Annotated in this window: 205 protein-coding genes, 2 tRNA genes, 3 pseudogenes and 1 riboswitch (2 of these 211 running past the window's edge); of the genes and pseudogenes, 129 read left to right on the top strand and 81 right to left on the bottom strand. The window is 72.1% G+C overall.

Going from position 1 to position 228072, the window contains the following annotated elements; genetic code table 11:
* The 12 genes from typA to RNL97_RS21960 form a co-directional block, all read left to right on the top strand.
* Nucleotides 1-1183, top strand: the 3' portion of a protein-coding gene (gene typA, locus RNL97_RS21905; RefSeq protein ID WP_030576564.1) for a translational GTPase TypA. It extends 692 nt beyond the left edge of the window; only the last 1183 of its 1875 coding nucleotides appear in the window; its start codon lies off the left edge, out of view; its stop codon occupies nucleotides 1181-1183.
* Between the two features lie 525 nt (nucleotides 1184-1708).
* Entirely contained in the window at nucleotides 1709-3328 is a 1620-nt protein-coding gene (locus tag RNL97_RS21910) for a peptide ABC transporter substrate-binding protein (RefSeq protein WP_030576567.1), read from the top strand.
* Between the two features lie 128 nt (nucleotides 3329-3456).
* Entirely contained in the window at nucleotides 3457-4386 is a 930-nt protein-coding gene (locus tag RNL97_RS21915) for an ABC transporter permease (RefSeq protein WP_030576571.1), read from the top strand.
* The gene (locus tag RNL97_RS21920) at nucleotides 4379-5335 is read left to right on the top strand and encodes an ABC transporter permease (RefSeq protein WP_030576573.1); all 957 of its coding nucleotides are present in this window, start codon (nucleotides 4379-4381) and stop codon (nucleotides 5333-5335) included. The genes RNL97_RS21915 and RNL97_RS21920 overlap by 8 nt, the downstream gene beginning before the upstream one ends.
* 11 nt (nucleotides 5336-5346) lie before the next feature.
* Nucleotides 5347-6405: an ABC transporter ATP-binding protein gene (locus tag RNL97_RS21925; protein WP_030576576.1), complete on the top strand. Its 1059-nt coding sequence runs from the start codon at nucleotides 5347-5349 to the stop codon at nucleotides 6403-6405.
* Nucleotides 6398-7546, top strand: coding sequence for an ABC transporter ATP-binding protein (locus tag RNL97_RS21930; protein WP_030576580.1), 1149 nt, complete (start codon nucleotides 6398-6400; stop codon nucleotides 7544-7546). The genes RNL97_RS21925 and RNL97_RS21930 overlap by 8 nt, the downstream gene beginning before the upstream one ends.
* 164 nt (nucleotides 7547-7710) lie before the next feature.
* Nucleotides 7711-9348, top strand: a complete 1638-nt coding sequence (locus RNL97_RS21935; RefSeq protein WP_030576583.1) for a peptide ABC transporter substrate-binding protein — start codon at nucleotides 7711-7713, stop codon at nucleotides 9346-9348.
* A 122-nt stretch (nucleotides 9349-9470) separates the two neighbouring features.
* Entirely contained in the window at nucleotides 9471-10394 is a 924-nt protein-coding gene (locus tag RNL97_RS21940) for an ABC transporter permease (RefSeq protein ID WP_030576586.1), read from the top strand.
* Complete coding sequence (locus tag RNL97_RS21945) at nucleotides 10387-11364, top strand: ABC transporter permease (RefSeq protein WP_313751094.1); 978 nt, start codon at nucleotides 10387-10389, stop codon at nucleotides 11362-11364. The genes RNL97_RS21940 and RNL97_RS21945 overlap by 8 nt, the downstream gene beginning before the upstream one ends.
* 13 nt (nucleotides 11365-11377) lie before the next feature.
* The gene (locus RNL97_RS21950; RefSeq protein WP_030576592.1) at nucleotides 11378-12355 is read left to right on the top strand and encodes an ABC transporter ATP-binding protein; all 978 of its coding nucleotides are present in this window, start codon (nucleotides 11378-11380) and stop codon (nucleotides 12353-12355) included.
* The gene (locus tag RNL97_RS21955; RefSeq protein WP_030576595.1) at nucleotides 12345-13550 is read left to right on the top strand and encodes an ABC transporter ATP-binding protein; all 1206 of its coding nucleotides are present in this window, start codon (nucleotides 12345-12347) and stop codon (nucleotides 13548-13550) included. Before RNL97_RS21950 ends, RNL97_RS21955 begins: the two co-directional genes overlap by 11 nt.
* 204 nt (nucleotides 13551-13754) lie before the next feature.
* A complete protein-coding gene (locus RNL97_RS21960; protein WP_313751095.1) occupies nucleotides 13755-14822 on the top strand; it encodes a hypothetical protein in 1068 nt (355 codons plus the stop codon).
* 30 nt (nucleotides 14823-14852) lie between these two features.
* Here the strand turns inward: RNL97_RS21960 and RNL97_RS21965 are convergent, their stop codons facing one another.
* A complete protein-coding gene (locus RNL97_RS21965) occupies nucleotides 14853-16979 on the bottom strand; it encodes a S9 family peptidase (protein WP_313751096.1) in 2127 nt (708 codons plus the stop codon).
* A 182-nt stretch (nucleotides 16980-17161) separates the two neighbouring features.
* Between RNL97_RS21965 and RNL97_RS21970 the strand changes: the two genes are divergently transcribed.
* The 5 genes from RNL97_RS21970 (at nucleotide 17162) to RNL97_RS21990 (ending at nucleotide 21851) form a co-directional block, all read left to right on the top strand.
* Nucleotides 17162-17356, top strand: a complete 195-nt coding sequence (locus RNL97_RS21970; protein WP_010063247.1) for a hypothetical protein — start codon at nucleotides 17162-17164, stop codon at nucleotides 17354-17356.
* An 84-nt stretch (nucleotides 17357-17440) separates the two neighbouring features.
* Entirely contained in the window at nucleotides 17441-18343 is a 903-nt protein-coding gene (gene mshB / locus RNL97_RS21975; RefSeq protein WP_030576604.1) for an N-acetyl-1-D-myo-inositol-2-amino-2-deoxy-alpha-D-glucopyranoside deacetylase, read from the top strand.
* Nucleotides 18340-18813: a DUF6113 family protein gene (locus tag RNL97_RS21980; RefSeq protein WP_030576606.1), complete on the top strand. Its 474-nt coding sequence runs from the start codon at nucleotides 18340-18342 to the stop codon at nucleotides 18811-18813. Before mshB ends, RNL97_RS21980 begins: the two co-directional genes overlap by 4 nt.
* Before the next feature lie 175 nt (nucleotides 18814-18988).
* Nucleotides 18989-21124, top strand: a complete 2136-nt coding sequence (locus RNL97_RS21985) for a hypothetical protein (RefSeq protein WP_313751097.1) — start codon at nucleotides 18989-18991, stop codon at nucleotides 21122-21124.
* A gap of 220 nt (nucleotides 21125-21344) precedes the next feature.
* Entirely contained in the window at nucleotides 21345-21851 is a 507-nt protein-coding gene (locus RNL97_RS21990) for a DUF4265 domain-containing protein (RefSeq protein WP_030576610.1), read from the top strand.
* Between the two features lie 45 nt (nucleotides 21852-21896).
* Here the strand turns inward: RNL97_RS21990 and RNL97_RS21995 are convergent, their stop codons facing one another.
* Both RNL97_RS21995 and RNL97_RS22000 read right to left on the bottom strand, forming a co-directional pair.
* A complete protein-coding gene (locus tag RNL97_RS21995) occupies nucleotides 21897-22481 on the bottom strand; it encodes a sugar O-acetyltransferase (RefSeq protein WP_030576614.1) in 585 nt (194 codons plus the stop codon).
* A complete protein-coding gene (locus RNL97_RS22000; RefSeq protein ID WP_313751098.1) occupies nucleotides 22478-23725 on the bottom strand; it encodes an MFS transporter in 1248 nt (415 codons plus the stop codon). Before RNL97_RS22000 ends, RNL97_RS21995 begins: the two co-directional genes overlap by 4 nt.
* Before the next feature lie 145 nt (nucleotides 23726-23870).
* Between RNL97_RS22000 and RNL97_RS22005 the strand changes: the two genes are divergently transcribed.
* From RNL97_RS22005 to RNL97_RS22025, 5 genes are all read left to right on the top strand, one after another.
* Complete coding sequence (locus tag RNL97_RS22005) at nucleotides 23871-24848, top strand: ArsR/SmtB family transcription factor (protein ID WP_313751099.1); 978 nt, start codon at nucleotides 23871-23873, stop codon at nucleotides 24846-24848.
* Between the two features lie 219 nt (nucleotides 24849-25067).
* Nucleotides 25068-27773: a class III lanthionine synthetase LanKC gene (lanKC, locus tag RNL97_RS22010; protein WP_313751100.1), complete on the top strand. Its 2706-nt coding sequence runs from the start codon at nucleotides 25068-25070 to the stop codon at nucleotides 27771-27773.
* A 45-nt stretch (nucleotides 27774-27818) separates the two neighbouring features.
* A complete protein-coding gene (locus RNL97_RS22015) occupies nucleotides 27819-27950 on the top strand; it encodes a SapB/AmfS family lanthipeptide (protein ID WP_030576627.1) in 132 nt (43 codons plus the stop codon).
* 92 nt (nucleotides 27951-28042) lie between these two features.
* The gene (locus tag RNL97_RS22020) at nucleotides 28043-29899 is read left to right on the top strand and encodes an ABC transporter ATP-binding protein (protein WP_313751101.1); all 1857 of its coding nucleotides are present in this window, start codon (nucleotides 28043-28045) and stop codon (nucleotides 29897-29899) included.
* Nucleotides 29896-31704 carry an ATP-binding cassette domain-containing protein gene (locus RNL97_RS22025; RefSeq protein ID WP_313751102.1) on the top strand — a complete coding sequence of 603 codons (1809 nt, stop codon included), beginning with the start codon at nucleotides 29896-29898 and terminating at the stop codon, nucleotides 31702-31704. Before RNL97_RS22020 ends, RNL97_RS22025 begins: the two co-directional genes overlap by 4 nt.
* Here the strand turns inward: RNL97_RS22025 and RNL97_RS22030 are convergent.
* From RNL97_RS22030 to RNL97_RS22040, 3 genes are all read right to left on the bottom strand, one after another.
* Entirely contained in the window at nucleotides 31673-32278 is a 606-nt protein-coding gene (locus tag RNL97_RS22030; protein ID WP_030576635.1) for a response regulator transcription factor, read from the bottom strand. The two genes, RNL97_RS22025 and RNL97_RS22030, sit on opposite strands and share 32 nt — an antisense overlap.
* Nucleotides 32279-32581: 303 nt before the next feature.
* Nucleotides 32582-33463 (bottom strand): transglutaminase-like and tetratricopeptide repeat-containing protein, encoded by an 882-nt coding sequence (locus RNL97_RS22035; RefSeq protein WP_030576637.1) that lies wholly within the window; start codon nucleotides 33461-33463, stop codon nucleotides 32582-32584.
* 70 nt (nucleotides 33464-33533) lie between these two features.
* Entirely contained in the window at nucleotides 33534-34529 is a 996-nt protein-coding gene (locus RNL97_RS22040) for a GNAT family N-acetyltransferase (RefSeq protein ID WP_243315035.1), read from the bottom strand.
* Nucleotides 34530-34646: 117 nt separating this feature from the next.
* Here RNL97_RS22040 and fdxA point away from each other — a divergent pair, with 117 nt between their 5' ends.
* Both fdxA and dapC read left to right on the top strand, forming a co-directional pair.
* Nucleotides 34647-34967, top strand: a complete 321-nt coding sequence (fdxA, locus tag RNL97_RS22045) for a ferredoxin (RefSeq protein ID WP_007446848.1) — start codon at nucleotides 34647-34649, stop codon at nucleotides 34965-34967.
* Between the two features lie 146 nt (nucleotides 34968-35113).
* Nucleotides 35114-36208: a succinyldiaminopimelate transaminase gene (gene dapC, locus RNL97_RS22050; protein WP_030576645.1), complete on the top strand. Its 1095-nt coding sequence runs from the start codon at nucleotides 35114-35116 to the stop codon at nucleotides 36206-36208.
* Between the two features lie 67 nt (nucleotides 36209-36275).
* Here the strand turns inward: dapC and RNL97_RS22055 are convergent, their stop codons facing one another.
* Both RNL97_RS22055 and RNL97_RS22060 read right to left on the bottom strand, forming a co-directional pair.
* Complete coding sequence (locus RNL97_RS22055; protein ID WP_313751103.1) at nucleotides 36276-36728, bottom strand: ATP-binding protein; 453 nt, start codon at nucleotides 36726-36728, stop codon at nucleotides 36276-36278.
* A gap of 290 nt (nucleotides 36729-37018) precedes the next feature.
* A complete protein-coding gene (locus RNL97_RS22060; RefSeq protein WP_234313329.1) occupies nucleotides 37019-37945 on the bottom strand; it encodes a hypothetical protein in 927 nt (308 codons plus the stop codon).
* Between the two features lie 61 nt (nucleotides 37946-38006).
* Here RNL97_RS22060 and dapE point away from each other — a divergent pair, with 61 nt between their 5' ends.
* The gene (gene dapE / locus RNL97_RS22065; protein WP_313751104.1) at nucleotides 38007-39098 is read left to right on the top strand and encodes a succinyl-diaminopimelate desuccinylase; all 1092 of its coding nucleotides are present in this window, start codon (nucleotides 38007-38009) and stop codon (nucleotides 39096-39098) included.
* Between the two features lie 119 nt (nucleotides 39099-39217).
* Entirely contained in the window at nucleotides 39218-40003 is a 786-nt protein-coding gene (locus RNL97_RS22070; RefSeq protein WP_030576654.1) for an LOG family protein, read from the top strand.
* Nucleotides 40004-40146: 143 nt separating this feature from the next.
* Here the strand turns inward: RNL97_RS22070 and folP are convergent, their stop codons facing one another.
* A complete protein-coding gene (folP, locus tag RNL97_RS22075; RefSeq protein WP_313751105.1) occupies nucleotides 40147-41019 on the bottom strand; it encodes a dihydropteroate synthase in 873 nt (290 codons plus the stop codon).
* Between the two features lie 128 nt (nucleotides 41020-41147).
* Here folP and RNL97_RS22080 point away from each other — a divergent pair, with 128 nt between their 5' ends.
* The gene (locus RNL97_RS22080; protein ID WP_319143616.1) at nucleotides 41148-41558 is read left to right on the top strand and encodes a DivIVA domain-containing protein; all 411 of its coding nucleotides are present in this window, start codon (nucleotides 41148-41150) and stop codon (nucleotides 41556-41558) included.
* Nucleotides 41555-42148, top strand: a complete 594-nt coding sequence (locus RNL97_RS22085) for a DNA-3-methyladenine glycosylase I (RefSeq protein WP_030576659.1) — start codon at nucleotides 41555-41557, stop codon at nucleotides 42146-42148. Before RNL97_RS22080 ends, RNL97_RS22085 begins: the two co-directional genes overlap by 4 nt.
* 17 nt (nucleotides 42149-42165) lie before the next feature.
* On the opposite strand, the gene chcB is transcribed toward RNL97_RS22085, so the two are convergent.
* Complete coding sequence (gene chcB, locus RNL97_RS22090) at nucleotides 42166-42978, bottom strand: 2-cyclohexenylcarbonyl CoA isomerase (RefSeq protein ID WP_313751657.1); 813 nt, start codon at nucleotides 42976-42978, stop codon at nucleotides 42166-42168.
* Between the two features lie 316 nt (nucleotides 42979-43294).
* Between chcB and RNL97_RS22095 the strand changes: the two genes are divergently transcribed.
* Nucleotides 43295-43462, top strand: a complete 168-nt coding sequence (locus RNL97_RS22095) for a DUF3117 domain-containing protein (protein ID WP_313751106.1) — start codon at nucleotides 43295-43297, stop codon at nucleotides 43460-43462.
* A gap of 93 nt (nucleotides 43463-43555) precedes the next feature.
* Here the strand turns inward: RNL97_RS22095 and RNL97_RS22100 are convergent, their stop codons facing one another.
* Nucleotides 43556-44221: an O-methyltransferase gene (locus RNL97_RS22100; protein ID WP_030576665.1), complete on the bottom strand. Its 666-nt coding sequence runs from the start codon at nucleotides 44219-44221 to the stop codon at nucleotides 43556-43558.
* A gap of 177 nt (nucleotides 44222-44398) precedes the next feature.
* Between RNL97_RS22100 and sigE the strand changes: the two genes are divergently transcribed.
* The 5 genes from sigE to RNL97_RS22125 all read left to right on the top strand — a co-directional run bounded on the left by sigE (nucleotide 44399) and on the right by RNL97_RS22125 (nucleotide 49645).
* Complete coding sequence (sigE, locus tag RNL97_RS22105; protein WP_234313330.1) at nucleotides 44399-45160, top strand: RNA polymerase sigma factor SigE; 762 nt, start codon at nucleotides 44399-44401, stop codon at nucleotides 45158-45160.
* Nucleotides 45157-46227 (top strand): anti-sigma factor family protein, encoded by a 1071-nt coding sequence (locus RNL97_RS22110; RefSeq protein WP_313751107.1) that lies wholly within the window; start codon nucleotides 45157-45159, stop codon nucleotides 46225-46227. The genes sigE and RNL97_RS22110 overlap by 4 nt, the downstream gene beginning before the upstream one ends.
* Before the next feature lie 92 nt (nucleotides 46228-46319).
* Nucleotides 46320-48215 carry a trypsin-like peptidase domain-containing protein gene (locus tag RNL97_RS22115; protein WP_313751108.1) on the top strand — a complete coding sequence of 632 codons (1896 nt, stop codon included), beginning with the start codon at nucleotides 46320-46322 and terminating at the stop codon, nucleotides 48213-48215.
* Nucleotides 48216-48346: 131 nt separating this feature from the next.
* On the top strand, nucleotides 48347-48847 hold the full coding sequence (locus RNL97_RS22120; RefSeq protein WP_030576674.1) for a sec-independent translocase: 501 nt from the start codon (nucleotides 48347-48349) through the stop codon (nucleotides 48845-48847).
* A gap of 126 nt (nucleotides 48848-48973) precedes the next feature.
* On the top strand, nucleotides 48974-49645 hold the full coding sequence (locus RNL97_RS22125; RefSeq protein WP_030576678.1) for a hypothetical protein: 672 nt from the start codon (nucleotides 48974-48976) through the stop codon (nucleotides 49643-49645).
* 93 nt (nucleotides 49646-49738) lie between these two features.
* Here the strand turns inward: RNL97_RS22125 and RNL97_RS22130 are convergent, their stop codons facing one another.
* The 3 genes from RNL97_RS22130 to RNL97_RS22140 are packed head-to-tail and all read right to left on the bottom strand — an operon-like array spanning nucleotide 49739 to nucleotide 52749.
* The gene (locus RNL97_RS22130) at nucleotides 49739-50872 is read right to left on the bottom strand and encodes an Mrp/NBP35 family ATP-binding protein (protein WP_030576681.1); all 1134 of its coding nucleotides are present in this window, start codon (nucleotides 50870-50872) and stop codon (nucleotides 49739-49741) included.
* A gap of 43 nt (nucleotides 50873-50915) precedes the next feature.
* Nucleotides 50916-51476: a DUF1003 domain-containing protein gene (locus RNL97_RS22135; RefSeq protein WP_030576684.1), complete on the bottom strand. Its 561-nt coding sequence runs from the start codon at nucleotides 51474-51476 to the stop codon at nucleotides 50916-50918.
* A complete protein-coding gene (locus RNL97_RS22140) occupies nucleotides 51463-52749 on the bottom strand; it encodes a magnesium transporter MgtE N-terminal domain-containing protein (RefSeq protein ID WP_030576687.1) in 1287 nt (428 codons plus the stop codon). The genes RNL97_RS22135 and RNL97_RS22140 overlap by 14 nt, the downstream gene beginning before the upstream one ends.
* 266 nt (nucleotides 52750-53015) lie before the next feature.
* Here RNL97_RS22140 and RNL97_RS22145 point away from each other — a divergent pair, with 266 nt between their 5' ends.
* On the top strand, nucleotides 53016-53783 hold the full coding sequence (locus RNL97_RS22145) for a hypothetical protein (protein WP_313751109.1): 768 nt from the start codon (nucleotides 53016-53018) through the stop codon (nucleotides 53781-53783).
* Between the two features lie 25 nt (nucleotides 53784-53808).
* Here RNL97_RS22145 and RNL97_RS22150 read toward each other — a convergent pair whose 3' ends face one another.
* Both RNL97_RS22150 and RNL97_RS22155 read right to left on the bottom strand, forming a co-directional pair.
* Entirely contained in the window at nucleotides 53809-54342 is a 534-nt protein-coding gene (locus RNL97_RS22150; protein WP_243315045.1) for a hypothetical protein, read from the bottom strand.
* Between the two features lie 49 nt (nucleotides 54343-54391).
* Nucleotides 54392-55519 carry a magnesium and cobalt transport protein CorA gene (locus RNL97_RS22155; RefSeq protein ID WP_030576695.1) on the bottom strand — a complete coding sequence of 376 codons (1128 nt, stop codon included), beginning with the start codon at nucleotides 55517-55519 and terminating at the stop codon, nucleotides 54392-54394.
* 467 nt (nucleotides 55520-55986) lie between these two features.
* Here RNL97_RS22155 and RNL97_RS22160 point away from each other — a divergent pair, with 467 nt between their 5' ends.
* The gene (locus RNL97_RS22160; RefSeq protein ID WP_030576697.1) at nucleotides 55987-56571 is read left to right on the top strand and encodes a suppressor of fused domain protein; all 585 of its coding nucleotides are present in this window, start codon (nucleotides 55987-55989) and stop codon (nucleotides 56569-56571) included.
* Nucleotides 56572-56591: 20 nt separating this feature from the next.
* Here RNL97_RS22160 and RNL97_RS22165 read toward each other — a convergent pair whose 3' ends face one another.
* Nucleotides 56592-57830, bottom strand: coding sequence for an MFS transporter (locus RNL97_RS22165; RefSeq protein WP_030576699.1), 1239 nt, complete (start codon nucleotides 57828-57830; stop codon nucleotides 56592-56594).
* 167 nt (nucleotides 57831-57997) lie between these two features.
* On the opposite strand from RNL97_RS22165, the gene RNL97_RS22170 reads away from it, so the two are divergent.
* The 3 genes from RNL97_RS22170 to RNL97_RS22180 all read left to right on the top strand — a co-directional run bounded on the left by RNL97_RS22170 (nucleotide 57998) and on the right by RNL97_RS22180 (nucleotide 60389).
* Entirely contained in the window at nucleotides 57998-58675 is a 678-nt protein-coding gene (locus RNL97_RS22170) for a DUF6758 family protein (RefSeq protein WP_030576702.1), read from the top strand.
* A gap of 99 nt (nucleotides 58676-58774) precedes the next feature.
* On the top strand, nucleotides 58775-59641 hold the full coding sequence (locus RNL97_RS22175) for a PHP domain-containing protein (protein ID WP_030576704.1): 867 nt from the start codon (nucleotides 58775-58777) through the stop codon (nucleotides 59639-59641).
* A gap of 142 nt (nucleotides 59642-59783) precedes the next feature.
* Nucleotides 59784-60389, top strand: a complete 606-nt coding sequence (locus RNL97_RS22180) for a MarC family protein (protein ID WP_030576707.1) — start codon at nucleotides 59784-59786, stop codon at nucleotides 60387-60389.
* 81 nt (nucleotides 60390-60470) lie between these two features.
* Here the strand turns inward: RNL97_RS22180 and RNL97_RS22185 are convergent, their stop codons facing one another.
* The gene (locus tag RNL97_RS22185) at nucleotides 60471-60623 is read right to left on the bottom strand and encodes a hypothetical protein (RefSeq protein WP_006127395.1); all 153 of its coding nucleotides are present in this window, start codon (nucleotides 60621-60623) and stop codon (nucleotides 60471-60473) included.
* Nucleotides 60624-60830: 207 nt separating this feature from the next.
* Here RNL97_RS22185 and RNL97_RS22190 point away from each other — a divergent pair, with 207 nt between their 5' ends.
* On the top strand, nucleotides 60831-61751 hold the full coding sequence (locus RNL97_RS22190; RefSeq protein ID WP_030576709.1) for an NYN domain-containing protein: 921 nt from the start codon (nucleotides 60831-60833) through the stop codon (nucleotides 61749-61751).
* 39 nt (nucleotides 61752-61790) lie between these two features.
* Here RNL97_RS22190 and RNL97_RS22195 read toward each other — a convergent pair whose 3' ends face one another.
* Entirely contained in the window at nucleotides 61791-62648 is an 858-nt protein-coding gene (locus RNL97_RS22195; RefSeq protein WP_030576712.1) for an alpha/beta fold hydrolase, read from the bottom strand.
* Between the two features lie 157 nt (nucleotides 62649-62805).
* The gene (locus RNL97_RS22200) at nucleotides 62806-65067 is read right to left on the bottom strand and encodes a DEAD/DEAH box helicase (RefSeq protein WP_243316405.1); all 2262 of its coding nucleotides are present in this window, start codon (nucleotides 65065-65067) and stop codon (nucleotides 62806-62808) included.
* Nucleotides 65068-65542: 475 nt separating this feature from the next.
* Between RNL97_RS22200 and RNL97_RS22205 the strand changes: the two genes are divergently transcribed.
* Nucleotides 65543-66289, top strand: coding sequence for a ferritin-like fold-containing protein (locus RNL97_RS22205; RefSeq protein ID WP_030576718.1), 747 nt, complete (start codon nucleotides 65543-65545; stop codon nucleotides 66287-66289).
* Nucleotides 66290-66303: 14 nt separating this feature from the next.
* On the opposite strand, the gene RNL97_RS22210 is transcribed toward RNL97_RS22205, so the two are convergent.
* From RNL97_RS22210 to RNL97_RS22225, 4 genes are all read right to left on the bottom strand, one after another.
* Nucleotides 66304-66576, bottom strand: coding sequence for a hypothetical protein (locus RNL97_RS22210; protein ID WP_010061603.1), 273 nt, complete (start codon nucleotides 66574-66576; stop codon nucleotides 66304-66306).
* Nucleotides 66577-66774: 198 nt separating this feature from the next.
* Entirely contained in the window at nucleotides 66775-67002 is a 228-nt protein-coding gene (locus RNL97_RS22215; protein ID WP_010061602.1) for a DUF3107 domain-containing protein, read from the bottom strand.
* A 140-nt stretch (nucleotides 67003-67142) separates the two neighbouring features.
* The gene (locus RNL97_RS22220; protein ID WP_006127402.1) at nucleotides 67143-67784 is read right to left on the bottom strand and encodes a TetR/AcrR family transcriptional regulator; all 642 of its coding nucleotides are present in this window, start codon (nucleotides 67782-67784) and stop codon (nucleotides 67143-67145) included.
* Nucleotides 67785-67951: 167 nt separating this feature from the next.
* Nucleotides 67952-68167, bottom strand: coding sequence for a hypothetical protein (locus RNL97_RS22225; protein WP_030576722.1), 216 nt, complete (start codon nucleotides 68165-68167; stop codon nucleotides 67952-67954).
* Nucleotides 68168-68285: 118 nt separating this feature from the next.
* Here RNL97_RS22225 and RNL97_RS22230 point away from each other — a divergent pair, with 118 nt between their 5' ends.
* The 7 genes from RNL97_RS22230 to moeZ all read left to right on the top strand — a co-directional run bounded on the left by RNL97_RS22230 (nucleotide 68286) and on the right by moeZ (nucleotide 77379).
* A complete protein-coding gene (locus tag RNL97_RS22230) occupies nucleotides 68286-69251 on the top strand; it encodes an alpha/beta fold hydrolase (RefSeq protein ID WP_030576725.1) in 966 nt (321 codons plus the stop codon).
* Between the two features lie 8 nt (nucleotides 69252-69259).
* On the top strand, nucleotides 69260-70756 hold the full coding sequence (locus RNL97_RS22235; RefSeq protein WP_243315051.1) for a DUF3152 domain-containing protein: 1497 nt from the start codon (nucleotides 69260-69262) through the stop codon (nucleotides 70754-70756).
* A gap of 245 nt (nucleotides 70757-71001) precedes the next feature.
* Entirely contained in the window at nucleotides 71002-72888 is a 1887-nt protein-coding gene (locus tag RNL97_RS22240; protein ID WP_243315054.1) for a DUF3492 domain-containing protein, read from the top strand.
* 79 nt (nucleotides 72889-72967) lie between these two features.
* Nucleotides 72968-74140, top strand: a complete 1173-nt coding sequence (locus RNL97_RS22245) for a hypothetical protein (RefSeq protein ID WP_243315056.1) — start codon at nucleotides 72968-72970, stop codon at nucleotides 74138-74140.
* A 183-nt stretch (nucleotides 74141-74323) separates the two neighbouring features.
* Nucleotides 74324-75289, top strand: coding sequence for an NAD-dependent epimerase/dehydratase family protein (locus tag RNL97_RS22250; protein WP_010061594.1), 966 nt, complete (start codon nucleotides 74324-74326; stop codon nucleotides 75287-75289).
* On the top strand, nucleotides 75277-76101 hold the full coding sequence (locus RNL97_RS22255; protein ID WP_030576737.1) for a spherulation-specific family 4 protein: 825 nt from the start codon (nucleotides 75277-75279) through the stop codon (nucleotides 76099-76101). The genes RNL97_RS22250 and RNL97_RS22255 overlap by 13 nt, the downstream gene beginning before the upstream one ends.
* Nucleotides 76102-76200: 99 nt before the next feature.
* Complete coding sequence (moeZ, locus tag RNL97_RS22260) at nucleotides 76201-77379, top strand: adenylyltransferase/sulfurtransferase MoeZ (RefSeq protein ID WP_243315059.1); 1179 nt, start codon at nucleotides 76201-76203, stop codon at nucleotides 77377-77379.
* Between the two features lie 141 nt (nucleotides 77380-77520).
* Here the strand turns inward: moeZ and RNL97_RS22265 are convergent, their stop codons facing one another.
* On the bottom strand, nucleotides 77521-79113 hold the full coding sequence (locus RNL97_RS22265) for an alpha/beta hydrolase (protein WP_030576741.1): 1593 nt from the start codon (nucleotides 79111-79113) through the stop codon (nucleotides 77521-77523).
* A gap of 200 nt (nucleotides 79114-79313) precedes the next feature.
* Nucleotides 79314-82112 (bottom strand): lysylphosphatidylglycerol synthase transmembrane domain-containing protein, encoded by a 2799-nt coding sequence (locus RNL97_RS22270; protein WP_243315061.1) that lies wholly within the window; start codon nucleotides 82110-82112, stop codon nucleotides 79314-79316.
* 221 nt (nucleotides 82113-82333) lie between these two features.
* Between RNL97_RS22270 and RNL97_RS22275 the strand changes: the two genes are divergently transcribed.
* The 5 genes from RNL97_RS22275 (at nucleotide 82334) to nudC (ending at nucleotide 92383) form a co-directional block, all read left to right on the top strand.
* On the top strand, nucleotides 82334-82828 hold the full coding sequence (locus RNL97_RS22275; RefSeq protein WP_313751110.1) for an MGMT family protein: 495 nt from the start codon (nucleotides 82334-82336) through the stop codon (nucleotides 82826-82828).
* A 203-nt stretch (nucleotides 82829-83031) separates the two neighbouring features.
* Nucleotides 83032-86421 carry an ATP-dependent helicase gene (locus tag RNL97_RS22280; protein ID WP_313751111.1) on the top strand — a complete coding sequence of 1130 codons (3390 nt, stop codon included), beginning with the start codon at nucleotides 83032-83034 and terminating at the stop codon, nucleotides 86419-86421.
* A gap of 55 nt (nucleotides 86422-86476) precedes the next feature.
* Nucleotides 86477-89965, top strand: a complete 3489-nt coding sequence (locus RNL97_RS22285; protein WP_313751112.1) for a UvrD-helicase domain-containing protein — start codon at nucleotides 86477-86479, stop codon at nucleotides 89963-89965.
* 10 nt (nucleotides 89966-89975) lie between these two features.
* Nucleotides 89976-91373: a dipeptidase gene (locus RNL97_RS22290; RefSeq protein WP_243315066.1), complete on the top strand. Its 1398-nt coding sequence runs from the start codon at nucleotides 89976-89978 to the stop codon at nucleotides 91371-91373.
* A gap of 53 nt (nucleotides 91374-91426) precedes the next feature.
* Nucleotides 91427-92383, top strand: a complete 957-nt coding sequence (gene nudC / locus RNL97_RS22295; protein ID WP_030576759.1) for an NAD(+) diphosphatase — start codon at nucleotides 91427-91429, stop codon at nucleotides 92381-92383.
* 74 nt (nucleotides 92384-92457) lie between these two features.
* Here the strand turns inward: nudC and RNL97_RS22300 are convergent, their stop codons facing one another.
* Nucleotides 92458-92712: a glutaredoxin domain-containing protein gene (locus RNL97_RS22300; protein ID WP_006127421.1), complete on the bottom strand. Its 255-nt coding sequence runs from the start codon at nucleotides 92710-92712 to the stop codon at nucleotides 92458-92460.
* 320 nt (nucleotides 92713-93032) lie between these two features.
* Between RNL97_RS22300 and RNL97_RS22305 the strand changes: the two genes are divergently transcribed.
* From RNL97_RS22305 to RNL97_RS22325, 5 genes are all read left to right on the top strand, one after another.
* Nucleotides 93033-95252: an ATP-dependent DNA helicase UvrD2 gene (locus tag RNL97_RS22305; RefSeq protein WP_030576762.1), complete on the top strand. Its 2220-nt coding sequence runs from the start codon at nucleotides 93033-93035 to the stop codon at nucleotides 95250-95252.
* A 176-nt stretch (nucleotides 95253-95428) separates the two neighbouring features.
* On the top strand, nucleotides 95429-95761 hold the full coding sequence (locus RNL97_RS22310) for a hypothetical protein (RefSeq protein ID WP_030576765.1): 333 nt from the start codon (nucleotides 95429-95431) through the stop codon (nucleotides 95759-95761).
* A gap of 176 nt (nucleotides 95762-95937) precedes the next feature.
* Nucleotides 95938-96306, top strand: coding sequence for a WhiB family transcriptional regulator (locus RNL97_RS22315; RefSeq protein ID WP_006127424.1), 369 nt, complete (start codon nucleotides 95938-95940; stop codon nucleotides 96304-96306).
* Nucleotides 96303-96662, top strand: coding sequence for a hypothetical protein (locus RNL97_RS22320; RefSeq protein ID WP_179887298.1), 360 nt, complete (start codon nucleotides 96303-96305; stop codon nucleotides 96660-96662). The genes RNL97_RS22315 and RNL97_RS22320 overlap by 4 nt, the downstream gene beginning before the upstream one ends.
* A gap of 101 nt (nucleotides 96663-96763) precedes the next feature.
* Nucleotides 96764-96967: a hypothetical protein gene (locus RNL97_RS22325; RefSeq protein ID WP_030576771.1), complete on the top strand. Its 204-nt coding sequence runs from the start codon at nucleotides 96764-96766 to the stop codon at nucleotides 96965-96967.
* Nucleotides 96968-96988: 21 nt separating this feature from the next.
* Here RNL97_RS22325 and RNL97_RS22330 read toward each other — a convergent pair whose 3' ends face one another.
* Complete coding sequence (locus tag RNL97_RS22330; RefSeq protein WP_243315067.1) at nucleotides 96989-98398, bottom strand: ABC1 kinase family protein; 1410 nt, start codon at nucleotides 98396-98398, stop codon at nucleotides 96989-96991.
* A gap of 64 nt (nucleotides 98399-98462) precedes the next feature.
* Nucleotides 98463-99587: a ThiF family adenylyltransferase gene (locus RNL97_RS22335; protein WP_030576776.1), complete on the bottom strand. Its 1125-nt coding sequence runs from the start codon at nucleotides 99585-99587 to the stop codon at nucleotides 98463-98465.
* A 231-nt stretch (nucleotides 99588-99818) separates the two neighbouring features.
* Here RNL97_RS22335 and RNL97_RS22340 point away from each other — a divergent pair, with 231 nt between their 5' ends.
* From RNL97_RS22340 to RNL97_RS22355, 4 genes are all read left to right on the top strand, one after another.
* Nucleotides 99819-100430, top strand: coding sequence for a M48 metallopeptidase family protein (locus RNL97_RS22340; protein ID WP_030576779.1), 612 nt, complete (start codon nucleotides 99819-99821; stop codon nucleotides 100428-100430).
* Nucleotides 100431-100551: 121 nt separating this feature from the next.
* Nucleotides 100552-102177: a TerD family protein gene (locus RNL97_RS22345; RefSeq protein WP_243315069.1), complete on the top strand. Its 1626-nt coding sequence runs from the start codon at nucleotides 100552-100554 to the stop codon at nucleotides 102175-102177.
* Nucleotides 102178-102188: 11 nt separating this feature from the next.
* Complete coding sequence (locus RNL97_RS22350; RefSeq protein WP_030576784.1) at nucleotides 102189-102869, top strand: AIM24 family protein; 681 nt, start codon at nucleotides 102189-102191, stop codon at nucleotides 102867-102869.
* Nucleotides 102870-102888: 19 nt separating this feature from the next.
* A complete protein-coding gene (locus RNL97_RS22355) occupies nucleotides 102889-103644 on the top strand; it encodes an AIM24 family protein (protein ID WP_030576787.1) in 756 nt (251 codons plus the stop codon).
* An 88-nt stretch (nucleotides 103645-103732) separates the two neighbouring features.
* Here RNL97_RS22355 and RNL97_RS22360 read toward each other — a convergent pair whose 3' ends face one another.
* On the bottom strand, nucleotides 103733-104281 hold the full coding sequence (locus tag RNL97_RS22360) for an NUDIX hydrolase (RefSeq protein WP_030576789.1): 549 nt from the start codon (nucleotides 104279-104281) through the stop codon (nucleotides 103733-103735).
* Nucleotides 104278-105726 carry a zinc-dependent metalloprotease gene (locus RNL97_RS22365; RefSeq protein WP_243315071.1) on the bottom strand — a complete coding sequence of 483 codons (1449 nt, stop codon included), beginning with the start codon at nucleotides 105724-105726 and terminating at the stop codon, nucleotides 104278-104280. The genes RNL97_RS22360 and RNL97_RS22365 overlap by 4 nt, the downstream gene beginning before the upstream one ends.
* Before the next feature lie 190 nt (nucleotides 105727-105916).
* Here RNL97_RS22365 and RNL97_RS22370 point away from each other — a divergent pair, with 190 nt between their 5' ends.
* The 4 genes from RNL97_RS22370 to RNL97_RS22385 all read left to right on the top strand — a co-directional run bounded on the left by RNL97_RS22370 (nucleotide 105917) and on the right by RNL97_RS22385 (nucleotide 109154).
* Nucleotides 105917-107068: an SDR family oxidoreductase gene (locus tag RNL97_RS22370; RefSeq protein ID WP_030576793.1), complete on the top strand. Its 1152-nt coding sequence runs from the start codon at nucleotides 105917-105919 to the stop codon at nucleotides 107066-107068.
* 109 nt (nucleotides 107069-107177) lie between these two features.
* A complete protein-coding gene (locus RNL97_RS22375; RefSeq protein WP_030576796.1) occupies nucleotides 107178-107639 on the top strand; it encodes a molybdenum cofactor biosynthesis protein MoaE in 462 nt (153 codons plus the stop codon).
* Between the two features lie 126 nt (nucleotides 107640-107765).
* Nucleotides 107766-107936, top strand: a complete 171-nt coding sequence (locus RNL97_RS22380; protein WP_006127438.1) for a hypothetical protein — start codon at nucleotides 107766-107768, stop codon at nucleotides 107934-107936.
* Between the two features lie 102 nt (nucleotides 107937-108038).
* The gene (locus tag RNL97_RS22385; RefSeq protein WP_243315073.1) at nucleotides 108039-109154 is read left to right on the top strand and encodes a YlbL family protein; all 1116 of its coding nucleotides are present in this window, start codon (nucleotides 108039-108041) and stop codon (nucleotides 109152-109154) included.
* A gap of 84 nt (nucleotides 109155-109238) precedes the next feature.
* Here RNL97_RS22385 and RNL97_RS22390 read toward each other — a convergent pair whose 3' ends face one another.
* The gene (locus tag RNL97_RS22390; RefSeq protein ID WP_234313331.1) at nucleotides 109239-109799 is read right to left on the bottom strand and encodes a PPA1309 family protein; all 561 of its coding nucleotides are present in this window, start codon (nucleotides 109797-109799) and stop codon (nucleotides 109239-109241) included.
* A 135-nt stretch (nucleotides 109800-109934) separates the two neighbouring features.
* Here RNL97_RS22390 and RNL97_RS22395 point away from each other — a divergent pair, with 135 nt between their 5' ends.
* The 4 genes from RNL97_RS22395 (at nucleotide 109935) to RNL97_RS22410 (ending at nucleotide 115514) form a co-directional block, all read left to right on the top strand.
* Nucleotides 109935-112928, top strand: a complete 2994-nt coding sequence (locus RNL97_RS22395) for a UPF0182 family membrane protein (protein ID WP_243316406.1) — start codon at nucleotides 109935-109937, stop codon at nucleotides 112926-112928.
* 42 nt (nucleotides 112929-112970) lie between these two features.
* Nucleotides 112971-113044: transfer RNA gene (locus tag RNL97_RS22400), tRNA-Met, on the top strand.
* 225 nt (nucleotides 113045-113269) lie between these two features.
* Nucleotides 113270-115345: a tetratricopeptide repeat protein gene (locus RNL97_RS22405; protein ID WP_243315074.1), complete on the top strand. Its 2076-nt coding sequence runs from the start codon at nucleotides 113270-113272 to the stop codon at nucleotides 115343-115345.
* Nucleotides 115346-115440: 95 nt separating this feature from the next.
* A tRNA-Met gene (locus tag RNL97_RS22410) sits at nucleotides 115441-115514 on the top strand.
* Between the two features lie 159 nt (nucleotides 115515-115673).
* Here the strand turns inward: RNL97_RS22410 and RNL97_RS22415 are convergent.
* Complete coding sequence (locus RNL97_RS22415; RefSeq protein ID WP_030576811.1) at nucleotides 115674-116093, bottom strand: Fur family transcriptional regulator; 420 nt, start codon at nucleotides 116091-116093, stop codon at nucleotides 115674-115676.
* 163 nt (nucleotides 116094-116256) lie between these two features.
* On the opposite strand from RNL97_RS22415, the gene RNL97_RS22420 reads away from it, so the two are divergent.
* Nucleotides 116257-117708, top strand: coding sequence for a catalase (locus tag RNL97_RS22420; RefSeq protein WP_243315076.1), 1452 nt, complete (start codon nucleotides 116257-116259; stop codon nucleotides 117706-117708).
* Between the two features lie 79 nt (nucleotides 117709-117787).
* Here the strand turns inward: RNL97_RS22420 and RNL97_RS22425 are convergent, their stop codons facing one another.
* Both RNL97_RS22425 and hisN read right to left on the bottom strand, forming a co-directional pair.
* The gene (locus RNL97_RS22425; protein WP_243315078.1) at nucleotides 117788-118192 is read right to left on the bottom strand and encodes a CBS domain-containing protein; all 405 of its coding nucleotides are present in this window, start codon (nucleotides 118190-118192) and stop codon (nucleotides 117788-117790) included.
* A gap of 137 nt (nucleotides 118193-118329) precedes the next feature.
* On the bottom strand, nucleotides 118330-119130 hold the full coding sequence (gene hisN, locus RNL97_RS22430) for a histidinol-phosphatase (RefSeq protein ID WP_243315080.1): 801 nt from the start codon (nucleotides 119128-119130) through the stop codon (nucleotides 118330-118332).
* A 122-nt stretch (nucleotides 119131-119252) separates the two neighbouring features.
* On the opposite strand from hisN, the gene RNL97_RS22435 reads away from it, so the two are divergent.
* The gene (locus RNL97_RS22435; RefSeq protein ID WP_030576825.1) at nucleotides 119253-119894 is read left to right on the top strand and encodes a TetR family transcriptional regulator; all 642 of its coding nucleotides are present in this window, start codon (nucleotides 119253-119255) and stop codon (nucleotides 119892-119894) included.
* On the opposite strand, the gene RNL97_RS22440 is transcribed toward RNL97_RS22435, so the two are convergent.
* From RNL97_RS22440 to RNL97_RS22455, 4 genes are all read right to left on the bottom strand, one after another.
* Nucleotides 119851-120174 (bottom strand): DMT family transporter, encoded by a 324-nt coding sequence (locus RNL97_RS22440; protein ID WP_030576828.1) that lies wholly within the window; start codon nucleotides 120172-120174, stop codon nucleotides 119851-119853. The two genes, RNL97_RS22435 and RNL97_RS22440, sit on opposite strands and share 44 nt — an antisense overlap.
* A 141-nt stretch (nucleotides 120175-120315) precedes the next feature.
* Entirely contained in the window at nucleotides 120316-121332 is a 1017-nt protein-coding gene (gene rsgA / locus RNL97_RS22445) for a ribosome small subunit-dependent GTPase A (protein WP_243315082.1), read from the bottom strand.
* A 3-nt stretch (nucleotides 121333-121335) separates the two neighbouring features.
* A complete protein-coding gene (gene aroA / locus RNL97_RS22450; protein ID WP_030576834.1) occupies nucleotides 121336-122688 on the bottom strand; it encodes a 3-phosphoshikimate 1-carboxyvinyltransferase in 1353 nt (450 codons plus the stop codon).
* A 103-nt stretch (nucleotides 122689-122791) separates the two neighbouring features.
* Nucleotides 122792-123505, bottom strand: coding sequence for a M50 family metallopeptidase (locus RNL97_RS22455; protein WP_030576837.1), 714 nt, complete (start codon nucleotides 123503-123505; stop codon nucleotides 122792-122794).
* Nucleotides 123506-123558: 53 nt separating this feature from the next.
* Here RNL97_RS22455 and RNL97_RS22460 point away from each other — a divergent pair, with 53 nt between their 5' ends.
* The 8 genes and pseudogenes from RNL97_RS22460 (at nucleotide 123559) to def (ending at nucleotide 130176) form a co-directional block, all read left to right on the top strand.
* A complete protein-coding gene (locus RNL97_RS22460; protein ID WP_313751113.1) occupies nucleotides 123559-124374 on the top strand; it encodes an SOS response-associated peptidase in 816 nt (271 codons plus the stop codon).
* 54 nt (nucleotides 124375-124428) lie between these two features.
* Entirely contained in the window at nucleotides 124429-125070 is a 642-nt protein-coding gene (locus RNL97_RS22465) for an alpha/beta hydrolase family protein (RefSeq protein ID WP_243315084.1), read from the top strand.
* Nucleotides 125071-125382: 312 nt separating this feature from the next.
* Nucleotides 125383-126039, top strand: a complete 657-nt coding sequence (locus RNL97_RS22470) for a sigma-70 family RNA polymerase sigma factor (RefSeq protein WP_010061546.1) — start codon at nucleotides 125383-125385, stop codon at nucleotides 126037-126039.
* Nucleotides 126036-126356, top strand: coding sequence for a mycothiol system anti-sigma-R factor (gene rsrA / locus RNL97_RS22475; protein WP_006127465.1), 321 nt, complete (start codon nucleotides 126036-126038; stop codon nucleotides 126354-126356). Before RNL97_RS22470 ends, rsrA begins: the two co-directional genes overlap by 4 nt.
* 138 nt (nucleotides 126357-126494) lie before the next feature.
* Nucleotides 126495-127546 (top strand): annotated as a pseudogene (locus tag RNL97_RS22480) (HD-GYP domain-containing protein); the annotation flags it as partial.
* Nucleotides 127503-128374, top strand: a pseudogene (locus RNL97_RS22485) (HD-GYP domain-containing protein); the annotation flags it as partial. The pseudogenes RNL97_RS22480 and RNL97_RS22485, both read left to right, overlap by 44 nt.
* Before the next feature lie 92 nt (nucleotides 128375-128466).
* Nucleotides 128467-129462, top strand: coding sequence for a tetratricopeptide repeat protein (locus RNL97_RS22490; protein WP_006127468.1), 996 nt, complete (start codon nucleotides 128467-128469; stop codon nucleotides 129460-129462).
* Nucleotides 129463-129537: 75 nt separating this feature from the next.
* Nucleotides 129538-130176 (top strand): peptide deformylase, encoded by a 639-nt coding sequence (def, locus tag RNL97_RS22495; RefSeq protein WP_030576849.1) that lies wholly within the window; start codon nucleotides 129538-129540, stop codon nucleotides 130174-130176.
* 7 nt (nucleotides 130177-130183) lie between these two features.
* Here the strand turns inward: def and RNL97_RS22500 are convergent, their stop codons facing one another.
* Nucleotides 130184-131158 carry a GlxA family transcriptional regulator gene (locus RNL97_RS22500; protein WP_030576851.1) on the bottom strand — a complete coding sequence of 325 codons (975 nt, stop codon included), beginning with the start codon at nucleotides 131156-131158 and terminating at the stop codon, nucleotides 130184-130186.
* 81 nt (nucleotides 131159-131239) lie between these two features.
* Here RNL97_RS22500 and RNL97_RS22505 point away from each other — a divergent pair, with 81 nt between their 5' ends.
* A complete protein-coding gene (locus tag RNL97_RS22505) occupies nucleotides 131240-131449 on the top strand; it encodes a hypothetical protein (RefSeq protein ID WP_313751114.1) in 210 nt (69 codons plus the stop codon).
* Nucleotides 131450-131462: 13 nt separating this feature from the next.
* Here RNL97_RS22505 and RNL97_RS22510 read toward each other — a convergent pair whose 3' ends face one another.
* From RNL97_RS22510 to RNL97_RS22540, 7 genes are all read right to left on the bottom strand, one after another.
* Nucleotides 131463-132479 (bottom strand): ribonucleotide-diphosphate reductase subunit beta, encoded by a 1017-nt coding sequence (locus RNL97_RS22510; RefSeq protein ID WP_030576858.1) that lies wholly within the window; start codon nucleotides 132477-132479, stop codon nucleotides 131463-131465.
* Nucleotides 132479-134899 carry a ribonucleoside-diphosphate reductase subunit alpha gene (locus tag RNL97_RS22515; protein ID WP_313751115.1) on the bottom strand — a complete coding sequence of 807 codons (2421 nt, stop codon included), beginning with the start codon at nucleotides 134897-134899 and terminating at the stop codon, nucleotides 132479-132481. The genes RNL97_RS22510 and RNL97_RS22515 overlap by 1 nt, the downstream gene beginning before the upstream one ends.
* A gap of 136 nt (nucleotides 134900-135035) precedes the next feature.
* Nucleotides 135036-135159, bottom strand: a riboswitch (cobalamin riboswitch).
* Between the two features lie 64 nt (nucleotides 135160-135223).
* Nucleotides 135224-135733 carry a GNAT family N-acetyltransferase gene (locus RNL97_RS22520; protein WP_030576864.1) on the bottom strand — a complete coding sequence of 170 codons (510 nt, stop codon included), beginning with the start codon at nucleotides 135731-135733 and terminating at the stop codon, nucleotides 135224-135226.
* A gap of 30 nt (nucleotides 135734-135763) precedes the next feature.
* Nucleotides 135764-136444, bottom strand: a complete 681-nt coding sequence (locus RNL97_RS22525) for a hypothetical protein (RefSeq protein ID WP_030576867.1) — start codon at nucleotides 136442-136444, stop codon at nucleotides 135764-135766.
* Nucleotides 136445-136567: 123 nt separating this feature from the next.
* Complete coding sequence (locus tag RNL97_RS22530; RefSeq protein WP_030576869.1) at nucleotides 136568-136771, bottom strand: YbdD/YjiX family protein; 204 nt, start codon at nucleotides 136769-136771, stop codon at nucleotides 136568-136570.
* A complete protein-coding gene (locus RNL97_RS22535) occupies nucleotides 136768-138993 on the bottom strand; it encodes a carbon starvation CstA family protein (protein WP_030576871.1) in 2226 nt (741 codons plus the stop codon). The genes RNL97_RS22530 and RNL97_RS22535 overlap by 4 nt, the downstream gene beginning before the upstream one ends.
* 162 nt (nucleotides 138994-139155) lie before the next feature.
* Entirely contained in the window at nucleotides 139156-140145 is a 990-nt protein-coding gene (locus RNL97_RS22540) for a helix-turn-helix transcriptional regulator (RefSeq protein WP_030576873.1), read from the bottom strand.
* A gap of 535 nt (nucleotides 140146-140680) precedes the next feature.
* On the opposite strand from RNL97_RS22540, the gene RNL97_RS22545 reads away from it, so the two are divergent.
* The 11 genes from RNL97_RS22545 (at nucleotide 140681) to RNL97_RS22595 (ending at nucleotide 152357) form a co-directional block, all read left to right on the top strand.
* Complete coding sequence (locus tag RNL97_RS22545) at nucleotides 140681-141061, top strand: hypothetical protein (protein WP_030576875.1); 381 nt, start codon at nucleotides 140681-140683, stop codon at nucleotides 141059-141061.
* Nucleotides 141058-142068 (top strand): glycosyltransferase family 2 protein, encoded by a 1011-nt coding sequence (locus tag RNL97_RS22550; RefSeq protein WP_313751658.1) that lies wholly within the window; start codon nucleotides 141058-141060, stop codon nucleotides 142066-142068. Before RNL97_RS22545 ends, RNL97_RS22550 begins: the two co-directional genes overlap by 4 nt.
* The gene (locus RNL97_RS22555; protein WP_313751116.1) at nucleotides 142065-143228 is read left to right on the top strand and encodes a lysylphosphatidylglycerol synthase transmembrane domain-containing protein; all 1164 of its coding nucleotides are present in this window, start codon (nucleotides 142065-142067) and stop codon (nucleotides 143226-143228) included. Before RNL97_RS22550 ends, RNL97_RS22555 begins: the two co-directional genes overlap by 4 nt.
* The gene (locus RNL97_RS22560; RefSeq protein ID WP_030576881.1) at nucleotides 143225-144673 is read left to right on the top strand and encodes an aspartate aminotransferase family protein; all 1449 of its coding nucleotides are present in this window, start codon (nucleotides 143225-143227) and stop codon (nucleotides 144671-144673) included. Before RNL97_RS22555 ends, RNL97_RS22560 begins: the two co-directional genes overlap by 4 nt.
* Nucleotides 144661-145707: an NAD-dependent epimerase/dehydratase family protein gene (locus RNL97_RS22565; RefSeq protein WP_030576883.1), complete on the top strand. Its 1047-nt coding sequence runs from the start codon at nucleotides 144661-144663 to the stop codon at nucleotides 145705-145707. Before RNL97_RS22560 ends, RNL97_RS22565 begins: the two co-directional genes overlap by 13 nt.
* Before the next feature lie 17 nt (nucleotides 145708-145724).
* Complete coding sequence (locus RNL97_RS22570) at nucleotides 145725-146816, top strand: UbiA prenyltransferase family protein (RefSeq protein WP_243315100.1); 1092 nt, start codon at nucleotides 145725-145727, stop codon at nucleotides 146814-146816.
* A gap of 83 nt (nucleotides 146817-146899) precedes the next feature.
* Nucleotides 146900-147931 carry a glycosyltransferase family 2 protein gene (locus RNL97_RS22575; protein ID WP_030576887.1) on the top strand — a complete coding sequence of 344 codons (1032 nt, stop codon included), beginning with the start codon at nucleotides 146900-146902 and terminating at the stop codon, nucleotides 147929-147931.
* The gene (locus RNL97_RS22580; protein ID WP_313751117.1) at nucleotides 147928-149091 is read left to right on the top strand and encodes an endonuclease/exonuclease/phosphatase family protein; all 1164 of its coding nucleotides are present in this window, start codon (nucleotides 147928-147930) and stop codon (nucleotides 149089-149091) included. Before RNL97_RS22575 ends, RNL97_RS22580 begins: the two co-directional genes overlap by 4 nt.
* Nucleotides 149088-150254 (top strand): glycosyltransferase family 4 protein, encoded by a 1167-nt coding sequence (locus tag RNL97_RS22585; RefSeq protein WP_030576891.1) that lies wholly within the window; start codon nucleotides 149088-149090, stop codon nucleotides 150252-150254. The genes RNL97_RS22580 and RNL97_RS22585 overlap by 4 nt, the downstream gene beginning before the upstream one ends.
* Nucleotides 150251-151390: an endonuclease/exonuclease/phosphatase family protein gene (locus RNL97_RS22590; RefSeq protein ID WP_030576894.1), complete on the top strand. Its 1140-nt coding sequence runs from the start codon at nucleotides 150251-150253 to the stop codon at nucleotides 151388-151390. Before RNL97_RS22585 ends, RNL97_RS22590 begins: the two co-directional genes overlap by 4 nt.
* A complete protein-coding gene (locus tag RNL97_RS22595) occupies nucleotides 151347-152357 on the top strand; it encodes an aldo/keto reductase (protein ID WP_030576897.1) in 1011 nt (336 codons plus the stop codon). The genes RNL97_RS22590 and RNL97_RS22595 overlap by 44 nt, the downstream gene beginning before the upstream one ends.
* Before the next feature lie 90 nt (nucleotides 152358-152447).
* Here the strand turns inward: RNL97_RS22595 and RNL97_RS22600 are convergent, their stop codons facing one another.
* On the bottom strand, nucleotides 152448-153212 hold the full coding sequence (locus RNL97_RS22600; protein WP_006127478.1) for a GntR family transcriptional regulator: 765 nt from the start codon (nucleotides 153210-153212) through the stop codon (nucleotides 152448-152450).
* 279 nt (nucleotides 153213-153491) lie between these two features.
* Here RNL97_RS22600 and RNL97_RS22605 point away from each other — a divergent pair, with 279 nt between their 5' ends.
* The 4 genes from RNL97_RS22605 (at nucleotide 153492) to RNL97_RS22620 (ending at nucleotide 158312) form a co-directional block, all read left to right on the top strand.
* A complete protein-coding gene (locus RNL97_RS22605) occupies nucleotides 153492-154790 on the top strand; it encodes a sugar ABC transporter substrate-binding protein (protein ID WP_030576900.1) in 1299 nt (432 codons plus the stop codon).
* Nucleotides 154791-154905: 115 nt separating this feature from the next.
* Nucleotides 154906-155913, top strand: coding sequence for a carbohydrate ABC transporter permease (locus RNL97_RS22610; RefSeq protein ID WP_030576903.1), 1008 nt, complete (start codon nucleotides 154906-154908; stop codon nucleotides 155911-155913).
* The gene (locus RNL97_RS22615) at nucleotides 155910-156773 is read left to right on the top strand and encodes a carbohydrate ABC transporter permease (protein WP_030576906.1); all 864 of its coding nucleotides are present in this window, start codon (nucleotides 155910-155912) and stop codon (nucleotides 156771-156773) included. The genes RNL97_RS22610 and RNL97_RS22615 overlap by 4 nt, the downstream gene beginning before the upstream one ends.
* A gap of 9 nt (nucleotides 156774-156782) precedes the next feature.
* On the top strand, nucleotides 156783-158312 hold the full coding sequence (locus RNL97_RS22620; protein WP_243315102.1) for a glycoside hydrolase family 3 protein: 1530 nt from the start codon (nucleotides 156783-156785) through the stop codon (nucleotides 158310-158312).
* A 210-nt stretch (nucleotides 158313-158522) separates the two neighbouring features.
* Here the strand turns inward: RNL97_RS22620 and nagB are convergent, their stop codons facing one another.
* On the bottom strand, nucleotides 158523-159308 hold the full coding sequence (gene nagB / locus RNL97_RS22625; protein ID WP_030576923.1) for a glucosamine-6-phosphate deaminase: 786 nt from the start codon (nucleotides 159306-159308) through the stop codon (nucleotides 158523-158525).
* Nucleotides 159309-159510: 202 nt separating this feature from the next.
* Between nagB and RNL97_RS22630 the strand changes: the two genes are divergently transcribed.
* Both RNL97_RS22630 and RNL97_RS22635 read left to right on the top strand, forming a co-directional pair.
* Complete coding sequence (locus RNL97_RS22630) at nucleotides 159511-160593, top strand: SIS domain-containing protein (RefSeq protein ID WP_030576926.1); 1083 nt, start codon at nucleotides 159511-159513, stop codon at nucleotides 160591-160593.
* Between the two features lie 361 nt (nucleotides 160594-160954).
* Nucleotides 160955-162421: a sensor histidine kinase gene (locus RNL97_RS22635; RefSeq protein ID WP_030576929.1), complete on the top strand. Its 1467-nt coding sequence runs from the start codon at nucleotides 160955-160957 to the stop codon at nucleotides 162419-162421.
* A 187-nt stretch (nucleotides 162422-162608) separates the two neighbouring features.
* Here RNL97_RS22635 and RNL97_RS22640 read toward each other — a convergent pair whose 3' ends face one another.
* Together RNL97_RS22640 and RNL97_RS22645 are read right to left on the bottom strand one after the other, a co-directional pair.
* On the bottom strand, nucleotides 162609-162866 hold the full coding sequence (locus RNL97_RS22640; protein ID WP_003953983.1) for a WhiB family transcriptional regulator: 258 nt from the start codon (nucleotides 162864-162866) through the stop codon (nucleotides 162609-162611).
* A 320-nt stretch (nucleotides 162867-163186) separates the two neighbouring features.
* Nucleotides 163187-164155: a diacylglycerol/lipid kinase family protein gene (locus tag RNL97_RS22645; RefSeq protein WP_030576932.1), complete on the bottom strand. Its 969-nt coding sequence runs from the start codon at nucleotides 164153-164155 to the stop codon at nucleotides 163187-163189.
* 164 nt (nucleotides 164156-164319) lie between these two features.
* On the opposite strand from RNL97_RS22645, the gene RNL97_RS22650 reads away from it, so the two are divergent.
* The gene (locus RNL97_RS22650; RefSeq protein WP_313751118.1) at nucleotides 164320-164769 is read left to right on the top strand and encodes a hypothetical protein; all 450 of its coding nucleotides are present in this window, start codon (nucleotides 164320-164322) and stop codon (nucleotides 164767-164769) included.
* A gap of 27 nt (nucleotides 164770-164796) precedes the next feature.
* On the opposite strand, the gene RNL97_RS22655 is transcribed toward RNL97_RS22650, so the two are convergent.
* The 3 genes from RNL97_RS22655 to RNL97_RS22665 form a co-directional block, all read right to left on the bottom strand.
* A complete protein-coding gene (locus RNL97_RS22655; protein WP_010061512.1) occupies nucleotides 164797-165726 on the bottom strand; it encodes an RNA polymerase sigma factor SigF in 930 nt (309 codons plus the stop codon).
* Nucleotides 165727-165749: 23 nt separating this feature from the next.
* Nucleotides 165750-166163 (bottom strand): ATP-binding protein, encoded by a 414-nt coding sequence (locus RNL97_RS22660; RefSeq protein WP_003966375.1) that lies wholly within the window; start codon nucleotides 166161-166163, stop codon nucleotides 165750-165752.
* Between the two features lie 232 nt (nucleotides 166164-166395).
* Nucleotides 166396-166656: a UBP-type zinc finger domain-containing protein gene (locus tag RNL97_RS22665; RefSeq protein ID WP_003966374.1), complete on the bottom strand. Its 261-nt coding sequence runs from the start codon at nucleotides 166654-166656 to the stop codon at nucleotides 166396-166398.
* 34 nt (nucleotides 166657-166690) lie between these two features.
* On the opposite strand from RNL97_RS22665, the gene RNL97_RS22670 reads away from it, so the two are divergent.
* Nucleotides 166691-168292: a Na+/H+ antiporter gene (locus RNL97_RS22670; RefSeq protein ID WP_030576938.1), complete on the top strand. Its 1602-nt coding sequence runs from the start codon at nucleotides 166691-166693 to the stop codon at nucleotides 168290-168292.
* On the opposite strand, the gene RNL97_RS22675 is transcribed toward RNL97_RS22670, so the two are convergent.
* From RNL97_RS22675 to RNL97_RS22685, 3 genes are all read right to left on the bottom strand, one after another.
* Entirely contained in the window at nucleotides 168268-169206 is a 939-nt protein-coding gene (locus tag RNL97_RS22675) for a 1-aminocyclopropane-1-carboxylate deaminase/D-cysteine desulfhydrase (RefSeq protein ID WP_030576941.1), read from the bottom strand. The genes RNL97_RS22670 and RNL97_RS22675 overlap by 25 nt on opposite strands.
* 37 nt (nucleotides 169207-169243) lie before the next feature.
* The gene (locus tag RNL97_RS22680) at nucleotides 169244-170440 is read right to left on the bottom strand and encodes a globin domain-containing protein (RefSeq protein ID WP_030576953.1); all 1197 of its coding nucleotides are present in this window, start codon (nucleotides 170438-170440) and stop codon (nucleotides 169244-169246) included.
* Between the two features lie 97 nt (nucleotides 170441-170537).
* Nucleotides 170538-170984: an RrF2 family transcriptional regulator gene (locus RNL97_RS22685; RefSeq protein WP_030576956.1), complete on the bottom strand. Its 447-nt coding sequence runs from the start codon at nucleotides 170982-170984 to the stop codon at nucleotides 170538-170540.
* Nucleotides 170985-171160: 176 nt separating this feature from the next.
* Here RNL97_RS22685 and RNL97_RS22690 point away from each other — a divergent pair, with 176 nt between their 5' ends.
* The 6 genes and pseudogenes from RNL97_RS22690 (at nucleotide 171161) to RNL97_RS22715 (ending at nucleotide 176400) form a co-directional block, all read left to right on the top strand.
* Nucleotides 171161-172567: a family 2B encapsulin nanocompartment shell protein gene (locus RNL97_RS22690; RefSeq protein WP_313751119.1), complete on the top strand. Its 1407-nt coding sequence runs from the start codon at nucleotides 171161-171163 to the stop codon at nucleotides 172565-172567.
* Between the two features lie 91 nt (nucleotides 172568-172658).
* Nucleotides 172659-173702, top strand: coding sequence for a family 2 encapsulin nanocompartment cargo protein polyprenyl transferase (locus RNL97_RS22695; protein ID WP_313751659.1), 1044 nt, complete (start codon nucleotides 172659-172661; stop codon nucleotides 173700-173702).
* An 89-nt stretch (nucleotides 173703-173791) separates the two neighbouring features.
* On the top strand, nucleotides 173792-174388 hold the full coding sequence (locus RNL97_RS22700; RefSeq protein ID WP_313751120.1) for a GNAT family N-acetyltransferase: 597 nt from the start codon (nucleotides 173792-173794) through the stop codon (nucleotides 174386-174388).
* 67 nt (nucleotides 174389-174455) lie between these two features.
* Nucleotides 174456-174887 (top strand): annotated as a pseudogene (locus RNL97_RS22705) (DUF6304 family protein); the annotation flags it as partial.
* A gap of 185 nt (nucleotides 174888-175072) precedes the next feature.
* Nucleotides 175073-176041: a DUF1648 domain-containing protein gene (locus tag RNL97_RS22710; RefSeq protein WP_030576970.1), complete on the top strand. Its 969-nt coding sequence runs from the start codon at nucleotides 175073-175075 to the stop codon at nucleotides 176039-176041.
* Nucleotides 176042-176043: 2 nt separating this feature from the next.
* Nucleotides 176044-176400 carry a GntR family transcriptional regulator gene (locus tag RNL97_RS22715; RefSeq protein WP_030576972.1) on the top strand — a complete coding sequence of 119 codons (357 nt, stop codon included), beginning with the start codon at nucleotides 176044-176046 and terminating at the stop codon, nucleotides 176398-176400.
* A gap of 165 nt (nucleotides 176401-176565) precedes the next feature.
* Here RNL97_RS22715 and snpA read toward each other — a convergent pair whose 3' ends face one another.
* Nucleotides 176566-177213: a snapalysin gene (snpA, locus tag RNL97_RS22720; protein WP_313751121.1), complete on the bottom strand. Its 648-nt coding sequence runs from the start codon at nucleotides 177211-177213 to the stop codon at nucleotides 176566-176568.
* 315 nt (nucleotides 177214-177528) lie between these two features.
* Here snpA and RNL97_RS22725 point away from each other — a divergent pair, with 315 nt between their 5' ends.
* The 5 genes from RNL97_RS22725 (at nucleotide 177529) to RNL97_RS22745 (ending at nucleotide 182501) form a co-directional block, all read left to right on the top strand.
* Entirely contained in the window at nucleotides 177529-178482 is a 954-nt protein-coding gene (locus tag RNL97_RS22725) for a LysR family transcriptional regulator (protein ID WP_030576978.1), read from the top strand.
* A gap of 137 nt (nucleotides 178483-178619) precedes the next feature.
* Nucleotides 178620-179618, top strand: coding sequence for an NAD-dependent epimerase/dehydratase family protein (locus tag RNL97_RS22730; protein WP_234313332.1), 999 nt, complete (start codon nucleotides 178620-178622; stop codon nucleotides 179616-179618).
* A 148-nt stretch (nucleotides 179619-179766) separates the two neighbouring features.
* A complete protein-coding gene (locus tag RNL97_RS22735; RefSeq protein ID WP_313751122.1) occupies nucleotides 179767-181230 on the top strand; it encodes a choice-of-anchor A family protein in 1464 nt (487 codons plus the stop codon).
* 9 nt (nucleotides 181231-181239) lie between these two features.
* A complete protein-coding gene (locus tag RNL97_RS22740; protein WP_313751123.1) occupies nucleotides 181240-181623 on the top strand; it encodes a DUF952 domain-containing protein in 384 nt (127 codons plus the stop codon).
* On the top strand, nucleotides 181620-182501 hold the full coding sequence (locus tag RNL97_RS22745) for an SDR family oxidoreductase (protein ID WP_313751124.1): 882 nt from the start codon (nucleotides 181620-181622) through the stop codon (nucleotides 182499-182501). The genes RNL97_RS22740 and RNL97_RS22745 overlap by 4 nt, the downstream gene beginning before the upstream one ends.
* A 19-nt stretch (nucleotides 182502-182520) precedes the next feature.
* Here the strand turns inward: RNL97_RS22745 and RNL97_RS22750 are convergent, their stop codons facing one another.
* The 4 genes from RNL97_RS22750 to RNL97_RS22765 form a co-directional block, all read right to left on the bottom strand.
* Nucleotides 182521-183732 (bottom strand): DUF1266 domain-containing protein, encoded by a 1212-nt coding sequence (locus RNL97_RS22750; RefSeq protein WP_374115202.1) that lies wholly within the window; start codon nucleotides 183730-183732, stop codon nucleotides 182521-182523.
* A 5-nt stretch (nucleotides 183733-183737) separates the two neighbouring features.
* A complete protein-coding gene (locus tag RNL97_RS22755) occupies nucleotides 183738-184916 on the bottom strand; it encodes a DUF1266 domain-containing protein (protein WP_313751125.1) in 1179 nt (392 codons plus the stop codon).
* 114 nt (nucleotides 184917-185030) lie between these two features.
* Nucleotides 185031-185903, bottom strand: coding sequence for an alpha/beta fold hydrolase (locus RNL97_RS22760; RefSeq protein ID WP_313751126.1), 873 nt, complete (start codon nucleotides 185901-185903; stop codon nucleotides 185031-185033).
* Nucleotides 185904-186078: 175 nt separating this feature from the next.
* Complete coding sequence (locus RNL97_RS22765) at nucleotides 186079-186492, bottom strand: MerR family transcriptional regulator (RefSeq protein ID WP_313751127.1); 414 nt, start codon at nucleotides 186490-186492, stop codon at nucleotides 186079-186081.
* A gap of 407 nt (nucleotides 186493-186899) precedes the next feature.
* On the opposite strand from RNL97_RS22765, the gene RNL97_RS22770 reads away from it, so the two are divergent.
* Nucleotides 186900-188411, top strand: a complete 1512-nt coding sequence (locus RNL97_RS22770; RefSeq protein WP_313751128.1) for a SulP family inorganic anion transporter — start codon at nucleotides 186900-186902, stop codon at nucleotides 188409-188411.
* Nucleotides 188412-188578: 167 nt separating this feature from the next.
* Here the strand turns inward: RNL97_RS22770 and sodN are convergent, their stop codons facing one another.
* Nucleotides 188579-188974 carry a superoxide dismutase, Ni gene (gene sodN / locus RNL97_RS22775; RefSeq protein ID WP_030579593.1) on the bottom strand — a complete coding sequence of 132 codons (396 nt, stop codon included), beginning with the start codon at nucleotides 188972-188974 and terminating at the stop codon, nucleotides 188579-188581.
* A gap of 191 nt (nucleotides 188975-189165) precedes the next feature.
* Here sodN and sodX point away from each other — a divergent pair, with 191 nt between their 5' ends.
* Entirely contained in the window at nucleotides 189166-189594 is a 429-nt protein-coding gene (gene sodX / locus RNL97_RS22780; RefSeq protein WP_313751660.1) for a nickel-type superoxide dismutase maturation protease, read from the top strand.
* Here the strand turns inward: sodX and RNL97_RS22785 are convergent.
* The gene (locus RNL97_RS22785) at nucleotides 189507-190127 is read right to left on the bottom strand and encodes a CGNR zinc finger domain-containing protein (protein WP_030579597.1); all 621 of its coding nucleotides are present in this window, start codon (nucleotides 190125-190127) and stop codon (nucleotides 189507-189509) included. The genes sodX and RNL97_RS22785 overlap by 88 nt on opposite strands.
* Before the next feature lie 100 nt (nucleotides 190128-190227).
* Between RNL97_RS22785 and RNL97_RS22790 the strand changes: the two genes are divergently transcribed.
* Nucleotides 190228-190989 (top strand): class I SAM-dependent methyltransferase, encoded by a 762-nt coding sequence (locus RNL97_RS22790; protein WP_030579599.1) that lies wholly within the window; start codon nucleotides 190228-190230, stop codon nucleotides 190987-190989.
* An 83-nt stretch (nucleotides 190990-191072) separates the two neighbouring features.
* Here RNL97_RS22790 and RNL97_RS22795 read toward each other — a convergent pair whose 3' ends face one another.
* From RNL97_RS22795 to RNL97_RS22805, 3 genes are read right to left on the bottom strand one after another with little or no spacing between them, the layout of a single operon-like run.
* Complete coding sequence (locus RNL97_RS22795) at nucleotides 191073-191837, bottom strand: amino acid ABC transporter ATP-binding protein (RefSeq protein ID WP_006127519.1); 765 nt, start codon at nucleotides 191835-191837, stop codon at nucleotides 191073-191075.
* On the bottom strand, nucleotides 191834-192802 hold the full coding sequence (locus RNL97_RS22800; RefSeq protein ID WP_030579602.1) for an amino acid ABC transporter permease: 969 nt from the start codon (nucleotides 192800-192802) through the stop codon (nucleotides 191834-191836). Before RNL97_RS22800 ends, RNL97_RS22795 begins: the two co-directional genes overlap by 4 nt.
* A gap of 28 nt (nucleotides 192803-192830) precedes the next feature.
* A complete protein-coding gene (locus tag RNL97_RS22805; protein ID WP_030579605.1) occupies nucleotides 192831-193793 on the bottom strand; it encodes an ABC transporter substrate-binding protein in 963 nt (320 codons plus the stop codon).
* Between the two features lie 524 nt (nucleotides 193794-194317).
* On the opposite strand from RNL97_RS22805, the gene RNL97_RS22810 reads away from it, so the two are divergent.
* From RNL97_RS22810 to RNL97_RS22835, 6 genes are all read left to right on the top strand, one after another.
* Nucleotides 194318-195571 (top strand): NAD(P)-dependent malic enzyme, encoded by a 1254-nt coding sequence (locus tag RNL97_RS22810; RefSeq protein WP_243315119.1) that lies wholly within the window; start codon nucleotides 194318-194320, stop codon nucleotides 195569-195571.
* A 254-nt stretch (nucleotides 195572-195825) separates the two neighbouring features.
* Nucleotides 195826-196794 carry a zinc-binding dehydrogenase gene (locus RNL97_RS22815; RefSeq protein ID WP_030579611.1) on the top strand — a complete coding sequence of 323 codons (969 nt, stop codon included), beginning with the start codon at nucleotides 195826-195828 and terminating at the stop codon, nucleotides 196792-196794.
* 88 nt (nucleotides 196795-196882) lie between these two features.
* Nucleotides 196883-198304 (top strand): cellulase family glycosylhydrolase, encoded by a 1422-nt coding sequence (locus tag RNL97_RS22820; RefSeq protein ID WP_243315121.1) that lies wholly within the window; start codon nucleotides 196883-196885, stop codon nucleotides 198302-198304.
* Nucleotides 198282-198821 carry a GNAT family N-acetyltransferase gene (locus RNL97_RS22825; RefSeq protein ID WP_030580435.1) on the top strand — a complete coding sequence of 180 codons (540 nt, stop codon included), beginning with the start codon at nucleotides 198282-198284 and terminating at the stop codon, nucleotides 198819-198821. Before RNL97_RS22820 ends, RNL97_RS22825 begins: the two co-directional genes overlap by 23 nt.
* 31 nt (nucleotides 198822-198852) lie before the next feature.
* Entirely contained in the window at nucleotides 198853-199062 is a 210-nt protein-coding gene (locus RNL97_RS22830; RefSeq protein ID WP_030579617.1) for a helix-turn-helix domain-containing protein, read from the top strand.
* Nucleotides 199062-199667: a Clp protease N-terminal domain-containing protein gene (locus tag RNL97_RS22835; protein WP_030579620.1), complete on the top strand. Its 606-nt coding sequence runs from the start codon at nucleotides 199062-199064 to the stop codon at nucleotides 199665-199667. The genes RNL97_RS22830 and RNL97_RS22835 overlap by 1 nt, the downstream gene beginning before the upstream one ends.
* Nucleotides 199668-199716: 49 nt before the next feature.
* Here RNL97_RS22835 and RNL97_RS22840 read toward each other — a convergent pair whose 3' ends face one another.
* On the bottom strand, nucleotides 199717-200766 hold the full coding sequence (locus tag RNL97_RS22840) for a PadR family transcriptional regulator (protein ID WP_243315122.1): 1050 nt from the start codon (nucleotides 200764-200766) through the stop codon (nucleotides 199717-199719).
* Nucleotide 200767: 1 nt separating this feature from the next.
* Nucleotides 200768-201625: a DUF4097 family beta strand repeat-containing protein gene (locus RNL97_RS22845; RefSeq protein ID WP_030579625.1), complete on the bottom strand. Its 858-nt coding sequence runs from the start codon at nucleotides 201623-201625 to the stop codon at nucleotides 200768-200770.
* Between the two features lie 175 nt (nucleotides 201626-201800).
* Here RNL97_RS22845 and RNL97_RS22850 point away from each other — a divergent pair, with 175 nt between their 5' ends.
* Nucleotides 201801-202625: a hypothetical protein gene (locus RNL97_RS22850; RefSeq protein ID WP_030579628.1), complete on the top strand. Its 825-nt coding sequence runs from the start codon at nucleotides 201801-201803 to the stop codon at nucleotides 202623-202625.
* 17 nt (nucleotides 202626-202642) lie between these two features.
* Here RNL97_RS22850 and RNL97_RS22855 read toward each other — a convergent pair whose 3' ends face one another.
* From RNL97_RS22855 to RNL97_RS22875, 5 genes are all read right to left on the bottom strand, one after another.
* Complete coding sequence (locus RNL97_RS22855) at nucleotides 202643-202828, bottom strand: DUF6104 family protein (RefSeq protein ID WP_003966321.1); 186 nt, start codon at nucleotides 202826-202828, stop codon at nucleotides 202643-202645.
* Between the two features lie 101 nt (nucleotides 202829-202929).
* On the bottom strand, nucleotides 202930-206754 hold the full coding sequence (locus tag RNL97_RS22860; protein WP_030579631.1) for a multifunctional oxoglutarate decarboxylase/oxoglutarate dehydrogenase thiamine pyrophosphate-binding subunit/dihydrolipoyllysine-residue succinyltransferase subunit: 3825 nt from the start codon (nucleotides 206752-206754) through the stop codon (nucleotides 202930-202932).
* Between the two features lie 282 nt (nucleotides 206755-207036).
* Entirely contained in the window at nucleotides 207037-208113 is a 1077-nt protein-coding gene (locus RNL97_RS22865; RefSeq protein WP_030579634.1) for a HAMP domain-containing sensor histidine kinase, read from the bottom strand.
* Nucleotides 208110-208847 carry a response regulator transcription factor gene (locus tag RNL97_RS22870; RefSeq protein ID WP_010061462.1) on the bottom strand — a complete coding sequence of 246 codons (738 nt, stop codon included), beginning with the start codon at nucleotides 208845-208847 and terminating at the stop codon, nucleotides 208110-208112. The genes RNL97_RS22865 and RNL97_RS22870 overlap by 4 nt, the downstream gene beginning before the upstream one ends.
* A gap of 234 nt (nucleotides 208848-209081) precedes the next feature.
* Nucleotides 209082-209801, bottom strand: a complete 720-nt coding sequence (locus tag RNL97_RS22875; RefSeq protein ID WP_050500001.1) for a spermidine synthase family protein — start codon at nucleotides 209799-209801, stop codon at nucleotides 209082-209084.
* A gap of 268 nt (nucleotides 209802-210069) precedes the next feature.
* On the opposite strand from RNL97_RS22875, the gene lon reads away from it, so the two are divergent.
* The gene (gene lon / locus RNL97_RS22880; RefSeq protein ID WP_313751129.1) at nucleotides 210070-212484 is read left to right on the top strand and encodes an endopeptidase La; all 2415 of its coding nucleotides are present in this window, start codon (nucleotides 210070-210072) and stop codon (nucleotides 212482-212484) included.
* Nucleotides 212485-212599: 115 nt separating this feature from the next.
* On the opposite strand, the gene RNL97_RS22885 is transcribed toward lon, so the two are convergent.
* On the bottom strand, nucleotides 212600-213352 hold the full coding sequence (locus tag RNL97_RS22885; RefSeq protein WP_243316409.1) for a polysaccharide deacetylase family protein: 753 nt from the start codon (nucleotides 213350-213352) through the stop codon (nucleotides 212600-212602).
* A 242-nt stretch (nucleotides 213353-213594) separates the two neighbouring features.
* On the opposite strand from RNL97_RS22885, the gene RNL97_RS22890 reads away from it, so the two are divergent.
* The gene (locus RNL97_RS22890; RefSeq protein ID WP_030579646.1) at nucleotides 213595-214077 is read left to right on the top strand and encodes a MarR family winged helix-turn-helix transcriptional regulator; all 483 of its coding nucleotides are present in this window, start codon (nucleotides 213595-213597) and stop codon (nucleotides 214075-214077) included.
* 18 nt (nucleotides 214078-214095) lie between these two features.
* Here the strand turns inward: RNL97_RS22890 and RNL97_RS22895 are convergent, their stop codons facing one another.
* Nucleotides 214096-214890 (bottom strand): protein phosphatase 2C domain-containing protein, encoded by a 795-nt coding sequence (locus tag RNL97_RS22895; RefSeq protein WP_313751130.1) that lies wholly within the window; start codon nucleotides 214888-214890, stop codon nucleotides 214096-214098.
* Between the two features lie 364 nt (nucleotides 214891-215254).
* Between RNL97_RS22895 and RNL97_RS22900 the strand changes: the two genes are divergently transcribed.
* The 5 genes from RNL97_RS22900 to RNL97_RS22920 are packed head-to-tail and all read left to right on the top strand — an operon-like array spanning nucleotide 215255 to nucleotide 221177.
* Nucleotides 215255-218359, top strand: coding sequence for a sensor histidine kinase (locus RNL97_RS22900; RefSeq protein ID WP_313751661.1), 3105 nt, complete (start codon nucleotides 215255-215257; stop codon nucleotides 218357-218359).
* Nucleotides 218356-218835, top strand: coding sequence for a roadblock/LC7 domain-containing protein (locus RNL97_RS22905; protein WP_030579655.1), 480 nt, complete (start codon nucleotides 218356-218358; stop codon nucleotides 218833-218835). The genes RNL97_RS22900 and RNL97_RS22905 overlap by 4 nt, the downstream gene beginning before the upstream one ends.
* Nucleotides 218832-219248, top strand: a complete 417-nt coding sequence (locus tag RNL97_RS22910; protein ID WP_030579658.1) for a DUF742 domain-containing protein — start codon at nucleotides 218832-218834, stop codon at nucleotides 219246-219248. The genes RNL97_RS22905 and RNL97_RS22910 overlap by 4 nt, the downstream gene beginning before the upstream one ends.
* The gene (locus RNL97_RS22915) at nucleotides 219229-219903 is read left to right on the top strand and encodes a GTP-binding protein (protein ID WP_030579661.1); all 675 of its coding nucleotides are present in this window, start codon (nucleotides 219229-219231) and stop codon (nucleotides 219901-219903) included. The genes RNL97_RS22910 and RNL97_RS22915 overlap by 20 nt, the downstream gene beginning before the upstream one ends.
* Nucleotides 219904-219941: 38 nt before the next feature.
* Nucleotides 219942-221177, top strand: coding sequence for a styrene monooxygenase/indole monooxygenase family protein (locus RNL97_RS22920; protein WP_243315127.1), 1236 nt, complete (start codon nucleotides 219942-219944; stop codon nucleotides 221175-221177).
* Between the two features lie 63 nt (nucleotides 221178-221240).
* On the opposite strand, the gene RNL97_RS22925 is transcribed toward RNL97_RS22920, so the two are convergent.
* From RNL97_RS22925 to RNL97_RS22945, 5 genes are all read right to left on the bottom strand, one after another.
* A complete protein-coding gene (locus tag RNL97_RS22925) occupies nucleotides 221241-222512 on the bottom strand; it encodes a C40 family peptidase (protein ID WP_313751131.1) in 1272 nt (423 codons plus the stop codon).
* Nucleotides 222513-222680: 168 nt separating this feature from the next.
* A complete protein-coding gene (locus RNL97_RS22930; protein WP_313751132.1) occupies nucleotides 222681-225455 on the bottom strand; it encodes an outer membrane protein assembly factor BamB family protein in 2775 nt (924 codons plus the stop codon).
* A gap of 129 nt (nucleotides 225456-225584) precedes the next feature.
* Nucleotides 225585-225860, bottom strand: coding sequence for a hypothetical protein (locus RNL97_RS22935; RefSeq protein ID WP_030579673.1), 276 nt, complete (start codon nucleotides 225858-225860; stop codon nucleotides 225585-225587).
* Nucleotides 225861-225864: 4 nt separating this feature from the next.
* On the bottom strand, nucleotides 225865-226641 hold the full coding sequence (locus tag RNL97_RS22940) for a TetR/AcrR family transcriptional regulator (protein WP_030579676.1): 777 nt from the start codon (nucleotides 226639-226641) through the stop codon (nucleotides 225865-225867).
* Between the two features lie 34 nt (nucleotides 226642-226675).
* The gene (locus tag RNL97_RS22945) at nucleotides 226676-227611 is read right to left on the bottom strand and encodes an AurF N-oxygenase family protein (protein ID WP_313751133.1); all 936 of its coding nucleotides are present in this window, start codon (nucleotides 227609-227611) and stop codon (nucleotides 226676-226678) included.
* Between the two features lie 251 nt (nucleotides 227612-227862).
* Here RNL97_RS22945 and RNL97_RS22950 point away from each other — a divergent pair, with 251 nt between their 5' ends.
* A protein-coding gene (locus RNL97_RS22950; RefSeq protein WP_030579684.1) for a ferritin-like domain-containing protein crosses the window boundary here: on the top strand, nucleotides 227863-228072 show its 5' end (the start). The gene runs 900 nt beyond the window's last position; only the first 210 of its 1110 coding nucleotides appear in the window; the start codon lies at nucleotides 227863-227865; the stop codon falls past the right edge of the window.

Genomic DNA, 228072 nt, shown 5'->3' on the forward strand with positions numbered 1-228072 from the left:
CAACTTCCTCGGCCGTATCGCGCTCTGCCGCGTCGAGCAGGGCGAGCTGCGCAAGGGCCAGACCGTCACCTGGATCAAGCGTGACGGCACCATGTCCAACGTCCGCATCACCGAGCTGATGATGACCGAGGCGCTCACCCGCAAGCCGGCCGAGGTGGCGGGCCCGGGTGACATCTGCGCGGTCGCCGGATTCCCGGACATCATGATCGGCGAGACCCTGGCCGACCCCGAGAACCCGATCGCGCTGCCGCTGATCACGGTGGACGAGCCGGCCATCTCGATGACCATCGGCACCAACACCTCGCCGCTCGTCGGCAAGGGCGGAAAGGGCCACAAGGTCACCGCCCGCCAGGTGAAGGACCGCCTCGACCGCGAGCTCATCGGTAACGTCTCGCTCCGCGTCCTGGACACCGAGCGCCCCGACGCCTGGGAGGTCCAGGGCCGTGGTGAGCTCGCGCTCGCCATCCTGGTCGAGCAGATGCGCCGCGAGGGCTTCGAGCTGACCGTCGGCAAGCCCGAGGTCGTCACCAAGCAGATCGACGGCAAGACGCACGAGCCGATCGAGCGCATGACGATCGACTCCCCCGAGGAGCACCTCGGCGCCATCACCCAGCTCATGGCGACCCGCAAGGGCCGTATGGAGACCATGACGAACCACGGCTCCGGCTGGGTCCGCATGGAGTGGATCGTCCCGTCCCGCGGCCTCATCGGCTTCCGTACGGAGTTCCTGACGCAGACCCGCGGCACCGGCATCGCGCACTCCATCTTCGAGGGCCACGAGCCGTGGTTCGGCGAGCTGCGCACCCGTCACAACGGTTCGCTGGTCGCCGACCGCGCGGGCTCGGTCACGCCGTTCGCGATGGTCAACCTCCAGGAGCGCGGCGTCATCTTCACCGAGGCCGGCACCGAGGTGTACGAGGGCATGATCGTCGGCGAGAACTCCCGCGCCGACGACATGGACGTCAACATCACCAAGGAGAAGAAGCTCACCAACATGCGTGCGGCCTCCGCGGACACCACGGAGAACGTGGTCCCGGCCCGCAAGCTGTCGCTGGAGCAGTCCCTGGAGTTCTGCCGCGAGGACGAGTGCATCGAGGTGACCCCGGAGACCGTGCGTATCCGCAAGGTCGTCCTGGACCAGCGCGAGCGCAGCCGCGCCGCCTCGCGCGCCAAGAACAGCTGACACGGAGCCGGCAGACGCTCCTGAGCCTCCCCTGAGCCCTTCCGGGAGCTCGGGGGCGGCCGGAGGCGTACGCTCCGTATGCGAAGGCCCGCCGCGGGGTGGATCACCCCGTCGGACGGGCCGTCAGCACAGGCATTGACAGAAGGCCCGGCCCGCCACGGACACTGTGGTGGGCCGGGCCTTCGTCAATCGCTTTTCCTGACCGTGGTGTCCGGATATCGGGGGTCGCTCTCCGGAACATGTGTTAACAGTCCGTTTCGGGCGTGTCTGTCTGGGATCGCTTTGTCCGGATTTCGGGCACACGGGCGGGTCTGATGTTGTCAAACCGAGACCCTTTAAGTGTGGTTTACAGCCCGGCCGTACTCAATAGTTGGCTCCATTGAGCTCGGGTCAATGGGTCACGCACTGTGGGGAGTGCCGACTCACGAGCACACTCGGGGCACTGAACGATCACCGTCAGGGGTGTCGGTGAATCTCTCCAGTGCCCTTCTTGTAGTCAAAAGTGGACTCATGAGGAGGAAACCCATGCGCGGTGCCAAGAGCGCCAAGTGGGTCGCGGGAGCGGCCGTCATCGCCCTGGCCGCGACTGCCTGTGGCGGCGGCGACAGCAGCGACGAAGGCAAGAAGAACACGTCGGGGCAGCCCGCCGGATACGTCTCGATCGACGTCGGTGAGCCCCAGAAGCCTCTGATGCCGGCCGACACGAACGAGAGCAACGGCTCCTACGTCATCCAGTCGCTGTTCACCCAGCTGCTGGACTTCGACGACAAGGGCGAGATCGTCCTCACGAACGCCGAGTCCGTCGAGACCGAGGACTCCCAGACGTGGACCGTCAAGCTCAAGTCCGGCTGGAAGTTCCACAACGGTGAGGCCGTGACCGCGCAGTCGTACATCGACGCGTGGAACTGGTACGCCAACGTCGAGAACAAGCAGCAGAACGCTTTCTGGTTCTCCGACATCAAGGGCTACGAGGACGTCCACCCCGAGAAGGGTGCGCCGAAGTCCGACAAGATGTCGGGTCTGAAGGCCGTGGACGACACCACGTTCACGATCGAGCTGAGCAACAAGGTCCCGTACTTCAACTACAAGCTCGGTTACGCGACGTTCGCGCCGCTGCCCAAGGTCTTCTACGACGACCCGAAGGCGTTCGGCCAGAAGCCGATCGGCAACGGCCCGTACACGTTCGAGAAGTGGACCCACAAGAAGCTCATCCAGGTCAAGGCCTGGCCCGAGTACCAGGGTCCGAACAAGGCTGCCAACAAGGGCATCCAGTTCAAGAACTACTCGACCGTCGAGGCCGCGTACTCGGACGTCATCTCCGGCAACCTGGACATGATCCGCCAGGTCGGCCCGCGTGACCTCCCGAAGTACAAGACGGACCTCGGTGACGGCGCGATCGACCAGCCGTACGCGGCGATCCAGTCGCTGAACCCGGCGTTCTACTCCAAGACGTTCAAGGACATCGACCCCAAGGTCCTCCAGGGTCTGTCCATGGCGATCGACCGTGACACCATCACGAAGACCGTCCTGAACGGCACGCGCATCCCGGCGACGAGCTTCACTCCGCCGCAGGTCAAGGGCAACCAGACCCTCGACTCGGACATCCTGAAGTACAACCCCGCCAAGGCCAAGGAGCTCATCAAGGCCGGCGGCGGCGTTCCGGGCAACAAGTTCTCCATCCAGTACAACGCCGACGGTGGGCACAAGGAGTGGGTGACCGCTGTCTGCGAGTCCATCCGCAACGCCACCGGGGTCGACTGCGTGGGCGACGCCAAGCCGGACTTCCCGACCGACCTCGAAGCGCGTGACAACAACGAGGTCAAGGGCTTCTACCGCGGTGGCTGGGTGGCCGACTACCCCGTCAACGTGAACTTCCTCAAGGAGCTCTACCACTCCAAGGCCGAGTCCAACAACGGACGCTTCTCCGACAAGGAGATCGACGAGCTGATGGCGAAGGGTGACAAGGCCGACTCCCTGGAGGAGTCCGTCGCCGCCTACCAGGAGGTCGAGAAGGCCCTGGTGGACAAGATGCCCGCCATCCCGCTCTGGTACTACGCCATCAACGGCGGCCACGGCAAGAACGTCGACAACGTCAAGGTCGACTTCCACGGTGACCTCGAACTGACCGGCGTCACCACCAAGTAACGCCTGCGGGTCATTCCCCAACTGGCCGTCATCCGCCCGTGCTGCTTCTCAGCGCGGCCGGAGGCGCGGGGGTCGTCTCTGCCAAGAGGCGGCCCCCGCGCCGCAGTTATCCCCACACGGAGGCACCCATGGGGCGCTATGTCGCACGACGACTGCTCCAGATGATCCCGGTCTTCATCGGGTCGACCCTTCTGGTCTTCCTGATGATGTACGCACTGCCCGGCGACCCCGTCAGAGCTCTTGCCGGTGAACAGCACGTAGACGCGACGCAGATCGCGCAGATCAAGGCGGACCTCGGTCTCGACCAGCCGATCTGGCAGCAGTACCTGAACTACCTGGGCAATCTGTTCCAGGGCGACTTCGGCACGCAGATCGGAACGCAGCGTCCGGTCGCCGAGGTCATCGCCGAGGCTTATCCGATCACCGTCAGACTCGCGATCTTCGCGTTCGTCTTCACGGTCGTCGCCGGGATCTCGCTCGGCATCGTCGCGGGTCTGAAGGCCGACTCCCTCCGGGACCGCGGTCTGCTCGGCCTGACGCTGGTGCTGATCTCCATGCCCTCCTTCGTGCTGGGCTTCCTCGTCCAGTACTTCTTCGCGTTCCAGCTCGGCATCGCCAAGCCCAACGTGAGCCTGGAACCGACCAACACCGAGCTGATCATGCCGGCCATCGTGCTGGCGTCGCTGTCACTCGCGTACGTCGCCCGACTCACCCGCACCTCGGTCGCCGAGAACATCCGCGCCGACTACATGCGTACGGCGATCGCCAAGGGTCTGCCCCGCCGCCGCGTCATCGGCGTGCACCTGATGCGCAACTCGCTCATCCCGGTCGTCACCTTCCTCGGCACCGACATCGGCGCCCTGATGGGCGGGGCGATCGTGACCGAGGGCATCTTCAACATCAAGGGCGTCGGATCGCTCGTCTTCGAAGCGCTGTCCAAGCGCGAAGGCGCCACCGTCGTCGGCGTCGTGACGCTGCTCGTCATCGTCTACCTCGTCTGCAGCCTGCTCGTCGACCTGCTGTACGCGGTCCTGGACCCGAGGATCCGGTATGCCTGACACCACCGCACTCACCAAGAGCACCGACGCTCCGGCCGCCGCCACCGACGCGCCGGCCGCGACGGACGCCGGCCCCGCGCCCGGCAAGCCGCGCAGCCTCTGGTCGGACGCCTGGCACGACCTGCGCCGCAACCCGCTCTTCCTCGTCTCCGTCGTGCTGATCCTGCTGCTCGCGGTCATGGCGATCTTCCCGAGCCTGTTCACCAGCGCCTCGCCGCGGGACGCCAACCTGGCCGAGCACTACCTCCAGCACCCGAACTGGGGCCACTTCTTCGCCCCCGACTGGCTCGGGTACGACGTCCAGGGCCGCTCCATCTACGCGCGTCTGATCTACGGGGCCCGCGCCTCGATCACCGTCGGTGTGGTCGTGACCGTCGCGGTCACCATCACCGGGCTGGTGATCGGCATGCTCGCCGGCTACTTCGGCGGCTGGCTCGACACGATCCTCTCCCGGATCACCGACGTCTTCTTCGGCGTCCCCTTCATCGTCGGCGCCATGGTCATCCTGACCACCTTCGAGGAGCGCTCCGTCTGGGTCGTCATCCTGTCGATGGCCTTCCTCGGCTGGACCTCGATCGCCCGTGTCGCCCGTGGCTCGGTCATCACGATCAAGCAGGCCGACTATGTGGTCGCCGCCAAGGCGCTCGGCGCTTCCACCTTCCGGATCCTGACGCGGCACATCCTGCCGAACGCCATCGCTCCGGTGATCGTGGTCGCCACCATCGCGCTCGGCGGCTACATCGCCGCCGAGGCCACCCTGTCGTTCCTCGGCATCGGCCTCGCCGAGCCGACGGTCTCGTGGGGTATCGATGTCTCCGCTGCGAAGGACCAGCTCCGCAACGCGCCGTACGTCCTGGTCATCCCCTCGGTGATGGTCTCGATCACGGTGCTGTCCTTCCTGATGTTCGGCGATGCGGTCCGCAACGCCCTCGACCCCAAGATGCGCTGAGGGAGGCGTTCGTGACCACCATCGACAAGACGGCTCACGTCCCCGCACCGCGGGAGTCCGTGAGTGGCGACGGTCCACTGCTCGACGTCCGCGACCTGCACGTGGAGTTCCACACCCGCGACGGTGTCGCCAAGGCGGTCAACGGTGTGAACTACACCGTCAGCGCCGGCGAGACGCTCGCCGTGCTCGGCGAGTCCGGCTCCGGCAAGTCCGTGACCGCGCAGACCATCATGGGCATCCTCGACATGCCGCCCGGGAAGATCACGCAGGGCGAGATCCTCTTCCGCGGCCAGGACATGCTGAAGATGTCCAACGAGGAGCGCCGGAAGATCCGCGGCAGCAAGATCGCGATGATCTTCCAGGACGCGCTGTCCTCGCTGAACCCGGTCCTCTCCGTCGGCTACCAGCTCGGCGAGATGTTCCGTGTCCACCAGGGCCTGTCCAAGAAGGCGGCCAAGGCCAAGTCCATCGAGCTGATGGACCAGGTCAAGATCCCGGCGGCGGCGGCCCGTATCTCGGACTACCCGCACCAGTTCTCCGGCGGTATGCGCCAGCGCATCATGATCGCCATGGCGCTGGCCCTGGAGCCGGACCTGATCATCGCCGACGAGCCGACCACCGCGCTCGACGTGACGGTGCAGGCCCAGGTCATGGACCTGCTGGCCGAGCTGCAGCGCGAGTACAACATGGGTCTGATCCTGATCACCCACGACCTCGGCGTCGTCGCCGACGTCGCGGACAAGATCGCCGTGATGTACGCGGGCCGGATCGTGGAGACGGCCCCGGTCGACGAGCTGTACAGCCGCCCGGCCCACCCGTACACCAAGGGTCTGCTCGACTCGATCCCGCGCCTGGACCAGAAGGGCCAGGAGCTCTACGCGATCAAGGGGCTGCCGCCCAACCTCACGCGCATCCCCGCGGGCTGTGCCTTCAGCCCGCGCTGCCCCAAGGCACAGGACATCTGCCGTACCGAGATCCCGCCGCTCGCCCCGGTGACCGAGCGGGACGGCCTCGAGCTGGTCGGCCGCGGCAGCGCGTGCCACTTCTGGAAGGAGACGATCCATGGCTGAGCTCAAGAAGGAGCAGGAGCCCGTGGACGCCACCCCGAACGTCTCCGAAGTGGAGACGGTGGACGCCGCGACCGAGGCGGAGGCCGTAGCCGCCATCGACGCGCCCGTCAGCCAGGGCGAGCCGATCCTCCAGGTGCGGAACCTGGTCAAGCACTTCCCGCTGACCCAGGGCGTCCTCTTCAAGAAGCAGATCGGGGCGGTCAAGGCCGTCGACGGCATCTCCTTCGACCTGTACGCCGGGGAGACCCTGGGCATCGTGGGCGAGTCCGGCTGTGGCAAGTCCACGGTCGCCAAGCTCCTGATGACCCTGGAGCGGGCCACCGCAGGCGAGGTCTTCTACAAGGGCCAGGACATCACCAAGCTGTCCGGGCGCGCGCTGAAGGCGGTGCGCCGCAACATCCAGATGGTGTTCCAGGACCCGTACACCTCGCTGAACCCGCGCATGACGGTCGGCGACATCATCGGGGAGACCTTCGAGATCCACCCCGAGGTGGCCCCGAAGGGCGACCGGCGCCGCCGCGTCCAGGAGCTCCTGGACGTCGTGGGTCTGAACCCGGAGTACATCAACCGGTACCCGCACCAGTTCTCCGGCGGCCAGCGCCAGCGCATCGGGATCGCCCGCGGCCTCGCGCTCAACCCGGAGATCATCATCTGCGACGAGCCGGTCTCCGCGCTCGACGTGTCGGTGCAGGCCCAGGTCATCAACCTGATGGAGAAGCTCCAGGACGAGTTCAACCTGTCCTACGTCTTCATCGCGCACGACCTGTCCATCGTCCGGCACATCTCCGACCGGGTCGGCGTGATGTACCTGGGCAAGATGGCCGAGATCGGCACGGACACGCAGATCTACGACCACCCGACGCACCCCTACACCCAGGCGCTGCTCTCGGCGGTCCCGGTCCCCGACCCGGCGGCCCGCGAGGGACGCGAGCGGATCATCCTCACCGGTGACGTTCCGTCGCCGGCGAACCCGCCCTCGGGCTGCCGCTTCCGCACCCGCTGCTGGAAGGCTCAGGAGCGCTGCGCGACGGAGGAGCCCCTGCTGGCGATCCCCGAGCGCTTCGTCTCGGCGGCAACCCCGGCCGCGCACGAGTCGGCGTGCCACTTCGCCGAGGAGAAGGACGTCGTGCACGCGGCGTAACCGCTCCCGCAGGTCGAACGACCCAGGCCCGGCCCCTTCCGAGGGGCCGGGCCTCCGTCGTGTCCGCCGCCCTCCTGCCCGTACGGGGCAATCCCGCATGCGGTACATGACGTTATGCGGTGATATGAGGCATTGAGCTACTCGATGACTCTAGGAGGCACTTCATGCGCGGAGCCACACAGGTCAGGTGGGCCGCATGTGCGGTGGCCGTCGCCCTGGCAGCGACGGCCTGCGGCGGCGGTGACGGCGACGGTGGCGGCGGCAGCGGCGGCGCCGACGGCATCGTCAGCTCCTCCTGGGGAGACCCGCAGAACCCGCTGGAGCCGGCCAACACCAACGAGGTGCAGGGCGGCAAGGTCCTCGACATGGTCTTCCGCGGCCTGATCCGCTACGACCCGAAGACCGGCGAGGCCAAGAACATGATCGCCGAGTCCATCGACTCGAAGGACTCCCAGAACTTCACGATCAAGCTCAAGGACGGCTGGACGTTCTCCAACGGCGAGAAGGTCACCGCCAAGTCCTTCGTCGACGCCTGGAACTACGGCGCGGCCCTGAAGAACAACCAGAAGAACGCCTACTTCTTCCAGTACATCGAGGGTTACGACAAGGTCCACCCGGAGTCCGGATCCGCCTCCGCCGAGACGCTGTCCGGCCTGAAGGTCGTCGACGACCTGACCTTCACCGCCAAGCTCACCCAGAAGTTCTCCCTGTGGCCCGACACCCTCGGTTACTCCGCCTTCGTCCCGCTGCCCAAGGCGTTCTACGACGACCACGACGCCTGGCTCTCCAAGCCCATCGGCAACGGGCCGTACACCATCGAGTCGTACGCCAAGGGCTCCTCGATGAACCTCCGCAAGTGGGACGACTACCCCGGCGAGGACAAGGCGAAGAACGGCGGCGTCGACCTCAAGGTCTTCACCGACAACAACACCGCCTACACCGACCTGACCGCGGGCAACCTCGACCTCGTCGACGACGTGCCCGCCTCGCAGCTCCGCAACGTCGAGGCCGACCTCGGCGACCGGTACATCAACACCCCCGCCGGCATCATCCAGACCCTGGCCTTCCCCTTCTACGAGAAGGAATGGGACACCGACGACGCGCGCAAGGTCCGCCAGGGCCTGTCGATGGCGATCAACCGCCCGCAGATCACCGACCAGATCTTCCAGAAGACCCGCACCCCCGCCTCCGACTGGACCTCCCCGGTCCTCGGCGAGGACGGCGGCTTCAAGAAGGGGCTCTGCGGCAAGGAGTGCACGTACAACAAGGCCGAGGCCAAGAAGCTCATCGACGAGGGCGGCGGCATCCCCGGCGGCCAGCTGAAGATCTCGTACAACGCGGACACCGGCTCCCACAAGGAATGGGTCGACGCCGTCTGCAACAGCATCAACAACGTCATGGGCAACAACAAGGCCTGCGTCGGCGGCCCCGTCGGAACGTTCGCCGACTTCCGCGCCCAGGTCTCCACCCAGAAGCTCACCGGCGCCTGGCGTGCGGGCTGGCAGATGGACTACCCGCTGATCCAGAACTTCCTCCAGCCGCTCTACTACACCAACGCCCCGTCCAACGACGGCAAGTGGAGCAACCAGCAGTTCGACGACCTGGTCGACAAGGCCAACGCCGAGAGCGACAAGGCCAAGGCGGTCACCACCTTCCAGGACGCGGAGAAGATCCTCGTCACGGAGATGCCGGTCATCCCGCTCTGGTACCAGAACGGCAGCGCCGGCTACTCGGACCGGGTGGACAACGTCGCGCTGAACCCGTTCAGCGTCCCGGTCTACGAAGAGATCACCGTCAAGTGACGCGCTGAGCCGCGGACGGCCGGGACGCCCGAACCACCAGCGCCCCGGCCGTCCGCGCACCCTGTGCCCGGTACTGCTCGAACCCAGGGGGTGCCCGCACCCCCCGACCCCCGGAGCCCCTCATGGGACGTTATGTGATCCGGCGGCTGCTGCAGATGATCCCCGTCTTCTTCGGCACCACGCTGTTGATCTTCCTCATGGTGAACGTGATGGGCGACCCCATCGCGGGCCTCTGCGGCGACCGCCAGTGCGACCCGGCCACCGCCGCCCGGCTGCGCTCCGAGTTCGGCCTCGACAAGCCGGTCTGGCAGCAATACCTCACCTACATGGGCAACGTGTTCACCGGCGACTTCGGCACCGCGTTCAACGGGCAGAAGGTCACCGAGCTGATGGCCACCGCCTTCCCCATCACGATCCGGCTCACCATCGTCGCGATCGTCTTCGAGGTCGTCATCGGCATCAGCCTCGGCGTCGTCACCGGTCTGCGGCGCGGCCGCCCCGTCGACACCACCGTCCTCATCCTGACGCTGATCGTCATCGCCATCCCCACCTTCGTCACCGGCCTGCTGCTCCAGCTCCTCCTGGGCGTCGAGTGGGGCATCATCAAGCCCTCGGTCTCCGCCGACCCCACCTTCGACGAACTCCTCGTCCCCGGTCTGGTCCTCGCCTCGGTCTCCCTGGCCTACGTCACCCGGCTCACCCGGACCTCGATCGCCGAGAACGCCCGCGCCGACTACGTACGCACCGCCGTCGCCAAGGGCCTGCCCCGCCGCCGGGTCGTCGTACGGCACCTGCTGCGCAACTCCCTCATCCCCGTCGTCACCTTCATCGGCACCGACGTGGGCGCGCTGATGGGCGGGGCCATCGTCACCGAGCGGATCTTCAACATCCACGGCGTCGGCTACCAGCTCTACCAGGGCATCCTGCGGCAGAACTCCCAGACCGTCGTCGGCTTCGTCACGATCCTCGTCCTGGTCTTCCTGGCCGCCAACCTGATCGTCGACCTCCTGTACGCCGTACTCGACCCGAGGATCCGCTATGCCTGAGCCGCAGACCCCGGACGAAGCGATCTCCCAGGCCGGCGCCGGCGGCGCGACGGACCTCGCCATGGAGGAGGGCACCAGCCTGGAGAAGAACCCGGCCGGCCCCGACGGTGCCGGGCCCACCGGAAAACCGCGCAGCCTCTGGTCGGACGCCTGGCGCGACCTGCGGCGCAACCCGGTCTTCATCATCTCCTCGCTGGTCATCCTCTTCCTGGTGATCATCTCGATCTGGCCCTCGCTCATCGCGAGCGGCGACCCGCTCCAGGCCAACCTGGACGACGCCCAGATGGGCTCCGAGCCCGGCCACCCCTTCGGCTTCGACCCGCAGGGCCGCGACGTCTACACCCGGGTCGTCTACGGCACCCGCACCTCGGTGACCGTCGGCGTCTGCGCCACCCTCGGCGTCGCGATCCTCGGCAGCGTCCTCGGCGGACTCGCGGGATTCTTCGGCGGCTGGTGGGACTCGATCCTCTCCCGCCTCACCGACGTCTTCTTCGGCATCCCCGTCGTCCTCGGCGGCCTGGTCTTCCTCTCCGTCGTCACCAGCTCCACCGTCTGGCCCGTCGTCGGGTTCATCGTCCTGCTCGGCTGGCCCCAGATCGCCCGCATCGCCCGCGGCTCGGTCATCACCGCCAAACAGAACGACTACGTCCAGGCGGCACGCGCGCTCGGCGCCTCCAACTCCCGCATGATGCTGCGCCACATCACACCGAACGCCATCGCGCCCGTCATCGTCGTGGCGACCATCGCGCTCGGTACGTACATCTCTCTGGAGGCGACCCTCTCCTTCCTCGGCGTCGGTCTGAAGGACCCGGCCGTCTCCTGGGGCATCGACATCTCCGCCGCCGCCAACTACATCCGCAACGCCCCGCACATGCTGCTCTGGCCCGCCGGAGCGCTGGCGATCACCGTGCTCGCGTTCATCATGCTCGGCGACGCGGTGCGCGACGCCCTCGACCCCAAGCTGCGCTGAGGAGCCGGTTGCCATGTTGCTCGAAGTGCGCGATCTGTACGTGGAGTTCCACACCCGCGAAGGCGTCGCCAAAGCCGTCAACGGGGTCAACTACTCGGTGGCCGAAGGCGAGACGCTCGCCGTCCTCGGCGAGTCCGGCTCCGGCAAGTCCGTCACCGCCCAGGCCGTCATGGGCATCCTCGACGTGCCGCCCGGGAAGATCGCCGGCGGGGAGATCCTCTTCAAGGACCAGAACCTGCTGAAGCTCAAGCCGGAGGAGCGGCGCAGGATCCGCGGCCAGGAGATGGCCATGATCTTCCAGGACGCCCTGTCCTCGCTGAACCCGGTCCTCACCGTCGGCCAGCAGCTCGGCGAGATGTTCGTCGTGCACCGCGGCATGTCCCGCAAGGACGCCAAGGCCAAGGCGATCGAGCTGATGGACCGGGTCCGCATCCCGGCCGCCAAGGAACGCGTCGGCCAGTATCCGCACCAGTTCTCCGGCGGTATGCGCCAGCGCATCATGATCGCCATGGCGATGGCCCTGGAACCGTCCCTGATCATCGCCGACGAGCCCACCACCGCCCTCGACGTCACCGTCCAGGCCCAGGTCATGGACCTCCTCGCGGAACTCCAGCGCGAGCTGAACATGGGCCTCATCCTGATCACCCACGACCTCGGCGTCGTCGCCGACGTCGCGGACAAGATCGCCGTGATGTACGCGGGCCGGATCGTCGAGACCGCGCCCGTCCACGAGATCTACAAGGCCCCCGCCCACCCGTACACCAAGGGCCTCCTCCAGTCGATCCCGCGCCTGGACCAGAAGGGCCGGGAGCTGTACGCGATCAAGGGGCTGCCGCCCAACCTCACCCGCATCCCGCCCGGCTGCGCCTTCAACCCCCGCTGCCCGATGGCCCAGGACGTGTGCCGCAGCGACGTGCCGCCGCTCTACGAGGTGGACGAAGAGCGCAGGAGCGCCTGCCACTTCTGGAAGGAGACGCTCGATGCACGCTGACCGCGACAGGAACGCGGGGACCGGCGAGGGCGCGGCCGGCTCCACCCTCCTCGCCAAGGCGCGCGAGGACGCGGCCGCCCCCTACGCCGAGGGAGACCCGATCCTCCAGGTGCGCGGCCTCGCCAAGCACTACCCGCTCACCCAGGGCATCCTCTTCAAGCGGCAGATCGGCGCCGTCAGGGCTGTCGACGGCGTCGACTTCGACCTGTACGCGGGCGAGACGCTGGGCATCGTGGGGGAGTCGGGCTGCGGCAAGTCCACCGTCGCCAAGATGCTCGTCCACCTGGAACGCCCCACCGCCGGGGCGATCCGCTACAAGGGCGAGGACATCTCCAAGCTGTCCGGGCGGGCGCTGAAGGCGGTGCGCCGCAACATCCAGATGGTGTTCCAGGACCCGTACACCTCGCTGAACCCCCGGATGACGGTCGGCGACATCATCGGGGAGCCCTACGAGATCCACCCCGAGGTCGCCCCGAAGGGCAGCCGCCGCCAGAAGGTGCAGGACCTGCTGGACGTCGTCGGGCTCAACCCGGAGTACATCAACCGCTATCCGCACCAGTTCTCCGGCGGCCAGCGCCAGCGCATCGGCATCGCGCGCGGTCTCGCGCTCAACCCGGAGATCATCGTCGCCGACGAACCGGTCTCCGCGCTCGACGTCTCCGTCCAGGCCCAGGTGGTCAACCTGCTGGACCGGCTCCAGGCGGAGTTCAACCTCAGCTTCGTCTTCATCGCGCACGACCTGTCCATCGTCCGGCACATCTCCGACCGGGTCGGCGTGATGTACCTGGGCCGGATCGTGGAGATCGGCTCCGACGCGGAGATCTACGACCACCCCACCCACCCGTACACCCAGGCGCTGCTGTCCGCCGTCCCCGTCCCGGACCCGACCGCCCGCGAGCACCGGGAGAGGATCATCCTGCACGGCGACGTCCCCTCGCCCGCCAACATCCCCTCCGGCTGCCGCTTCCGCACCCGCTGCTGGAAGGCGCAGGAGCGGTGCGAACTGGAGGTCCCGCTGCTGGCGGTCCCCGCGGAGTTCCGGCTCGTCGACACCCCGGCCCGGCACGACTCGGCGTGCCACTTCGCGGAGGAGAAGCGCGTGGTGCCTCCGGAGGCCGAGCGGGAGGTCCCGGGGCCCGCGGAGGCCCCGGGGGACGGGGAGATCTCCGAGTCCGGGAAGGACGAAACGTCATGAACCGGCGTCAGCACCGTTAACAAGCAGGCAACTCCGCCGTCGCCGCTCCGATATACGAACGCCCCATGCTGAACAGCGTACGGCCGTGCGGGTGCCGTGGTCCGGCCGGAGCGTCGTCCTGGCGCTCCGGCCGGTCGCCCGCCGACACCGTCCCGCCCCGCACCCGCCCTTGTTCATCCGTTCGGGGCAATGGAGTATCAGCGGGTGACACTTACCCGGGGAGCGAGAATCACCGGCGCCGTTCTATGCGCGGTGCTGGCACTGATGGCCGTGGCCTGGATCGGGCGGGACCTCCGGGCCGCCGGCGGACCGGGGCCGGTCTGGGAGTACTGGTCGGGCACCGCGAGCCTCCGGGACGTGGTGCGGCCCACCACCACCTCCACCAGCCTCGTCCTGCTGCTGGCCTACGCCGCCGCCGCTGTGGCGGCACTCCGCTCCGCCTCCGCCGCTTCGGTCCTGATCGTCACCGGCGTCATCACCTTCGTCCTGCGGCTGCCCGGTGTCTGGCTCGTCTCCGACGCCCCGGCCCCGGAAGAGCTCCGCGACCGGGCGCTGCTCACCACGTACGCCGCGCTGGCGGCCGGGCTCGCCCTGGTCGTCGCGGGGGTGGCAGGCCGCCGTCCCGTGCCCCAGGGCGAGGAGCGCCCGGCGGGTCCGGGGCGGGGCGCGGGGGTGGCCGTCTTCCTGCTCCTCGGTCTCCAGGCGGTGGTCTTCACCGCCTGGGAGATCCGGCAGCCGTTCGTCTTCCCGCCCGGGTTCTATCCCGAGTGGTTCATCGGCGGGGCGCCCCTGAACACCCCGCTCATCGAGGGGCCGCCCGGCTGGGTCACCGCGACGATCATCCTGATGTCCCTGGTGGCGGCCCTCGGCGCGGTCGGCGGGGCGGCCCTCGCGCGACCGCTCGGCCTGATCGCGGGCGGGTTCGTCCTCGCCTCCGGCGCGCTGGGCCTGGCGCGCATCATCCACTTCGAGCTGTACGAGCGGTTCACCGACCTCGACATCGAGGGGCAGCTCACCCTGCTGAGCCAGGTCTGCTCGCTCCTCGTCGGGCCCGTCGTGATCCTCCTGCTCGCCCGCAAGGGCGCCGAGCGGGCCCCCGGCGGCACCGCGGGCCCCTGGGGCGGCCCGAACTCCTGGGGCGGCGGCTGGGGCACCCCGGCACCCGGTCAGCCCGGACCGCAGGGCTACCAGCCGCCGCAGGCCCCCGGTTTCGGGCCTCCGCCGGGCGGCGGCTTCGGGCCCCCGCCCTCGTCCCCGCCGCCCCGCTGGTGAACCGGGGGCGGACGGGGAGGGACGGGCGGCTCAGGCGCCGGTCAGCCCCAGCGACCGCTTGAGGAAGTCCACCTGGAGCAGGAGCAGGTTCTCCGCGACCTGCTCCTGCGGCGTCATGTGCGTCACCCCGCTCAGCGGCAGCACCTCGTGCGGCCGCCCGGCCGCCAGCAGCGCCGAGGACAGCCGCAGCGCGTGCGCGACCACGACGTTGTCGTCGGCCAGACCGTGCACGATCATCATCGGCCGGGCCTCGTCGGCGGCCTCGGAGAGACCGTCGTCGGTGAGCAGCGAGTTGTACGCGTACACCTCCGGCTGCGTGGCCGGGTCACCGAGATAGCGCTCGGTGTAGTGGGTGTCGTACAGCCGCTGGTCCGTCACCGGGGCGCCCACGACCGCCGCGTGGAAGACGTCGGGCCGCCGCAGCACGGCGAGCCCCGCCAGGTAACCGCCGAAGGACCAGCCCCGGATCGCCACCCGGGACAGATCGAGCGGGAACCGGTCCGCCAGCCCGTGCAACGCCTCCACCTGGTCCTCCATGGTCCGCACGAGGTTGTCCCGTACCGCCTTCTCCCAGGCCGGCGAGCGGCCCGGCGCGCCCCGCCCGTCCGCCACGACCACCGCGAAGCCCTGGTCCGCGAACCACTGCGAGGTCAGGTGCGGGTTGTGGGCGGCGACCACGCGGCGGCCGTGCGGCCCGCCGTACGGATCCATCAGGACCGGAAGGGGACCGTCCGACTCCTGGTAGTCCGACGGAAGCAGAACGGCGCACGGAATGCGTCGTGCGCCCCCCTCGGTGAGCGTCACGCGGGCGGAGAGCACCGGCTCCTGGGCGTGGCTCGCGATGCGGACCAGCCGCTTGCCGTCCCGCACGACCCACGCGGCGGTTCCGGGCTCCTCGGGCACGGCCGAGACCACCACCGACAGAGCGCCCGAGCGGACCGCGGAGTGCACACCCACCCCTTCGGAAATCCGCTCGATTCCCAGCTCATTGACCCGGTACACATGGATCTGTCCGATCTCCGGTTCGACCGCGTCCTCACCGGCCACCGCCGAGACCAGGATGTCCGACTCCCCGATGTCCAGCACCGCCTGGACGTGCAGCTGCGACCCGGTGAGCGGCCGGTCCCCGACCGCCAGCACCCGCGCCCCGCCCTCGTCGGCGATCCGCACCAGCCGCCCGTCCGGCGCCCACGCCGGCACGCCGGGGAAGAGATCCAGCCAGACCGGGTCCTCGTCGACATGGACGATCCGGGTCGCACCGGTCTCCGGATCCACCGCCAGATACCGCTGACTGCGCTGGTCACGGGCCTGCACCAGGAGCAGCGGAGCGCCCGCGGACGACCAGTGCACCTGGGCCAGGTAGGGGAACGCCTCCCGGTCCCAGAGCACTTCGGTACGGTCCCCCTCCAGGTCCATGACGAAGAGCCGCACCTCGGCGTTGGGCGTCCCCGCCGCCGGGTAGGCCACCTCGGCCGGCTTGCGCTCGGGGTGCGCAGGATCGGCGATGTACCACCGCTGAACGGGGCTCTCGTCGGCCCGCGCGACCAGCAGCCGGTCCGACTCGGGCGACCACCAGAAACCCCGGTAGCGGTGCATCTCCTCGGCCGCGATGAACTCGGCCAGACCATAGGTGACCTGGGAGTCCTCCGGCTCGGCCAGCGCCCGGTCGCCCTCGCCCGACGCGTCCACCACCCGCAGCGCGCCCTTGGCCACGTACGCGATGCGCCGGCCGTCGGGGGACGGGCGGGGGTCGATCACCGGGCCCGGCACCGGCAGCGCCCGCGCGGTCCCGGCCCGCAGCTCGGCCACGTACACCTTTCCGGACAGCGCGAACGCGGCCAACTCCGCCGCCGCGTCCACCGCGTAGGAGACGATCCCCGACGAGCCCTCCCGGGTCCGCTCCCGCCGGGCCCGCTCCTGCGCCGACAGCTTCTCCGCCGAACCGCCCAGCAGGACCTCGGGATCGGCGGCGATCCGCTCCTCGCCGGTCGCCGGGTCGAGCACCCAGAGCCGGGTGGTCCGGTCCGTTCCGGAGGTGGACCTGAGGAAGATCACACGTGTCTCATCCGGTGAGACGGTGAAGGCGCGAGGTGCGCCGAGAGTGAAGCGCTGGGTCCGGGCGTGCTGGCGGGGAAAGGACAGCTTCTGCGAGGTCATGGCTCTGAACCTAGCCCCGAACTCGGCCGCGCGGCACGGTTCGTGCGCCCCTCGTGCTGCTGTGCCCCGATCAATGCGTTGGCACGGAAAGTTATGATCCGTAGCGCTCGGTGGGTAGGAACCTGCTGACTCCGCGTACCCCCATTCCGACCGTCCGAACGTACCGATGGAGGTGAACCGCCGTGGCGCTCTCGATTTCGGCGGTAGTGCTGCTGGCGATCATCGTCTTCCTGCTGATCCGGAAATCCGGACTGAAGGGAGGGCACGCGGTGGTCTGCATGCTGCTCGGGTTCTACATCGCGAGCTCGTCCATCGCACCGACCATCTCCGACCTGACGACCAACGTGGCGGGAATGATCAGCAGCATCAAGTTCTGACGCGGGCGGCGGCCGGCGACCGGCGGCGGGCGGGCGCGGGGGCGCGGGGGCACGGGGGGCCTCCGGGCTCGTAGGGTGGTCCCCATGAAGGACCTCCCCGCCCGCCGTCTGCTGCTCGTGCACGCGCACCCCGACGACGAGTCGATCAACAACGGCGCCACCATGGCCAGGTACGCGGCCGAGGGCGCCCACGTCACCCTGGTGACGTGCACGCTCGGCGAGGAGGGCGAGGTCATCCCGCCCGCGCTCGCCCGCCTCACCGCCGACCGGGACGACGCGCTGGGCCCCCACCGCGTCGGTGAGCTGGCCGCGGCGATGCAGGAGCTCGGCATCACCGACCACCGCTTCCTCGGCGGCGCGGGGCGCTACCGGGACTCCGGCATGATGGGCGCCGAACAGAACGGCCGCCCCGGCTCCTTCTGGTCCACCCCGGTGGACGAGGCGGCCGCCCATCTCGTCGAGGTGATCCGCGAGGTCCGCCCGCAGGTCCTGATCACCTACGACCCGGACGGCGGCTACGGCCACCCCGACCACATCCAGGCCCACCGCGTCGCGATGCGCGCCGCCGACCTGGCCGCCGACCCGGCGCACGGCTCCGGCACACCGCACACCATCGCCAAGATCTACTGGAACCGGGTGGAGCGCGAGGTGCTGGAAGCCGCCTTCGACCGGTTGCGCACCACCGCGCCCGACGCCTTCCCCGGCATCGCCGCCGTGGCCGACGTCCCGGGCGTGACCGAAGCGGAGCAGATCACCGCGGAGATCGACGGATCGGCGTACGCCGGGGCGAAGTCGGCGGCGATGCGCGCCCACGCCACCCAGATCGCGGTCGACGGCCCCTTCTTCGCCCTCTCCAACGACCTCGGCCAGCCCATGCTGACGACCGAGTGCTACCAACTGGTGCGCGGCGTCCGCGGCGTGGCCGGACCGGAGCGCGAGAGCGACCTGTTCGCGGGCGTACCGGACACCGAGGGAGGCACGGCATGAGCGGCACTCCCAAGAAGGCCCGCGGCCGCGCGGACTCCTCGCACGCGCCGCGGCGGAACGCCCCGCCCCGGCAGCCCGAGCCCATCGGATTCGCAGCCCGGCCGAACCCGGCCCGGATCGCCGCCTACTTGGGCCTCGCGGTCCTCGGCGCGCTCGTCGCCCTCGCCGGAACCCTCGTCCAAGCGGCCTGGTTCCCGGGTGGGTTGATCGTCGCCCTGGTGGGCTCGGCGGGCCTCTTCTACGGCGGCCGGATCCTGACCCGCACCCAGATCGGCGCGCTCGCCCCGGCGGCCGGCTGGTTCATCACGGTGTTCCTTCTGCTGAGCGGCCGGCCGGAGGGCGACTACGTCTTCGGCGACGAACTCGGCCTGGTGCTCTTCATGCTCGGCGGGACGGCCGTCGCTGTGATGTGCGCCACCACCTCGAAAGTGCCGCAATCAGCCATCCACAGCGGCCGGTCCGGTACGTGAAGTGCCAAGTCCGGGTCCCGAACGACCCCCACAGGTGTGAGGCACGGGTGGAGGTTTCACCCGGTCGCGGAGTGTCCGACGGCGGCGGCCAGTATGGTGGTGCGCGCGCCGAGCCGTCCCCTGGCCTGCGGCATGGGGGAAGTACGGGCGGCGGAGCCAATCGGGAGAACCTGCCTTGAGTCGTGAAACTGACAGTTCGTCCTCCGGGCCCCAGGGCCGCGGCGGAGCCGCGTACCCCTCGGGTACGCCGCCGTACGGATCCCGCCAGTATCCGTCGCTCCACCCGTCGCAGGACGGCTCTGACGAGAACCCGGAATCCGTGGATCCGCCCCGGCCCGAGGAACCGAAGACCGAGACGACGCTGACGACGCGCATCCGGATCAACATCCCCGGCTCGCGTCCCATCCCGCCGGTCGTCATGCGTACGCCGATGGCGGAGAGCGACATCTCCGGCGGCGGCCGTTCCGACGCGGAGCGCACCGGCGCGACCCCGCGCCCCGGCACGCCGCCGACCGCACCGGGGCGAGGTGCGAGCGCGAGCGCCGGCGCCGCGTCCTCGGACCGTTCCGGCGGCCCGACCACCGGCTCGAACGGCGGCGCGCCCGCGGACCGGTCCCGGGACGGCGGCCCGGCCGCCGGCCCGACGCCCGCCGAGAAGCCGGCCCGGGAGAAGAGCGGCAGCGACTGGTTCGCCCCGCGCAAGGCCCCGGGGGCCGGACCGGCCGCAGCCGCCCAGGGCACCGGTGCGCCCGGCGGCGCGGGCAGCCAGGGCGGTCCGGCCTCCGGTGGCCCCGGCGGTCCCGGTGGTGCGTCCGACGGCGGCGCGGGTCCCTCGCGCCCCGATCTGCCGTACTTCTCGGACGCCCCGGAGTCCGGCGGCGGCCCGGGCGCGCCCGGCTCGGCCCGCAGCGCGCTCGACAGCTACGGCACCGAGCCCCCCGGCGGCGGCCCGCGTGCCACCCCCGGCACCGGAGCGCGTACGCCCGGCCCGTCCGGCCCCACCACGGGACCGGTCACCGGCGCCTCCTCGCTGACCCCGAACCTCGACGGCGTCCCGGGCCTCGCCGGCCCCGGCCCCATGGTCCCGGGCACCCCCGGCGGGGCCCCGCCCCGGATGTCCGACGACACCGCGATCCTCACGCCGCAGGCCCCCGCGCCCGAACCCGGCGGCCATGTCTCGGGCGACACGCTGACGAGCGGCATCCCCGTGGTGCCCAGCGAGCCCCGCGCCACGTTCCCGGGCGGGCCGGGCGCCCCGGTGACCGGTCACGGCGGGCCGGGCGGACCGGGTGTTCCCACGCCGGGGCCCGCGGCTCCGCGTCCCGCACCGAAGGCCGCGGCCCCCACCGCCGCCCCCGCGAAGAAGGGCCGCTCCAAGCTGGTCCTGCTCGGGGTGGCCGCGGTCGTGCTGCTCGGCATCGCGTACGGGGCGGGGCTCCTGCTGAACCACGCCGAGGTCCCCAAGGGCACCACGGTGCTCGGTGTCGACATCGGCGGCGGCACGAAGGAAGAGGCGGTCACCAAGCTCGAAGCCGCCCTCGGTGAGCGGGCCAAGAAGCCTCTGACGCTGTCCGTGGACGGCAAGGCGGAGAAGCTCGACCCCGAGAAGGCCGGTCTCACCCTGGACAGCCAGGAGACCGTGCGCGGCGCGGCGGGCAGCGACTACAACCCCGTCTCGGTGATCGGTTCGCTGTTCGGCGGGGAGCGCCCCGCCGACCCGGTGATCCCGGTCGACGAGGAGAAGCTCGGCGTGGCGCTGACCGACCTGGCGGGCGCTTCCGGCTCGGCCAACGACGGCACCATCCGCTTCGAGCCGAACAAGGCCGTGGCCGTGCCGGGCAAGCCGGGCAAGAGGCTGGACGCCGGCCAGTCCCTGATCTCGGTCCGGGACGCCTACCGCGCCCAGGTCCAGACCGGGCAGGCCAAGGTGGTCGAACTCCCGGTCACCACCAGCGAACCCACCATCACCCAGGCCGAACTGGACCGGGCGATGAAGGAGTTCGCCGAGCCCGCGATGTCCGGTCTGATCACCATCAAGGCCGGTCCCAAGCAGATCCAGTTCGGCCCGGCCCGGTCGCTGCCGCAGATCCTGTCCATGAAGCCGGTCGACGGCCGACTGGTCGACGTCTACGACAAGAAGGCGATCGACACGCTCCTGGACGGCGTCTTCGACGGCATCACGGCCGTCAAGGCCGACGGGAAGAAGCACCAGGTCGGCCCGGACGACGTGGCCCAGGCGATGAAGACCGCCCTGACCGGGAAGACCCCGGCCGAGCGCACGGTCACCATCAACCTGACCGGCGAGGGCTGAGCCCCGGCACCGGCCGCTTCGGCGGGGCGAGCACAGCGAAACGGGGCCCGGCGCTCACCAGCAGCCGGGCCCCGCTTCCGTACCCTCCCTCGGCCGGAGAGGACCAAGCTGCCGGACCGAGTCGTTCGACGGCAACGCGACGCAGAACTTCTGGCGTTCGGCGGTGCCTGGTCGTGGTGGTGGACAGGCGGACGTACCGCGCGCGGGGGACCATGGAGCCATGGGTTCCCCCGCCGGTCCGGAACGCCCGCCCCGCGAAGCCGATCAGATCAAGGTCTGGTTCCGCGTGGCGCCGCGCGAGGACGGGCCGCCGCCGTACGGGACGGAGGGGCTGTGGGCGACACGGCTCGGCCCGGACACCGCGCGGGTGGACAACGTGCCCTTCCTCCGGGACGGGGTCGCCGAGGGCGAGACCGTACGGTTCCGGACGGACGACGACGGCGTGCACTGGGCCGTCGGCCGGGTGGCGGACTCGGGCAACTGCACGGTCCGGGTGCTGCCCGTGCCGGACGGTCCGCTCGGACAGGACGTACGGGCCGTGCACGAGCGGCTCGCCGGGTTCGGGCTCACGGGCGAGGTCTTCAGCGCCGATTTCCCGCTGGTCGCCCTGACCGTCCCCGGCGGCGCGGACCTGCACGGGGTGAAGGCGCTGCTCGCCCGGGGCCGGGACGAGGGCTGGTGGCACTTCGAGGTCTCGTGCGTCACGGATGCCTGGCGGGCGGCGTAGCACGCGGGTGCGGGGCGCGTCCACGGGCGGGGGAGCGCCGGTGGGTTACGCCTCAGGACCGCCGATCGTCCGGATCACCCGGGCCGGGTTGCCGACCGCCACCACGTTGGCGGGCAGGTCCTTCGTGACGACCGCCCCCGCGCCGACCACCGTGTTCTCGCCGATGGCCACCCCGGGGCAGACGATCACCCCGCCGCCCAGCCACACGTTGTCGCCGATGGTGATCGGCTCGGCAGCCTCCCACTTGGCGCGGCGCGGCTCGGGGTCGACGGGGTGGGTCGGGGTGAGCAGCTGGACGTTCGGGCCCATCTGGACGTCCGCGCCGATGGTGATGCGGCCGACGTCCAGGAGGACCGCGCCGAAGTTGATGAACGTGCGCGGGCCGATGGTGGTCTGGTAGCCGTAGTCGACCCGCAGCGGCGGCCGTACCTCCACGCCCTCGCCCACCTCGCCGAGCAGCTCGGCCAGGACGGCGCGCCGGGTCTCGGGGTCGGCTGCCGATGTGGCGTTGTAGCGCTCGCTCAGCACGGCCGCGTGCAGGGCCTCCGCCGCCAGTTCGGGGTCGTCGGCGAGATACGGCTCGCCGGAGAGCATGGCTTGCTTCTGGCCGGGCCTGGCGTGGTCGCTCATGGGGTCTCTTCCGTGCGGGGGGTGCCGGGTGTGCGGGACGCTCGCGGTGATCCGTTCGCTTCCAGCAGTCTGCCCCCGTCGGCGCCGACCGGCGTACGCAGCCCCGGGGCCAGCGCCAGCGTCACCGCCACCGAGAGCCCCGCGACCGCCGCCATGCCCGTCGCAGGCGAGGTCAGCTGGGCGATACCGCCCGCCACGGCCGCCCCCACCCCCTGCATCGCGAGCATCCCCGAGGAGCTGAGCCCGAGCGCCTGGCCGCTCAGCTCCTGCGGGGTGAGGGCCAGCAGCCGTTCCTGGAGCAGCAGGCTCGCGGCGAAGCCGACACTTGCCACGACGACCAGCGCCAGGGCGAGGGGCAGCCCGGGGCGCAGGGCGAAGAGCAGGTAGGGCGCGGCCAGCAGCAGCCGCAGCGGAGCCCCGAGCCGCGCCCGCCGGCGGGTCGGGACGAACCGCCCGACCAGCGTGTCCCCGGCCAGCATCCCGAGGGCCCCGCAGGCGAAGAGGAGCCCGGCGTGCCCGGGCGCGTACGCCACGTACAGGGACTCGCAGCCGACGACGAGCCCGTTGGGCACCCACAGCGCCAGGAACACATACCGGCGCGGCGTGGACGACCAGAGCGACGCGTTGGTCCGCCAGGTCTCCCGGACCGAGGGGCGGCCGGTCGCCCTGGGGGGCCTGGCGGTCAGCCCGAGCCGGGTCACGGCCGCCGCGACGAGGTACAGGGCCGCCCCGACCAGCAGCGTCCCGCGCGCCGAGAACACCGCCACCAGCATCCCGCCCATCGCGAATCCGCAGATCTGCATCGCGCCGCCCGTCATGTTCAGCACGGAGCGGCCGAGCAGGAACCCCTCGCGCGGCACGATCTCGTTGAGCAGCCCGTACCGCACACCCCCACCCGGCGACGCGGCCACCCCCGTCACCAGCAGAACGGCGAACGCGGCCCACAACGGCAGCCCGGGGACGGCCTGCACGCTGACCGCCCCCGCCGACAGCAGGGCGAGAGCGGTCAGCGCGGCGCGGGGCGGCAGCCGGTCGGCCGCCGACAGCAGGGTGAGCGCCCCGGCCACCTGGGCCAGCGACGGGCCGAACATCGCCAGCGCCGACAGCAGGGGAGAGCCCGTCCGGGCGTACACGAGGGTGCCCAGGGCCAGACCGGTCGCGGTCTGGGCGGCCGTCTGCACGGAGACGGCCGCGAAGAGGGGGGTGAACTCCGGGGTCCGGAACAGTTCGCGGTAGGTGCGCATGGACGGAGTCTCCGGACGGCGCCTCCGGTGCCGTTACTGTTTCGCGCGGACGCGAAAGGCCGGGGCGGCCCGGAGCGGACAGGGTGGACGGCGCGAACAGGGCCTGCGGAGCGGCAGGGCCGACAGAGAACGGGCGGTGGTGGGCGTGGGCTGGTGGCAGGTCAGTGCGGACACGCTCGCCGGCAGCCGGTTCGTCGTCTCGCCGCTCGCGGAGACCGTCGCGAGCCTGCTGCTCCTGGAGCGGGCCACCGCCGCGCACCCGGGGGAGCGGGCCTGGCTGGAGACCCATCTGCCCGCGTACCGGCGGCGGGCCGCCGGCGACCCGGTCTCCGCGCTGGTGATCCGCTCCGCCCTCGCCCCCCGCTGGACCGCCGACTTCCTCACCCCCGTACCGGTCCCCGCGCCGCCGGGCCAGGCCCCGCCCTCCTTCGCCGAGGAGCTGGCGCGGGTCCGGGCCACCCCGCCCGGCCGGGCGCGCGCCGATCTGGAGGAGGCACTGCGCGGGCCGCTGCCCGCCGCGCTGGACCGGGACGATCTCGCCGAGCGCGCCGCCGACGCCGTGGAGTGGGTCTGGACGCACACCGTGCGGCCCGACTGGCCGAGGCGGCAGCGGGTCCTGGAGGCCGATGTGGTCGCCCGCACGGCCCAGTTGGGGCGGGCGGGCTGGGCCGAGGCTTTGAACGGCATGCGGCCCGGGGTCCGTTGGCTGGGCGACAGCCGACTGCAGATCAACACCTACGACAACCCGCCCCGCGAACTGGACCGCGCCCAGCTGTTGTTCATTCCCGTCACTCCGGACCGGTCCTGGGTCTGCTGGGACATCCCGCACCGGTACGGGCTGGTGTACCCGTGTTCCGGCGCGCTCGCCGAGGCCGGACGCATGCCCGTACCCGCCGCTCTGGGCGCGCTGATCGGCCCGGCGAGGGCGGCGGTCCTGTCGCTGCTGGCCTCCCCGCTCAGCACGACGCAGCTCGTCGCGCTGACCGGCCAGGGGCTGGGGTCGGTCGGCCGCCATCTGCGGATCCTGCTGGACGCCGGACTGGTCCGCCGCCGCCGGGCGGGCCGCTCCGTGCTCTATTCCCGTACCGAGGCGGGCGACATCCTGGTGCGCGGCGCGGGCTGAGGAGAGGTGAAAGCGCCCGGTGCACGCCCCCGCGCGCCCCCGACCGTCGCCCGTTCGCGGCGGGGCGACGAGCGGATACGCATCAGTACGGGGTGCGCTCCGCATGGGTGGCGCGCATGTACGAGTCGTGACAACGGTGACTATGGGCACCGCTCGTCGTTGTGACAACTTCTCTCTCGCCGCGAACGACGCGGATGAACCGAGCGAGGGGGGCCGTGCGTGAATCCGGAGTACGCCGCGTACTGCCAGGCGGACCGCCGCTTCTACGACGCACCCCACCGTTCCCCCGGACCGGGCGGAGCCGTCGAGGAGGAGAGCTCGTTCTACACGGCCGTCCGTGGCTCCGCTCCCGAGGGGTGGACCCGTTCCCGGCGCGGTGACTGGCTCTCCTACAGCCCCGACGGGCTGCGGCTGCCGGCCCAGGGCTGGAAGATCCACGTCTCGGCCGCCCTCGACAACGCGCCCTCCGTGCTCGCCCGGGTCACCGCCCACTGCCTGGAGCACCGCCTCGCCTTCAAGTGCATACCGAACGCGGGGCTGTTGGCCCTGCGGAACGCCAAGTACGCCGACCGGGCGGGCAGCGGGAAGTTCATCACCGTCTACCCGCCGTCCGAGGAAGCGTTCCCCGAGGTGTGCACCGCCCTGGTGCAGCTCCTGGAGGGTGAGCACGGCCCGTACATCCTGAGCGATCTGCGGTGCGGGAAGGGGCCCGTGCACACCCGGTACGGCGCGTTCGCCGCCCGCTTCTGCTCCGGTCCGGACGGGCGGCCCGTGCCCGCCGTCGCCGATCCGCAGGGCCGGCTCGTCCCCGACGACCGGGGCCCCGCCTTCCGCGTCCCCTCCTGGGTGACCCCGCCCGGCTTTCTGATGCCGCACCTCGAAGCCCGGGCCGCCGTGGGCCTCGCCGACCTCCCGTACACCGTGGAGAAGGCGCTGCACTTCTCCAACGGCGGCGGGGTCTACCTCGGCCGCGACACCCGTACCGGCGAGCAGGTCGTCCTCAAGGAGGCCCGGCCGCACGCCGGTCTGGCCGCCGACGGGGCGGACGCCGTGGCCCGTCTGGAGCGGGAGAGGGCCGCCCTGGAGCAACTGGCCGGGCTGGACTGCGTACCGGACGTCCGGGACGTGTTCGAGGTCGGCGACCACCACTTCCTGGTCCTCCAGTACATCCCCGGCACCACCCTCAACACGGTGTTCGCGCGCCGCTTCCCGCTCGCCCGGCAGCACCCGTCGCCCGAACTCCTCGCCGAACACGCCGCGTGGGCCGAGGAGCTGTACGGGCAGGTCGAGCAGGCGGTCGAGGCGGTGCACGACCGAGGCATCGTCATCAGCGATCTGCACATGAGCAATGTGATGGTCGACGAGGAGGCCGGGCGGATCGTCCTGCTCGACTTCGAGGCGGCCTCCCCGGCCGCCGAACGCCGCCGTCAGATCGTCGCCAACCCGGCGTTCGTCGCCCCCGCCGACCGGCGCGGCACCGACATCGACCGCTACGCGCTCGCCTGTCTGCGGCTCGCCCTGTACCTGCCGCTCACCACGCTGTTCGGCATCGACCGGACGAAGGCCGCCGGGCTCGCCCGGGACATCGCCCGCGCATTCCCGGTCACGGAGGAGGCGCTGCGACCGGCGGTCGAGGAGATCCTGCGGGACGCGGGGGAGGCCGACGCGTCCCGGCCCGCTCCCGCGGCGGCTTCCGGCACGACGTCCGCTTCCGCCCCCGGCCACGCGACCGCTGCGGAATCCGGTCTCCACGACTGGCCGCGCGGCCGCGACGCGATGGTCCGGGCCATCACCGCCTCCTGCACACCGGAGCGCGACGACCGCTGCTTCCCCGGGGACATCGCCCAGTTCGCCACGGCCACCGGCGGCCAGTCCTTCGCGTACGGCGCGGCCGGGGTGCTCTACGCCCTCCACGAGACCGGGGCCCCGCCGTGCGCACCGGCCGAGGACTGGCTCCTGCGGCACGCCAAGGACCCGGCCTCCGGCAGCCCCCTCGGCTTCTACGACGGGCTCACCGGCATCGCCTGGACCCTGCACCGGGTCGGCCGCACCGCCGAGGCCGCCGACCTCCTCGGGATCATCCTCGACCAGCCCCTGGAGGGCCTGACACCCGGGCTGCACAACGGGTACGCGGGCATCGGCCTCGCCTTCGACGACCTGGCCCGCACCGCATCGGCCACCGACGCCCCGGCCCTGTCCGCCGCCGCGGCCCGCTGCACCGCCCTCGCCGTCCGGGCGCTCGTCGACGGTCCGCCCTCGCCCCGTACCGGACTGCTGCACGGGGCGAGCGGCATCGCCCTGCTGCTGATCCGCCGGTACGCGACCACCGGGGACACCGCCCTGCTCGACCTGGCCGCCGCCGCGCTCCGCCGCGACCTGGAACGCTGCCGGGCCGGGGACGACGGGTCACTCCTGGTCGTCGAGGGCAAGCGGCTGATGCCGTACGTCGGTTCGGGCAGCGCCGGCATCGCGGCCGTCATCGACGCCTACCTCGCCCACCGCCCCGACCCGGAGCTGGAAGCGGCGGGCCGGGCCCTGCTCCCGGCGGCGCTCTCCGCCTTCTACGTCCAGCCGGGACTGCTCAGGGGCTCAGCGGGACTCCTGCTGCACCTCGCGGCCACCCCGCTGTGCGAACCGGCCGACCGGCGGCGCGCGATCGACCGCCACACCGGTCTGCTGGGCAGCCACGCCCTGGCGTACGGCGGCGGACTCGCCTTTCCCGGCGAGCAGTTGATGCGCCTGTCGATGGACCTGGCCACCGGGACCGCCGGCGCTCTCCTCGCCCTGGGCGCCGCTGCCGGCCGCCCCACCGGACTTCCCTTCCTGCCCGCCGCTCCGGCGGCGGCATCCCCCGGCCGCGCGAGCGGCCCCACGAACCGGCCCCGCCAGGGGTCGTCGGACCGGCCCCACCCGGGGTCGTTCTAGCACCACCGCCCAAAGCACCACCAACCGTCCCCGAAAGGACACATCATGGCGCTTCTCGACCTTCAGGCGATGGACACCCCGGCCGAGGACTCCTTCGGCGAGCTCGCCACGGGCAGCCAGGTCTCGCTGCTGGTCTGTGAGTTCAGCTCCCTCAGCGTGGTCCTCTGCACCCCGTGACCCGCACCGGCCGGCCCGTCGGTGAGCACCACCGACGGGCCGGCCGGCCACGTGCCCGCAGGGGCCGTCCTACCGACCCGAAAGGCGACCCCGTGCCGCTGCCGCACCCGGACCCGAGCCCCGGTGCGGCGTCCGGCGCCCGACGGCTCGCCCGGCAGCACCCGGCCGCCCTCACCTGGCTGTTCCTCTGCTCCACCGGCGGGGCGCTCGCCGCCCTCGCCCTGCCGGCCGCCCTGGGCCACACCGTCGACCGGCTCGTCTCCGGCGGGCCCGTGCCCTGGGCCGGGCTGCTGCTCTGCGCCGCCCTGACCCTCGCCGAGACCGGGTTCGACGCGGCGGCCGCCGTGACCGGCACGACCACCAGCGCCCGGCTCACCGCGTCCCTGCGCGCCCGCACCGCCGCCCGGATCCTGGCCGCCGAACCCCGCCGGGCCCTCGCCCTGCCCACCGGAGACCTCACCGCCCGGCTCACCGCCCGCACCGCCGACGCCGCGTCCGCGCCCGTCACCGCCGCCGGAGCCGTCGCGGGCGTCCTGCTCCCGCTCGGCGCGCTCGTCGGGCTCCTCCTCATCGACGTCATGACGGCCGCCGCCCTCCTCCTGGGCGCCCCCCTCCTCGTCGCCCTGCTGCGCACCTTCACCCGGGGCACCGCGGATGCCGGGGCCGACTACCAGCGCGCCCAGTCGCTCATCGCCCACCGGCTCACCGAGGTCCTGGAGGGCGCCGACACCATCCGCGCCGCCCGCACCGGCGCCCGTGAACACCGCCGCGTCCTGGAACCCCTGGCCGCCCTCGCCGAACACGGCCGCCGCACCTGGACCGTGTACGGGCGGGCCGTCGGCCGCAGCGGCCTCCTGCTGCCCCTGCTCATGCTGCTGGTCCTCGCGGTCGCCGGACTCCGGCTCGGCGCGGGCGCGATCGGCGTCGGCGAACTCGTCGCCGCCTCCCGCTACGCGAGCCTCGCCGTCGGCATCGGCTCCCTCACCGGCGCCCTCGGCTCCCTGGCCCGCAGCCGCGCCGCCGCCCGAAGCCTCGATCCCCTCCTCACCCTCGCCCCGCTGCCCCACCGGGGCCTGGGGCCGGTCCCCGACGCCCCCGGGCATCTCGAACTCCGGGACGTCGGCGTCGAACAGGACGGCCGACCCCTGCTGACCGGCGTCCACCTGACCGTCCCCGGCGGCACGTCCCTGGCCGTCGTCGGACGCTCCGGCTCCGGCAAGTCCCAGCTGGCCGCGGTCGCCGGGCGGCTGCTCGACCCGGACACCGGCAGCGTGCTGCTGGACGGCGTCCCGCTGGACGGTATGGAACCGGCCCGACTCCGCCGCGAGGTGGCGTACGCCTTCGCCCGCCCCGCCCTCCTCGGCACCACCGTCGAGGACACGATCGCCCACGGCCCCTGGACCGCCTCGCCCGACGCCGTACGCGATGCGGCCCGCGCGGCCCGCGCCGACGGGTTCCTCGCGCTGCTCCCGTACGGCTACGCCACCCCGGTCGCCGACGCCCCGCTCTCCGGCGGCGAACGCCAACGTCTGGGACTGGCCCGTGCGTTCGCCCACCCGGGCCGGCTGCTGATCCTCGACGACGCGCTGTCCAGCCTCGACACCGTGACCGAGCACCATGTCCGCCGCGCCCTCGACGCGCGGGCCGGGCGCTGCACCCGGATCATCGTCGCCCACCGGCTGTCCTCGGCCGCGCGGGCGGACCGGGTCGCCTGGCTGGAGGGCGGCCGGCTCCGCGCGACGGGCCGCCACGACGAGCTGTGGGAGGACCCGGACTACCGGGCGGTCTTCAGCACGGACGGCGGCGGCACGGACAGCAGCGGTAGGGACCGCAGCGGTACGGGGGACACCACGGCCGGCGGAGGCAGCGGCACGGACACCACAGCCGGCGGCACGGGGGCCGGCACGGACGGCACCGTGCCCTCCCTCGCCGCAGCGGAGACGCGATGAAGCGCACCGACGACCGGACACGCCCCGCGCGCGACACCGCGCTGCGCCGGGTCGGCCGCGAGGCCCGGCCCTTCCTGCGGGCGCGGACCGGGGCGATCCTGCGGCTGTCCGGGTGGTCCCTGCTGGAGTTCGCGCAGACCTTCCTCAGCGGGTACGGGGTCGCCCGCGCCCTCGACGACGGCTTCCTCGCCGGACGTCCGGCCACCGGCCTCCTCTGGCTGGCCGTCGCCGCCGTCGCCGTACTGCCCTCCGTGCTCGCGGCCCGCGGGGTGTTCGGCCGGCTCGCCGACCTGGTGGAGCCGCTGCGGGACGGGCTGGTGCGGCGCGCGGTGGCCCGGGCGCTGTCGGGTGCGCTCGGCCGTTCCGGCGACGTCAGTACCCGGTCCCTCTCCCAGGTCACTCATCAGAGTGAGATCGCCCGGGACGGCTGGGCCGGACTCGTCCTGACCCTGCGGTCGTTCGTGTTCACGGCCGCCGGTGCCGTCACCGGCCTGCTGGCCCTCTCGCCCGCCCTCCTCCTCATCGTGCTGCCGCCGCTGGTCCTCGGGTCCGCCCTGTTCCTCGGCACCCTGCCGCCGATGGCCGCCCGCCAGCGCGCCTACCTCGCCGCCGACGAGGCGTACGCCGCACACGCGGGCGAACTCGCCGCCTCCGTACGCGACATCGCCGCCGCCGGGACCGCCGAGCGGACGGTGGCCGAGTCCCGGGCCCTCGCCGATGCGCAGCTCGCCGCCTCCCGCTCGCTGGCCCGCTGGTCGGCCGTGCGGGTGGTGGCCCTCGCGGTCTGCGGCCGGTTCCCGCCGCTCCTGCTGCTCCTGGGGGCGCCCTGGCTGCTGCGGAACGGGCTCACGCCGGGAGGGCTCGTCGGCGCGCTGACCTACCTCACCCAGGCGCTCGCCCCCGCCGTCCAGGCGCTGATGACCATGCTGGGCACGGCCGGCGGACGCCTCGTCGTGGTCCTGGACCGCTTCACCCAGGCCCCGCCCCCGCCCGCCGACGAACCGGCCCCACCCGCCGCCGGCGACGCGCCGCCACCCTCTCCGGGCCCCGCCCGCGACACCCCGGTCGCCGAACTCCACGAGGTCACCTTCGCGTACGGGCCCCGCGCCCACCCCGTCCTGGACCGGCTCTCCCTGAGGGTCGGAGCGGGCGAGCACCTCGCGGTCGTCGGCCCGAGCGGCAGCGGCAAGTCGACCCTGGCCGCCGTACTCGCCGGGACCGAGCGGCCCACCGGGGGAGCGGTGCGGTGGCGGGGGCACCCGGCGCGGCCGGCCGACGCCACCTCCGTACGCGTCCTGCTGCCCCAGCACGCCTATGTGTTCAGCGGCTCGCTGCGGGACAACCTCCGCTACCTCCGGCCCGACGCCCGCGACCGGGAGATCGGGGCCATGGCGGACGCGGTCGGCCTGGACGCGCTGCTCGCCCGGCTCGGCTCCCTCGACGCGGCCGTCGAACCGGGCCGGCTCTCCCAGGGGGAACGGCAGCTCGTCGCGCTCGGCCGGGCCTACCTCGCCGCCCCGCCGCTGCTGATCCTCGACGAGGCCACCAGCCGGCTCGACCCGGCCGCCGAGACCCGCGCCGAGCTGGCGTTCGCCGCCCTGCCGGGCGCGCTGGTCGTCATCGCCCACCGGCTCAGCTCGGCCCGCCGCGCCGACCGGACCCTGGTGATGGACGGCCCGCGCACCCAGTGCGGCACCCCCTCGGAACTCCTACGCTCCAGCGCCCTCTACCGCGACCTGTCCGGCCTCTGGGAGCGGGGCGAGGAGCACGCCGTCAGATCCACCCCGCCTCCTTCGCCCGTCTGATCGCGTCCAGCCGATTCCGCGCCCCGGACTTCCGGATGGCGGCGGCCAGATAATTGCGCACGGTCCCCGGGGTCAGGTGCAGTCGGGCGGCTATCCCCGCCACGTTGTCACCCTCCTCGGCCATCGAGAGCACGCTCAATTCCCTTGGCGATAACGGCATGTCGGCCACCTGCAGGAGGCTGAAGGCCAGCGATTCGTCGATATGCCGTCCGCCGTCCGCCAGTTTGTGCATCACCTCGGACAGGTCGTCCACGGGGCGGTACTTGTCGATGTAGCCGAGCGCTCCCGCTTCGTACGCCCGCCGCAGGCCGCGCGGCTGGTCGCTGCGGGTGAGCACGGCGAGGGGATACGTTCCTCCATGCGGTGCGGTGGCCTCCTTCACCTCGTCGAGTACGTCCCGTGCGCCCGGACAGTCGAGGTCGGTGAGCAGAACGTCGGGGCCCGCACCGCCGAGCGCGGCGCGTATCGCGCCGCGCTCGGCGGTGCGGACCTCTATGCCCTGCCCCGTGCCGAGGAGCGATGCCAGCGATGCGCGCCACAACGGCACGGTGTGGACCAGCAGCACGATTGTCATCAATCTGCCCTCAGCTCTTCTCTCCCGGCCGCCCAACGCGGAATGCGATGGGCCGTGCGCGCCCCGTGACGGGTTTCCAGTTGAGCGCATGGGCATTCGTGTACGCCGACGAACCGGCCGAATAACGCGACCGTTGGGCGTGAAAGGGGGCGTTCGGATGTAAACCGGGAGCGCACATCGCTCACGGACCCATCCGTCTCGCCACGGCCGGGCGCTTGCACGAGTGACGCCAGGCGGATTTCCGCGGACCGGCAGATCCCCGGATCCGCCGATCTGTGGATTCTCCTTACCGGAGGGCCGGGTTCAGTTCAGCAGGGCGCGCGCCGCGTGGGCCTTGCGCCGGATGTTCTCGGCCGTCGTCGGCTCGATCTCGGCGAGGATCTCCGCATATTCCTCCATCTCCGCCGCCCCCCGCAGGAATTCACCGCGCTGGACGAGGAGCTGGGCATGCTCGTAGCGGAGCCTGGCCGGATGCGAGGGCAGGAGCAGCGACAGCTCCACCGCCCACAGGGCCACGTCCGTGCGCTCGGGCCGGGCCGCCGCCCACGCCCGGATGTTGTTCAGGATCCGCAGCACGATCTCCAGCGGGCGGGCGGGCACCATCATGGACGGCTCCAGTGCCGCCCCGGTCGCCCCCGCGACAAGCAGCTCCGCGTCCTGACCGGTCAGCGGCGCGCCCCCGGCGAACGGGTCGGCCAGCACCGGGCGTTCCCGGTCGCCGAAGCCGACCACGAAGTGCCCCGGCAGCGCCACCCCGTACACCGGCGCGCCCGCCCTCCTCGCGACCTCGATCCAGACGACCGAGAGCAGGATCGGCAGGCCCCGGCGGCGTCGCAGCACCTGCTGGAGGAGCGAGGAGTCCAGCCGCTGGTAGTCGACCGACGAGCCGCCGAATCCGCAGCGCTCGCCCAGCAGTCCGGCCAGGGCCGAGGCCCAGCCGGCGGGGGAGCGGGAGCCGTGGGGCAGCAGCCCGGCCAGCCGGTCCAGCTCGATCTGCGCGGCGTCGATGCCGTACGGGTCGGAAACGGGTTCCCCCGGAGTCACCGGCCGGACCTCGGCCGGCCCCACCGGTCCCGCCTCCGCGCCCAGCAGCAGGCACAGGAAGGCGAGGTCCGGCCGCTCGGACCGGGCCTCCTCGGCGAACTGCCGCCGCCGCTCGGCCGCCCCGGAATCCAGCCCGCTCATATCCGACCCACGCCCCAACCCGTCCTGTTCACGCCCCGGTCCCGGCCCCTGCGGCCCGCCGTGCGGCCCCTCACGCCGAGCGGTAGTGGTGGTACCGGTGGTGGCCTGAGAAGCCCATGCCGTCGTACAGCGCCCGCGCCCCCTCATTGTCCTCCTCGACCTGGAGCCAGGCCGCCGAAGCGCCCTCGTCCAGCGCGCGGCGGGCCAGCGCGGTCATCACCGTCGTGGCCAGTCCGCGCCGCCGCCGCTCGGGGGCGACCTCGACGGCCATGAACCCGGCCCACCGGCCGTCCACGACGCACCGCCCGATCGCATCCGGCGCGTCGCCGCTGCCCGGCACCGTGGCGAACCAGACCGAAGGGCCGCTGCCCAGCACCCGCAGCACATGCGGGCCGGACGTGGAGAAGCGCTGGTAGCGGGCGAGCCAGGCCGCGTCCGGCTCCCGGGTCAGACGGACCGCGGACACCTCCGCCCCCCGGTCCCCGACCGGCGCCAGCGCGGCGATCCGGACCTCCGCGGAGACCTCGCGCCGCCAGCCGTGCCGCTCCAGCTCCGCGCACAGGAGCTCCTGCGTGCCCTCGGCCCCGGTCGCCGTCTGGACGTACGCGGGCAGGCCCCGCTCCTCGTACCAGCGGCAAACGTGCCCGAGCGCCTCGCCGAGCGGCAGACCCGGATCGCCGAGCGGCAGAACGGAGTTGGCGCGCCGGGTGAAGCCCCCGGCCGCGCGCAGCCGCCAGTCGCCCAGCGCCTCGCTCTCCACCGGCCGCCAGGCGCGCGCGGTGACGGCCGCCAGCTCCTCGAAGGAGGCGGCGGGGCCCCGGCGCCGGGCCGGGGCGGCGGGCACGACCTTGCCCGCGACCAGTGAGGATTCCACGAAGTGGACAGATTCGCCGCTCTTCCGTGTGACCGACACCACGCCGTCGTTCCATGATGTGAGCACGCCGACCACATCGGTGAACTCCACGCCCGTGCCGTCGCTTTCCGTCCGGCGCCGTACGGAAACGCGTTTGCCCACGTCAGCGGGTGTGATGCGGACTTCCAGCCGTCCGCCGATAGTGAATTCCACAGCTCTGTCCGCCCCTCCTGTTCGGATCGTGGCCCAGAACGGAGATACTAGGGGCGGGCATCGACGACGCCGCGCTCCCGCGCGAGAGCCAACGCCCTACCGAGGAGGAACGACAGCGTGACCTACGTCATCGCGCAGCCTTGTGTCGACGTGAAGGACAAGGCCTGCATCGAAGAGTGCCCCGTCGACTGCATCTACGAGGGCCAGCGATCCTTGTACATCCACCCGGACGAGTGCGTCGACTGTGGAGCCTGTGAGCCGGTGTGCCCGGTCGAGGCCATCTTCTACGAGGACGACACCCCGGAGGAGTGGAAGGACTACTACAAGGCGAACGTCGAGTTCTTCGACGACCTCGGCTCGCCGGGCGGTGCTTCGAAGCTCGGTCTCATCGAGCGCGACCACGCGTTCATCGCCGGTCTGCCGCCGCAGAACCAGTAAGGAGCGGCGGCACCACGCGCGCAGCCCGGTCCCGTACGGCTCGTCCCCGTGCGGGACCGAGCCGTTTCGCCGTGCCGCCGCCGGTGGCCACCTCCATCGCGCCGGTACCCGAACACCCCGAGAAAGCCCCGAGAAAGCAGAGCTCCGTGTCCGCAGTCTCCTCCCGCCTCCCCGTCTTCCCCTGGGACAGGCTCGCGCCCTACAAGTCGACGGCCCAGGCCCACCCGGACGGCATCGTGGACCTGTCGGTCGGCACCCCGGTCGACCCGGTCCCCGAGCTGATCCAGCGGGCGCTGGTCGCCGCCGCGGACAGCCCCGGCTATCCGACGGTGTGGGGCACCGAGGCCCTGCGGGACGCGCTCACCGGCTGGGTGGAGCGCCGCCTCGGCGCGGTCGGCGTCACCCACGCCAACGTGCTGCCGGTCGTCGGTTCCAAGGAGCTGGTGGCCTGGCTGCCGACGCAGCTCGGGCTCGGTGCGGGCGACAAGGTGGCCTACCCCCGGCTCGCCTACCCGACGTACGAGGTCGGCGCCCGGCTCTGCGGCGCGGAGCCCGTCGTCTACGACGACCCGACCGAGCTGGACCCGGCGGGGCTGAAGCTGCTCTGGCTCAACTCGCCGTCCAACCCCACCGGCAAGGTGCTGCCCAAGGACGAGCTGATCCGGATCGTCGCCTGGGCGCGCGAGCACGGCGTCCTCGTCCTCAGCGACGAGTGCTACCTGGAGCTGGGCTGGGACGCCGAACCGGTCTCGGTGCTCCACCCGGACGTCTGCGGCGGCCACTACGACGGCATCGTGGCGGTCCACTCCCTCTCCAAGCGCTCCAACCTGGCCGGATACCGGGCCGCGTTCATCGCGGGCGACGCGGCCGTCCTCGGTGAACTGCTGCTGATCCGCAAGCACGGCGGGATGATGACGGCCGCCCCCGTCCAGGCCGCCACCGTCGCCGCCCTCGGCGACGACGTGCACGTCTCCGCGCAGCGCGCCCGGTACGCCGACCGGCGCCTCGCCCTCCGTACGGCCCTGGAAACGCACGGCTTCCGGATCGAGCACAGCGAGGCGAGCCTCTACCTGTGGGCGACCCGCGACGAACCGTGCTGGGACACCGTGGCGTACCTCGCGGAGCGGGGCATCCTGGTCGCGCCCGGCGACTTCTACGGCCCGGCGGGCGCGAGCTTCGTGCGGGTGGCGTTCACCGCGACGGACGAGCGGGTGGCGGCGGCGGTCAAGCGCCTGTCGTGACCCGGATACGCCGAAGGGCCCGAGGAGTGCGCACTCCTCGGGCCCTTCGGCAGGTGCGTGAGCCAGGTCAGCCGATCGGCAGGCCGTTCAGCGGCAGGCCGCCCTGGGTGACGGCGTCGGTGGGCAGCCCGCCGCCGAGGCCCTCGGTCGGCAGACCGCCACCGGCGGCCTCGGCCACCCCGCCCACCGCCTCGCCCGCGTTGCCCGCGGCCTGGCCGACGGTCTCCTGGGCGGCCGGGACGGCGACCTTGGCGGACTTGCCGACGGTCTCGCCCGCCGCCGGGAGGGCGGTGCCGACGAGCCGGCCACCGGTCTCACCGGCGGCCTGGGTGCCCTGCCGCGCGGTGCTGTCCAGGGTGTTGCCGACGTTCGCGCCGTCCAGTGCGGTCAGGCCGCCCAGGTCAGGGGCCGCCGGGAGACCTGCGGCGCTCGCGGCACCGGCCGCACCGACCACGGGGGTCGCGCCAGCGGCGATCAGCAGCGCGGCACGAGCGATCCGACGGGTCAGGGGGAGGGACATGATGCTCCTTCAGCGGGTTGCGCACGAATCTGTCTGTCCGGTGACCGGACGCACTGACAACCGCTTCGGGGGAGGGGAAGGTTGCGGCGGGCGAAGGTAAAGACTGAGCAATGCGTCCGATTATCCGCAGCGGAAGAACCCGGGCAAACAATCCATACCGCCGGGGCCCGATGAACCGTCACTTCTCTTGGCGGACAAGGGAATCGGAGGGGGGCGGCACGGCTGCGACAAGCCGTGCGGAAGGTGTCCGGGGGCCCGGCCCCCATGACCCGTACGAGTGACGGGGCGTACTACTGAACGACCCGGATCCTGACCGCGGCCGTGCCCGTTTCCTTGTCCTTCGCGCTCTCCGTCCGCCAGCCCGTACCGGCGTCCCAGACCCGGTCCGCATAGCTCACGCGCTCGATCCGCAGCGCCTCGGACTGCGCCACGGCCCAGTGCGCCAGCTCCCAGCCGCGCCGGGGCGAGGCCTTGTCCTCGGCCCGCGCCGAGGCCGCCGGGACGGGCACCGAGACGGTCGAGGAGGCGGACGCACCCGCGGCCTTCGCGGCGGGCAGCACGTCCTTGCCGAAGGCCCGCACCAGCTCGGCCCGCACCTGCCCGGCGTCCCCCGGGCCCTCGGCCGTGGCGGTCGACGGGGTGCAGTTCAGCGAGGCGGGCCGGCGCCCGGTCAGCGCGGCCGCGAGCAGCGCGGCGTCCGGCTCGTGCTTCGCGTACGCCTGCGGGAACCCGCTGCGCTGCACGCGCTGCGCGGCCACGGTCAACGGCAGCCGTGAGTAGCCCGGGACCTCGGCGAGATGGTCGTAGAACTCCCCGGACGAGTAGACCGGGTCCATGATCTGCGCGGGCGTGCCCCAGCCCTGCGAGGGCCGCTGCTGGAACAGCCCCAGCGAGTCCCGGTCCCCGTAGTCGATGTTGCGGAGCGTGGACTCCTGGAGCGCGGTCGCCAGGGCGATCGTCACCGCCCGCTCGGGCATCCCCCGGGTGGTGCCCACCGCGGAGATCGTCGCCGCGTTGACGGCCTGGGCCAGGCTCATCTCGTAGCGCTGTGTCTCCCCCTCGTCCCCGTCGGACGCCTCCACGACACAGCGCGGCGGGTTCTTCGAACCGGAGGAGTCGTACTGCACGGCCAGATAACCGCCGAGCGCCGCGAGCACGGCGAAGGCGGCCCCGTAGCGGAAGAGGCGTCGTCGGCGAGGGCTGGCAGTCCTGGACACGGGCCCACCGTACTGGAGGCCCCGGGCGGGGCGGGTACCCCTGTCGCTTAGGGTCGGGTCCATGGCCGACAGCACCCTTGACCCCGCCCTCGACCTCACCCTGGACGGACCGGCGCTCACCGCCCGGCTCGTCGACTTCCCCTCGGTCAGCGGGGAGGAGAAGGCCCTCGCCGACGCGATCGAATCGGCCCTGCGCGCGCTGCCGCACCTCACCGTCGACCGGTACGGCAACAACGTCGTCGCCCGCACGCACCTGGGCCGCGCCGAGCGCGTCGTCCTCGCCGGGCACATCGACACCGTGCCGATCGCCGACAACGTCCCCTCCCGTCTCGACGGGAACGGCATCCTATGGGGCTGCGGGACCTCCGACATGAAGTCCGGCGTCGCCCTCCAGCTCCGGATCGCCGCGACGGTCCCCGAGCCCAACCGCGATCTGACCTTCATCTTCTACGACAACGAAGAGGTCGCCGCCCACCTCAACGGCCTCGGCCACATCGCCGACGCGCACCCCGAGTGGCTCGCCGGAGACTTCGCCGTCCTGCTGGAGCCCTCCGACGGCGAGGTCGAGGGCGGCTGCCAGGGCACCCTGCGGGTCCACCTGCGCACGACGGGGGAGCGGGCCCACTCGGCGCGCAGCTGGATGGGGTCCAACGCGATCCACGCCGCCGCCCCGATCCTGGCCGCCCTCGCCGCGTACGAGCCCCGCCGCCCCGTCATCGACGGCCTCGAATACCACGAGGGCCTCAACGCGGTCGGCATCGAGGGCGGCGTCGCCACCAACGTCATCCCGGACGCCTGCACCGTCGTCGTCAACTACCGCTACGCCCCCGACCGCACCGAGGAGGAGGCCATCGCCCACGTCCGCGAGGTCTTCGCCGACTGCGGCGTGGCCGAGATCGTCATCGACGACCACTCCGGCGCCGCCATGCCCGGCCTCTCCCACCCCGCCGCCCAGGCCTTCATGACCGCTGTCGGCGGCACGGCCCGGCCCAAGTTCGGCTGGACCGACGTCTCCCGCTTCGGCGCGCTCGGCGTCCCCGCGGTGAACTACGGACCCGGCGACCCCATGTACGCCCACAAGCGCGACGAGCACGTGGCGGTCGACAAGATCACCCACTGCGAGGAGCGCCTCCGCTCCTGGCTGACCGACTGACCCGCTGACCGGTCGACGCACGGCATTCCCCCCTCCGTAACCTCCGCCGATCTACGCTGGCCGCACGCAGCACGACACGTACGACCCGGCACGGAGCAGGTCGGTGGAGGGAGCGGAACATGGGCAACGCCGAAGACGCACGGATCCCCGAGGGTGCGGAGGTTCCCGAGGGCGCGGTCAGCCCCGAGGAGCAGTGGCTGGGCCCGGTCCTGCGCCGCAGGGAGCAGGTCCAGCCCGGTACGACCGATCAGCGGCTGCTGGACTCCGAGGGCGACTCCGAGTGGGTGCACACCGACCCCTGGCGGGTGATGCGCATCCAGTCGGAGTTCGTGGAGGGCTTCGGCGCGCTCGCCGAACTGCCGAGCGCGATCAGCGTCTTCGGCTCGGCCCGCACCCCCGCCGGATCTCCGGAGTACGAGGCCGGGGTGGCGATCGGCAAGGCCCTGGTCGACGCGGGCTTCGCGGTGATCACCGGCGGCGGCCCGGGCGCGATGGAGGCGGCCAACAAGGGCGCCCGGGAGGCCAAGGGCGTCTCGGTCGGCCTCGGCATCGAGCTGCCCTTCGAGTCGGGCCTCAACCCGCACGTCGACATCGGCGTCAACTTCCGCTACTTCTTCGTCCGCAAGACGATGTTCGTGAAGTACGCCCAGGGCTTCGTGGTCCTGCCCGGCGGCCTCGGCACCCTCGACGAACTCTTCGAGGCGCTGACCCTCGTCCAGACCGGCAAGGTCACCCGCTTCCCGATCGTCCTGTTCGGCACGGCGTACTGGGGCGGCCTGGTCGACTGGCTCCGCGACACGGTGGTGGCCCAGGGCAAGGCATCGGAGAAGGACCTGCTGCTCTTCCACGTGACGGACGACGTGGAGGAAGCGGTGACGCTGGTCACGAAGGAGGTCGGGCGGTGACCGATTTCGGCTCGTCCGGCCCTCTCCGGCCACTTCGGGCCCGTCCGGCGATCGAGGCCGTCGGTCCCAGCACCTCCGGCGCCTGAGGAGCGGGGCCCGGGGGCAGCGCCCCCGGGCCCCGCCCGCCGGGCAGGCGGCAGGGCCTACGCCAGCCCCCGCCGGGCCACGGCCGGCGCCCGATGCCCGGCGATGGACGCCACCATGTCCAGGACCTGCCGCGTCTCCGCCACCTCATGCACCCGGTACACCCGCGCCCCCAGCCACGCCGACACCGCCGTCGTCGCCAGCGTCCCGATGAGGCGCTCCTTCACGGGCCGGTCCAGCGTCTCGCCCACGAAGTCCTTGTTGGACAGGGACACCAGTACCGGCCACCCCGTCTCGGCCATCTCCTCAAGACGCCGCGTCGCTTCCAGCGAATGCCGCGTGTTCTTCCCGAAGTCGTGCCCCGGGTCGATCATGATCCCGTCCGCCCGCACCCCGAGCCCGACCGCCCGCTCCGCAAGCCCCACCGTCACACGCAGGATGTCCGCCATGACGTCGTCGTACGCGATCCGGTGCGGCCGCGTCCGCGGCTCCGCGCCGCCGGCGTGCGTGCACACGAGTCCCGCCCCGTGCCGTGCGGCGACCTCCGCCAGCCGCGGGTCCACCCCGCCCCACGCGTCGTTCAGCACGTCCGCCCCGGCCTCGCAGACCGCCTCGCCCACGTCGTGCCGCCAGGTGTCCACGCTGATCACCACGTCCGGGTGGCGGCGGCGGACCGCGGCGACGAACCCGACCGTGCGGCGCGCCTCCTCCTCGGCGGTCACCTCCTCGCCGGGGCCCGCCTTCACCCCGCCGATGTCGATGATCGCCGCGCCCTCGGCCACCGCCTGCTCGACCCGGGCGAGCGCCGGCTCGTCCCGGAACGTGGCACCCCGGTCGTAGAAGGAGTCCGGGGTCCGGTTCACGATCGCCATGATCACCGGCTCGTGCGGACCGAATTCCCGCCGCCCCAGCCTGAGTGCCCCGCTGCGCATCCCGTCTCTCCTCCTCAGATAGCCGCCTACGACCCGCCTGCCGACCCTACGGCCTTTCGTGGCCGGCCCCGACTTGTCGGTACCGCATGGCACGATCGGAGCCGGACGAGGTTTCCGCCCCCCGGGAGATGCGCGTGTTCTGGTTCTTGCTGCTCACGATGGTCGTGGTCGTCACCGCGGTCACCCTCGCGGTGGTCGGAGGCGGTGGGAGCGCGGTGCTCCAGGACGTACCGCCCGAGCGGTTCACCGACCCGCTGCCCGCCGCCCGCCCCGTCGGCCGGGCGGACATCGAGGCGATGCGCCTGCCCATGGCCCTGCGCGGCTACCGGATGGCGGACGTCGACGAGGCGCTGTCCCGGCTCGGCGCCGAGCTGGCCGAGCGCGACGCCCGGATCGCGGAGCTGGAATCCACCCTGGCCGGGGACCGGGCGGCCGCCGTGACGACGGGCACCGACCTGTTCAAGCAGCCCGGCGACGGGCCCGCGGCGGAGCCGGCCGACCGCGCGGACGGCCCGGACCGCGAGGAGGACGGCCGATGAGCGGCGGAGCCGTGGCCGCCCCCGACGGCGGGCTGCGCTGCCCCTGGGGCCTGTCCACCGAGGACTACCTCGCCTACCACGACACCGAGTGGGGCCGGGCGGTCCACGGGGACGACGCCCTGTTCGAACGGCTCTGCCTGGAGGCCTTCCAGTCCGGGCTCTCCTGGCTCACGATCCTGCGCCGCCGCACGACCTTCCGTACCGCCTTCGAGGGGTTCCGGATCGAGGCCGTCGCGAAGTTCACCGAGACCGACCGGGAACGGCTCCTGGCCGACCCGGGGATCATCCGCAACAAGGCCAAGGTCGACGCGACCCTCGCCAACGCGAAGGTCCTCGCCGACTGGCCGGCCGGGGAGCTGGACGAGCTGATCTGGTCCTACGCCCCCGACCCGGCCGGCCGGCCCGCCCCGCGCACGCTGTCGGACGTCCCGGCCGTCACACCGGAGTCCACCGCCCTCGCCGAGGCGCTGAAGAAGCGCTCGATCCGCTTCGTCGGCCCCACCACCGCCTACGCGCTGATGCAGGCCTGCGGACTGGTCGACGACCATCTCGCGGACTGCGTGGCGCGCGGCGGCGGTGCGCCCCGCTGAACGGCGGTTCCTTGCGGCTACTTCCCCAGGTAGACCGGCTTCTCCTTGGCGAGGAACGCCTCCACCGCGATGGTGTGGTCCTGCGACGCGCCCGCCCGGGTCTGGAGCTCGTCCTCCTTCTCCAGCGTCTCGGCGAACGTGTGCCCGGCGCCGTACGCCATCGACTCCTTCAGCGCCGCGTACGCCACCGTGGGCCCGGCGGCCAGGGCGCGGGCCACCGCCGCCGCCTGCTCGGCCAGCTCGGCCGCCGGGACGACCCGGTTGACGATCCCCAGCTCCAGCGCGTCCTGCGCGGAGATCGACCGCGGGAAGAACAGCAGGTCGGCGGCGCGGCTCTGCCCGATCAGCCGGGGCAGGGTCCAGGACACGCCAGAGTCGGCGGTGAGTGCGACGCCCGCGAACGAGGTGTTGAAGGAGGCGGTGTCCGCGACCACCCGGTAGTCGGCCGCGAGCGCGAAGCCGAACCCGGCCCCGGCCGCGACGCCGTTCACCCCGGCCACGACCGGCTTCGCCATCTCCGTGATCGCCCGCACGATCGGGTTGTAGTGCTCCCGCACCGTGCTCAGCGCGTTGCCGCCGCCCGCATCCCGGGTCGCCGCGAGCGTGGCGACGTGCTCCTTGAGATCCTGGCCGACGCAGAAGGCGCGCCCGGTGGCCGTGAGCAGAACCGCCCGGACCCCCGGGTCCGCCGACGCCTCCAGCAGCGCGTCCCGCAGTGCGACCTTCGCCGCCGTGCTCAGCGCGTTCATCGCGTCGGGTCGGTTGAGCGTGATCGTCGCGAGCCCCTCGCTCACGTCGTACAGAACGGTGTTCGCCTGCTCGTCGGCCATTCCGGTTTCCCCTCGCTGCTCGGGCATCGTTGCTCCTTGCAGGCAAGCATGGCCGACGCCGACCGGGGCAGGGATGTGACCTGCGTCTAACAATTGGCTCTCACCTGGGGGTCCGGGGCGGCGCAGTATCGCAGCCGGATCGCCGAATTGGGTGGTTTTGGGAAAGCGCGTTGCGCAAGCGATGCAGACCGATGTTGGTCATTGGGGTCGTTGATGCGGGATAATGGCGAAGAAGCAATGTGTTCGATGCCGGTGAGGCAGCGCCTGTCATGGGGCCGCCGGTTGCGATGAGCTGGTTTCAGGAAGGGGAACGAGCATGGCGGCCATGAAGCCGCGGACGGGCGACGGCCCGCTCGAGGTGACAAAGGAGGGGCGGGGCATCGTCATGCGCGTTCCGCTCGAAGGCGGCGGTCGGCTTGTTGTCGAGCTGACTCCGGACGAGGCCGATGCCCTCGGCGACGCGCTGACGAAGGTCGTCGGCTGACGCGGAACGCCCATCACCTTCACGACTGCCCGGCACGGTCTCCGTGCCGGGCAGTCGTGCGTTCTTCCGTCCGTGGTTCCCGCGCCGCGCCGCTCAGCCGCGCCGGACCGCGCAGAGCAGTCCGTCGCCGACCGGCAACAGGGTCGACATCAGCTCCTGGCTCTCGCGCACCGCGCGCAGCAGCTCCCGCAGCCGCAGCACCTCGGCCGGCTGGGCGGCCGAGTCGACCGTACGGCCGTCCGCGAAGACGCCCTCGAAGCAGACCAGACCGCCCGGACGCAGCAGGCGCAACGATTCAGCGAGCACATCGAGGCTCTCCAGCCGGTCCCCGTCGCAGAAGACGAGGTCGTAACCCCCGTCCGCGAGCCGGGGCAGGACGTCCAGGGCGCGGCCGGGGATGAACCGGGCCCGGTTGGTGGCGAAGCCCGCCGCGCGGAACGCCTCCCGGGCGAACTGCTGACGCTCGGGCTCGGGGTCCACCGTCGTCAGGACCCCGTCCGGCCGCATGCCGTGCAGGAGATAGATGCCGGACACGCCCGTGCCCGTGCCGATTTCCGCCACCGCTTTGGCGTCCGCGGCGGCGGCCAGCAGGCGCAGCGCGGCGCCGGTGCCCGGTGACACCGGGCGAAGCCCCAGCTCGTGAGCCCGGTCCCGGGCCACGTGCAGTGCTTCGTCCTCGGCGACAAAGGCGTCGGCGAACGCCCAGCTCGTCTGCCGGTTGGCGGTAATGACCCTCTCCTGTCCCCGTAGTTGGCGCAACGGTGACTGTATCCGCTGGACCCGGGAACCCGCAGATGGGACCGGGCGTTGTGCAAGGAGTGGGGAAAGCGCAGCGACCGGGCCCGCCGATCGGACTCGTGAGCTGGGTGAAAGTCCCGGGCGACGCCCGGCCCCAACAGGGAAAAGGCTTATCCGGAGCTAACGGGCGAGGTGGCTATGGTAGGGGCTCCACTGGACACCACCAGAGCCGATAGGGGAGGTGCGGCTGCGCCTGTGGACCGGGGAGGGGTGCTGCGGCGCCTGCTCAGGTCGGCCGGTGAGCCGAAATCCGTGACCGACATTGCTGACCGTTCTTCCGAAGTCTCCGCACCGACCGCGACCTTCGCCTCTGATGCGGACTCTCAGGCGTGGACCCCGCCCTCATGGGAAGAGATCGTCAGCACGCACAGCGGTCGCGTGTACCGCCTTGCCTACCGCCTGACGGGAAACCAGCACGACGCCGAGGACCTGACCCAGGAGGTCTTCGTCCGGGTGTTCCGCTCGCTGTCGACGTACACGCCCGGCACCTTCGAGGGCTGGCTGCACCGCATCACGACCAACCTCTTCCTGGACATGGTCCGGCGCAAGCAGCGCATCCGCTTCGACTCGCTCGGCGACGACGCGGCCGAGCGGCTGCCCAGCCGTGAGCCGTCCCCGCAGCAGATCTTCAACGACACCCACTTCGACGCCGACGTGCAGCAGGCGCTGGACACCCTCGCGCCCGAATTCCGTGCGGCCGTGGTCCTCTGCGACATCGAAGGCCTCAGTTACGAGGAGATCGCCGCGACCCTCGGGGTGAAGCTCGGGACCGTCCGCAGCCGGATCCACCGCGGCCGCTCGCATCTGCGCAAGGCGCTCAAGCACCGTTCGCCCGAGGCCCGCGCCGAGCAGCGCTCCCTGGCGGACGCGGTCCTGGCGGGGGAGGGCGGAACGGCGTGAGCGGCACAGGCCCGACCGGTCCCACCCCTGCCGAAGCGCACCTGGGGGACCGGCTCGCCGCGCTGGTCGACGGCGAACTGAAACACGACGCCCGTGAGCGGGTCCTGGCCCACCTGGCGACCTGCGCCAAGTGCAAGGCCGAGGCCGACGCCCAGCGCCGCCTCAAGAGCGCTTTCGCCATGTCCGCCTCGCCCTCGCCCTCCGAGGGGTTCCTGGCCCGCCTGCAGGGCCTTCCCGGGGGCCCCGGCGGCGACGACACCGGCTCCGGCCGGCCGTTCGGCGGCCGGGGGCCCTTCGCCGACGAGTTCTTCCCCGGGCTGCGGCCCTCCGGCACCGGCACCCGCGGCGGCACCGCGCCCTCTCCGCTGGACGGTTTCGGGTACCTTCCCGCCACCCACGGCTCCACCGCCGTGCTGCGCGGCGGGGCCGCCTCCGGTTCGGTCTTCCGCATACACGAGGTGAGCCGTGACGCGGACCGCTCGCCCTGGCGCGGGCGGCGCTTCGCGTTCGCCGCGGCCAGCGCCGTCTCCCTCGCGGCCATCGCGCTGGGCGGCACCCTGCCGCTGGACTCAGGCCCCGAATCCTCCCTGCGCGCCGAGGGCGCCGGGAACAACGTCACCCCGCTCGACGCCGAGACCCGCGCCGAGAACGGCGCCCGGGCGGTCAGCCGCCGGGGCGGCGGAGCCCTCGCGGTGACCGGCGACGTCCGGGTGGCCGAGCAGCCGGGCTCCAGCAGCCCGAAGAGCGGGACGAACGCCGTGCCCCCGTCGCTCTCCGGGACGAACCCGGGGGTTCTGGCCGTCACCTCGCCGGTGAACCGGCAGGGGCCGCCGACCGCACCGCCGCTGTTCGGCGCTTCGGCCTCGGGCGGACATCCGTTCATGCTCCCCGTGCTGAACGTGTCCGTGCCGCCGCTGATACGCCCGGCGACCTCCGGCACCCCGCTGCTCGCGGCGGCGCTCGGCAGCGGGGCGGTGCCGAAGACGGTTCCCTCCTCGCTGTCCTCGGGGCCGCCCCCGGGCCCGCCCGCCAACGATCTGACGAGCCCGCTTTCCCCCCGCCCCTGACGGGACCCTGCGCAGGGTTTCGCAAACCTGGTTGAATTCCGGTGAGGGACGCCTCTGGGGGGCGTACGACAGAGGCCAGTTGCGGGGAGAACATGGACGACGGGAAGCCCACCGGGCCGCAGGCGAAGTGGTGGAGCCGCCCCACGGCGAGGCGCGCCGCCCACCCGGGGCCGGACAGCGGCCCGGCCCCCGCGGACGCTCCGCATCCGGAGGAGCCCGCCCGGGCCGTTCCGGCATCGGCAGTCCCGGCTCCGGCCGCGGCTGACTCGGCTTCCGCATCGGCTCCGGCCGCCCCGGACCAGGCGCCGCCCGCTCCGGTTCGTGCGGCCCAGGACCAGGCGCCCGTCCCGGCTTCGGCTGCCCAGGACGCGGTGCCGGCCGCCCCGGGACCTCGGCCGTCCGGGCAGCCGCTGCACGAGCCCGATGAGTACGGCACCCCGCCCTACGGCGGCCCCGGTCCCTGGGCGCCGGCCCCGCCGGTGCAGCGGCCTACCCCGGCCCACGGCACCGTCGTACCGCCGGGTGCCGGCCGGCCCTCCCCCCAGTACGCCGGGACGAACGGTGCCGGAATCCCGGCCCCGGCGTCGCCCCCCGCACCGCACCCCGCGCCCGCCGACGGCCACACGCCCCCGCACGCCCAGCCCACCGGAGGCTTCGCGGCCCCGCAGCCCGCGCACGCCGACGCCTTCACGCCACCGCACTCCCAGCCCCACGCGAACGCCCCGCACACGGCCGCGCACGGGCAGCAGCCCGCTCACCCGGCCCCCGGTGGGCGGCACCAGCAGACGCAGTGGCTCCAGTACGACCCCTGGGGCGCTCCGGGGCAGCCGCTCACCCGGCCCGGCCCGCCCGAGGGCGCCGGGGCCGGGCGGAAGAAGAAGCGACGCGGCGGGGCGTTCGTCGGGGTGCTCCTGCTGGCCCTGGTCGCCAGCGGCATCGGCGGCGGAGTCGGCGCGTACATCGAGCGCAACGGCGGGCTGACCACCGTCGAACTGCCCCAGGCCGGCCGCGACAACGGCGACCGGGCCCCCGACAGCGTCGCGGGCATCGCCGCCAGCGCCCTGCCCAGCGTGGTCACCCTGCACGTCAGCGGCACCGCCGAGTCCGGCACCGGCACCGGCTTCGTCCTCGACGGCCAAGGCCACATCCTCACCAACAACCACGTCGTCGCCCCGGCCGGGTCCAGCGGCGACATCACCGTCACGTTCAGCACCGGCGAGACGGCCTCCGCCGAACTCGTCGGCAAGGACAGCGGCTACGACCTCGCGGTCGTCCGGGTCCGCGGGGTCTCCGGCCTCAAGCCCCTGCCCCTGGGCAACTCCGACAACGTCCGGGTCGGTGACCCCGTGGTGGCCATCGGCGCCCCCTTCGACCTGTCCAACACGGTGACCTCGGGCATCATCAGCGCCAAGCAGCGGCCGATCACCGCAGGCGGCGAGAAGGGCGACGGCAGCGACATCAGCTACGTCGACGCCCTCCAGACCGACGCCCCGATCAACCCGGGCAACTCCGGCGGCCCCCTCGTCGACTCCCGGGCCCACGTCATCGGCATCAACAGCGCCATCCGCGCGGCCGACAGCGGCGGAGGCCCCGAGTCCGGCGGCCAGTCCGGCTCCATCGGCCTCGGCTTCGCGATACCCATCAACCAGGGCAAGCGCGTCGCCGAGGAGCTGATCAGCACCGGCAAGGCCACCCACCCGGTGATCGGCGTCACGCTGGACATGAAGTACACCGGCGACGGGGCCAAGGTCGGCGCCAAGGGCGCCGACGGCGGGCCCGCCGTCGCCGAGGACGGCCCCGCGGACAAGGCGGGCATCAAGTCCGGCGACGTCATCACGCAGGTCGAGGGCCAGCGCGTGCACAGCGGCGAGGAGCTGATCGTGAAGATCCGGGCCCACCGCCCCGGCGACGACCTCGACCTCAAGCTGACCCGCGACGGCGAGGAACGGACCGTGACCCTGAAGCTCGGCTCGGCGAGCGGCGCGTGATCCGGCACGTGCGCGCCACCGCGAGGTACCGCCCGGACACCTTCGACAGGTACCTTTGACCGGTCCGGGCAGCAGGCGGACCCGGGCCGCCATCGCACGGAGACCACGCGGAGAACACGAGGAGCAACAAGGTGTTCAATGACATAGGCGCACTGGAGCTGCTGACGCTCGGGGTGCTGGCCGTGCTGGTCTTCGGCCCCGACAAGCTGCCCAAGCTCATCCAGGACGTCACGCGTACCATCCGCAAGATCCGCGAGTTCTCGGACAGCGCCAAGGAAGACATCCGGTCCGAGCTGGGCCCGCAGTTCAAGGACTTCGAGTTCGAGGACCTCAACCCCAAGACGTTCGTCCGCAAGCAGCTGATGGACGGCAACGACGACCTGGGGCTGAAGGAGATCCGCGAGAGCTTCGACCTCCGCAAGGACCTGGCCGACGTCACCGACGCGGTCAACGGCCGCACCCCGGCGGCGTCCGATACCGCCAACAGTGCGGCGAACGGCTCTGCGGGCGCGTCGTCCGGCGCCCCCTCCACCAGCCTCACCAAGACCGGCGACACCGCTCCTGACCTGCTGAAGAAGGCTCCCGCGCCGGCTCAGCCCGAGCGCCCGCCGTTCGACTCCGACGCCACCTGAGCCCCGGTCAATCCCGACTCGTCCGGACGGTATCGCTATTCTCCATCTGTCCGGTTGCGAGGACGCCCAAGCCCGCGGGGGGCGGGCAGCTCCGGATCTTGACCGATCGAGGAGGCGGCCGCGCAGATGGAGACGACGAGTCGGAGTGATACGGGCGGTGTCCCGGGCACGGCCACGGCGGGGGAGGAGCCGCAGGAGGCCCCGGCGGCCCGCCGGGCCGCCGACGGCTACCTGGCGGCGACCTTCCCCTGGTACGGGCTGGACGAGGCCTTCACGGGCCCGCGCTGGCTGATGCAGGTCGGCACCGCGGCCGACGGCACCGTGCAGCACGGGGCGACGGGGCACGGTGACGAGCCGTCGGTGAAGTCGGACGGCTCCGCCGACAAGGAGCGGTTCGCCGCGGTCATCACGGTGGCCGCGAGCCCCGTGCGGCGCAGCGGCGACGGTACGGGCGTGCTGGACGCCACCACGGTGTCCTCGGCGGCCTGGCTCGCGGGCTCCGGCCTGCTGGCGTACACCTGGCCGCCGCAGATGGACCACACCCTGCGCGACGACTGGCTGGACCAGCAGACCGAGACGGCCTTCACCCTCGCCGACGACCTCGGCAGCGCGCCCTGGACGACGCTCTCCCTGCCGGTGGACGGGGTTCCGGTGGAGTTCCACTACCGCGAGTCCGAGTTCGGCTGGGTCCTCGCCGGATCCGCCCACGAGGGCGTGCACATCGGGGCCTACGGCCGGGGGATGAGCGCGTACGGCCTCGGCTTCGCGGTCATCAAGGACATCGAGACGTACGCGTAACGACGGCGACGTCGAGAAGCACGACACGCACGCGACAGGGCGGGCCGGATGACCACCGGCCCGCCCTGTCGTCCGTGCGCACGCGCGGACGTGTCAGAACTTGTTGCGCGGGGTGATCCCCAGCGACATGCCCGACAGACCGCGCTGACGGCCGCCCAGCTTCTGTGCGATCGCCCGCAGCGCGCTGCCGGCCGGAGAGTCGGGGTCGGACAGGACGACCGGCTTGCCCTCGTCCCCGCCCTCGCGCAGCCGTACGTCGATCGGGATCGAGCCCAGCACCGGAACCTCGGCACCGACCGTCCGCGTCAGCCCCTCGGCGACCCTTGCGCCGCCGCCCGAGCCGAACACGTCGACCATCTCGTCGCAGTGCGGGCACGGCATGCCCGACATGTTCTCCACCACACCGACGATCTTCTGGTGGGTCTGCACGGCGATCGAACCGGCCCGCTCGGCCACCTCGGCCGCCGCCTGCTGCGGGGTCGTGACGACCAGGATCTCCGCGTTCGGCACGAGCTGCGCCACCGAGATCGCGATGTCGCCGGTGCCCGGCGGCAGGTCCAGCAGCAGGACGTCCAGGTCGCCCCAGTACACATCGGCGAGGAACTGCTGGAGCGCCCGGTGCAGCATCGGGCCGCGCCAGACCACGGGCGCGTTGCCCGGGGTGAACATGCCGATGGAGATGACCTTCACGCCGTGCGAGGACGGCGGCATGATCATGTTCTCGACCTGGGTGGGCTTGCCGTCCGCGCCCAGCATCCGGGGCACGCTGTGCCCGTAGATGTCGGCGTCCACGACGCCGACCTTCAGCCCGTCGGCCGCCATCGCAGCGGCGAGGTTCACCGTCACCGAGGACTTGCCGACGCCGCCCTTGCCCGAGGCGACCGCGTACACCCGGGTCAGCGAGCCGGGCTGGGCGAAGGGCACCTCGCGCTCGGCGGTGCCGCCGCGCAGCGCGCTCGCCAGCTCCTTGCGCTGTTCGTCGCTCATGACGTCGAGGGTCACCTCGACGCGCGAGACGCCCTCGACCCGGGCGACCGCCTCGGTCACGTTCCGGGTGATCGTGTCGCGCATCGGGCAGCCGGAGACCGTGAGGTACACGGTGACAGCGACTACACCGTCAGGATCGATCTCGACCGATTTCACCATGCCCAGCTCGGTGATCGGGCGGTGGATCTCCGGGTCGTTCACTGTCGACAGTGCCTCAAGCACCGCGTCTTCCGTAGCCATACGGACGATGTTACGGCGCGCGGGCCTACGGACGGGTAGCCCGTCAGCGGTCGCCTTCGTCACTCTCGGCCGAAAACAGCACCTGCCGCTCCTCCATGTCCTTCACCATGTCCTGGAGCTCCGAGCGGATCCAGTCCCGGGTGGCGACCTCGCCGAGGCCCATCCGCAGGGCCGCGATCTCCCGTGTCAGGTACTCGGTGTCGGCGATGGAGCGCTCGTTCTGCTTGCGGTCCTGCTCGTGCGTGACCCGGTCGCGGTCGTCCTGGCGGTTCTGCGCGAGGAGGATCAGCGGCGCGGCGTACGAGGCCTGGAGCGAGAGCATCAGCGTCAGGAAGATGAACGGGTACTGGTCGAACCGCAGGTCCTTCGGCGCGAAGATGTTCCACAGCACCCAGACGATGATGATCAGCGTCATCCAGACGATGAACCGCCCGGTCCCCAGGAACCGCGCGATCCGCTCCGAGAACCGGCCGAACGCCTCCGGGTCGTACTCCGGCAGCAGCCGTCGGCGCGGTGCCTTCGGCTGGTCCAGCCGGGTGCGCGGGGGCCGCACCAGACCGGAGGAACCGGTCGAGGAGGCCTTCGCCCGCTCATCGCCCGCCACGGCCGACCCCCTCCTCCCCGTGCAGATCCGTCAGGTCCGTCTCACGCCAGTCGTCCGGCAGCAGATGGTCCAGGACGTCGTCCACGGTCACCGCGCCCAGCAGCGAACCGCTCTCGTCCACGACCGGGGCCGACACCATGTTGTACGCGGCCAGATAGCTGGTGACCAGCGGCAGCGGGGTGTCCGGCGGCAGCGGCACCAGGTCGCTGTCGACGATCGAGCTGACCAGGGTGAACGGCGGGTCGCGCAGCAGCCGCTGGAAGTGCACCGTGCCCAGGTACTTGCCCGTCGGGGTCTCGTCCGGCGAGCGGCACACGTAGACCTGCGCCGCCAGCGCGGGCGACAGGTCCGCCTGCCGCACCCGGGCCAGCGCGTCCGCCACCGTGGCGTCCGGGCGCAGCACGATCGGCTCGGTCGTCATCAGACCGCCCGCCGTCCGCTCCTCGTACGCCATCAGGCGGCGTACGTCGGCGGCGTCGTCCGGCCGCATCAGCGCCAGCAGCCGTTCCTTGTCCTCCTCCGGCAGCTCCGAGAGCAGGTCCGCCGCGTCGTCGGGGTCCATCGCCTCCAGGACGTCGGCGGCCCGCTCCTCGGCGAGCTTGCCGATGATCTCCACCTGGTCGTCCTCGGGCAGCTCCTCCAGGACGTCGGCGAGCCGGTCGTCGTCCAGGGCCGCGGCCACCTCCACCCGGCGCTTGGGCGAGAGGTGGTGCAGGGCGTTGGCCACATCGGTGGGCCGCAGCCGCTCGAACGTGGCGACCAGGTTCTCCGCGCCCTGCCCGTGCTCCTCCAGCGAGAAGCCGCTGACCGCCGACCACTCCACCGTCAGCGTCTCGCCCTTGCGGCGCAGCGCCCCGCCGCGCCCCTTGCGGACGAAGTACTTGTCGATCTCCCAGTCGCGGCGGGCCGGCAGCTGCTGGATGGCCACGTCCAGGACGGTGACCTCCTCGTCGTCCTCCACCAGCCGGACCCGCCGGTCCAGGAACTCGCCGAGGACGAGCCGCTCGGTGGGCCGCTGCTCGAAGCGCCGCATGTTGACGACGCCGGTGGTGATGACCTGGCCGGACTCGACGCCCGTCACCCGGGTCATCGGCAGGAAGATCCGCCGGCGGCTGATCACCTCGACCACCAGGCCCAGGATGCGCGGCGGACGCCCACCGACCCGCAACATCGCCACCAGGTCGCGGACCCGGCCGACCTGGTCCCCGTTGGGGTCGAAGACGGGCACCCCGGACAGGTGGGAGACGAAGACCCTGGGGGTGACCGCAGCCATCCGCCGCCTCCTTCGTCCGTCCGTGTCCGTGTGGTCCCGTATCCGGCCCGGAACCGTTTCGTCCGGTCCGTGGCCGTGCGTACCCGACCGTCCCGGCCCGCCGTCGCCGACCAGCGGATTTAGCCGGTACGCCGGGATCAGGCTAGCCCGTACCGTCGCGCCGCGCCCCGGCGGACCCGTCCGTACGGCTGGCTGCCGGACGGCGCGCGCTCCCCGGGTACGCTGCCGTCTGCTACCCCCGATCGCAGTGGAGAGGCAGTGCGCCCGTGACCTCTTTTGCCCCGGCCGTGCGGAATCATCGCCGGACCGCCCTCGCTCTCGTGCTGTGCGGAGGGCTCACCGTGGTCCTGGCCGCCTGCGGCACGGAGGAGGACCCGGACAAGGGGACCAACGGCGTCGCCAGACTCTCCGCCGCCCAGATCGACAAGAAGGCCAGAGCGGCGGCGGACGCGGCGAGCGCCGTACGCCTGTCGGGCACGCTCGTCAGCAAGGGCGGCACCTACCGGCTGGACATGAAGCTCACCGCGAAGGGCGGCATGGGCTCGGTGACCTCGAAGAAGCAGAGTTTCGCCCTGCTGCGGGTCGAGGACGAGCTCTTCCTCAAGGCGCCCGCCGAGTTCTGGACCCACGAGGGCAGCGGGGGCGAGAGCGAGACCGCCGACGTGGCGGCCGCCGACAAGCTGGGCGGAAAGTACGTGAAGGTCCCCGAGGACGACCCCAGCTACCGCCAGCTGCGCGGCTTCACCGACAAGAAGGTCCTGCTGGACGGGCTCCTCGCACTCCACGGCATGCTCAACAAGGGCGGCCGGGACACCGTCGCCGGGCAGCGCACCATCCAGATCCTCGGCGGCAAGGGGGAGGGCGGGGCCTTCGACGTCTCGCTGGAGGACCAGCCGTATCCGGTACGGGTGGCCCGGGGCGGCGGCGGGGGTACGGTCTCGCTGGCCGACTGGGGGCAGGCCTTCCCGCTGGAGGCCCCCGAGGAGGACGACACCGTCGACTACGGCGGCCAGCTCCCCAAGTCCTCCGGCTGACCCGGCGGCCCCTCGCGGGGCCCGCTCAGCTCTTCCGGCGGCGCTTCAACAGCAGCCGGGGGACCGCCGCCGGGACGGGCTCCCGGGTGGTGGCCGCGGTCGGCAGCGGAGCGGCCGCCAGCGAGGCGTCCGGCAGCGCGGTGCTCACGGTCTCGGGCGTCAGCCGCACCACCGTGCACGCGCGCGCCCACCGCTCGGGCATCGCCTCGGCGTCCGGCGCGTTCAGCCGCTTGCCCTTCAGCTCGGCGACCGCCGCCTCCCACTCCTCGGAGCGCGGCGCCAGAAAACGTACCGCCGCACTCCAGGCGACGATCCGGCCGCCCTTGTCCTTGCTGCGTACGGTCACCTCGGCGCGGCCGCCGTCGGCCAGGCCATCGGGCAGCGGCTGCTCGCCGGGACCGCCGCCGACCAGGAGCGCCGCGCCCTCGTGCCAGACGTGCCAGACGGCACGGGCGGGCCCGGAGCCCCGGACCCAGACCAGGCCCGACTTCTTGGTGGCCTCCTCGGCGAGGGCCCGCTCCAGCAGGCCGGCGGCGTCGGTCGCGGCGGCGTCAGTCATGGGGCGAGCTTAGACGGCCTCAGGGCCTCCCATCCGGATCAGGCCGTGCTCACAGCCAGCCGTTGCGCTTGAGGATGCGGTAGATCGAGAAACAGACCACCCCGATGACGCCGAGCACCAGCGGATAGCCGTACCTCCACTCCAGCTCCGGCATGTAGTCGAAGTTCATGCCGTAGACCCCGCAGATCATCGTCGGCACGGCGATGATCGCCGCCCACGAGGTGATCTTGCGCATGTCCTCGTTCTGCGTGACGGTCGCCTGCGCCAGATTGGCCTGGAGGATCGAGTTCAGCAGCTCGTCGAAGCCGAGGACCTCTTCCTGGACCCGGGCGAGGTGGTCGGCGACATCGCGGAAGTACTTCTGGATATCGGGGTCGATCAGCCGCATCGGACGCTCGCTCAGCAGCTGCATGGGCCGCAGCAGCGGGGACACGGCCCGCTTGAACTCCAGCACCTCGCGCTTGAGCTGGTAGATCCTGCCCGCGTCCGAGCCGCGTGCGGAGCCCTTCGCCGGGGTGGAGAAGACATCGATCTCCACCTCGTCGATGTCGTCCTGCACGGCCTCGGCCACCGCGATGTACCCGTCGACCACATGGTCGGCGATGGCGTGCAGCACGGCGGACGGGCCCTTGGCGAGCAGCTCCGGATCGTCCTGGAGGCGGTGGCGCAGAGCCCGCAGGGAGCCCTGGCCGCCGTGCCGGACGGTGATGACGAAGTCCCGGCCGGTGAAGCACATCACCTCACCGGTCTCCACGACCTCGCTGGTCGCGGTCAGTTCGGCGTGCTCCACGTAGTGGATCGTCTTGAAGACGGTGAACAGCGTGTCGTCGTACCGCTCCAGCTTGGGCCGCTGGTGGGCGTGGACGGCATCCTCCACCGCCAGCGGGTGCAGGCCGAACTCCCGGGCGATGCCCGCGAATTCGGCCTCCGTCGGTTCGTGCAGACCGATCCAGGCGAAACCGCCCTCCTCCCGCACCTGGAGCATCGCCTCGTGCGGGGTCGGGGCGGCGGGCGTCACCAGCCGGCGGCCGTCGCGGTAGACCGCGCAGTCCACGACGGCGCTGGAGGCGGACGGGTCGCGGGTGGTGTCGTACGCGCTGTAGGGGGCGCTGTTCTTACGGAGGGACGGGCGCAGGGACGGGCGCACGGCGGCGCGCAGGTCACGGATCATCGACATGGCTGGCTCCTTCACGGAGGGCCGTCGGCGAGGGCGTGGAACAGCCCGGAATGGGGACGTGTGCTCACGTCCGCAAAGCGGGCTCCACCGCGCGGGCGCGATGACGGCGTTCGCTACAGACAGGCAAAATTCGCTACAGGCAGGCAGAAACGAAGGGCTCTTCCGTCACGCGAACCGCTGTCGGGATGTCGTCCGGACACGACGGCGATGTCGGCCCCGGGCGACCGACGGGAGGCGTCGGATCAACGGGAAAGGCGAAGCGCGGAAGAGCGGTCGGTACTGCACGGTCGACTTGGATCCATGGCAGTCCCCACCTCCTCCGGCCGGTCCCCCGTGGGGGACGACGTGTCGTCGGGACGAAGAAGAGCGACGCTTCTGCGTGCTGTCCCGACCGGCGGCCAGGCTATCAGCCGCTCAGGGCCCAATCCCGTACTTTGCCCATTCACTACGCGATCTATGCTCGCGGCATGGCAGAAATTCTTCCGCTGGTCGAGGCCCGGCTCCGTTCCGCCCTCGGGGAGCCGGACGCCCGCGCCGATGTGACGTTCCTCGGCACGGACCGCATCCAGGTGCTGCGCTTCCTCGACGGCGACATCGTGCGCTATGCGACGCTCGGCATGTCGGGCGCGCCGATGGCCGATCCCACCTCCCCGCTCGCCGACCCGGTGAAGGGTCCCCGCGCCGAGCTGATCCTCTCCGTACGGGGCGGACTCGCCGACACCGACCAGGTGTTGCGCCCGCTCGCCGTGCTGGCCGCCTCCCCGCAGGTCGAGGGGTTGATCGTGGCCCCGGGCGCGTCGCTGGACCTGGGCGAGCCGCTGTGGACCGGGGCGCCGTTCACCTCGGTGCTGGTCGCGGAGTCGGGTGGTCTGGTGGAGGACCTGGAGCTGGACGAGCCGATGGAGCCGGTGCGCTTCCTGCCGCTGCTGCCGATGACGCACAACGAGGCCGCCTGGAAGCGGGTCCGCGGTGCGCAGGAGCTCCAGGAGCGGTGGCTGACGCACGGTACGGACCTGCGCGACCCGCTGCGCACGTCCGTACCGCTGGACTGACCGGTCCTTCTGAGGGGCGGTCAGTCGGCGAACACCGTCACGCTGTCCTCCATCGCGTGGACCGGCTCCAGCTCCTCTGCCTCGTGGGCCAGTGCCGTACGCCGTACCCCCACGACGGCCGCTCCGACGAGGGCGGCGAGCGCGGCCACCGCGAACGGGATGTGGATGTCGGTCCACTCCTCGATCTTGGGGGCGAGGAAGGGGGCGGCCGCGGCGGCGAACCAGCGGACGAAGTTGTAGCCGGCGCTGGCCACCGGGCGCGGCGCGTCGGAGACCCCGAGGGCCAGTTCGGTGTAGACGGTGTTGTTCATGCCGATGAACGCGCCGGAGACGACCGTGGCGACGACCGCCGTGGTGTGGCTGCCGTAGCCGAGGACCAGCAGGTCGGCGGCGAGCAGCACCAGCGAGGACCCGAGCACCTTGAGCGAGCCGAAGCGGCGCTGGAGGCGCGGGGCGACCAGCACGGAGAAGACGGCGAGCAGCAGACCCCAGGCGAAGAAGACCGCGCCCGACTTGTACGGGGTCATGTCCAGCACGAACGGTGTGAAGGCCAGGATCGTGAAGAAGGCGTAGTTGTAGAAGAACGCCGAAGCCGCCACCGAGGCCAGGCCGCCGTGGCCCAGCGCCTTCACGGGATCGAGCAGTGAGGTCTTGACGGCGGGCCTCGGCTGCTCCTTGAGGAACGCGGCGATGCAGAGGAAGCCGATCGCCATCAGCGCCGCCGTACCGAAGAACGGATAGCGCCAGCTGGCGTCCCCGAGCAGCGCGCCGAGCAGCGGACCGCACGCCATGCCGAGGCCGAGCGCCGACTCGTACAGCAGGATCGCCGCCGCGCTGCCGCCCGCCGCCGCTCCGACGATCACCGCGAGGGCGGTCGAGACGAACAGGGCGTTGCCCAGGCCCCAGCCGGCCCGGAAGCCGACCAGTTCGGCGACGGAGGACGAGGTGCCGGAGAGCGCGGCGAAGACGATCACGAGCGCGAGACCGGCCAGCAGGGTCTTGCGGCCGCCGATGCGGCTGGAGACGAAGCCGGTGACCAGCATCGCGAAGGCGGTGATCAGGAAGTACGAGGTGAACAGCAGGGACACCTGACTCGCCGAGGCGTTGAGCCCCTGGGCGATGGACGGCAGGATCGGGTCCACCAGGCCGATCCCCATGAAGGCCACGACGGAGGCGCCCGCCGTGGCCCAGACGGCCTTCGGCTGGCGCAGGATGCCGCCTCCCGCCGCTCCTTCGTCGAGCGGATCCTCTTCCCGCATGGGCTCTCTCCTCACTTCTCCGGCCTCGGAAGGTCGATGCGTCATACACAGAATAAGTTAGACAATCTAATAAATGCAAGCTACATCTAGTTTCCCGGGTCAGGGCCACGCTGCGGACGGGTGATCGTCCTTGACGGGAGGTCCGGCGGGGAGGACGGTTGGTCCTTATGAGGGGCGAACCCAGTTGCCCGAAGTGCGGTGGCCGGGTCAGGGTGCCCGGTCTCTTCGCCGACGCCTGGCAGTGCTCCGTGCACGGCCAGGTCCACCCGATGCAGCCGGTCGTCCCGCCCAGCGTCGAGGCGCTCGGCGTCGTGGTGCACCGCACCCAGGTCCCCGTCTGGATGCCCTGGCCCCTCCCCGTCGGCTGGCTGTTCACCGGCGTCGCCAGCGCGGGCGACGACCGCAGCGGCGGACGCGCGAGCGCCGTGGCCTGCTCCGGACCCGGTCCGCTGGGCGGGATGGGCGAACTGCTCCTCGTCGCCGAGGAACTCGGCGTCGGACTCGGCGCGCGGTACGCCGGCATCGAGGGCCCCGACCCCGGCCACCACCTGAACGTCGACTCCGCCCCCGACGCCAAGGTCCACGCCGCCGGCCGCCCCACCCCGCTCTGGCACGTCAGAAACGCCCCGGAGGACCGCGCCGTCTTCGCGGGCGAGGCGCGGGGGCTGTGGCTCTGGGCGATCCTGTGGCCCGAGCAGTCGGGGCTCCTGATGTACGACGAACTGGTCCTGACCGATCTGCGGGACGCCGGGGGAGAGGTGGACCTCGTCCCCTGCGGCGCGCTCACCCCCCGCCTGCTCGCCGCCCCGGAGACGCCGCCCCGGCAGGCGAAGGGCGAGCGGTAGATCACGTGGGGCGGGGGGCTTTCGCGGCCTGATGCCTGGTGTGCGGCGGTTATCCTTGAGCGGTCCCCCGTCCGTCCGCGAGCCCCGGAGTCAGCCGTCGTGCGCATCGACCTGCACACCCACTCCACCGCGTCGGACGGCACGGACACCCCCGCCGAGCTGGTCGCGAACGCCGCCGCCGCGGGCCTGGACGTCGTCGCGCTCACCGACCACGACACCGTGGGCGGCCACAAACAGGCCATCGACGCGCTGCCCGAGGGGCTCACCCTCGTCACCGGCGCCGAACTCTCCTGCCGCGTCGACGGCGTGGGCATGCACCTGCTGGCCTACCTCTTCGACCCGGCCGACGCCGAGCTGGAGCGCGCCCGGGAGCTCGTCCGCGACGACCGGGTGCCGCGCGCCCAGGAGATGGTCCGCAAGCTGCGCGCCCTCCACGTCCCCATCACCTGGGAGCAGGTCGCCCGCATCGCCGGGGACGGCTCCGTCGGCCGCCCGCACGTCGCAGCCGCCCTCGTCGAACTCGGCGTCGTGCCCACCGTCTCCGACGCCTTCACGTCCGACTGGCTGGGCAACGGCGGCCGGGCGTACGCCGAGAAGCACGAGTTCGACCCCTTCGAAGCCGTCCGCCTGGTGAAGGCGGCGGGCGGGGTCACCGTCTTCGCCCACCCGGGCGCGGTGAAACGCGGCGCGGTCGTCCCCGACTCCACGATCGTCGCCCTCGCCGAGGCGGGGCTCGACGGCATCGAGGTCGACCACATGGACCACGACGAGCCCACCCGGGCCCGGCTGCGCGGCCTCGCCCGCGAACTGGGGCTGCTCACGACCGGCTCCAGCGACTACCACGGCAGCCGGAAGACCGTCGAGCTCGGCGCGTGCACCACCGACCCCGAGATCTACGGCGAGATCACCCGGCGGGCGACCGGAGCCTTCCCGGTGCCGGGGGCCGGTGGAGCCGTCCGCCGCTGAGGCGCCTGTCTCTTCCCCGCCGCACCACGTTCTCCTCCCCCCGCGCCCCCGTGCGTACCGTCGCGTGCCCGACGCACCGTGACGCCCGCTGCCCGGACCCGCGCCCCTCCGTACCGCCCGCTCATCTCTCGCAAGGCTCACTGTGTTCGACGTCGCTGTCTTCGGATCCCTTTTTCTCACCCTATTTGTGATCATGGACCCGCCCGGGATCACACCGATCTTCCTCGCCCTCACCGCGGGCCGACCCGCCAAGGCGCAGCGCAAGATGGCGCTCCAGGCGGTCACGGTCGCGTTCGGCGTGATCGCCGTCTTCGGTCTGCTCGGTCAGCAGATCCTCGACTACCTGCATGTCTCCGTGCCCGCGCTGATGATCGCGGGCGGACTCCTGCTGCTGCTCATCGCGCTCGACCTGCTGACCGGCAAGACCGACGAACCGACGCAGACCAAGGACGTCAACGTGGCGCTCGTACCGCTGGGCATGCCGCTGCTCGCCGGGCCCGGCGCCATCGTCTCGGTCATCCTCGCGGTGCAGCACGCCGACGGCGTGGGCGGCCGGCTCTCGGTGTGGTCCGCCATCGTCGCCATGCACGTCGTGCTCTGGCTGACCATGCGCTACTCGCTGGTCATCATCCGTGTGATCAAGGACGGCGGCGTGGTGCTGGTGACCCGGCTCGCGGGCATGATGCTCTCCGCCATCGCCGTCCAGCAGATCATCAACGGCGTCACCCAGGTCATCCAGGGCTCCTGAGGCCCGGGCACGCTCCGCACACCACAGCACCCCCGCACGGACGTTCCGTGCGGGGGTGCCTCGTCTTCACAACGTCAGGTGTTACGAGGCCGAACTGTCGGCCGGCCGGATGTAGATGCGCTGGCCCGTTGCCGCGGCCTGCTGCACGATCCGGTTGACGGAGGCGGCGTCCACGACGGTGCTGTCCACGGCGGTACCGTCGACGTCGTCGAGTCGCATGATCTCGAAGCGCATAGGGCTTCCCTTCGTCTGATCCTCCTGCTGGAGAACTGCTGGCGCCGGTGGGGCGTCCCACCGGCAAGACTAGGAACGCGAGGTTTCCCTCGCGTTCCACACGGGTGACAACGAGTTGCCCCTGGCAAACATTCCCTACGCTAAGGAAATTTTTTGGATGTCTAAATACCCGTTGGCAGCCACACCGCCACAGACGACGAGGTTCGCATGAACGAGGCGGACCCGCAGCTCATAGGGGTCACCGCAGGGCCGGGCCTCGTCGCCCGCCTGGACCGCACCAACGAACTGCTCCAGCGCATGCTGGTCGAGGTGGCGAAGACCCCCTCGACGCACGCCATCTTCGTGGACGCCGGCTATGTCTACGCCGCGGCCGGCCTGCTCGTCACCGGTACCGAGGACCGGCGCTCCTTCGACCTCGACGCCGAAGGGCTGATCGAGGCCTTCATCGACAAGGCCCGCACGATCTTCGCGGACAGCAGGCTGCTGCGCGTCTACTGGTACGACGGGGCCCGGCGCCGTATCCACACCACCGAGCAGCAGGCCATCGCCGAACTCCCCGACGTCAAGGTGCGGCTCGGCAACCTCAACGCCAACAACCAGCAGAAGGGTGTCGACTCGCTCATCCGCACGGACCTCGAATCCCTCGCCCGGCACCGCGCCATCAGCGACGCGGCGCTCGTCGGCGGCGACGAGGACCTGGTCTCGGCGGTCGAGGCCGCCCAGGGGTACGGGGCCCGCGTCCACCTCTGGGGCATCGAGGCCGCCGAGGGGCGCAACCAGGCCGAACCGCTCCTGTGGGAGGTCGACAGCCAGCGCACCTTCGACCTGGACTTCTGCCGCCCGTACGTCACCCGGCGCCCCGTCACGACGTACGAGGACGACACCCCGGCCCCCTCGCGGGAGGACGTACGCTTCGTCGGCGCGCAGATCGCGGCCGCCTGGCTCGCCGCCCGGGGCCGGGAATCCCTCGCCGACCTGCTGCCCGGCCACCCCTACCTGCCGGGCTCCGTCGACCAGGACCTCCTGGTGGAGGCCGAACGGCTGCTCCAGCACTCGCTGCGCGGCCACGCGCATCTGCGGCGGGCGCTCCGCGACGGCTTCTGGCAGCACCTGCAGGCGCAGTACTGACCCAGCTGCCTTTCTCGCGGGTACGGACCCGGGGGCCCGTCAGGCGTCCGGCAGGCTGTCCCAGAACGCGGCCAGCGCCTTCGCGGTCTCCTGCGGGCGCGCGGTGTTGGGGGAGTGCTCGGCCCCGGCGACCGTGGTGCGGCGGGCGCCGAGACGCCGCGCCATGGCGTCGAACAGCTCCACCGGCCACACGTCGTCGCGTTCCCCGGAGAGCACATGGACGGGCAGTCCGACGGCGGCCAGCTCGTCCACCCGGTCGGGTTCGGCCGCCAACTGGGCCCCGGTGGCGATCAACTGGGCCGGGTTGTGGGCCAGCCAGCGGCGGCGCATGTCCGCGCCGTCGCCGGTGTCCGCGTCCTGCGGGGGGTCCATCGCCCGCATCGCCTGCCACACCTCGTCCATGGACAGCACGGACAGCGCGTCGCTCAGCATCTTCACCTTGTCCCGCTGGGCCGCGACGACCTCGGCGGGGCCCGAGGACATCAGCGTCAGCGAGCGGAACGGGGAGGCGTCCAGCAGGACGGCGGCACGGGCGATCTGGCCGCCGAGCGAGTGCCCGAGCAGATGCAGCTCCCCGGGCCCCTCGCCCAGAGCCGCCGCCTGGGCCAGCACGTCCCGGGCCAACTCGCCCTGTACATAAGTCTCCTGACGGTCCGTCCCCTTCGACTCGAACTGTCCGCGGCCGTCCACGGCGACCACCCGGTAGCCCGCCCCGGTCAGCGGTTCCAGGAGCGCGATGAAGTCCTCCTTGCTGCCCGTGTACCCGGGCAGCAGCAGGGCGGTGGCCCGGGCCGGGGTACGCGGCACGGCGTCCAGGACGGCGAAGTCGCCGCGCTCGGTGGCCAGGACTCGGGCGCGGGCACAGGGCGGCGGAGTGAAGGTGGGCGGGCGGCTCATACGGCGAGGCTATCCCCGCCTCCCCCCGCACGACGTCAACGGGGCACCTGTCCCACCCCACCGGCCGCCCGTCCGGGCACCGGAAACGGCCCCGGCCCCCGCGCGGTGCGGGGGCCGGGGCCGTTGTCGTGCCTGTCGTGCGGTGTCGCCGGAAGCGTCAGCCCTCGGTCGTCGTGACCGATGCGGCACCCGCGGGGCGGGTGGCCCGGCGGCGACGGGGCTTGGGCTCGGCGGCGGCCTCGCTCGCCACGGCCTCGGCCGCGGAGACCACGGCGGCCTCCTGCGTCGTGGCCGAGGTGACGCTGCGGGTGGCGCGGCGGCGGCGCGGTTTGGCCTCCGCCTCGGCGGCCGGAGCCTCGACGGCGGGCTGCTCGGTGGCGACGGGCTCCGACGCGGCCTTGGCCGCCTTCGTCGTGGCCTTCTTCGCCGCGGGCTCCGCCGTCTCCGCCTTCGCGCGGGACCTCGTCGCCTTGGTCGCCCGGGCCTTCGGCTCGGCGGCCGGCGCGGTCTCGGTGGCCTTGGTCTCGGCCTTCGGCTCAGCCTTCGCCTTGGTCTCGGCCTTCGCCTTCGACTCCGTCTTCGGCTTCGTGGCGCGGGCCGGGCGGCGACGCGTCTTGACGTCGGGCTCCGGCTCGGCGGCCGGGGCGATCTGGAAGTCGACCTCGTCGGCCGGCTTCACGACCCGGGTGCGACGGCGCGGCCGGACGGCCTTCGGCTCGGTGGCCGGCTCGATCACACCCGCAGCGACGGCCACGGTCTGGAACTCGGCCGGGGCCGGGGCGGCCGGAGCCGCCGCGACAGGCGCGGCCGTCTCCTCGGCCACCGGCTTCGCCGCGGCGCGGCTGCGACGACGACGCGGCTTGGTCTCCGCCACCGGCTCCGCGACCGGCTCGGCCACGGGTGCGGCCTCGATCACGGGTGCGGCCTCGGCCACCGGAGCGGGAACCGCCGGGGCCTCGGTGACCGCCACGGCCGCCTCGGCGACGGCTTCGGGGGCGCCGAGGCGGGTACGGCGGCGACGGCGCGGCGTACGCGGGGCTTCGGCCGCCTCGTCTCCGGCCGGGGAGACCGGGGTGGCCTCCTTGGCGGGTGCGGGCACCGTCGCGGCGCCTGCCTCCGCCGCGGCTTCTCCACCACGGGTGCGGCGGCGCTGGCGCGGCGTACGGGTGCGCGGCTCGCGCTCCTCACGGACGGGGGCCGGAGCGGCGGCCTTGCGGCCGCGGCCGCCGGTCTCGCCGAGGTCCTCGACCTCTTCGGCGCGCAGACCCGCACGGGTCCGCTCGGCACGCGGCAGCACACCCTTGGTGCCCGCCGGGATGCCCAGCTCCTCGAACAGGTGCGGAGAGGTGGAGTAGGTCTCCGGCGGGTCCGGGAACTTCAGGTCCAGGGCCTTGTTGATCAGCTGCCAGCGCGGGATGTCGTCCCAGTCGACCAGCGTGATCGCGATGCCCTTGGCGCCCGCGCGGCCGGTCCGGCCGATGCGGTGGAGGTAGGTCTTCTCGTCCTCCGGCGACTGGTAGTTGACGACGTGGGTCACACCCTCGACGTCGATACCGCGCGCGGCGACATCGGTGCAGACCAGGACGTCGACCTTGCCGTTGCGGAAGGCGCGCAGCGCCTGCTCGCGGGCGCCCTGGCCGAGGTCGCCGTGGACCGCGCCGGAGGCGAAGCCGCGCTTTTCCAGCTGCTCGGCGATGTCGGCGGCCGTGCGCTTCGTCCGGCAGAAGATCATCGCCAGCCCGCGGCCCTCGGCCTGGAGGATGCGGGCGAGCATCTCCGGCTTGTCCATGTTGTGGGCGCGGTAGACGTGCTGGACCGTGTTCTTCACGGTCGTGCCCTCGTCGTCGGGCGACGTGGCGTTGATGTGCGTCGGCTGCGACATGTAGCGGCGCGCGAGGCTGATGACGGCACCCGGCATGGTGGCCGAGAACAGCATCGTCTGACGCTTGGGCGGCAGCATCGTGATGATGCGCTCGACGTCGGGCAGGAAGCCCAGGTCCAGCATCTCGTCGGCCTCGTCGAGGACGAGCCCGCGGATGTGGGAGAGGTCGAGCTTGCGCTGGCCCGCCAGGTCCAGCAGACGGCCCGGGGTGCCGACGATCACGTCGACGCCCTTCTTGAGGGCCTCGACCTGGGGCTCGTACGCCCGGCCGCCGTAGATCGCGAGAACGCGGACGTTACGGACCTTGCCGGCCGTGAGCAGGTCGTTGGTGACCTGCTGGCACAGCTCGCGGGTGGGGACGACGACGAGCGCCTGCGGCGCGTCGGTCAGCTGCTCGGGCTTGGCGCGGCCCGCCTCGACGTCGGCGGGGACGGTCACGCGCTCCAGGAGCGGGAGACCGAAGCCGAGCGTCTTTCCGGTGCCGGTCTTGGCCTGGCCGATGACGTCGGAGCCGGAGAGGGCTACGGGGAGCGTCAGCTCCTGGATGGGGAAGGGGGACGTGATGCCGACTGCCTCAAGGGCTTCGGCCGTCTCGGAAAGAATGCCGAGGTCGCGGAACGTAGTCAGGGTGCTGCCTCTTCTGTGAGACGCGGTCCGAGGCGAACGCTGGGGGTCGTACCGTGCCGGGGTTGGTCATCCGGCCGTGGTGGGGCCGGGTGGCGCGGGACCACTGCCGTCGCTCGAGCGCTCGTGCCGCTGAGGGGGCCCCTCATCTGCAGTCGTACGTGTCGTACGCACCGCGTGGAGGGCTGTCGGGTCGGAGCCGATCGGGCCTCCGACCGGGCATCCTCATTCAAGGGCGCGCCTCTGGCACAGCACAGTGCTCAGTAAGCGCAATACCACTGTACCCCGGATTCGCGCATGTGTGTTGGACGAATTCGTCGGAACGGTAGGGCGGCCCCGGCTGACCAGGCCCTTCCGCCCTGCGCGGGGAGGGCTATCGTTCCGTTTCATGGAGACGCCAGACCACGCCACCGACACCCCCGCCGACTCTTCCGGAGCCACCGGGATCGCCACCCAGGACTGGGCCACCGCGGCCGCCGACCCGCAGTACCGCGCCGCGGTCGTGGACCTGCTCGGCGCCCTCGCCTACGGAGAGCTGGCGGCCTTCGAGCGGCTGGCCGAGGACGCGAAGCTCGCGCCGACCCTCGGGGACAAGGCGGAGCTGGCGAAGATGGCCACCGCCGAGTTCCACCACTTCGAGCAGCTGACCGACCGGCTCACCGCGGTCGACGAGGAGCCGACCGCCGCGATGGAGCCGTTCGCCAAGGCGCTCGACGACTTCCACCGCCAGACCGCCCCGTCCGACTGGCTGGAGGGCCTGGTCAAGGCGTACGTCGGCGACTCGATCGCGAGCGACTTCTACCGCGAGGTCGCGGCCCGGCTCGACACCGACACCCGGTCCCTCGTGCTGTCCGTGCTCGACGACACCGGCCACGGGAACTTCGCGGTGGAGAAGGTGCGCGCCGCCATCGAGGCCGACCCGCGGGTCGGCGGGCGGCTCGCGCTGTGGGCCCGCCGGCTGATGGGCGAGGCCCTCTCGCAGGCCCAGCGGGTGGTCGCCGACCGCGACGCCCTCTCGACGATGCTGGTGGGCGGCGTCGCGGACGGCTTCGACCTGGCCGAGGTGGGCCGGATGTTCTCCCGGATCACGGAGGCCCACACCAAGCGGATGGCCGCTCTCGGCCTGGCCGCGTAGGGCTGCGGGCGGGGCTACTGGGCCGCCGCCGACCGGGTGAGGCGGCGGCCGCGTGGTCGGATCAGGAGCGAGAGCGTCACCGCTCCGACCGACACGGCTCCGATCAGGGTCGCCAGGACATGGCCGGGACCCAGCGCGGCATGCGTCAGATACGCGCCGAACAGGGCGCCCAGCGTGCCGGTGAGATAAACCGCACGGCCGGCCGGCAGACGGTCGGCCAGTGATCGGAGCGCCACCCAGGACAGGGCCAGTCCGAGCACGGCGGCGCCGAAGGATTCCCAGATCACAGAGGATCACCTCGCGGGGGGTGTGCGGGGCGGGCAAATCGGTCGTAGGCGGTACTACCCCCCGGCCGCGGCGGGCAACCCTCCGACGGCCCTTCCGACCCGTACGGGAACGGGAGGGGCAGCCTCCCGCACACGACACAGGAGCGGCCCGGCGGGAAGATCCCGCCGGGCCGCTCCTGTGATCAACGCCTCCGTGGACTACAGCGCCCCGAAGCCCACCCGCCGGGTGGTCGGCTCACCGATCTCCACATAAGCGATCCGGTCGGCCGGCACGAGGACCTTGCGGCCCTTGTCGTCCGTGAGGCTCAGCAGCTCCGCCTTGCCGCCCAGTGCCGCGGCGACCGCGCTCTCGACGTCCTCGGCGGAAAGCCCGCTCTCCAGAACGATCTCGCGGGGCGTGTGCTGCACCCCGATCTTGACCTCCACGGCTATGTCCCTCCGACGGTCAGTCCCTGCGCGGCGAACCGCGCCGTACGCAGCCACATTAGCCCGGCGGAAGCGGCGCTCAGGGCCCGACCGGCAACGCCCGCAGCGAACACGGGGTCAGCGGTCCCGGCCCGGAGGGGTCAGTGCTGCTCGACGCCGTGCAGCGGGAAGCCCGCGATGCCCCGCCAGGCCAGCGAGGTGAGGAGCTGCACGGCGGTGTCGCGGGGGATGGAGGACTGGCTGGAGAGCCAGTAGCGGGCCACCACCTGGGAGACGCCGCCGAGTCCGACCGCCAGCAGCATGGACTCGTCCTTGGACAGGCCCGTGTCTCCGGCGATCACGTCCGAGATGGCCTCGGCGCACTGGAGGGACACCCGGTCCACCCGCTCGCGCACGGCGGGCTCGTTGGTCAGGTCGGACTCGAAGACCAGCCGGAACGCGCCGCCCTCGTCCTCCACGTACGCGAAGTAGGCGTCCATCGTCGCCTCGACGCGCAGCTTGTTGTCCGTCGTCGAGGCCAGCGCCGTGCGGACCGCCTGGAGCAGCGACTCGCAGTGCTGGTCGAGCAGGGCCAGGTAGAGCTCCAGTTTCCCGGGGAAGTGCTGGTAGAGCACCGGCTTGCTGACCCCGGCCCGCTCGGCGATGTCGTCCATCGCCGCGGAGTGGTAGCCCTGCGCGACGAAGACCTCCTGTGCGGCGCCCAGCAGCTGGTTGCGTCGGGCGCGGCGGGGCAGGCGGGTGCCCCGCGGGCGCGCCGCCTCTGTCTGCTCGATGGCTGTCACGCCGCCTCCCAAATATGTGTTCCAGCACAGCCGGTCCGTGCACGCTGCGCCGTACAGCCATCGTACTTTTGGGTAACCCGGGTATGCGCGGCGCGGACGCAGAATTTCATGGACCGGACGGCTGTGGAAGCCACAGTTCTTTGCGGTCGTGAGTAAACCGGGGCGTTTCAGCGGTAATCGTCCTCGTCGAGGGGAATCACCCTGCGCTGTTCGGCGGCGTCGGCCTCGTTGGCGGTGGCCGGGTCGATGTCCTCCGCCCGCTCGTCGTGCTCCGGCCGGACGTCCGTGCGCTGCTCGGCGGCGTCGGCCTCCGGGGCTTCCGGCCCCGGCTCGTCCGGCTCCGCGCTCTCGAAGGTGTCCGGGTCGCTCGGGTCGATCGGCATGTGCAGTTCCCTTCCCTTTTCTTTCTCTGAAGCCTAGGAGCTACCCGTCTACCCCGCGATGCGGCCTTGTGACGGCGAACACATGAATCAGTGCGTGATCGTCTCGTAACATTGGCGCATGTCTTCGACCGAGCTGCCGGGTGTCCAGGCCGCCGCCGCCGCGGTGGCCCCCACGGTCAGTGCTGTCCGGGTCGCCGACGGCGAACGGCTGCGCTCCGTGTCCCTGCCGGGGATCGGTCTGAACATCCGCTGCCGGCCGGGGGACCGGACCGGACTGCCCCCCGCGCTGTACGTGCACGGGCTCGGCGGCTCGTCGCAGAACTGGTCCGCGCTGATGCCGCTGCTGTCCGACCTGGTCGACGGAGCAGCGGTCGACCTGCCCGGATTCGGGGATTCGCCGCCGCCCGACGACGGCAACTACTCGGTGACCGGACACGCGCGTGCGGTGATCCGGCTGCTGGACGCGGAGCGGCGGGGGCCCGTCCATCTGTTCGGCAATTCGCTGGGCGGCGCCGTCGCCACCCGGGTCGCCGCCGTCCGCCCCGATCTCGTGCGCACCCTCACCCTGATCTCGCCCGCCCTGCCGGAGTGGCGGGTGCAGCGGCCGGCCGTCCCGACCGGTCTGCTGGCGGTGCCGGGGGTCGCTTCCCTGTTCGCCCGGCTCACGAAGGACTGGACGGCGGAGCAGCGGACGCGCGGAGTCATGGCACTCTGTTACGGCGATCCGGCACGGGTCTCCGAGGAAGCCTTCCGTCATGCGGTGGCCGAGATGGAGCGCCGGCTGGAGCTGCCGTACTTCTGGGACGCGATGACGCGTTCGGCCCGGGGCATCGTCGATGCGTACACCCTGGGCGGCCAGCACGGACTGTGGCGCCAGGCCGAGCGGGTGCTCGCACCGACCCAGCTCGTGTACGGCGGACGGGACCAGCTCGTCTCGTACCGGATGGCACGCAAGGCGTCCGCGGCCTTCCGCGGCGCCCGGCTGCTGACCCTGCCCGACGCGGGGCACGTGGCGATGATGGAGTACCCGGAGGCGGTCGCCCAGGCGTTCCGGGAACTGCTGGACGATAGCGGCGGGAGCTGATCCGGGGCGTGGGACGACACAGTCGAAAGGGCTCCGGGGCGATCCGCCCGGACGCGACAGCGGCGGAGCCGGGCGGCGAGCGCGCCGCGGCGCATCCCGCGTCCGGCACCGGCCGCCGCAGGCGGATCGCGTCCGCACCGACGCCGGACGGGCGGAACCTGTTCTCCCCGCTGACCGGTGACGGGCAGGGCCCGTTCTCGCCCGACGCCCCGCAGGTGCGCGGCGGCCACCCCGAACAGCAGGAGAAGGGCGGCGGCTGGGGCGGCACCTGGAGCACCGGGCCGCAGCCCCGCTACGGGCAGGGGCCCGGCGCACCCGCACCGCACGGCGCCCCCCGCCCGCAGGCGCCCCATCAGTACCCCGGCCCGGACAGCCGCCCGGGCGACGCCCGGCCGTGTGCCGACGGGCCGGGCGGATCCGCCGGGACCTTCGGGGCCCAGGACACCGCCGCCCGGCAGCAGGCCGTGGCCCGCCAGGTCTCCGCCCAGCGGGCGGCCCAGCGCGCCGCGGACGGCCGGGCCGCGCATCAGCAGCCCGCCGGGCCGCCGGTGCCGGGCCCGCGCCAGGAGTTCGTCGACGCCTTCGAGGCCGAGGCCCCCGGGACCGGGTCCGCGCCGTCGGCCGGGGGCCCGGACGGCCCGGACGACACGGAGGCGGCGGAGCCCGACGAACGGGCCGCGTCCCGGGGCGGCAAGGGGCGGACGTTCACCGGGATCGCCGCCGCCGCGGTGACCACCGTGCTCGCGGTCGTGGTGGCCGGACAGGTCGCCGAGGACTCCGGCGGCCGTGCCGCGGCGGCGCGCGCCGCCGAGGTGGAGCGGCAGGGTCTCGGCGACGAGGCCTCCCGCTCCGACGCCCGCCCGACCCCGGAGCAGCCCGCGCCCAAGCCCGAGGTCAAGCCCCTCTCGTACGCGGCCAGGATGGCGCAGCCGTATCCGCTCGCCGCCGACCTGAAGGCGACCGGTGAGTTCGAGGCGGTGCCCGGTCTGGCGAAGGCACCCGGCAAGGGGCAGAAGCACCGCTACCGGATCGACGTGGAGAAGGGGCTCGGCCTCGACGCCGGTCTGTTCGCCGAAGCCGTGCAGAAGACGCTCAACGACGACCGGAGCTGGGCGCACAACGGCGCGATGACCTTCGAGCGCATCTCGTCGGGGCAGCCGGACTTCGTGATCACGCTCGCCAGCCCCGGGACCACCGGCGACTGGTGTGCCAAGTCCGGTCTGGACACCACGATCGACAACGTCTCCTGCGATTCCGCATCGACAGACCGCGTCATGATCAACGCCTATCGCTGGGCGCAGGGCGCCGCCACCTTCGGCCCGGACAAGCTGCTGCCCTACCGTCAGATGCTCATCAACCACGAGGTCGGCCACCGGCTCGGATACAACCACGTGAGCTGCCGTACGCCCGGCGCCCTCGCCCCGGTCATGCAGCAGCAGACCAAGACCCTCGAACTCGAAGGCATCAAGTGCAAGCCCAACCCCTGGGTGCATCCCAAGGGTTGATCCCCGAGCACGCGTGGGCCCGCCGGCCGGCCCAGCAGGGTTGGCCCGGGCCTGACCCTCCGTGACAACCGACCGCTGTATCGCGACGGAACGCGACCGGTGCGGGAAAGTTACGACGGTTCACCCCTTTCGGTGGCGCGACGGACAACCGTCCGTCGCGCCACCGGCGTATCCGCATACGGTCGTCCCGCTGTGAGTCGCCGGTTCAACGGCGGCCGCCCACAAGGGAGATCGGGGGTGTACTCGTGCGGATCGGACTGCTCACCGACGGTGGTTATCCGTATGCGAACGGTGAGTCCAGACTCTGGTGCGACCGACTGGTGCGCGGGCTGCCGCAGCACGAGTTCGACCTGTTCGCGCTGAGCCGCTCCGCCCATCAGGAGGCCCAGGGCTGGGTCCAACTGCCGTACCAGGTCAGCCGGGTGCGCACCGCACCGCTGTGGACCCCCGAGGACGGCACCCTGCGCGGCAGCGGGGAACGCGGCCTGCTGGCCCGGCTGGTGACCGGCGGCGAGCAGTCCTACGGGCGGCGCGACCGCAAGCGCTTCACCGAGCACCTCACCGCGCTCGCCACCGCCGTCTGCACTCCCGGCCGGCCGGGGGCGGAAGCGGGCGAGGGCCCCGGCGCCGAGCTCTTCACCGCAGGGCTCTACGGGCTGGCCGAGCTGGCCCGCGAGCGCGGCGGACTCCATCTCGCCCTGCGCTCCGAGACCACGGTGAGGATCCTGGAGGCGGCCACCCACGCCCACGGCGCCGGCCGGACCGTGCGGAGCGCCACCGTCCCCGACCACCTCGCCTTCGCCGCCGAGCTGGAACGCGCGCTGCGCCCGCTCTCGCTCGACTGGTACGACCAGGAGAGCCTCGGCGCGGTCGATCTCTGCCATGCGGCCTCCGGCGGGGCGGCCGCCCTCCCGGGGCTCCTGGCCAAACGCTTCTTCGGGGTGCCGCTGCTGGTCACCGAGCACGGCGTCCCGCTGCGCGCGCACTACCTGGCCGCCGCGTCCGGCACCCCGTACGGAGCCCCCGTCCGCGCCCTCCTCGCCGCGTTCCACGGCCGCCTCGCCACCGAGATCTACCGGCAGGCCGCGCTCGTCACCCCCGGAAACACCCACGTCCGCCGCTGGCAGCAGCGCTGCGGAGCCGACCCCGCCAAGCAGCGCACCGTCTACCCGGGCATGGCCGCGGAGCGCTTCGGCCCGGTCGGCGAGGACGCCGAGCGGTTCGGCGCGGCGGGCGAGGACACCGAGGCGGACGGTTCCGACACGCTGGTCTGGGTCGGCCGGATCGAGCCCGCCAAGGACCTGATCGCCCTCCTCCACGCCTTCGCCGAGGTCCGCCGCGCCCGGCCCGACGCCCGGCTGCGGATCTTCGGTGCCCCGGCGGAGGGCGACGAGGCCGCCACCTACCTCGCGCACTGCACGGCCCTCGCCGCCCAGCTCTTCCCCGACGAGGCCACCGGCGCCCATACCGAGGGCAGCAGTCCGGTCACCTTCGAGGAGATCGGCGGCCCCGAGATCCCCGATCTCGCCGAGGCGTACGCGGCGGGCGGCGTGATCGTCCTCTCCAGCACCGTCGAGGGCTTCCCGGCCAGCCTCGTCGAAGCCATGTTCTGCGGCCGGGCCACCGTCTCCACCGACGTGGGCGCGGTCGTCGAAGTCATCGGCGGCACCGGACTGGTGGTCCCCCCGCGCAACCCCAGGGCGCTCGCGGACGCCTGTGTCGCGCTGCTGCGCGACCCCGAGCGCCGGGCCCGGCTGGGCGCCGCCGCCCGGGCTCGCGCGCTCGAACTCTTCACCGTCGAACAGAATCTCGCGGCATTTCGCGGCATTTACCTGGAGCTGATGGCGCACACCCCGGTGCGCCGGGAGGCCGACGCGGTGGACGCCCACGGCGACCCGCTGCCGTTCGCCACCCCGCCGGAGGCCCACCTCCTCGGCCACTGGACCCAGCCCGGGGCCCACCTCCGGCCGCCGGAGGAGGACCCCGCGGCCGCCGTACCCGGCTGGGCCGCCCCGCCCGGAGCCCGCCTGCCGGACCGGCCCGGCGAGCCCGAGCCGGAGCACACGCGGCAGCCGGAGCCCGAGGGCGTCTGCGCGGTCGCGGCAGGACTGCCGGGGGACGGCGATGCGTGACCACCCGCCCCTCGGTGACCCGGCCCCCCACGACCCGGCCCCCCACGGCCCGACGCTTCACGACCACGGAGACCTCCCGATGACCCGTCCGGACGACCCGGCGACGACCCCCGCTGCCGCCCCGGAGCGCCCGGCGGCGATTCCGCCCCGCGCCTCGGCCCGCCGTGCGTCGGCCGCCGCCGCCCGGCGGGGCCCGGCCGACCCGGTGAAATCCCTGCTGCACGACCACCGCGACCTGTGCGAACGGGCCGTGGACCCGCTGGAGATCGCCGCCGGCCTGGAGGCCCGCGGACTCACCGACCGCACCGCCGCCCGCTACCGCCACCGGGACGTCTTCGCCCTCGCCGAGGAGCTGTACGCCCGTATGCCGCCCCGGGCCCACGATCCCACCGCCGGAGGGACGGTGGGCCCCGGCCCCGACACCGACGCGCGGGCCGCCTGGACGCTCCTCGCCCTGCTCCCCGGGGCCGCCTGCCTCGCGACCGCCGGGGCGCTCCGGGTCACCGAGGGCGTCCTCGGCGACGGGGCGCGGGCCCTCGTCACCGTGGCCGGGGCGCTGCTCGCCTGCCTGGCGCTCCGGGCGTGCCTGGGCCGCGGCCCACTGAGAGCCCCCGAAGGGGCGGGCCGCGCCGGGATGTACGCCTGCTGGCTGCTCAGCTACTCGGTGTACGGCGAGGAGCTGCTCGCCCAGGTCATGACCGGCGGCCCGGACGGCCCGTGGGGCGGCAGCCCAGCCCCGCTGCTCGGCCTCGCCGCCGCCATCGCCCCGGCCGCCTGGTGCGCCCACCTCTTCACCGTCCGCGCCCACCGCAAACTGTCCGGCAGCCGCGCCCTGGAGGAGTTCGGCGCGGGCGTGCGCCCCCTGCTCCTGGCGGCCGTCTCCCTCTTCCTCACTGCGCTGCTGCCCCTGCTGTACCTGGCCGACCTCGGCCTCGGCGGGGGCGGCGTGCCGGTAGCGGCCGTCGCCCTCGGGGTGCTGTTCTTCCTGGCCCGGCTGCTCGCCGTACACGGGCTGCCCGAGCCGGGCACCGTCGCGCTTGCCGCCGCCTGTGCCGTCGAGGCCGCCGCTCCGGCCCTCGTCCTCGCCGCCCGACTCCCCGGTCTCGATCCCCTTGCCCAGCCTGTGGACGTCCTCGTCTCGGCAGGTGGGACAGGGGTCGTGTCCGCCCTCGCCTGCGGCGGGGGCGCGCTCGGGCTGCTGCTGTACGCCGCCCTCGCGCTCTCCCGGGCCTCCGCCCACACCCGGGCCTGAGGGACCCGGAGCCCGAGCCGCACCACCGCCCCCCTCACGTACCACCCCGCACCACTCCCGCGGAGCCGACGCCGCGGGCCCCGCCCGGCACCGTACGACCGACTGACTGACCTAGGAGAAACCCGCCATGACCCCCCAATCCCCCGCACCGGCAGTGAGCCGTCGGCACCGAGGCGGTGCGCGATGAGGGTGCTGCTGCTCGGAGCCAACGGATTCCTCGGCCGCTTCGTCGCCGACCGTCTCCTCGCCGACCCCGCCGTTCACCTCACGGCCCTCGGGCGCGGTGACGACGCAGACGTCCGGTTCGACCTCGCGGGCGGCAGCCCCGGGGCCCTCACCCGCTTCCTGGACGCCGTCCACCCCGGGGTCGTCGTCAACTGCGCGGGCGCCACCCGCGGCGGCGCCCGGGACCTCACCCGGCACAACACGGTCGCCGTCGCCACGGTCTGCGAGGCCCTGCGCCGCAGCGGCTGCGGGGCCCGGCTCGTCCAGGTCGGCTGCGCCTCCGAGTACGGGCCCTCGCAGCCCGGGTCCTCCACCGCCGAGGACGCGGTCCCGCGCCCCGGCGGCCCGTACGGCGTCAGCAAGCTCGCCGCCACCGAACTCGTCCTCGGCTCCGGCCTCGACGCCGTCGTCCTGCGGGTCTTCTCGCCGGTCGGCCCCGGCACCCCGGCCGGCTCCCCGCTCGGCCGGCTCGCCGAGGCCATGCGCCGGGCCATGCAGGCGGGCGACGGCGAGCTCAAGCTCAGCGGGCTCGGCGTGCAGCGGGACTTCGTCGACGTACGGGACGTGGCACGGGCCGTCCATGCCGCCTCGCTCTCCGCCGCCCAGGGCGTCGTCAACATCGGCACCGGGCGTGCCGTCCGCCTCCGTGACGCCGCTGCCGTGCTCGCCCGCGTCGCCGGCTACGCGGGCGCGCTCCACGAACTGGACTCACCCCCTCCGCGGCTGCCCATCGGGGCCCCCCGCACCTCCGCCGAGTCCGTCATGGAACACCTCTCCGCCACCCCGTCCCCGTATCCGGACGGCTGCGGCGCGTGGCAGCAGGCCGATGTCCGCACCGCGCGCGACCGGCTCGGCTGGCGGCCCCGGATCAACCTGGAGGAGTCCCTCGCGGACATCTGGATGGAGGCGGCGTGCCGTATCTGACCGCCCCCGCCGACGCCCGCAGGACCGCGGGCGGCGAACAGCTCGGCTTCGGTGTCCCGGGCTACGCCCACCCGCTGCTCGCCCCCGCCGAGTGGGCCGAGTTGGCCCGCCCCGGCACCCCGCTGCACTGGGCCGTCCTCAACATCGCCGACGGCCCCGGCTCCCGGCCCGACCCGCACTGCCTGGAGGCGGCGGGCCGGCTGCACAACGCCCGCGAGCGCGCCCTGCACGGCGAAGCCCCGGACGACGCCGTCCGTGCCTCCGGCGGCCGGCTGCTCGGCCACCTCGACCTGGCCCACGGCGAGCGGCCCTTCGAGGAGCTGATCGCGGACGCCCGGTCCTTCATCGACTGGTACCGCATCGGCGGCTTCTACCTCGCCCGCTGCCCCGCCGACCGCGCCCGTCTGGCCGCCGTACGGCGGCTCACCGGCACCCTGCACGCCCTGCTGGCGGAGAGCGACAGCGAGGACGGCGGGGGGCGCCTCGTGCTGGGGCACGGCACCCACCCGCACCCCGGGTACGCGGAGGCGGCCGATCAACTGGTCACCTTCCAGGGGCCGTGGACCGACTACCGCTGGTCCCAGGTGGCCGAGTGGACGGCCGACTACCCGCCGGAGCGGTTCGCCCACTTCGTCCACGGGGTCCCGCGCACCCACCTGGAGGAGGCCATGCGGGTCGCCCGCTGGCAGGGCGCCGGGACGATCTTCTTCACCGACCGGGACGACCGGGACGGGCAAACCGATCCATTCGCGACACTGCCCAGGTACTGGGACGAAATCGTCTCGCGGATCGGACCCGGTATCTCGGAATGAGGAGGGGCGTGGCAGTGTTACGAGGAGAACAACCGTACGTAGTCGACCGTAAGAAGTCGGTCTGCGTAGAATCCGACCACCTGCATTGTTGAGGTTCCTGTGTCGCTGCCACCCCTGGTCGAGCCCGCTGCCGAGCTCACCGTCGACGAGGTCCGCAGGTACTCCCGCCACCTGATCATCCCGGATGTCGGGATGGACGGACAGAAGCGCCTGAAGAACGCCAAGGTGCTGTGTGTCGGCGCCGGCGGCCTCGGCTCGCCGGCCCTGATGTACCTGGCCGCGGCCGGTGTCGGCACGCTCGGCATCGTGGAGTTCGACGAGGTCGACGAGTCGAACCTGCAGCGCCAGATCATCCACAGCCAGTCCGACATCGGCCGCTCCAAGGCGGAGTCCGCCAAGGACTCGGTGCTGGGCATCAACCCGTACGTCAACGTGGTCCTTCACGAAGAGCGGCTCGAAGCCGAGAACGTGATGGAGATCTTCGCGCAGTACGACCTGATCGTGGACGGCACGGACAACTTCGCCACCCGCTATCTCGTCAACGACGCGGCGGTGCTGCTGAACAAGCCGTACGTGTGGGGCTCGATCTACCGCTTCGACGGCCAGGCCTCCGTGTTCTGGTCCGAGCACGGCCCCTGCTACCGCTGCCTCTACCCGGAGCCCCCGCCGCCGGGCATGGTCCCCTCCTGCGCCGAGGGCGGCGTGCTGGGCGTGCTCTGCGCGTCCGTCGGCTCCATCCAGGTCACCGAGGCCATCAAGCTGCTCGCCGGGGTCGGCGACCCGCTGGTCGGCCGGCTGATGATCTACGACGCCCTGGAGATGCAGTACCGCCAGGTCAAGGTACGCAAGGACCCCGACTGCGCGGTCTGCGGCGAGAACCCCACCGTCACCGAACTCATCGACTACGAGGCCTTCTGCGGCGTCGTGTCCGAGGAGGCGCAGGAGGCGGCGCTCGGCGCGACGATCACTCCCAAGCAGCTCAAGGAGTGGATCGACGGCGACGAGAAGATCGAGATCATCGACGTCCGCGAGCCGAACGAGTACGAGATCGTCTCGATCCCCGGCGCGAAGCTGATCCCGAAGAACGAGTTCCTCATGGGCAACGCCCTCCAGGACCTCCCGCAGGACAAGCGCATCGTCCTGCACTGCAAGACCGGTGTCCGCAGCGCCGAGGTCCTCGCGGTTCTCAAGTCCGCGGGCTTCGCCGACGCGGTGCACGTCGGCGGCGGCGTGATCGGCTGGGTCAACCAGATCGAGCCCGAGAAGCCTGTCTACTAGTACCCGCACGACGTTCGAAGGGGCCGGTCCACACACCGCGGACCGGCCCCTTCGCCGTGCCGGAGGCCGTCCGCGGGTCTTCCCTCGTCCTTGGCGGTGACCAGGAGCCCGCGCCCGGCGCACTGGTCGTCGGCGGGCGGCTCAGCCGCAGACCGTGCCGGACTTCGGGACGCGGCCGTTCAACAGGTAGCCGTCGACGGCCCGTTGCACGCACGCGTCCTTGCTGTTGTAGGCCCCGTGGCCCTCGCCCTTGTACGTCAGCTCCACGCCGACGCCCTTGCCGAGCTGCTGCACCATCGCCTTCGCGCCGGCGTACGGGGTCGCCGGGTCACCGGTGTTGCCGATGACCAGGATCGGCGCGGACCCGGTGGCGCTGACGTCCGGGGTCTCCCAGGCGCCCGCCACCGGCCAGCCGGTGCAGCTCATCAGCCCCCAGCCCAGGTACTCGCCGAACAGCGGGGACGCCTTGCGGAACTCGGGCAGTGCCGCCTTCGTCTGCTCCAGGGTGAACCGCTGCTTGGAGTCGGCGCAGTTGATGGCGATGTTGGCGGCGTTGGAGTTGTCGTACCGCCCGTCCTCCGAGCGGCCGTTGAGGGAGTCGGCCAGGGCGAGCAGCAGCCCGCCGTTCCCGCCGCCCGCCTCGTCCAGGCCCTGTTCCAGCAGCGGCCAGGTCTCCTGGGAGTAGAGCGCGGACGCGATACCGGTGGTGGCCAGCGTCTGCGTCAGGGCCCGGTCGCCGAGCCCGTCGACGGGCTCCTCCTCCAGCTCGCCCAGAAGATCGGCGATGCCCTGCTCGACCTCCTGCGGGGTGGCCCCGGGCAGGGCGCAGTCGTCGCGCTCCGCGCAGTCCTTCGTGAAGTTGTCCAGGGCGAGCTGGAACCCCTCGGCCTGGCCGAGGGAGGACTGCTCGGCGTTCTTCGTGGGGTCGACCACCGCGTCGAAGACCGCCCGGCCGACCTTGTCCGGGAAGAGGTGGGCGTACACGCCGCCCAGTTCGGTGCCGTACGAGATGCCGAAGTAGTGCAGCTTGTCGTCGCCCAGCACCGTACGCAGCAGGTCCATGTCGCGGGCGGCGTTCGTCGTGCCCACGAAGGGGAGTTCGGGGCCGGAGTTCTCCTCGCAGTCCGCGATGAAGTCTCTCTGCCCCTGGACGAACTGCTTCTCCTCGGCCGCGTCGTCCGGGGTGGAGTCCTCCTGGTAGAAGGCGTCCAACTGGGCGTCGTCCGCGCACTGGACGCCCTCGCTGCGGCCGACCCCGCGCGGGTCGAAGCTCACCAGGTCGTAGCGGGTGCGGAGTCTGTCGTACTCGGTGCCGAACGCGGGCAGCGTCGCGACGCCGGACGCGCCGGGGCCGCCGAAGTTGAACACCAGCGAGCCGATCCGCCGCTGCTGGTCCTTCGCCTCGGCCCGGACCAGAGCCAGTTCGATCGTGCGGCCGTCCGGCTTCGCGTAGTCGAGGGGTACGTCCATGAAGGAGCACTCCCACACCACACCGCCGGGCAGCGGGGACGGTGACTCGCCGCCGCCCTGCGCCGTGTTCGGGGGAGGGCAGGGGGACCACTCCAGCTTCTGCGAGGACAGGTCGTCGGCGGTGGCCGTCGGTGAGGCGGTCGATGCCCCGGTGGGCGTCGAGGCCCCCTCCCCGTCGCCGTCGTCCGAACAGGCCGCCAGCGGGAGCAGCACGGTGGCGGTGGCGGCGAGGGCGGCGGCACGCAGAGCGGGGGAAGTCCTCATGTCCCCATCGTGCGGCGGGCCGCCGGGGAGCGCGGCCGGGCGCGGTCCATGCGGGTGGCGGCGGGGCCGGTGCCGCACCGGCAGCCGGGCGGGCGCGGTCCGCGCGGGGGTGAGCGGCTCAGCCGCCGAGCGGGCACCATCGCTCCCGTCGGCCCGGGCCGGATCACCGCGCGACCTCGCGGGCCGGCTCGGCCCTCCGGTTACAGCTCGCCCTTGCGGGTCAGCTGGTTGAAGGCGAGCCACCCCGGCAGCACCGGCAGCCACAGCGTCATCACGCGGTACAGCAGCACCGCGGGCGCCGCGACCTCCTTCGGCAGCCCGACCGCGATCAGGCCCAGCGTCAGGGCCCCCTCGACCGCACCCATACCGCCCGGCGTCGGGGCGGCCGAGCCGAGGGCGTTCCCGGCGAGGAAGACCACCGCGATGCTCGCGTAGCTCAGCTGGGGGACGTCCGGCCCGCTGAACGCCCGGATCGAGGCGTCCAGGCAGAGCACGAACAGGCCGGTCAGCAGCAGCATGCCGCCGATGCCGGTGAGCAGCTTCTGCGGCCGCTGCACCACGTCCAGCATGCGGGGCACGACCCCGGCGAACAGCGAGCGCACCCGGGTCACCACGAACTTCCGCAGGAACGGGATCGCCGTCACCACCAGCACCAGCACCGCGACCGTCAGCAGACCCGCGATCACGGTCCGGGACGGGGTCAGCGAGTCCGGTGTCTTCTCCGTACCCGTGAGATAGCCGAACAGCGCCAGCAGCATGATGTGGGCGCCGAGCCCGAAGAGCTGCGACGCGCCGACGCTCGCCACCGCGAGACCGGGGCGCACCCCGGCCCGCTGGAGGAAGCGGGTGTTCAGCGCCACGCCCCCGACCGCGGCGGGCGCCACGATCTTCACGAACGAGCCGGCCACCTGCGCCTGCACGGTCTTCAGGAACGGCACCCGCTCGGGCACGAAGCCCAGCAGGCTCATCGCCGCCGCCACATAGCTCAGCGCCGAGAAACCGAGGGCGGCCGCCACCCAGCCCCACTCCGCCTGCTCCACGACCGTCCCGAAGTCGGCCTGGGTGACCTGCGAGATCAGGAAGTACGCGGCGATGGCCCCGGCGATGAAGCTGAACAGGGTGCGCGGCTTGATCCGCTCCAGACGGACCGGTTCGACCGGGGCCTGTGGGCGGATCAGCAGCACCTGACGGCGGATCTGGGCGAGCAGATCCTCCTCGCGGGCCTCCTCCAGCGCATCGTCGATGGCGCGCTTCTCGGCCTGCTTCTCGGTGCGCAGCGACTTCCGCTCGGCCTTGGACTCGGCCTTGGACCCGGCCGCGGGGCTGCCCGCCGTCTGCTCGGCCTTCGCCTGCTCCGCCCGCGCCTGCTTGGCCGCCTGCGAGGCCTCCACCACCGCCTCCCGCTCGCGCTGCGAACGCTCGCGGGCGATCCGGCGCAGCGTCGCCCGCGTGGAGCGGCTCAGCGCGATCGGCTGGAGCAGCGGCAGGCAGTCCGCCACCGCGTCCGGGCCGAGCACGGCCAGCGCCCCGGCGACCGACCGCTCGGCCCCCACCCGCAGCCCCAGCGTGGTCAGCAGCTGGGCCACGTCCATCCGCAGCACCAGATCGCCCGCGGCGATCTCGCCGCCGCGCAGATCCGTCACGAACGCCCTGCCGGAACGATCCACCAGGAGCGCGTCGCCGGTCAGCCTGCGGTGCGCGATCCGCCGCGACTGGAGGGCCTTCACCTGACGCCAGGCGCTGCGCACCAGATCGTCGGTGATCTCCTCGTCCTCCATCTGGTCCAGCGACCGGCCGCCGATGTGCTCGTAGACCAGCATCACCGCGTCGGGACCCAGCTCGGATGTGGCGATCAGCTTGGGCGCGTTCGCCCCGGCGGCGATCGCCGCGTACGCGAGCAGCGCCTCCTGCTCCAGCGCCTGGCGCAACGACTGGATCGAGCGCCGCTGGGTGAGCGTACGCAGCGTGATCCGCCGCCAGGTCCGGTAGAAGAACCCCTGGGCCTGCTGTTCCCGGTCGACGACGGTGACGTCCAGCGGCGGCCCGTCCTCCAGCGTGACCAGATAGCGCCGCCCCCGGTCGCCCTGGTCGGCGTTGTCCTTGTCCGGGGTGTCCTCGGTGCGCATCGCCGCGACCGGACGGAAGCCCACGTGCCGCAGACCCGCCATCAGGTGCTGGCCGGTGGGGCGGACGTTCGGCGAGCCGACCGCGTACAGCGTCCCGTACGCCACCGTCCAGCCGATCAGCACGGTGAGGATGATCGAGAACGGGGTGGTGTACCCGCCGACCAGCATCGCGAACGCGTCGAGCAGCAGCACCACCCACAGCACCACGCGCCAGCGCGGCCGCCGGGCCATCCCGACCGCCGTCATGTACGCGATGACGGGCGCGAGATAGCCGTGCACCGGGTCGGTCAGGCCGCCGGCCGTCTGCGGCTGGGTCAGCGCGTCCTGGATGGTGCCGGGGGCGGTCCGCGAGACCCAGAGGTCGGTCGCGAGCGTCACCCCGTGGGCGAGGACGGCGGCGAGCACCCCGTCCGCGATGCGCAGCCCGTCACGTTTGATGAGGCGTTCGATGGCGAAGGCGACCGGGACCAGCAGCACGGCGATGCTGGACACCAGACCGGCGATCTTGATCAGGAGATCGGGCGCCTGCTCGGTGCCCTTGGAGATGTCGTCCTCGAGGCCGGTGGTGGTGCCCTGGGCGAAAGCGGCGATCGAGAACAGCACCGCGATCGCGAGCACCCCGATGAGCAGCCGCATCAGGTCGGAGGGGCGGTGCACCCGGGCGGGGAGCAGCGGCTCGTCCCCCGAGACGCGGTCGGTCAGCGCGGCCTCGGCGGAGGCGAGCGTCGAGCCGGCCAGATGTCCGGTGGTGGACGCCGTGGGGCCGTCGGCACGGGACGGCCCGGCGGTGGCGCCGGGCGACGCGGAGGAGTCGGGAGCACTCTGCGGGCGCTCCCCGGCATCGGAGGCGTCCGCCGCCTTCGGTGGCTGCACGCCCTGCTCCTTCGTCGCCTCTGGTTCGTCTTCGTGTTCTGGTATCACCGGTCACCGCCCGCATGATGGTGGCACGGCCCGTAGACAGAGGGGGGCATCAGGGTGCATCGCACGGGCGCGGGAAGCGCAACATACGCTCCTTTGCCCCCGCGTGCACGCTGTGTACCCGGACGGGCACCGTTTCGGCCGGGCTGTCGGTGGCGTACGGCAGGATGGGGCGGATGAGCCAGGACCAGACGGACGGGGGCGGCTCCGGCACCGCTCCGCCCGGAGCCGGACCGCCGGAGTACCCGGAGCTGCCGGAGTACGCGGAGCGCGTCCTCGACGTGGCCGAGCTGATCCCGCCCGGCCGGGTGATGACGTACGGCGACATCGCGGAGTGGCTGGGCGAGGGCGGCCCCCGCCAGGTCGGCCGGGTCATGGCGCTGTACGGGTCGGCCGTGCCGTGGTGGCGCGTCGTCCGCGCCGACGGGACGCTGCTCCCCGCCCACGAGCTGCGGGCGCTGGACCACTACCGTGCGGAGTCCACCCCGCTCCGCGAGGCGTCCCGCCACGCGGAGGGACACATCCCGCGCGTCGACATGCGGCGCGCCCGCTGGGACGGCGGCGGGCACCCGGGCGGCACGGGCGACGACGGCGCGGGCGGTGCCGGCGGCGACGCGAAGGAGAAGGGCGGTCCGGGCGACGGCGGGCCGGGCGAGAAAGCTCACACCTGACAGCTTCCGCCATGCGCCCCCGGCAGCAGCGGCCCGACGCGGCCACGTACGTGACGAGGGACGCAGCGCAGCCGCCGCCTCCCGCGCCACCGCTGGCGTAGCGTCGTCATCGCGCGGCACGCTCCGCCCCTCTCCTCGGGCCGTCCCGACTGCCCCGAACCTGTTCCTCATCACCTGTACACCCACCAGGACCGGCGATCCACGTGAGTTCCTCCTCCACCCGGCACAGTCCGCGCCGTGAGTCACGGCCGCGGACCACGGGTGCGTACCGACTGGTGCGTACTCCGCCGGGATCCGTGGTGCCCCCCCTCCTGGACGCAGGCCAGCGCGCGGTGGTTGATCACCCCGGCGGCCCGCTGCTGGTCCTCGCCGGACCCGGCACCGGCAAGACCACCACCCTCGTCGAATCCGTCGCGGCCCGGGTGAACCGGGGCGGCGACCCCGCCCGCATCCTCGTCCTCACCTTCAGCCGCAAGGCCGCCGTCGAACTGCGCGACCGGATGGCGGCCCGCCTCGGGGCGGCCCGGGGTCCGCAGGCCACCACGTTCCACTCGTACTGCTACGCCCTGGTCCGGGCCCACCAGGACGCCGACCTGTTCGCCGATCCGCTGCGCCTGCTCTCCGGGCCCGAGCAGGACGTCACCGTCCGCGAACTGCTCGCGGGCCAGCTCGACCTGGAGAAGGAGGGCCTGGCCCAGGTCCGCTGGCCGGACGAGCTGCGCGCCTGCCTGACCACGCGCGGTTTCGCCGACGAGGTGCGCGCCGTGCTGGCCCGCAGCCGTGAGCTGGGCCTCGGCCCGGACGCGCTGGCCGACTTCGCCCGCCGCACCGGCCGCCCCGACTGGAGTGCGGCGGCCCAGTTCCTCGCCGAGTACCTCGACATCCTCGACGCCCAGGGCGTCCTGGACTACGCCGAGCTGGTGCACCGCGCGGTCCTGCTCGCCGAGCGCCCCGAGGTGGCCGCGGAGCTGGCCGGCCGGTACGACGCGGTGTACGTCGACGAGTACCAGGACACCGACCCCGCCCAGGTGCGCCTGCTGCACGCGCTGGCCGGGAACCGGGGGCGCGCTCCAAAGCACGCCCGTGGGCACGGCGAGGGTGAGGGTGGGAACCGGGAGGGCGCGCGCGCCGGGCGGACGTTGATCGCCTTCGGCGACCCCGACCAGTCGATCTACACGTTCCGGGGTGCCGATGTGAACGGCATCCTCGACTTCCCGGACACCTTCCGCCGGGCGGACGGGACCCCCGCGCCCGTGGGCGTGCTCACCACCTCGCGCCGCTCCGGGGCCGGACTGCTGGCGGCGACCCGGCTGCTCACCCGCCGGATGCCGTTGAACCGGCTGCCCGCCGACACGGTCCGCGCCCACCGCGAGCTGCACGCCGTCCGGGACGGCGGCCGCGTCGAGACGTACACCTACCCGACCGCGTCCACGGAGCTGGAGAACATCGCGGACCTGCTGCGCCGCGCCCACCTGGAGGAGGGGGTTCCGTGGCAGGAGATGGCCGTGCTGGTACGGGCCGGAGGCCGCTCGCTGCCCGCCGTCCGCCGCGCCCTCACCTCCGCCGGCGTTCCCCTGGAGGTCGACGGCGACGACCTCCCGCTGCGCCACGAACCGGCCGTCGCCCCGCTGCTGACGGCCCTGCGGGCGGTGGCGACGGCAGCGCTGCCCCCACCTTCCCCGGAGCCGGAGGCGGATCAGGGCGGGAGCGCGGCACCCTCCTGGCTCGACACCGAGACCGCCCTCTCTCTCCTCACCTCCCCGCTCGGCTCCATGGACGCCGCCGACCTGCGCCGCCTCGGCCGCGCCCTGCGCGACGAGGAGCGCGCCGCCGGGATCCGGGTCCCCGCCCCCTCCGACGAGCTGCTGGCCCGCGCCCTCGCCGAGCCCGAACGCCTCGTCACCCACGACCCGGCGTACGCCCACGGCGCGCAGCGCCTCGGCGCGCTCCTGCGCCACTCCCGCGAGCTCCTGGAGGGCGGCGGCACCGCCGAGGAGGCCCTGTGGACCCTGTGGAACGGCACCCCCTGGCCCGGCAGGCTGGAGCGGGCCGCGCTGCGCGGCGGGGCGGGCGGCCGCAACGCCGACCGCGACCTCGACGCGGTGTGCGCCCTGTTCGACACGGCCGCCCGCGCCGAGGAGCGCACCGGCGGGCGCGGGGCCCTCAACTTCCTGGAAGAGGTCGACGCCCAGGACATCGCCGCCGACACCCTCTCCCGGCGGACCGCCCGCCCCGACGCCGTACGACTGATGACCGCCCACCGCTCCAAGGGCCTGGAGTGGCGGCTCGTCGTCGTCGCCGGGGTCCAGGAAGGGCTCTGGCCCGACCTCCGCCGCCGGGGCTCCCTCCTGGAGGCGGACCGGATCGGCCGCGACGGGCTCGCCGAACCCCTCACGCCCGGCGCCCTCCTCGCCGAGGAGCGCCGCCTCTTCTACGTCGCCGCCACCCGCGCCCGCGAGCGCCTGATCGTCACCGCCGTGAAGGCCCCCGCCGACGACGGCGACCAGCCCTCCCGCTTCCTCACCGAACTGGGCGTCGAACCCCGCGACGTCACCGGCCGCCCGCGCCGCCCCCTCGCCGTCGCCGCGCTCGTCGCCGAGCTGCGCGCCACCACCGTCGACCCGGCCGCGTCCGAGGCGCTGCGCGAGGCCGCCGCCCACCGCCTCGCCCGGCTCGCCGCGCTCGCCGACGACGAGGGGCAGCCGCTGGTGCCCGCGGCCCACCCGTACCGCTGGTGGGGGCTGGAGGAGCCGACCCGCTCCGCCGTCCCGCTGCGCGACCGCGACCAACCCGTCACCCTCTCCGGCTCCGCCCTGGACCAGCTCGCCAACACCTGCGCCCTCCAGTGGTTCCTGGGCCGCGAGGTGAAGGCCGACGCCCCGGCGACCGCCGCCCAGGGGTTCGGCAACGTCGTCCACGTCCTCGCCGACGAGGTCGCCTCCGGCCGGACCCCCGCCGACCTGGACGTCCTGATGGAGCGCCTGGACTCCGTCTGGAACGGCCTCGCTTTCGACGCCCCCTGGAAGTCCGAGCAGGAGAAGGAGCACGCCCGCGCCGCCCTGGAACGCTTCCTCAACTGGCACGTCCTGGACCGGGGCGGCCGGACCCCCACCGCGAGCGAGCACGACTTCGACGTGACGCTGGAGGCGGGGGAGTACGCCGTCCGCATCCGGGGCTCCATGGACCGGGTCGAGCGGGACGCCGAGGGCCGGGCGTACGTCGTCGACTTCAAGACCGGCAAGGGCACCCCCACCAAGGACGAGGTCGCCGCCCACCCCCAGCTCGCCGTCTACCAGCTCGCCGTCCGCGAGGGCGCGGTCGACGAGGTCTTCGACGGCACCCGCCCGGAGCCGGGCGGCGCCGAACTGGTCCAGCTCCGTCAGCCCGCCCCCAAGAAGGAGGGCGGCGACGCCTTCCCCAAGGTCCAGGCCCAGGAACCGCCTGCGGGGGAGTGGGTCTCCGATCTGCTCGCCACCGCCGCCGGGAAGGTCCTGGACGAACGGTTCACGCCCACCACCGGAACCCACTGCTCCCACTGCACCTTCCGGTCCTCGTGCAGCGCACAGCCGGAGGGACGCCAGGTGGTGGAGTAGCCGCCCGCGTCCGGTGCGGGCCGGGTTGTCGGCGGTCCCGGTTACCGTTGTCCGGGTGTCCCCACGCATCACCGATCCCGAGCAGCTCAAGGAGCTCCTCGGGATTCCGTTCACCCCGGAGCAGACGGCCTGCATCATCGCGCCGCCCGCCCCGCAGGTGATCGTGGCCGGAGCCGGGTCGGGCAAGACCACGGTGATGGCCGCCCGCGTGGTCTGGCTGGTGGGCACCGGACAGGTCGCGCCCGAGCAGGTCCTCGGCCTCACCTTCACCAACAAGGCGGCGGGCGAGCTGGCCGAGCGCGTCCGCAAGGCGCTGATCGCCGCCGGGGTCACCGACCCCGACGTCATCGACCCGGACAACCCCCCGGGCGAGCCCACCATCTCCACCTACCACGCGTTCGCCGGCCGCCTCCTCACCGAGCACGGCCTGCGCATCGGCCTGGAGCCCTCCACCCGCCTCCTCGCCGACGCCACCCGCTACCAGCTGGCGGCGAAGGTGCTGCGCGAGGCCCCGGGCCCGTATCCGACGCTCACCCGGTCCTTCTCCACCCTGGTCAGCGATCTGCTCGCGCTCGACGGGGAGCTGTCCGAACACCTCGTACGGCCGGGGACGCTGGAGACGTACGACACCGAACTGCTGCGGGAGCTGGCCACCGCCAAGCTCAGCAACGCCGACCTGCGCAAGATCCCCGAGGCCGCCGAGGCCCGCCGCTCGCTCCTCGGCCTCACCGAGCGCTACCGGGCCGCCAAGCGCAGCCGGGACCTGCTGGACTTCGGCGACCAGATCGCGCTGTCCGCCGAGCTGGCCCTGACCCGGCCGGAGGTCGGCAGGATCCTGCGGGAGGAGTTCCGGGTCGTCCTCCTCGACGAGTACCAGGACACGTCGGTGGCCCAGCGGCTGCTGCTCTCGGCGCTGTTCGGCAGTGGTACGGAGTCCGGAGCGGGCGGCCACGCGGTGACCGCCGTGGGCGACCCCTGCCAGGCGATCTACGGCTGGCGCGGCGCGTCCGTCGCCAACCTCGACGACTTCCCCGAGCACTTCCCGCACGCCGACGGCACCCCCGCCACCCGCTACAGCCTCAGCGAGAACCGGCGCAGCGGCGGCCGTCTCCTCCAGCTCGCCAACGGCCTCGCCGCCCCGCTGCGCGCGATGCACGAGGGGGTCGAGGCGCTGCGCCCCGCGCCGGGCGCCGAGCGCGACGGCGTGGTCCGCTGCGCCCTCCTCCGTACGCACACCGAGGAGATCGACTGGCTCGCAGACTCCCTCGCCCACCTCGTGCGCACCGGCACCCCGCCCGGCGAGATCGCCGTCCTGTGCCGTACCGCCGGGGACTTCCCCGAGATCCAGGCGGCCCTGGTCGCCCGGGACATCCCGGTCGAGGTCGTCGGCCTCGCCGGACTGCTCCACCTGCCCGAGGTCGCGGACCTGGTCGCCGTCTGCGAGGTCCTCCAGGACCCGGGGGCCAACGCCTCGCTGGTCCGCCTCCTGACCGGACCGCGCTGGCGCATCGGCCCCCGCGACCTCGCGCTCCTCGGCCGCCGCGCCCGCCTCCTGGTGCACCGGGCCGGCCACGCGGGCGACGCCGACGCGGACCAGCGGCTCGCGGAGGCCGTCGAGGGCACGGACCCGGCCGAGGTGATATCGCTCGCGGACGCGCTGGACACCTTCCTGATCGCGGGGGACGCGGCCGACGACGGGCTGCCCTTCTCCGCCGAGGCCCGCGTCCGCTTCGCCCGTCTCGCCCGGGAGCTGCGCGACCTGCGCCGCTCGCTCGCGGACCCACTGATGGATGTGCTCCACCGGGTCCTGGCCGCCACCGGTCTGGAGGTCGAGCTGTCCGCGTCCCCGCGGGCGCTGGCCGCCCGCCGCCGCGAGACCCTCGCCAACTTCCTGGACACAGCCGTCCGGTTCGCCTCGCTGGACGGCGAGGCGTCGCTGCTCGCCTTCCTCGGCTTCCTGCGGACCGCCGCGCAGTACGAGAAGGGGCTCGACAACGCGCTGCCCGGCGGCGAGAACACCGTCAAGGTGCTGACCGCCCACAAGTCCAAGGGCCTGGAGTGGGACGTCGTCGCCGTCCCCGGGCTGGTCACCGGCCAGTTCCCCAGCGGCCAGTCCCGGGACGCCTGGACCGCCCAGGCCAAGGTGCTCCCGCACGCCCTGCGCGGCGACGCCGCGACGCTCCCGGCTCTGGAAACGTACGACGCCAAGGGGATCAAGGCGTTCAAGGAGGAGATGAAGGAGCACCAGCACACGGAGGAACTGCGCCTCGGCTACGTCACCTTCACCCGCCCCCGCTCCCTCCTCCTCGGCTCCGGCCACTGGTGGGGCCCGTCCCAGAAGCGGACACGCGGCCCGTCCGCCTTCCTGGAGGCGCTGTACGAGCACTGCGCCGCGGGCCACGGCGAGATCGAGGCGTGGGTGGACGAGCCCGCCGAGGACGAGGAGAACCCGGCCCTCGCGGAGCGCGACGCCGACCTGGCCTGGCCGCTCCCGCTCGACGCCGACGCCCTGGCCCGCCGCCGCGCCGCCCGCGACACGGTGCTGGCCCACCTGGAGCGCATGGCCGTCCAGGGGGAGAAGCGGGCGACGGCGTACGGGCCCGACCCCCGTGACGTACCGGCGTTCGAGGACGACGTACCGCTTCACGAGGGCGCGTTCGACGACGTACCGCCCGACGAGGACTGGGACTGGGACGCGCTTCCCGCCGAACGCCCCCCGGAGACCGCCCCGGACACGGCGGACACGACCCCGCACACCGAGCCCGCCCCGCACATCCCGGCCGCCCGCCACCCGCGGGAGGACCCCAAGGAGCGGCCGGCCCCGGAAGACCCGGCCGACCGGCTCACCCCCGAGGAGGCCCGCACCCTCGCCTCCTGGGACCGGGACCTGGACTCCCTCGCCGGAGAGCTGCGCCGCGCCCGCGCCACCGTGCGCGAGGTGGTCATCCCCGCCGCCCTCTCCGCCACCCAGCTGCTCCGCCTCGCCGAGGACCCCGACGCCTTCGCCCAGGAGCTGGCCCGCCCCATGCCCCGCCCGCCGCAGCCTGCCGCCCGCCGGGGCACCCGGTTCCACGCCTGGGTCGAGTCCCGGTACGAGGAGCTGCCACTGCCCATGCTCGGCCCCGACGAGCTGCCCGGCGGCGACGAGAGCGACGCCGAGATCGCCGACGAGCGGGACCTCGCCGAGCTGAAGGAGGCGTTCGAGCGCACCGCGTACGCCCGGCGCACGCCCTACCGGGTGGAGACCCCCTTCCAGATCACCCTGGCGGGCCGGGTGGTCCGGGGCCGGATCGACGCCGTCTACCGCACGGGCGACACCTACGAGATCGTCGACTGGAAGACCACCCGCCACCGCACCGCCGACCCGCTCCAGCTCGCCGTCTACCGGCTGGCCTGGGCCGAGCTGCACGATCTGCCGCTCGACGCGGTCACCGCCACCTTCCTCTACGTACGCACGGGCGAGACCGTCCGTCCGCGGGGACTGCCCGGCCGGGCCGAGCTGGAGCGGATCCTGCTGGACGAGCCGGACCCCGGGGACGGATAGGCTCAGGAGCATGAGCGAGACCCCGGACAGCGCCGTCCGTACGTACACCGAACAGCACCGCGCCGCCTTCCTCGACGACCTCGCCGAGTGGCTGCGCATCCCCTCCGTGTCCGCGCAGCCGGAGCACGACGGCGACGTACGGCGCAGCGCCGAGTGGCTGAGCGCCAAGCTCAAGGAGACCGGTTTCCCGGTCGCCGAGATCTGGGAGACCCCCGGCGCCCCGGCGGTCTTCGCCGAGTGGCCCAGCGAGGACCCCGGGGCCCCGACCGTCCTGGTCTACGGCCACCACGACGTACAGCCCGCCGCCCGCGAGGACGGCTGGGCGACCGACCCCTTCGAGCCGGTGATCCGGGACGGCCGGATGTACGGGCGCGGCGCCGCCGACGACAAGGGGCAGGTGTTCTTCCACACCCTGGGCGTCCGCGCCCACCTCGCCGCGACCGGCCGCACCACCCCCGCCGTCAACCTCAAGCTGCTGATCGAGGGCGAGGAGGAGTCCGGCTCCCCGAACTTCCGCGCCCTGACCGAGCAGCACGCCGACCGGCTCGCCGCCGACGCGGTGATCGTCTCGGACACCGGCATGTGGGACGAGGACACCCCGACCGTCTGCACCGGCATGCGCGGCCTCGCCGAGTGCGAGATCCAGCTGTACGGGCCCGCCCAGGACATCCACTCCGGATCGTTCGGCGGGGCCGTCCCCAACCCGGCCACCGAGATCGCCCGGCTGGTCGCCGCCCTCCACGACGAGGACGGGAAGGTCGCGATCCCGGGCTTCTACGACGGGGTCACCGACCTCACCGACACCGAGCGGGCCCTCTTCGCCGAGCTGCCCTTCGACGAGGCCACCTGGCTGCGCACCGCGAAGTCGGGCGTCGCGGCTGGCGAGGCCGGGTACTCCACGCTGGAGCGCGTCTGGGCCCGCCCCACCGCCGAGGTCAACGGCATCGGCGGCGGCTACCAGGGCGCCGGAAGCAAGACGATCATCCCCTCCTCCGCCCTGGTGAAGATCAGCTTCCGGCTGGTCGACGGCCAGGACCCCGACGACGTACAGAAGACCGTCCGCGCCTGGGTGGAGTCCCGCATCCCAACGGGCATCCGCCACCGGATCGCCTTCCAGCCCGCCACCCGCCCCTGTCTGACCCCGCTGGACCACCCCGCCCTCCAGGCCGTGGCCCGCGCGATGGGCCGGGCCTTCGGAAGCAGGATCCTCTTCACCCGGGAAGGAGGCTCGGGCCCGGCCGCCGATCTCAGGGACGTCCTCGGCGCCCCCGTCCTCTTCCTCGGCATCTCCGTACCCTCCGACGGCTGGCACGCCCCCGACGAGAAGGTCGAGCTGGACCTGCTGCTCAAGGGCGTGGAGACGACCGCCCACCTGTGGGGCGAACTGGCCACGGCGCTCGGCCGATGAACCCCGCCCCACCTCCGTACATCCGATCCACCCAGGGGGAGTAGGAAGCACCTGTGAGCACCTTCGACAACGCCACCGCAGACCGCCCGATCGGCCTCACCGCACCGAGCGGCATCGACCGCGCGGCACACCACCGTCTCGACGAGGCATGGCTGGCCGTGGCGTGGAGCCACCCGACGACCCGCGTCTTCGTCGTCTCCGGCGGGCAGGTGCTGATCGACGACACCCCCGACGGGGGCACCGAGATCGTCATGACCCCGGCCTTCGAGGCCCCGGTCACCGAGACCCACCGGTACTTCCTCGGCACCGACGAGGACGGCGTCAGCTACTTTGCGCTCCAGAAGGACTCGCTGCCCGGCCGCATGGACCAGTCGGCCCGCCCGGCCGGACTCCGCGAGGCGGGCCTGCTCCTCGGCCCCCGGGACGCGGGGCTGATGGTGCACGCCGTCGCCCTGGAGAACTGGCAGCGGCTCCACCGCTTCTGTTCCCGCTGCGGCGAGCGCACCGTCATCGCGGCGGCCGGCCACATCCGCCGCTGCCAGGCCTGCGGGGCCGAGCACTACCCGCGCACCGACCCGGCGGTCATCATGCTGGTCACCGACGACCAGGACCGGGCGCTGCTGGGCCGCCAGGTGCACTGGCCCGAGGGCCGTTTCTCCACGCTCGCCGGGTTCGTCGAGCCGGGGGAGTCGATCGAGCACTCCGTGGCCCGGGAGGTGTTCGAGGAGGCCGGGATCACGGTCGGCGAGGTCGAGTACATCGCCAGCCAGCCGTGGCCGTTCCCCTCCAGCCTGATGCTCGGCTTCATGGCGCGGGCCACCTCCTTCGACATCACCGTCGACGGTGAGGAGATCGAGGAGGCCCGCTGGTTCTCCCGCGAGGACCTCACCGCCGCCTTCGAATCCGGCGAGATCATGCCCCCGTTCGGCATCTCCATCGCGTCCCGCCTGATCGAGCTCTGGTACGGCAAGCCGCTCCCGAAGCCCGGGGCCGTGAAGCGGACCACCTGAGGTCCGCGCCCCGCCCGGACACACGACTGCCCCCGGCGGTGCCGGGGGCAGTGGTACGCGCGACAGGCGGCGGATCAGGCGGCGAGGGCCTGCTTCACCTGGGCGAGCGAGGGGTTCGTCATGACCGACTCGGTGCCCGAGGGGGCCACGATCAGCAGGGTGGGGACCGTCTGGTTTCCGCCATTCGCCTTCTCGACGAACGCGGCCGACTCCGGGTCGTGCTCGATGTTGACCTCGTTGTACGCGATGCCCTCGCGGTCCATCTGGCTCTTCAGCCGACGGCAGTAGCCGCACCAGGTGGTGCTGTACATCGTCACAGTGCCCGCCATGTCGCTGGCGCTCCTTCGTCTCGTCCGTACCGCTGCGCGGCCGGCAGCGTCACCTGCGGACCGGCCGCTCATCGCAGCGCTCCCGCAGAACAAGGGAACGTACGGGAGGCGGCCACCATTCCCGCGACGCCGGCACGAGCCCCGCGACCGGCCGCTTTTCGCCTGCCCGGACCGGCTCCGGGACCGCTTCGGGACCGCTCGTGGACTGCTCCGGGACCGGTTTCGCGGCGGGCTTCGCACCGCCCGCCCCGGTATGACGAACAGCCCACACCTGTGGACGACCGCCGCCTCCGCCCCCGGGGACCTGGCAGCATGGCGGGGTGACAGCAGCAACGCACTCCACCCTCTTCCCGCAGGTACCCGAGACCCCGGACGCCGTGCTCGACGGGCTCGACCCCGAGCAGCGCGAGGTGGCGCTCGCCCTGCACGGACCGGTGTGCGTGCTGGCCGGAGCCGGGACGGGCAAGACCCGCGCGATCACCCACCGCATCGCGTACGGCGTGCGGGCGGGCATCCTCCAGCCCGCCACGGTCCTCGCCGTCACGTTCACCAACCGGGCCGCCGGAGAGATGCGCGGCCGCCTCCGCCAGCTCGGCGCGACCGGCGTCCAGGCGCGGACCTTCCACTCCGCCGCGCTTCGGCAGCTCCAGTATTTCTGGCCGAAAGCAGTCGGTGGCGAGCTGCCCCGGCTGCTGGAGCGGAAGGTGCAGCTCGTCGCCGAGGCCGCCGCCCGCTGCGAGCTCCGGCTCGACCGCACCGAGCTGCGGGACGTCACCGGCGAGATCGAGTGGGCCAAGGTCACGCAGACCGTCCCCGCCGACTACGCGGCGGCCGTCGCCAAGGCCCAGCGGGACGCCCCCCGGGACCCGGCGGTCCTCTCCCAGATCTACTCCACGTACGAACAGCTCAAGCGCGACCGCTCGGTGATCGACTTCGAGGACGTGCTGCTGCTGATGGTCGGCATCCTCCAGGACCGGGGAGACATCGCCGACCACGTGCGCGGCCAGTACCAGCACTTCGTCGTCGACGAGTACCAGGACGTGAGCCCGCTCCAGCAGCGGCTGCTCGACCTCTGGGTCGGCGACCGGGACAATCTCTGCGTCGTCGGCGACGCCAGCCAGACGATCTACTCCTTCACCGGGGCCACCCCCGACCACCTGCTGAACTTCCGCACCCGACACCCCGGGGCGACCGTCGTCAAGCTGGTCCGGGACTACCGCTCCACCCCCCAGGTCGTCCGCCTCGCCAACGGCCTGCTGAGCCAGGCCCACGGCAAGGCCGCCGACCACCGCCTGGAGCTGGTCTCCCAGCGCGACAAGGGCCCCGAGCCGGTCTACACGGAGTACGGGGACGAGCCCAGCGAGGCCGAGTCCACCGCCCGGCGTATCCGCGACCTCATCGCCGGGGGCGTGCCGGCCGGCGAGATCGCCGTGCTCTACCGGGTCAACTCCCAGTCCGAAATCTACGAGCAGGCCCTCGCGGACGCCGGGGTGCCCTACCAGCTGCGCGGCGCCGAGCGGTTCTTCGAGCGGGCCGAGGTCCGGGAGGCGGGCGTCGCCCTGCGGGGCGCGGCCCGCGCCGGGCGCAACGACTCCCTCCTCGACGGGGCGGAGGACCTGGCCTCCCAGGTGCGGGCGGTGCTCTCCACCAAGGGCTGGACCACCCGCCCGCCCGCCGGATCGGGCTCCGCGCGCGACCGCTGGGAGTCGCTGGCCGCGCTGGTGCGCCTCGCCGAGGACTTCGAGACGGCGAAACCGGGGGCGACCCTGACCGACCTGGTCCGCGAGCTCGACGAACGGGCGGCCGCCCAGCACGCCCCGGCGGTCCAGGGGGTGACCCTGGCATCGCTGCACGCCGCGAAGGGCCTCGAATGGGACGCCGTCTTCCTGGTCGGCCTGACCGAGGGCATGATGCCGATCGCGTACGCCAAGACCGACGAGCAGGTCGAGGAGGAGCGCCGCCTGCTGTACGTCGGGATCACCCGCGCCCGGGTCCACCTCTCGCTCTCCTGGGCGCTGGCCCGGTCGCCGGGCGGCCGGGGAGGCCGCAAGCCGACCCGCTTCCTGAACGGGCTGCGGCCGGGCTCGACGGGGTCCGGTGCGCGGGGAGGCGTCGGCGGGGGCGGCGGGATCGACCGGGGTACCGGCCGGGCCGCGACCGCCGGGCGTGCCCCGGCCGTCGAACGCAAGCCCAGGAGCCCGGTGCGCTGCCGGGTCTGCGGCCGGACGCTCACCGACGCGGGCGAGATGAAGCTGATGCGCTGCGAGGAGTGTCCCTCGGACATGGACGAGGCGCTGTACGAGCGGCTCCACGCCTGGCGCGCCGGCCAGGCGGCCCTGCTCGGCCAGCCCGACTACTGCGTCTTCACCGAGAAGACCCTCATGGCGATCGCCGAGGCGGTGCCGTCCACCGAGGGCGAGCTGGTCGTCATCGCCGGTGTCGGCAACCGGAAGTTGAGCCGCTTCGGCACCGATGTTCTGGCCATCTGCGCAGGTGAGACGGTTGGTGACGGGCCCGAGGAGGGTGCCGGTGAGACCTGAGGAAAACTCGTCCAGAAAATGGTTTGCGCCCGCACCAGTCGTCACCATAGGTTCTTAACCACGGGAACAGCGACTTCTCTGAAGCCCTGGCTCCGTGCTGTACTTAGCTGTACTTATCCGAATACGCAGGATCGGCCCCGGCCGGTCCCATGAGACGCCGAGAGGAGGCGATTGAAGTGATCAGCATCATCGAAACCCAGAAAATGACCGATCTTTCGGTCGTCTCCGCCTGCTCGCTCGGCCTCACCCGCTCCGCGGCTGCCTCGCTCCACGCCACCGGTCTGTCCGGCATTTCTGCCGCCCGTCCGCTGTCCCCGGCGAGCCTCCCCGTGACGCGGGAGCGCAATGAGCGACCGATCGAGGCACCGGCGGCAGCAGTAGTGAAGGCAGCGCAGGCCCAGGCCTATGCCTTTGCGGCGGCCGGTGCCGGAGTCAAGACGCAGACGCAGATGAAGCACCACACGATGTGGGCCTTCCGTGGGCCTGAACCCTGGAGCGATCCAGCCTGATCCAGCATCAGGCCGGCGCCTTCAGGGCCGCGGAACCCCACTCGGGATCCGCGGCCCTTTTGTTTTGTCCGAACGGACGGAACGGAACGAAGGAGCCTCGGGACAAGCAGGACCTGGTACCAGAAGCCGCCAACCGGCCAACAGGCCGGCACGACCAGACGAGGACACCACCCACCGTGCACATCGAAACGCACGCCCCGTCAGTACCGCTCTCCACCCCGATCTCGCCGCCCGGCTCCACGGAGGACTCCACCTTGACCCCGCTCACCACGCTCACCGCGCTCGACGACGCCATCGAGAACCTCGGTGTGCCCGTCCCGTGCCGCTCCTACGACCCGGAGGTCTTCTTCGCCGAGTCGCCCGCCGACGTCGAGTACGCCAAGTCCCTCTGCCGCACCTGTCCGCTCGTCGAGGCCTGCCTCGCCGGTGCGAAGGACCGCCGCGAGCCGTGGGGTGTCTGGGGCGGCGAGCTCTTCGTCCAGGGCGTCGTCGTGGCCCGCAAGCGTCCGCGTGGCCGTCCGCGCAAGAACCCGGTCGCAGCGTGACCGCGACCTGTGGGGTCCCCGCCCCCACCCGCAGTCTGCGCCTCGGAACGATCGACCGCCCCTACACACATGACCCCCGGAACCAGGCACCGATGATCACCCCCACGAAGGAGCCCGTCGGCTCCGCCACCCCCGACGTCACCATCAGCGGCGCGAACGACTCGCGTCAGAACAGGACCCGCGAAATGCAACTCATCCCAGAAGCCCTGGCACGTGCGCATATGCACGACCGCCTGCGGGAGGCCCAGGAGGACCGCCAGTCGGCCCGCCTGCTCGCCGCCCGCCGGATGCAGCGCCGGGCGGAGCGTGCCTCGCTGCGCGCCCGCCGCGCGCTGGCCATGGCGGTCATGCACTGACCTGCGTAGCCCCATCACGCCCCGGGGGGCCGTCCGGACACGGACGGCCCCCCGGGGCGTTTGCGCTGTCGGCCGTCCGGCCCCGGGGATATCGTCAGGAGGTGGACGAGAAGACCGAGCCCCCCGAACAGACCGCCACGGGAAGCCTGGTGTGCGCCCGGTGCTACGCCACCGCCGAAGGCGACACCGTCCCCGTGACCTGGCTCAGCTCCGTGGAGGACGGACGCCGCCTCCACTTCTGCGAGAGCTGCGCCCGGCTCCACATCCGCGCGATCGAGAGCCGCCTCGACTCACTCTGGTGGTGACCACAGAGGTCCCCGGCCCGCCTACACCTGGACCGACTCCCCCTCCGGCTCGCCCTCCTCCGGTGCCTCGGCCGCCTCGGCGAGGAACCCCGGCAGCCACTCCTCCAGCTCTTCGCGCATCCTGACCGTCGCGCCGAGCTGGCACAGCACCCCGATCGTGCTGAGCGTCACCCGGTGTATGAGGACATAGGACGGGGGGAGGTTCAGCTGCCTGCCGAGCTGATGGGCGGGGGAGCGCGGGTCCGCCACCCGGGCCGCCTGGTCACGGATCCAGCCCCGGGTGAAGACGAACTCCTCCACCTGCGTGGGCTCGATCATCGGAAGCAGGTAGTCGAGGACCTCGTCCGGGTCCAGGTCGATCGACTCCTTCACGAAGTTCTCTTCGCACAGCAGCTCGTACACCCCGGCCGCGTCGCCCTCCGTCGCCATCCTCAAGGAGTCGCCGACGGTCTGCGGCAGCCCGCCCGGAAGCCGGTCGACCGTGCCGAAGTCCAGCACGCCCAGCCGCCACGAACCGGCCGGGGTGTCCTCCTCCGGATGCTCCGGGTCCTGGGCCGGGGGCAGCAGCCGGAAGTTCCCCGGATGCGGGTCGGCGTGCAGCAGGCCGGTGCGTGCCGGACCGGAGAAGAGGAAGCGGGCCAGCAGCTGCCCCGCGCGGTCCCGCTGCTGCGCCGTACCCTCCGCGATGACCTCGGACAGCGGGATCCCGTCGATCCACTCCGTCACCAGCACCTGGTCGGCCTGGTGCACCACCTGAGGGATCACCACATCCGGATCGTCCGCGAACTCCGCCGCGTGCTCCCGCTGCGCCTGCGCCTCCAGCTCGTAGTCCAGCTCCTCCGACACCCGGTCGCGCAGTTCCTTGATCAACGGCTTGATGTCCACCCCCGGGACCAGCGGACCGAGCAGCCGGGCGAAGCGGCTGAGCTGGGCGAGGTCGGAGAGCAACGCCTCGCCCGCCCCGGGATACTGCACCTTCACCGCGACGACGCGGCCGTCGTGCCACACCGCACGGTGCACCTGGCCGATCGAGGCGGCAGCCGCCGGCGTGTCCTCGAACTCCAGGAAATACTCCCGCCAGTCCTCCCCCATCCGCTCCGCGAGCACCCCGTGGACCGTGCGCGCGGGCAGCGGCGGCGCGGCCTCCTGGAGCTTGGTCAGCGCGGCCCGGTAGGGGCCGGCGATCTCTTCGGGAAGCGCCGATTCGAAGACCGAGAGGGCCTGGCCCAGCTTCATGGCCCCGCCCTTCAGCTCACCCAGGGTCTTGAACAGCTGATCCGCCGTGCGCTGCTGCACCTCGCGGGCGACCAGCTCGGCCGACTTTCCGCCGATCCGCTTGCCCAGACCCCAGGTGGCACGACCGGCGAAGCCGAGCGGAAGCGCGGCCAGCTTGGCCGTACGCGTAACCGCCTTCCGGGGAAGATCAGACATGTGCCCCTCCAGTTCCCAGACTGCCGTGCCGCTCGGGCCTCCGGTGTCACTCCGGCGCCGACGGTCACCCCGCCATTGTGTCCTGCGCCGGAACGCCACCGAAGACCCGTGCCCCTCCAGCGCCCCCGGCGGCCCCGCAGGAGCAGTCCGCATGTGGGCCGATCTGCTCGGAACGCCAGTCCAGCAGTGGTAGAGCGGCCTCCCAGCGGGTTCCGGTGCAGGCGGGAAGATCTCCGTCCAGGAACGCCAGGGCGTGCGCCGCTGCCAGACCGGCGACCGCCGTAGCGAGCCCCAGATCGCAGGCGGGCACCGCTCCCCGCCGCCCGGAACGCCACTGTGCCAGCATCCGGGGCCACTGCGGATCCCGGTCCGCACGGTGCAGCTCCAGGCACCCCGCGCAGCCGGTGCCCCCGGGCAGGACGAGCGGCCCGACCACCCCGGTGGCCTCGATCACTCCCGCATAGAGATGAGGAGTGCCCGACGCGATCCAGGGACCCGCGGTGTCCGCGACCGGTGCGTACACCGCGAGGCCGTCCCGGGGAGCGACCACGATCAGGGACAGGCCGGGCTCCTCGGTGCTCTCCGCCGGGCCGGTCCCGGGTGCCGAACGGCGGACGAGCCGGCGGGCCGCGACATCGCGCCGTTCCCCCACGGACGCCGGAGGGAGGCCCCCGGGCGCCACGTCCCAGGGCTCGGCCCGGCCCCCGTCGAGCACCTCCACATGCCCCACCCCCGCACCGGAGAGCACGGAGGCGATGGACGCCCCGACCCGGCCCGCACCCCGCACCTGGACCCGCATCGCCCGCCGGGCCTCCATCCGCCGCAGCCCGCCGCCCGGCTCGGGACGAACGACCGACAGCGAGGCCACGTCGGGGCGCTGGCGGTCCATCACCTCGGCACGTCGGCGCAGCACATCGGCTTGCGGACCCGCCGACCTCGGGTCGTCGAGGAGCCCGGCCTCCGTCAACCGGGCCAGGAGGACGTCCACATGATGTTCCGACAGCTCCAGTGCGCGCGCCTCTTCGTAGAGCAGCGGCAGTCCACGCGTGCCGTCGAGCAGTTCCAGGAAGCTCCCCGTGGCGATGTCCACCGGCCCGAGCGTCACGGCATGCGCGGGTGTCACGCCGAACTGCACGGTGTTCCGTCCGCGCCAGGCGCGACGCAGTGCGGGCTTCAGCATCGGATACATGACTTCCCCCCGAGAAATGCCGCGGGCACGGGTGCGCCCGCCGACCTGCTGATCCGCAGAGCTTCGGATCTTTCCGTTCTTTCCGCAGGACCACCGCCAGAATGCGGGTCCGCCGCGACCCGTGCGCGGAGTTGTCCACAGGCCCGGGCTGTTCATCGGATAATCCGGGGATTGCGGTCGAACTGTTCCCGGGGCGGGACTTCTCTCCCGGACAGCGGGTAACGTCGTGGCGTGCCCGCCGACCCCTCGTACGGCTCCGCCGGGGAGACCCCCGCGCGCAGCGCCGAAAGCCATCAGCGCAGCGCGGCAGCCCATCCGGCCCGCGCTTCGGCGACGAGCGCGGTCGAGGTGCGCCGGAGCACGCGACGCAGGAAGTCGGTCTCCGCCTACCGCGAGGGCGACCGTACGATCGTGCTCATCCCCGCCCGGATGTCGAAGGCGGAGGAGCGGCGCTGGGTGGGCGTGATGCTGGACAAGCTCGCCGCCCAGGAGAGCAAGCGGCACCTGGGCGACACCGAGCTCGCGGAGCGTGCCGCCCGGCTGTCCGCCCAGTATTTCGACGGTCGCGCCAGGCCCGCGTCGGTGCGCTGGGTGACCAACCAGAACACCCGCTGGGGCTCGTGCACCCCCGCCGAGGGCAGCATCAGACTCTCGCACCGGCTGCAGGGCATGCCGGAGTACGTCGTCGACTACGTACTCCTCCACGAGCTGGCGCACCTGCTCGTCCCCGGACACGGTCCGGGGTTCTGGCGGCTGCTGGAGGCGTATCCGCGCACCGAGCGAGCCCGGGGGTTCCTGGAGGGCGTGGTGGCGGCCGAGCGGCTGCCCGCCGACGACGAGTGATCCGGGGTCATTCGCGTTCGTCGATTCTGTACCGGGTGTGTACCGGCTTGGTCCGATGTCGTTGTTTGCGGTTAGCCTGACGCGACGCATTTACCTTCGGGATGGGGGACGGTCGTTACGCATGGCCAGGGAATTCCAACGCGGCCACAAGGCCAAGATCAGTGATCTCACGGCAGGGACGGATCTGTACGTGGGCGTGCAGATCGCAGCGCCGGGGCTGACCTTCGACATCAGCTGCTTCGGCCTCGACGCCAACGAGCAGCTCTCCGACGACCGGTACTTCATCTTCTTCAACCAGCCGAAGTCGCCCGAGGAGTCCATCCAGCTCCTGGGCGCGCAGTCCGGTGACACCGAGTCCTTCCGCGTCACGCTCGACCGCATCCCGGCAGCCATCCAGAAGCTCTCCTTCACCGCGACGCTCGACGGCGCCGGGCAGATGTCCCAGATCGGCCCGGGGTACATCCGGATCGTCGCGGGCGGCGAGGAAGTGGTGCGGTACTCCTTCACCGGATCGGAGTTCACCACCGAGCGCGCGGTGATGCTCGGCGACTTCTATCTGAAGGACGTCTGGCGTTTCGCCGCCGTCGGGCAGGGCTTCGACGGCGGTCTGGAAGCGCTCCTGAAGAACTTCGGCGGCGAGGTCGCCGAGGAAGAGGCGCCGCCCGCCCCGGCGGCAGCCGCCCCGGGCTTCGCCCCGCCGGCCCAGGCCGCCGCGCCCCCGGCCTTCGGCGCGCCTGCCGCCCCGTCCGCGCCCCCGGCCTTCGGCGCGCCTGCCGCCCCGTCCGCGCCCACGCCACCGCCCGCGCCGCAGCAGCCGGTGCACACGGCACCGACGATCGCCGCCCCGCTGGCACCTCAGGCCCCCGTGGCTCCGCAGGCGCCCCAGGCCCCGTCCCCGTACGGCCAACCCCAGCAGCCGCAGTTCGGCCAGGTCCCGGGCCAGGCCGCCCCGCCCGCCGCTCCCTTCGGCCAGCAGGCCCCCGCTCCCTATGGTCAGCCCGCGCCGGCCCCGTACGGTCAGCAGCTCCCCGGCTCCCTGCCCCCGGTCGCCCCGCAGGGCGTGCCCCAGGGTGTGCCGGCCACGGGCGCGGGTCTTCAGGCGGCCCTCCAGCCGTACAAGGAGACCGCGACCGGGCAGCGCTGGACCCCGCAGAACCAGCAGCTCATGCGGGTGGACCTGACCATGGGCGGAGCCGGGGTCCTGGCCCGCCAGGGCAGCATGGTGATGTATCAGGGCAAGGTGGACTTCGGCTACAAGAGCGCCGGATTCGTCGGCCGGGCCGTGGGCAACGCCACCGGCCAGGAGATGCAGCTGATGCGCTGTACCGGCCGCGGCCAGGTCTTCCTCGCCGAGGAGGGCTCGCACCTGCACCCGATCGAGCTGCAGGGCGACGGCATCTGCGTCTCCGCCGAGAACGTCCTCGCCTTCGACGAGTCCCTCCAGTACGAGGTGCGCAGGGTCGAGGGCCACGGCATCCCGGGCGGCGCGCTGTTCACCATGCTGTTCCAGGGCGCCGGCACCGTGATCGTGAAGACCCACGGCACCCCGGTCGTCCTGCCGGTCACGCCCACCACGTTCGCCGACTGCAACGCGGTCGTCGCCTGGTCGGCCGCCTCCCAGGTGATCGTCTCCAGCCAGGTCCGGCTGCGGCGCAACGCGTACCCGGGACACAGCGGCGAGACCGTGAACCTCCAGTTCCGGGGAGCTCCCGGCAACTTCATCGTCGTCCAGCCCTACGAGGTCTGAGGGAGCCCGTCATGAACCAGCAACTCGCGGGCTTCGCCCCGACCCCCGTCACGGCCCGGATGGAGAACCACGGCAGGACCATGCTCAAGGTCGCCATGGCCTCCGGGCAGGACCTCTTCGCACGCACCGGTTCGATGGTCGCGTACGAGGGCTTCATCCAGTACGAGCCCAACCCGCCCGCCGCGCGGCAGATCGCCTCCCAGTGGATCACCGGCGAGGGCGCACCCATCATGAAGTGCTCCGGCGACGGGCTGCTCTACCTCGCCGACTACGGCGCCGACGTGGTCGTCATCAACCTCGACAACGACTCCATCTCCGTCAACGGCACCAACCTCCTCGCCTTCGACGCCCATCTCACCTGGGGCGTCGAGAAGGTCAAGGGACTCGCCAAGTTCGCCGGTCAGGGCCTGTGGAACGTCGTCGTCCAGGGCACCGGATGGGTCGCCATCACCTCCCGGGGCACCCCGATCGTCGTCGACTGCGGACGCGGAGAGGACGAGACGTATGTCGACCCGGACGCACTCGTCGCCTGGTCCCCGAACCTCAAGGTGAAGGGCAAGCGCAGCTTCAAGGCGGGCTCGCTGATCGGGCGGGGCAGCGGCGAGGCGTACCAGATGGCCTTCTCCGGCCAGGGCATCGTCGTCGTCCAGCCGAGCGAGGACAGCACGGACCGCCTGCGGATCCGGAACTGACGGGGAGGGAGAACACATCATGCAGAGTCCGCTTTTCAGCTACACCGAGCAGCAGACCCAGGACCGGTACGCGATCCAGAACCCGCAGCTCCTGCGGGTCTCGCTGACCGGCCACGACGACATCCTCGCCCGCAAGGGCGCGATGGTCGCCTACCAGGGACTGATGGACTTCGACGGGGAATACCAGTCGCGGAGCCAGCGCAACGCCCGCGCACGCACCGGCGAGGGCCTCGACCTGATGCGCGTGTCCGGCCAGGGCACCGTCTACCTCGCCAACCTCGCGCAGTACATCCACGTCGTGGACGTCGACCGCGAGGGGATGACCGTGGACAGCTCCTACGTCCTCGCGCTCGACTCCTCGCTCCACACCGAGGTCATCGCGGTCGACAGCCAGTACGGCATCTCCGGCAGCGGCAAGTACCAGCTCAACATCTCCGGCTCGGGCAAGGTCGCCCTCATGACCTCGGGCCAGCCGCTGATGATGCAGGTCACGCCCGAGAAGTACGTCAACGTAGACGCGGACGCGATCGTCGCCTGGTCCAGTTCGCTGCGCGTGCAGATGCAGGCCCAGACGCACTCCTCCGGCGTCTTCAGGCGTCGTGGCACCACGGGGGAGGGCTGGGAGCTGAGCTTTCTCGGCCAGGGCTTCGCCCTGGTCCAGCCGAGCGAGGTCATGCCCCCGCAGAACGCCCAGATCGGCCAGGGCGCCCGTGCCCAGTTCGGCATGGGCCAGCAGGGCTCCCACGGCCAGAACCAGAACAACGCCTGGAACTGACCGGCACCGGGGCCGGTCCGGCGGAAGACAGCGGTAAGGGGCGGCCTTCGGGAGGCCGCCCCTTACGCATATCGCCTGCGGTCCGCCGCTACAGCCGGGCCCGCGTCGCCTCCAGCAACCGGACGACCGAGGCGTCGGCCACCCCGGGCACGTCCGCGTAGTCGAACCAGCGCAGCTCCAGGGACTCCTCGCTGATCCGCTCCGCCGCCCCGGCGGGGGCCAGCGCGGCGTACTGCACGTCGAGGTGCCGGTTGCAGGGGGACGGAATCGGGTGCCGGTCCAGCCGGACCGGTCCGCCGGGCAGCAGGGTGAGCCCCGCGATGCCGGACTCCTCCGTCGCCTCCCGGCGCGCCGCTGCCTCCAGGGTGGCGTCCTGCGGTTCGCAGTGGCCGCCCATCTGGAGCCACATCCCGAGCTTCCGGTGCAGGGTCAGCAGAACCTTGCCCCGCTCCGGATCGATCACCAGGGCGCTGGCCGTCAGATGCCCGGCCCCGCACGCCTTCCACATGCCGTCGTCGTGGCGTGCGAGATGGTCCAGGTAGGCCTGACGCAGCTCCGCCTGTTCACCGCGTGCGTCCTCGGGGCCCTCGGGGGCGTATCCCTTCAGTACGAGGGCGGCGTCGTCGCGCAGGGTCACTGGTCGCGGCCGTCCTTGCCGTCCTCGCCCTTGTCGTCGCCCTGGTCCTCGGCGTCGGACTCGGGGGCCTTCGGTTTGCCGGAGCCCTTCGCCGCCTCGCCGAGCATCTTGTCCAGCTCGGAGAAGTCGGCCTGCTCGTGGTGGACGAAGCCGTCCGGGTCGTCCAGGTCGTGGGCGGTCGGCAGCATGTCAGGGTGGGCCCAGAGCGCGTCCCGGCCCTCCAGACCCCGGGCGTCCGTGAGCGAGGCCCACAGGCGCGAGGCGTCCCGCAGCCGGCGCGGGCGCAGCTGGAGACCGATGAGCGTGGCGAACGTCTGCTCGGCCGGTCCACCGGAGGCGCGACGCCTGCGCATCGTCTCGCGCAGCGCGTCGGACGAGGTCAGCCGGGACTTCGCGGCCTCGTGGACCACCGCGTCCACCCAGCCCTCCACCAGGGCCAGAGCCGTCTCCAGACGGGCCAGGGACGCCTTCTGCCCGGGCGTGTCCTCCGGCTGGAACATGCCCTGCTGAAGGGCGTCCTGCAGCTGCTCCGGCTGCGAGGGGTCGAACTGGCCGACGACGTCCTCCAACTTGCTGGTGTCGACCTTGATGCCGCGCGCATACGCCTCGACGGCACCGAACAGATGCGACCGCAGCCACGGCACATGGGCGAAGAGCCGCTGGTGAGCGGCCTCGCGCAGGGCCAGATACAGCCGGACCTCGTCCTGCGGGACGCTGAGGTCCTTGCCGAACCGCTCCACGTTCAGCGGGAGGAGCGCGGCCTTGCCCGCAGGACCGAGCGGCAGCCCGATGTCGGTGGAACCGACCACCTCACCGGCCAGCGTGCCCACGGCCTGCCCGATCTGCTGGCCGAACATGGCGCCGCCCATCGACCGCATCATGCCGATCAGCGGGCCCGCCATGGCCTGCATCTCCTCGGGCAGCACGTCGCCCATGGCCAGGCCCACCCGCTCGGCCACCGGGTCGACCAGCTGCTGCCAGGCCGGCAGCGTCGCCTCGACCCACTCCGCGCGGCTCCACGCCACGGTGGAGACCGAACCGGAGGGCATCGACGTCACGCCGTCCAGCCAGAGGTCCGCCAGGCGCAGCGCCTCGTCGACCGACGTGCGTTCCGACGGGCCGACGCTGGCGTCCTTCGTGCCGTCCGGGGTGCCCTGCGACACCGTCTGCCGGGCGATCTGCTTGGCCATGTCCCAGTTCACGGGACCGCCCTCGTAGCTCAGCATCTGGCCGAGCTGCTGGAAGGCCGCACCGAGATCGTTCGGATTCATCGAGCCGAACATTGCGGCGAACGGGTTGTCCCCGCCCGCCCCCGGCCCGAAACCGAACGGGTTTCCCATCCCGCCCGCGCTCTGCCCACCCTCGGTGGGGTCCTTCTTCTTGCCCTCGTCGCCGTTCTCCGGCTCCTCCGGCGGAAGGCCGAATCCGAATGGGGTGTCACTCACGGGTTTCCTCGGCTCGTAGGGCCGCCGGCTCGAACCGACGGCGACTGCCCGACATCACCATCCAGCGTAGACACCACGCCCGCTTCGGGCCTCAGTGCTCCGCCGACTCCCGGCCTGCGGCAGGATGGACGCCACCTGGTACGTACGCGTCATTCGGGTACGTACTGAAGACAACCGCTGGAGACGCCCGGTGAGTTCCCCAGATCCGCAGGTTCGCGCAGCGCGAAACCTGACCGACCCCTCGCCCGAGAGCACACCCGAAGAGAAACGCCCCAGGTCCCCCGGAAGCCGGGGTCCCGTCGTCGCGGTGACCGGCGCCGCCACCGGCATCGGCGAACTGCTGACCGCCCACCTCGCCGCATCCGACGCTATCAAGCAGGTCATCGCGATCGACGAGCGGCGCGGTGAGGTCTCCGAGGCGACCTGGCACATCCTGGACGTACGCGATCCGGCGATCGCCGAGAAGCTGCGCGGCGCGGACGTCGTCGTGCACCTGGCCCTCGACCTCGACCTGGAGACCGACCCCGCCGCCCGCACCGCGTACAACGTACGCGGAACCCAGACGGTGCTCACCGCCGCAGCCGCTGTCGGGGTCCACCGGGTCGTGCTCTGCACCTCGGCGATGGTCTATGGGGCCCTTGCCGACAACGACGTTCCGCTCTCCGAGGACGCGGAGCTGCGCGCCACCGCCGAGGCCACCGGCGTCGGCGACCTCCTGGAGATCGAACGGCTCGGCCGCCGGGCCCCGCGCGCCCACCCCGGGCTCAACGTCACCGTCGTCCGCCCCACCGTCCTGGTCGGCGGCACCGACACCGCCCTGACCCGCTACTTCGAGTCCCCGCGTCTCCTGGTCGTCGCCGGATCCCGCCCCACCTGGCAGTTCTGCCACGTCGAGGACCTGGTGACGGCGCTGGAGTACGCCGCCCTGGAGAAGATCGACGGCGAGTTCGCGGTCGGCTGCGACGGCTGGCTGGAGCAGGAGGAGGTCGAGGAGCTCAGCGGCGTACGCCGGATGGAGCTGCCCTCCGCCGTAGCGCTGGGGGCCGCCGCCCGGCTGCACCGGATCGGCCTCACCCCGTCCCCGGCGGGCGACCTGGCGTACACGATGCACCCCTGGGTGGTCAGCGTCAGCCGGCTGCACGACGCGGGATGGCGGCCGAAGTGGACGAACGAGGAGGTGCTCGGCGCCCTCCTCGAAGAGGTCGAGGGACGCCACACGCTCGCCGGACGCCGCCTCGGCCGCAAGGACGCCACCGCCGCCGGAGCCGCCGGAGCCACGGTCGCCCTGCTCGGCGCCGCCGCCGTGGTCCGCCGCGCCCGCAAGGCCCGCCGCCGCATCTGACCGCCCACCGCGCGACCGCAGGCCCCTGTAGGAGGCTCCAAACCGGCCGGGCGGCCGCCGGTAGAACGGGCAATTCCGGGATGTCGGAGCCGTACGGCACGATGGGAGCATGGCACCCACCCACGACCACCCCGGCGAGTACGCGGCAACCGACCCCGTCCGGCTGCTGGCGATCAGGGACACCCCGCTCTCCGTCGACGAGGTCTTCCGCGCCGTCGGCGACGACGCGGCGGGCGGCATCGCGCTCTTCGTCGGCACCGTGCGCAACCACGACGCGGGACAGGACGTCGGCGCGCTCGGCTATTCCTGCCACCCCTCGGCCGAGGACGAGCTGCGCCGAGTGGCGGAGAAGGTCGTCGCCGACTTCCCGGTCCGTGCCCTGGCGGCCGTCCACCGAGTGGGTGAACTGGAGGTGGGTGACCTCGCCGTCGTCGTCGCGGTCGCGTGCCCGCACCGCGCCGAGGCGTTCGAGGCCTGCCGCAAGCTCATCGACGACCTCAAGCACGAGGTTCCGATCTGGAAGCACCAGCGTTTCTCGGACGGCACGGAGGAGTGGGTCGGAGCCTGCTGAGCGCAAACCGTACCGGGGCGCATCAGCCCCGATTTGCGTAACCGCACCCCCGCCATGAGCGTTGGTCTTCCGGATCGTTAATCTGCTGATCGGGCATCCGGTCACTCATGGGGTAGGGAGGTCGTGATGGCGGCACTGGCTTGGCTGTTGATTCCACTCATCGCTGCTGTCGGTGGTGCGATATGGGCGAGTTGGGCAGCCCGCAATCGCACGACCGGCGACGTCACCGAGCTTGCCGGCTACGCCAGGTTCCGTGACGCGATGGAGAAGTCGCACTCCGGTTCCGAGGCCCTCTGAGACCGACGCACGCCGCGTGACCGCCTTCCGCCGCGTTTCCGGTCTCCCCGTACGGACCGGCCCCGGCGGTGCACTGACAGGCCCTTCCCGTACTGTCGTTCCATGCCACGCCGCACCGCGACGATGCTCGCCTCCACCCTCGTCCTCATCGCGCTGCTCTGCGCAGGCGTGCTGATCAAAGTCCCGTATTCGGAGATGTCCCCCGGACCGACGGTCAACACGCTCGGCGAGGCGCGTGGCGAGCCCGTCCTGCAGATCTCCGGTCGCAAGACGTACCCGGCATCCGGGCACCTCAACATGACGACCGTCCGCGTCACCGGGGCGGACTACCGGATGAACATCTTCGAGGCCGTCTACGGCTGGCTGGCCCACGACAGTGTCGTGGTGCCGCACGACACGCTCTACCCGGACGGCAAGACCGAGGAGGAGTCCACCCAGGAGAACGCCGAGGAGTTCAGCCAGTCCCAGGAGAGCGCCAAGGTGGCCGCTCTGAAGGAACTGGACATCCCGGTCTCCACGCAGGTCGTGGTCTCCACGGTGGTCAAGGGCAGCCCCTCCGAGGGCAAGCTGCACGCGGGCGATGTGATCAAGGCCGTCGACGGCACGGAGGTCGAGGAGCCCGACGACGTGGCGAAGCTCGTCACCGAACACCGCCCCGGTGAGAACGTCACCTTCACCATCGTCCCCGCGCAGGACGCCGCCGCGGCCGAGAAGGCGGGCCGTGAGCCCGAGGGCGGCGAGAAGATCACGATCCGGACCGTGAAGGCTCCCCCCGCCGAGGGCGGCGGCGAGGAGGGCGGCAAGGACCGGGCGATCGTCGGGATCAGGGCCGGGACGGACCACACGTTCCCGTTCGAGATCGACATCAAGCTCGCGGACGTCGGTGGACCGAGCGCCGGGCTGATGTTCTCCCTCGGCATCATCGACAAGCTCACCCCGGGCGATCTGACCGGCGGCAAGTTCGTCGCGGGCACCGGCACCATCGACCAGGCGGGGACCGTCGGGCCGATCGGCGGCATCACCATGAAGCTGGTCGGCGCCCGCGAAGCCGGCGCACGCTACTTCCTCACGCCCGACGACAACTGCGCCTCGGCCGCCGCCGACACACCGGACGGGCTCACCCTCGTACGGGTCAAGACCATCGAGGACGCCACGAAGTCGCTGGAGCAGATCAAGGCGGGGAAGACGGCGGGCCTGCCGAGCTGCTCGACCGGCTGACGGACGCACGGCCCGGCCGGTGTACGGGTCCGGCCGACGACCGCGCCGCCCGGGACCGTACGACGGCCCCGGGCAGCGGCCGGATCAGGACTCGAACGTCGCCGCGAGCGCCTCGGCGAGGCCGGGCACCAGGCCCGCGCCGGTCAGCACCTCGGTCGGAGAGTCCTTCTCCCGCAGCCGTACGGCGGACTCGCGCGCCCCGTCCCGCAGGACGGCCACGGTCATCCGCACCTCCTGGCGGTCGGGGTGCTTGGCCACCCACGCGGTCAGCTGCTTGTCGCTGAGCTTCTCCGGTACGGACGCCTCGGCGGACGGCGGCAGCATCAGCCGCTCCACCGTCATGGCGCAGCCGACCACGGCGTCGGGCCAGGCGATCGTGGCGAGGAACTCGTCGAGCGCGGTGCCCGGCGGCAGCTCGTCCTGCTCGATCGGGGTGAGCGCGGCGACGGAGGAACTGGGGTTCTCCAGGCCCAGCTGAGCGGCGAGGCCGGGCTCCTGGGTCCGCAGCCGGTCGGTGTCGACCAGGGCGAACAGCCGGGCGGGCTGGTCCCAGCCGAGGTTGGAGGCATAGGCGTCGATTTCGAGGACGGCGACGGTCAGCGGACTCGCGGCCATCGGGGGTCCTGCGGGGGAAACGTTGGGCATGGGCAATATCCTGCCTCCTTCCGCCCCGGGAACGGGAACTAGGTAAAGCCTCAGTAAGTTGCATAGGTGGGCTCTAGGATCGCTGGGCCTGTTCACACGACCGCGAACTTCGAGGTGCGCACGTTGGCTTTCCAGATGCCGGACCGCGGCGGAGGCCCGACCGGGCCACGGATCAGAGTCGGCCGCCCGTCACGGCGCGCCCGTACCCTGCTCATGACTTTGGGTGTCCTGGCGGTTCTCGCCATGGCCTTCGTCATGTTCGCGGGGTTCTGGACGGACTGGCTCTGGTACAGGTCGGTCGCGTATTCATCCGTCTTCACCACCACCCTGTGGACCAAGATCGGGCTGTTCCTCGTCTTCGGACTGCTGATGGCGCTCGCCATCGGCGTGAACATCTGGCTCGCGCACCGGCTCCGGCCGCCGCTGAGCGCGATGTCGTTGGAGCAGCAGAGCCTGGACCGCTACCGCATGAGCATCGCCCCCTACAAGAAGTGGGTGCTGCTCGCCGTCACGGCGCTCGTCGGACTGATCGCCGGCGCCTCCGCCTCCGGCCAGTGGCGCACGTGGCTGATGTATGTCAACGGCGTGCCGTTCGGGCAGAAGGACCCCCAGTTCCAGCTGGACGTCGCCTTCTTCGCCTTCGACCTGCCGTGGTACCGCTTCATGCTGGGCTTCGGCTTCGCGGCGACCGTGCTCTCGCTGATCGCCGCCGCGCTGACCCACTATCTGTACGGCGGGCTGCGCGTCACCAGCCCCGGCGCCCGGGCCACCGGGGCGGCCACCGGCCACCTCTCGGTCATCCTCGGCATCTTCGTCTCCCTGAAGGCCGTGGCGTACTGGCTCGACCGGTACGGGCTGGCGGTGAAGTCCAGTGACTTCAAGGCCACCGACAACTGGACGGGCCTGCGGTACGTCGACGCCAACGCCTACCTCCCGGCGAAGACCATCCTGTTCTGCATCGCCGCGATCTGCGCGGTGCTGTTCTTCGCGACGCTGTGGCGCCGCACCTGGCAGCTCCCGGTCATCGGCTTCGGTCTGATGGTGCTCTCGGCGATCCTGATCGGCGGGCTCTACCCGGCGATCGTGCAGAAGTTCCAGGTCCAGCCGAACGAGCAGGCCAAGGAAGCCGAGTTCATCCAGAAGAACATCAATGCCACACGCGACGCGTACGACATCGATGACGCCAAGGTGGACGACTACGACGGTCAGGCGACCACGGAGGACGACACCAAGCTGCGGGCCGCGGCCAACACCGCCGCCAGCTACCGCGTGATGGACCCCAACGTCGTCTCCCCGGCCTTCCAGCAGCTCCAGCAGCGGAGGAACTACTACCAGTTCCCGAGGACGCTCGACGTCGACCGCTACAAGGACAAGGACGGCAAGGAGCAGGACACGGTCATCGGTCTGCGTGAGCTGAACATCCAGGGCCTGCCCAAGCGGAACTGGATCAACGACCACTTCACGTACACCCACGGCTACGGCGCCATTGCCGCCCGCGGCACCACCACCGGCACCAACCCGACGGGGTCCCCGGACTTCACGGAGTCGGGTCTGCCCTCCACCGGTGAGTTCGGGAAGTACGAGCAGCGGATCTACTACGGCGAGAAGACCGAGCAGTACTCCATCGTCGGCGGGCCCCAGAAGGAGCTCGACTACGAGGAGGACGGCGAGAAGACCACCAGCTACGAGGGCGACAGCGGGGTCAGTCTCTCCAACTCCTTCAACCGTGCCGCGTACGCGGTCGCCTTCAGCGAGCCGCAGATCATGTATTCGGGAGCCATCGGTGACGGCTCGCGGATCCTGTACAACCGCACGCCCAAGGAGCGCGTCGAGGCGGTCGCCCCGTGGCTGACCATCGACGGCGACGCCTACCCGGCGGTCGTCGACGGCCGGATCAAGTGGATCGTCGACGCGTACACCACGACCAACGGCTATCCGTACGCGTCCCGGACGACGCTCGGCGACACCACGGCCGACTCGCTGACCACCAACCAGCGCGCGGTCGTCGCCCAGCAGAACCAGGTCAACTACATCCGCAACTCGGTGAAGGCCACCGTCGACGCGTACGACGGCAAGGTCAAGCTCTACGAGTGGGACACCGAGGACCCCGTCCTCAAGACCTGGCGCAAGGCGTTCCCGGGCACGGTCGAGCCGCGCGGTGACATCCCGCAGGAGCTCATGGACCACCTGCGGTATCCGCAGGACCTCTTCAAGGTCCAGCGCGAGCTGCTGACCCGCTACCACGTTGAGGACCCCGCGCAGTTCTACAGCGGCTCCGACGCGTGGCAGGTGCCGGACGACCCGACGAACAAGGAACCGGGCTCCGTTCCGCCGTACTACCTGAGCATGAAGATGCCGGGCCAGGACGAGCAGCAGTTCTCGCTGACGACCACGTTCACGCCGAGAGGGCGCCCCAACCTGGGGGCCTTCATGGCGGTGAACGCGGACGCGGCCAGCAAGGACTACGGCACCATGCGGCTGCTGCGGGTCACCTCAACGGTGAAGGGCCCGGGCCAGGTACAGAGTGAGCTCAACGGCAACGACGACGTCGCCGAGTTCGTGAGGAACCTCAAGGGCACCGACTCGGACATCGAGTACGGAAACCTGCTGACGGTCCCGCTGGAGGGCGGCTTCCTGTACATCGAGCCGGTCTACACGCGCGGTGGCAACCAGAACTACCCGCTGCTGCGCAAGGTGGCCGCCTCGTACGGTTCGAAGATCGTCTTCGAGAACAGCCTCGGTGAGGCGCTCAACGCGGTCTTCGGGGTCGAGGACGACGGGTCCACGACGCCACCGGACGCCCAGGATCCGCCGGGTGAGACCGACGATCCTCCGGCCACCGGCAGCGCCGCCCTCAAGAAGGCCATCGCGGACGCCCAGAAGGCGTACTCCGACGGCGAGAAGGCGCTGCAGGAGCAGGACTGGCCGGCGTACGGCAAGGCCCAGGAGGCTCTCCAGGACGCCCTGGAACGAGCCGCCGCCGCGCAGCCCAAGGCGGGCAGCGAGGGGGACAAGGCCGACAGCGCCGAGAAGCCGGAGGGCGGCGCCAAGCCTGAAGGCGACGCCAAGCCGGAGGCCGACGCGAAGCCGGACAGTTCGGCCGAGCAGGCCTCCGACCAGGGCAGCTGAGCAGAGCCCGCCCCGCGTCGTGGTACGGTTTCACCACAACGACGCGGGGTGGAGCAGCTCGGTAGCTCGCTGGGCTCATAACCCAGAGGTCGCAGGTTCAAATCCTGTCCCCGCTACTGAAAGACGAAGGCCCGGATTCCCTTGGGATCCGGGCCTTCGTCGTGTTCGTTGTGTGTGCGAGCCGTGTCGGTCCCAGGCTGGGGGCGTGAAGTGCGGTTCGCTGGGCAGCAGTTGCCTCCAGGCGTGTTTGACTTGTCTCCCTGTGGGCATGTCGACAAAACGCTGTAGTGACCTCGCTGGCCGCGTATACCAGGTGTGCGCGGATTACAGGTGGTGCGACGATGGTATTTATGGGGGACAGGGCAACTCTGTTGGAGACAGGGCGGTTTGTGCAGCAGCGCGGCCAAGATGCTGAAAGCGCGGTAGACGCGGCTTTCGCCGCTGCCATCGCCGGGGCGGGCGCACCGGTCCAGCGGACCGGTGCCACCGACGCGAGCGCTGCCGTCGCAGCCCCGCCCGACGAGGACACCACGGACGCGGTCGACGCCGCGGACAGTGCCGAGAGCGAGGCGCGCCACCGCCGTGCCGCAGACGCGGGGGACACCGCGTCCATGAGCATCCTGGGCGCGCTGCTGCTGCGCCGCGGGGAGCTGGACGGTGCCGAGCGGTACCTGCGCGCCGCCACCGCCGACGGGGACCGCGCCGCCGCGAACAACCTGGGCGTCCTGCTGCACCAGCGCGGCTACCCGGACGAGGCCGCCGGCTGGTGGCGCATTGCCGCCGTGGCCGGTTCCGCCGCCGCCGCCCACGCGCTCGGCCGGCACTTCCGCGAGCGTGGCGACGAGCCCGGCGCGGAGTACTGGCTGCGCCAGTCCGCCGAGCAGGGCCACGCGCTGGGCGCGTACGCGCTGGCGGACCTCCTGGAGCACCGCAGCGACGTCGGCGCCGAGCGCTGGCTGCGCGTCGCTGCCGAACAGGGCCACCGCGAGGCCGCCTACCGGCTTGCCCGCACCCTGGAGCGGAAGGCCGTCGAGGACCCGCACGACGCCTTCGGCCTGGGCCGGAGCGCCGCTTCCGGCGGGACCGGCACGGGTCTCGGCCTCCCCGGCGCCACGCCCGCGTCCGCACGGAACGCCCGGGCGAAGGGCCCCGCAGGGGACAAGGGCGGGCCCGACGGCGACAGCCCCGTGGCGGGCCCCGCCGCAGGCCGGGTCGGCGAGGCCGAGCAGTGGTACCGCCAGGCCGCCGCCCGGGGCCACCGCCGCGCCGCCCTGCACCTGGGCGCGATCCTGGAGCAGCGTGGCGAGCTCAAGGAGGCCGGCCGCTGGTACCTCACCTCCGCCAAGGACGGTGAGCCCCGCGCCGCCTGCGCCCTGGGCTTCCTGCTGCGCGACGCGGGCGACGAGGAGAGCGCCGCCGTGTGGTGGCTGCGCGCCGCCCAGGACGGCGACGGCAACGCCGCCAACGCGCTCGGCGCGCTGCACGCCGCACGCGGAGAGCAGCAGACCGCCGAGCGCTGGTACCGGGCCGCCATGGACGCCGGTGACGTCAACGGGGCGTACAACCTCGGGCTGCTCTGCGCCGCCCAGGACCGCACCTCGCAGGCCGAGCAGTGGTACCGCCGCGCCGCGTACGCCGGACACCGGGAGGCCGCCAACGCGCTCGCCGTGCTCCTCCTCCAGGCGGGCGACCACGCGGGCGCCGAGCCCTGGTTCTCCAAGGCGGCCGAGGCGGGCAGCGTCGACGCGGCCTTCAACCTCGGCATCCTGCACGCCGGGCGCGACGAGGACCGTACGGCGTTGGGCTGGTACGAGCGCGCCGCGGCGGCCGGGCACACCGACGCCGCCCTCCAGGTCGCCATGGCGCTGCTGCGCGACGGCGACGACCAGGAGGCCGAGCGGCACCTGCGCTGCGCCGCGGGCGGCGGCAGCGCCGAGGCCGCGTTCCGGCTGGCCGGGGTGCTGGACGCGCGCCAGCCGCCGCCGGGCCCGCCCGCGCTGGGCGAGCCGATGCCGGAGAAGACGGAGTGCGAGGAGTGGTACGAGCGGGCCGCCCAGCAGGGCCACCGCCGCGCCCAGGTCCGGGTCGGCATGCTCGCCGCCGCCCGCGGGGACGTGGAGAGCGCCGCCCACTGGTACCGGGAGGCCGCCGAGGCGGGCAGCCGCAACGGGGCCTTCAACCTCGGGCTGCTCCTGGCCCGCGAGGGCAGCGAGCGCGAGGCCGCCCTGTGGTGGACCCGTGCGGCCGGCGCCGGACACGGTCGGGCCGCGCTGCGTCTGGCGCTCCTCGCCGCCCGCCGGGGCGAGCTCACCGAGGGGCAGCGCTGGTGCGCGCGGGCCGTGGAGCTGGGCCCGGCCGAGGTGGCCGAGCGGGCTGCGCGGCTGCGCGAGGCGCTGCACCAGGAGCTGACCGCGTGACGCCCTGACCGCCCGGCGCCGGGACCCCGGCCTCCCCGGGGCGCGTGAATGAATTTGCGCTGCCCGACCCGCTGACGTAATGTTGCATTCAACGACGCGGGGTGGAGCAGCTCGGTAGCTCGCTGGGCTCATAACCCAGAGGTCGCAGGTTCAAATCCTGTCCCCGCTACTGAAGACGAAGGCCCGGATCTCATCGAGATCCGGGCCTTCGTCATGTCCGGCGGCCGGGCGAAACATGTCCGGCGCCCATGAAGCGTGTCCGTCGGCCACGAAAGCCGGGCCCGCCTGGCGAACAGGCGGGCCCGGAATCAATCGGCAAGCGGTCGGCTCACTCGGTGGCGGTGCAGTTCGGGCAGAGGCCGCGGTACGTCACTTCGACGCCGGAGACCATGAAGCCGTAGCGCTCGTCCGCCGGCAGGTCCGCCAGCGGGTTGCCCGCCGGGTGCACGTCCCGGATAGCGCCGCACCGCGCGCACACCAGGTGGTGGTGGGGGCGGTGCGCGTTCGGGTCGTAGCGCTTGGCCCGGCGGTCGGTGGAGACCTCCAGCACCTCACCGAGGGACACCATCTCGCCGAGGGTGTTGTAGACGGTGGCGCGCGAGATCTCGGGCAGCCGGGACACGGCCCTCGCGTGGACCTCGTCCGCCGTCAGGTGCACGTGGTCCCCGTCGAGGACCTCGGCCACGACACGCCGCTGGGCCGTCATGCGCCAGCCGCGTCCGCGAAGTCGTTCCAGCAGGTCACTCATGGAGCCCAGCCTAACAGTGGGGGGATCGAGTCCCGATCGGGTGTGACTTTGGATGTTCACTTGACTTGGACAATGTCCATTGTAGGATCGAGAATGGCATTGGCCAAGGGACAGGGCTGTACAGGATCGACCGCTGTGCAGGGATACGACGCAGGAGGCGCACGTGACGCAGGGACCGCTGACGACGGAGGCCGGCGCGCCGGTCGCCGACAACCAGAACAGTGAGACAGCGGGCCCCGGCGGTCCTGTTCTCGTCCAGGACCAGGCGCTGCTGGAGAAGCTCGCGCACTTCAACCGCGAGCGCATCCCGGAGCGCGTCGTGCACGCCCGCGGCGCCGGCGCGTACGGCACCTTCACGCTGACCCGCGACGTCTCGCGGTGGACCCGGGCGAAGTTCCTCTCCGAGGTCGGCAAGCAGACCGAGACCTTCCTGCGCTTCTCGACCGTGGCGGGCAACCTCGGCTCCGCCGACGCCGTGCGCGACCCCCGCGGCTTCGCGCTGAAGTTCTACACCGAGGAGGGCAACTACGACCTCGTCGGCAACAACACCCCGGTGTTCTTCATCAAGGACGCCATCAAGTTCCCCGACTTCATCCACACCCAGAAGCGCGACCCGTACACCGGTTCGCAGGAGGCGGACAACGTCTGGGACTTCTGGGGGCTGTCGCCCGAGTCGACGCACCAGGTGACCTGGCTCTTCGGCGACCGCGGCATCCCGGCCACGCTGCGCCACATGAACGGGTACGGCTCGCACACCTACCAGTGGAACAACGAGGCCGGCGAGGTCTTCTGGGTCAAGTACCACTTCAAGACCGACCAGGGCATCAAGAACCTCACCCAGGCCGAGGCCAACAAGCTCGCCGGTGAGGACCCCGACAGCCACCAGCGGGATCTGCGCGAGGCGATCGAGCGCGGTGACTTCCCATCCTGGACGGTGCAGGTCCAGATCATGCCCGCGGCGGAGGCGGCGACGTACCGCTTCAACCCGTTCGACCTCACCAAGGTGTGGCCGCACGCGGACTACCCGCCGATCGAGATCGGCAAGCTGGAGCTCAACCGCAACCCCGAGAACGTCTTCGCCGAGGTCGAGCAGTCGATCTTCAGCCCCGCTCACTTCGTGCCGGGCATCGGCCCGTCCCCGGACAAGATGCTCCAGGGCCGCCTCTTCGCGTACGGCGACGCCCACCGCTACCGCGTCGGCATCAACGCCGACCACCTGCCGGTGAACCGTCCGCACGCCACCGAGGCGCGGACCAACAGCCGGGACGGCTTCCTCTACGACGGCCGGCACAGGGGCGCCAAGAACTACGAGCCCAACAGCTTCGGCGGCCCCACCCAGACCGACCGGCCGCTGTGGCAGCCGGTCCCGGTCACCGGGGCCACCGGCAGCACCGAGGCTCCCAGCCATGCCGAGGACAACGACTTCGTGCAGGCGGGCGACCTCTACCGGCTCTTCTCCGAGGACGAGAAGGTCCGGCTGGTCGAGAACCTCGCCGGGTTCATCGCCAAGGTCTCGCGCGACGGCATCGCCGAGCGCGCGATCGACAACTTCCGCCAGGCGGACGGCGACTTCGGCAAGCGGCTGGAAGCCGCGGTCCAGGCCCTTCGCGGCTGACCGGACGCTTGTCGTCGACGGTGGGCCGGACCCCCTCGCGGGGGTCCGGCCCAGCGGTCGTTTCGGCCCCCGGCAGACGTCAGCCTGCCGCCGCGGCGGGCGTACGGCGACGGGCGGGCGCCCAGCAGCGGATGATGTCGCGCACCGACACGATGCCCACCGGGCCGGCGCCGTCCAGCACGATCAAGTGCCGGAACCCTCCGTGCGTCATGGCTTCCGCGGCCTCCTCCAGGGTCCAGGCCGGGGCGGCGAACACCACGTCGGTGGTGGTGTGGGCGGACGCGGTCTCCCGGTCGGGATCCATCCCCGATCCGATCGCGTCGAGGATGTCGCGCTCGGTGATGATGCCGAGCCCGCAGGTGTCCGGGTCGTGGACGACAGCTGCCCCGATGCGCCGGGCCGACATCAGCCGGGCCGCCTGGCGGAGCGTGTGAGTGGGGCCGATGGTGAGGACCACCGTGGTCATGGCGTCACGGACGAGCATGAATCGAGCCACCTCCTCGGTGAGCCGACTCTGTGAGTCGATTCACAAGTTCACAAGTGGGGGGACTCTCAGAGTTGCACCCTTGGGGCGGGTCGACAAGGGGGTGGGCGGGCGCGCGCCGGGGGCGTGTACGCAGCTCAGTAGCGCTGGTTGAGGTAGCCCAGCAGCTCGTCGTGGAGGAGGCCGTTCGAGGCCGCCGCGTTTCCGCCGCCCGGACCGTCCTCCCCGTCCAGCGAGGTGTACCTGCCGCCGGCCTCCTGGACGACGACCGCGGGCGCCGCCATGTCCCACAGCGAGAGTTCCGGCTCCGCGCAGATGTCCACGGAACCCTCGGCGACCATCATGTACGGCCAGAAGTCCCCGTAACCCCGCGTCCGCCAGCAGGCCCGGGTGAGGTCCAGGAGGCCGTCGAGGCGGCCCTGCTCCTCCCAGCCCGACAGCGAGGAGAACGCGAACGAGGCGTCCGCGATCCGCCCCACCTTCGACACGTGCATCCGGGTCGCGGAGGTGAGGCTGCGGCCGGTGTACGCGCCCGCGCCCTTCGCCGCCCACCAGCGCCGGTTCAGCGCGGGCGCGGAGACCACGCCGACCACCGGCCGGAAGCCCTCGTCACCCGCCTCCATCAGCGAGATCAGCGTCGCCCACACCGGCACCCCGCGCACGTAGTTCTTGGTGCCGTCGATCGGGTCGATCACCCAGCGCCGCGGACCGGAGCCCTCGACCCCGTACTCCTCGCCCAGGATCGCGTCCCTCGGGCGGGCCCGATGCAGATGGCCCCGGATCAGCTCCTCGGCGGCCTTGTCGGCCTCGCTCACCGGAGTCATGTCCGGCTTGGTCTCCACCTTCAGGTCGAGAGCCTTGAACCGGTCCATCGTCGCGGCGTCGGCGGCGTCCGCCAGTACGTGGGCGAGGCGCAGATCATCGTGGTAGTCGGGCATGCCGCCACAGTATCCAGCGCCGCCGGACGCGGGCCACAGCGCCCCTGTTGCCCGGAACCCTTGACAGCCCCCGGGGGCGCGTCAACCCTGAACGGCAGGATCCCGGGGCGGGGGAGGCGACGATGCCGACAGCGCGGCAGGCCCTGCTGGACGCCGCCCTCCGGGCCCTGGCCGACCGGCCCTGGCGCGCCGTGCGCATGGCCGACGTCGCCACCCTGGCCGATGTCTCGCGCCAGACCCTCTACAACGAGTTCGGCACCAAGGGCGGACTGGCCGGGGCCCTTCTGCGAGGGGCCGCCGAGGGCTATCTCGCCGGGGTCGACCGCGCCCTGACCGCCCCCGCGCCCGATCGTCCGGCCGCCGTCGCGCTCTGGACCCTGCGGGCCGCCCGCCAGGACGCGCTGGTCAGGGCGCTGCTCACGGGGCACTGGGCGGAGGGGCTGCCCCACCCGGACCGGCGGCCGGGATCCCGGGGGCGTACGGGCGGGAAGCCGCCGCCGGAGCCCGACGAACTGCTCGCGCTGGTACGGGACCGGATGGCGGCGGCGTCGCCCGGGGTCGCCGCCGACCGCTGCGAGATCGTCCTGCGCCTCGCGCTGTCCTGCGTGACCGTTCCGGTGCCGGGCGACGACGCCGCGGACAGCCGCGCGCTCCGACTCGTCCGGGAGGCGGCGCGGCCGGCGGTCCGGGAGGGGCCCGCGGTTCGGGAGCGGGCGGGGCTCAGTGGGCCGACCCGGAGAGCTGGAGGCCGATCACACCGATGATCACGAGGGAGATCGACACCAGCTTCAGGGTGGAGACCACGTCGCCGAGGAAGATCATGCCGTAGATCGCGGTCCCGGCCGCGCCGATCCCGGTCCACACCGCGTACGCCGGGCCGACGTCCAGTTTCCGCAGCGCCAGGGTCAGGAGCCCGAAGCTGCCGAGCGCGAAGACGGCGAACGCGATCGTCGGCCAGAGCCGGGTGAATCCGTGCGAGAGCTTCAGACACACGGCGAAGCCGGTCTCCAGCAGTCCTGCGACCACGACCAGCAGCCACGCCATCGTCAGTTGCCTCCCGCATAGGTGACGGCTTCGTCCCACTCGGTGCGATTATGCCTTCACCGGTCGTTGAAGTCGGCAAACATGCCCGGGCGCCGTGGCCGATTCCGCTCGGTACGGTCCGTGCGGGAGGCTCTGGCTCCGTCAGTCGCCCTCGCGCCTCTCGCGGGTGGCGAGGAGCCGGCGCAGGGAGTCCAGCCGCGCCGGGTCGGCGTGCCCCTCGGCCACCCAGGCGTCCAGTGCGCATTCGGGCTGGTCCGCGTCGTGGGTGCAGCCACGCGGGCACTCCTCGGTGCCCGGCACCAGGTCCGGGAAGGCGTTGATGACGCGCGACGGGTCGACGTGGTGCAGCCCGAAGGAGCGCACGCCCGGGGTGTCGACCACCCAGCCCCGGTCGCCGGGCAGCGGCAGCGCGAGGGCCGAGGTGGTCGTGTGCCGGCCCCGGCCGGTGACGGCGTTGACGTTGCCCGTGGTCCGCCGCCGGTCCTTCGGAACCAGGGCGTTGACCAGCGTCGTCTTGCCGACCCCGGAGTGCCCGACGAAGGCGGTGACCTTGCCCTCCAGCAGCTCGCGCACCCGCTCCGCCGCGTCGCCGTCCTCCAGCTCCTCGCGGCTGGTCACGATGTACGGGACGCCGAGCGGGGTGTACGCCTCCAGCAGCTTGTCCGGCGACGCCAGGTCGGACTTGGTCAGCACGAGCAGCGGGGTGAGCCCGCCGTCGTACGCCGCCACCAGACAGCGGTCGATCATGCGCGGGCGGGGCTCCGGGTCGGCCAGCGCGGTGACGATCGCCAGCTGGTCGGCGTTGGCGACGACCACGCGCTCGTACGGATCGTCGTCGTCGGCGGTGCGGCGCAGCACCGTACGGCGCGGGGCGATGCGCACGATCCGGGCCAGGGTGTCCTTCTCGCCGGAGAGGTCACCGACGATGGAGACGGTGTCGCCCACCACGGCGGCCTTGCGCCCCAGCTCGCGGGCTTTCATCGCGACCACGGTCCGGCCGTCGACGAGGCAGGTGAGCCGGCCCCGGTCGACGGTGAGGACCATCCCGTCCTCGGCGTCCTCGTGCTTGGGCCGGATGTGCGTGCGCGGCCGGTTGCCCTTGCGGTTGGGGCGGACGCGGATGTCGTCCTCGTCGGGGTTCTTCCCGTAGCGGCGCATGATCTAGATCCCGAGCATCCCGGTCCACATGTCCGGGAAGTCCGGCAGGGTCTTGGCGGTCGTGCCCACGTTCTCGATCTCCACGCCCTTCACCGCCAGGCCGATGATCGCCCCGGCGGTGGCCATGCGGTGGTCGTCGTAGGTGTGGAATACGCCGCCGTGCAGCGGGCGCGGGCGGATGTGCAGCCCGTCGGCGGTCTCGGTGACATCGCCGCCCAGCTCGTTGATCTCCTTGGTCAGCGCCGCCAGCCGGTCCGTCTCGTGCAGCCGCAGATGGGCGACGCCGCTCAGCGTGGAGGGGGAGTCGGCCAGGGCGGCGACCGCCGCGATGCCCGGGGTCAGCTCGCCGACCTCGCCGAGGTCCACGTCGATGCCGTGGATCCGGCCCGTACCGGTGAAGGCCAGTCCGCGTTCGGTCAGCTCGCAGGAGCCGCCCATCGCGGTGAAGATCTCGCGCAGCGCGTCGCCCGGCTGGGTGGTGCGCTCGGGCCAGTCCGGGATCGTGACCCGGCCGCCGGTCACCAGGGCCGCGGCCAGGAACGGCTGGGCGTTGGAGAGGTCCGGTTCGATCGTCAGGTCCCGGCCGAGCAGGGCGGAGGGGGAGACCCGCCAGACGTTGGGCTCACCGCCCGTCTCCGGCTCGTCCACCTGGGCGCCGACGGCCCGCAGCATGTCGACGGTCATCCGGATGTGCGGCATCGAGGGGAGCACGGCGCCGGTGTGCCGGACCTCCACGCCCTGGTTGAACCGCGGCGCCGACAGCAGCAGTGCCGAGACGAACTGCGAGGACGACGAGGCGTCGATCGAGACCGGGCCGCCCACCAGCGCCCCGCCGCCGTGCACGGTCAGCGGCAGCGCGCCGCGCCCGTCGTCGTCGATCCGCGCGCCGAGCGCCCGCAGGCCCTCGATCACCCCGGTCAGCGGGCGCTCGTAGGAGCGGGGGTCGCCGTCGAAGCGGATCGGGCCGTCGGCGAGCGTGGCGACGGGCGGCAGGAAGCGCATGACCGTGCCCGCGTTGCCGACGTCGACCGTGGCCGGGCCGTGCAGTCCCGCCGGGATGACCCGCCAGGCCTCGCCCGAGCTGTCCGGGGAGGCCGCGGCGGACGGGCTGCTCGCGGACGAGGAGGAGACGGTCTCCTCGATGCCGACGCCCATGGCGCGCAGCGCGTCGGCCATGAGCAGGGTGTCGCGGGAGCGCAGCGGGCGGCGCAGCCAGCCCGGCTCGGCGGCCAGCGAGGCCAGCACGAGCGCGCGGTTGGTGACCGATTTCGATCCGGGCACGGTGACGGTCGCGTCGACGGCCCCGCTCGCATGAGGGGCGGGCCAGAGGGCGGGCTGCACGGAACTCTCGGTCATGGCCATCACTTTAGTGGCTTTACGCCGACCTGGATCCTGGCCAAAAGGGCGTAAACCGTCCCGTGATCCGAGAGTGGTCCGCACCGGAGGGGCCACCCCGGCCTCACCAGCCCAGCAGCCACCGCCCGCCGCCGATCAGCGAGCACAGCGACACCGCGTGGAAGAGGAACAGCCACAGCACCGCCGGGGCGTGCGTGAGCCGGGCCAGCTGGTCCGCGTCGGAGTCCGGGGCGCCGCCGTGCCGCCGCTTGGACTGGAGCTCGAACGGCGGCCGCACCCCGCCCAGCAGCAGGAACCACACCACCACGTACGCGAACGCCGACTGCACGTCCGACGAGGCCAGCCAGGACACCAGGAGGAACGTGGTGCCGGTCAGGATGACGGTGAGGGCCCCGTACACATTGCGGATCATCACCAGCATCACCGCGAGCAGGGCCGTCGCCACCCACAGCAGGAGAGTGATCCTGCCGTTCGTCAGCAGCCAGGCGCCGCCCAGGCCCAGCAGGGACGGGGCCGTGTAGCCCGCCGCCGCCGTGAGGATCATGCCGATCCCCGTCGGCTTGCCGCGGCTCACGGTCAGCCCGCTGGTGTCCGAGTGCAGCCGGATGCCGGAGAGCTGCCGCCCGGTGAGCAGGGCCACCAGACCGTGGCCGCCCTCGTGCGCGATGGTGATCGTGTTGCGGGCGAGGCGCCATATCGGGTTCGGTACGACCGCGATGAGCCCGAGCGTGGCCGTCACCACCACCAGCCACTGCTCGGGAGCGGGCTGGGTGCCGGTCACGCGATCCCACAGATCGCCCAATTCGGTGCTGTTCATTGGCCGGGCGACTCCTTGCGGTCGGTGGGGGCGGTCGTGGCAGTCTGGCACTCATGTGCGGACGGTATGCAGCGAGTCGGAAGCCCGAGGACCTGACCGGACTCTTCGGCGTCGAGAAGTGGGAGCCCACCGAGACCCTGGAGCCGGACTGGAACGTGGCGCCGACCAAAGAGGTCTACGCGGTTCTGGAGCGTCCCGTCAAAGACGCGGACGACCAGCGTCCGGTTCGCCAGCTGCGCGCCCTGAAATGGGGACTCGTACCGTCCTGGTCCAAGACCCCCGACGGTGCCGCCCGGATGATCAACGCCCGCGCGGAGACCGTGCACGAGAAGCCCTCCTTCCGCCGTGCCTTCGCCCAGCGCCGCTGCATCCTGCCCGCCGACGGCTACTACGAGTGGGTCACCGGCGCGGAGGAGCGGCAGCAGGAGGAGAAGAAGGGCAAGAAGCGGCCCCGCAAGCAGCCGTACTTCGTCACACCCGCCGACGGCTCCGTCTTCGCGATGGCCGGGCTGTACGAGTTCTGGCGCGACACGACCCTGCCCGGCGACCACGAGAACGCCTGGTGGGTGACGTGCTCGGTGATCACCACCGAGGCGGAGACCACGCCGCTCGCCGTCGCCCCCGCCGAGGGGCCCGGCGCGCTCGCCGACATCCACCCCCGGATGCCGCTGATGCTCACCCCGGACCGCTGGGACGCCTGGCTGGACCCCTCGCGCACCGGTGAGGACGAGCTCCGGGCCCTGCTGGAGCCGCCGCCCGGCGGGCTGATGCGCGCCTACCCGGTGGCCACCGCCGTCAGCAACGTCCGCAACAACGGGCCCGAACTGCTGGAGGAGCTGGCGGCGCCGGAGGAGTCCACGCTGTTCTGAGGTGCGCGGGGGAGTCCACGCTGTTCGGGGGCGTGCGCGGGGGAGGATGGCGCGGTGAGCCGTCAACCACGTACGCAGAACGTCACCACCGACGCCGGTGAGGCCCGGATCACCTGGGTCCCCGCCTCCGCACCCCGCCGCGTGCTCGCCGTGAGCCACGGGGCGGGCGGCGGGATCGAGGCCCGCGACCTGAAGGCGCTGGCCGCCGCCCTGCCCGGACAGGGCGTCACCGTCGCCCTGGTGGAGCAGCCCTGGCGGGTGGCGGGCAAGAAGGTCGCACCCGCCCCGAAGACCCTGGACACCGGGTGGCGCGGACTGTGGCCCGCCCTTGCCGCCCCCGGGCTCCCCGTCATCGCCGGAGGCCGCAGCGCCGGGGCCCGCGTCGCCTGCCGGACCGCCACCGAACTGGGCGCGGCGGCCGTCCTCGCGCTCAGCTTCCCGCTGCACCCCCCGGGCAAGCCGGAGAAGTCCCGCGCCGACGAACTCCTCGGCACCGGCGTGCCCACGCTGGTCGTGCAGGGCGGCAACGACCCGTTCGGCAAGCCCGGCGAATTCCCGCCCGGCTCGTACACGCTGGCCGAAGTGCCCCACGGCGACCACGGGTTCGCGGTGCCGAAGAGGTCCGGCCTGACCGAGGAACAGGCGATGGGCATCCTCACCCGAGCGGTAACCGGGTGGCTCACGTCACTCGGATGACCCAGTGCCCACCGGCCGGCACGGCCGTCGCACGCGTGTCAGCGGCCCCGGGAATGCTCCGCGCCGGGGCGCTGTTGTTCGGGACGTCGGTACAACAACGTCGTACGTGGAGAGGGAGTCCGTCGCATGGGTTCGACCATCTGCCCCAGCCGCTCGAACGCCGCTGACCTGGAGTGGACCGTGCTGCCCGCGGCGAAGACCACCTCCGAGCGGACCCTGGGCGCGGGTAATCGACAGGCCGCCACCAGGCAAGGTCGACTATTCTCCGAGGCGAGCGGGTCCGGTTTCGGCTCCGCCACATCGTTGGAGGAGGTGGGTCCGGTCACTGGGACCGACACAGGGACCGACGACGGCCGCGCACCCGAGACGCCCGCCGAGCGCAACGCGCGCTTCGAGCGGGACGCGCTCGGCTTTCTCGACCAGATGTACTCGGCCGCGCTGCGCATGACGCGCAACCCCGCCGATGCCGAGGACCTGGTACAGGAGACCTACGCCAAGGCGTACGGCTCCTTCCACCAGTTCCGTGAGGGCACCAACCTCAAGGCGTGGATGTACCGCATCCTCACCAACACCTTCATCAACTCGTACCGCAAGAAGCAGCGGGAGCCCCAGCGCAGCGCCGCCGAGGAGATCGAGGACTGGCAGCTGGCCCGGGCCGAGTCGCACATGTCGACCGGTCTGCGCTCGGCGGAGTCCCAGGCCCTCGACCATCTCCCGGACTCCGACGTGAAGTCGGCGCTCCAGGCGATTCCCGAGGAGTTCCGCATCGCCGTCTATCTCGCCGATGTCGAGGGCTTTGCCTACAAGGAGATCGCGGACATCATGGGGACTCCCATCGGTACGGTGATGTCCCGGCTGCACCGCGGCCGTCGCCAGCTGCGCGGCATGCTGGAGGACTACGCCCGTGAGCGCGGGCTCGTCGCGGCCGGTGCCGGTGACTCGGACGATCGGAAGGGCTCGGCCTCATGAGCTGCGGAGAGCCGCACGAGACGGATTGCTCGGAGGTCCTCGACCATCTCTACGAGTTTCTCGACCGGGAGATGCCCGAGGGCGACTGCACCAAGTTCGAGGTGCACTTCGAGGAGTGCTCCCCGTGCCTGGAGAAGTACGGCCTGGAACAGGCCGTGAAGAAGCTGGTCAAGCGCTGCTGCGGACAGGACGACGTCCCGACCGACCTGCGCTCCAAGGTGATGGGCCGGATCGACCTGATCCGGGCCGGCGAGGCCGTGCCCGATCAGGACGTGACCGTGCAGGACACGGACCGGTCGGCGACCGCCGCCGAATAGTCACCCGAATGTGCTCATCGGATCCGTAGCGGCTCGGTGAGCCGCACACCTCGCTAGCGTGGCGCGTCCATCGACCATGCTGGGGGGCGAGCGCGGGCGTGAGCGGCACACCGGCGGCGGCGCGTGCCTGCATCCTGGCCGCCGTCCTCTGCGCGGTCTGCTGCACGCTTCCCGCGTACGCCCCCGACGCCCCGGTTCCCTGGGGCACGGTTGTGCTGTTGGCCGCACTCGGGCTCGGCTGCGCGGCGGCCGGGCGCCGCTCGCCGTCCGGCGGCCCCGGACTTCCCCCGCGCCCTGCTGCCCGCCTGCGCCGCGGCGGTCGCCTTCAGCCTGGTGCTGACCGCGCTCGACTCCCTCGTCCTCGCGGCGGCGGAACGCAGGCCCGTGCACCGCAGCGTGTACGGACTCCTGCCCCTCGCGCTCGGTCCGCATCTGGTGCACGCGCTCGCCGGGCTGATGACGGCTGTCCTGTGGCGGAGCCCGTACGGCCCGCTCTCCGCGCTCCTCGTGCTGCTCCCGACGCACCTCTCCTGCTGGGCGTTCGCGCAGTACCACCGCGAACAGACCGCCCGCCGCGCCACCGTCCGCGCCCTGGTGCACGCCGTCGACATCAAGGACACCTACACCCGGGGCCACAGCAACGCGTCGGCCGGGCCTCCGTTCTGATCGCCCGTGAACTCGGCATGGACGAGCGCCGGGTGGAGGGGCTCCGGTTCGCCGGGATCCTGCACGACATCGGCAAACTCGGCGTCCCCACCCGGGTGCTGCGCAAGGACGGGCCGCTCACGCCCGAGGAGCGGCGCGTCATGGAGCTGCACCCGGAGTACGGGCACGAGATCGTCCGGGGCATCGGCTTCCTGGACGAGGCCCGCGACGCGATCCTGCACCACCACGAACGGCTCGACGGCAGCGGCTATCCGTACGGGTTCAGCGGCTCGCGCATCCCCGAGTCCGCCCGGGTCGTGGCCGTCGCCGACGCCTTCGACGCGATGACCTCCACCCGCTCCTACCGCCGCGCCCGCCCGGTCTCCGCCGCGCTCGCCGAGCTGGAGCGGTGTGCGGGCAGCCAGTTCGACCCCCGGATGGTGGGGGCGCTGGACCGCGCCCTGCGCCGACACGGCTGGAGCGCCGCCGACGCCGCCGTCACGGAGCGCCGGGCGGCCGACCGCGCACGGGGCGCTCCAGGTGGTCGCCGTGGTGGCCGCCGCGCAGGCGCTCGCCGCCGTACCGCCGAGGGCGCGCGGCCGTCGCACGGACGCCGACCGGGCCGCGCGCCGGACCCTGACCGTGGGCTTCGCGGCGCTCTGCTTCCAGCCGCCGTACGCCTCCGGGCAGGCCGAGCGCTGGTTCGGCGACGGACCGTACTTCCCGCTGTTCCCGCTCGCGGTCCTGGCGCTGACCGCCCTCTGCGACGCTGTGCTCGCCGCCCTCCTGGTGCGTTCGGCGGCCCGCGCCGAGGGGCCCGGCGCCCTGCCCCCGTACGGATCGCTCCTGGTCGACGAGGTGCGCGCGCTCGCCGGGATCGGGACCGCCATCGGGGCGACCACGCCGCCCGGCCACGCCCGCCGGGTCGCCGCACTCGCCATCGCGGTGGGCCGGGAGCTGGGCTGACCGGGCCCCGGCTGACCGTCCTCGAACACGCCGCCCTGATGCACGACATCGGCCAGCTCTCCCTCGTCGACCCGGTCGCCGGTGGGGCGACCGCCCGGCTGCCCGCCGCCGAGCAGCGCCGGATCGCCCTGCTCGGCGGGGCGGTGGTCCGCCGTACCGGGGCCGATCCGGAGGCCGCGGCGGTGGTGGAGCAGCAGGCCGATCCCTACCGGGAACAACCGCTCGCCGCCAGGATCGTCAGGACGGTCAACGCATACGACGACCTGTGCGGGGAAGGCGTGGGCGGGCCGCTCGGGGCGCTGGAGCAGCTCAGGCTCGGCACCGGGCACGACCACCAGCCGCAGGTGGTCGAGGCGCTGGGACGCGTCCTGGCGCGGGGCGGTCTGACCCGGGCCGGAGCTGGGTAACCCATGGGTAATGAGCGGGCGTCCGGCCGGGCATGGTTGGATGCGAAAGCAGAGTGGATGACGAGGGTGTCCAGTCGGGACAGGCGGGAATCGTGAGGATCTTCGGGAAGGTACGGCATCGGCCGTCCGCCTCTTGGCGGCAGGCCACGGACCGCGCGTTCACGCTGATCGGCGACGGCCGGTACGAGGACGCGGGGGCGCTGCTGACGCGTGCGGCGGATCTGGAGCCCTGGCTCTCGGAGTCCTGGTTCAATCTGGCCCTGCTGCACAAGTTCCGGCACGACTGGGAGCAGGCCCGCGCGGCGGGCCTGCGGGCGGTCGCGTTGCTGGACCGCGAGTCCGGCGCCCCGGACTGGTGGAACGTGGGGATCGCGGCCACCGCGCTCCAGGACTGGCCGCTGGCGCGGCGGGCCTGGCAGGCGTACGGACTGAAGGTCCCCGGCGGCGGCCAGCACAGCGCGGCCACCACCGAGCCGACCGGCATGGAGCTGGGCAGCGCCGCCGTGCGGCTCTCGCCGGAGGGCGAGGCCGAGGTGGTCTGGGGCCGCCGGCTCGACCCGGCCCGGATCGAGGTGCTGTCGATCCCGCTGCCGTCCTCGGGGCGGCGCTGGGGCGAGGTCGTCCTGCACGACGGGGTGCCCAACGGCGAGCGGGTCACCGCGGCCGGGCCCGCGTACCCGGTGTTCGACGAGATCGAGCTGTGGGCGCCGTCCCCGGTGCCGACCTGGGTGGTGCTGCTGGAGGCGGCCACCGAGGAGGACCGGGACGCGCTGGAGAAGCTGGCATCGGACGCCGGGTTCGCCGCGGAGGACTGGTCCTCGTCCGTGCGCCTGCTGTGCCGGGCGTGCTCCGAGAGCCGGATGGAGAGCGACGAGGGCGACGGGGAGCACCTGGACCCGCACGACCACAGCGAGCCGGGCCACCCGGGACCCCTCGGCCACCGCACCGCCGGGGCCGGCGACCTCTGGGTGCCCGAGCGCGAGTGCGGTCTCGCCGCCCCCGCCGGACTGGTGCGCGGGCTGCTGGACGGCTGGGTCGCCGACAGCCCGGACAGCCGCGAGTGGCGGGATCTCGAAGAAGTCTGCTGACCGCTGCCCGTAGGCTGTAGGCGCACCGATCGCGGTGCGGTACCCCCAGGTTTTGCAGGAAGGCGTACGGCGGACATGTCGCAGCAGGAGACGGACGGGCGGATCGACGTGGACGACGAGGGGTTCGTCGTCGACACCGAGGACTGCGAGGAGCGCGAGGCGGCCTACCGTGCGCGCGGCACCTCGCGTCCGATCACGGTCGTGGGCAACCCGGTGCTGCACAAGGAGTGCAAGGACGTCACCGCGTTCGACGACGAGCTGGCCCAGCTGATCGACGACATGTTCGCCAGCCAGAAGACCGCCGAGGGCGTCGGCCTCGCGGCCAACCAGATCGGCGTGGACCTGAAGGTCTTCGTCTACGACTGCCCGGACGACGACGGCAAGCGTCACACGGGCGTCGTCTGCAACCCGGTCCTGGAGGAGCTGCCACCCGAGACGCGGGTGCTCGACGACTCCAACGAGGGCTGCCTCTCGGTCCCGACCGCGTACGCCTCCCTCGCCCGCCCCGACTACGCGGTGGTGCGCGGCCAGGACGCCAAGGGCAACCCGATCCGGGTCAAGGGCACCGGCTACTTCGCGCGCTGCCTCCAGCACGAGACGGACCACCTGTACGGCTACCTGTACATCGACCGGCTCTCCAAGCGGGAGCGCAAGGACGCGCTGCGGCAGATGGAAGAGGGCACGCCGCGCTACGAGACCGTCCCCAACGACTGAGGACCCCTCAGGCGGCGTCGGCCGTGGCCGCCGGGCCCCGGAAGGTCCGGCGGTAGGCGTTCGGCGTCGTACCGAGCGTGCGCACGAACTGGTGCCGCAGCGTCGCCGCCGTGCCGAAGCCCGTCTGGCCCGCGATCGTGTCGATCGTCCGGTCGGAGGTCTCCAGCAGGTGCTGGGCCAGCAGCACCCGCTGCCGCAGCAGCCAGCGGTACGGCGTGGTCCCGGTCTCCTGCTGGAACCGCCGGGCGAAGGTGCGCGGTGACATGTGCGCCTGCGCGGCCAGCTGCTCCACCGTCATCTCCCGGTCGAGGTGCTGCTCCATCCACGCCAGGGTGGCGCCGACGGTGTCGCAGGCGTTCCTGGGCAGCGGCCGGTCGATGTACTGCGCCTGGCCGCCGTCCCGGTGCGGCGGGACCACCATCCGCCGGGCGATGGTGTTGGCCGCGTCCTGCCCGTACTCCTGGCGGACCAGATGCAGGCAGGCGTCGATCCCGGCGGCGGTCCCGGCCGAGGTGATGACCGGGCCCTCGTCGACGTAGAGCACGTCCGGCTCCACGATCGCCCTCGGGTAGCGGCGGGCCAGATCCGCCGCGTGCCGCCAGTGCGTCGTGCAGCGGCGGCCGTCCAGCAGCCCGGCCGCGCCGAGGACGTACGCCCCCGAACAGACGCTCAGCACCCGCGCACCGCGCTCCACGGCCCGGCGGAGCGCCGAGAGGGCCTCTTCCGGATACGTCCGGGCCATGACGTTGCCGCTCGCGGGGACGGCGACGAGGTCGGCCTCCTCCAGCCGGTCCAGGCCGTAGGGCGTGCTGATGGTGAAGCCCGCGTGGGTGCTCAGCCGGGGCCCCTCGGCGGAGACCACCGCGAAATCGTGCACCGGCAGCCCCTCTTCGCTGCGGTCGAGGCCGAACACCTCGCACAGCACGCCGAGTTCGAAGGGGTGGACCTCGTCCAGCAGCAGGACGGCGACATTTTGCAGCATGGAGTCATTGTGGCAGTAATTTGATGCTGTGTGGCAGTGCTGCCACTGACCACAATCCCCCGGGGGGACGAAGGTGGAGCCATGAACCTCTTCCTGGACTACCTCGTCGTGACCGCCCTCCTCGCCCTCGTCCTCCTCCCCGCGGGCCTCGGCCTCGCGCGTGAGCGCCGCATCGACCGCCAGCTGCGCGACGCCGCGCGCAGGGAGGCGGAACCCACGGAAACGGAAAGCGCCGCGCGGCCTGTCACGGCCACGCGGCGCCCTCACCTCAGGAGTTGGGCCAGGGTCTGAGGACCCCTCGGGTCTAGAAGTCGTCGTCGAACCCGACCGAGCCCTCGACGGCCACCTGGTAGGCGGACGGGCGGCGCTCGAAGAAGTTCGTCAGCTCCTGGACGCCCTGCAGCTCCATGAAGGAGAACGGGTTCTCCGAGCCGTACACCGTCGGGAAGCCGAGGCGGGCGAGCCGCTGGTCGGCGACGCACTGCAGGTACTCGCGCATCGACTCGGTGTTCATCCCCGGCAGCCCGTCGCCGCACAGGTCGCGGCCGAACTGCAGCTCCGCGTCGACGGCCTCCTTCAACATGTCGGTGACCTGCTGCTGGAGCTCGTCGTCGAAGAGGTCCGGCTCCTCCTTGCGGACGGTGTCCACGACCTCGAACGCGAAGTTCATGTGCATCGTCTCGTCACGGAACACCCAGTTGGTGCCCGTGGCGAGACCGTGCAGCAGGCCGCGCGAGCGGAACCAGTACACGTAGGCGAACGCGCCGTAGAAGAACAGCCCCTCGATGCAGGCCGCGAAGCAGATCAGGTTCAGCAGGAAGCGACGGCGGTCGGCCTTCGTCTCCAGCCGCTCGATCTTCTCGACCGAGTCCATCCACTTGAAGCAGAACTGCGCCTTCTCGCGGATCGACGGGATCTCCTCGACCGCGTCGAACGCCGCCGCCCGGTCGTCCGGATCGGGCAGGTAGGTGTCCAGCAGCGTCAGATAGAACTGGACGTGCACGGCCTCCTCGAAGAGCTGCCGCGACAGGTACAGCCGCGCCTCGGGGGAGTTGATGTGCTTGTACAGCGTCAGCACGAGGTTGTTGGAGACGATCGAGTCACCGGTCGCGAAGAACGCCACCAGCCGGCCGATCATGTGCTGCTCACCCGGCGACAGCTTCGCGAGGTCGGCGACGTCCGAGTGGAGGTCGACCTCCTCCACGGTCCAGGTGTTCTTGATCGCGTCCCGGTAGCGCTCGTAGAAGTCCGGGTAGCGCATGGGACGCAGGGTCAGCTCGAATCCCGGGTCGAGCAGGTTCTTGTCTCGGGTGGAGCTCATTACTGGCAGGCCTCGCAGGACTCGGGGTTTTCCAGGGAGCAGGCGATGGCGTCCGCGTCGGGCGCCTGCGCCTGCTGTACGGGAATGGGGGCGGCGGACGCCTGGCCGGACGCGGCACGGGCGATCCTGGTCGCCGGGCGCGAACGCAGGTAGTACGTCGTCTTCAGCCCCTGCTTCCAGGCGTACGCGTACATCGAGGAGAGCTTGCCGATCGTCGGCGTCTCCAGGAACAGGTTGAGCGACTGGCTCTGGTCCAGGAACGGCGTACGGGCCGCCGCCATGTCGATCAGCCCGCGCTGCGGGATCTCCCACGCCGTGCGGTACAGCGCCCGCACGTCCTCGGGGATCCAGGCGAAGCCCTGCACGGAGCCACTGGCCTCGCGCAGCGCCTCACGGGTGCGGGCGTCCCACACGCCGAGCTTCTTCAGCTCGTCCACCAGGTAGGCGTTGACCTGGAGGAACTCACCGCTGAGCGTCTCGCGCTTGAACAGGTTGGAGACCTGCGGCTCGATGCACTCGTACACGCCCGCGATCGAGGCGATCGTCGCGGTCGGCGCGATGGCGAGCAGCAGGGAGTTGCGCATGCCGGTCTTCGCGATCCGGGCGCGCAGGGCGTCCCAGCGCTCCGGCCAGTTCAGCTCGGTGGCGTAGTGGTCGGGGTGCAGCGCTCCGCGCGCGGCACGCGTCTGCGACCACGCCGGCAGCGGGCCCGAGCGCTCGGCGAGGTCGCAGGACGCCTCGTACGCGGCCAGCATGATCCGCTCGGAGATCTTCGTGGAGAGCGCGCGGGCCTCGGGGGAGTCGAAGGGCAGGCGCAGCTGGAAGAAGACGTCCTGGAGGCCCATCGCGCCCAGCCCCACCGGCCGCCAGCGGGAGTTGGAGCGCCCGGCCTGCTCGGTCGGGTAGAAGTTGATGTCGACGACCCGGTCCAGGAAGGTCACCGCCGTACGGACGGTGGAGTCCAGGCGCTCCCAGTCGATCGAGCCGTTCGCGACGAACGCGCCCAGGTTGACCGAGCCCAGGTTGCAGACGGCCGTCTCGCCGTCGTCGGTGACCTCCAGGATCTCCGTGCACAGGTTCGACGAGTGCACGACCCGGCCCGGCTCGGCGGTCTGGTTGGCGGTCCGGTTGGAGGCGTCCTTGAACGTCATCCAGCCCTGGCCGGTCTGCGCGAGGGTCCGCATCATCCGGCCGTACAGCTCGCGCGCCGGCATCGTCTTGCGGGCCAGGCCCTCGGCCTCGGCGGCGCGGTAGGCGGCGTCGAACGCGTCGCCCCACAGGTCGACCAGCTCGGGCACGTCCGCCGGGGAGAACAGCGACCACTCGGTGTCCGCGTCGACCCGGCGCATGAACTCGTCCGGGATCCAGTGGGCCAGGTTCAGGTTGTGCGTACGCCGCTGGTCCTCACCGGTGTTGTCGCGGAGCTCCAGGAACTCCTCGATGTCCGCGTGCCAGGTCTCCAGGTAGACCGCCGCGGCGCCCTTGCGCCGGCCGCCCTGGTTCACCGCAGCCACGGAGGCGTCCAGCGTCTTGAGGAACGGCACGATGCCGTTGGAGTGCCCGTTGGTGCCCCGGATCAGCGAACCCCGGGCGCGGATGCGGGAGTACGACAGGCCGATGCCGCCCGCGTGCTTCGAGAGCCGCGCCACCTGGTGGTAGCGGTCGTAGATCGAGTCCAGCTCGTCCTTCGGCGAGTCCAGCAGATAGCAGGAGGACATCTGCGGGTGCCGCGTACCGGAGTTGAAGAGGGTGGGTGAGGAGGGGAGGTAGTCCAGCTTGCTCATCAGCCCGTAGAGCGCGGCGACCTCGTCCAGCGCCCGAGCCGACTCGTCCTCGGCGAGGCCCGCGGCCACCCGCAGCATGAAGTGCTGCGGGGTCTCGATGACCTGGCGGGTGATCGGGTGGCGCAGCAGGTAGCGGCTGTGCAGCGTACGGAGACCGAAGTAGCCGAAGCGGTCGTCCGCGCCCTCGGCCAGCGTCCGCTCCACCAGCTCGTCCAGCGCCTTCGCGTGCAGCTCGACGAAGGCGGCGGTGCGGTCGGCGATCAGGCCCTCGCGGTGGCCCACGGCGACCGAGGCGGAGAAGTGCGTGGCGCCCTGGCCCGCCGCCTCGTCCGCGATCGTGCGGGTCAGCAGCCGGGCGGCCAGCCGGGAGTACGCCGGGTCCTCGGAGATCAGCCCCGCGGCGGCCTCGGTGGCCAGCGAGCGCAGCTCGGCCTCGTCGGAGCGGGCGTTGCGCCCGCGCAGGGCTGCGGCGGCGACCCGGCCGGGGTCGGTGTCGGGAAGATCGACGGTGAGGTCGGTCAGGGTCCGCAGCAGGGCGGTCCCGGGTCCGTCGTCGGAGGCTTTCCCGGCCGTGGTGGACGCTGCGGACACGGCGGATTCGGTGGCTGAAACCGGATCGGCGGGCGCGATGGTCACTGGGCTTTCCCTCGCTCGGCTGGGGCCGGCGGAAGGAGGGGGAGCCGGGCAGCGCGAAACCCGGGGCGGGGCAGCACTGCTGACGGCGTCCACCGGCCTGTCCGCGAGGCCCGGACGTCTGGCGTCCGGTTCGGTCGAGCCGGACGCGCTGTCGGCAGGTCTTCGGACTTGAAGGTGCGCAAAAGCGCACTGATCACACCGTTGCGGGACAGTTCCGGATTCGCACCGGATTCCCCTGCGGCGACAGCGAAGTCGAGCATACATGTGGGGGCCGCCGGATGAAGCGGCCCCCACATGTTGTGTCGCGACGATTCGGCGCGCCCCTCAGGAGGGAGCCTCCAGCTCCAGCCGGAAGGTCATGAGCCCTAGTCCCGGCACCGGTTCCCAGTCCCGTTCGGGGGTCCGTACGAAGCCGAGCCGACGGTAGATCCTCTGGGCTGCGAGCATGGCCGGCTGTGTCGACAGCACCAGAGCCCGCACGCCGTCGGTGGCCCGTGCGCGCTCGACGCACGCCCGCACGAGGGCCTCTCCCACCCCCCGTCCGCGCCCCTCGCGGGCCACGGCCAGCATCCGGAATTCGGCCTCGTCCGGACCGGCGATGTCGCGCCACGGGGTGCCCGGTGCGGCATACGTCACACCGCCGAGCACCGCCCCGTCCGCGTCGAGCGCGACGAGGACCTCGGCCTCGGCCGCGCGCTGTCCGACCGCCCGCAGCTTGAGCAGATACGGGTCCTGCGGGCCGTCCAGCAGACTCTCGCCGAGATACGCCTCGGCGATGATCTCGCCGAGGACGGCGTACTCGCCGGGCTCCGCCGCCCTGATCGTCAGATCCATCAGCCGCTCGCTCCCGCGTCGGTTCCCATGTCAGCCACTCGCTCCCACATCGTTGTTCGGGGCGCCGTCGCCCACCGGCGGCAGGTCCCCCCGCTCGACCGGCTGCTGACCGGCGGCCTCGCCGGGCGGCGGCAGTACCTGGTCCAGCTCGTGGTCGTCGGCGCGGTGGGCGGCCAGGGCTGCCGCCCGCAGCGTCGCCCGGTCCACGTCCTGGCGTGTTCCGCTCAACGTCACGACCAGGTCGCCCTGTTCCCGGGCGTACGCGTGGCCCGACTCCGTGGCCCGGTACCACTGTTCGCCGTCCCGCTCGCAGGTCACCAGGGGCTCCCGGCCGCTGCCCGACGCGGGCCCCTCCGTGCAGTCGGCGCCGGCGTGCGGGAGGCGTTCCACCGACAGCCGGATCTGCCCGCCGTCCGGGTCGGTGTAGACGCTGCCGAACCCGTCCTCGCCGAGCACCCCGACCGACTGGCGGGCCAGGGCGTAACCCGCGGCCTCGGTCACCCACACATGCTCCGCGACGGTCTGCACGGCCCGCGCCCGCGCCTCCAGCTCCGCCCGGCCGGGCGCCGCACCGGCCGAGGAACTCCTGTCCGCCGCCGTCTGCGAGCCGGGCGCCGGCTCGGTGCCGCAGCCTGTCGCCGCCAGGGCCAGGGCCAGCGCCGTGGTCAGAAGGAGGGGCCGGAGCCGGGGCGACCGGGAGCGCGGTGTCATGGGCACATCCTTTCGTACGGTGAGGGGCTCGGCGTCCCGCACGGCCACGCCCGGGGCGGGTCCACGGAAGGGGGCCGCCGCGCCCCTGGACGGGATGCGGCGGCCCCGGTTCGGCCGACGGGCTCAGCAGCAGCGGAAGCCCTCGCGGGGATCCGCCTCGCGGGCGTCCGTGCGGCTGCGTTCGAAGGCGCGACGGGTCATCACCGGCGCGTCCGGATCGTGCGTCCTGGCGTGCGCCACATAGCGGTCGTACGCGGACTCACCGGTCAGCTCACGGACGTACCAGCGGATCCGTCCGGCCACCCGTCGTACGTCCGCGAGCGTCATGTCCGGCTCCCCGTCTCCGCCGGCTCCTTGCGGATGCCGCCCTCGGGTCCGACGCCGGCGGCGGCCAGTTCGGCCTTCTCCTCCTTGGTGGCGAAGAGCGAGGCCGGCGCGACGAGCCTGGACCCGACGTACGGCGTCTCGTGGAGCTTGACGCTCTCCGGGTCGCGGATGGCCTTGTAGCAGACCCGGCCGGCGTCCACGAGCACCACGATGATGAGGAGCGCGAACAGCGCGCTGAGCACCCCGTCGACCGTGGAGTTGGTGACGACGGTCCGCATGTCGTCCATGGACTTGGCCGGCGCCAGCACCTCGCCCGCGTCGATGCCCGCCTGGTACTTGTCGCGCTGGGCGAAGAAGCCGACCTTCACGTCGTCGGAGAAGATCTTCTGCCAGCTCGCTGTGAGCGTGACCGCCACGTCCCAGGCGAGCGGGACCGCGGTGACCCACGCCCACTTCAGGCGGCCGGACTTGACGAGCAGGGTGGTGCAGACGGCCAGCGCGACGGCGGCCAGCAGCTGGTTGGCGATGCCGAAGAGCGGGAAGAGCTGGTTGATGCCGCCCAGCGGGTCGTGCACGCCGACCCAGAGGAAGTAGCCCCAGCCGCCGACCACGACGGCACTGGCGAACCAGACGCCCGGCTTCCAGCTGACCTCGCGGAACGGCTTGTAGGCGTTGCCCAGCATGTCCTGGAGCATGAAGCGCCCGACCCGGGTGCCCGCGTCCACCGTCGTGAGGATGAAGAGCGCCTCGAACATGATGGCGAAGTGGTACCAGAACGCCTTCATGGCGGTTCCGCCGACCACCGCGGAGAAGATCTCCGCCATACCCAGCGCGAACGTGGGCGCACCGCCGGTCCGGGAGAGCAGGCTCGCCTCCTCGACGTCCTTCGCGGCCTGGGCCAGGGCGTCCGGGGTGATGGTGAAGCCGAAGTCGGCCACGGCCTGCGAGGCGGACTGGACGCTGTCGCCGATCACGCCGACGGGCGCGTTGATGGCGAAGTAGAGGCCGGGGTCGATGATGCAGGCGGCGATCATCGCCATGATCGCGACGAACGACTCGACCAGCATGGCGCCGTAGCCGATCATCCGGATCTGCGTCTCCTTCTGGACCATCTTCGGCGTGGTGCCCGAGGAGACCAGGGAGTGGAAGCCGGAGAGCGCGCCGCAGGCGATGGTGATGAAGACGAACGGGAACATCGAGCCGGCGAAGACCGGGCCCGAGCCGCTGGAGGCGAAGTCGGTGACCGCGGGCATCTTCAGGGTCGGCAGCGCGACGACCACGCCCACCGCCAGCAGCCCGATCGTGCCCACCTTCATGAAGGTGGAGAGGTAGTCGCGCGGGGCCAGCAGCAGCCACACGGGGAGCACGGAGGCCAGGAACCCGTACGCGATCATCCAGATGACCAGCGTGCCCGGCTCCAGCGTGAAGAAGTCCGCCCAGGACGACTCGGCGACCCAGCCGCCCGAGACGATCGCGAGCAGCAGCAGCGCGACGCCTATGAGGGAGACCTCGCTGACCTTGCCGGGCCGCAGGATACGCAGATAGACGCCCATGAAGAGGGCGATCGGGATCGTCATGCCGATGGAGAAGACGCCCCACGGCGAGTGCGCGAGCGCGTTCACGATGACCAGCGCGAGGACCGCGAGCAGGATGATCATGATGATGAAGACCGCGACCAGGGCGGCGATCCCGCCGACCGGGCCGATCTCGTCGCGCGCCATCTGACCGAGCGAACGGCCGTTGCGGCGGGTCGAGAAGAAGAGCGTCACCATGTCCTGGACGGCGCCGGCGAAGATGACGCCGACGACGAGCCAGATCGTGCCGGGCAGATACCCCATCTGGGCGGCGAGCACGGGCCCGACCAGCGGACCCGCTCCGGCGATGGCGGCGAAGTGGTGGCCGAACAGCACCCGTCGGTCGGTGGGATGGAAGTCGACACCGTTGTCCAGCCGTTCGGCCGGGGTCGCGCGGTTCTTGTCGGTCTTCAGCACCCGGTTGGCGATGAACCGGGAGTAGAAGCGGTACGCGATGGCATACGAACCGAGGGCCGCCGCCAGCATCCAGGCGGCGGATACCTCCTCACCCCGCGAGAGCGCGAGGGTGGCCCAGCCGATGGCGCCGGCCAGGGCCACCAGGCTCCAGACGGCTATGGACTTCGGGGTCGGTCCGCGCTGCCCCGTAGCTGGTGAGACAGGTGGTGCTGGTGTGGGCGATTCCGCCATGTGGTGCTCCGTCCCCTCGCTGATCACCGGTGCGATGGGCAGGAAATCTATGGGACGCGTCCGGCCAGCGTCACCCCCTGTCCGCATTGCGGTCCGGCAACGGTGATGTGTCGCAACAGGACACGGGCAGCGCGTTGACCCGGTTCACCCGGTGCGGCCCGGTCAGACCCAGCCCCGCCGGGCCGCCTCGGCGCCCGCCTGGAATCTGCTGCGGGCCTGCATCCGGGCCGTCAGCTCCGCGTTCATCCGGCGCACGGTGCGCAGGGACACCCCCAGGCGGCGGGCGGCGGTCGCGTCCGTGTGCCCCTTCGCCAGCAGCGACAGCAACTCGTCCTCCTGCGGGGTCAGCCCGTTGCCGTCGCGGGCGGGAGCGGAGCCGAGCGGGGTGGCGTCCGCCCACAGCTGCTCGAACAGCATCCGGGCCACCGCGACGGCCCCCTTGCTGCGCAACTCCAGGGCGCCCGCCCGCCCGTCGTCGGGGTCGAGCGGTACCAGCGCGACCTCACCGTCGACCACCACCATCACCAGCGGTAGCGTCGGCAGCGTCCGGCTCTCCGCGCCGAGCGACCCCAGCCGGTTCACATAGCGCAGGGTGGGCGGGTCGTTGCGGAAGCTGTCCTGGTAGATGCTGCGCAGCCGCACCCCGCGCTCCAGCGCCCGCCGGTCCAGCGGCCAACTCGCCTCCAGCGTGTCCGGGGACTGCGCGCCGCCGGGCAGCAGCGAGAGGCACTCCGCCCTGGCCAGCTCGGCCAGTTCGGTCAGCCGCTCGCGGACCGCGTCGAGCCCCTCCAGCCGTTTGACGACGTCGAAGCCGCCCGCCCGCCGTCCCCGGTCCGTGGTGAGGGCCGACATCGCGTCCCTGGCCACTTCAAGTCCGCGCTGCTGCCGGGCCAGTTCCGCCTCCCGGCGGGAGAGGAGGAACGGCAGGCTGGCCGCCGGATCCAGGGCCCGGAAGACCGGCGGGCCCTGCTCCGTACCGCTGGGGCCGTCGTCCAGCAGACACAGCTCGGCCAACTGGTCCAGGGCCCGGCGCACATCCTCCTCGCTCCGCCCCAGCCGCGCCACGATCTCGTCGAACCGCAGCTCCGGTTCCTCCAGGACGAGCCGGTAGACCAGCTCCGTCCGCGCGTCCAGCCCCAGCACCTCTAACATCCCTGGCTCCCCCGCCGATGTCACGCCGTCCCCGCACGCCGGTGCGGGGCGTCCCTTCAGCACCGGCGCGAGTGTAGGGGTGGGGCGTTGTGAAGGTATAGACCAGGTCCACGGGGTGGATGGGCCCAGGAGCGCGCGCGTGGCCGGAAACGCCGAGGCCCGCCGGCGGCCGGAAGGCACCGCGACGGCGGGGGCGGATGGCCGCAAGGTGTCAGGCAGTCACCTGCCACCATCGCATCGTCCCAGGCCGCGGGCCCCGAAAGCGCGTTCCCCCGGCTGGCACTCTGCTGCCCCGCAGCTTTCGGCCACCCGGTAACCGTGGCCCCCCGCACGGCGATGGCGACAGGATCTGGCCGTCACAAGCCATTCACACACCGCTACGTTCCGAGGAGTTTCCCCATGCGGGCGTTCCCCCTCCCTGCCCTTCACCACACGTCGGCCGCCGCCGCCCGCGCCCTTCCGGCGGCGGCCCTGTGCGCCGCGGCGGCCCGGGACGGCTTCTCCTGGGGGTGACCCCGGAGAACGGGACGCCTCCGTGTTCCTGGTGACGGCGCTCCTCGTGCGCGCCGGGCCCCCGCGCCCCGACCGGTGGACGGCCCGGGACCTGGCCCGCTGGCTGCGCTCCCGCCACCTCCGGGCCGGACCGCACACACCCGGACCGGTCCACATGTACGTCGTCGAGGGCCCGGACGGCACGGTCCGCGCCGCGCTGTACATGGAGAGCCCCGACCCCGTCCACGCCGAACTGGCCGCGCTGGAACACCTCCTGGCGGCCCTGAGCGCCGCCCGGCCCTCCTCGCTGGACTGGCGGCCCGCCGCACTCGGCGGCGTCTCGGCCCGCCCGGGCCCGCACCGCCTCCCCGAACCGAAAGGACCGGACCCGCCATGCCACGGGAGCGCCCCTCCGTGTCAGTGATCATCCCCAACCACAACTACGAGAAGACCCTGCGGGCCTGCCTGGAATCCGTCTACGCCCAGACCCTGCGCCCGCTGGACGTCGTCGTCGTGGACGACGCCAGCACCGACGGTTCCCGCGACATCGCCCGCGCGTTCCCCTGCGTCCTGGTGGCCCGCCCGGAGAACGGCGGGGTCTCCGCCGCCCGCAACCTGGGCGTCGCCGCCTCCGCCGGCCAGGTGCTCTTCTTCCTCGACTCCGACATCGCCCTGGCGCCCGACGCGATCGAGAACGCCGTCGACCTGCTCATGGATGATCCGGAGACCGGCTGCGTCCACGGCGTCCTCGACCCCGAACCGCTCTTCGACGACGGCCCGGTCGAGGTCTACCACTGCCTGCACGCGCACTTCTGGCGCCACCGCAGCGCCGGAGTCGTCGGCACCGCCTTCTTCGCGCTGGCCGCGATCGAGCGCTCCGTCTTCGACGCGACCGGGCCCTTCGACGAGAACCTCCGCGACTCCGAGGACGTCGAGTACAGCGACCGCCTCGCCGCCACCCACCGCATCCGGCTCAGCGAGCGGGTGACCGGCCGCCACGACGACGTGGACCGGCTGCTGCCGATGCTCGCCGAGCAGTACCGCCGCTCCCAACTCCTCGTCCCCGTCGCCGCCGTGGAACGCCGGCGCGGCGGCGGACTGCGCGCCAACCGTACGGGGGGCGTCCTCGCCGCCGGGCTGGTCCCCCTCACGCTTCCGTTCGCCCTGCTCACCCCCTGGCTGCTCGCGGTGCCGCTCGCCTGCGCCGCGGCCTTCGCCCTGGCGGACGTGGGCCTGTCCCGCTTCGTGGCGCGCCGCAAGGGGTGGCTCTTCCTCATCCGCTTCACCGCGCTGCACTTCGCGGTGCATCTCGCCCTGGTGCTCGGCGCGGTGGTCGGCGGCGCGCGCTGGCTGGTGGACCCGCGCTTCGGCCCCTCGGCCCGGGGCCGCCGCGCCGTCCGCGACGATCCGGCCCCGGCGGCGGCACCGTGAGCGCCGGGGCGGACCGGGAGCCGGAAGCCCCAACGCCCGGGGGCGCGCTTCGGGAGCCCGCACGGTCCGAAGCGGCGTCGCCGGGGCCGGGGGCCGTACGGTCCGGGGGCGGGCTGCCGGAGGCCGGCCCGTCGGACGCCGTACCCCCGGACGCCGGCCCGTCGGATGCCGCGCCGCCGGACGCCGGTCCTCCCGAGGCCGCGCCAGGCCCCTCCCGGTGGGCCCGGGCGCTGCGTCCCGCCGCCGCACTCGTCCTCGTCGCGGCCACCTGCTTCGCCGTCGGCGGTTCGCTGCGCGCGGCCGGTACGGAGCTGGCCGATGCCGCCGGCCGGCCAGGGGGAGTGCTCCTGCTGGGCGCGGCCCTGGTCGCCAACGCCGCCGGACTCGTCCTGTCGATGCTCTCCTGGCGCGTCCTGGTGGTGGACGGCGGCTCCCCGGCCCGTACCAGCGACACCGCCCGCATCTTCTTCATCGGCGTCATCAGCAAGTTCGTCCCCGGCCGTATCTGGGGCGTCCTCGCCCACATCCAGCTCGGCAAGGCCGTCGGCATCGCCCCCGAGCGGATGATCGCCGCCTTCGGACTCGGCCTCGTCATCGGGATGACCACCGGGGCCGCCGCCGGACTCCTCGTCGCCCCGGCCGTGTTCGGTTCGGGCGCCTGGGCCTTCGCCCCGCTCGTACTGCTCGCGGCGGCCGCCGTGGCCCGGCCCGGCTGGGTGGGCCGGCTCGTCGCGTGGACGATGCGGCTGGCCCGCCGCCCCGCCGGGGCCGCCGACAGCTCGCCCCGCGCCCTGCGGCTGTCCATCGGCTGGGCCTGCGCCTCCTGGGCGGTCTCCGGGCTCCACCTGTGGGTCATCGCCGTCCTGCTCGGCGCCCCGCCGCTGCTCTCCCTGCCCGTCTGCGTCGGCGGCTTCGCCCTCGCCACCGTCGCCGGAAGCCTCGCCTTCGTCCTGCCCGACGGCTGGGGAGCGCGCGAGCTCGTCCTCCTCGCCCCCCTCGGCGCGGTCATGCCGCTCTCCGCCGCCACCGCCGCCGTCATCGCCAGCCGGCTCGTCTGCGTGCTCAGCGAGGTCGCCGCCACCGGCGCCGCCCTCGCCTGGGCCCGCGCCGCCGGACCCCTGCCCGCCCCCCGACCCGCGCTCCGGGAAGGAGCCGCATGACCCCCGACGCACCTCCCCTGCTCACCGTGGACGACTGCGAACGACTGTCGACGCGCCAGGTGCACGAGCTGTACCGGTCCCACGTCAACAAGAGCCAGGTCTCCCTGATGACCTCCTTCGGCTTCGGCCGCGAACTCGTCGACCACGCCGAGGGATCCTGGATCCACACCCGCGACGGACGCCGGATCCTCGACTTCACCGGCGGCGTCGGCGTCCTCAACCACGGCCACAACCACCCGCGCATCCTCGCCGCCCGCCGCCGCTTCCAGGAACAGCGCCGGATGGAGGTCCACAAGACCTACTTCTCGCCCTACATCGCCGCCCTCGGCCACAACCTCGCCCGGCTGCTCCCCGGCGACCTGAACCTCTCCTTCTTTCCCAACTCCGGGGCGGAGGCCGTCGAGGGTGCGGTGAAACTCGCGTACAAATACCACGGCGGCCGCCGCAAGCAGATCCTGCACGCCGACATCAGCTTCCACGGCAAACTGCTCGGCTCGGGCAGCCTCACCGGCAGCGCCCAGAACGCCTTCGCCTTCCCCGGCATCCCCGGCGTCTCCGCCTTCCGGTACGGCGACCTCGACTCCGTACGGCAGGCGGTCGCGGGGGCCCGCGACGCCAAGGGCCGCTGCGACGTCTACGCGATCCTCATCGAACCCTTCTCCGCGTCCACCATGACCGAGTGCTCCGAGGAGTTCCTGCGCGGGCTGCGAGAGCTGTGCACCCGGGAGAAGATCGTGCTGATCTTCGACGAGATCTACACCGGCTGGGGCAAGACCGGCAGCCTCTTCCACTTCATGCGCTACCCGGACCTGGTCCCGGACGTGGTGACCACATCGAAGTCCTTCGGCGGCGGCAAGTCCTCCATCTCCGCCTTCGTGGCCCGCGAGCCCGTCTTCCGCGCGGCGTACGACAGCCTCGGCGACGCCATGCTCCAGTCCACCAGCACCACCTACTACGGTTTCGGCGAGGAGACCGCCACCGCGCTGGAGGCCGTCAACATCGCGGTCGAGGACGACTACCCGGCCCGCGCCCGCGCCATCGAACGCGTCCTGAAACCGGGTCTGGAGAGGCTGCGCAAGCAGTACCCCGACCTCGTCGCCGACGTCCGGGGCGCCGGCGCGCTGTACGGGATCTTCCTCGACGGCGGGCCCCGCCTCCTGGACCTCGCCGCCAAGATCGCCCCCGGCGGCCTCGCCCGCGACCCGCTGCTTCGGACCAAGGTCATCACCTGCGCGGTCGTCAACGCCATGTACCACGACCACGACGTGTACATGTACTACACGCTCAACGGCCGCAGCCCCCTGGTGGCCGCCCCCTCCCTGGTCGCCGGACCGGACGAGGTGGAGATCTTCCTCGACGCCTTCGACCGGACCCTGGCCAAGGGCATGAACCGGCTCCTCACCGCCTTCTTCAAGGACAAGGCGGTGTCCCGATGGGCGGCCTGACCATCGCCGTGACCGGCGCCGCCGGCATGCTCGGCTCCCACCTCGTCGCCCGGCTCGCCGCCGACGGCCACGACGTCGTCGGGATCGACCTGCGCGACGACCCCCGGCCGCCCGCCGGAGCCCGGCACGTCGTCGCGGACATCCGGGACGGGGCCGCGCTCGCCCGTGCCTTCGACGGGGCCCACGCGCTGGTGCACTGCGCCGCCGCCCTGCCCAGCTACCCCGTCGACCAGATCCGCTCCATCACCGTCGACGGCACCCGCGCCGTCCTGACGGCCGCACAACGGGCCCGCGTCGAACGGGTCGTGCACATCTCCTCCACCGCCGTCTACGGGCTGCCGAAGCGGGTCCCCACCCCGGAGGAGCACCCCCGCGAGCCCGTCGACCCGTACAGCAGGGCCAAGGCCGGGGCCGAGGAGGTCTGCGAGGAGTTCCGGGGGCGGGGGATGTGCCTGCCGGTGCTGCGGCCCAAGACCTTCCTGGGACCCGGCCGGATGGGCCTCTTCTCGATGCTCTTCGAATGGGCCGAGGAGCGGCGCAACTTCCCCGTCCTGGGCCGGGGCGACGTCCGCATCCAGATGTTCGGCATGGCCGACCTGGTCGAGGCCGTGGTGCTCGCCCTGCACGCCCCGCCCGAGGTCGCGAACGACGTCTACAACCTGGGCGCCGCCGAATTCGGCACCCTGCGCGAGGACTTCCAGGCCGTGCTGGACGCGGCCGGACACGGCAGACGCGTGGTCCCGCTGCCGGCAGCACCGGCACTCGCGGTCCTGCGCACGCTGGAGCGCACCAGGCTCTCCCCGGTCTACGGGCGGCTGCTGTTCAAGCTCCTCGACGACAGTTACGTGGACATCGCCCGGGCCACCGAACGGCTCGGCTTCCGTCCCGCGCTCTCCAACCGGGACGCCATCCTCGGCACGTACGCGTGGTGGCGCACCCAGCGGCGGGCCGGCGCCCCCGCTCCCGGAGCCGGCCGGACCAGCCGGGACCCGTGGCGCCAAGGGGCGCTCGGCCTGGCCAAGGTCTTCTTCTGATCCCCTGGAGCCCTGCCGTGGACATCACCCGGTCGTCCCCCGCGCCCGTGCGCGTGGCGGCAGTCCCACCCGAACCCGCCGACCTCACCACTCTGCCCGAGGCGGCCGGCTTCACCGGCCTCACCCCGCCGGAACCGGCCGTCAGGACCGAGCCCTCCGCCCTGCCCGAACCCGCCTGTGCCGAGCCGCTCAAGACCCCGTCCCCGGGCGGCGCACGGCAGCGCTACCGGAACCGGCCGCGCGATCTCCTCGCGCTCCTGCGCCCCGGCCAGTGGGTCAAGAATCTGGCCGTCGTCCCGCTCGCCCTCCTCGACATCCACCCCTGGGGGCCCGCAGCCCTCCTGCGCACCGGCTGGGCGATCCTCGGCTTCGTCCTCGCCTCCGCCATCGTCTACGTCGTCAACGACGTCGCCGACCGGGAGCGGGACCGGCTGCACCCGGTCAAACGCCACCGCCCGCTCGCCTCCGGCCGGGTCTCCCCGGCCGCCGCCACCGCCCTGACCGGGCTCCTCGCCCTCACGCTGACCGGCTGGGCGGTGGCCGGACCCGCCTGGCTGTGGTGGCCCACCGCCCTCTACCTGGCGCTCAGCCTCGCGTACTCCCAGGGGCTCAAACACGTACCGCTGGTGGACGCGTTCATCGTGGCGGCCGGCTTCGTCCTCCGGTTCCTCCAAGGGGCGCTGCTCGTCGGCGCCCGGCCCTCCGAATGGCTGGCCCTCTGCGTCTTCTCGCTCTGCCTGATGCTGGCGCTCGGCAAACGCCGCCACGAGATGACGGCGGCGGGCCGTGCCCACCGCCCCGCCCTGCGCGGCTACACGCTCGCCTTCCTCGACCACCTGGTCGTCCTGGTCGCCGTGCTGACGGCCGTCAGTTACGTGCTCTACCTCCGCGACGACGCGTCCCTCGCCGCCGGGGCCTCCTTCGTCACCCTGCTCTCCGCCCCCTGCGCCGTCTTCGGCCTCGCCCGCTACCTCCAGCTCCTCCTGGTCGAGGAGGGCGGCGGCAACCCCGTCCACGCCCTGTTCCGGGACCGCGCGACCCTCGTCAACGCAGGACTCTGGGCGCTCCTCGTCAGCTTCGCCCTCCTCCTCCCGCACCCGTCCGGCTGACCTTCCCGTTCCGTCCGCCCGGCCCCTCGCTCCCGTCCGCCGGCCCCGCCCGCATCCGCCCTCCGACCGCCCGAAGGCGTCCCATGAACCGGAAGCACCCCCTCGTCTCCGTCGTCATCCCCAACTACAACTACGGCCGCGCCCTGGAACTCTGCCTGCGCGCCGCCCTGGCCCAGACCTACGAGCCCCTGGAGGTGCTCCTCGTCGACGACTGCTCCACCGACGACTCCGTCGCCGTCGCCGAGGCCTGCGGTGTCCGGGTGATCAGTACCGGCGTCAACAGCGGGGTCGCGACCACCCGCAACACCGGGGCCGCCCACGCCAGGGGCGAGATCATCGTGTTCGTCGACTCCGACGTGGCGATGGAACCGGACGCGGTCGCAGGCGCGGTCGCCCTGCTCGACTCCGACCCGCGCATCGGCGCGGTCTGCGGCACCTACGACGCCGAACCCCTCATCCGCGACAGCCTGATCGAGGAGTACCGCTGCCTGCACCAGTTCTACTGGCTGGCAGAGACCGAGGGCCGCATCGGCACCCTGCACACCGCGATCTGCGCCATGCCCGCCCGGGTCTTCGCCGAGATCGGCCCCTTCAACCCCCGGCTGCGCCACACCGAGGACGGCGACTACGCCGCCCGCATCTGCCGGAGTTACGAGGTCCACAGCTCCACCACCGTCAGGGGCCGGCACGACCACGACGACACCTGGCGGGTCGTGCTGCGCAAGGTCTTCCACCGCACCCGGCTGCACATCCCGCTGTACGTGCGCCGGGGCGACCTCCCCGGCGGCATCGCCACCGGCCCCCGGGCCGGGGCCAGCATCGCGGCCCTTCTCGCCCTGGTCACCCTGCCGCTCGGCCTGATCGCCGCGCCGTGGCTGCTCGTCCCGGCCGCCCTCCTCGCCCTCGCCCTGGTCGCGGACACCGCCCTGTACCGCTTCGTCCTGCGCCGTCGGGGCCCCCTGTTCGCCGCCTACTTCGCCTTCGCGCACACCGTGGTCAACGCGGCCATCGCGGTGGGCGCGGGCGTCGGCGCCCTCCAGTGGCTGGCCTCCCGCCGCTTCCGCCGCCTGTACGAGCCGGGCACTCACCTCGCGCCGGTACGGGTCACGCCGTGACGGGGACCCTGGCGGCGGAGAGCGGAGCCCCTGCGGACCCGGACGCGTATCCACCGGCCGGGCGGGGAAGGACGGAGCGCCGGTGGCCCGGTCGGCTGCTGCTCGCCGTCGCCGTCCTGTGGGCCGTGTTCGTCGCCGCCCGCGCGCTCCTCAGCGGCCGGTGGTGGGTGTGGAACGGGTTCGGTCTCGCCCCGCCCGTCCTCCATCTGCTCTTCCCGCTCGTCCTGCTGATCCCTGCCGCGCTGATCCGGTACCGGCGGCGGGCGGCCGTAAGCGCCGTCCTGGTCTCGCTGCTTCTGGGCTCCTGGCAGACCGGGCTGCACCCCGGGGCGCTGCTGCGCGGACAGCCCGCCGTGCCCCCGAACGCCCTGAAGGTGGTCAACTGGAACACCTTCTTCTGGGACCAGGACAGCGACAGCGACGCCTTCTACGCCTACCTGAAGTCCCACTCCGCCGACGTCTACCTCCTCCAGGAGTACCAGAACGCCCAGGGCGACGAACCGGCCCCGGTCGACGATCTGGCCCGGCTCCGCAGGGAGTTCCCCGGCTTCCACATCGCCACCGAGGGGGAGTTCCTCACCCTGTCCCGCTTCCCGGTCACCTCGATGCGGGCGCTGCGCCCCGACGGTCTCGCCCCGCCCGACACCTCCTGGGCCGACTACTGGAACATCCGCGTCCTGCGCACCGACATCGACGTGGACGGCGAGACCCTGTCCCTCTACAACACGCACCTGCCCGACCTGCTGAACGTCGACCGCAACCCCCTGACCGCCGCCTACCACCGCTCCGTACGGCAGCTCGCCGACCGCCGCGACCGCCACTTCCGGGCCCTGCGCGACGACCTCGACGCCAACGAGAACCCGGTGGTCCTCGCCGGGGACCTCAACGTGCTGCCGGGCACCGGGGATCTGCGCTGGTTCGACGGGCTGCGGGACGCCGCCGACGCCGGGGACTCGGTGTACCCGGCGACGTTCCCGGTGCGCGGCCCGGCCCTCTGGCGGCTCGACTGGGCGTTCGTCTCACCCCGCATCGACCTGCACCGGCAGTCCGTCCAGGACCCGCCCGCCGCGCTCTCCACCCACCGGCTAATCGAGCTGGACCTCTCCCTGCCCGCCTCCGGGGCCACCGCCGCCCCGGCCACCGAGAAGGACCGGTCATGACCCGGCGCTCCGCGCGCTCTCCCCGCTTCGACGTGACGATCGTGCTCACCTACTACCTCCCGTACACCAGCGGCCTCACCGAAGTGGCCCGCACGGTCGCCGAGGGGCTGGCTGCCCGGGGCCGCCGGGTCGCCGTCGTCGCCTGCCGCCACGAACCCGGACACCCCGCGCGGGAAACGGTGAACGGCGTCGAGGTCTTCCGCGCCCCGGTCGTCGCCCGGCTCGGGCGGGGCGTGATCAGCCCCGGGTTCGCCCCGCTCGCCGGACGGATCGCGCGCGCCTCCCGGGCCGTCAACCTCCATCTGCCGATGCTGGAGGCCGGGCTCGTCGCCCGGCTCGCCGGGGACACCCCGGTCGTCGCCACCCACCACGACGACGTCTGGCTGGCCGGCGGGGCGCTCGCCCCGCTCCAGGTGAAGGTGGTCGACGCATCGGTGGCCGGGGCGCTGCGCCGATCGGCCGTCGTCGTCGTCAACAACGTGGACCACGCGGAGCATTCGCGCCACTGGCCCCTGATGCGCGAGCGCCGGCTGCTGGCCATCGCCCCGCCCTGCCGGGAGCGTGAGCCCGCGCCGGCCGCCTTCCGCGAGACGACGGGCCCGCACATCGGCTTCCTCGGCCGGATCGCTCCGGAGAAGGGCCTGCACCACCTGGTCGACGCCTTCCGGACCCTCCCGGACCCCGACGCCCGGCTGCTGATCGCGGGCGACTACTCCAAGGTCGCCGGCGGCAGCGTCGTCGGGGCGCTGCGCACCCGCGCCGGAACCGACTCCCGCATCCGCTTCACCGGCTTTCTCCGCGACGACCAAGTGGCGGGCTTCTACGCCTCGTTGGACGCCTTCGCCCTGCCGTCCGTCGCGGAGGAGTCCTTCGGCATCTCCCAGGCCGAGGCGATGATGCTCGGCGTCCCCTCGGTCGCGAGCGACGCCCCGGGGATGCGCGTCCCGGTGACGGAGACGGGTTTCGGCCGACTCTTCCCGCCCGGCGACGCCCACGCCCTGGCCGCGGCCCTGCGCGAGGTGGCCGCGTACCCCTCGGAGCGCCGCGCCGAGGGCGGCCGCGACGCCCGCGCCCGGTACGGGACGGACCACTGCCTGGACGCCTACGACGCCCTGTTCCGGGATGCCGCGGCACTGCGGGGGGTCCAGGGAGCCCCCGCGTGAGGACCGTCGCCGCCGGCGGGGCCCTGGCGAACGCGGCTTTGGGGGAGGCGGGCCGGCCGCTCTGGGCGGCGCTGACCTGGGCCGGGTTTCTCGCCGCCCACCTCGCCCTCAACGGCCGCTGGTGGTTCTGGCTGCTGCCCTCGTTGCTGCCCCCGCCCCTGTTCGTCGCGGTGCCCGCCCTGCTCATGGCGCTCGCCGGGGCGACGGGGGACCTCGTGGCCGGGGCGGTGGCGGGCGCGGCCCTGCTGATCGGGGCCCGGCAGTCCGGTCTGGTGCCCGGCGCGCTGGTACGGGGAGCGCGCCGCCCACCGCCGGACGGGGCGGTGCGGATCGTCTCCTGGAACACCCAGCACTGGTGCCAGAGCACCGACCCCGAGCCGTTCTACGCCTTTCTGCGCGGACTCGACGCCGACGTCTACCTCCTCCAGGAGTACCACCACGACCGGTTCAACGGCACCTACCGGCTGATCGACGACGAGCGGCGGCTGCGCGCGGCCTTCCCCCGCCACGAGGCCGTCATCGCCCGGGGGCTGATCACCCTGACCCGGCTGCCGGTCGCCGCGACCGTCGAGACGGCCGCCCGCCGGACCCTGCGGGTGGATCTGGAGATGCCCGGCGACGGTCGGATTCTCGCCACGTTCAATGTCCACATCCCGGTACAGCTGCGGCTGATCAGCCCGTTGCGCGCAGACTTCTACCGCGCGGTCCGCTCCCGGGCCGCCGACCGGGAGCAGGAGTTCCGGGGACTCCTCGCGGACGTCGCCGGCTGCCCCCATCCGGCTCTGATCGCCGGGGACTTCAACACCACCGCCGCGATCGGGGACGCCCGCCGCATCGCCCGCCTGGGCGCCGATGCCGTCGCCCTGGCCGGAAAGCTGTGCCCCGTCTCCTGGCAGGCTCGCCCGGGCCTGCGCTGGTGGCGGCTGGACTGGGTGCTCAGTACACCGGGTGCGCGCGTCCACAGCTACCGCTTCCGCGATCCGCGCGGACTGTCCGACCACTGCGTCCAGGAGGTGTCCGTGTCGCTTGCCGAACCGGGCCACCGGCCACCGCCCGGCCTCCATGCCAACCACCACGACGAAGGAACCCACCATGCGTTACCGCTACCTCGGCAAGACCGGCCTGCGGGTCAGTGAACTCTGCCTGGGCGCCATGACGTTCGGCCGGGAGGCCGACGAGACCACCAGCCATGCCCTGCTGGACCGCTTCACCGAGGCGGGCGGCACCTTCGTGGACACCGCCGACATCTACTCCGCCGGTGCCTCCGAGGAGATCCTCGGCCGCTGGCTGAAGAGACAGCGCCGCGACGACGTGGTGATCGCCACCAAGGTGCGGTACGGCACGGGGGAGGGCCCCAACGACCGCGGCCTGGGCCGCAACCACCTGATCGCCGGGGTCGAGTCGAGCCTGCGCCGGCTGGGCACCGACCACATCGACCTCTACCAGGTGCACGCCTGGGACCCCGGCACCCCGCTGGAGGAGACCCTCGCAACCCTGGACACCCTCGTCACCTCGGGCAAGGTGCGCTACATCGGGGCCAGCAACTTCTCCGGCTGGCAGCTCCAGAAGGCCGTCGACCTCAGCCGGGAACACGGCTGGGAGCCTTTCACCGCCCTTCAGCCGCTCTACAACCTGCTGGACCGCTCCGCCGAGTGGGAGCTGCTGGAGGTCAGCCGCAACGAGGGCCTCGGTGTCATCCCGTGGAGCCCGCTGCGCGGCGGTTGGCTGAGCGGCGCGATCCGGCGCGGCACGGAACGGCCTCCCACGGGCACCCGGGTGGAGACGGCCGAGCGGCTCGGCTGGGGCGAGTCCTGGAGCGCGTACGAGGGCGACGAGCGCACCTGGCGGGTGCTGGACGCCCTGCACGAGGTCGCCGACCGCACGTGCCTCGCGGTGCCGGTGGTGGCCCTCGCCTGGCTGCTCGGCCGCCCCGGGGTCACCGCCCCCATCGTGGGCGCGCGCACCCTGGAGCAGCTGGAGACCAACCTGGGCGCCGCCGACCTGGACCTCGACCCGGCCGACGCGGCCCTGCTGACCGCGGCGAGCGACCAGGTGCTCCCGTACCCGTACAGCGTGATCGAGACGGACCCCGAGCTGCGCTGACGCGCCTCGCGTGACCGAAAACGGGCGGTGGCCCGGGGAGTCGGTCCCCGGGCCACCGCCCTGTGTCCATCGCGCCTGTGCCTGCGGCTCTCAGTCCGTCGGACGCTTGAGGCGCGCCACGAACTTGTAGCGGTCGCCCCGGTACACCGAGCGCACCCACTCCACCGGTTCGCCCTGGCCGTCCACGGAGTGGCGGGACAGCATCAGCATCGGAAGACCCACGTCGGTGCCCAGCAGACCCGCTTCCCGGGGCGTGGCGAGCGAGGTCTCGATGGTCTCCTCCGCCTCGGCGAGGCGGACGTCGTACACCTCGGCGAGCGCGGTGTAGAGCGAGGTGTACTTCACCAGCGAACGGCGCAGCGCCGGGAAGCGTTTGGCCGAAAGATGCGTGGTCTCGATCGCCATCGGCTCGCCGCTGGCGAGCCGCAGCCGCTCGATGCGCAGCACCCGGCCGCCCGTCGAGATGTCCAGCAGACCGGCGAGCGTGTCGTCCGCCGTGACATAGCCGATATCCAGCAGTTGGGACGTCGGCTCCAGTCCCTGGGCACGCATGTCCTCGGTGTACGAGGTGAGCTGGAGGGCCTGGGAGACCTTCGGCTTGGCGACGAAGGTGCCCTTGCCCTGGATGCGCTCCAGCCGTCCCTCGACGACCAGTTCCTGGAGCGCCTGGCGCACGGTGGTGCGCGAGGTGTCGAACTCGGCGGCCAGGGTGCGTTCGGGCGGCACCGGGGTGCCCGGCGGCAGGGTGTCCGTCATGTCGAGGAGATGCCGCTTGAGCCGGTAGTACTTCGGTACGCGCGCCGTGCGCGTACCGGTACCGGTCTCGCTCCCCGTACTGCCCCCGTCGGCACTCATGGCCCGCCTTCCCGACGCTTGCGTTGCTGCCGTCACCGGCTCCTCCGTCTGTCGCGGCTCACATGGTGGCACGGTCCGGTCACGGGTCGTCGCCCTCCCTTAGGTGTCGGTCCTATAACGGACGCGAGTGCACTTCTTATACACCCTTGACACCCCTAAAGGTCTAGGCCAAGCTCCCGGTACTGGTCTAAACCATTAAAGACCAGGTCCAGCCCCAGCAGAACTCGTCGAATGTCTTCGCGGTGGGTGGGGTTGCAGCATCCCTGAGGAGGGTTTGACGTGAAGCGCAAGCTCATCGCGGCGATCGGTGTCGCGGGCATGTTGGTTTCGGTCGCGGCGTGTGGTTCGGATGACAAGAATTCGTCCGCCGACCCCAAGGACCGCAAGGAAACCCTGACCGTCTGGCTCATGGGCGAGGCCCAGTCCACCTGGCCGGAGCTGGTCAAGGACGTCAACGCCGAGTTCAACAAGAAGTACCCGGGCGTCACGGTCAAGGTTCAGTACCAGCAGTGGGCCGACAAGGTCAAGAAGCTGGACACCTCCCTCGGTGGCGACAAATTCCCGGACGTTGTCGAACTCGGCAACACCGAGACCATGCAGTACATCCTCAATGGTGCGCTCGGAGAAATCGACCCCAAGAAGTACGAGAACTCGGACACCTGGATCAAGGGTCTGAAGGACACGTGTTCCTTCGAGGGCAAGACCTACTGCGTTCCTTACTACGCGAGCGCCCGTCTCGCCGTGTACAACAAGGACATGCTGAAGGCGGGCACCGGCAGCGACGTCCTCCCGCAGACCGAGGACGAGTTCCTCGCCGCGATGGACAAGGTCGGCGCCGAGCTGGGCAAGAAGGACAAGCGCGCCTCCTCCCTCTACTTCCCGGGCCGTTACTGGTACGCCGCGATGTCGTACGTCGCCGCCTACGGTGGCCAGATAGCCACCTACGACGAGGGCAGCAAGGAGTGGAAGGCCGCGCTCTCCACCCCCGAGGCGCAGAAGGGCCTGCAGCACTTCGTCGACCTGGTCAAGAAGTACAACAAGGCCGACGTGACGAAGGACGAGCAGGACCACGCCAACGTCATGGCCAACGAGAAGGCCGCCGTGATCTACGGCCAGGCCTGGGAGGCCGGCAGCGTCACCACGGGCGAGAACGGCAACCCGAAGCTCGAGGGCAAGATCGCCACGGCCGGTATGCCCGGCCCCGAGGGCAAGGCCCTCCCGTCCTTCATCGGCGGCTCGGACCTCGCGACCATCTCCAAGTCCAAGGTCCAAGACCTCGGCGAGGAGTGGATCTCCCTCTTCACCAACGCGAAGTCCATGGAGGTCCTCGCGTCGAAGAACATCCTTCCCAACAACGAGAAGCAGCTCGAACCGCTGAAGCAGAAGCCGGAGACCGCCGCCATCGCCAACGCGGTGCCGGACGCCTGGTTCACGCCGATCGCGCCGGGCTGGGCCTCCGTCGAGAAGGAGGAGATCCTCCAGAACATGCTCCTGGAGATCGTCAAGGGTGCCTCCGTCGCCGACGCCAGCAAGAAGGCCGACGAGAAGATCAACGCGCTGATCAACAAGGAATCCTGACCTTCCGATCGCCAGGCGGGGGCCCGGCACCAGTGCCGGGCCCCCGCGCCTTTCCCGCAAGAGAACGCCGTGAATTCCGGGGCCCGCCCCGGACCCGCGATGGAAGGTCAGCCACGTGTCTGCCGCTGATACCAAGGCCGCCGGGCCGCCGGTCCCCGTACCACCCGACCCGCAGGCGATCCGCAAGTCGTCCCCCGACGACGATGCGCCCCGGGTGCAGAAGAGGAAGCGGAAGAAGGGTGAACTCCTCCCCTACTTCCTGATCCTCCCGGCGATCGTGGCGATCGCCGCCGTCTACCTCTACCCCCTCGGCAAGACGGTCATCATGTCCTTCCAGGACATGGGCCGCCGCGAGCTGTGGACCGGCGACCCCGCCCCCTGGGTCGGCTTCGAGCAGTTCACCAACATCCTGGGTGACTCCGAGTTCTGGTGGGTCACCTTCCGCACGGTCGTCTTCATGGCCATCTGCGTGACCCTGACCATGGGCATCGGCCTGCTGGTCGCCCTGCTCATGCGCAAGCTCTCCACCTGGGTCCGGCTGGTGCTCACCGCCTGCCTCATCGCCGCCTGGTCGATGCCGCTGATGGTCGCCGCCTCGATCTTCCGCTTCATGGCCGACTCCGACTACGGCCTGATCAACACCCTGATCGCCAAGGTCGTCGGCGAGGACTGGCTCGGACACAACTGGTACCTCAACCCCGTCCAGGGCTTCGGCATCATCACGCTGCTGGTCGTCTGGGGCGCCATCCCGTTCGTCGTCGTCACCCTGTACGCCGCCCTCACCCAGGTCCCCCAGGAACTGGAGGAGGCCGCCGCGCTCGACGGCGCCAGCGCCTACGGCATCTACAAGTTCGTCACCTGGCCGGTCATCAAGCCGGTCTTCACCATGGTCGCCACCCTCTCGGTGATCTGGGACTTCAACGTCTTCGGCCAGATCTGGCTGCTGCGCGGCAACAAGCCCGAGCCGGAGTACGAGACCCTCGGCCTCTACTCCTACTCCAAGGCGTTCGAGTCCACTTCCTTCAGCCAGGGCACCGCCATCGCTCTGATCACGGTGCTGCTGCTGTCCGGCGTGGCCGTGTACTACCTGCGCCAGCTCATGAAGACGGGAGAGGTCGAATGAGCAGCTCGACCCAGACGACACAGGCGCTGCGGCCCGACCGCAAGAAGAGCCGGCTCCACTTCGACCTGCTCGGCCTCGGCATCGCCCTGGTCATGGTCTTCCCGGTCTACTGGCTGGTCATCAGCGCCCTGCGGCCCAACCGGGAGATCCGCAGCTACGACCAGACGCTCTGGCCCACGTCGATCACCTTCGACAACTTCGTCCGGGCCACCGAGCAGCCGAACTTCGCCACCGCCATCCAGTCCAGCCTGATCGTCGCGGTCACCGCGGTGGTCGGCGGCATGATCATCGCGACGCTGGCGGCCCTGGCGATCGGCCGGTTCCGGTTCTTCGGCCGCAAGGCCCTGGTCCTGATCATGATCCTGGTCCAGATGCTGCCGCCGACGGCGATGCTCATCCCCATCTACGCCCAGCTCAACGCGATGGGCGGGATCGACGAGTACTGGGGCCTGATCGTCGTCTACCTCGTCTCCACGCTGCCCTTCGCCACCATCATGATCCGCGGCTTCGTCGTGAACATCCCGGTGGAGCTGGAGGAGTCCGCGATGGTGGACGGCTGCACCCGGTTCCAGGCCTTCCGCCGGGTGATCTTCCCGCTGCTCGCCCCCGGGCTCGCCGCCGCGTCGATCTTCGCCCTGGTGAACGCGTGGAACGAGTACCTCTTCGCGTACATCCTGATCAACGACAACTCCAAGTACACGCTGAACGTCTGGCTGATGACGTTCACGACCGAGCGCGGAACGGACTACGGCGCCCTCATGGCCGCATCGACCATGATCGCCCTCCCCGTCGTCGTGTTCTTCATGATCATCCAGAAGAAGATGGCCGCAGGCCTCACTTCCGGCGCCGTGAAGGGATAGTGCGGGCTCATGACCACCCTCGTCTCCACCACGGACACGGTGACGCGCGACGCGCTCGCCGTGCTCCAGCCCGGGTTCACCGGAACCACCGCACCGGACTGGCTGCTGCGCCGCGTCGGTGAGGGCCTCGCCTCCGTGGGCCTGTTCGGCCGCAACATCACCTCGCCCGATCAGCTCACCGCGCTCACCGCGCGGCTGCGCGCCGAGCGGGACGACGTCCTCGTCGCCATCGACGAGGAGGGCGGGGACGTGACCCGCCTGGAGGTCACGCACGGCTCCTCGTTCCCCGGCAACTTCGCGCTCGGCTCGGTGGACGACGTCCACCTGACCCGGGCCGTCGCCCAGGAGCTCGGCCGCCGGCTCGCCGAGTGCGGCGTCAACCTCAACTGGGCGCCGTCCGCCGACGTCAACTCCAACCCGGGCAACCCGGTCATCGGCGTACGCTCCTTCGGCGCCGACACCCGGCTGGCCGCCCGGCACACCGCCGCGTACATCGAGGGGCTCCAGGCCGCCGGCGTCGCCGCCTGCACCAAGCACTTCCCCGGACACGGCGACACCGCGGTCGACTCGCACCTCGCGATGCCCCGCATCGATGTGGACCTCGACACCTTGCACGCCCGTGAGCTGGTCCCCTTCCGGGCGGCCATCGCCGCGGGTTCCAAATCGGTGATGAGCGCGCATATCCTGCTTCCCGCACTCGATCCGGACCGCCCGGCGACCCTGAGCCCGCAGATCCTCACCGGTCTGCTGCGCCAGGAGCTGGGTTACGACGGCCTGATCGTCACGGACGCCGTGGAGATGGACGCCATCGCCGGTGCGTACGGAATCGAGCGCGGGTCCGTCCTCGCCCTCGCGGCGGGTGCCGACGCCATCTGTGTGGGCGGCGGCCTGGCCGACGAGGAGACGGTGCTGCGGCTGCGCGACGCCCTCGTCGCGGCCGTGCGCAGCGGGGAACTGACCGAGGAGCGGCTCGCCGACGCGGCCGCCCGTGTACGAGCCCTGGCGTCCTGGACGCAGAGGGTTCGGGGGGACATCCGGGAGTCGGGCGCGGCAGTGCAGGAGGGGACCGCGCCCGGCACCGGAGTCAGCTCCGACATCGGTCTGATCGCCGCCCGCCGCGCGGTCCGGGTGACCGGCTCCGGCGACCGGCTGACCGAGGCGGCGTACGTGGCCTCGTTCGGCGCGGAGGCGAACATCGCGGTCGGCGACGAGACCCCGTGGGGCATCGCGGCCGAACTGGAGCGGATCCTGCCCGGCACCGGCACGGACACCTACACCGCCGGGACCACCGCCGTGGCGGACGCGGTCCTGGCAGCGGCGGGGGAGCGGCGCATCGTCGCCGTGGTCCGCGACGAGCACCGCCACGCCTGGATGGGCGCGGCGCTCGACGCCCTGCTGGCCGCCCGCCCCGACACGATCGTGGTCGAGATGGGCCTGCCCCAGTCGGACCCCCGGGGCGCCCTGCACATAGCGACCCACGGCGCGGCAAGGGTCTGCGGAACAGCAGCGGCGGAAGCGCTGACCGGCACGGAGTCCTGACCTGATCCGGGCCGGCGGCCAAAGCTCCTGGCCCGGCCGGAAAGCAAGCCCGTCCGGCGCCGCACGTCAAAGCGCCGGCCGGCCGCAGTCAAGCCCGTCCGGCGATCGAGGACAGAGCCTCCCGCCGGACGGGCTGCACCACACGGCGAAGGGCCGGGACGCCACAACGGCGTCCCGGCCCTTCGCCGTACAGGACCAAGGGGCGAAGCCCTACAGCCCCTGCCACCCCGGCTTCGCCGCATACGTGGCCCGGAAGTAGTCCGCCAGCTTCAGCTTCGACGCCGCGGCCTCGTCCACCACCACCGTCGCGTGCGGGTGCAGCTGGAGCGCCGAGGCGGGCACGATCGAGGCGACCGGCCCCTCCACCGTCTGGGCGACGGCCTCCGCCTTGCCCTCGCCGGTGGCCAGCAGGATCGGATGCCGGGCGTCCAGGATCGTCCCGATGCCCTGCGTGATCACATGGTGCGGAACCTGCTCGATGTCGTCGTCGAAGAAGCGCGCGTTGTCCACCCGGGTCTGCTCGGTCAGCGTCTTGATCCGGGTGCGCGAGGCGAGCGAGGAGCACGGCTCGTTGAAGCCGATGTGCCCGTCCGTGCCGATGCCCAGCAGCTGGAGGTCGACGCCGCCGGCCTCCGCCAGCGCCCGGTCGTACGCCTCGCAGGCCGCCTGGACGTCCTCGGCCGAGCCGTCGGGGCCCATGAAGGAGGACTCGGAGAGCCCGAGCGGCTCGACGACCTCGCGCAGCACCACGGAGCGGTACGACTCCGGGTGGCCCGCGGGCAGCCCGACGTACTCGTCGAGCTGGCAGATCCGGGCGCGCGAGGCGTCGACCGCGCCGGAGGCGACCTTCGACGCGAGCGCGCGGTAGATGGGCAGCGGGGTCGAGCCGGTGGCAACGCCGAGCAGGGCGTCGGGCTTGCGGCGGAGCAGCGCGGCGATGGCCTCCGCGATCAGTTCGCCGCCTGCCGTGGCGTCCGGGACGATGACAACTTCCACGCTGTGCCTGCCGATCTGACTAGAGGAGGAGGTGGTATAGACCAATCAAACTCCAATTTAGCAGAATCGGGCAACCGTACGGAGAAGAGTCCACGCACCGGCGGCCCCCATCCCGCCCCGGCCCGCTGGCGGCCCACGGAATTGCCTGGTCGACTTGTCCGGTACGGCGACACCGCAGCCGACAGCGCAGGGAGGCCCCCACATGTCCGCCACCTTTCCGGTCGACCCGGGCGGCCGGGGCGACGAGCCCGGCCGCATCATGTCCGGCGAGATGGCCGAGCAGCCCGCGATGCTGCGCCGCATCCTCGACCGGGGCGCGCCCCGCATCCGCGAGGTCGCCGCCGAGATCGCCGCCCGGAAACCCCGCTTCGTCCTGCTCACCGCGCGCGGCACCTCCGACAACGCGGCGCTCTACGCCAAGTACCTGCTGGAGATCCGCCTCGGCCTGCCCTGCGGCCTCGCCTCGATGTCCACCACGACGGCGTACGGGGCCAAACCGGATCTGCGGGACGTCCTCGTAATCACCGTCAGCCAGTCGGGCGGCTCACCGGACCTGGTGGCCTCCACGAGGGCCGCCCGGGAAGCCGGGGCCGTCACCCTCGCCGTCACCAACAACCCGGACTCCGCGCTCGCCGCCGTGTCCGAGTACCACATCGACATCCTGGCGGGCCCGGAGAAGGCGCTCCCGGCCACCAAGACGTACACCGCGTCCCTGCTCTCCCTGTACCTCTTCGTGGAGGGCCTGGGCGGCCATGACGGCACCGACGCCGCCGGGGGCCTGCCCGACCTCGCGGGCGCGATCCTGGGCCGCCGGGCCGAGGTCAGGGCGCTGGCCTCCCGCTACCGGTTCGCCGAACGCATGGTGATCACCTCGCGCGGCTACGGCTATCCGACGGCCAAGGAAGCGGCCCTGAAGCTCATGGAGACCAGCTACATCCCCGCTCTCTCCTACTCCGGAGCCGATCTGCTGCACGGTCCGCTGGCGATGGTCGACAACATCTCCCCGGTGATCGCCGTGGTCACCGACGGCCGGGGCGGCGAGGCCCTCCAGCCGGTGCTGGACCGGCTGCGCGGCCGCGGCGCGGATCTCTTCGTGGTCGGCCCCAAGGCCCAGGTGGAGGCGGCGTCGGCCGGCTTCTCGCTGCCCACGGCGGGCGTCCCCGAGGAGTTGCAGCCGATCCTGGAGATCCTGCCGCTGCAGATGCTGGCGTACGAGGTGACGATCGCGCGGGGCCAGGACCCGGACGCGCCCCGCGCCCTGGCGAAGGTCACCGAGACCCGCTGAGGGCGGAGGTGCCCCGAGAACACCCGCGGGCCGCGGCGCCGGGATGGGACCCTCAGCCCATCCGGCACCGCAGCCCGGAGCTACCTGGCCGGCGGTGTGCGGTGCCCCCGGCCACTGGAGGCACCGGCGCGGTCAGGGCAGAGAGCGCCGGGTGCCTCGGTCCGCTCTCCTGTGCGGGGAGAGCGGAGGTCTTGATGACATTGTGGACTAGACCAATACGCGTGTCCATCCGTGTGCACGACATTCTCCGGCGGGCCGCCGCCCCTGTCCATCGTCCCGCCTCCGTACACCTGCACGGCTCATCGGGCCCAGCGGTTCGAACGCCCTCGGCAACCCCAGGTACGCTCCACAGGTGCCCTCCATGAACGACCTCGTCCGCCAGCACACCGCCCTGAGCGACACCGACCTCGAGTGGCTCCATCTGCTGGTCTCGGAGTGGCAGCTGCTCTCCGACCTTTCCTTCGCCGACCTCGTGCTGTGGGTGCCCACCCGCGACGGCACTCGGTACGTCTCCGTCGCCCAGATGCGCCCCAACACCGGGCCCACCTCCTACCAGGACGACATGGTCGGCCATCTGGTGCCGCGTGGCCGCCGCCCGCTGCTCGACGCGGCCCTGGACGAGGGCCGGATCGTGCGCGAGGGCGACCCGGAATGGCGTGAGGAGGTGCCCGTACGGGTCGAGTCCATCCCCGTACGCCGGGACGGCCGGGTGCTCGGCGTCATCGCCCGCAACACCAACCTGCTCACCGTGCGCACCCCTTCCCGGCTGGAGCTCACCTACCTCCAGTCCGCCTCCGACCTGGCCCAGATGATCGCCGCCGGGGCCTTCCCGTTCCCCGGCCAGCAGGTCGACATGGACGCCTCCCCGCGCGTGGGCGACGGGCTGATCCGGCTCGACGCCGACGGGATCGTCCAGTACGCCAGCCCCAACGGCCTCTCCGCCTACCACCGTCTCGGCCTCGCCTCCGACCTGGTCGGCCAGCACCTCGGTACCGTCACCGCCGAACTGGCCCCGTCCCGGGGGCCGGTGGACGAGGCCCTGGTCAAGGTGGCCAGCGGTTACGCGCCCCGCGAGTTCGAGGTGGAGTGCGCGGGCGGGGTGATCCAGCTGCGCGCCATCCCGCTCAAGCCCAAGGGCGTCCGGATCGGCTCCCTGGTCCTCCTCCGGGACGTCACCGAACTGCGCCGCCGCGAGCGCGAGTTGATCACCAAGGACGCGACCATCCGGGAGATCCACCACCGGGTGAAGAACAACCTCCAGACGGTGGCCGCCCTGTTGCGCCTCCAGTCCCGCCGGATGGACTCCGAGCAGGGGCGCGAGGCGCTCAACGAGGCGGTCCGGCGCGTCGGTTCGATCGCCATCGTCCATGAGACGCTTTCCCAGAATCTGGACGAGCGGGTCGAGTTCGACGAGATCGCCGACCGGGTCATCGCGATGGTGTCGGAGATCTCCCCGGGCAAGGTGAGCTGCCGGCGCACCGGACGCTTCGGCATCCTCGACGCCGAGGTCGCCACCCCGCTCTCCATGGTGCTGACCGAGGTGCTGCAGAACGCCCTGGAGCACGCCTTCACCCTGGCTGACCACGGCACGGTCGAGGTCTCCGCCGTGCGCGGCGGGTCGCCCGCCGAGGGGAGATTGCTGATCACCGTCACCGACGACGGGCGCGGCCTGCCCGAGGGGTTCGACCCGAAGCAGGCCGGCAACCTCGGGCTCCAGATCGTACGGACGCTGGTGGAGGGGGAGTTGGGCGGCACGTTCGGCATGGTCCCGGCCCCAGGGCGCGGCACCCAGGTGGTGCTGGACCTCCCGGTGCAGGGTCTCAAGTAGCCGGGCCGGGCGCTCGCACCGCCGAGCGCACACAGCAGAGCGGGCCCGGACCGTGGTGACGGTCCGGGCCCGCTCCGTGATGCTCACGTTGCGATGCGCTTCGGGGTACTGCGCGCTGCGACTCGAAGGCGGGGCTGTGCGTACGCTCTGTACGCGCCGCCGGGCTGAGGCTTGGTGCGGGGGTCGCTCAGGCGCTGGCGTTACGCGCCCGGTTGCGAGCGGCGCGGCGCTTCATCGCGCGGCGCTCGTCCTCGCTGAGGCCACCCCAGACGCCGGAGTCCTGGCCGGACTCGAGCGCCCACTGCAGGCACTGCTCCATGACGGGGCAGCGGCGGCAGACAGCCTTGGCTTCCTCGATCTGCAGCAGCGCAGGACCGGTGTTGCCGATGGGGAAGAACAGCTCGGGGTCTTCCTCACGACAAACGGCGTTGTGACGCCAGTCCATGGCTGCTACCTCTCCTTGGTATTACACGCTTGTTGCTTGTGAATGTGAACGCTTTCACGAATCCCCCCGCAGATGACGGGCCGACCCCCAGATGGACTGGGTGTGGTCTGTGATGGTGAGGAGGGGTTCTGGCTTTCAGTGGAGGCCGGTGTTGCGGGCCGTCCCGATCGCCATGAAGAGATTCCCAAACCTCGGCGACGGATACAACCCCTTCTGGAAAGTTTTTTTTGATTCCTCGGTGTCGACTAGGTCACAGGCGCACTTCTTGGGGGTGGGACCCAGTCCAAACGTTCGAGTTAAAGGACTTTCGGCCCTTCCACTCACACAATCACACGCAGTGCACGGCGTACGCCTGTGAACGTCACGCTCGTACGCAGTCCCAGGTGGTCGCCGTCCATCTGGAAGGGTAGTGGGACCTTTGAATGCAAGGTGAAGTCCGTGAGGTCATGCCGTGAAACGGCATGCTTGCCGCGCGGCCCCTTCTCGGGGCTCGAAGTGAGCAGCTGGGTGCCGTACAGGGCCACTGCCGGAGCGGACAGGCGCTTCAGTCCGAGCACGTCCAGTGCGGTGTCGAAGGAGGCCTTCGGCGAGGCGTAGACAGGGCGATTGCCCAGGTAGGTCCAGGGGGCGGTGTTGCAGATTATGGAGAGCGCGAGGTCGGTCACCGGGTCCTGGCCCGGCACGTCGAGCGTGATCGTCCCGTGTCGGCGGTGGGCCTCGTTCAGGAACTGCCGCACCACCTGGCGTACGTACAGCGCGTGCGTCGAACGCTTGCCGCCCTCGCGTTTCTGTTCGACCCGGCCGACGACCCCGGCATCGAACCCGAGTCCGGCACAGAAAGTGAACCAGCGTTCGGGGACGGACTCGTCCTCGGTGCCCGGGGTGCCGGCGGCCAGGCCCAGACCAACCGTGCGTTCGGTCCGGTTCTCCAAAGCGTCCAGGATGGCGCCGGTCGCCTCCACCGCGTCGTTCGGCAGCCCGAGGGCGCGGGCGAAGACATTGGTGGACCCGCCGGGGACCACGGCGAGCTTCGGAAGGCCCTCCGGATCCGGGCCCCGGTGCAGCAGCCCGTTCACGACCTCGTTCACCGTGCCGTCGCCGCCGAGGGCGACCACCAGATCGATGTCGTCGCTGTCCGCGGCCCGCCGCCCCAGGTCCCGCGCGTGCCCCCGGTACTCCGTGGTCACCGCCTCCAGCTTCATCTCGCTGGCCAGCGCGTGGATGAGCACGTCACGGGTGCGGGCACTGGTGGTGGTAGCAGCTGGATTGACCACGAGGAGTGCGCGCATGACGGCCAGCCTACCTACCGGGCGGTTCGGCCCTGAAGCCCCGGTTCGCTGCGCTCCAGGGTGGTGACGGAACGTGACGCCCGCGCCGGTGCACCGCCGGACGGGTGCGGCGCCCGGGCACCCCGGCTTCACTTCCGCGCCCCGGGGATGCCAACCTGAAAGGCGTGAGCACTCAGCAGACACCGTCCACGCCGTCGCCACCCACCGCGGAGCGCCCGACCAGGATCACCGTCCTCGCCGGCGTCAACGCCCTGGAAGGCGTGGCTCTCGCCGTCGGCGGGATCTACCTGCTGATCATGGGACTGCTCGGGAAGCCGGAAAGCACGCAGCAGGCGGAGACGGTCGGGATCACCCTGGTAGCGCTCGGCGCCATCCCGCTGATCGCCGCGCGCGGACTGCTGCTGCTGCGCAGCTGGAGCCGGGGGCCGGCGCTGATCACCCAGATCATGGCGCTGCCGGTGGCCTGGACGCTGCTGCGCTCGCAGGGTGCGCTGATCCCCACCGGGATCGTGCTCGCGGCGGTCGCCGTCACCGGCCTCGTGCTCGTCCTGAACCCGGCGACCACCCAGGACCTGGGCATCCGCCGGGGGCCGAGGACGACCCCCGACGCCTGAGCCTCTCCGCCCGGCTCCTCGGCTCTCTCACTCCTCGACGAGCAGGCGCTCGCGGAGCTGTGCCAGGGTGCGGGCCAGCAGCCGCGAGACGTGCATCTGCGAGATGCCGACCTCCTGGGCGATCTGCGACTGGGTCATGTTCCCGAAGAAACGCAGCAGCAGGATCCGCTTCTCGCGCGGCGGCAGGTCCTCCAGGAGCGGCTTGAGCGACTCCCGGTACTCCACGCCCTCCAGCGCCTCGTCCTCCGAGCCCAGCGTGTCCGCCACGGCCGGCGACTCGTCGTCGGTGTCCGGTACGTCCAGCGAGAGCGTGCTGTACGCGTTGGCCGACTCCAGGCCCTCCAGCACCTCCTCCTCGGAGATGCCGAGCCGCTCCGCCAACTCGTGCACGGTCGGCGAACGGCCGTGCTGCTGGGAGAGCTCCGCCGTGGCCGTGGTCAGCGAAAGCCGCAGCTCCTGGAGGCGGCGCGGCACCCGCACCGCCCAGCCCTTGTCCCGGAAGTGGCGCTTGATCTCGCCGACCACCGTGGGAGTGGCGTAGGTCGAGAACTCCACCCCCCGGTCCGGGTCGAACCGGTCCACGGACTTGATCAGGCCGATCGTGGCGACCTGGGTCAGGTCGTCCAGCGGCTCGCCGCGATTGCGGAACCGGCGGGCCAGGTGCTCCACCAGCGGCAGATGCATGCGCACCAGCCGGTTGCGCAGCTCGGCCTTCTCGGCGGACCCGTCGGGCAGCTCCCGCAGCTCGAAGAAGAGGGCCCGGGCCCCGCTGCGGTCGTGTGGATCGTGGTGCCCGTGCTCGCTCATCTGGCCCGCCCGCTCTGCCTGCGACTGCTGCTCCACCGCGACGTCGAAGCCCTCGGGCCCGTCCGCTCCGTCCTCCGGATGCGGCCGGGCCTGCTGCTCCGGGATGCCTGCTGGGCGCACCACCCCGGATCGGATCGTCTCGTCCCGCACAGGACCGTCCCCGTTCCCGTCGCTCACGCCGGCCCAGGGCCCGCGCCGCGCTGTTTGTAGAGGCTGATGCTGACCGTACGGTCGTCCGCGACCGTGGAGTCGACCTTGCCTGCCAGTGCGGAGAGCACCGTCCAGGCGAAGGTGTCGCGCTCGGGCGCCCGGCCGTCGGTGGTGGGTGCCGACACCGTCACTTCGAGGGAGTCGTCGACGAGACGGAAGACGCAGCTGAGGACGGAGCCCGGCACGGCCTGCTGGAGCAGGATCGCGCAGGCCTCGTCGACCGCGATGCGAAGATCCTCGATCTCGTCGAGAGTGAAGTCCAAACGCGCTGCGAGACCGGCCGTGGCCGTTCGCAGCACCGACAGGTAGGCACCCGCAGCGGGCAGCCGGACTTCTACGAAGTCCTGATTCCCGGGCTCGCCTGCGATCTGGGACACCCTCACCTCCAAGGTGGCACAAACTCTTTCGAGGTTCCGGGAAGGGTGGCCCGGAGCCATGCGGTCCGTCGACGGTTCTTCGGCTCGGCGACGTTATCGGATCCATGATGCCGTGTCGTACGGACCCCACACCCCCACCGTCACTCATGGTAAAGCCATGAGTACGGACAGTGGCTAGGGGTCTGCGGCGTCCAATTACGAAGAACCGGCGCCGCATTGACGTACCCAGGCGTCAGACGATCGAACCGTCCTCGAAGCACCAGCGCCAGCTCTCGCCCGGCTCGAAGCTCCGCATGACGGGGTGACCGGTCGCCCGGAAGTGTCCGGTAGCGTGCCTCAGCGGCGACGAATCGCAGCAGCCGACGTGCCCGCAGGTCAGACAGAGACGCAGCTGCACGGGGTGGGTCCCCGCCTCCAGGCACTCGGGACACGTCTCGCCGAGCGGCACGGGCTCGGGGCGTGGCAGATCAGCTACATGCGCACACTCGCTCATGATGGGCAGGTTACGACGGATCGAGGACGGTGGGATGGACGCGCTGCCGCTGATCGCCCTGGTCGCCGTGAGCGCGGCGGTGGCCGGTGCGGCCCGCCGCACCCCGGTGCCCGCCCCGCTCGTGCTCGTCGCGGTGGGGCTCGTGGCCGGCTATCTGCCGGGCGTTCCGACGTACCACCTGGACGCCCATGTCGTCCTGCCGCTGCTGCTTCCGCCGTTGCTCCACACGGCGGCCCTGGACAGCTCCTACCTGGATCTGCGGGCCAACATCCGGCCGGTCGCCCTGCTCTCCGTGGGCTACACCCTCTTCGCGACCGTGGCGGTGGGCTGGCTGGCGTACCGGATCATCCCGGACCTGCCGCTGACCGCCGCGCTGGTCCTCGGGGCGGTCGTCGCCCCGCCGGACGCCGTGACGGCCGCCGCGATCGCCCGCCGGGTCGGGCTGCCCGCCCGGGTGACCACGATCCTCCAGGGCGAGTCCCTGGTGAACGACGCCACGGCGATCACCGCCTTCAGGGTGGCGCTGGCCGCGGCGGTGGGGGAGGGGATGAGCTGGGGCGCCGGAATCGGCGAGTTCCTGCTCGCCGCGATCGGCGGGGTCGTTGTCGGGCTCCTGCTGATGGTCCCGTTGCACTGGCTGCGCACCCACCTCAAGGAAGCGCTCCTCCAGAACACGCTGTCCCTCCTGATCCCCTTCGTGGCGTACGCGGCGGCCGAACGGGTGCACGCCTCCGGCGTCCTCGCCGTGGTCGTCGTCGCCCTCTATCTGGGTCACCGCTCCTGGCAGGTCGACTTCGCCACCCGGCTCCAGGAAGCGGCCGTCTGGAAGATGGTGGCGTTCATCCTGGAGTCCGCGGTGTTCGCGCTGATCGGCCTCCAGCTGCCGTTCGTCCTGAAGGAACTCGGCCCGTTCGGTGTCGAGGAGGCCATCGGTTACGCGGCCGTGGTCTTCCTGGCCGTCGTCGTGGTCCGCTTCGTCTGGGTCTACCCGGCCACCTATCTGCCCCGGTTGCTCTCGCGGCGGGTCCGGGAGCGCGAGCCCGGCACGGACTGGACGGCGCCGCTCATCGTGGGCTGGGCCGGGATGCGCGGGGTCGTCTCGCTCGCCGTCGCGTTCTCCATCCCGCTGGTCACGCAGGACGGCGAACCGTTCCCGGCCCGCAGCCTGGTGCTTTTCCTGACCTTCACCACCGTCATCGGGACGCTGGTGATCCAGGGCCTGACCCTGCCCGTCCTCGTCCGCGTACTGAAGCTGCCGCACCCCGACCCGCAGACGGTCACGCTCATCGAGGCGCAGGCCCAGAGCGAGGCGTCCGAGGCGGCGGAGGTCCGGCTGCGGGAACTGCTCGACGACCCGCACAACAGCCTCCCGCCGCCGCTGGCCGACCGGCTGCGCACGGTGCTGGAACGGCGCCGCAACGCCGTCTGGGAGCGGCTGGGCGCCGCCGACCCGGTCACCGGGGAGTCGGCGGACGACACCTACCGGCGGCTCTCGCGGGAGATGATCGAGGCCGAGCGCGAGGTCTTCGTCCGGCTCCGGGACGAGCGGCGGATCGACGACGAGATGATGCGTACGCTGCTGCGCCGGCTGGACCTGGAGGAGGCAGCCGCCTACCGGGAGACGGACGACTCCTGAAGCGACGCGTCCGGGGCGCCGGTGATCACGGCGGCAACCCGCGTGCCCGGCGCGAACGCCCCCTCGTCGGCCAGCGCGGTCAGCGCGAACAGCAGCTTGGCGACGTACACGCGCTCCACGGGCAGCCCGTGCCGGTCCTCGAAGCCGTCGGCGAAGGCGTCCAGCTCCGGGGCCGTACGGGCGTAGCCGCCGAAGGTGAAGCGCTCCTCCAGTGCCCAGGCCCCGGCCGGGCCGCCGAACGCCTCGCACTGGAGCCGCGCCACCTCCCCGGCCAGGAACCCGCCGCCGACCACCGGCACGCCCAGCGCCCGCTGGCCGGGGTCCAGCCCGGCCGCGAGTCCGGCCAGGGTGCCGCCGGTCCCGCAGGCCACGGCCGCCACATCGACCTCTCCGGCCAGCTCGCGCCCCAGCGCCGTACAGCCCTGTGCGGCCAGGGCGTTGCTACCGCCCTCCGGGACGACCTCCACGTCCCCGAACCGGCTCAGCAGCCCCTCCAGGACCTCGGGGGACGCCTTCGCCCGGTACGTCGTACGGTCCACGAAGTGCAGCCGCATCCCGTCGGCCGCGCACCGGGCCAGCGAGGGGTTGAGCGGCCGGTGCGCCAACTCGTCGCCGCGGACGACGCCGACGGTCCGGAAGCCGAGCAGCCGCCCGGCCGCGGCGGTGGCCCGGAGGTGATTGGAGTACGCACCGCCGAACGTGAGCACGGTGCGCCCGGCGGCGGCCTCCAGATTGAGGGCGAGTTTGCGCCACTTGTTGCCCGGCAGGTCGGGGTGGATCAGATCGTCCCGCTTGAGGAACAGCCGCACTCCGCGACGGGCGAAGCGCCCGTCCCGGACCTCCCCCAAGGGGGAGGGGATCCGGGGCCGGAGGAGGGCGGCGAGGCGGGGCGGGCCGGGGGTCGGGCTGGTCACCCGTTCATTGTCGCCCGCCCGCCGGGGCGGCGGCGTTTCAGGAAGCGGCCAGCCAGAGGTCCGGGCCGAACACCTCGTAGTGGACGTCGGCCGGCCGGACCCCCGCCTCCAGCAGTTGGCCCCTGACGGCCCGCATGAAGGGGAGCGGGCCGCACAGATAGGCGTGCGTTCCCGGCCGTACGGTGATGCCGCCCAGGTCCACGAGGCCGGTGCGGTCAGCCGGCTGTCCGGCCTCCGGGGCCTCGTACCAGAAGTGCGCCTCGGCGTCCGGGAGCTTCTCCGTCAGCCGTACGTGGTCGGTGCGCAGGGCGTGGTCGGCCGGTGAGCGGTCGCCGTGCACGACGGTGACCGGGCCCCGGTGACCCTCCTGGGCGAGGTACTCCAGCATCGACAGCATGGGGGTGCAGCCGATACCCGCCGATGCCAGCAGCAGGGGCGCGTCCAGGTGGTCCAGCACCAGGTCCCCGTAGGGGAGGGAGACGCGCAGCAGGTCGCCCACGCGGGTGCGCTCGTGCAGCTGGCCGGAGACCTCGCCGTCGGGCGAGCCCTGGCCGCGCACGCGCTTCACGGTGATCGACCGGAGTCGGGAGCCGGGGGCGCAGGAGAGGCTGTACTGGCGTATCTGGCGTGCCCCGTCCGGGAGTTCGACCTGTACGGAGACGTACTGGCCGGGCCGGAAGGCGGGCGTGCGCGCGTCCTCGGCGGGGCGCAGCAGGAACGTGGCGACGTCCTCGGTCTCCTCGATCCGGGCGGTCACCTCCCACGCGTGCCAGACATCGCCCGCCAGGACGCCCTGCTGGGCGTAGAGGCGTTCCTCGACGGCGATCAGGGAGCCCGCCATCAGCCAGTAGACCTCGTCCCAGGCGGCGGCGACCTCCGGGGTGGCCGCGTCGCCCAGGACATCGGCGACGGCCGCGAACAGATGGGTGTGCACCACCTCGTACTGCTCCGGGGCCACCCCGAGCGAGGCGTGCTTGTGGGCGATCCGGTCCAGCATCACGTCGGGCCGGGTCCCGGGCTGCTCGACCAGCGCGGTCGCGAACGCGGCGATGGACCCGGCCAGGGCCCTGCGCTGATCGCCGGAGGCCTGGTTGCCCCGGTTGAACAGGTCCCGCAGCAGCTCGGGGTGGGCGGCGAAGAGCTTCTCGTAGAAGAGGTCGGCGATGTCCCCGATGGCCGCGCCGACGACGGGAAGGGTGGCGCGGACGGTGGCGGTGGACCGGTCGGAGAGCATGAGGCTCCTTATTATTGGAATAGCGGATGCGCATTTAAGGGCGGGGGGGAACTCGCCCCGCGTGCGGGGGTGCGCGAGCGTGCGGGGCCGGGCGGGGTCAGTCGGGTGGTGGGCCGCTGCCGATGCCGAGCAGGAGCGGGCCGGTGGGGGAGGCGACGAGGTCGGTGACGGTGATCGGGTCCAGGGCGGCGTAGAAGGCCTCCTGGGCTGCGCGCAGGGCCCCGCGCAGCCGGCAGGCGGAGCGGAGCGGGCAAGGGGTGTCGCCCTCGCACTCGACGACCTCCTCCGGCCCCTCCAGCTCCCGCACCAGCGAGCCGATCGACGCGTCGCGGCCGGCGGAGGTCAGGGTGAGCCCGCCGCCCCGGCCGCGCCGGGCGTCGAGGAGGCCGAGACGCTGGAGCCGGGCGACGACCTTCGCGGCATGGGTGTACGGGACCCGCATGGCGGCCGCCACCTCGCGGGTGGTCGGCGCTTCTGTGCCCTCGGCGACGGCGAGCCGCATGAGGACGCGGAGTGCCACGTCGGTGAATCTCGTCAGCCGCATGGGCTCAGCGTAGATAAGTTGCACGGAGAATGCGAATTAAAGGAGTGGTCCGGTGACGGGATCAACGTGCCCCACCTGAAGGTGGATTAGTCACACTCTTTTGTGTAATGGCGGGCCTCCCCCTCCTGCTGAAAGTCTCTTCCTCGCAGGTCAGCCCATGATCGAGAGGACGTCAGATGTCCGTTGGTGAAGAGGTTCGCGACACGCAGGCGCCGTCGCAGCAGAGTCTGGGGACGGCAGCTGCGCGGAACCTCGCGACGACCACCAAATCCGCGCCGCAGATGCAGGAGATCACCTCACGGTGGCTGCTGAAGATGCTGCCGTGGGTGCAGGTACAGGGCGGTACGTACCGGGTGAACCGTCGGCTCAGCTATTCGGTCGGCGACGGCCGGGTGACCTTCGTCCAGACCGGGGACCGGGTGGCCGTGATCCCCGCCGAGCTGGGGGAGCTGCCCGCTCTGCGCAACTTCGGGGACGAGGAGGTCCTCGCCGAGCTCGCCCGCAGGTGCGAGCAGCGGGACGTGGCCGCGGGGGAGGTGCTCGCCGCCTCGGGGGACGCGGCGGACCGGGTATATCTGCTGGCGCACGGCAAGGTCGAGAAGATCGGCACCGGCCTCTACGGGGACGAGACGGAGCTCGGGGTCCTCGCCGACGGCGCGTACTTCGGCGACCAGAGCCTGGTCGACGGCGACGCCGTCTGGGAGTACACCGCCCGCGCGGTCACCCCGTGCACGCTCCTCACCCTGAGCCGGGCCGACGTGTTCAACCTCGCGGAGCGCGCCGAATCCCTCCGCGGCCACCTCGCCGGACTGCTCTCCATCCCGCACCAGCGGACCAACCACTACGGAGAGGCGGCGATCGACCTCTCCGCCGGCCATGTCGGCGAGGCAGTCGTCCCGCACACCTTCGTCGACTACGACGCGGCGCCGCGCGAGTACGAACTGAGCGTCGCCCAGACCGTGCTGAAGGTCCACAGCAGGGTGGCCGACCTCTACAACCAGCCGATGAACCAGACCGAGCAGCAGTTGCGGCTCACGGTCGAGGCGCTGCGCGAGCGCCAGGAACACGAACTGATCAACAACAGGGAGTTCGGCCTTCTCAACAACTGCGACTACGGGCAGCGGATCCAGCCGCACGACGGGGTGCCCGGCCCGGACGACATGGACGAGCTGCTCTCGCGCCGCCGCGGATCGAAGCTCTTCCTCGCCCACCCGAAGGCCATTGCCGCCTTCGGCCGCGAGTGCAACCGGCGCGGGCTGGTCCCGGAGAGCGTCGACATCGGCGGCCACCACGTGCCCGCCTGGCGCGGGGTGCCGATCTTCCCGTCCAACAAGATCCCCGTCACCGACGCCCGCACCACCTCCATCATCTGCATGAGGACCGGCGAGGCCGAGCAGGGCGTCATCGGCCTCCAGCAGACCGGCATCCCCGACGAGATCGAACCGAGCCTCTCGGTCCGCTTCATGGGGATCGACGAGCAGGCGATCATCTCCTACCTCGTGACGGCGTACTACTCCGCCGCCATTCTGGTACCGGACGCCCTCGGAGTGCTGGAGAACGTCGAGGTCAGCCGCTGGCGCTGACCCCGAGTCACCCCGGGGGCCCGGGCGGCCGCCGCCGCCCGGGCCCCCGGGTCCGCACCCACCGCCTCGCCCCAGGGAGTTGACCGTGACCATGACCAGTACGGACGCCGCGACGGAAGGGCACGAGGCCGCGGCGCTCCTGGAGCGCACCCGCGCTGTCGTCGACCCGCATCTGCGATCGGCCGTGGAGTCGTTGCCCGGCGGTATACGCCGGATCGCGATGTACCACTTCGGCTGGCAGAACGCCGACGGAACCCCGGCCGCCGGCCAGGCCGGAAAGGCCATCAGGCCGGCGCTCGTGCTGGCCGCCGCCCGCGCGCTGGGCGGCGATCCGGAACGCGCCGTCCGGGCCGCCGTCGCCGTCGAACTCGCCCACAACTTCACCCTGCTCCACGACGACGTCATCGACGAGGACACCACCCGCAGGCACCGGCCCACCGCGTGGGCGGTCTTCGGCGTCCCGGACGCCATCATCACCGGCGATGCCATGCTCGCCCTCGCCCAGCGGCTGCTGGCCGAGGACCCGTATCCGGCCGCGGCGCCCGCCGCCGCCCGGCTCTCCACCTGCGTCATCGAGCTGTGCGCGGGCCAGCAGGCGGACTGCGCCTTCGAGGAGCGCGGCCCCGACGAGGTCACCCTCGACGAATGCCTCGCCATGGCGACCGCCAAGACCGGCGCCCTGCTCGGCTGCGCCTGCGCGCTCGGCGCCCTCTACGCCGGGGCGGAGGACCGGGCGGTCCGCGCGATGGACGGGTTCGGGCGGGAGGCCGGGCTCTCGTTCCAGCTCATCGACGACCTGATCGGCATCTGGGGCGACCCCGACCGCACCGGCAAGCCCGTCGGGGCCGACCTGGCCGCCCACAAGAAGTCCCTGCCCGTGGTCGCCGCCCTCACCTCCGGCACCCCGGCCGCCGCCGAGCTCGCCGCGCTCTACCGGGGGCCCATGAACACCGCCGCCGAGGTGAGCAGGGCGGCCGACGCGGTGGACCGGGCCGGCGGGCGGGACTGGGCCCAGGTCTGCGCGGCCGACCGGATGGCCCGCGCGGTCCACCACCTCTCCCGGGCGGTCCCCGATCCGAGCGCGGCGGGCGACCTGCTGGCGCTGGCCGAATTCGTCACCCGCCGGACCAGCTGACCCACCTCGGGTGACCACGGCGACTCCCTGTCAACTCTAGTATTCCGACGGTTGGTTGGTGGAGAGCAGCAGAGAGGCGGCAGCCCGTCATGGGTATACGGATCCAGCAGGCGGAGCAGCGCGACCGGGAGCTCGTCGTCTCGGTCATGGAGGAGGCCTTCCACGACGACCCGGTCAGCAGTTGGGTGTTCCCCGACGAGGCGCGCCGGCGCGCGGTGCACGGCAGGTTCCTCGGCGTCTTCGTCGACGTCGCCCTCGCCGAGGGCCGTATCGACATCGCCGAGGACGGGGCGGCGGTGGCCCTGTGGCTGACGGTGCCCGCCGGGGCCCCCGAGAAGGAGGACCCCACGCCCGCACTGATGCGACAGACCGCGGATCCGGACAACGAGCGCTGCGAACTGGTGGGCAGGCTCACCGGGGAGGTACACCCGCACGACCGGGCGCACGCCTATCTGCTGATGATCGGCGTCCGTCCCGGCCGCCAGGGAGAGGGCATCGGGGCGGAGCTGATCGGAGCGGAGCTGGAGCGCTGCGACCGGGAGGGCCTGCCGGCCTATCTGGAGGCGAGCAGCGCCCGGAGCCGGCTGCTGTACGAGCGGCTCGGATTCCGCTTCCTCGGCCGCGCGGTGGACCTGCCGGACGGCCCGCCGATGTACCCCATGTGGCGTGATCCCCAAGACGGTTGACGTCCCGTCCTTCCCCTGCGGAGGGCGGTACGGAAGCTGTCCGAGGCGGAGGCTACAGTCCCTGCTCATGACAGATGAGTCGTGGGCCGGCTGGTACCGGGACAACAAGGGTTCCGACGCCGCCGTCCTCACCACGGACGGACAGCGGATCCGGCTCCGGATCAGAGGGGCCGACTTCGAGGGCGAGAGCTTCGACGGCCTGAGGCCCGTCGCGGGCGCCCCGCCGGAGAACGGGACGTTCGGCCTCAGGGACGGCGCGCTCGCCGACTGCGTCCTGGAGTGGGACCGGCCCCTGCCCGTCCTCGTCGCGGGCACGCTCCGCCACGCCACACTGACGTGCCTGCTCTCCCTGCGCCGGGCCGAACCGGATTTCCACCTCGCCCTCCATCTGGGCGGCGCGGTGTACGAATCGGCCCGCGCCGAGCGCGACTTCACCGCGGCCCTGGCCGCCGTCCAGCGGACCCTTCCGGACGACGTCGTCCTCCAGGCCCGTCTCGCCCGGTCCGGAGCAGCCTGACCCGAAGTCGTCCTGCCGCCACCGCCAACCTGCCTGCCGTCACCGACGAACCGTGCGCGTCCGCCCCGTACCGCATCCGGTACGGGGCGGACGCGCGTCACCCCGCTGCCTTCACCCGTTGCCTCCGCCGCATTGTTCTACTAGCATGCGAACAACGGAGGTTTTCCATGAAAAGCAAGAACCTTGGCCGCGTCACTCTCGCCGCCCTGCCCTTTGTACTCGCACTCCTTATCGACCTCACGCTCTGCGCCGTCGTCGCGGACCGCCTGCCCGACCGGCTGGCCGTCCACTTCGACGCCGGCGGATCCGCCAACGGACATACGAGCTTCACCGCCTATCTGCTCTACACACTCCCCTCGCTGCTGGTGCTCGGCGCGCTGTGGGTCTTCATCGCGGTCAGGGGCAGGCTCCACGGCCGGGCCCACCGGTGGTTCATCGGCGGGGGCTTCGCCGTGGCCGCGTTCCTCGGCTATCTCCTGATCGCCGTCCTGTTCGTCAACGTGGACGCCCCCGAAGGCGGTTCGGCCGACGGGTTCCCGCTCCGGCACATCGCGGTGGCCCTCGGGGCGGCCGCCCTCGCCGGAGCCCTCGGCCTGCTGCTGTCCCGGCTGGTCCCCGCGCCCGAGGACCCCCGCGACCCGGGCCCGGCGACCCGGGACAGGATCGTGCTCGCCGACGGCGAGGTGGCCGCCTGGGGGCGCGGTATCGGCGCCTGGTGGGCACCCGTCGCCGTGCTGGTGCTGCTGGCGGCCGGTGTCACCGTCGGGGGGGCGCAGAGCTGGTTCATCGGAGTGCCGCTGATCCTGCTCGCCCTGGCGATGGGCACCTTCTGCCGCCCCCACGTCACCGTGGACCGGCGCGGTCTCACCGTCTCCGGTCTGCTGCCCCGGCCCCGGGTGCGGGTGCCGCTGGAACGGATGGAGGCCGCGGGCAGCCGCCCGGTCGACGCCCTCGCGGAGTACGGCGGCTGGGGCTATCGCATCCGCCCCGAACGCAGCGGCGTGATCACCCGCTCGGGTGAGGCCATCGTCGTCAGCCTGACGAGCGGCCGGGAGTTCGCCGTCACCGTCGGGGACTCGGCCACCGGCGCCGCTCTGCTCAACACGCTGCTCGACCGGCAGCGGGCGGGGGGCTGACCATGCTCTTCCGGGTGGATCCGCATTCCACCGTGCCGCTCGGTGACCAGATCGCCGCCTCGGTCCGGCGCGCGGTCGCCGAGGGCGCCGTGGATCCGGGCGAGCGGCTGCCCGCCGCCCGGGTGCTCGCCGAATCCCTCGGCGTGAACGTCCACACCGTCCTGCGCGGCTACCAACGGCTGCGCGAGGAAGGACTCATCGAACTGCGCCGCGGCCGGGGTGCGGCGATCACCGCGGGCGCGTCGCCGCAGCGCGCCCGACTGCTGGAGAGGGTGCGCGAAGCGGTCGCGGACGCCCGGGAGCTGGGGATGACCGAGGACGAACTGCTGACCCTCGTCCGTAGCGAACTCGACGCCTGACAGGGGGCGTCGGGGACCACGCAGAGGACCGTTCCGGAAGCGGAACGGTCCTCTGACGTGTGGGGGCGCCGGCCGGTCCCGGGACACGGGACCGGCCGGACGAGTGCGACGGCGTCGTGAACGCCACGACGCCAGGGGCGTGACGGCGTCGGGGGTGCGACGGCGTCAGGAGGCGGAAAGGGCGAGCGAGGCCAGGCCGTTCTGCCACAGCTGGTTGACCCGGGCCCGCTCGTCGGCGTCCGGCTGTGCGTTGGTGCAGGACGGGCCGGGGCCGCCGCCGGACATCAACTCGCTGCACGGACCGGAGTAGTTGTCCGGCAGGCCCAGCACGTGCCCGGTCTCGTGCGTGGTGACGCGGGTCGAGTCGTACTGCTGGTTCTGGGCGTAGTCCAGGAAGATGTACCCGCGACCGTGGCCGTCGGTGCTCGCGTAGGAGCCGCGCGGGTCGTTGCCCTCGCGGTACGTGAAGTCCGCGTTGGAGCCCTCCTGCAACTGGACGTTGGAGACCGAGCTGTTCCAGATCCGCGTGCTGTTGGCTATCTGGCCGCGGAAGGACGGCGCGCCCGACGCGTTGTAGGTGACCGTGACGGCCTTGATGCCCGGGTTGGCCGCGCGCTTCTCGGCGACGGACTTCATGACCGCGTCGAGGAAGGCGCGGTTGGCGGCGGCGTTCTCGCCGGAGCCGTTGTACGCGGCGATGGCGGAGGGGGCGGAAGAGGCGGCAGGGGTGGGAGCGGCGACGACGGGGGCGGTGCCCAGCGCGGCGACGAGGCCGAAGCCGGCGGCGGCGACGGCGGTCCTGAGGTGTCTCATGGGGGGATTTCTCCTACCTGTCCGAACGAACCCGCGCCGTGGGGGTGTCCGTCGAACGGACAAGGCGTGGGGCGGTACGGGGAAGAGTGTGGTGCAGCGCACAGTCGCCGGGGATGATGCCGAACGGCGATAGCACCGCCCTATCGCCGCCCCGTCCTTCTCTCTGCGCACGTCAGCCGCTCATCGTCATGCCATGCTCACGTCATCAGCACGGCATCGCCACAGACCTCCGGGCCCAACACTCCCTGAATTGAGGCTGTTTGGTGGGGTTGCGACGTCTGGTGCGCGGCGGACGGCGGTCATAGTCTCCGCTGCATGGAGCTGGAGGTGAGACACCTCAAGGCGCTGTGCGCCATCGCCGACGCGGGCAGTCTGCACCAGGCGGCCCGTCGCCTCGGCGTGAGCCAGCCCTCCCTGACGACCCAGCTGCGGCGGATCGAGAACGTGCTCGGCGCCGAGCTGTTCCTCCGCGAACGGACCGGCTGTCGCCCGACTCCCCTGGGCCGGGCCGTTCTGAGCCGGGCCCGGCCGCTCGTCGACGGCATGAGCGACCTGGTCGCCGCGGCGCTGGCGGAGGCCGAGGCCGCCCGGCCCCGCGGCTCCCGGCTGCGCATCGGCTCGACCGCGAGCCGCGTCATCGGCGGCTGGCTGCGCCGGCTGCGGGCCGCCCTGCCCGGTACGGACATCTCCCTGCGGGTCGACGTCTCCGCCCACGCGCTGCTGCGCTCGGTCGAGGCGGGCCGCCTGGACGTCGCCTTCGTGCACGAGGTGGAGGGCTGTCCGCTGACGCTGCCGGAAGGTCTGGAGCAGCGCGTACTCGTCGACCGGGAACCGCAGTTCATCTCCCTCTCCCGCGACCACCCGGCCGCTCGCCGCCGAGTGGTCGAGCTGGGCGACCTCGCGGGCGACCCGTGGATGGTCGATCCGACGGTGGACGGCGAGTGGGACGGGGTACGCCGGGTGCTCGGCGCCGCCGGACTGAACCCGCCGGTCCTGCACGGCGACTACCTCACCGCAGCCTCCCTCGTCGTGCTCGGCGAGGCCGTCGCGCCCTGCCAGCCGACGTCGGGACCGCGCGACGACATGGTGATCCGCCCGTTGCAGGGCGACCCGCTCGCGGTACGCCTCCTCCTGGTCTCCCGGCCCGGGACCGACATCGAGGTGGTGTACGCACAGTTGGAGGACGCCTACCGGGACGCGGCGCGACGGGCGAGCGGCTACCACGAGTGGCTGCTGCGCCACCGCTCGCCGCTGGCCCGCACGCCCTGACCCGGCACGGTCCCGCCGGTCCGTGAGCCGGCACGCCGGTCCGTCGATCTGTCCGTCCGTCGGCTGCGGAGAGTTCCCCGCTCTGCTGACAGCGTGCACGGGTTCCGCCCCCGCCCGCCGGTGGGCAGAGTCGTCCCATGAGGCTTCTGATGCTGGGCGGTACGGAGTTCGTCGGGCGGGCCGTCACCGACGCGGCGCTGGAGCGGGGCTGGGATGTCACGGTGTTCCACCGCGGACGCCACGCGCCCCCGCCCGGCGTGAGCGCGCTGACGGGGGACCGGACGACCGGAGAGCGGGGGCTCGCGGCGCTGGCGGAGAGCGGGCAGGGCTGGGACCTGGTCGTCGACACCTGGAGCGGCGCCCCGGCGGCGGTCCGGGACGCCGCCCGCCTGCTGTCCGGCCGGGCCGGCCACTTCAGTTACGTCTCCAGTCGCTCCGTCTACGCCTACCCGGCCGCTCCCGGACTCGGCGAGGACGGCCCCCTGGTGACCGGCGCCTCGCCCGACGGCGGCGGGGACGTGCCGTACGACCGGGCCAAGCGCGGCGGCGAGCTGGCCGCCCTCGACACCTTCGGGGACCGGGCCCTGCTGGCCCGGGCCGGGCTGATCATCGGTCCCGGGGAGAACATCGGCCGGCTTCCCTGGTGGCTGTCGCGGACCGCCCGCGGCGGACCGGTGATCGCCCCCGGCCGGCCCGACGCGGAGCTCCAGTACATCGACGTCCGGGACCTGGCGGCGTGGATCCTGGACGCGGCGGCGGCCGGGCTGCACGGCCCGTACAACACCGTCAGCCGCCCCGGCCACGCGACCATGGGCGGGCTGCTGGAAGCCTGCGTGCGGGCCACGGGCTCCGACGCCGAACTGCGCTGGACGGATCCGGAGGTCCTGCTGGCCGCCGGGGCCGAGCCCTGGAGCGACCTGCCGATCTGGCTCCCGCCGGGCGAGCTGTACGACACGATGCACCGCGGCGACCACACCAAGGCGCACGCGGCGGGGCTGCGCTGCCGCCCGGTGGAGGAGACCGTCGCGGACACCTGGGCCTGGCTGCGCGCGCTCGGCGGCACAGCGCCCCACCGCCCCGACCGCCCGCCCGTCGGCCTCGACCCCGAGCTGGAGGCGAAGCTGCTGGCGCTCTGAAGGCTGCTGACGCCCTGCCACTCCGCCGTTCCGGCACGCCGCTCCTGTGTGCGTGTCGCTCGAAGAAACCACCCATAGGCCTACGTAACGGGGAAAAAGCGGCGTGTCATACAAAACGACAAAGTGATGACCATGCATATTGCGCGGCATGGAACAGAAGGTGCGCAGGCACGGCAACGCAATCCGGGCAGCAGTCACAGTGGTGACGGCCGCGGCGATGGTGGGCGTGTTGGCCCCGGCCGCAGGTGCCGATCCGCTGCCGGGCGGACTGGGGCCCTGCCTCGGCAGCTCCTGCCCACCCGGTTGGAACGACCCCAACAACGGCCCGGTCGTCGGCTTCGACAGCAACATCAACGTCTTCGTCGGCGGGGACTTCCTGGTCCGCGAGGCGGCGGCCGAGGCGGAGGGCAAGGTCGTCACCCTCGGCGAGTTCGACATGAACAAGCGGGAGGGGGTCTCGCGGATCTACAACGTCGGTATCGCGGGCGTCGGTTCGCGGGTGCCTCCGCCGGACGGCTCCGACTATCTGACGACGGGCGGGGACATCACCATCGCCGACGGCCAGCGCCTCCTCGCCGAGGAGGGGGAGCACTCCGGCCGCGTCGCGTACGCGGGGGACCTCACGGGCACGGTGAACCCGACCACCGCCCCGCGCTCCGACGAGGACGCGGCCGCCCCGTACACCCGGCTGCGCCCCCGGCTCACCGAGGCCAGCCGGTGCTACGCCTACGACGGCGACGAACACCGCGAGGCGACGGGCGCATGGCAGCAGGTCGGCGACCTCATGACGTTCACCGGCGACGGCACGTCCGCGATCCAGATCTTCGACGTGGACGCGGACCTGGAGTCGGAGACGGGCGGCAACACGGGGTTCGTGTTCAACGGGATCCCCGAGGGCGCGACCGTCCTGGTCAACGTGTACGGCAGCACCCGCAGCGTCGCCACGTTCATGGGCTCGTTCCCCAACGAGGGCCTCCGCGAGAACCTGCTGTGGAACTTCCCGGACGCCACCGCTCTGTCGCTGACCGGCCCGGCCCAGTTCGAGGGCAGCATCCTGGTCGGCCGGCCGGCCAGCTCCACCGTGCTCAGCATGAGCGGCACCAACGGCCGCTTCTACACGGCGGGTTCGCTCACCCACACCTCGCAGGGCCGGTCGGGCGGCCAGGAGATCCACGCGTACCCCTTCGACGGGGACCTGCCGTCGTGCGCCCCCGACCCGACGCCGACCCCCACGGACCCCGCGCCCACGCCGACGGACCCCACGCCGACCCCCACGGATCCCACGCCGACCCCCACGGATCCCGCCCCGACCCCCACGGATCCCCCCCCGACGCCGACGGACCCGACGCCGACCCCCACCGACCCCGCCCCGTCCCCGACCGGCCCGACCGCGACCCCCACCGAGCCGACGCCTACCCCCACCCACCACTCGCCGCAGCCCACGCACTCGCCGAGCCACCCGGGTGAGCTGCCCGACACCGGCTCCCGGGGCGGCGAATGGATCCTCGGGTCCGTCGCGGCAGCGCTCGTGGCCGCCGGCGGTACGGTCCTCGTGGCCACGCGCAGGGCGCGCCGCCGCACCTACCGACCGGGACGGAGCAGTGCCCGCTAGCGTGGTTCGATGACCGAACCGCTGCTGCACCTCGCCGAAGCACCTCTGTGGGAGGCGGCCCGGGGGACAGGGACGTACGAGATGTCCACCCGCGGCCGCACCCTCCAGGAGGAGGGCTTCATCCACCTCTCGCTGCCCCGTCAACTCCCCGGCGTGGCCCGGATGCTGTACGGGGACGGGGCGGGGGACGGCAACGGCGACGGCGGCCAGGGCCTGGTGGTCCTGGTCGTCGATCCCGACCGCCTGGCCGGCCCCGTCCGGTTCGAGGCGATGAAGCCCGGCGGCGAGAAGTTCCCGCACCTGTACGGACCGCTCCCCGTGAGCGCGGTCGTCGAGGTGCGGCCCTTTGACGACTGGTACCACGACCGACGAGAGGAAGACGAACCCCAGTGATCGGCCCCCTCACCGCGGTGACCGGAGCGAGCGGAGCGGTCGGTGGCCGGGTCGCCCGACGGCTGGCCCGGACCGGCGTTCCGGTACGGCTCCTCGGCCGCGACCCCGCCCGGCTGCCCGACGTGCCCGGCGCCGACCATGCGCCCCCCGCCCCCTACGGCGACGGGGAGGCCGTGCGCCGGGCCCTCGACGGCGCCCACACCCTCTTCCTGGTCTCCGCCCACGAAAGCCCCAACCGGGTCCGCGAGCACACCACCGCGATCGACGCCGCCGTGGCGGTGGGGGTGGAGCGGATCGTGTACGTCTCCTTCCAAGGGGCCGCGCCCGACGCCACGTTCACCTTCGCCCACGACCACTGGGACACCGAGGCCCACATCCGTACGGCCGGGATCCGCCACACCTTCCTGCGGGACAACTGGTACCTCGCGGGGCTGCCCGCGATGACCGGGACCGACGGCGTCCTGCGCGGACCCGGCGGCGACGGGCGGGTGGCGGCCGTCGCCCACGAGGACATCGCCGACGCGGCGGCGGCCGTGCTGCTGGACGAGGGCACGGACCACGACGACCGGGTCTACGACCTCACCGGACCGGAGGCGTTCACCCTCGCCGAGGCGGCCGAGGAGCTGACCCGGGTCACCGGGCGGCCCGTCGTCTACGTCCCCGAGACCCGGGAGGAGGCCTACGCCTCCCGGGCCGGCTACGGGGCCGAGGAGTGGGAGGTGGCCGGCTGGGTCACCTCGTACGAGGCCATCGCCAACGGCGAACTGGCCGCCGTCTCCGACGCGGTGCCCACGCTCACCGGGCGTCCGGCGCAGAGCTTCGCCCAGTTCCTGGTGGAGAACCCGGACAGCTACCGCCATCTGCTCCCCGGCGGCTGACCGGCGGGTTCGCCGGGGCTCACCGCCACGGGATGTGCTTCCACGGACTGCCCTCGCTCTCCGTCAGCAGACGGTGGGCGAGGAGGTTCTGTTCGTAGAACGGCCCGTACTCCTCCTCGTCGAACCGCAGCACCCGCCCCAGCGCGTACCCCGCGGAGAACTCCTCCCACGAGCGGTGGGCCGACTTGCTCAGCGCCCCGGCGTACACGATCGCCGCCTCCGCGTCGGCCGGGCCGCAGAAACGCGCCGACAGGCCCCAGCGCGCCAGGTTCACCGCCCGCCCGTAGTCGTACGCGACCGTCGTGCGCACCCGGCCGTCCGGCGGCAGCAGACCGTCCGCTCGGAACCGGGCCTCGTAGCGCATGATCCGGCGCACCAGATCCTCGATGCCCTTGACCGTGCTCGCGTCGGCCCCGAGGTCCTGGGCGTGCCCGGCGGCGGTCTCCCGCCACAGATCGGCCGAGGGCAGCTCGCCGATCGCCGCTGCCAGCTGCTCGCGGGCGCGCAGCGCGAAGTCCGGTTCCGGCGGGCTGTTCGCCGCGTCCAGCAGGAAGTCCAGCTGCCGGCGCCATTCCTCGTGGCCGGCGATGCCCCAGGAGTCACGGAGCTGCTCGCGCTCGTCGACGTACTCGCGGTAGACGGTGCCGACCTCGTTCCACGGCACGGCGTTCCTGATCGCCAGATGCGCCCCGCAGGCCAGCCCGTACGCGAGTGGGCCGTGCAGCGCGCCGTGCCGCAGGGCGACGAGGCGGTTGGCGGAGGCCCGGTCGTTCTCCGCGTACGCCCGCTGCCACAGCGCCAGGTCGGGCGGGGCGGCGGGCAGCAGCAACTGGCCGGGCGTCCCCACGTTCACGCCCAGCCACACCCGGGGATCGGTCCAGCCGAACTCGGCGACCCACCGCAGCGAGACCCCGCGGAAGACCCAGTCCGGGTGCCAGGCGGGCAGCATGCCACGGGTCAGGAGCGGCCGGCAGACGAAGCCCGCCGGGTCGACGTGCCGCCGCCAGATCACGGTGTCCGGATCGGCGTCCACCTCGGCGCGCGGGGCCGGGATGTACAGCTCGGTCCCGGCCAGCGCGGCCAGTTGGCCCCGCACGTCGCCGCGCAGGGCGGCCTCGTGGAGGAGCTGCTCGGTCTCGGACGGCGGGACCCAGGGGGCGGGGGGCCAGGGTGCGGAGGCGGGCGCGCCGGGGGCCGGGGGAGCGCCGTAAGGGCCCGGGTCCGGGTTCATGCGGTTCATGACCAGGGGAGGTTCCGGTAGGGGCCGGCAGGGTCCTGGGTGAGGGCGTGGTGCTCGGCGAGCGACTGTCGGTACGTGGCCTCCGCCGCCTTTGGCCCGTCGTCCTCCGCACGGTGGACCAACCGGGCCATGAGGTAGCCGAGGGAGAAGTCCGGCCAGGAGGAGTAGGCGCTTCGGGCGAGTTCGCCGAGGCGCAGGATGTCCTGCTCGGCCTCGTGCGGATCGGTGTACCGGGCGCCGAGCGCGAGCCGTACGACGTTGACCGCCCGGCCGAGGTCGAAGGCGGCCAGGGTGTCGACGCGACCGCCCGGGGCGAGCGCGCCGTCGGCCCGGAGCCGGTCCTCGAACAGGGTGATGTGGCGCAACGACCGTTCCGCCAGCGCCCGGTCGTCGGCCTCCCGCGCGGTGAACGCGCGGCCCACCGCCTCGGCCCACTCCTCGCGCGCCGGTGTCCGCCCCGTCCGGGCGGCCAGGGTGTGCCGGGTGCGCAGGACGGCTTCCTGGACGCGCCCGACCAGCTGGTTCCTCATCAGAGACGCGAGGCGGTCGCGGTACTCGGCGCGGTGCTGGATGCCCCACGGACTGCGCAGCCGCGCGCGGTCCATCGCGTAGTTCTCGTAGGCGGCGCCGAGCCGGTTCCAGATCAGGCCGTTGGTGACGGCCAGGTGCGCGCCGAGCGCCAGTCCGTGGGCGAGCGGACCGTGCAGGGGCCCGCCGCTGTCGGTGAGCAGCATCCCCCGCTCGGGCCCGCCGAGGCGTTCGGCGGCCTTCAGCCAGCCCTTGAGGCGGCCCGGCCGGGCGTCGGCCATCGCCGCGTACGGGGTGCCGTGGTTCACCGCCAGCCGCCGCACGTCGTACGGCCAGGTCCGGGCCAGCTCGCCGAGGCCCACCTCGCGGAAGACCCACTCGGGGTGCCAGGGCGGCAGCATTCCCTGGGTCAGGACCGGGACGCAGATCCGCCGGGTGGCCTCGTCGCGGACGGTGGGCAGCGGCGCCGTCCAGCCGGGGATGTCCGCGTGCAGCCGGGCGACGAGCACGTACAGCCGGGTCCGCGCGAGCAGCTCCACCACCGCGTCGGCGCTCCCGTCCGCGACCGCCGCGGACAGCGCGCGCTCGATCGCCGTGGGCGCCACCGCTCCGCCGCTCTCTGTTCCCGCCCCGTTCCCCGTCGTCACGGAGCTGATCCTACGAAAGAGGCCCCGCGCCCGTCCCGGGTGGTCGGAGGCCGCCCGGGCGCACCAGCCCCGGCCGGTGCGACGCGTACGGGGTGGACGACGCGGCCCGGTGGCTCAGCTCCGGCCCGTGTGGTCCAGGATCGCGGCGGAGAGCGGGGCGTGGACCTCGCGGGGCAGGGCGTGCCCCATGCCGGGGATCTCGACGAGCCGGGCGCCGCGGATGACCTGGGCGAGGTGCTCGGCGTGCGGGGCGGGGGCGACCGGTTCGGCGGGGGCCGAGGTGATCAGCGTGGGCACCTCGGTGGCGGCGAGCCGCTCGGTGCGCTCCATGCCGGAGTAGTCGGCGCGGGCGTGGGCGGTTCCGGCGTGGTGGTGGCCGGTGTGCGCGATGATCCGGCGCTCCAGTTCGCGGGCGTACGCGGCGTCGAACGGGATCAGGTCGCCGCCGAGCACCCGCCAGTGCTCGACGCGCCGCTCCAGCTCCGCCTCCGGGCCCCGGTCCTCGATGGGCCGCGACCACAGCTCCATCAGCTCAGAGGAGACGCCGGGCAGCTCCTCCGGCGGGATGCGGCGGCCGTCCGGCGCGACGTAGGGCGCGGAGCTGAGCGCGTTCGTCCCGATGACCGTGGCGCTGAGCAGCCGCTCGGAGTGGTCGGCGAGGAGCAACTGCGTGAGCATGCCGCCCATCGACATCCCCACCACATGCGCGCGCTCCACGCCGAACGCGTCCAGCACGGCGACGGCGTCCCCGGCCAACGCGGTGAGTGGATAGGGCTGTTCGTCGAAGGAGGCGGTGGAGCGGCCGGTGTCCCGATGGTCGTACCGGATCACCCGGTGCCGTACGGCCAGCAGCTCGACCAGCTCGTCGGGCCAGCCGAGCCCGGACGCCTGCGCACCCATGACCAGGAGCAGGACGGGCGCGTCCGGAGCACCGTGCTCCTCGGCCCAGAGGCGGACGCCGGGGGCGGCATCGACGAAGCGTTCCATGGTGGACCTCACTGTTCCGGCACCGGATATTAGACGAGACGTATCGTCTCGCACTGCTCCGACAGTAACGCAGGGCCGGCCGGGATGCCGGCGCGGCGATGAACCGGCCGCCCTGATCCGGGGCGTCGAGGGACGTTCGGCCGTCGCCGGGCCACCCGCCGTCCGGCAGTCGCCGTCAGGCTCGGGAGGTCGGCGCGTTCCGTTCCAGGCGGGCGCGCAGGGTGCCTTCGAAGTCTTCGGCGCGGGAGAGCTGGACGCGGAGCTTCTCGACCTGCTCGGCGGCTTCCTGCTGGTAGGTGCGGACGCGTTCCAGGAGGGCCTCGCTCTCGTCGGCGCCGAGGGCGGCGTCGGTGTCGAGGCGGTCGGTGGCGTCGAGCAGGTCGCGCATCTGGTCCAGGGTGAAGCCGAGCGGCTTCATGCGGCGGATGACCATGAGGCGGGCGACGTCGTTCTCGGTGTAGAGGCGGAAGCCGCCCCGGGAGCGTGCGGAGGGGACGACGAGGCCGGTCTCTTCGTAGTGGCGGATGGTGCGCAGGGAGAGTTCGGTCCGTGCGGCGACCTCGCCGATCTGCATGTGCTTGCCGTCCACGTCCGTGATCCCCTGGCCCTTCTCCTTCGTCAGCGGCCTCGGTCCTGGCGGGTGCCGCCGATCTCTACCCTAACGTTAGGGTAGAGTTTCGGGTGGTGAGGGCGGCGTTCCGCAGCCCTGCTGTTGCCGTGCCGGGGCCGATGGCGCCCCCGGCGAAGTACCGATTCTTGCAGGAGAGAAGCGTGCGCGAGCCCATGACGCCTGGTGCCGCCGCCTGCCCGCCGTGATGTTTCGCCTTCGGACGTGAGTCCGGCCGCGTCGGCGGCTGTTCCCACCGTCGTCCTCTTTCGACTTCCGGCTCCGTACGCCGCGGCGCCGCCCGCGGGGTGCCGACCAGGTCTCCGCGCCCTTCCGCATGTCCCGGCCTGCCGAACGGGGCGTGCCCGAGCACGACAGGTTCCGCTCCCTTGTCTTCTGCCGCCCCTGCCCTCCCACCGGCCGCGCGCCTGCGTGGCCTGAAGCCCGACTGGATCTCCGACCCGAAGGTCTGGCGGACGGAGGTCCTGGCCGGCCTGGTCGTCGCCCTCGCGCTGATTCCCGAGGCCATCTCGTTCTCGATCATCGCGGGCGTGGATCCGGCGATCGGTCTGTTCGCCTCCTTCACCATGGCTGTCGTCATCTCGATCGTCGGAGGCCGTCGGGCGATGATCTCCGCCGCCACCGGCGCCGTCGCCCTGGTGATCGCGCCGCTGAACCGGGAGCACGGCTTCGGCTACCTCGTCGCCGCCGTTGTCCTCGCCGGTGTCTTCCAGGTCGTTCTGGGCGCGCTGGGCGTGGCGAAACTGATGCGGTTCATCCCGCGCTCGGTGATGGTCGGGTTCGTCAACTCCCTTGCCATCCTGATCTTCATGGCCCAGATCCCGGAGATGCGCGACGTCCCGTGGGCCGTCTACCCGCTGATCGCCGCCGGTCTGGCACTCATGGTCCTCTTCCCGAAGCTCACCACGGTGATTCCGGCGCCGCTGGTCTCCATCGTCATCCTCACCGTGATCACCGTCGGCGCCGCCATCGCGGTGCCGACCGTGGGGGACAAGGGTGAACTGCCGGACTCCCTGCCCGTGCCGGGTCTGCCGGACGTTCCGTTCACACCGGCCACGCTGGCGACGATCGCCCCGTACGCGTTCGCGATGGCGCTGGTCGGCCTGATGGAGTCGCTGATGACGGCCAAGCTGGTCGACGACATCACCGACACCCGCTCGAACAAGACGCGTGAGTCCATCGGTCAGGGCATCGCCAACATCGTCACCGGCTTCTTCGGCGGCATGGGCGGCTGCGCCATGATCGGCCAGACGATGATCAACGTGAAGGTGTCCGGAGCCCGCACCCGGGTCTCGACCTTCCTCGCCGGGGCGTTCCTGATGGTGCTGTGCATCGCCTTCGGCCCGGTCGTCTCCGACATCCCCATGGCCGCCCTGGTCGCAGTCATGATCATGGTGTCGCTCGCGACCTTCGACTGGCATTCCGTCGCCCCGAGGACCCTCAAGCGGATGCCCGCCGGCGAGATCGCCGTCATGGTCCTCACCGTCGCCGCGGTCGTCGCCACCCACAACCTCGCCGTCGGTGTCGTCCTGGGCTCCGTCACGGCCATGGTCGTCTTCGCCAGGCGGGTCGCCCGCCTCGCCGAGGTCACCGCCGTCGTCGATCCCGACGGCCGGACAGTGGTCTACCGGGTGACCGGCGAGCTGTTCTTCGCCTCCTCCAACGACCTGGTGGGCCGGTTCGACTACGCCACCGACCCGGACAAGGTGATCATCGACTTGAGTTCGGCGCACATCTGGGACGCCTCTTCCGTCGCGGCCCTCGACGCGATCGAGACCAAGTACGCCCGGCGTGGCAAGACCGTGGAGATCACCGGGCTCAACCCCCCGAGCGCCCACCTGCACGGCAGGCTCAGCGGCGAACTGGCCGCCGGCCACTGACCATCCGCACGACCCGCACGACAGAACCCCGGCGCAGGCACCGGGGTTCTCCGCGGTTCGAGCGCCTCACGCTCGGGTGAGTGCCTCGTCGGTCGCGGCCGGGAATCAAGCGATCCGAGTCGGCGGCCTGACCCGCGGGATGGCGGGTCAGGCCGCCGGGAGGAAGATCAGGCCTTCTTGGTCTCCCAGAAGATCCGGTCGACCTCGGCGATCAGGTCCAGCGCCTTCTGGCCCGTCTTCGGGTCGTTCGAGCCCTTGGCCGCGGAGAGCGCCTTCAGGGTGTCGTTGACCAGCTGGTGCAGCTCCGGGTACTTCTCGAAGTGCGGGGGCTTGAAGTAGTCGCTCCAGAGCACCGAGATGTGGTGCTTGGCGAGCTCGGCGCGCTGCTCCTTGATCAGGATGGCGCGGGTGCGGAAGTCCGCGTCCTCGTTGGCCTGGTACTTCTCCTGGACGGCCTTGACCGACTCGGCCTCGATGCGGGCCTGGGCCGGGTCGTACACGCCGCAGGGCAGGTCGCAGTGGGCGCTGACCTTCACCTTGGGGGCAAACAGGCGGGAAAGCATGGAGCTGTCCTCCTCGTGATCGTCTTCTCAGGTGGGACATTACTCCGTGGAGCGCCGCTTTCCGTGGCTGCCCCAGGGGCTTAGGTCAAAAGTCCGGTGTGAGAATCGTGCCGTCGGCCGAATGTACGGAGCGGTCCGCACAACAGTGTCCTGCGGGACGGTGTACGGAGGAGGAGCGGGCGGTGGCGCAGATGCCGGAGCGGCGGCAGGTGTCCGAGGGCGGGCGTTTGACGCGGCGTCCGTTGCGGGTGGTGGAGGTGACGGGCCCTTCGATGGTGCCCACGCTCTACCACGGCGATCTGCTGCTCGTGCAGTACGGCGTGCCCGTGCGCCCCGGTGACGTGGTCATTCTGCGGCACCCCTTCCAGCAGGACCTGCTGGTGGTCAAACGGGCCGTCGAGCGGCGGCCCGGCGGCTGGTGGGTGCGCGGCGACAACACCTTCGCGGGCGGGGACAGCACGGATTACGGGGTCGTGCCCGAGGAGCTCGTGCTGGCCCGGGTGCGGGCCCGCTACCGGCCCCTGGCGAAGGGTCAGCGGTCGGTGACGGGAGTGCTGGGCTGGGCGGTCTCCGCGCTGCGCCCGGTGCGTTCGGCCTCCTCGCGCTTGCGGGCCCGGTAGGCGGCCACGTTGGCGCGTGTCGCGCAGCGGTCCGAGCAGTAGCGCCGGGACCGGTTGGTGGAGGTGTCCAGGTACGCGTTGCGGCAGGGGGCCGCCTCGCACAGGCCGAGCCGGTCCACGCCGTGCCCGGTGAGATGGAAGGCCAGGCCCATCGCCGCGATGGCCGCGTAGCCCGCGGTCGCGTTCGACGGGTGGTCGGCCAGGTGCATGTGCCAGTCCGGCCTGCCGTCCTCGTCCCGGAAGTCGTGCCCCGAGATCTGCGGGCTCACCGGGAACTCCAGCAGTAGCGAGTTCAGCAGGTCGACCGCGAGCGTCTCGTCGCCGTCGTCCGCCGCCTCGAAGACCCCGCGCAGCCGCGCCCGTACGGAACGGAACCGGGTCACGTCCGCCTCCGTCGCCCGCCGCGCCGCCTGCCGGCTGGCGCCGAACAGCTCCCGGACCGCCTCGACGGAGGTGAGCGTGTCCTTGTTGCGGGCCGGTTCCTCGGTGTTGACCAGGCGCACGGCATAGTCCGAGTAAGAGGCCAGTTCCACTTGTAGTCCTTACGGCGTCGGTCTAAAGTCGGGGTATCGACCAGTGTAATGGTCGATTCGCGTAGATGGGTATTACACCGGGCTTGATGTGGAGGTTGGCGTGACGGAGACGGCTGCGGGCACCGACTGGCAGTCCTGGCAGGAGAGCTGGGACCGGCAGCAGGAGTGGTACATGCCCGACCGCGAGGAGCGGTTCCGGGTGATGCTGGACATGGTCGAGGCGGTCGTCGGACCGGAACCGCGGGTCCTCGACCTCGCGTGCGGTACGGGAAGTATTACGGACCGGCTCCTCAAGCGGTTCCCGAACGCCACGAGTACCGGCGTCGATCTCGACCCCGCGCTCCTGACCATCGCCCGCGGCACCTTCGAGGGCGACGACCGGGTCACCTTCGTCACCGCCGACCTCAAGGACCCGGACTGGACCACCCGGCTGCCCCACACCTCGTACGACGCCGTCCTCACCGCCACCGCCCTGCACTGGCTGCACAGCGAGCCGCTGGCCGTCCTGTACGGGCAGCTCGGCGGGCTCGTCCGGGACGGCGGGGTCTTCATGAACGCCGACCGCACCATCGACCCGGCCACCCCGCGCATCAACGCCGCCGAGCGCGCCCACCGGCACGCCGCGATGGACCGCGCCAAGGCCGCCGGAGCGCTCGACTGGGCCGAGTGGTGGGCCGTCGCCGCCAAGGACCCCGTCCTCGCCGCACCCACCGCCGAGCGCTTCGCGATCTACGGCGAGCACGCGGACGGCGACATGCCCTCCGCCGACTGGCACGCCCGCACGCTCCTCGCCTCCGGTTTCGGTGAGGCCCGCGCGGTCTGGGCGTCCCCCTCGGACAGCCTCGTCCTCGCGGTGAAGTAGGGCGCGCGGCGGGGAAAGGAGAGGGCGGTACGGACCGCTGTCCGTACCGCCCCCTTCCGTCCGTGCCGGCTGTCAGCCTGCCGCTACAGCACCTTGGACAGGAACGACTTCGTCCGGTCGTGCTGCGGGTTGGTCAGCACCTCGCGCGGGTGGCCCGATTCGACCACCACGCCGTCGTCCATGAAGACCAGCGCGTCGCCCACCTCGCGGGCGAAGCCCATCTCGTGGGTGACGACGATCATCGTCATGCCGTCCTCGGCGAGGCCCCGCATGACGTCCAGGACATCGCCGACCAGCTCGGGGTCGAGCGCGGAGGTCGGCTCGTCGAAGAGCATCAGCTTCGGCTCCATCGCCAGCGCGCGGGCGATGGCCACGCGCTGCTGCTGGCCGCCGGAGAGCTGCGAGGGGTAGTTCTTCGCCTTGTCGCCGAGGCCCACCCGGTCCAGCAGCTTCTCGGCGCGGGCCCGGGCCACGGCCTTGGCCTCGCCCTTGACCTGGATCGGCGCCTCCATGACGTTCTCCAGCGCCGTCATGTGCGGAAACAGGTTGAAGCGCTGGAAGACCATGCCGATGTCACGGCGCTGGAGGGCGACCTCGCTGTCCTTCAGCTCGTAGAGCTTGTCGCCCTTCTGCCGGTAGCCGACCAGCTCGCCGTCGACCGAGAGCCGGCCGGCGTTGATCTTCTCCAGGTGGTTGATGCACCGCAGGAAGGTCGACTTGCCGGAGCCGGACGGGCCGATCAGGCAGAACACCTCACGCGGGGCGACCTCCAGGTCGATGCCCTTGAGGATGTGGGCGGCGCCGAAGGACTTGTGGACGCCCTCGGCCTTCACCATGGGGGTGGTCATGCGGAGACACCTCCGGAGGGCCGGTTGCCGAACGCGGCGAGGTTGACCTTGACGCGCTGCCACGGGGTGAGCGGCAGCGAACGCAGCGAGCCGCGGGCGAAGCGGCGCTCCAGGTAGTACTGGCCGACGCTGAACACGCTGGTCATCACGATGTACCAGATGGACGCGACGAACAGCATCTCCATCACCGCGTACGACGTGGAGCCGATTTGCGAGGTGGAGCGGAGCAGTTCGTTGTACGTGACCGCGTAGACGAGCGAGGAGGTCTTCAGCATGTTGATGAACTCGTTGCCGGTCGGCGGGATGATCACCCGCAGCGCCTGCGGGAGGACCACGCGGCGCATGGTCTTCGCCTGGGTCATGCCCAGCGCGTGCGAGGCCTCGGTCTGGCCCTCGTCGACCGACTGGATGCCGGCGCGGCAGATCTCCGCCATGTAGGCGGCCTCGTTCAGCGCGAGCCCCAAGAGAGCGCACATGAACGGGGTCATGACGTCCGTCATCTCGTCCTTGTAGATGAACGGGATGTTCAGGACGGGGAAGATCAGCGCCAGGTTGAACCAGAGCAGCAGCTGTACGTAGACCGGGGTGCCCCGGAAGAACCAGATGTACAGCCAGGCCACCCAGCTGGTGACCGGGTTCTTCGACAGCCGCATCACGGCGAGCACGACGCCGAGGATCACGCCGAGCACCATCGCGAGGACGCTGATCAGCAGGGTGCGGCCCGCTCCGGCGATGACGCTGCTGTCGAACAGCTTGTCGCCGACGGCGTGCCACTGGATGTTGCCCTGCGAGAAGGCGTATCCGAGGGCGACGAGGAGGCCGATCACCACGACGCCGCTGATCCAACGGCCGACATGGCGGACGGGAATGGCCTTGATGTTCTCCGGGGCCGTGGTGGCGGCCTTGGAGACGGACACCTGGCCGGCCGGTGAGGCGGCGGGTGTCTTGTCGAACTTGTCAGTCATCGTGACTGCCCTTCGGTGAAGCGTCCGGTCACTTGCCGCCGTTGATGGCGGCCTTGTCGATCGCTCCCGTACCGGCGCCCCACTTGTCGAGCACCTTCTGGTACGAACCGTCGGCGATGATCGCGTCGACGGCCTCCTTCAGGGCGTCGCGCAGGCCGGTGTTGGTCTTCTTGACGGCGATACCGAACGGGCCGGCGTCGACCTGCTCGCCCACGACCTCGAACGCGTTGCCGCCGTCGGCCTTGCGGGCCAGGTCGACCGCGACCGGGTAGTCGTTGACACCGGCGACCGCACCGCCGGACTTCACGCGGGTCTGGGCCTCGGTGTCGTTCTCGAAGGACTCGATCTTGATGGCCTTCTCGCCGCCGTCCGTACAGGCCTTCGACTGCTTCTTGAGGGCCTCCTCGTACGTGGTGCCGCGCTGCACCGCCGCGGGCTTGCCGCACAGGTCCTCGATGGACTTGATGTTCTGCGGGTTGCCCTTCTTGGTGTACACGGCCGTACCGGCGAGGAAGTAGTCGACGAAGTCGACGCCCTCGCCCAGCTTCTTGCCGGAGTCGTCCAGGCCCTCCTGGCGCTGCTTGTTGTCCGTGATCGACGACATCGCGATGTCGTGGCGGCCGGAGTTCAGGGCGGTGATGAGGCCGTCGAAAGAACCCGAGGTGAACTCGAACTTCACGCCGAGCTGCTTGCCGAGCGCCTCGGCCAGATCGGGGTCGACACCCACGATCTTCCCGTTCTCCACGGACTCCATCGGGGCGTATTCGGCATTCGTGCCGACCTTGATCACACCGGACTTCTGGTACTTCTCCGGCAGCTTCGAGAAGAGCGGAGCGCCGCTCTTGGTCTCCTTGCCGCTGCCGCTCTCCTGGGACGCGCTGTCGGTCTGGTCGCCACAGGCGGTGAGCAGCAGGGAGGCGGCGACCGCGATGGCGCCGATCGCCGCAATCCGGGACTTCGCGGTCGTACGACGCGTGATGCTTGCGGTCATGTCGGGATCCTCCGGCAGGTGAGGGTGAGGTGCTGGTGGGCGGCTTGGCACGCACCTTCGAGTGTCGCCACCTTGTGTGATGACGGCATCCTGCCATTCGGACTGGCCCATTCAGGGGTCCCGCCATGTCAAAATCGGATAACGGGCGACCCCCGAACATCAACGGCCGGTACCTCGGGGCCGGACCTTCTGTAGGGATTCATTCCTCACGCCGGAGAATCTTCGGCACGTCTCGACTGGTGGGCGGCATTTATACCGGTTTGCCGACTTGTCCAGATATTCGACTATGAGTCACGTCACCGCGTCGATATGGACTCGTCCGTAACACCGTTCGTCCGGTAAGAAAGACGTTTACACCCCTCATCCGGGGCCCAGGGCGCGTGTGCGGCGCGCCCGCGCGTACGTACCTCTCCCTGCTCGGGCGGGCCAACCGCCCGGCGCGGGGCGCGTACGCGGTGCCCGCCCACCCCTCCTCAACCAGGAGTGGCCACCCTCAAACGATGAAGACTTAAGGGGTCAACACCATGGCAGCGGAGATCGTCAATCCTCGCAGCGACAGCACCATCGACAGCGCCACCGACCGTGGCATCGAGCGCACGAGCGCGGCGGACACCGGGGCCGACGAGCCCTTCGATCCGGCCTTCGCCCTCCACCGGGGCGGGAAGATGGCCGTGCAGGCCACCGTCCCGATCCGGGACAAGGACGACCTCTCCCTGGCGTACACGCCCGGAGTGGCGAAAGTGTGCAGCGCCATCGCCGACAACCCCGAGCTCGTCCACGACTACACCTGGAAGTCGCAGGTCGTGGCCGTCGTGACGGACGGCACCGCCGTGCTCGGCCTCGGCGACATCGGGCCCGAGGCGTCCCTCCCCGTGATGGAGGGCAAGGCCATCCTCTTCAAGCAGTTCGGCGGCGTCGACGCGGTGCCGATCGCGCTCGCGACCACCGACGCCGACGAGATCGTCGACACCGTCGTCCGGCTCGCCCCCTCCTTCGGCGGGGTCAACCTGGAGGACATCTCGGCGCCCCGCTGCTTCGAGATCGAGCGCAAGCTCCAGGAGCGGCTGGACATCCCGGTCTTCCACGACGACCAGCACGGCACCGCGGTCGTCACCCTCGCCGCCCTGCGCAACGCCGCGAAGCTCTCCGGGCGGACGCTCGGCGATCTGCGCGGTGTCATCTCCGGCGCGGGCGCGGCGGGCGTGGCCATCGCCAAGTTCCTGCTGGAGGCGGGGATCGGCGACATCGCGGTGGCCGACCGCAAGGGCATCGTCAGCCGCGACCGCGACGACCTGACCGAGGTCAAGCGCGAGCTGGCGGAGCTGACGAACCGGGCGGGCCTGACCGGTTCGCTGGAGCAGGCGCTCGCCGGTGCGGACGTCTTCATCGGCGTCTCCGGCGGTACGGTCCCGGAGGCGGCGGTGGCCTCGATGGCGCCCGGCGCGTACGTCTTCGCGATGGCCAACCCGAATCCGGAGGTCCACCCGGAGGTCGCGCACAAGTACGCGGCCGTCGTGGCGACCGGGCGGTCCGACTTCCCGAACCAGATCAACAACGTGCTGGCGTTCCCGGGGATCTTCGCGGGTGCGCTCCAGGTGCGGGCCTCCCGGATCACGGAGGGCATGAAGATCGCCGCGGCGAACGCGCTGGCCGACGTGGTCGGCGATGAACTGGCGGCGGACTACGTGATCCCGTCCCCGTTCGACGAGCGGGTCGCGCCTGCCGTCACCGCGGCTGTGGCCGCGGCGGCGCGGGCGGAGGGTGTGGCTCGGCGCTGAGGCTGTCGCCGGGCGGATTCTGACGGGGCGGGGCCTGCGGGTTGGGGCCCGCCCTTGCGCTTCAGCCCCTGCGGCGATCGAGCAGCGGGGTTCTGGGGGCGCTGCCCCGGGCCCCGCTCCTCAATCGCCGCAGGGGCTTGGTGGTGGTGGAGGGGCTTGGTGCGGGAGGGGCTTGAACGGGCGGGCACCCAGGTTGGTGTGCGTCACACCTGGAGGCGGTTTCGCGGGCGCCCCGCCCCGCCTATCGTCGACCCATGTTCGCCGCCTACGCAGCCCGCATCGACCCCGACCAGCCCCTGACCGGCCTGGAGCTGGGCGATCGCCCGGCACCCGAGGCGCGTCCCGGGTGGAGCACCGTCACCGTCCGGGCCGCCTCCCTCAACCACCACGACCTCTGGTCCCTGCGCGGCGTCGGCCTGTCGCAGGACCGGCTGCCGATGATCCTCGGCTGCGACGCGGCCGGCGTCGACCAGGACGGCAACGAGGTCGTCCTGCACTCCGTCATCGGGCAGTCCGGGCACGGCGTCGGGCCGAAGGAACCGCGCTCCATCCTCACCGAGCGCTACCAGGGCACCTTCGCCGAGCAGGTCACGGTCCCCACCTGGAACGTCCTGCCCAAGCCGAAGGAGATCAGCTTCGCCGAGGCCGCCTGCCTGCCGACCGCCTGGCTCACCGCGTACCGGATGCTGTTCACCAACGCCGGGGTCCGGCCCGGGGATTCCGTGCTCGTCCAGGGCGCCGGCGGCGGGGTCGCCACCGCCGCGATCGTGCTCGGGAAGGCCGCCGGGCTGCGGGTCTTCGCCACCAGCCGGGACCGGGCCAAGCGCGAGCGGGCGGTCGAACTCGGCGCGCTGGAGGCGTACGAGCCCGGCACCCGGCTTCCGCAGCGCGTGGACGCCGTCATCGAGACCGTGGGGGCCGCCACCTGGTCCCACTCCGTGAAGTCGCTGCGCCCCGGCGGCACCCTCGTCATCTCCGGGGCCACCAGTGGCGACCGGCCCGCGCACGCCGAGCTGACCCGGATCTTCTTCCTGGAGCTGAAGGTCGTCGGCTCCACCATGGGGTCCAAGGACGAGCTGGAGGACCTGCTCGCGTTCTGTGCCACCACCGGGGTGCGCCCGATTATCGACGAGGTGCTGCCGCTCGACCGGGCCCGGGAGGGGTTCCAACGGCTGGAGTCCGGCGACCTGTTCGGGAAGATCGTGCTCACGCCGACCTCCTAGCACCGCCAGGGTCTCGTTGTGCACGCATACTTGAACATGTGTCAGCTTTGCTGATGGGATGCCGCCCATGCGAATGGGCAGAGCACTCATGGCAGTTGTCGTCGCGTCCGTGCTCGCGGCGGGGGCCCTCGCCCCCGCCGCCTCGGCACGCCCCGCCCCCCTCTCCCCGTCTTCGTCCTCGTACGAACGCGCCGTCCCGCCCCTCACCGACAACCGCGGGCGCGTCCTCACCCTGCGCGGCTGGAACGTCGAGGACAAGGCGAACCGCGGCGAGGACGCCCTCACCGCCATCACCGAACGGCACTTCCGCGACCTGAGCGCGAACGGCTTCAACTTCGCCCGGCTGCTGGTCTTCTGGGACGACCTGGAGCCCCGGCGCGGCCAGTACAGCGCGCGCTACCTCCACAGGATCGAACGCATCCTGGACTGGGCCCGCAAACACCGCGTCCACGTCCTCATCGACGCCCACCAGGACGTCTTCGGGCCCGCGTTCGGCCACCGGGGCATCCCGGAATGGGCCACCAGGACCGACGGGCTGCCGTTCACCCCCAACCCCGACGACTGGTTCTCGGAGTACTTCCAGCCCGCCGTGCAGCGGGCCTTCACCCACCTCTACGAGGATCCCGACCTCCAGCGCGCCCAGGCCGCCATGTGGCAGGTCCTCGCGACCCGCTTCCGCGACCACCCGGCCGTCATCGGCTACGACCTGATCAACGAGCCCATGGGGGAGCTGCGCCCGGGCGAGGAACCGGCGACCGCCGCCCGCCGCATCGAGGCCGAGCACCTCACGCCCCTGTACAACCGGCTCGCCCGCGCCGTCCGGGCGAAGGACCGCTCCACCTGGATCTTCGTCGAGCCGACCCCCATCGTCGGCGAAGGCGTGCCCACGGGCCTCGGCCGGATCCATGACAGCCGGACCGTGTACGCCCCGCACTTCTACAACACCGCCATGGAGGCGGGCGCCGACTACGACCCGGACGCGGGCTGGATCGAGGCGTACGAGGCGGCGGTCACCGCCTACCCCGCCCGCCACGGGATGCCCGTGGTCGTGGGGGAGTGGGGGCCGCTGAACAACTCCCTCCCCCACATGGGCCGCTTCTACCGCGAGGCCCTCGCCTCCCTGAACCGCTACAGCTCCGGCTGGGCGGGGTACGTGTGGTGCTACGGCGGCGGCTACTGCGCCGTCGACGGGCGCGGCCGCTTCCGTACGAACAAGGAGGAGACCGCCACCCCGTACGCCCCGGCCGTCGCGGGGGCCGTCCGCTCCCAGACGTACGACGCGGGCACCCGCACCTACCGCCTCGCCTACCGGGCCGCCGCCCGGCCCGGAGTGACGGAGCTGTCCCTGCCGCCCTCGTCTCGGGGGTGGCGGGTCTCCGTCACCGGCCCCGCCCGCGTTCTCGAGAAGGGAGCGCGCGGGGGATGGCCGGCCGTTCTCGCGTGGCCCGGGAGCGAAGTGGCCGTGACCGTGCGGGAAGCTGGCCCGTATGGACGGACTGACCACCCCTGAAGGGTTTCTGCTGCGCCCCTGGCTGCCCGACGACGCCTCGGCGGTGCTCCGCGCCTTCGTCCCGGCCGACATGGACCGCCAGACGGACCGGCCCGTGGACGACCGGTCCGGGGCCCTGGCCTGGATCGCGGAACGCGCACGCGAACGAGGGGCGCGCACCGGCTACTCCTGGGCCGTCGTGGGGGAGGAGGGCGAGGCGCTCGGCTGTGTGGCGCTCAACGTCGTCAACCGGACGCATGACAGCGGCTGGGTCTCCTACTGGACCACCGAATCCGCCCGGGGCCGGGGCGTCGCCCCGGCCGGGGTGCGGGCCCTCGCGCGCTGGGCCTTCGATGACCTCGGGCTGTACCGGCTGGAGCTGGGCCACCGCACCGACAACGTCGCCTCCTGCCGGGTCGCGACCCGGGCCGGATTCGCGCCCGAGGGCATCGAGCGGGCCAAGCTGCGGTACGGCAAGGTCCGGTACGACGTCGAGCGGCACGCGCGCCTCGCCGACGATGATGTCAACTTTGATTGACGAAAGAAGGGTGTCAATGTAGGTTGACGCCATGACCGAAGCAACGGATCTGGCCGCGCGCGCCGGTGACCGCGACCCGCGCGTCGGGCTGCGGGCGGTGGCCGCGCTGCGGCGGCTGCTGGAGCAGCTCGAAGCCGTACAAGTCACCAGCGCCCGGGCTCAGGGCTGGTCGTGGCAGGAGATCGCCGCCGAGCTGGGCGTCAGCCGGCAGGCCGTGCACAAGAAGTACGGGAGGCGTTGATGTTCGAGCGATTCACCCGAGGGGCCCGCGCGACCGTGAAGGGCGCCGTGGCCCAGGCCGAGCGGGCCGGGGCCGGGTCCGTCACCGAGGAACACCTGCTGCTCGCGCTGCTGGAACAGGAGGGCGGCCGGGCCTCGTTCGCCGTCACCGCCCTCGGCCTCCACGACCGCCGCGCCTCCCTGGAGGCCGCCTTCGCCGAGGCCCGCCGCCGCGGCGGCCTGACCAAGGCCGACACCGACGCCCTCGCCGGCATCGGGATCGACCTCGGCGCGATCGTCTCCCGCGTCGAGGGAGCCCACGGCGAAGGGGCCCTGGACGCCGACCGCCGCGGCCGCCGGTGGTGGTGGTCCGGGCACCGCCCCTTCACCCCGGGGGCGAAGACCGTGCTGGAGAACTCCCTCCGGGTGGCCCTCGGCCGCGGCGACCGGTTCATCGGCGAGGAGCACTTGCTCCTGGCCCTCACCGCGAAGCCCGGAGTCGTCGCCGACGTCCTCGCCGAGCACGGTGCGACCTGCACGGCCGTGCGGCGCGCGCTGTACGGCTCTGTCGCCGATGGGGGCGACGGAGGAGGCGACGCGGGCCAGGGGCACGCCCAGGCCGGGTGAACGGTGGGGCCGGCGCTCCCGCCCCGGGGCGGGAGCGCCGGCCCCACTCTCAGGCCTGCTTGCCGTCCTCGTCCTCCGCCGTCAGGAGCGCCTCGATCCGTGCCGCCGCCTCGCCCAGGTGGCGGCGGGCCTCCGAGAGCCGGGTCTCCGTCACTCCGTGATCGCGCGCCGTGTCCCGGATGCCGTCGCGGAACCGGTCCAGCAGGCGGTCCAGATCGCGCACCGGGTCGCCGGTCGCCGGCACGTCCTGCCCCCAGTCCGCACCGGGAGCCGGATCCTGGACGGGCGGGGCGCTCTGCGGCCCGGGCTTGCCGAACGGAGGCCAGGCACCGGACCGGGCGAAGCCGCCGAGCTGGCCGGTGATCTCCGCGAGACCTTCCCGTACGCCGGAGGGCCAGTCGCCCCGGGCGAAGTGCTCCTGCACCTGGCGGGCGGCGGCCTGCATCTGCTCCCGCGCCTTCTCCTGGGCCTCCTTGGCCTGGCGGCGGGCCTGCTGGGCGTCCTCGCGGGCGCGCCGGGACTCGTCCTTCGCCCGGCGGGCCTGCTCCTTCCACTCCTGCTTGGCCCGGCGCAGCTCCTCCTTCGCCGTGCTCCACGCCTCGCTGTCGCCGAGGTCGCCCAGATTGCCGAAGTCGCCGAAGTCGCCGAAGGGGGAGGAGGGTTCGCCCTTCACCTTCGCCTTTCCGGTCCCGGACCCCGCCTTCGTGCCGTGCCGGGACTCGGACGCCGCCGCCCGCATATCGCTGCGGAGCCGGCCCGCCGCGCCCCGTACGTCGTCGCGTATCTCGGCGGCCAGCTCGGAGAGCGAATCGCGGATCTCCAGCTCCAGGTCGGCCAGTTCGCCGCTGCGGCCCGCCAGCTCCTCGCGGCCGCCGTCGGTGATCGAGTAGACCTTGCGGCCGCCCTCGGTGGCGTGGGTGACCAGGCCCTCGGCCTCCAGTTTGGCCAGCCGCGGGTAGACCGTGCCGGCGGACGGGGCGTAAAGGCCCTGGAAGCGCTCCTCCAGCAGGCGGATGATCTCGTAGCCGTGGCGCGGGGCCTCGTCCAGGAGCTTGAGGAGGTACAGGCGCAGGCGGCCGTGGGCGAATACGGGGGGCATGTCAGAGAACCTTTCCGGTCGGCTCGGCGGCGTACGCGCCGTCCTGGGCGGGCGGCCTGCGCAGAAGGGCGATCGAACCGGACACGGTCGTCGCCCGCAGGGTCCCCGTCCCGGCGCCCAGCGTGCCGGTGATCTTCTTCGCGCCCCACTGCCCGCCGACCCGCAGGTCCTCGAAGGCGTTGGAGACGGCCCCGCTCGCGGTGTTCGCCTCCACCCTGGCGTCCGCCGGGTGCGGCAGCCGGATCGCGATCTCGCCGGACACCGTGGTCAGCCGGATGTCCGTGGGCTTCCCGGACGGGTCGACGTCCAGCACCATGTCACCGCTGACCGACTCCGCCCGGACCGAGGCCCCCGCCCCGTCGATCACCGTCAGATCGCCGGCCACGGACTGGAAGCGCAGGTCCCCCGTGACGCTCTGGGCCTCCAGGCTGCCCGACACCGACTCCCCGCGCACCGGGCCCGTCAGCCCGACGAGCGTGGAGTCCCCCGTGATGCCGCGGACCTCGGTGCGGCCGCCGATGCCGGAGACGACGGCCCCCGCGCCGATCACGCCGACCTCGACCGAGGCCGTGGTGGGTACGACGAGCGAGACGACGGCACTGCGGCGGCGGCCCTTGGGGTCGAGCCGGCGCAGGAAGTCCTGCCAGGGCAGATCCTCGTACGCCACGGTGAGCCGGCCGCCCTCCTGGGTCACGATCAGTGGCGGCCCCTCGATCGCGGAGACCTCCAGCCGGGCGCCCGGCTCATCGGTCCCGACCACGTTGACCGTGCCGTCGACGATACGCACCTGGAGCGCCGCCACCGGATCGTCGAAGGAGAGCTTCCGCGGCTCATCGATGGTCCATGTCGACACAGGCATGGATATGACCTCCCGGGAAGCGTGGCAACGCAACATATCGCGTCTCGTGAAGAACACGATATATCGCGGATGGGGGAAGTCAAGGGAGAAGGTGAGGGAGGTGGCGCCCCGGCGGCGGTCAGCACAATGCCTGCAAAGCGATCAAATGTGGGCATATTGGCCTAGCGTATGAGCCATGAACGCGACACCCACCGGGGCTCTCCTGCTGTGCCGGGCCGAACCCGAGACCGTACGGCCGCTCGCCCACCTGCTGCGCGAGCCGATGCTGCTGGTCCGCGCGGGCGAGGAGTGGAGTGTGCTCGTCCCGGAGGGGAAGCCGTGGCGGGCCGGGGGAGCGGAGCAGGACGCCGACCCGGTCGACCGGGTCCTCGGCGGCTGGGCCACCGCGCTCGCCGTCGGCTCCACCTGGCCGGTGCTCGCCCTGTGGTGGGACGCCGACCGGGCCGGATACACCCTCGCCGGCGGATTCCGCCGGCCCGTGGGCTACGTCTGGCTGACCGACGGCACCCCGGTGGGCGAGGACGAGGCGATGCGCACCTTCGCCGCCCGGCTCGGCCTCGACCCGGTGCTTGACCTCCAGGCGCTGGAGGAACTGACCCGCCCCGACCCGGAGGCGGACGCGGAAGCCCGGCTGCGCGGGCTCCTCGCCGTCCTCACCGGCACCGGACTGGCCCTGCCCGCCGGGCTATCCCCGGGCGAGAGCGCCGACCGGCTGCGCAGCGTCGCGGCGGTGCAGCGCCAGGTGGACCGCGTCGAGTGGGCCGGCTGGCGCGATGCCGTACGGGTCGAACTGGACGCGGTCGAGAGCAGCCGGGTCGGCCCGTGGGTACGCGGCCCCCGCGCCCGGGCCGTCGCCGCCGTCCAGCTCACGGCCGGACTCCCGCTCCTGCTGTGGGGCGCGCGACGGCGCAGCGGCGGCTGGGCGGCGGCCGGGGCGGTGCTGCTGGCGCACGGCGCTCTGGGACTCCTCTACGAGCGGGCCAGGCAGGGTAGGCCCTAGGGTCTGGCCCCCGAGGATCACGCGTCCTCGTCGTCCTCGTCGTCCAGCCGGGCCAGCCAGGTCGCGAGGCGCTCCACGGGCACCTCGAAATCGGGGTTGAGATCGACGAACGTCCGCAGCTGCTCGGCGAGCCACTCGAAGGTGACCTCCTCCTCGCCGCGCCGCTTCTCCAGTTCCTCGATGCCACGGTCCGTGAAGTACATGCGTCCAGGATATCGAGGGGCGGAGCGCCCCCGGAACGCCGGGGACCCGGCCCCGCGACAGGCGCGGAACCGGGTCCCCGGGGTGTTCGGCGTTACGGTCCTCAGGCCTCGAAGACCTCGTTGACCAACTGCGTCTGCTCCGCCTGGTGGCGCTTGGCCGAGCCGACCGCCGGGGACGAGCCGTGCGGCCGCGAGATGCGGCGCAGGCGCTCGCCGTGCGGCACGTCCGCGCCGACCGCGAGGTCCAGGTGGTCGATCAGGTTGAGCGCGATGAACGGCCACGCACCCTGGTTCGCCGGCTCCTCCTGCGCCCACAGGTACTTCTCGGCGTTCGGGTACTTCGCGATCTCGGCCTGGATCTCCGCACCCGGCAGCGGGTACAGCCGCTCGAGGCGGATGATCGCGGTCTCCGTGTCGCCCCGCTTCTCCCGCTCGGCGTCCAGGTCGTAGTACAGCTTGCCCGAGACGAAGACGACCTTGCGGACGTCCTCGGCCTTGACCGACGCGTCGCCGATCACCGGGCGGAAGCCGCCGGAGGTGAACTCCTCGATGGACGAGGCCGCCGCCTTCAGACGCAGCATCGACTTCGGGGTGAAGACGATGAGCGGCTTGTGGTGCGGGTTGTGCACCTGCCAGCGCAGCAGGTGGAAGTAGTTCGACGGCAGGGTCGGCATCGCGACCGTCATGTTGTCCTGCGCGCACATCTGGAGGAAGCGCTCCGGGCGGGCGGAGCTGTGGTCCGGGCCCTGGCCCTCGTAGCCGTGCGGCAGGAGCAGCGTGACGCCGGAGGTCTGGCCCCACTTCTGCTCGGCCGAGGAGATGAACTCGTCCACGACGGTCTGCGCGCCGTTGACGAAGTCACCGAACTGGGCCTCCCAGATGACCAGCGACTCCGGACGGGCCAGCGAGTAGCCGTACTCGAAGCCCATCGCCGCGTACTCGCTGAGCAGCGAGTCGTAGACGTTGTACCGGGCCTGGTCGTCCGCCAGGTACAGCAGCGGGGTGTAGTCCTCGCCGGTGACCTGGTCGACCAGGACCGCGTGGCGCTGGCCGAACGTGCCGCGGCGGGTGTCCTGGCCGGCGAGCCGGACCGGGGTGCCCTCCATCAGCAGCGAACCGATGGCCAGCGTCTCGCCCATGCCCCAGTCGATCGTGCCGTTCTCCACCGAGGCCGCGCGGCGCTGCATCTGCGGCATCAGACGCGGGTGGACGGTGATCGATTCGGGGATGTTGACCTGCGACTCGGCGATCCGCTTGACGACCTCGGCGGAGACCGCGGTCTCGACGGCCACCGGGAACGCGGCCTGCGGTTCCGGGACGTGCGGGGAGGCGGGCTGTGAGGTGGCCTCGCGGACCTCCGCGAAGACCTTCTCCAGCTGGCCCTGGAAGTCCTGGAGCGCCTGCTCCGCCTCTTCCAGCGTGATGTCGCCGCGACCGATGAGGGACTCGGTGTAGAGCTTGCGCACCGAGCGCTTCTTGTCGATCAGGGTGTACATCTGCGGGTTGGTGAACTCCGGGTTGTCACCCTCGTTGTGACCGCGGCGGCGGTAGCAGATGAGGTCGATCACGACGTCCTTGTTGAACGCCTGCCGGAACTCGAAGGCGAGCCGCGCGACGCGGACCACGGCCTCCGGGTCGTCGCCGTTGACGTGGATGATCGGCGCCTCGATCATGCGCGCCACGTCGGTGGCGTACATCGAGGAGCGCGAGGACTCCGGGGCGGCGGTGAAGCCGACCTGGTTGTTGATCACCACGTGCACGGTGCCGCCGGTGCGGTAGCCGCGCAGCTGCGACATGTTGAGCGTCTCGGCGACGACGCCCTGGCCCGCGAAGGCCGCGTCGCCGTGGAGCGCGACCGGCAGGACCGTGAAGTCCGTGCCGCCCTTGTTGATGATGTCCTGCTTGGCGCGGGCGATGCCCTCCAGGACCGGGTCGACCGCCTCCAGGTGCGAGGGGTTGGCGGCCAGCGAGACCTTGATCTGCTCGCCGTCCAGACCGGTGAAGGTGCCCTCGGCGCCCAGGTGGTACTTGACGTCGCCGGAGCCGTGCATCGAGCGCGGGTCGAGGTTGCCCTCGAACTCGCGGAAGATCTGCGCGTACGACTTGCCGACGATGTTCGCCAGGACGTTCAGGCGGCCGCGGTGGGCCATACCGATGACGACCTCGTCGAGGCGGGCCTCGGCCGCGGAGTCGAGAACGGCGTCGAGCAGCGGGATGACGGACTCGCCGCCCTCCAGCGAGAACCGCTTCTGGCCGACGTACTTCGTCTGCAGGAAGGTCTCGAACGCCTCCGCGGCGTTCAGCCGGCGCAGGATGCGCAGCTGCTCCTCGCGCTCGGGCTTCGGGCGAGGGCGCTCCACCCGGTCCTGGAGCCACTTGCGCTGCTTCGGGTCCTGGATGTGCATGAACTCGATGCCGGTGGTGCGGCAGTACGACTCACGGAGCACGCCGAGGATGTCGCGGAGCTTCATCATCGTCTTGCCGGCGAACCCGCCGACCGCGAACTCCCGCTCCAGGTCCCACAGGGTGAGGCCGTGCTCGGTGATGTCCAGGTCGGGGTGCTTGCGCTGGTGGTACTCCAGCGGGTCGGTGTCGGCCATGACGTGGCCGCGGACCCGGTAGGAGTGGATCAGCTCGAAGACCCGCGCGGCCTTGGTGACGTCGTCGTCGTGCGAGGCGTCGATGTCCTTGAGCCAGCGGACCGGCTCGTAGGGGATGCGCAGCGCCTTGAAGATCTCGTCGTAGAACTCGTTCTCGCCGAGCAGCAGCTGGGAGAGGACGCGCAGGAACTCGCCGGAGGCGGCACCCTGGATGACCCGGTGGTCGTAGGTCGACGTGAGCGTCATGACCTTCGAGATACCGAGCTTGTTGAGGGTGTCCTGGGAGGTGCCCTGGAACTCCGCCGGGTAGTCCATCGCGCCGACGCCCATGATGAGGCCCTGACCGGGCATCAGGCGGGGCACCGAGTGGACGGTGCCGATGCCGCCGGGGTTGGTCAGCGAGGCGGTGACGCCGGTGAAGTCGTCCATGCCGAGCTTGCCGATGCGGGCGCGCCGGACGATGTCCTCGTACGCCTGCCAGAACTCGAAGAAGTTGAGCGTCTCGGCTTTCTTGATGGCCGCGACGACCAGCTGGCGGTCGCCGTTCGGCTTCACCAGGTCGATGGCCAGACCCAGGTTGACGTGCTCCGGCTTGACCAGGGTCGGCTTGCCGTCCTTCTCCGCGTAGGAGTAGTTCATCGACGGCATGGCCTTGAGGGCCTGCACCATCGCGTACCCGATGAGGTGCGTGAAGGAGATCTTCCCGCCGCGGGCCCGCTTGAGGTGGTTGTTGATGACGATGCGGTTGTCGAAGAGCAGCTTCACCGGGACCGCGCGGACGGACGTGGCCGTCGGCAGCTCCAGCGAGGCGTTCATGTTCTTCGCGACGGCGGCCGAGGGGCCGCGCAGCGTCACGTACTCCGGTCCTGCCGGGGCCTCGGCGGACCCGTCCGCCGTGGGCTTGGCGGGCGCGGCAGCGGGCTTCGCCGCCGCGGGCTTCGCCTCGGCGGGAGCGGTCTTCGCCGGGGCCGGGGCCGGGGCGGCCTTGGTCGGGGCCGGCTGCGCGGGGGCGGCCGGAGCGGCGGCGGGCGCGGCCTTCGCCGGAGCCGGAGCGGCTGCCGGAGCGGGCGCGGCCGGGGCGGCGGCCTCGGTCGCCGGGGCCCCCGAGGCCCCGGGAGCGGGCTTGTCCGCCGTGCCGGCGGCACCCGGCTTGTAGTCGGCGAAGAAGTCCCACCAGGCACGATCGACCGAACTGGGGTCCTGGAGGTACTGCTGGTAGATCTCGTCGACGAGCCATTCATTGGCGCCGAAAGCCGCGGCCGGGTTGGTGCCCGGGCTGGCTTGGTCGGTCGAGACGCTTGAGTTACTGGGGGACTGAGACGACACGGCGGCAACCGCCCTCTTCCGCTTCACAAGGTGATGGACAGCGGAAATCAAGGCTACGCCCCCCGAACCGTTCCTTGCAGGCCGGGCCGGTGCTTCGTCGTGCACATCACATCGAAGGGCGGGTTTCGGCGCAGGAAATGGCGGGAAACAAGCGAGGTTCCACTGCACTTCGGGTACGCAGGACCGTGGACACGGCCCTGCGACCGCATCCCCTTGAGGCCCCTTGCTGGCTGGACACGTATGAACGTGCCCCTCCGGTTCGACCCTATGCCAACGAGACCGTCAACCGCGCGGCTCGGGGATTCCCGGGAGAGTGACCTGGATGCGGCAGCCCCGTACGGATTCGGCCACACCGATCCGGCCGCCGTGCAGATCGACCGCCCACCGGGCGATGGCGAGACCGAGGCCCGTACCGCCGTCGCTTCCCGGACCCTGCGGGGAGGGCGCCTGGCCCCGGTTGAAACGCTCGAAGACCCGGTGGCGCTCCGCCTCCGGGATGCCGGGCCCCTCGTCGATGACTTCCAGCTCCAGCGACTCGGGGGAGGCCCCGCGCCGGGCCAGCACCGTCACCCGGCCGTGCGGCGGGCTGTGCTTGACCGCGTTGTCGATCAGGTTCGCGACCACCTGGTGCAGCCGCTCGGCGTCCGCGTGCGCGGTGAGCTCCGGCGGCGAGACGTCCAGATGCAGATGGACGTCCGTACGGGAGTGATTGCCCGAACCCGACGACAGGCGTCGCTGGGAGGCGGCGAGGTTCGCCTCCTTCAGTACGCCCGACAGGTACGGCCACACCTCGAAACGGCGTGCCTTGAGTGCGACGACCCCGTTGTCCAGCCGCGAGAGGTCCAGCAGCGTCTCGACGAGCCGGCCCAGCCGCTCCGTCTGCTTCAGCGCCGTGCGCATCGTCTCCGGATCGGCGGCGGACACCCCGTCCACCACGTTCTCCAGCACGGCTCTGAGCGCGGCGATGGGGGTGCGCAGCTCATGGCTGACATTGGCGACCAGCTCTTTTCGATGCCGGTCCTCCGCCTCCAGATCGTCCGCCATGCGGTTGATCGTCTGCGCCAGGTCACCCAGCTCGTCCCGCCGCCCGGCGCCGCTCACCCGGCGCGTGTAGTCGCCGTGCGAGATCGACCGGGCCACCGCTCTCATCTCGTCCAGCGGCGCGGTCAGACCGTGCGCCACGAACTGGGTGATCAGCAGCGTGGCGATCACCGAGAACACCGTGATGAAGCGGAACTCCGTACGGGTCCGCAGCGCGACGATCAGCAGGCCCGTGGTGATGAACACCGAGACCACGACGAGCGTGCCGAGCTTGGCCTTGATCGAGAAGGGCCGCAGTCCGGACCCTGGCCGGGTCATGGCGCGGGAGTCTCCAGGGCGTAGCCCACCCCGTGCACGGTACGGATCCGCTCCGCGCCGATCTTCCGGCGCAGCGCCTTGATGTGGCTGTCGACCGTACGGGTGCCCGAGGCGTCCGCCCAGTCCCACACCTCGGCCAGCAGCTGCTCCCGGGAGAGCACGGCGCGGGGGGTGTTGGCGAGGCAGACCAGCAGGTCGAACTCGGTCGGCGTGAGGTGGACGTCCTCGGCGCGCACCCGGACCCGGCGCTGCGCGTGGTCGATCTCCAGCTCACCCAGGCGCAGTATCCCGCTGCGCGGGGTCACGGCGGCCAGCGCCGCCCGCTCCACCCGGCGCAGCAGCACGTGCACCCGGGCGGCCAGCTCGCGCATGGAGAACGGCTTGGTCATGTAGTCGTCGGCGCCCACCCCGAGCCCGACCAGCATGTCGGTCTCGTCGTCGCGCGCGGTGAGCATCAGCACCGGGACCGGGCGCGATGCCTGCACCCGGCGGCAGACCTCCAGGCCGTCGAAGCCCGGAAGCATGATGTCGAGCACCATCAGGTCGGGCTGCCAGGCCTCGGCCGCGTCCACGGCCGCGGGGCCGTCCAGCGCGGTCTGCACCAGGAAGCCCTCCGCCCGCAGCCGGGCGGAAATGGCGTCGACGATCGTGGCGTCGTCCTCGACCACCAGCACCCGGCGCTGAGCCCCCGGGGTGGCCGCGACGCCGTTGTGGGTGGTGTGTGTCTGTTCCATCGCCCCGCCCCTGCCCGTTCTCGCGGGAGCCATTCCCCCGCAAGGCACGGTCTTCGCTCGTGTTTTCGTGGGTGATCCCGTGTGCCGGTCAGCAGCGTAAAGGCAGCGGAGGCCTCCCGGCTACGCAGGGTGTTGTCCCGGGGCCGCGAGTTCGGGCCGGGCGGGCGGCCGGATCGTCTGCCTTGTGCCGGTTGACCCGTGCCGCCGCCGGGCCGCGCATACCGGGAGGGGGGTTCAGCCGGTCCGGAGTGCGAGATGGACCACGTCGGGCACACCTCGGGCAACGGCCACTTCTTCCGTCCGAACCCCGCTGAACCCGGCATTCCGCAATGCCTGCTCGAAGGCGGGCGACGGCTGCGCGGACCAGACGGCGAGCACGCCGCCCGGGTTCAGACGGTCGTGGCAGTGCGCCAGACCGGCCGGGGAGTAGAGGCTTTCGTTGCCCTCCGTGACCGTCCAGTCGGGCCCGTTGTCGATGTCCAGGCAGAGCGCGTCGTAACGCTCCGTGGTGGTGCGGAGGTGGTCGACCAGGTCCGTGTGCAGGATCCCGGTCCTGGGGTCGGCCAGCGCCGCTCCGGAGATCCGGTCCAGCGGCCCCTCGCGGTGCCAGTCCACGATCGCCTGCTCCCGCTCCACGACCACGATCCGCCCCCAGCGCTCCTCCTCGGCGGCCCGCACCAGGGAGAACCCGACACCCAGGCCGCCGATCAGCACGGAGGGCGCCGTCCTCCCGGCGGGCAGTGAGGCCAGCGCGACGTCGATCAGCAGCCGCTCGGAGCGTCCGTCGGAGGTGTCCATCAGGAAGCAGCCGTTGGCGATGATCTCGAAGTGCTCCCCGCGCTCGCGCAGGACGACCTCGCCGAAGGGCCCCTCCCGGCGGTCGAGGACGACGGGGGTGTCGGTGGAGCGCACAGGCGGCGATTCCATCGGTTCGGGGGCGGTCGTCGCGGACATGGGGCGGCTCTCCGGTATCCGGTCGTGGCGGTCGATGCCGCCCATCCTGTCCCGTCGCGCGGGTGGAGGCCAGCGCCTTTCCCGCTCCGGAGAGGGGAACAACTGCCCGCCGTCGAGCGCTCCCGTACGGGGAGGGCGCCTGGGCGGGAAGGGGCGCGGGGTGTGGCGGGGGGTGTTGATCGCTCAGAGCGAACATCGACCGGGGAACATTCGGCGGCTCACAAGCATTGAGTCCACATAGCTCAACTTGCCTGCCGAAGGGGAGATCATGACTAACGAGTCCCAGGCGTTCACACCGATCGACCTGCCCGTGCTGCCGCTCGACGACGAGGTCGTCCTGCCCGGCATGGTGGTGCCGCTGGACCTGTCCGACACCGAGGTGCGCGCCGCCGTCGAGGCCGCGCAGGCCGCAGCCCGTCCCGGCGGCGGAAAGCCCCAGGTGCTGCTGGTCCCGCGGATCGACGGCACGTACACGGGGACCGGTGTCCTCGGCACCGTCGAGCAGGTCGGACGCCTGTCGGACGGCGATCCGGGCGCCCTCATCCGGGCCCGTGACCGGGTCCGCATCGGAGCCGGGACCAGCGGTCCCGGCCGGGCGCTCTGGGTGGAGGGGACCGTGCTGGAGACCGCCGCCCCCGACCCGCTGCCCGGATCCGCCGCCGAGCTGGTCAAGGAGTACAAGGCGCTCGCCACCAGCTGGCTGAAGAAGCGCGGCGCCTGGCAGGTCGTGGACCGGATCCAGCAGATCGAGGACGTCTCCGCGCTCGCCGACAACTCCGGATACTCACCGTTCCTCTCGACCGCCCAGAAGGTCCAGCTCCTGGAGACCGTGGACCCGATCGCCCGGCTGAAGCTCGCCATCCAGTGGCTGAGCGAGCACCTTGCCGAGCAGGACGTGGCCGAGTCCATCGCCAAGGACGTCCAGGACGGCGTCGACAAGCAGCAGCGGGAGTTCCTGCTGCGCCGCCAGCTCGACGCCGTACGCAAGGAGCTCGCCGAGCTCAACGGCGACCCGGAGGACGAGTCCGACGACTACCGGGCCCGCGTCGAGGCCGCCGACCTGCCCGAGCACGTCCGCCAGGCCGCGCTCAAGGAGGTCGAGAAGCTGGAGCGCTCCAGCGACCAGTCCCCCGAGGGCTCCTGGATCCGCACCTGGCTGGACACCGTCCTCGAACTGCCGTGGACCGAGCGGACCGAGGACGCCTACGACATCCGCGGCGCCCAGGAGGTCCTGGACGCCGAGCACGCAGGCCTGGCCGATGTGAAGGAACGCATCACCGAGTACCTGGCGGTGCGCAAGCGCCGGGCCGACCGGGGCCTCGGCGTCGTCGGCGGGCGTCGCGGCGGAGCGGTCCTCGCCCTCGTCGGCCCGCCCGGCGTCGGCAAGACCTCGCTCGGCGAGTCCGTCGCGCACGCCATGGGCCGCAAGTTCGTCCGTGTCGCACTCGGCGGTGTCCGGGACGAGGCGGAGATCCGGGGCCACCGGCGTACGTACGTCGGCGCGCTCCCCGGCCGGATCGTGCGGGCCATCAAGGAGGCCGGTTCGATGAACCCGGTCGTCCTGCTCGACGAGATCGACAAGGTCGGCTCCGACTTCCGGGGCGACCCGGCCGCCGCTCTGCTCGAAGTCCTCGACCCGGCGCAGAACCACACCTTCCGCGACCACTACCTGGAGGTCGAGCTCGACCTCAGCGACGTCGTCTTCCTGGCCACCGCCAACGTCCTCGAAGCCATCCCGGAGGCCCTGCTCGACCGTATGGAGCTGGTCCGCCTCGACGGCTACACCGAGGACGAGAAGGTCGTCATCGCCCGGGACCACCTGCTCCCGCGCCAGCTGGAGCGGGCCGGTCTGGAGAAGGACGAGGTCGCCCTGGAGGAGTCGGCGCTGCGCAAGCTGGCCGGCGAGTACACCCGTGAGGCGGGCGTACGGAATCTGGAGCGGGCGGTGGCCCGGCTGCTCCGCAAGGTCGCGGCCCAGCACGAACTGGGCGACCGCGAGCTGCCGTTCACGGTGACCGACGCGGATCTGCGCGGCCTGATCGGGCGTCCGCACCACGTGCCCGAGTCCGCACAGGACCCGGCCGAGCGCCGCACCGCGGTGCCGGGCGTGGCCACCGGGCTCGCGGTGACCGGGGCCGGCGGTGACGTGCTCTTCGTCGAGGCGTCGCTCGCCGACCCGGAGACCGGGGCGTCCGGACTGACCCTGACCGGTCAGCTCGGGGACGTCATGAAGGAGTCCGCGCAGATCGCGCTGAGCTTCCTGCGGTCGCACGGCGCGGAGCTGGAGCTGCCGGTCGCCGACCTCAAGGACCGGGGCGTGCACGTCCACTTCCCGGCGGGCGCGGTCCCCAAGGACGGCCCGAGCGCCGGCATCACGCTGACGACCGCGCTGGCCTCGCTGCTCTCCGGACGCCTCGTCCGTACGGATGTCGCGATGACCGGTGAGGTGTCGCTGACCGGACGGGTCCTGCCGATCGGCGGCGTCAAGCAGAAGCTGCTGGCCGCGCACCGGGCGGGCATCACGACCGTGGTGATCCCCCAGCGCAACGAGGCCGACCTGGACGACGTCCCGGCCGAGGTGCTGGAGAAGCTGGACGTCCACCCGGTCACCGACGTCCGCCAGGTGCTGGAGATCGCCCTCGCCCCGGCCAGGACCGGGGAGAGGATCCCGGCCGCGGCCTGACCGCCGTACGCCGGCCCGGCTCGGACGCCCGCTTCCCGCTGCGCGGGGGCGGGCCGTCCGCGTGTCCGGGGCGTGGCGCAGGGCGTGGCCTCCGGGACGTCGTCCGGGACGCGGCTCAGGGGCGGTAGATCGTGCCCGGCTGCGGCTCGGCGGGGGCCATCAGCTCGGGGACGGTCACGAAGGTGTAGCCGTCCTTCTGGAGCGCGTCGATGATCCCGGGCACGGCGGGGACGGTGCCCTTGTAGATGTCGTGCAGCAGGATGACGCCGTCCTTGCCCGCCTGGTCGAGGATCCGCTTCTTGATCAGCGCGGAGTCGTTCGTCGAGTAGTCCTTGGCCGTGGCGCTCCACAGCACCTGGGAGAGCCCGAGCTCCTTGCTGATGTCCGAGACCGTGTCGTCGGTGCGGCCCTGCGGCGGACGCATCAGCCGGGGCTTCTTGCCGGTGATCCTCTCGATGGCCACCTGGGTCTTCTCCAGCTCGGCCCGTATCTCGTCCGGCTTCCGGTCGGTCAGCACCTTGTGCGTCCAGGTGTGGTTGGCCACCTCGTGGCCCTCGTCCTCGATGCGCCGCACCACGTCGGGGTGCTTGACGACGTGGTGCTTGCCGAGCAGGAAGAAGGTGGCGTGCACCTTCTTCTCCTTGAGGATGTCCAGCAGCCTCGGCGTGTCCTCGCCCGGTCCCGCGTCGAAGGTCAGGGCGATGCACTTGGCCTTGCGGCAGTCGACCGGCCCGAACTCGCCCTTGGCGTCGGACGCCGCCTCCCCGCGTGCCGAACCGGGCGCGGTCGTCTCCATCGAGCAGCCGCTCAACGTCAGTGTGAGCACCGTCACCAGCGCCGCGGTCAACCCCATCGCGGGCAACGGCATCTTTCCATGCACGACACATCACTCCTCTGTGCGGGAAATCCCGCACAGGCGTGCGGTACGGCGATGACTATACACAGCGTGTATACATCGAGTGCATAGCGAGGTGCGGGGTGGCGGCAGGCTCCGGACCGGGGCCGGCTCGGCGCGGTCGGCGCACGCCTGCGAAATACTGGCCGAGCTGCGGCGATGATCGGTCCCGGCAGCGGCTTTCATCGGCAGGGAACCGTACGAGGGGTACTGACGTGCGCGGAGACGACAGCGGGCCGGAGCCGGGCGTGCCCGACGCGGGCGGCGTGGACCATGAATTCCTGGCGCTGGAGCGTGAGCTGGCCGTGTTCCTGCGCCGGGCGCGCGCCAGCTCGGGCGAGATGGCCCGGGAGGTCCACCCCGAACTGGAGCCCGCCGCCTACGGTCTGCTCGTCCGCCTGGAGGCGGCGGGCCGGCAGCGGGCCACCGAACTGGCCGCCTACTTCGGCGTCGGCAAGGCCACCATGAGCCGCCAGCTCCACTCCCTGGAGAACCTCGGGCTGGTGGCCCGCGAACCCGATCCCGCCGACGGGCGCGCCTGGCTCGTCCACCTCACCGACGACGGCCTGGCCCGGTTCCGCAGCGTCCGGGACGCCCGCCGCGGGCGCTACGTGCGCAAGCTGGCCGACTGGGACCGGGCCGAAGTCGCCGAGCTGGCCCGGCTCCTGCACCAGCTGAACGCCCGAGCGGAGAGCTGACCGGCTCCGGGCCGCCGGTCAGGCCAGCTCCACCAGGAGCGCGGTCGCGTCGTCGTGCGTCTTGGCCCGCCGCAGCCGTACGCGCCCGGCCGCCGCGTCGGCCTCCTCCAGCTCCCGCACCCGGTCGATCAGCTCCTGCGGCCCCGCCTTCCGCAGCAGCCCCAGCGTGTCCGCCCAGTCGCCCTCGCCGAACACCTCCGTCCAGCGGGCCGCGCCGTCCGTGAGCGCGGCCAGCGCCCGGACGTCGGCCGCCGGGACGCTGCCCGTCACCGCGCGCGAGGCCACCGCCGGATCGGCGGCCGCCGTGAAGAAGCCGCCCTCCTTGTTGCGCACCGTGGCGTCGGCGATCTCGTTCGAGGCCAGCGAGCCCGGCGGCAGCCGCGTCAGCCGGTCGTCCAGGATCGCCCGGACCGCACCGTCGGGGGACTCCAGCAGCAGGACCGAGTCGGACAGCACCAGGTACTCGATCGCGCGTTCGCCCCAACGCGCCAGGGCCACGGTCGCCTGAGGCGTACGTACGTGAGAAAGGTCACAGGTGACCCGATGGGCTTCGGCTGTATGGGAGATGGCCCCGGCCAGGATCTCGGCCAGGGTCAGATCGGGGCGGGAACCGGACAGTTCCACCAGTGCACCGCCCAGCCGCGCGGTGAACCACGGGACCGAGTGCACACAACCGTCGTCCCCCCGCGGCGGGGTCACACCGTCGAGCAGCACCAGCACACCGCCCTGGCCGGACGCGGGAAGGGTCCCGGAGACCCAGTCCTCGTTGGGGCGTTCGGGACTGCCGGGAGCGGTGGCGAGTTCGATACGCATACCGTCAGTCTGCACGAGCCCTTCACCATCCCCGCACGCGGCCGAAAATGGCCCGTACCAGCAGGTCAACGCGGGCGCGCTGGATGGAAGGAGGGGCTCCGGGGAGCGTGCGGGCGGGCATCCTGCCAAAGGCGGAGCGGAAGTTCCACCCCGTGGTCCACGCATGGTCAGGGGCCCGGTGGGGGAGACTTGTTCGCCAACTCCAGAGTGATGTTCACTCCTTCGAGTGGCGGAGCGGTTGATGCGCGCCCCCCTCTCACAAGCGCTGGAATGGTCGGAAGCCGTACCAGGAGCGGGGCGCCCTTCCATGTGACCGTGCGTCACCTCTGCTTCAAGGGTGGACGAGTCAAGATTGCGAGCACCGGTGCAGAAGAAGCGGCCGCGGAGCAAGGGCACGACGCGCGACGGTTCCGGGGCGACGCCTCCGGCAGCCGGTGCGGACAAGCGGACCGTGCGGGTGCGCAGTCGCCTGGTCGCCGGGGTCGCGGCCGTCGGCGTCATCGTCGTGGCGGCGGGCACCCCCGCCGTGCTCGGAGCCTCCGCCGATCTCACCGAGTCCCAGCGGCTGGTCACCCTCGCCGAGCTGAACCAGCAGGCGGTCACCCTCGGGCACTCCCTCGCCGACGAGCGTGACGCCGTCACCGCGTACATCGCCGCCGGCCGGGCCGAGGGAGGCGACGGCGGCGACGGCGCGAAGAACCGCGCCGCCCGCACCACCCGCGTCGACCAGCAGATCGACGAGATCCACGACGCGGCCTCCGCGGCCCTGCGCCGCGACCTCTCGACGGTTCCCTCCCTGCGTCGCTCCGCGCTGACCGGCAAGGGCTCGGCCCTGGAGGCGCACCAGGCGTACTCCGACCTCATCGCCAAGCTGCACGGCATCGCCGCCGAACTGGCGGAGAAGACCCCGCCGCGCGCGGCCGACGCCACCCGGGCCCCGCTCACCCTCGGCGGCGCCTCCGAACAGGCCTCCGCGACCCGAGGGCTCCTCCTCGCCGCGCTCGCCGTGCCGAGCCCCGAGCCGACGGCCCCGCAGACCGACCCCGTCACCGGGCTGCCCGTGCAGACCCAGGACGAGGGCGCCACCCGGGCCGACCGGGAACGCGACGAGCTGAGCGCCGCCGCCCAGCAGGCCCGGGTACGGGAGCTGGCCGCGCTCGCCGACTTCGACCAGGCGGCGGACCCGGAGGCCCGCGACAAGCTCTCCGCCACCGTCACCGGCTCCCAGGTCAACGACGCCGAGAAGTACCTCACCCGCCTCACCGACCGCCCCGAGCTGTCGGAAGCCGAACGCAAGGTCAGCCCCCGGAAGCTGGATGCGGCGCTCTCCGCCCGCGTCGACCGGATGCGCAGCGTCGAGTCCGCCCTGACCACCGGCCAGGTCCAGCATTTGGAGGGGCTGCGCGACGACGACGTCACCGCCCTGGAACTGGCCGTCGCCCTGCTCGGCGGCTGCTTCCTGCTCGCCGTCGGCGTCTCCACCGCCGTCGCCCGCACCCTCACCCAGCCGCTCGCCGTCCTGCGCATCGGCGCCGCGCGCCTCGCCGAGGACCCTTCGAGCGCCGAACCGGTCCGCTACACCGGCCGCAACGACGAGTTCGCCCAGGTCGTCCGGTCGATGAACGCCCTGCACGGCCGGCTCGCCACCCTCCACCAGGATCTCGGCGGACGCGTCGAGAGCCTCACCGCCGAACGCTCCGGCCTGATCAAGAGCCGCGAGTCCCTTGACCGGCAGCGGACCGAACTCCAGGAGCGGACCGCCGAGCTGACCACCCAGCTGGGACAGCTCAGGAACACGGTCCACCACACCTTCGTCAACCTCTCGCTGCGCACCCTCGGCCTCGTCGAGCGGCAGCTCGGCGTCATCGAGGGACTGGAGGAGCGCGAGCAGGACCCGGAGCGCCTGGCCACCCTCTTCAAGCTCGACCACATGGCCACGGTCATGCGCCGCCACAGCGAGAACATGCTCGTCCTCGCGGGCGCCGAGCACGGCCACGGCCACGCCGGGCCGATCCCGCTGGTCGACGTGGCGCGCGCCGCCGTCAGCGAGATCGAGCGGTACGAGCGGGTCACCATCCAGTCCCTGCCGCCGCACGCCCAGATCGCCGGATTCGCCGCCGACGACCTCAGCCACCTCCTGGCCGAACTCCTGGAGAACGCCACCTCCTTCTCCCCGCCGGACTCCCACGTCGAACTGTCCGGCTGGCTGCTGGAGAGCGGCGAGGTGATGCTCTCCGTGTCGGACGAGGGCATCGGCATGTCGACGGTCCGGATGGACGAGCTGAATGCCAGGCTGGCCGACCCGGCCTCGTTCGAGGTCGGTGAGCAGAATGCCGACGGCGCCGGACTCGGTCTCCAGGTGACGTCGTTGCTGGCCGCCCGGCACGGGGTGCGGGTCCAGCTGCGCGAGCAGAAGGGGAGTGGAGTGACGGCCGTCGTCGTCCTGCCGCAGGCCCTGCTGCCCAAGACGCTGCCCGCCGCCACACCGCCCGCCGTGCAACTGCCCGGCGACGCGCCCGCGCTCAACCTCCCGGGCTCGGTGGCGGAGGCCAACTCCAACGCCCTGCCCAGCCGTTCCCCACAGCCGGCCGCGCTGCCCGACCCCGCAGTCCCCGCCGTCGACGCGGAGAACGCCCCCGAACAGGCCGCCGACAAGGCCGCCGAGCCCCGCCCCGCCGACGCCGACCCGATGATCGCCGCCGCCGAGCGGGCGATCCGCGAGAACGCCGACGCCTCCGCGAGCGCCGGATTGGGGAGCGCCCCGGCGGAGCACGCCGACGAGAGCCCGGAAGCCACCGCCGTACCGCCGCAGGAACCGGCACAGGACGCCCAGCAGCCGGTCGCGGAAACCGAGGGCGGAGCCGAGACCGACGCGGGTGCCGACGGGGACACCGACGCCGAACCGGAGTCCGAGATCACGCTGCAGGTCCGGCTGCCGAGGCCGCCCGCGGACCCGGCCGATCCGGCAGCCCCGCCCGCCCCCGCGACCGCCGGCCCCTACGCCATCGGCCCCGACCGCCACGAGCGCCCGGCCGAGACCGGGCCCGGCGACCAGGACCCGGACGGGCCCGCGTTCCGTCCCGAGCCCCGAGCCGAGGCTGCCGAGGTCCCGGCCGAGACCGTCCCCGGCCCCCGCCGCCCCGAGGCCGGCCGTGTCACCGACAAGGGGCTGCCGAAGCGCACCCCCAAGGTCGTCCGGCCCGACTCGGCCCCCGCCCCCGGGCGCACCGGCAGCCTCGACCGGGACGCGCTGCGCCGCCGGCTCGGCAGCTTCCACCGGGCGGCCGAGGAAGGCCGGCGCGACGTCGAGGCCGAGATCGCCGAGACCGGTGGCATCGCCGTCGCCGGGCCCGGAGGCGTACCCCCAGGGCGTACGGGGCACGAGAGCACCACCGCGCACGCCCCGGGCGCCGCACAGGACACACGGAACGAAGAGACGGGGGACACAGTCGAGGAGGCACGCAGTTGACTGCGCCCAGCACATTCGGGCTGAGTACCGAGGCCCGGAACCTTCACTGGTTGCTGAGCAATCTCGTGGAGGAGGTGCCAGGGGTCCACTCGGTCACCGTCGTCTCGTCCGACGGCCTGATGCTGCTCTCCTCCGACCCCGGCCATCACGAGGCGAAGGCCGCCGGACCGTCGGACGGCCCCAAGGGATCCAGCGCCGACCTGGCCACGATCGTCTCCGGCATCGGCTCGCTGACCGTCGGAGCCGCGAAGCTGATGGACGGCGGCGGCGTGAAACAGACGATGGTCGCCATGGACGAGGGCAGCGTCTTCGTCATGTCGATCAGCGACGGCTCCCTCCTCGGCGTCCACGCCACCCCGGACTGCGACATGAGCGTCGTCGCGTACCACATGGCCCTCTTCGTCGGCCGGGCCGGGCACGTCCTCACCCCCGAACTCCGCAGCGAGCTGCGCAAATCGATGGAGAGCGCCCTGTGACCACCGCCGCAGCGGAACCCGCCCCCCGGCTCCCCGTCCGCGGGGCCGACAAGCGCCCCGCCCGGGTCCGCCCGTACTCCCTCACCGGCGGCCGCACCCGGTTCGGTCACGTCCTGCTGGTCGAGACGTTCGTCGCCGCCCTCGAAGCACCCGAGGAGCGCCGCGAACTCACCAACGGCAACCTCGCCTCGCGGGTCATGCCGGAGCTCCAGGCCATCGTCGAGATCTGCCGCCGCATGCGTACGGTCGCTGAGATCTCGGCCCTGTTGAAGATGCCGCTCGGGGTCGTCCGGGTGCTGCTCAGCGACCTGGCCGACCAAGGAAAGATCCGCGTGTACGGAACCGGTCACGGCACCGGCCAGCCCGACCGCGCACTGCTCGAAAGGGTGCTCAATGGACTCCGCCGTCTCTGAGGCGCCGCTCTTCGCCCCGCGCCAGCCGGGCTCCCGGGACGACCGGGCGCCTGGGCCCCAGGACCAGGCCGAGGAGTCCCTCCAGGCCTGGCAGCTCGACCACACCCGCGCCCCCACCGCCACCAAGATCGTGGTGGCGGGCGGGTTCGGCGTCGGCAAGACGACGTTCGTCGGCTCGGTCTCCGAGATCACACCGCTCCAGACCGAAGCGCTGATGACCCAGGCCAGCGAGGAGACCGACGACCTCTCCGCGACGCCCGACAAGACCACCACCACCGTGGCGATGGACTTCGGCCGGCTCACGCTGGAGGACGACCTCGTCCTGTACGTCTTCGGTACCCCGGGCCAGCAGCGCTTCTGGTTCATGTGGGACGACCTCGTGCGCGGGGCGATCGGCGCGGTCGTCCTCGCCGACACCCGGCGTCTGGAGGACTGCTTCCCGGCGCTCGACTACTTCGAGAGCTGCGGCCTGCCCTACATCGTGGCGGTCAACCACTTCGAGGGGACCCCCGGTTACGAGGCGGAGGACGTCAGGGAGGCCCTGACCGTACCGCCGCAGGTGCCGATAGTGATCATGGACGCGCGTAACAGGATCACCGTCGTCGAGTCGCTGCTGGCCCTCGTGGGCCATGCTCTCGACGTCACCCCCGCCTGACGCCTCGAATCAGAAACGACGGAGCACGGAGAGCCGCGATGCGGAAGATACTCATAGTCGGAGCCGGCCAGTCCGGGCTCCAGCTGGCCCTGGGGCTGCAGTCCAGAGGCTACGAAGTCACCCTGATGTCCAACCGCACCGCCGACGAGATCCGCTCCGGCCGGGTCATGTCGACGCAGTGCATGTTCCACACCGCGCTCCAGCACGAGCGGGACTACCAGCTGAACTTCTGGGAGTCCCAGGCCCCGAAGATCGAGGGCCTCGGCGTCTCCGTCGCCGCTCCCGACTCCTCCCGCGCCATCGACTGGGTCGGCAAGCTGGACGGGTACGCCCAGTCCGTCGACCAGCGCGTGAAGATGGCCGGCTGGATGGAGATCTTCGCCCAGCGCGGCGGGCAGCTCGTCATCCACGGGGCGGCCGTCTCCGACCTGGACTACTTCTCCCGGACCTACGACCTGGTGATGGTCTCGGCCGGCAAGGGCGAGCTGGTCTCCATGTTCGGCCGGGACGCGGCCCGTTCCCCGTTCGACGCCCCGCAGCGCGCGCTGGCCGTGGCCTACGTCCACGGCATGGGCCCGCGCCCGGAGCACCCCGAGTTCGACGCGGTCCGCTGCAACCTGGTGCCGGGCGTCGGCGAGCTGTTCGTCATGCCGACGCTCACCACCTCCGGCCGCGCCGACATCCTCTTCTGGGAGGGCATCCCGGGCGGACCGCTCGACGCCTTCCAGGGCATCAAGGACCCCTCCGAGCACCTGGCGAAGACGCTGGAGCTGATGGAGAAGTTCACGCCGTGGGAGTACGCCCGCGCCACCAAGGTCGAGCTGACCGACGCCAACGGCACCCTCGCCGGCCGCTACGCCCCCACGGTCCGCAAGCCGATCGGGCGGCTGCCCGGCGGCGGCCTGGTCCTCGGCGTCGCGGACGTCGTCGTGGCCAACGACCCGATCACCGGCCAGGGCTCCAACTCGGCGTCCAAGTGCGCCAACTCCTACCTGGACTCGATCATCGAGCACGGCGAGAGGGAGTTCGACGCGGCGTGGATGCAGTCCACATTCGACCGCTACTGGGAGACCGCGCAGCACGTCACCAAGTGGACCAACGCGATGCTCGGCGTCCCGCCGGAGCACGTGCTGAACCTGATCGGCGCCGCCGGCCAGCTCCAGCCGGTCGCGGACCGCTTCGCCAACGGGTTCAACAACCCGGCGGACTTCGAGAACTTCTTCTACGAGCCCGAGAAGACGAACGCCTACCTGGCCTCGGTCACCGGGGCCTGAGCGCCCCGGTCACCGCTTCGGCGGCCGGACCCGCACCGCCGGTCCGGCCGCCGAGGTCCGTCCCTAAGGCGTGTCGGGCGCCGCGTCCGTGCCGTACCCCGTGTCCGAACCGTCGCGCGCGCCCTCGGGCAGCTCCGGGCGGGTGTACGCGGACAGCGGGGTGCCGCCGGGGTCGGGGCGTACGGCCCCCAGCAGCGGGTTCGACGCCAGCGGTGACACCTTGACCTTCGCGCCGGGGCGGGGCGCCTGCACCACCAGGCCGTCGCCGATGTACAGCGCCACATGGGTCGCCTTCGGGAAGTAGACCACCAGGTCTCCGGGGCGCAGCGCGGACACCGGCACCCGCGGGAGCCGCTTCCACTGCTCCTGCGAGGTGCGCGGGATCGTACGCCCCGCCGTCGACCAGGCCCGGGACGTGAGGCCGGAGCAGTCGAAGGAGTCGGGGCCCTCGGCGCCCCACACGTACGGCTTGCCGATCTGCCGGACCGCGTACGCGACCGCGTCGCCGCCCTGCCGGGTGGGCGGCCGGGCGGAGCTGAGCGCCCCGGAGGCCACCAGCTCGCGCTGGGCCTTGTCCACACCCTGCTGTTCGAGACCGGCGAGCTGGGCGATCTGTTCCTCGGAGAGCGTGGCCAGCAGCCCTTCGACCTCCCTGAGCCTGCCGTTCACGGCGTCGCGCTGCTTCTTCTGCCGCGCGGCGAGCTTCTTCTGCTGGTCCAGCGCCTTGCGGGAGGCGGCGGCCAACTGGTCGGCGCGCCGGGCGGAGTCGGTGAGCCGGTCCACCGTCGCCGCGCGGTTCGCCGCCAGCCGCCCCACGACATGGCTCTGGTCCAGGGCCCGCTGGGGATCGTGCGCCAGCAGCAGCCGGAGGTACGCGGAGAACTCCGTACGCCCCCGGTACTGCTCCCGGGCCAGCCGCCCGGCGTCCCCGCGGCTCACCTCCAGCGCGGCCCGCGCCTTCGCCAGGTCCGCGTTCACCTTCTTCAGCTGGGCGGTGCGCTGCTTCAGCTTCTCGGCGGTGGCGGTGTAGGCCTCGCCGGCCTCCTCCGCCGCCTGGTAGCGGGTCTGAAGCTCGCGGAGCAGGGCGACGACGCTTCTGGGGGCCTCGGGGGCGGCGAGGGCGGTCCCGGCGTCGACCTCCGCCGCGTCCGGGTCCGTCGTGTCCGTGTCCGTGTCGGCGTCCGGCGTTTCCGCGTTCGCGTCCGTGGTGTCCGTCGCGCCGGTCTCCTCGGACGGTACGGGGCCGGGCTCGGCCGAAGCGACGGTGGCCGACGAGACCGTGAGCGCCGTGGTCAGCACGGCCGTGCAGACCGTGCGCAAGAGCCTGCCTGACACGACATCACCTCCGTGACGAGGACGCGGCCCGGCAACGGACCCGTCCACAAGTGAACGAATCCTATGAATCCGGTCACTCGGTGGCGGGTGATGCAAGCACCGCGCGGCGCGCCGCCCGGGGCATCCCCCGGACGGCGGGCGGTGATGACGCGAGGGTGCCGGCCGGCCTCAGGCCACCGGGAAGGCGTAGAAGGACCGGTCCCGCTGGACGACGACGGTCCTGCCGAAGGCGAGCGTCCGGTACGAGGCGCGGACCGTCTCCCCCTTCGGATCGGCCGACCCGATGTCCTGGAACTTCCACAGCCGCTCGCCGTCGGCCGCCGAGAACGCCGTGACCTGGATGGCGTCGGCGGCGATCAGGGTCTTCTCGCTGCTGCTCAGCGTGAGCGAGGGGGCGGGCCCGGTGCCCGGGACCTCGGTGGAGCGGCGCCACACGAGCCGGCCGCTCTCCCGCTCCACCGCGCCGACCAGCCGGCTGCGTTCGGTGGTGTGGATCAGCGGTCCGGCGATCAGCGGGGTGCCGAACCACGAACCGTCACTGCCCTCGACGCGCCACAGCGGCTTCGTCGTGTCCGCCTCGAAGGCCTGGAGGTCCTGGCCGACCGCCGCGTACAGCGTTCCGTCCTCGTCGCCGGCGGTGGCGGCCTCCAGGGAGGCCGCGCCGTACTGCCTGGTCCACAGCAGCTTGCCGGTCTTCTGGTCGAACGAGCGGACCGACCCCTTCCCCTTGGCCTTCTTGACCTCGGCCGCCGTCAGACTGGCCGCGTCCTGCCGGACGAGGACGTCGGCGGAGCGCTCCGCGACCACCCGGTAGGCGGGGGTGCCGGGGGCGCGGCCCGCGGGCACGGGGGTGCGCCACAGCTCCTTGCGCCGCACGATGTCGTACGCGAAGAAGTAGGCCTCGACGACTTCCTTGTCCCTGCCCTTCTTCTTGCCCTTCTTCGGCTTCGGGGCCTTCACGGTGACCGTGTGCGACCCGGTGAACCAGATGACCGGCCCGGAACTCCCGGCCAGCCGCCCGACGGTGAGCCCGGGCAGGTCGTCGAAGGCCTCGGTGAAGCGCACGCGGTGCACGACCTTGCCGTTCTTCGGCGACAGCCACAGGAACTCGCTCGGGCTCGCCACGAAGACCAGATCGGCGCCCGCCGCCAGCGCGGCCTGCCCCTTCGCCCCGTCCGCGCGCTGCCACAGCCGCTTGCCGGTGCGCAGATCCACGGCGCTGGCCTGGCTCTCGCTGGTCACCACGAGCAGCTTGTCCTGCCAGAGCGCGGTGGTGAGCGGGGATGACTCGGAGGCCGGGTGCGTGTAGATCCAGCGCGGTTCGGGGGCCTGGCCGGGGAGCGTACGGCGGGGCTTGGGCGCGGGCTTGTCGTCCGTCGCCCGGGCGGTGTCACCGGACCCGAGCGCGGCGACCGAACCGCCGCCCACGATCAGCCCGCCGACGGCCGCCGCCGCGATGGTCAGCAGGGTCCGGCGGCTCGCGGCGGGGTCGGGCGCCGGGGCCGGGGCGGGCGGCAGCGGCAACGACACCATCGGCCCCTGGCCGGGACCGCCCGGACCCGCGGGCCCGGCCGGGAGCGCGGCGGCGGGGTACGGGGCGGGCCCGCCGTGCGTGGGGCCGGGCTGCGGGGTGACGGGTGCGGCGGGCAGGGCGAGCGGCGCGGCGGGCTGTGCGGGGTGCGCGGCCGGGGCGGGCGCGGTGAGTCCGTGGGGGAGCGCGAGCTGGGTGGTGGGCCGGTCGTTCTGCGGCGGCCGGGGCCCGGTGTCGAGGAACCGGGTGGTGCCCCGGTCCTCGTCGGCGTCCCCGCTCCCGGCGGGCGCGGGCGCGTCGGCGACTCCCGAGGGTGCGGGGGCGTCGGTGGGCTTCTGGAACGCGGGCGCGTCCGTCGGCCGGGCGTCCCCCGGCTCCGGGGCCGTGCGCGCGCCCTCCGGCTCCCGGAGCGTCCGGGGGTCCTCGGGCCGGGCGTCCTCAGGAGCGGCGGAGGCGTCGGCCTTCCCGGGCTCCCTCGCCGCGCCCCCCTCCTCCGGCGCCTCCAGGGCCAGGACCCGCGCCTCCTGGTCCGCGACCGCCGCCGCGAGCGGTTCGGGAAGCCAGCCGCCCCGGGCGAGGCCCGCCGCGCCCTCCAGGGCCAGTTCGGCGGCGACCGCGCCGGCCGTGGGCCGCTGATCCGGGTCCTTCGCCAGGCAGTTCGCGATCAGCCCGCGCAACTCCTCTGGTACAGAGCCGAGTTCGGGCTCGTCCTCGGCGATCCGGCGGGTGGCCTCCTCGGCCGGTCCCTCCGTGAACGGGGTCGTCCCGGTCGCCGCGTACGCCAGGAGCAGCCCCAGGACGAACAGATCGGAGGCGGCGGAGACCTCCTTGCCCTCGATCTGCTCGGGCGTCAGATAGCCCAGCCGTACCGACAGCTGGCCGCCCGGGCCGGCCTCCGCCGACGCGGCGGCGCCCAGCGGGCCGAAGGCGGTGAGGCGGGGGCCGTCGGCGGCCAGCAGCACCGTGCCGGGGGCCAGGCCCTGGAGCACGGACCCGGCGGCGTGCACCCGGGAGAGGATCTCGGCGATGCCCGCGCCCAGTATCCGCAGCGCCCGCTCGGGCAGCGGACCGGCGATGGAGACCGCCTCGGCCAGCGGCAGCGCGGGGACGTAACCCGCCGCGGTCCACAGGGGTTCCGCCGCGTCCGCCGGTGTCCCCGCCGGATCGCCGGCGGCCAGGGGCGGGGTCACCCAGCCGCCCGCGAGGCGTTCGGCGGTGCGGGCCTCGGCCCGGAAGCGGCGGCTGAAGACGGGGACCGCGGCCAGCTCGGGGCGCGCGGCGGTGATGAGGGCCGTCTCGCCGGACGCGAGGTCGCGGGCCACGTACCGCACGGCGCTCGCGCCTTCGTCGAAGCGGGCCAGCGCGGTGAAGCGGCCGAAGCGGCGTGGATCGTCCTGACGCAGCGCCTCCATGGCGCACCCCCTTGTGACCGTCGTACGGCGACCGGATGGCCCGTCCCCGGCGCCTGACCGTCGATCTTAGGGCCTGCGTCGGGGCCTGTATCCCGAAGGGGCGGCCCCGGCCGCCGCCCGGTCGCGGGGTCAGTCGCCGCGCGGCGGCTTGGACCAGGGCCACTTGAGCGTGCGGTGCTCACGGCCGCCGGGGGCGTACTCGTACACCCAGCCGCGCTGGAGCCCGAGCCGCCTGGTGTAGCCGGCCGGGACCCGCTGGTAGGCGTACACCGTGGCGGGGCCGCCGTCGGGGGAGGGCACCGGGACCTCGTACCACTTCGGCGGATGGCCGGTCGGGCCCAGCAGGACCGGCAGGACCCGGCCGTCCAGGGGGCCGCCGCGGAAAGGGGTGTTCTCGCTCTTCACCCGGTCAGTCTGACGCAGGGGGCGCGGGGAGCAGGTGCGCCGCCTCCGCGACGATGGGAATCACCCGTTCCGCCAGCTGTCCGGCCGGTCCCTCGGAGGTCTCCAGGGCCAGCAGGTCGTTCACCACCGCGGCGGTCTCCGGATCGGTGGCGGCGGTCGCGGCGAGCAGGGCGATGAGGTGGTCGACCAGCCAGCCGCGCAGCTCGGCCGCGGCCGGCCGCTTCCCGTCGTCCAGCCACATCAGCGAGGCCGCCTCGACGGCCGCGATCCAACTGCGCACCATCATCCGCAGCCTCGGTCCGGCGGGCTGCTCCCCGGCCCCGCCCATCCGCCCGAGGTGACGCAGGATCTCGTCGGCCGCCGCCCGGCGCACCCCGTCCACGATCGTCGTCGTACGGGAGGTCTCCACGACGCTGCCGCCGCGCAGCAGGGCGCTGAACCCGGTGTCGTGCTCGTCGACGAAGCGCAGATAGCGGTCCAGCACCCGGGCGACCCGCTCGGTCGGCGGGCCCGCCGGCGGCTCGGTGAAGCACAGCGTCAGCTCGTCGGCCGCCGAGCCGAGAGCGGCCTCGTACAACTGCTGCCGGCCGCCCGGGAAGTAGCGGTAGACGAGCGGCCGGGACACGCCGGCCGCCACCGCCACCTCGTCGAGCGACACCTCGTCGGGCGCCCGGTGGGCGAAGAGGCCGAGCGCGGCGAGCAGCAGCTGGGCGCGGCGCTCCTCGACGCTGAGCCTCCGGTACGTCGCCCGGGGCGGCGGGACTGCGGCGGTGGACGTCATGCCACCGAGCCTAGACGCTGTCGGCCGGTACACCTCAGGCCAGCAGACCGGAGCTTCGCCACAGTCGGCGGCCGACGCCGTTCAGCAGCCCGATGTCGTCGAAGAAGTCGGTGAGCCGTTTCGCGCCGGACTGCATGACCTCGGCGCGGTGGCCGTTCGCCTTCACCTGGGCGACGGCCTCCCGGCGGTCCAGGCCGACGTTCTCGTACACCTGCGGGTTCACGAAGCAGACGGAGAAGACCCGGGCCGCCTCGCCGCAGCTGACCTTGGTCAGCTCCCGCTCCCAGCGCGGGGCGGTCACCATCTGGCGGCGCAGCTCCTCCCGGGCGTACCGGACGTGCCGTGCCTCCTCGATGACATGGATCCGGGTCACCCCGCGCACCAGGGTCTGCACCCGCTCGTCCGGGAAGGTGAGCCGCTGCATCCAGTCGAGGATCTCCTCGCCGAGCAGCGTCGCGGCGAACGAACCGGGGGTGGTGGAGACGGTCTTCAGGACCCGCGCGAGGTTGTGGTAGACGCGCGGCACCGGATACGTCGGGGCCCCGCCCCAGTCGATCATGCGGCCGAACATCATCGAGTGCCGGCACTCGTCGGCTATCTCCGTGAGCGCGTAGCGGACGTGGTTGCTGGTGACGGGCTTGTCGTAGACGTGCCGGACCAGCAGCTGCATCAGGATGATCTCGAACCAGATGCCGAGCGAGGCCAGGGCCGCCGTCTCGTGGCGCGAGAGGTCGAGCCGCTGCTCCTCGGACATGCGGTCCCACATCGGGGTCCCGTACAGCGAGAGCAGCTCCGGCGGCCAGAACCACTTGCCGTCCTCGACGGCCGCGTCCCAGTCGAGTTCGGTGTCGGGGTCGAAGGAGTGCTTGGCCGAGGATTCGAGCAGCCGCAGGGCGATCTGCTCGCGGTCGCGGAGCGGCCCGAGCGCGTCGCGGAGCACGGTCGCATCGCGAGCGGTGACGGTCGTCATGGCGGGAGCACCTCACAGAGGGGGACCGGTGACCGGAGTCACCGGAAACAGGAGTTACCGACGGTCACCCCTTATGAGACTGCTCGTCAGCAAGGCCGTCAATCCCTTGCACACGGTTCCGTCCGACTTGTTGACCCGTTGTCTACCAACGTGTGAACCTGCCGGGGAGGCGGCTGAAGCGAGCGCTCAACTGCCCACGACGTCACGGAACTTGTCGTTCACGTCCCGCTGTCCGAGCGAAGGAGCCGTCCGTGTCCACTCATGAGCTCTACACCACCCCGCCCGCCGAACCGATCTGGCAGGTCCCCGCCACCGGAGCCGCCCGGTTCAGCTGGGACTACGACGACGGCCGCGAACGCCTCCTCGCCCTCTACCAGAAGGGAAAGGACAAGCAGTGGGACGGCAACAAGCGCATCGACTGGTCCCTGGAGGTCGACCCCACCGACCCGCTCGGCACCCCC

Source organism: Streptomyces parvus, assembly GCF_032121415.1.
Lineage (GTDB): Bacteria > Actinomycetota > Actinomycetes > Streptomycetales > Streptomycetaceae > Streptomyces > Streptomyces globisporus_A.

What these genes read in the sequence shown, in the direction of transcription:
- RNL97_RS21910 (WP_030576567.1), top strand. Translation starts at nt 1,709, where the DNA reads ATGCGCGGTGCCAAGAGCGCCAAGTGGGTCGCGGGAGCGGCCGTCATC.
- RNL97_RS21915 (WP_030576571.1), top strand. Translation starts at nt 3,457, where the DNA reads ATGGGGCGCTATGTCGCACGACGACTGCTCCAGATGATCCCGGTCTTC.
- RNL97_RS21920 (WP_030576573.1), top strand. Translation starts at nt 4,379, where the DNA reads ATGCCTGACACCACCGCACTCACCAAGAGCACCGACGCTCCGGCCGCC.
- RNL97_RS21930 (WP_030576580.1), top strand. Translation starts at nt 6,398, where the DNA reads ATGGCTGAGCTCAAGAAGGAGCAGGAGCCCGTGGACGCCACCCCGAAC.
- RNL97_RS21935 (WP_030576583.1), top strand. Translation starts at nt 7,711, where the DNA reads ATGCGCGGAGCCACACAGGTCAGGTGGGCCGCATGTGCGGTGGCCGTC.
- RNL97_RS21940 (WP_030576586.1), top strand. Translation starts at nt 9,471, where the DNA reads ATGGGACGTTATGTGATCCGGCGGCTGCTGCAGATGATCCCCGTCTTC.
- RNL97_RS21945 (WP_313751094.1), top strand. Translation starts at nt 10,387, where the DNA reads ATGCCTGAGCCGCAGACCCCGGACGAAGCGATCTCCCAGGCCGGCGCC.
- RNL97_RS21950 (WP_030576592.1), top strand. Translation starts at nt 11,378, where the DNA reads ATGTTGCTCGAAGTGCGCGATCTGTACGTGGAGTTCCACACCCGCGAA.
- RNL97_RS21955 (WP_030576595.1), top strand. Translation starts at nt 12,345, where the DNA reads ATGCACGCTGACCGCGACAGGAACGCGGGGACCGGCGAGGGCGCGGCC.
- RNL97_RS21965 (WP_313751096.1), bottom strand. Translation starts at nt 16,979, where the DNA reads ATGACCTCGCAGAAGCTGTCCTTTCCCCGCCAGCACGCCCGGACCCAG.
- mshB (WP_030576604.1), top strand. Translation starts at nt 17,441, where the DNA reads ATGAAGGACCTCCCCGCCCGCCGTCTGCTGCTCGTGCACGCGCACCCC.
- RNL97_RS21980 (WP_030576606.1), top strand. Translation starts at nt 18,340, where the DNA reads ATGAGCGGCACTCCCAAGAAGGCCCGCGGCCGCGCGGACTCCTCGCAC.
- RNL97_RS21990 (WP_030576610.1), top strand. Translation starts at nt 21,345, where the DNA reads ATGGGTTCCCCCGCCGGTCCGGAACGCCCGCCCCGCGAAGCCGATCAG.
- RNL97_RS21995 (WP_030576614.1), bottom strand. Translation starts at nt 22,481, where the DNA reads ATGAGCGACCACGCCAGGCCCGGCCAGAAGCAAGCCATGCTCTCCGGC.
- RNL97_RS22000 (WP_313751098.1), bottom strand. Translation starts at nt 23,725, where the DNA reads ATGCGCACCTACCGCGAACTGTTCCGGACCCCGGAGTTCACCCCCCTC.
- RNL97_RS22015 (WP_030576627.1), top strand. Translation starts at nt 27,819, where the DNA reads ATGGCGCTTCTCGACCTTCAGGCGATGGACACCCCGGCCGAGGACTCC.
- RNL97_RS22025 (WP_313751102.1), top strand. Translation starts at nt 29,896, where the DNA reads ATGAAGCGCACCGACGACCGGACACGCCCCGCGCGCGACACCGCGCTG.
- RNL97_RS22030 (WP_030576635.1), bottom strand. Translation starts at nt 32,278, where the DNA reads ATGACAATCGTGCTGCTGGTCCACACCGTGCCGTTGTGGCGCGCATCG.
- RNL97_RS22035 (WP_030576637.1), bottom strand. Translation starts at nt 33,463, where the DNA reads ATGAGCGGGCTGGATTCCGGGGCGGCCGAGCGGCGGCGGCAGTTCGCC.
- RNL97_RS22055 (WP_313751103.1), bottom strand. Translation starts at nt 36,728, where the DNA reads ATGTCCCTCCCCCTGACCCGTCGGATCGCTCGTGCCGCGCTGCTGATC.
- dapE (WP_313751104.1), top strand. Translation starts at nt 38,007, where the DNA reads ATGGCCGACAGCACCCTTGACCCCGCCCTCGACCTCACCCTGGACGGA.
- RNL97_RS22070 (WP_030576654.1), top strand. Translation starts at nt 39,218, where the DNA reads ATGGGCAACGCCGAAGACGCACGGATCCCCGAGGGTGCGGAGGTTCCC.
- folP (WP_313751105.1), bottom strand. Translation starts at nt 41,019, where the DNA reads ATGCGCAGCGGGGCACTCAGGCTGGGGCGGCGGGAATTCGGTCCGCAC.
- RNL97_RS22080 (WP_319143616.1), top strand. Translation starts at nt 41,148, where the DNA reads ATGCGCGTGTTCTGGTTCTTGCTGCTCACGATGGTCGTGGTCGTCACC.
- RNL97_RS22085 (WP_030576659.1), top strand. Translation starts at nt 41,555, where the DNA reads ATGAGCGGCGGAGCCGTGGCCGCCCCCGACGGCGGGCTGCGCTGCCCC.
- chcB (WP_313751657.1), bottom strand. Translation starts at nt 42,978, where the DNA reads ATGGCCGACGAGCAGGCGAACACCGTTCTGTACGACGTGAGCGAGGGG.
- RNL97_RS22095 (WP_313751106.1), top strand. Translation starts at nt 43,295, where the DNA reads ATGGCGGCCATGAAGCCGCGGACGGGCGACGGCCCGCTCGAGGTGACA.
- sigE (WP_234313330.1), top strand. Translation starts at nt 44,399, where the DNA reads ATGGTAGGGGCTCCACTGGACACCACCAGAGCCGATAGGGGAGGTGCG.
- RNL97_RS22115 (WP_313751108.1), top strand. Translation starts at nt 46,320, where the DNA reads ATGGACGACGGGAAGCCCACCGGGCCGCAGGCGAAGTGGTGGAGCCGC.
- RNL97_RS22125 (WP_030576678.1), top strand. Translation starts at nt 48,974, where the DNA reads ATGGAGACGACGAGTCGGAGTGATACGGGCGGTGTCCCGGGCACGGCC.
- RNL97_RS22130 (WP_030576681.1), bottom strand. Translation starts at nt 50,872, where the DNA reads ATGGCTACGGAAGACGCGGTGCTTGAGGCACTGTCGACAGTGAACGAC.
- RNL97_RS22140 (WP_030576687.1), bottom strand. Translation starts at nt 52,749, where the DNA reads ATGGCTGCGGTCACCCCCAGGGTCTTCGTCTCCCACCTGTCCGGGGTG.
- RNL97_RS22150 (WP_243315045.1), bottom strand. Translation starts at nt 54,342, where the DNA reads ATGACTGACGCCGCCGCGACCGACGCCGCCGGCCTGCTGGAGCGGGCC.
- RNL97_RS22155 (WP_030576695.1), bottom strand. Translation starts at nt 55,519, where the DNA reads ATGTCGATGATCCGTGACCTGCGCGCCGCCGTGCGCCCGTCCCTGCGC.
- RNL97_RS22160 (WP_030576697.1), top strand. Translation starts at nt 55,987, where the DNA reads ATGGCAGAAATTCTTCCGCTGGTCGAGGCCCGGCTCCGTTCCGCCCTC.
- RNL97_RS22165 (WP_030576699.1), bottom strand. Translation starts at nt 57,830, where the DNA reads ATGCGGGAAGAGGATCCGCTCGACGAAGGAGCGGCGGGAGGCGGCATC.
- RNL97_RS22170 (WP_030576702.1), top strand. Translation starts at nt 57,998, where the DNA reads ATGAGGGGCGAACCCAGTTGCCCGAAGTGCGGTGGCCGGGTCAGGGTG.
- RNL97_RS22185 (WP_006127395.1), bottom strand. Translation starts at nt 60,623, where the DNA reads ATGCGCTTCGAGATCATGCGACTCGACGACGTCGACGGTACCGCCGTG.
- RNL97_RS22190 (WP_030576709.1), top strand. Translation starts at nt 60,831, where the DNA reads ATGAACGAGGCGGACCCGCAGCTCATAGGGGTCACCGCAGGGCCGGGC.
- RNL97_RS22195 (WP_030576712.1), bottom strand. Translation starts at nt 62,648, where the DNA reads ATGAGCCGCCCGCCCACCTTCACTCCGCCGCCCTGTGCCCGCGCCCGA.
- RNL97_RS22205 (WP_030576718.1), top strand. Translation starts at nt 65,543, where the DNA reads ATGGAGACGCCAGACCACGCCACCGACACCCCCGCCGACTCTTCCGGA.
- RNL97_RS22225 (WP_030576722.1), bottom strand. Translation starts at nt 68,167, where the DNA reads ATGCCGATCGACCCGAGCGACCCGGACACCTTCGAGAGCGCGGAGCCG.
- RNL97_RS22230 (WP_030576725.1), top strand. Translation starts at nt 68,286, where the DNA reads ATGTCTTCGACCGAGCTGCCGGGTGTCCAGGCCGCCGCCGCCGCGGTG.
- RNL97_RS22245 (WP_243315056.1), top strand. Translation starts at nt 72,968, where the DNA reads ATGACCCGTCCGGACGACCCGGCGACGACCCCCGCTGCCGCCCCGGAG.
- RNL97_RS22250 (WP_010061594.1), top strand. Translation starts at nt 74,324, where the DNA reads ATGAGGGTGCTGCTGCTCGGAGCCAACGGATTCCTCGGCCGCTTCGTC.
- RNL97_RS22265 (WP_030576741.1), bottom strand. Translation starts at nt 79,113, where the DNA reads ATGAGGACTTCCCCCGCTCTGCGTGCCGCCGCCCTCGCCGCCACCGCC.
- RNL97_RS22275 (WP_313751110.1), top strand. Translation starts at nt 82,334, where the DNA reads ATGAGCCAGGACCAGACGGACGGGGGCGGCTCCGGCACCGCTCCGCCC.
- RNL97_RS22290 (WP_243315066.1), top strand. Translation starts at nt 89,976, where the DNA reads ATGAGCGAGACCCCGGACAGCGCCGTCCGTACGTACACCGAACAGCAC.
- RNL97_RS22300 (WP_006127421.1), bottom strand. Translation starts at nt 92,712, where the DNA reads ATGGCGGGCACTGTGACGATGTACAGCACCACCTGGTGCGGCTACTGC.
- RNL97_RS22330 (WP_243315067.1), bottom strand. Translation starts at nt 98,398, where the DNA reads ATGTCTGATCTTCCCCGGAAGGCGGTTACGCGTACGGCCAAGCTGGCC.
- RNL97_RS22335 (WP_030576776.1), bottom strand. Translation starts at nt 99,587, where the DNA reads ATGTATCCGATGCTGAAGCCCGCACTGCGTCGCGCCTGGCGCGGACGG.
- RNL97_RS22345 (WP_243315069.1), top strand. Translation starts at nt 100,552, where the DNA reads ATGGCCAGGGAATTCCAACGCGGCCACAAGGCCAAGATCAGTGATCTC.
- RNL97_RS22350 (WP_030576784.1), top strand. Translation starts at nt 102,189, where the DNA reads ATGAACCAGCAACTCGCGGGCTTCGCCCCGACCCCCGTCACGGCCCGG.
- RNL97_RS22355 (WP_030576787.1), top strand. Translation starts at nt 102,889, where the DNA reads ATGCAGAGTCCGCTTTTCAGCTACACCGAGCAGCAGACCCAGGACCGG.
- RNL97_RS22375 (WP_030576796.1), top strand. Translation starts at nt 107,178, where the DNA reads ATGGCACCCACCCACGACCACCCCGGCGAGTACGCGGCAACCGACCCC.
- RNL97_RS22380 (WP_006127438.1), top strand. Translation starts at nt 107,766, where the DNA reads ATGGCGGCACTGGCTTGGCTGTTGATTCCACTCATCGCTGCTGTCGGT.
- RNL97_RS22385 (WP_243315073.1), top strand. Translation starts at nt 108,039, where the DNA reads ATGCCACGCCGCACCGCGACGATGCTCGCCTCCACCCTCGTCCTCATC.
- RNL97_RS22390 (WP_234313331.1), bottom strand. Translation starts at nt 109,799, where the DNA reads ATGCCCAACGTTTCCCCCGCAGGACCCCCGATGGCCGCGAGTCCGCTG.
- RNL97_RS22395 (WP_243316406.1), top strand. Translation starts at nt 109,935, where the DNA reads ATGCCGGACCGCGGCGGAGGCCCGACCGGGCCACGGATCAGAGTCGGC.
- RNL97_RS22405 (WP_243315074.1), top strand. Translation starts at nt 113,270, where the DNA reads ATGGTATTTATGGGGGACAGGGCAACTCTGTTGGAGACAGGGCGGTTT.
- RNL97_RS22415 (WP_030576811.1), bottom strand. Translation starts at nt 116,093, where the DNA reads ATGAGTGACCTGCTGGAACGACTTCGCGGACGCGGCTGGCGCATGACG.
- RNL97_RS22425 (WP_243315078.1), bottom strand. Translation starts at nt 118,192, where the DNA reads ATGCTCGTCCGTGACGCCATGACCACGGTGGTCCTCACCATCGGCCCC.
- hisN (WP_243315080.1), bottom strand. Translation starts at nt 119,130, where the DNA reads ATGCCCGACTACCACGATGATCTGCGCCTCGCCCACGTACTGGCGGAC.
- RNL97_RS22435 (WP_030576825.1), top strand. Translation starts at nt 119,253, where the DNA reads ATGCCGACAGCGCGGCAGGCCCTGCTGGACGCCGCCCTCCGGGCCCTG.
- RNL97_RS22440 (WP_030576828.1), bottom strand. Translation starts at nt 120,174, where the DNA reads ATGGCGTGGCTGCTGGTCGTGGTCGCAGGACTGCTGGAGACCGGCTTC.
- rsgA (WP_243315082.1), bottom strand. Translation starts at nt 121,332, where the DNA reads ATGCGCCGCTACGGGAAGAACCCCGACGAGGACGACATCCGCGTCCGC.
- aroA (WP_030576834.1), bottom strand. Translation starts at nt 122,688, where the DNA reads ATGACCGAGAGTTCCGTGCAGCCCGCCCTCTGGCCCGCCCCTCATGCG.
- RNL97_RS22455 (WP_030576837.1), bottom strand. Translation starts at nt 123,505, where the DNA reads ATGAACAGCACCGAATTGGGCGATCTGTGGGATCGCGTGACCGGCACC.
- RNL97_RS22460 (WP_313751113.1), top strand. Translation starts at nt 123,559, where the DNA reads ATGTGCGGACGGTATGCAGCGAGTCGGAAGCCCGAGGACCTGACCGGA.
- rsrA (WP_006127465.1), top strand. Translation starts at nt 126,036, where the DNA reads ATGAGCTGCGGAGAGCCGCACGAGACGGATTGCTCGGAGGTCCTCGAC.
- def (WP_030576849.1), top strand. Translation starts at nt 129,538, where the DNA reads ATGTCGCAGCAGGAGACGGACGGGCGGATCGACGTGGACGACGAGGGG.
- RNL97_RS22500 (WP_030576851.1), bottom strand. Translation starts at nt 131,158, where the DNA reads ATGCTGCAAAATGTCGCCGTCCTGCTGCTGGACGAGGTCCACCCCTTC.
- RNL97_RS22505 (WP_313751114.1), top strand. Translation starts at nt 131,240, where the DNA reads ATGAACCTCTTCCTGGACTACCTCGTCGTGACCGCCCTCCTCGCCCTC.
- RNL97_RS22510 (WP_030576858.1), bottom strand. Translation starts at nt 132,479, where the DNA reads ATGAGCTCCACCCGAGACAAGAACCTGCTCGACCCGGGATTCGAGCTG.
- RNL97_RS22520 (WP_030576864.1), bottom strand. Translation starts at nt 135,733, where the DNA reads ATGGATCTGACGATCAGGGCGGCGGAGCCCGGCGAGTACGCCGTCCTC.
- RNL97_RS22525 (WP_030576867.1), bottom strand. Translation starts at nt 136,444, where the DNA reads ATGACACCGCGCTCCCGGTCGCCCCGGCTCCGGCCCCTCCTTCTGACC.
- RNL97_RS22530 (WP_030576869.1), bottom strand. Translation starts at nt 136,771, where the DNA reads ATGACGCTCGCGGACGTACGACGGGTGGCCGGACGGATCCGCTGGTAC.
- RNL97_RS22535 (WP_030576871.1), bottom strand. Translation starts at nt 138,993, where the DNA reads ATGGCGGAATCGCCCACACCAGCACCACCTGTCTCACCAGCTACGGGG.
- RNL97_RS22540 (WP_030576873.1), bottom strand. Translation starts at nt 140,145, where the DNA reads ATGTTAGAGGTGCTGGGGCTGGACGCGCGGACGGAGCTGGTCTACCGG.
- RNL97_RS22560 (WP_030576881.1), top strand. Translation starts at nt 143,225, where the DNA reads ATGACCCCCGACGCACCTCCCCTGCTCACCGTGGACGACTGCGAACGA.
- RNL97_RS22565 (WP_030576883.1), top strand. Translation starts at nt 144,661, where the DNA reads ATGGGCGGCCTGACCATCGCCGTGACCGGCGCCGCCGGCATGCTCGGC.
- RNL97_RS22575 (WP_030576887.1), top strand. Translation starts at nt 146,900, where the DNA reads ATGAACCGGAAGCACCCCCTCGTCTCCGTCGTCATCCCCAACTACAAC.
- RNL97_RS22585 (WP_030576891.1), top strand. Translation starts at nt 149,088, where the DNA reads ATGACCCGGCGCTCCGCGCGCTCTCCCCGCTTCGACGTGACGATCGTG.
- RNL97_RS22595 (WP_030576897.1), top strand. Translation starts at nt 151,347, where the DNA reads ATGCGTTACCGCTACCTCGGCAAGACCGGCCTGCGGGTCAGTGAACTC.
- RNL97_RS22600 (WP_006127478.1), bottom strand. Translation starts at nt 153,212, where the DNA reads ATGAGTGCCGACGGGGGCAGTACGGGGAGCGAGACCGGTACCGGTACG.
- RNL97_RS22615 (WP_030576906.1), top strand. Translation starts at nt 155,910, where the DNA reads ATGAGCAGCTCGACCCAGACGACACAGGCGCTGCGGCCCGACCGCAAG.
- RNL97_RS22620 (WP_243315102.1), top strand. Translation starts at nt 156,783, where the DNA reads ATGACCACCCTCGTCTCCACCACGGACACGGTGACGCGCGACGCGCTC.
- RNL97_RS22630 (WP_030576926.1), top strand. Translation starts at nt 159,511, where the DNA reads ATGTCCGCCACCTTTCCGGTCGACCCGGGCGGCCGGGGCGACGAGCCC.
- RNL97_RS22635 (WP_030576929.1), top strand. Translation starts at nt 160,955, where the DNA reads ATGAACGACCTCGTCCGCCAGCACACCGCCCTGAGCGACACCGACCTC.
- RNL97_RS22640 (WP_003953983.1), bottom strand. Translation starts at nt 162,866, where the DNA reads ATGGACTGGCGTCACAACGCCGTTTGTCGTGAGGAAGACCCCGAGCTG.
- RNL97_RS22645 (WP_030576932.1), bottom strand. Translation starts at nt 164,155, where the DNA reads ATGCGCGCACTCCTCGTGGTCAATCCAGCTGCTACCACCACCAGTGCC.
- RNL97_RS22665 (WP_003966374.1), bottom strand. Translation starts at nt 166,656, where the DNA reads ATGAGCGAGTGTGCGCATGTAGCTGATCTGCCACGCCCCGAGCCCGTG.
- RNL97_RS22670 (WP_030576938.1), top strand. Translation starts at nt 166,691, where the DNA reads ATGGACGCGCTGCCGCTGATCGCCCTGGTCGCCGTGAGCGCGGCGGTG.
- RNL97_RS22680 (WP_030576953.1), bottom strand. Translation starts at nt 170,440, where the DNA reads ATGCTCTCCGACCGGTCCACCGCCACCGTCCGCGCCACCCTTCCCGTC.
- RNL97_RS22685 (WP_030576956.1), bottom strand. Translation starts at nt 170,984, where the DNA reads ATGCGGCTGACGAGATTCACCGACGTGGCACTCCGCGTCCTCATGCGG.
- RNL97_RS22690 (WP_313751119.1), top strand. Translation starts at nt 171,161, where the DNA reads ATGTCCGTTGGTGAAGAGGTTCGCGACACGCAGGCGCCGTCGCAGCAG.
- RNL97_RS22695 (WP_313751659.1), top strand. Translation starts at nt 172,659, where the DNA reads ATGACCAGTACGGACGCCGCGACGGAAGGGCACGAGGCCGCGGCGCTC.
- RNL97_RS22700 (WP_313751120.1), top strand. Translation starts at nt 173,792, where the DNA reads ATGGGTATACGGATCCAGCAGGCGGAGCAGCGCGACCGGGAGCTCGTC.
- RNL97_RS22710 (WP_030576970.1), top strand. Translation starts at nt 175,073, where the DNA reads ATGAAAAGCAAGAACCTTGGCCGCGTCACTCTCGCCGCCCTGCCCTTT.
- RNL97_RS22715 (WP_030576972.1), top strand. Translation starts at nt 176,044, where the DNA reads ATGCTCTTCCGGGTGGATCCGCATTCCACCGTGCCGCTCGGTGACCAG.
- snpA (WP_313751121.1), bottom strand. Translation starts at nt 177,213, where the DNA reads ATGAGACACCTCAGGACCGCCGTCGCCGCCGCCGGCTTCGGCCTCGTC.
- RNL97_RS22725 (WP_030576978.1), top strand. Translation starts at nt 177,529, where the DNA reads ATGGAGCTGGAGGTGAGACACCTCAAGGCGCTGTGCGCCATCGCCGAC.
- RNL97_RS22730 (WP_234313332.1), top strand. Translation starts at nt 178,620, where the DNA reads ATGAGGCTTCTGATGCTGGGCGGTACGGAGTTCGTCGGGCGGGCCGTC.
- RNL97_RS22735 (WP_313751122.1), top strand. Translation starts at nt 179,767, where the DNA reads ATGGAACAGAAGGTGCGCAGGCACGGCAACGCAATCCGGGCAGCAGTC.
- RNL97_RS22740 (WP_313751123.1), top strand. Translation starts at nt 181,240, where the DNA reads ATGACCGAACCGCTGCTGCACCTCGCCGAAGCACCTCTGTGGGAGGCG.
- RNL97_RS22750 (WP_374115202.1), bottom strand. Translation starts at nt 183,732, where the DNA reads ATGAACCCGGACCCGGGCCCTTACGGCGCTCCCCCGGCCCCCGGCGCG.
- RNL97_RS22760 (WP_313751126.1), bottom strand. Translation starts at nt 185,903, where the DNA reads ATGGAACGCTTCGTCGATGCCGCCCCCGGCGTCCGCCTCTGGGCCGAG.
- sodN (WP_030579593.1), bottom strand. Translation starts at nt 188,974, where the DNA reads ATGCTTTCCCGCCTGTTTGCCCCCAAGGTGAAGGTCAGCGCCCACTGC.
- sodX (WP_313751660.1), top strand. Translation starts at nt 189,166, where the DNA reads ATGCCGGAGCGGCGGCAGGTGTCCGAGGGCGGGCGTTTGACGCGGCGT.
- RNL97_RS22795 (WP_006127519.1), bottom strand. Translation starts at nt 191,837, where the DNA reads ATGACCACCCCCATGGTGAAGGCCGAGGGCGTCCACAAGTCCTTCGGC.
- RNL97_RS22800 (WP_030579602.1), bottom strand. Translation starts at nt 192,802, where the DNA reads ATGACTGACAAGTTCGACAAGACACCCGCCGCCTCACCGGCCGGCCAG.
- RNL97_RS22805 (WP_030579605.1), bottom strand. Translation starts at nt 193,793, where the DNA reads ATGACCGCAAGCATCACGCGTCGTACGACCGCGAAGTCCCGGATTGCG.
- RNL97_RS22810 (WP_243315119.1), top strand. Translation starts at nt 194,318, where the DNA reads ATGGCAGCGGAGATCGTCAATCCTCGCAGCGACAGCACCATCGACAGC.
- RNL97_RS22815 (WP_030579611.1), top strand. Translation starts at nt 195,826, where the DNA reads ATGTTCGCCGCCTACGCAGCCCGCATCGACCCCGACCAGCCCCTGACC.
- RNL97_RS22820 (WP_243315121.1), top strand. Translation starts at nt 196,883, where the DNA reads ATGGCAGTTGTCGTCGCGTCCGTGCTCGCGGCGGGGGCCCTCGCCCCC.
- RNL97_RS22825 (WP_030580435.1), top strand. Translation starts at nt 198,282, where the DNA reads ATGGACGGACTGACCACCCCTGAAGGGTTTCTGCTGCGCCCCTGGCTG.
- RNL97_RS22830 (WP_030579617.1), top strand. Translation starts at nt 198,853, where the DNA reads ATGACCGAAGCAACGGATCTGGCCGCGCGCGCCGGTGACCGCGACCCG.
- RNL97_RS22835 (WP_030579620.1), top strand. Translation starts at nt 199,062, where the DNA reads ATGTTCGAGCGATTCACCCGAGGGGCCCGCGCGACCGTGAAGGGCGCC.
- RNL97_RS22840 (WP_243315122.1), bottom strand. Translation starts at nt 200,766, where the DNA reads ATGCCCCCCGTATTCGCCCACGGCCGCCTGCGCCTGTACCTCCTCAAG.
- RNL97_RS22845 (WP_030579625.1), bottom strand. Translation starts at nt 201,625, where the DNA reads ATGCCTGTGTCGACATGGACCATCGATGAGCCGCGGAAGCTCTCCTTC.
- RNL97_RS22850 (WP_030579628.1), top strand. Translation starts at nt 201,801, where the DNA reads ATGAACGCGACACCCACCGGGGCTCTCCTGCTGTGCCGGGCCGAACCC.
- RNL97_RS22855 (WP_003966321.1), bottom strand. Translation starts at nt 202,828, where the DNA reads ATGTACTTCACGGACCGTGGCATCGAGGAACTGGAGAAGCGGCGCGGC.
- RNL97_RS22865 (WP_030579634.1), bottom strand. Translation starts at nt 208,113, where the DNA reads ATGACCCGGCCAGGGTCCGGACTGCGGCCCTTCTCGATCAAGGCCAAG.
- RNL97_RS22870 (WP_010061462.1), bottom strand. Translation starts at nt 208,847, where the DNA reads ATGGAACAGACACACACCACCCACAACGGCGTCGCGGCCACCCCGGGG.
- RNL97_RS22875 (WP_050500001.1), bottom strand. Translation starts at nt 209,801, where the DNA reads ATGTCCGCGACGACCGCCCCCGAACCGATGGAATCGCCGCCTGTGCGC.
- lon (WP_313751129.1), top strand. Translation starts at nt 210,070, where the DNA reads ATGACTAACGAGTCCCAGGCGTTCACACCGATCGACCTGCCCGTGCTG.
- RNL97_RS22885 (WP_243316409.1), bottom strand. Translation starts at nt 213,352, where the DNA reads ATGCCGTTGCCCGCGATGGGGTTGACCGCGGCGCTGGTGACGGTGCTC.
- RNL97_RS22895 (WP_313751130.1), bottom strand. Translation starts at nt 214,890, where the DNA reads ATGCGTATCGAACTCGCCACCGCTCCCGGCAGTCCCGAACGCCCCAAC.
- RNL97_RS22915 (WP_030579661.1), top strand. Translation starts at nt 219,229, where the DNA reads ATGGACTCCGCCGTCTCTGAGGCGCCGCTCTTCGCCCCGCGCCAGCCG.
- RNL97_RS22920 (WP_243315127.1), top strand. Translation starts at nt 219,942, where the DNA reads ATGCGGAAGATACTCATAGTCGGAGCCGGCCAGTCCGGGCTCCAGCTG.
- RNL97_RS22930 (WP_313751132.1), bottom strand. Translation starts at nt 225,455, where the DNA reads ATGGAGGCGCTGCGTCAGGACGATCCACGCCGCTTCGGCCGCTTCACC.
- RNL97_RS22940 (WP_030579676.1), bottom strand. Translation starts at nt 226,641, where the DNA reads ATGACGTCCACCGCCGCAGTCCCGCCGCCCCGGGCGACGTACCGGAGG.
- RNL97_RS22945 (WP_313751133.1), bottom strand. Translation starts at nt 227,611, where the DNA reads ATGACGACCGTCACCGCTCGCGATGCGACCGTGCTCCGCGACGCGCTC.